Below are 230,686 nucleotides of genomic sequence, written 5' to 3' on the forward strand. Positions count from 1 at the left end.
TCTTACATGTAAAAAGGAGTGTAAGTGATTATTATCCCTGCACGCCTTGCTTCAACACGCTTTCCCAATAAAATTTTAGCCAACATCAATGGTCTCCCTATGGTCATAGCCACTGCCAAACGTGTTGAAAACCTAGACGATGTTGCCATTGCTGCCGATACTGAAGAAGTTGTTGCACTGGCACATGACTATGGATTTAAAGCTATTCTTACCTCAAAAGAGCACCAAAGTGGGACAGACCGCATTAATGAAGCGGCGCAAAAACTCAACCTTAAAGACAATGAAATCGTTATTAATGTGCAAGCTGATGAGCCATTTATTGAAGAGCGTGTGGTTCAAAGTGTGATTGAGCGCTCACAGCAGACGGATGCTATGATCACCAGTGCGTGTAAAAAGATTGACCTTTTACATGTAAAAGACCCCAACCTTGTCAAAGTTATTTTAGACGCACATGGCAACGCTATTTACTTTTCCAGAAGCCCTATTCCTTATGATCGTGAAGGTGGATTTGAAGGTTACTTTGGGCATTTAGGCATTTATGCGTTTCGCAAAAAGGCACTTGAAACGTTTTGTACCCTTCCTTATGCGGCTATCGAGCACATCGAAAAGCTTGAGCAACTTAGAGCCATATACCATGGTTATAAAATTGCCATGGTGGAAGTGGAAAGCCAAAGTTTTGGAATCGATACCAAAGAAGATTTAGAGAGAGCACTCGCTTTTTTTAAATAACAGACGTCAAGAGAGCGATTGCTCTCTTGAGATTTAAACCGCTACTGACTCAAACGTATCGTTTTCTTGGCTGAAAAGATACGCTTCCATAGGATTTTCACCCACTTGAAAAATAATCTTACACGACTCAAATCCAGATTTTTTAAGCCCTTTTTCAAGCACTTCTAACATAAAAGCACGGGTACTAAACAGATGCGTTGTGGTATCACCCTCATAGGCGAACACTTCCCCTTCAATGGGCGTAATCCCCTCTTTTTTGAGGTGTTTTTCAAAGACAACTTGGTCTTTTAAGCCTTCAACTTCAACAATCAATATAACTTTCATTTAGAGTCCTAATTTTTCAAGATGCGCTAGAAGTTCATCGGCATTTTTAAAGCCAACCAAACGAAACTCACTCAGCTCTTTGCCCTCTTTAAAAAACAAAATCGCAGGTGGTCCATAAATATTAAAGTTTTTTTGAAGCGCTTGATTTTCTGGAGTATTTTGTGTCACATCTGCTTTGAGCAACGTCAATTGGTCAAGCTTTGCTTTTATCCTCGCATCACTAAAGGTAAACTGCTCAAATTCAACACAGTTGACACACCAATCGGCATAAAAATCTAACATCACTGGTTTAGAGCTGTTTTTGAGGGCAAGATTTAACGCATCAATACTTGTAATCTTTGTAAATGATGATGAAGTCGTAGCGGTTGACACACTCTCTTTGGGCGTAAATTTTTCAAATGGCGCTAAAGGATTGCTTGCACCGCTTAATAAACCTACCAAAAGCGCAACACCATACACCAACACCATAAATAAAAAACTTTTCAATACTTTATGCCAGCCCTTAGCGTGCTCACCCAAAGGTTCAATGGCTCCAAAATAGATCGAAGCGCTGATACTGAGTCCTGCCCAAAGCGCCATGTTGACAGAGCTTGGAACAATGCGAGAAAGCATCCAGATGGCAACACCTAGAAGCATCACACCAAAAAAAGTGCTGATATTTTGCATCCATACACCAGGACGTGGCATATATTTGCCAGCCGTTGTACCAATGAGAAGGAGTGGAGCTCCCATACCAAGACTCATGACAAACAACGCACTACCACCCAACAACGCATCGCCACTTTGACCAATATAAATAAGTGCGCCAGCAAGCGGAGCGGCTACGCAAGGTCCTACGATCAGTGCCGATAAAAAGCCCATAACAGCGATGCCAAAAACACCTTGTGTTTGAACTTCACCCGTTTTCTTACTGACTTTAGTTTGAATAAACGAAGGCATCTTAATCTCATAAAACCCAAACATTGAGAACGCTAACAAAACAAAAATCGCACTAAAAACAGCAATCACCCAAGGATTTTGCATAGAAGATTGAAGGTTAGAGCCAAAAAGTGCCGCAAGGATCCCTGCTAAAGTATACGCAAGCGACATTGCGAGTACATAGACTAAAGAGAGCCAAAACCCTTTTTTAGCGCTCATTGCATGACTGGGTTGCGAAACAATAATGGAAGAGAGAATAGGAATCATCGGGAACACGCACGGCGTGAGAGAAAGTAAAAGACCAAAGCCAAAAAAACTCAGTAAAATAAAAGCGATATTTCCACTTATAAAACTTTGGGCAATCCTATCTTGCTCGGAGAGAGAACTCTCAGTTTGAACAAGTGTCGAGCCTTTGAGATTAAACGTAAAATCTTTGGTTAATGGCTGATAACAAATACCTCGCTCTGAACAGCCCTGATAGGAGAGTCTAAGCGTAAAATTGCCTTTTTTGACCTGATCTTCAAGCAAGCTTTGCGGAACAAAAAGCTCAAAAGGCTTTCGCTGGGTCATATTATCATGAAAATTCTCAGCTTTTGGTCGCTCAACCCAACCTGTTATATCAACAACTTTAGGCTGTGTGAGCTCTAATTTAATTTTATCATCGTACAGGTAAATTCCCTCACCTAACACAACACTAATAATCGTTCCTTGCAAATTGTGTGTCGCTGTTATTTTAAAAGCTTCTTCTGGTGTTAAAACCTTTGGCTTTTCAATGCCAAAAAGAGAGACCATTAACAAAAAGAACAAGGTAGAATATCGTAGAATATGTTGCACAAAATCACCTTTTATGAAATAATTTTCTATTGTAGCGAAGAAGTCTAAATGTTTTTTAAATTACAACGATTTTAAGAGTATTATAGAGTGTTACATGTCAATACAGGAGCAGATTATGGGCAAGAAGAAAAAAGAAAAAATCGTACTACAAAACGAAGAATTAGTCGTAGCAAAAGAGTCGACAAAAGAAAAAGATGACAAAGTCCAAATCTGGGTGAAGAAAAGCGAAATCAAGTACGAAAAAGATCTCAAAAGACTTCAAATAGAGCTGCTTAAATTTCAAAATCATGTGAAAGATAAAGGGCTTAAAGTGCTCATTATCATCGAAGGTCGCGATGCTGCGGGAAAAGGCGGAACCATCAAGCGCATAACTGAGCACCTAAATCCAAGAGGAGCTAGAATTGTTGCTCTTTCTAAACCTTCCGATACCGAACGCTCTCAATGGTATTTTCAACGCTACACCGAACACTTGCCTTCAGCAGGAGAAATCGTACTGTTTGATCGATCATGGTATAACCGTGCGGGTGTAGAGCCTGTTATGGGGTTTTGTACCCAAGAAGAACATAAAGAGTTTTTACGGGAAGTTTCTAAATTTGAAACAATGATCGCTAATGCTGGAATTCTCTTTTTCAAATTCTATTTTTCAGTCAGTAAAGAAGAGCAAGCAAAACGTTTCAAAGAGCGTAAAACAGACCCACTTAAACAGTTCAAGCTCTCACCAGTGGATGAAAAATCACAAGAACTATGGGATCAATATACGGTTGCAAAATACTCTATGCTTTTAGCTTCAAACAATCCCAAATGCCCTTGGACTATTATTCTCTCAGACGATAAGAAAAAAGCAAGGATTAATACCATCCGATACATTTTGCGAAACGTAGACTACCCTGATAAAATTAAAAAAAGACACCTTAAAACAGATGAGACTATTGTGCGTTCAGGCAAACAAGAGATAGAGATTATGGAGAAAAGCTTACCGAGTGAAAATCTTTCCCATTTAAACGGTTAACGCTTTACATGTAAAGCGTTATACTTTATCTGAGATGCTTAATTAAAAGTTTAATATAATTGGCATCTAATCTGCTATTAGACTCTTCACGAATAAGCGATAAAGCATTATAAGTGCTATAGGCACCTCTATACGGCTTTATCGTAATCAAGGCATCAAACATATCGCAAATCGCAATAATCTTAGCAAATGGGCTGATTTTTGTGCTATCAATGCCACGAGGATAACCACTTCCATCTAATCGCTCATGATGCTCTTTGATCGCATTTAAAACAATCCTGTCTTTGATACCGCTACGTTTGACTAAATGAACACTAGCCTCTGAATGTGTTTGAATTTTTTTGACTTCATCTTCATTCAAAAAGTCAGGCTTTTTTAACAATGTTTCATCTAATTCACACTTACCCACATCATGTAAAATTGCGCTTAAAACTAATTTTTTCTGATCTGTCATATCAATACCTATTTGGCTTCCAATAATTGAAGCAAAAAAAGCGACTTTAACAAAATGTGCTGCTAGAGAATCTTGCTCATCTAAAAAATCATTAATCTTAGAAAGGATAATGCGTTCTTTATTGACAACAGAAACTAATTCTTCTACGATAATATCAATAGCTTCAATGGGAATATATTTATCCTCTTTATGCCTAATCCATGCATCAAAAAGATATTTAGCATTGATATAAATAGCTTTTAATTTTCCATTAATCGTATTCGAACGTGATACAATTTGATAAATATCAATACAATTTTTAACAGCCTCTTCAAAGCTGATCAAATCGTCCTCTTCTGATAAGTTATAAATCTTAGAAAGGCTTTCCTCACGATACTGTTTATACATGCTATAACTTTTATTTGCCACATATATTTGTAAATCACGATTAATGAGTTTGCTGTAGATTTCATCATCTAAAATCGTACCGCTTTCAAGCAAGATCGCAAAACCGTTAAACCGTTGAATGTAACAGTCAAAATCCAAACACGTACCACGCCTAAAAACACTCTTGTCGACTGGCGTAAACCCTTGATTTAAAAATATTTTTACCACTTTTCCCATAATACAATACCTTAACTATACATGCATAGCATACTAAAAAATTTTTGATTATGCATATTGTATCACGTCAATGTGAAATAAATAGGATTATTTGTTTTTAGAAATAAATTGTAAGAAAAAAGTTAATCTTCGTTGTATTCTCAGTCAAGCGAATACAACGAAGGTAGAAAAAGAGAGGTTATTATTCTACTTCAGCGTCGATGACATCGTCATCTTTTTTAGCTTTTGGTTTTTCACCACCAGCTGCACCGCCTGCTTCACCTTGGTCTTTTTTGTACATTGCTTCAGCAAGTTTATGGCTCGCTTCGCTCAAAGATTTTACTTTTGCATCGATTTGCTCTTTTGTCGCACTCTCGTTTGCAAGAACTTCTTTAAGGGCTTTAAGCTCTGCTTCGATTTTTGCTTTCTCTTCAGCGCTAATGGCATCGCCCATTTCACCTAAAGATTTTTCTGTTTGGTGCGCAAGTGCATCGGCTTGATTTCTAGCATCAACCGCTTCTTTACGTTTTTTGTCTTCTTCTTTATGAAGTTCAGCATCTTTAACCATTTTCTCGATTTCAGCATCGTCAAGTCCTGAACTACCAGAGATTTTGATCTCTTGCGCTTTTCCTGTTGCTTTGTCTTTAGCAGAAACGGTTAAGATACCGTTCGCATCGATGTCAAATGCAACTTCGATTTGTGGTACACCACGAGGTGCTGGTGGGATGCTCTCAAGGTTAAACTGACCGAGTGATTTGTTATCTCTTGCAAACTCACGCTCGCCTTGTAGGGCATGAATGGTAACCGCTGGTTGGTTATCTTCCGCTGTTGAGAACACTTGAGATTTTTTAACAGGAATCGTTGTACCTTTCTCAATCAATTTAGTCATAACACCACCCAAAGTCTCAATACCAAGGCTTAGAGGAGTTACGTCTAAAAGAAGAATATCTTTGACATCACCCTTAATAACGGCACCTTGAATCGCAGCACCAATCGCTACAACTTCATCAGGGTTCACAGATTTGTTAAGTTCTTTCTCAAAAAACTCTTTTACTTTTTGTTGAACTAAAGGAACACGGGTTGATCCACCAACCATAACGATCTCTTTAATTTCAGCTTTTTTCAAATCAGAGTCATTAACAACTTCTTTGATTTTTTTAATCGTAAGTGCAACCAAATCTTCAATCATAGATTCAAATTTAGCACGAGTCAATTTTTTAACAAGGTGTTTTGGACCTGTTGCATCTGCAGTGATAAATGGCAAGTTAACCTCTGTCTCATTCGAAGAAGAAAGCTCTTTTTTCGCATTTTCAGCTGCTTCTTTAAGACGTTGAAGTGCCATTACATCTGCTTTAAGATCAATGCCATTGTCATTTTTAAACTCAGCTACTAACCAGTCAATTAAACGGTTATCGAAGTCATCACCACCTAAGAATGCATCGCCACCGGTTGAGAGAACTTCAACAACATTGTCGCCAGTTTCAAGTACCGTAACGTCAAATGTACCACCACCCAAGTCATAAACAACGATTTTTTCAGCCTCTTTTTTATCCAAACCATAAGAGAGTGCCGCAGCTGTTGGCTCGTTGATAATACGAAGAACGTTCAAGCCTGCAATCGTACCAGCCTCTTTCGTCGCTTTTCTTTGAGAATCGTTAAAGTATGCAGGAACGGTGATAACCGCATCTGTTACTTCTTCACCAAGATACGCTTCTGCATCTTCTTTGAGTTTCATCAAAACTTTTGCACTGATCTCTTGTGGCGTATAGACTTTACCATCAATTTCAATCGCACATGCGCCATTTCTATCGACAACCGCATACGGAAGACGTTTTTTAGCTTCGTTTGCTTTGTCTTCGTTGCTCATAAGACCCATAATTCTCTTAATAGAGTAGATGGTTCTCTTAGGATTGGTAACCGCTTGACGTTTAGCTGTATCTCCTACAAGTACTTCTTCTTTATCGGTAAATGCAACAACAGATGGAGTAGTGTTTTTACCCTCTTTATTCGGGATAACTTTACTTTCACCGCGCTCATAAACACAAACACATGAATTTGTTGTTCCTAAATCGATACCAATTACTTTTCCCATTTTTTATCCTTTTATTTTAATTTTTACTATTTTACGATACTAACCATTGCTGGTCTTAAAATGCGCTCTTTAATCTTGTAACCTTTTTGGAAAACCTGCAAAATCTCACCACTACTTTTCTCTTCACTCTCTAATTGCATGACCGCTTCATGAAAATTTGGATCAAATGTGCCTTCAATATCTACAAGTTCGATACCATGTTTCTCAAATGCTTTTCTAAACTGATCAATCGTGAGTCCTAAGCCCTCTTTCACCTTACTAAGAAGCTCTCCACTTTCAATTTCGGTGTTACTTCCCGCAAGAATTGCCATTTCTAAAGAGTCAATAACAGGCAAAAGATCACGCGCAAAAACTTCGTGCGCATAGGAAATTGCTTGCATTTTCTCTTTTTCCAAACGTCGTTTCATATTGTCAAAGTCTGCATTTGCTCTTAAATATCTATCTTCAAGTTCAGCAACTTTCGCTTTTAACAGTTCAACTTCGTTCTCTTGCTCACACGCACACTCTTCGCCTTTTTCTTCCTCACAACACTCAGGGACTATCTCAGAAGAAACATCAGAGACAACCTGTTCCTCTTTTACTTTTTCATCCACATGTTACTCCTTAACTTGATTAAAAAAATCTTCAAAATTACTCTCAATGCGTCCGAAACAGAAGAGATCGACTGTTGCATCTTCATCTTTGAGCTGTGCCTTTTGCTTGATTGCCATGCATCCTTGTGGAACAAAACCATCAAAATAGAGTCCATTGTTGATAGATTCTACAAAATGAAGCGTCTGAAACCTCTCTATAAACGCATCATTTTGGAGCTCTTTAGCAATGGAATACATCTCGCGCTCACCCTCTCTTAAAATAGGCGCTTGCGAGAAAATAGTGGAGAGTTTTTCATGCAACTCATAAAGCCCCACTTGTGCGGAAATGTCTTTAAGTTCGCGCATTTGACACCCAACAAGGCGTTGTAAAAACTGCTCAACTTTCGCATTAAACTTCAGAACAACCTCATGTCCATCAAACACCAAAATCAAAAAGCGGTTTTGAACCGTTACCAACTCTTTAAAAGGAGCATTTGCACTCTTTTCCACAATGCAAAAAAGATTATGCTCATTGGTAGAGCGTTTAATTTTATCGATGCTTTTGATTTCTAAAGGATGCGTCGGGTCTAGCTTGTCTTGCCAATAATCGACCAAAGCACTGTGTGTTGGAACACGTCCACTGCTTACATGTAACTGTACTAATGAGCCTTCATCGGAGAGTTTCTTAAAATAAATGCGTATGGTTGATGGAGAAATACCAAGTGTCATCTTCATCTGTAGCTCAGAAGAGCCAATAGGCATTTTTGACTTTAGATAAGTTTGAATAATCGCATCTAAAATCAACTCTTGCTTCGAAGGTTTTTTCATTTTTAGCACTCTTCATGTTTAATTGCTGATGAAATTATACAACATTGAGTGTATTATTGTCAAGTAATCACAATATTAATCCAGACTAAAGAAAATAACACAATCGTTCACTCTTTACTGTAGTATGCGCCACGGCTTGTCTGTGAGTGGATTTACCTCTACGTGATTTTCGCTGTCAATCCAAGAATCTTGAAAGATTTTCCATCCATTTTTATAAGGTACAAAAACAAACAAATTATCACTCAATTTATCGTTAAACGCAAGGGCATTACCATACTTTGGTGTAAAGACTATATCTAACTCTAAATAAACTTTATGAACCTTACTATCAATTGTTATTTCTTCTTTTCCAAAACACCATTTTTCTCCTATATCACTGGTATAACATTTATGTTGAAAAATCTTCTCAAAATATGCACTATCATCACCATCTTTTCCAATTCGTATGAAAGGGCCATCCATTGGGATATCTTTGTTAAACAAAGATGCAAAATCTTTAAGATCATAGCTACCAGCACTCATAAATAGCTGCTTTTGGTGATCAATTTGAAGTTTCCTACACCAATGATCATTACATGACCATAGCACATTGTCTTTCTCAAACGTACATTCAAAACCTTGTCCTTCATGATAATTAAAACTAATGCCGAGACCATATTCATTAATAGAAATAATAAGAAAATCACTTTCTTGATTTGCAGATAATGCATAATTTTTCGTTTTTTCAAGTTCAAGCCAGAAACCTTTTTTAACGTAAGTCCCCTCATAACGTAACAACAGTTGTTGCTGATTACACTGAATGGTTGGAAATACTTTTTTTACCATCTCCAACGTAGGGTCAAGCCTTGTATTGTTATCTGCACATAATACTGAGTTGAGAAAAAGTAGAAATAGAAGAAAAGCGGAATTTAATTTGGTTTGCATAAGAGTCTCCAAAATTTTAACTGTAAACATAAAATCTTGAAAATTATAAGGTTGAATTCCTTAAAGAAGCAGTGAAGGGATGAAGCGTATTAACGAATGGGATGTTTTAGGCGTTTTCTATTGCGCATTACAAGGAGTTTAAAAAAGTGTTTGATCTCGCCCTTGCTCTCTTTGAGTTTTGAGAAAAAAGTCTCTTTTTCAGTGATGGCTGTGAAGATGTCGTTTAACGCTTGTCTTTCATTTTGAGATAACGTACTCATTTTTCATCCTTTAGTTCATGCGCTATGCGTTGAATTAATCGCAAGGCATCGCCCTCTTCCAGTTCACCAAGCATTTTAAAAATGGCTGCTGCGGCTTGAGGTTGTGAATTACCAAGTTTCCAGTCTTGGTAGGTTCGCATCGATACACCCAATTTATCTGCCATCTCACGCTGAGAGATTTTTTTGCCAAAGAATTTTGACTCAACAGCATTATGAAGGAGATTAAAAATATCGTTTGTTTTCATGTATACGATTTTAGCTAAGGCTTAATTAATTATACATAAATACGATGTTTTTATAAGTTATTATATCTAAAAAATAACGTTTTACTACATTTTTAATACAATAATTTGATATAAATAACGTTTTTTACATTATTTTACTCATATAATTACTATATTTATACGTAAAACTGTATAAATATAAAAATGACCATGAAAAGAAAAGAGAATAGTAGTAAATTGATGTGCTAAGAATGAGGTGTTAAAATCGATTACATGTAAAAAAGAAAAGGGATGAAAAAGGAGAAAAGGAAGAAGAGTATGTAGGATGGAAATTCCACCCTACATGTAAAGCACTGACTATTTTTTATTATCTCTAATAGAAAGCTCTTTAATGACTTTGCTGTAAGTAACAAAATCTTTACGTTTAAGATATTGCATCAATCGTTTGCGTTGACCAACGAGTTTAAGAAGTCCTAATCTTGAAGAGTGATCTTTTTTATTACTCTGAAGATGTTCTGTTAAATCAACAATTCTTTTAGAAAGAAGCGCGATTTGTACCTCTGGAGAACCTGTGTCTCCCTCTTTTCTGCCAAACTGACTAACAATTACTTGTTTTTCCGCCGAACCTAAAGCCATAATGACCTCCTGATTGGTATTTGAATTTACTTTTAAATAAAAAGCTTGGAATTGTAGCTAAAAAAAAGAAAATTGTCTATGAGCTCATTTGTGTTGCTGTATTACCTTTGAAAAAGCCTCTTAAATAAAATCAACCCTACCCAACTTTTATGAGTTATCTTCGTAATTAAAGCTAAATATAACGTTTATTTAGTACAATATTTCTCTTATTTAACCTGAAATCTTGAGGAAAGACATTATGTTATTAACCAAAGCCAGTGAATATGCACTGCTATCATTGATTATTATTTCCCAAAAAAACACTCCACAAGATGTCGATACACTCTCCAATCAGCTCGGTATTTCAAAAAGTTTTTTGGCTAAAATCCTCCAAGCATTGGCAAAAGAGAATATCCTAAGCTCTTTTAAAGGCGCACATGGCGGTTTTATGCTCGCACAAAAGCCTGAAGAAGTCACCTTAAAAGCCATTGTTGAATGCGCTGAAAAAAAGCAAACGATGGTTTTTGAATGCTCACCTTCGACACAAAAATGCCCTGGAGGAAAAGGTGATTTTTGCCGCGTTTGGCCTATCTTAAATAAGCTTCAAACGAAAATTGATCTATTTTTGGATAATATGACACTTAAAGATATTATTGAAATTTAAGGGTGTTTATTGGCTAAAAATCAAAATGCGCTCCTCGCTAGGGTTATCCCCTACCTAGAGCCTCTTGTCAAAGCAAAAGATCTTACTGTTGTTGTTTTTATCGTCTCCATTTTGGCGATTATTATCGTTCCTCTGCCTAGCCCTGTGCTCGATTTTTTCTTGGTCATCTCGCTCTCTGTTTCTGTACTGATTATCTTGATTTCGCTTTACATACCTAAACCAACTGATCTTTCAACGTTTCCTACACTTATCTTAATTATTACCCTCTTTAGGTTGGCGCTGAATATCTCAACAACGAGAATGATTCTTACCAATGGTCATCTAGGCCCTGACGCTGTTAGTGAAATCATCTCTAGCTTTGGTCAATTTGTCGTTGGCGGTAACTATGTCATCGGTGTTGTTGTCTTTACGATTCTCGTTTTGATTAACTTTATGGTTATTACCAAAGGTTCAACAAGGGTTGCAGAGGTTGCAGCGCGTTTTACCCTCGATGCAATGCCTGGTAAACAAATGGCAATTGATGCTGACCTTAATGCTGGTTTGATTGACGAAAAAACAGCTCGTAAACGCCGTGAAGACATTATTCAAGAAGCCAACTTTTATGGAGCAATGGACGGTTCGAGTAAATTTGTTAAGGGTGACGCGGTTGCTGGTATTATCATCACCATTATTAACATCATTGGTGGTTTTCTTATCGGCTCATTCCAACACGGGCTCGACCTTGGAACCAGTGCCCAAACCTATACGATTCTGACCATTGGTGATGGTCTAGTCTCGCAACTCCCTGCATTGATTACTTCAACGGCAACGGGTATTTTGATTACTCGTGCGAACAAGGCTGACGATGTTAGCTTCTCTGATGGTGCAGTACAACAACTTTTTGGCGAGCACAAAACACTCCTTATTGTAGGTTCTATCCTCGTCTTATTTTCACTCGTACCAGGTCTTCCAACACTCTCGCTCATGTTTGTAGGACTCATTTTCTTAGGGCTTGGGTACCTTGTTAAACAAACCAATGAAGGTAACTTCTCCTTTCAAAAGTTCTTTGCTTCTACGCCTGTGGCTGTTCAAAAAGCCAAACAAGAAGCAGAGAGTAAAGCGCAAGCAAATGCTGCTCCTAAGAAGAGCCCAGAAGAGTTGCGTAAAGAAGAAGAAACAACCCTTAATGACATTCTTAAACTGGAAATCTTGGAACTCGACTTGGGCTATCAACTCATCAAATTGGCAGATCCTGCACAAGGTGGTGACCTACTTGAGAGAGTTAAAAGTATGCGCCGTAAAATTGCATCTGATTTTGGTTATCTTATTCCACAAGTGCGTATTCGTGACAACTTACACTTAAGTCCAAACCACTACCAACTCTTGCTTAAAGGCATTGAAATTGGAAGTGGTGAAATCTACCCTGATAAATTTATGGCAATGGACAGTGGCTTGACGATTGATAAAGTTCAAGGCATACCTACCAAAGAGCCTGCTTTTGGGCTAGATGCCATTTGGATTGAAGCGAGTGCTAAAGAAGATGCCATCATTAAAGGTTACACCACTGTTGATCCAGCAACCGTTATTTCAACGCATCTAAGCGAACTGATCAAAAAATACGCGGAAGAACTTCTTACGCGTCAAGAAGTACAAAGCCTTATTGATAAACTGCAAAAAGATTATCCTGTGGTTGTCACCGATTGTCTCAAAGTTGCCAATGTAGGGCTCATTCAAAAAGTGCTTAAAGCGCTTCTTCATGAGAAGATTCCTATTAAAGATCTACTTACCATTGTTGAAACGATCAGTGATGTCGCTGAAGTCACTAAAAATGTCTCTATTATTGTAGAGCAAGTACGTGCAAAACTCGCGCGTGTTATCACGAAACAGTATAAAGATGACAATGGCGTCTTAAAGCTACTTACATTCAACGCAGGGACTGAACAAAAGCTTTTAGATGCTCTTAGAGAGCGTGATGGTGTGCGTGATCTTGTTCTGAACATTGGGCAGATCAATACCCTTGTGAAAGCATGCAGTGACGAAGCGGCGGTACTGCTTCACAAAGGTGTTGCACCCGTGGTTATCATCGTTGATCCGATGCTACGCAAATCATTATCTGATATTTTTGAGAAATTTGGACTCGATATCGTGGTACTTTCACATGCTGAAATCGATTCAAGCTCTAAATTTGAAGTTATGGGCTCTATCGAAATTGAGAAGCTCTAAAACCAATACACTTTTTATTTTATCACTAAGCATTAAGGACTTTTATGAACTATACGTTACACCACCTCTCACACACAGATTTAGATGGCTATGGCTGTCAGATGGTGAGTGCTCATTATTTTGATTCGATTCATTTTTACAACTCCAATTATGGTAAAGAAATCAACGAATGTTTTAATCAGATTTTAGCGGCAATACAAACCTCGACTTTAGAAAAACATGTTATTTTGATCACCGATCTTAACCTTACGATGGATCAAGCCAAAGAGTTTGAATCCAAAGTCAGTATTTGCGACAAAGAAATCATGATGTTTGTTTTAGATCATCATAAAACTGGTCAGGAATGTTCTGATGCGTTTGAATGGTATTTCTTAGATTCTAGCCGTTGTGCAACTAAAATTACGTATGATTTTTTCAGTGCACTTTATGGCAAAGATGAACAACTAGGCAAGTTCGTTGACGTGGTCAATTCCGTGGATATTTGGCTTGAAAATGAGCCTGAGTTTGAGCTTGGGAAAGTGTGTATGGGACTGGTTAGCGGAGCAAAAGAGGTCAATAAAATCATGTTCCCAGAAGAGAATAACAAGTACATCTTTGCCTTGCTTTCTAAAGCGCAAGAGTACTTTACATGTAATGAAGCACATATCGCTTTAGATGATGCGATTCATGGCATTAAAAAATCGTTTTTTGTCACAACAACAAACAATACACTCAGTAACCTCGTATCCGCTTATAATGTCATTTTACTGACTCAGAATAGAGATAAAATGCAAATTAGCTACAAAGATTACAAAGGAATTCTTACCTATAACATTGGTAATGTCTCCGTCATTGGAAACGATTTTCTAACCGCCAATCCAGACATGGACTTTTTTATGGATATTACCTCTAAAAAGACCATTAGCCTACGATCAAACGGTAAAGTGGATGTCAGTAAGATTGCAGCGCAAATCGCAAATGGTGGTGGACACCATAATGCCAGTGGTGGACTTCTCAGCAATTTCAAAGATGCTTTTATCTATGATAACATCAAATCACAAGTGATGAGCATCATCGCCAATAAAGGATAAGCATGGAAGCCAAAGAACTCCAAAAAGAGCTTGAAAAAGCAGAAATTGAAATCGAAGAGATGGCAATGCAACTGGCGGACATGCTAGGTGCGGCACTCTACTTTGCAGGCGTTAAAAAAGAAGATATACCCAAAGCAATTGATCTTTACCTCAAAGGGTTAGATGAAGTTTTTGAAGATGAAGATGAAGACAGTGAGATGGGCTTTGAAGAGGTTATCGAAGTCATTGAGTACATCAAAAACAAAAATCCAAAACTATTTCACAAATAAGTGTAGAGAAACGCTCTCTACACCCTCTTTTTTGCAATAAATGTTGCGAAATTTCCCCATTTAAAAATTGTTTCTATCGTGTCAAATCCAGCATTTCTAAGCATTTCTTTATTTTCGTCTTCGGTATAAGGAATCAAAACATTCTCTAAAGCTTCTCTTTTTTGTGCAATTTCAAAGTCACTGTAACCTTGCTGACGCTTGAAATCATAGTAAAGGTCTATCATCTGTTTGTTGAGTTCTTTATCTTCAAATACAATTTTTTCGCTAAAAACAAAAAAACCATTGGGTGCTAATGCTTCATAAATTTTTGACACAAACTCTGCACGTTGCAGTGGGCGGATAAACTGAAGCATATAATTGGCAATGATCGCATCTTGCAGGCTTAAATCCACTTGGGTAATATCAGCAGATATAAGCTCTATCTTCGCACCATACGCATGTACCTTCTGGCGGGCAAGATGCAGCATCGCTTCAGCATTATCGATCCCTAAAAGATGATAGCTTTTATTACTCATTTTGTGCAATGCTAAAAGAGTATTGGCGGTTGAGCAGCCAAGATCAACAATACGTGCGCCCTCTTTTACATGTAGACAAATTGTTTTACATGTAAGATCAATGACCTCTTTATAAAAAGGAATTGAACGCTCCAACATGTCATCAAAAACAACAGCAACATCCTCATCAAATTCAAATTGCTTGGTAATAGGTTTGGTAAATACTTTATCCATTACAATATGTTCCATTACTAAAAATATTCGCGATTATAACAAAATATTATTTACTATTAAGCATTCTGTGCCTATACTGTTAACAATTCTCATACAGGTCACTTCTATGAACAAACAACTGCAAGAGCTTACCGATCTGACCATTAAAGAAATACGAAATCTTGAGATCGTTTTACCCGAAATCTATCAAGATGTATTTTATAGCAAAGCAAAAGAGCTTGAAATCAATCTAGACGATATTGACAAAGAAGCGGCAATGCTTTACGCCCTTCAGAAAATTCAACTCATCCAAAATGAAACGGAACGTTCAGCCTCAGCACTCAAAGAGAATGTTGTCAATGCACGGATTGCGATTACCAATAAAGACAATATGGCACTTCAATTTATTGAAAACAATATGATTGAGCTTGAATCAAAAATTGCTTCTTTGCAAGAAGAACTTTACATCGATGAGCTGACACGTCTGTATAATCGAAGGTGGCTTTTTGAAAAGATTCTTAGGGATGATCACTTCCAAAACAATGGTCTTTTGGCATTTATTGACATCAATAAATTTAAAAACATCAATGATACTTTTGGACATATTATAGGAGATAAAGTCTTGCATGTGATCGGAAAAGTCTTGAAAAAAGTCAAAGATACCACAGCTGTACGCTTTGCAGGTGATGAGTTTTTAATGATTAGTGATCAACATGATGAAGATGAAATACATAAAATTTTACATACTGTTAATTATAACCTCAAAAAAACTCCTTTTAAACACAATCAAGAAATTTTTTATATTGATTTTTCATTTGGTGTTGCTTCGTTTAAAGCCAAAGACAATTTTAAAAGTGTCCTTGAAAATGCAGATATTAAGATGTACGACTATAAAAAATCACTGAGATAAACTTTACATGTAAAGAGATGTTTTCTTGCCTCTTTGATATCTTGTTCTATCTGTATTTTAAGATCCAAAAGTGTGTTAAACTTTTGATTGTCGCGTAAAAACTCTACAAAAAAGAGCTCAATGGCTCCTTGAATTTCGCTAATGGTTTCATCCAATATATGTGTTTCAACTGAAAATTGCCCATCGGTTGTATGACGTGTACCAATAAACGATACCGAGTTATAAATATGCTGTGCTATTTTTGTACGTGTAGCATAAACACCCTCACGAGGAATGAGATACTCTAAGACTTTGAGATTTAGTGTTGGAACAAGTTCTTTATTGCCAAGTCCCTGACCTGTAATGACATCGCCTGTAATGGCATATTCACGCCCTAAGAAACGATTTGCCTCGCTCAAGCGCCCTTCTTGTAAATAACTACGAATAACACTTGAATGAATTGAAACACCTTTATAGCTATACTCTTCAACAATGATCACTTCGCCATCAAAAAACTTTTGAAGATCATACGCATTGCAAGAACGATGCGCGCCAAAGAAGAAGTCATATCCGACAACGATTTTTTTGAGGTTGATAAACTCTTTTTTTAAGAGTTCAACAAATTCTGCACCACTGAGATGTTTGATTTTTAAAAAATGAAAAAACATACACGGATATCCGGCATATTCACTACGTTTAATCCCAGGGGTTAGGTTGGCTTGGTCTTTGTCAATAACAAAAAGCGCACCATTCTCACCTAAATGATTAATAAGTTGTCGATGTCCTACATGAATGCCATCAAAACTACCGATGGCTAATGCGTCAACACTCTCTTTTTTTAAAATAGTAGAACGTCTCAACATTCCCCTCTTTCCCTTTAATAAGCGATTCTCTTTTATCGACCAACTGCCAGCCAAGGCTTACGGTTTGCGCCTCAAACTGATGTTGTGCGCGAATAATAGCCGAGCCATCTTTAACGACACCTTTGGTTGTGCGTTTAACATCTTTTCCCACTTCAAATTGTGGCTTAAATAAAATAATAATGTCACGCTTTGCCAATCGATCAATAGATTCTAAAAGAGCACCAATCCCTATAAACGAAACATCGCAACTGACCATATCATAGGTTCGTTTTGGCTCAAAAAGTCGAATATCACTATTTTCATGTAAAATAATTCGAGAATCGACTTTTAGACTTGGGTGAAGCTGCTCATTTCCAACATCCACAGCCGTCACACTCTTGGCATTTTCCTCAAGCCATACCTGAACAAAACCACCCGTACTGCTCCCAATGTCTAGAATATCTGTGTCTTTTACATGTAACCCTAATTCATTAATAAAGCCACGAAGCTTAAGTCCCGCGCGACTCACATATTGAACAATTTTTGTCACTTCAACCGTATCGTTTTCACCGATCTCCACAGAGCTCTTACGCTCTACTTTGCCATTAAGCCAAACACTGCCCTCTTTAATAAGTTCTGCTGCCTTATTGCGACTTTGGGCGAACCCTTTTTCAAACACATAACTATCTAGTCTCATAAAATCATCTCGTTTAATTCACTTTCACTCAGTGTCTTTACACCCAGTTCTAAGGCTTTAGCTAACTTACTGCCTGCTTCTTCGCCATAAATGACAAAATCGGTCTTTTTAGAGACACTCCCACTCACTTTTGCGCCCAATTTTTCAAGCATCACTTTGATGTCATCACGTGGCTTACTCATAGAACCTGTTAACACTACCGTTTTACCTGTAAAAAGAGATTCGGTTATCTCTAGTTTTGAGGCGATGGGTTGAATAACTGCCATCAATTCATAGGTTTCGTGCTTATTGACATGGATAAACTCTATCAAGCTCTTCGCCATCTCTTCACCAAATCCCTCAAGCGCGATAATTTGCTCATAACTTGCTTCGAGCCACTCCAAGCCAAATGCTCGTGCAATCTTTTTAGCTGCCACTTCACCAATATGCTCAATCCCCAAAGCATTAATGAACTTCTCTAAGCTCACTCCTTTGCTCTGCTCAATCGCCTCTAAAAGATTTTGTGCTTTCTTCTCTTTAAAGCCTTCTAATTCGAGTAGTTGCTCTAATCGTAAGGCGTAGAGATCTTTTACATGTAAAACAAGTTTTTGCTCATAAAGTTGTTCAACGATTTTGTCGCCAAGACCATCGATATTGAGTGCTTTTTTAGATGCAAAGTGAATCATTGCCCCTAAAACCCTTGCATCGCAGGAGAGGTTTTGACATTTAATGAGTGCACCATCGTCCAAAAGCTCGCTATGACACACCGGACAATTTATCGGTCTTTGAACCACTCTTTCACTTCCATTACGACGATCTTCAAGCACTTTGATGATCTTAGGAATAACATCCCCACTACGGATGATAATGACGCTGTCCCCTATGCGAATATCTTTGCGCTCGATCTCATCAAAATTGTGTAGGGTCGCTCGCTCGACGATGACACCTTCAATGTTCACAGCTTCTACTTCCGCCACAGGTGTTACCACACCGGTACGTCCTACTTGAAGTGTAATGTCTTTCAGTTGTGTCACTTTCTCAATCGCGGGAAATTTAAACGCTACCATCCATTTAGGGTACTTTACAGTATAGCCTAGCTCTTCTTGCAAGTTTGCATCATCGACCTTAACAACCATGCCATCCATCATCATCTCAATCTCATCGCGCTTGGCTATGAGTTCTGCATAGAGGGTATGCACATCATCCACACTTTTGGTTACGACGATACGAGGTGGTTGTAAAAAGCCAAGACTGTAAACAAAGCTCATTTTTTGACTTAAAAAGCTCTGTGTGAGAGTATTTGCCCCAATACCCCACGGGTAAAACATCAGTTTTCGCTTCGCGGTAATGCTTGTATCAAGCTGTCTAAGGCTCCCTGCTGCGGCGTTGCGTGGGTTGGCAAACAGAGGCTCACCAAGACTTAAGCGCTCTTGGTTAAGCCTTTCAAAGTCTGCCTTTTTAATCACCACTTCACCACGAATTTCGATGGGCTCTTGATAGTTGATGCGTAAAGGAATGGAGCCAATGGTTTTAACATTTTCGGTCACATCTTCACCAATGCTTCCATCACCTCTCGTAATGGCTTGTTTGAGCACGCCATTTTCATAGATGAGATTGAGGCTGGCACCATCAAATTTTGGCTCACAGTAAAAAGTAAAATGCTCTTGAACTTTTTTAACACGCTCTATCCACGCATCAAGGTCATGTTCATCGAACACATCTTCCATACTCCACATACGTGCTTTGTGCTCCGCTTTGTTAAAACCTTCAAGCACCAAGCCCCCTACACGCTTGGTAGGGCTACTCTCATCTGCAAAAAGAGGATTTTCTTGCTCATACTTCAAGATTTCATGATAGAGCCTGTCATATTCTTCATCGCTTGCCACAGGTGCATCATCAACATAATACGCCTTTGCCCACGCATTGGCAAGATCAATTTTGGCTAAATATTCTTCGTAGCTCATGCGATATAACTGGTATAAATAAGTTTTAAAAGTGTCAGTCCAACCATAATTAAGAAAAACGTGCGGATAAACTTCACCTCTTTTTTAATGACCATATTAGAGCCCATATAAGCCCCTATAACTTGTCCTAGCCCCATCAGTAAACCTACCACAAATAGGACATTACCACTCCATAAAAAGACAGCTAAAGAGACTATATTGCTTGTAAAATTCATCACTTTTGTTTGTGCCGTTGCTTTTTTAAGATTAAAGCCTAGGAGTGTCACTAATGCTATTGTCCAAAAGGTACCTGTGCCTGGGCCAAAAAATCCATCATAAAAGCCAAGTCCGATACCAAAAATAAGAAAGAAGAGATGATGCCCAAGATAGGCATGACGGTCATTCTCACCCATTTTAGGCGATAAGAGTGTGTAGATAAAAATGCCCACAAGCATTGCAGGGATAATCTTTGCTAAAATACTTGCATCCATAAGTAAAATGGCATACGTTCCAAGTGCTGCACCAATAAACGTGTAGAGCACACCCACAAAGACCTCATGCCAAGAGATAAATCCTTTGCGAATAAAGTTAATTGAAGCCATCCCACTTCCAAATGTACCTTGAAGTTTATTGGTCGCAAGTGCGATATGCGGAGGCATACCAGAAGCTAAAAGTACAGGAATTGTGATAATCCCACCGCCTCCTGCAATAGCATCAATAAAGCCTGCAATAAGCCCCGTCAGAAGGAAAACAAGATAGTAATAAAATTCAAACTCCATCTTTTTTGATCTCCTTCTCTTCACGAATCACCGCTTCTATCTCTTCTGCGCTACGATCTTCTTGAGAGAGTTTTGGCTCTTCTTTGGTTGAGGTTGGAAGATCAGTTGGGACTAACTCTGTATCTTTTACATGTAAAGTATCTTCGCATTCTTCAGTAGCACTTTGAGATATTTCTTCCACACTTTCCTCAAGCGCCGTTTCTATACTCTCTGCTTTTTCTTCTAAAGTGGCTAGGGCTTCTGCATTGTTTTCAGCTTTAGCTTCTTCAAGTTTCACATAAATATCGAGTGCTTCTTTGGTGGCGGAAGCAACCTCATTGTACGTTCCCTCACGAATATGCCTCCAAATTTCACGTCTTACTAAGCTTAAAACATAGCGTCTATCGCCTCCAACAACGCGACCCAGTTCGTTACCTCCGCATGCGGGGCAGACAAAATAGGTAATTTTATGTTGCAAAGTCTCCTCAGAACGACAATTTTCATCATCGACCATTAGCATGCTTTGGCACTTAGGACAATAGCACCAAAGGCCTATAACATCGCCTTTTTTATACTTCCAGCGCCACAACACTTTAAACAAAATGAGTTCACGAAATTTGTAGTATTTTGGGCGCATCAGATAACGAGCTACAAAAGGAAATGCAATTAAAATAATACAAATTGCAATGGCACCGCTGTTGACAGCCCATTGTGGGATGGCATAAAGCTCGCTGATACGCGTTAAGAGGCTAAATATTTTTTCCAAAAAAGAGTCCTAAAGAGTTGTTTGATTAAGAGCGCAAAGGACACTAAGAGCTTGTACATGCGCTTTGACGTCATGAACACGCAAAATGGTTGCACCATGTTCATACGCCTTAAGATGAAGAGCGAGTGATCCAGGTAAACGCTCAACGATAGGTGTCGGAATGATTTTATCGATCATCGACTTTCGACTAGCACCCACAAGCAATGGATAACCAAAATGTAAAAAATGTTCATGGTGTTTCAGAAGTTGTAAGTTATGCGACAGAGACTTTCCAAATCCAATGCCAACATCAAGAATAATTTTATGAATTCCAAATTGACGCGCTTTTAAGATGCGTTCCTCAAAAAAAGCATCAACTTCCAAAATAACATTTTCATACTCTGGTTCATGTTGCATATTTGAAGGCTCGCCTTGCATGTGCATTAAAACAACCGTTGCATCATACTTTGCAGCCACACGTGCGACATCATCATTCGCAAGTGCTGTTATATCATTGACAATGCTAAAACCATGCGTGAGCGCATACTCTAAACACAAAGGCGAATAGCTATCGAGTGAAAAACGTGCTTTTTCAAAAAGTTTATGTTGGAAAATCAAATCAATGATAGGCTTCACGCGTTCTAACTCTTCAGCTTCACTCACGCCAAGACTTCCAGGGCGACTTGAAACGCCACCAAGGTCGATGATGCTAGCACCCTCTTCTATCATCGTTTCAATGTGCTTTAACGCATTCTCACCACTAAAGCGACTGCCTTGAAAAAAGCTGTCTTCGTTGGTGTTGATAATGCCCATTACAGCAAACTCATCTTTACATGTAAAGACAAATTCACCTAGCTTTTCTGCCAAAGATTTAAGTCCAAACGGTTGGGCTTTCTCTTTGCGTGCAAGCTCTTTAAGCTGTTTGTCACTTGCAATGAGCATCGCATCGACAAAAGGCATTTTACAGGTAATTGTCTCTTTCGGAACCGCCAGATCAGCCCCAATGGAAAGAGCATCTTGTTTCAAAATATTGGCAGCGGGTGTTTTAAGATCTTTAATATAAATAAAATTCAAATGCGCTTTTTGCTCTAAAATAGCACTACCTTCTTTGGTGACATGCAAAGATTCAAAAAGTGCTTTGACATCACTTGTTGAGGAGAGCTTATAGCATTTCATCGGTATTTCCTCATCATAATGGAAAGCAAAAGTGAGGTTAAGATATTTTGTGCTCTGGAATTGAGTTCGACCAAATGCAAGAGTTTCGCAAAATGCTCCAGCTCTTTTTCACTAAAGCGCAAATGATGCTCATTAACCGCCTCAAAAACAATCGCTTGCACTAACTCTTTCAAAAAGCCTTTTTCAGCACTTTGGTGTTTTTGGATAAAAGGGTAAATATCCCCAAGATCAAGCTTGGCAAGGTTGAGTCCACTGTGAAGTACTTCATGTTCAACAATCAACTCTTTTTGAAGTAAACGTGAACGAATGGTCGGCAGAAAAGCGGTTTTAGAAGGGGCAACCACAATAAAAACAATATGACGAGGTGGCTCTTCAAGAATTTTCAAAAGAGCATTTTGCGCCTCAACGCGATACCCTTTTGCTACTAAAATCAAGTATTTATTAGACGCTTCAGCAATATACGCCTCTTTGATAACCTCTTTGGCATCATCGATCAAAAATTCATCTTTAACATACATAAGATGACGCTCTTTGGCGTATTGCTCTTGCAGACTCTCTTTAGCTTTCTCCACATTTTTACAAATTAAAATATGGCTAAAAACCCCTTCATCACTCGTTTTCAAAGGTAACCTCAGCAAAAAGCACGGCATCGATACTTTTATCAAGAAGTCTAAAAAGCTGAATTAATTTAATATCTAAACTATCGTCATCACTTAAGAGATAAAAGCTGTTTTGGACATGTTCGTCCATAATCCATAAAAAACTATCGTCTTTACGCTTTGCTATTTGCATTTTAATATCGCTGTTTTTACCTACATAAAAGAACGTATAGCCACTTGGGAATGCTTGAGAAAGCATGTTTTCCAGGAGTTCTATATCTTCTTTTGTTTTCACTTGGTATAAGTTTGGATAGAGCGTTTGCAACGCAATAAAAGGCAAAAGCGGTCTATTTTTATGATGATTATTGATGGCTCTAAGCATATAATGACAAAACCATGCCCTATCATCATCGGTAATCACAATAAACGTATGTCCATCAAGAAGATTTTTGAGCATGGAAGCAGCAAGAGGAACCCACTCGAACCTCTTCTCTTCCATCCAACTCATCATAGAACCGTCTTTGCGGATCTCTTCAAGTGTCCATTTTAGAAATTGTTGCATCTATTATTTATCCAATTGGTATGCGCTGTGCAATGCTCTAACAGCAAGCTCGCCATATTTTGCTTGAATAACCATCGAGATTTTGATCTCACTTGTGCTGATCATCTCAATGTTAATACCCTCTTTTGCCATTGTATCAAACGCTTTACACGCTACACCACTGTGTGATTTCATACCCACACCCACAACAGAAACTTTCACGATGTCACTATCGTACTCCATAACGTCACTTGCTCTTAGCTCACTCATCGCAGCTTTGGTCATTTCAAGCTCATTTTGAGGTACGGTAAAACCAAGATTTGTTGTGCCATCGTGTCCAACATTTTGAATAATCATATCAACGTTAACGTTACAATCAGCAAGCTTTTTGAAAATCTCAGCCGCAATGCCAGGTTTATCTGTAACACCACGAAGAGTGACTCTTGCTTGATTTTTATCGAGTGCAATACCGCTAACTAATGGTTGTTCCATAATATTATCTTCCTTTGTAATAAGTGTTCCTTCGTTGTTGTTAAAACTGCTACGCGTGACAAGGTTAACATTGAGTTTCTTCGCCATCTCAACAGAGCGGCTTTGAAGTACTTTTGCACCAAGGCTTGCAAGTTCTAACATCTCATCATAGCTGATTTTCTCAAGTTTTTTAGCTTTTGGCTCAATGCGAGGGTCGGTGGTATAAACACCATCAACATCGGTGTAAATTTCACATAGATCTGCTTGTAATGCGCCAGCAATGGCTACCGCAGATAAATCACTACCGCCACGTCCAAGCGTTGAGACTTCGCCATTCTCCGTTACACCTTGAAAACCTGCGACAACAATAATTTTGCCCGCTTTGAGCTCTTCTTTCATATCGGTTGTATCAATATGCTCAATGCGAGCTTTCGTATGAACATTATCGGTGACAATACCCGCACGACGTCCACTCATAGAAACAGCAGCATACCCCTGCGCTTCAAGCGCAATGGCTAAAAGCGCACTGGTCACACGCTCGCCTGAACTTAACAACATATCCACTTCGCGGTTATTGGGCGTTTTGCTAAAATGGGCTGCAAAATCTAAAAGTTTATTGGTCTCTCCACTCATCGCTGAAACAACGACAACAAGATCGTGTCCCTCTTTTTTGCTCTCAATGACTCTCTTGGCAACGGCTTCAATGCGCTCAACATTGCCAACACTCGTTCCTCCGTATTTTTGAACGATCAACATCTTAAAGGTACCCTTCTTTTTTGAAATATTCTAACACCTGCTTATACACTGGGCGCTTGAAATAGGTAATAAACTCAAACACCTCTTCTAAACTGACAAATTTAAAATCGCAAAACTCTGGTTCTTTCGTTGCAAGATTGATCTTCGCATCTTTTTTAAGTCTTACTAAAAAATATTTTTGGCTCTGTCCATCAAAAGGGTACATCTTCTGAGCGATTTTTTGAGGAAAGTCATATTGCAACCATTCAGGATACTCTGCTATAATCTCAACATCACCCGTACCAATCTCTTCTTCAAGTTCACGGTAAAGCGCCTCTCTTGGAGTTTCACCTTCATCAATTCCGCCTTGAGGAAATTGCCATACATCCACAATATCAGAACGACTGGCAATAAAAAGTTGGCATTGAAAAGGGTACTTAGCAGAGACAATCACGGCAGCAACATTGGGTCTGTATCGTTTTGGTGATTCCATAATTGCGCATTACCTCTATATTTTTGTTAAAATAGTATCTAAAAAGTCATTAAACTTGCTTGATACAAGGAAATAAGTGTTAGCCTACCTTCATATCCCCTTTTGCGATAGCAAATGCCACTACTGCGCCTTTAACTCCTATGAGAACAAGGGAACACTCAAGCAAAACTATATGCACCACATTACCACACAACTTCGTTTTGAGCTTGAAAAGTTTAATGCCCAAAAAGAGAGTATTACCTCGCTTTTTATCGGTGGAGGCACGCCTTCAACCATTTCTGCTTCGTGGTATGAGCCATTTTTTGAGATGATAGTGCCTTATTTAAGTCCTGATGCAGAAGTCACTTCAGAAGCCAATCCTCACTCTGCGACCAAAGAGTGGTTACAAACGATGAAAGCACTAGGTGTCAATCGTCTGAGCTTTGGAGTGCAAAGTTTTAACGCAGAAAAACTCACATTTTTGGGGCGTAACCATACACCCAAAATTGCACTTCATGCCATCGAAAATGCAGCCAATAGTGGCATTCAAAACATCTCACTTGATCTTATCTATGGTACAACACTTGATACGCCATCTCTTTTAGCAGAAGATCTCAAAATCGCGCAATCATTGCCGCTTAATCATCTCAGCGCTTATGCGCTTACGCTTGAAGAGGATACCCCTTTTTACAAAAGAAACGATGTCGCTAATGGCTCTGAGGAGCTTGCAAAACATTTTGTACAAGAGATCATTCAAGCAGGTTTCCCCCAATATGAAATTTCTAATTTTGGAACATACCAAAGTGCTCACAATAAAGGGTATTGGCAACATCAAGACTATCTAGGCGTTGGGGCTGGGGCTGTTGGATTTTTAAAAAACAGACGTTTTTATCCGAGCAAAGACATTGAAACATACATCAAAAATCCTCTTTTACAAGAGGTTGAAGCATTAAGCCTGGATGATTTACATGTAGAAAAACTTTTCTTAGGACTTCGAAGCATTATTGGTGTTTCGTTAGACGAATTTAGTCCAAAAGAGATGAAGAGAATTAATCTTTTAGTGGAAGAAAACAAGCTTACATGTAAAGATAATCGCGTCTTTAACAATGACTATTTTTTAAGTGATGAAATAGCCCTCTTTATCACTCACTAAGGTTCTCTTCCAACGCCACTTGCAGAAGTGCTTTTGCCGCTTCACGTCCTTCATTGACAATATGTTTGACTTGAAGTGCTTTAAGCAATTTTTTCTCATCATAATCACTTGCCTTTGCAACGATTTTGATCGGTGCATCAAACGATTTTAATACTTCACATAGAAGGATTAATTTTTTTTCGTTATTGATAGCAATAATAACCGCTTTGGCATCTTCTACAAAAGCATTTTGAAGAATACTTTTCTCAGCGGCATTTCCAAAATAAACAGGTTCACCCCTACTTTGTCCTAACTTCACAAGCGTTATATCATGCTCTAAAACCAAGTAATTGACATTCATTTTTTTAAGACGATAAACAATCTCTTGCCCCAATTTTCCATAACCACATACGATAATATGATCTTTAATCCCTGAAGAATGAATCATAAAGTCACCATTATTTGGCTCTTTGGTAATGGAGTTGACGATTTTTTTCATATTTTTCAAAATAAAAGGCGTCATGATCATTGATAAAACAACCGTTACAATGAGAATTTGAGATGTTTTGGTGCTTATGAGATGCGATGAACTTGTAAGCGCTAAGATCGCTAGCGAAAATTCACCACCTTGGCAGAGAGCCAATCCTGTCTTAAGCGCAATTCTTCCACCCACAGAAAAGAATAAAATCGCAAAAACAACCAACGTTTTAAATGCCATCATGACACCCAAAAAGAGTAAAATTGTGCCATAATTTTGTGCGATTAAAGTAAGATCGATCTGCATACCAACCGTAATAAAAAAAAGACCCAATAAAAGGTCGCGAAAAGGTACAAGGTCGGCTTCAATCTGGTGCTTATACTGCGTTTCAGACATCATCATTCCCGCCAAAAATGCACCCAATGAGTACGAAAATCCTAAAGAATGTGCTAAAAATGAGGCACCCACAACCAGTAATAAAACCGAAGCAATAAAAATTTCTTGGGTATCTGCCCAAACAACCAGCGATAAAAAACGATTGAGCAAATACTTTCCGACTAAAAACATCAACCCTAAAATGATAACAACACTGTAAAACGTTTCTAAAAGAAGGGCTGAAAGCGAACTGGTTTGATTGGAAAATATGTTGATCATCAAAAGAATAGGAATTACCGCAATATCCTGAAAAAGAAGAATGCCCAGAGCCTTACGTCCATAAACGGTGTGAATCGTTCCGCTATCGTTTAGAATTTTTAAAACAATCGCTGTCGAAGAGAGCGCAAGGGCATAACCAATGATGATGGCACTTTTCTTTTCAATTCCAAAGAAATACTCAGCACCTAAGGCAATGACACCTCCAACCAAAGAGACTTGCAACAAACCATAAAAGAAAACATCTTTTTTCATGCCCAAAAGATGTTTTATTGAAAATTCAAGTCCAATCGTAAACATTAAAAAAACAATACCAAACTCGGCAATATGCGTTAAAGATTCATTATTACGACCCAAATTGTACATGTAAGCAATGGCAAATCCTGTGATGATATACCCAATAATCGTTGGTATATTAAAACGCTTCAACAAAATGTTAAAGAGAGTTGCTATGGCAGTTGCACTCAAAATGATCGCTAATAAATTATCCACACTTACTCCCCAAATAAAATGATTTCGTAACTATTTTTATGTTTAACCAAAGGATTTTTGGTTTGTGTACTTTTTTTAGAAAGACCACTTAATTCTGAACGTAAACTCTCGACCAATACTTCAAAATCATCGATTTTCTCTTTGAGTTGCATAATAATATCAACACCAGCAAGATTGACACCAAGATCGCGCGTGAGTCGTTGAATCATTTTAATCTTATCAATATCACGTTGCGAATAAAGCCTCATTTTGCCATCAGTACGTGATGGTAACACCAACCCTTCTCTCTCATATTGACGAAGCGTTTGAGGATGGATGGTTAACACTTTGGCAACAACACTAATCAAATAAACTGGTTCTTCATACCCATGATGCATGGCATACTCCTCGTAAGCTTAATTTGGTAAATTTGCTTCCATCATTGTCTTCAAAGCGCTATCCAATGAAGCAATGGGTGGAAGAACGATGTTGGCCACTAAGTACAAATCACCCTTATTTTGGTTTTTTCGATTCAGCGCACCATACTCTTTAACTCTAAATTTTTGTCCATTTTTTGTATCTTCTTTGACTTTGAGCGTGATCTCTTTATAGAGTGTATCCACTGCGATTTTGCCACCAAACAGCGCCGTTTTAAGAGGAATGTCTATGGTTTTAATCAAATCATCGCCTTCTCTGGTATACTCAGGACTTGATGCCACTTCAACACTTAAGATCAGATCGCCTTTTTGACCTTGAAATGACTTTCCTTTATCTTTAACACGCATCTTTTCGCCATTTTTAATGCCCGCTGGAATCTTTACATCAAAGCTTTCGTTATTGTAGGAGAGAGAGTGTTTTCCTCCTAAAATAGCCACATTAAAAGGAATAATAATTTTAGCACTTACATCTAAGTCAGGCTCACTAAAGCCTCCAAATCCACCACCGCCAAAACCGCCTCCGCTGAAGCCTCCAAATCCACCGCTTCGTCCACCGCCGCTAAAGCCGCCGAAACCGCCTCCGCCACCAAAGATGCTACGCAAGATGTCATCTAAATTAGCACCCCCTTGAGCATTTGCAAAATCATGGAAATTTTGTCCACCGAACATGTTGTCACCGTATTGATCATACTGACGACGTTTCTGTTCATCACTTAAAATCTCATAAGCGGCGTTAATCTCTTTAAATTTTTCCTCAGCACCGGCATCTTTGTTAATGTCAGGATGATATTTGCGAGCTAAACGTCGATAAGCTTTCTTAATCTCTTCTGCACTCGCGTCTTGAGAGACGTCTAATGTCTCATATAAACTCTTACTCATGACTTCTAACCTTGTATAAATATTTATAGTGATTATAACACAAAAGTTTAGTCTAGGTCAATCAACTTGACTGCCTATTTTCTTAATATTTACTTTATATTTACCTCTCTCCCTTATAATTTCATCTAAGGAAACTATTAAGGAGTTTAACCATGAAAAAAATCGTTTTTTTATCACTCATTGCATCCCTCGCTCTTTTTGGAGCAACCATAGAAATTGCTCAAATGCCCAAAGATTCACAGCACGTTGACGCCACCTCCCCCAATGTTGTCCTCTCTTACAATAACGCTATTAAAGAGATAAAAAAGAGTGTTGTAAACATTGCAACCACTAAAAAAAGTAAACAAAATGATCAACTCAATGAGCTTATGCAAAATCCGTTCTTTAAAGAGTTTTTTGGAAACAAAATACCTGAATTAAAGCAGCAAGAACGTAAATCTCACTCACTAGGTTCTGGTGTTATCATCTCAGCTAATGGCTACATCGTAACCAATTACCATGTGGTTGAAGGTGCTGATGAAATTGTCATTACACTTCCTAATGATGAGAAAGAGTATAAAGCTAAAGTGATTGGCGAGGATTCTAAAACGGATCTTGCTGTTGTCAAAATTGAAGCAAAAGATTTGCAAGTGGCTAAATTTGGCGACTCATCAAATCTGCTTGAAGGTGATGTTGTTTTTGCTATCGGTAACCCTTTTGGCGTAGGCGAGACGATAACACACGGTATTATCTCTGCGCTTAATAAAAATAATGTCGGACTCAATCAATACGAAAATTTCATTCAAACCGATGCCTCTATCAACCCTGGAAATTCAGGAGGTGCGCTTGTTGATAGTAGAGGCGCACTCATTGGTATTAACAGTGCTATTCTCTCCAAAGGCGGTGGCAACAATGGAATTGGCTTTGCAATTCCTTCCAATATGGTTCAAAAAATTGCTACCTCGCTCATTGAAACCGGTAAAATTGAGAGAGGATTTATGGGTGTGTCCATTTCTGACCTTACCAATGACCTTAAAGAGCTTTATGAGAATAAACAAGGTGCGCTTATCTTGATGATTGAGAAAAATTCTCCCGCTGAAAAAGGTGGATTGCAGGTATCTGATCTTATTCTCGAAGTTGATGGTGTCAAGATTAAAAACTCAAATGAGCTTAAAAATACAGTAGCTGCTATTGCGCCAGATAAAACGATTACCATTACTTACGAACGTGATAAAAAAGTGAAAAGTACTAAAATTAAACTTGCAAAAATGGACGCTGAAAAAGCGACAAGTGATATCGAGGGAAAAACCAGTACAAGCCCTATTGAAGGGTTGAGTCTTTTAGAAATTAATGATAAAACAAGAGCTCAGTACCAAATTCCAAAAGAGATTGAGGGTATACTTATTTTAGATGTCAAAGAAGATTCAAAAGCTGAAAAAATGGGCTTTAGAGAGGGTGATATTATTATTCAAGTGGAACAAGTGCGCATTACTTCATTGAAAGATTTGAATAATGCACTCAAAGAGTATAAAAGTAGTAAAAAGCGTGTCATCATTAATCGCCAAAACTATCGTGCTATCCTTGTCATGCCCTAATATTTAGGAGGCAAACGCCTCCTAAATAAGTTATAATACCCTTTACATGTAAGGAGTTAGTGTATGACAAACGTTTTGATGATCGAAGATGATTTGGAGCTTGCTGAGATTTTGATGGAATACTTAGAACAGTTTGATATTGCTATTACCATCGCAGAAGATCCTTATCTTGGACTCTCAACGCTTGATACACAAAAATTTGATTTAGTGATATTAGACCTTACACTTCCTGGTCTTGATGGTCTTGAGGTTTGCAAAGAGATTCGAAAGCGTCATACCGTACCCATTATTATATCCTCAGCACGCACAGACATTACCGACAAAGTAACTGCTTTGGAAAATGGTGCAGATGATTATTTGCCAAAGCCTTACAATCCTAGAGAACTGCAAGCACGTATTATGAGTTTACTGCGTAGGCAAAAAGGCGTTGTTGCAACAGAACAAAATGTTCAAAAGCCGAAAGATTTGGTCTTAAATGAAGAGCAAATGAGTATTTTATTGCGAGGAAAAGAGCTCCATTTGACTGCCGCAGAATACGGAATACTTGGCTATCTCATGAAAAAAGAAGGTGGTGTTGTCTCACGTGAAGAACTGATCTATAATATCGAAGCTATTAGTGAAGAGACCACCAATAAAAGCATTGATGTCATTATTGGACGAATTCGACAAAAATTGGGTGAGAACCCAAAAGAACCCACTTACATTCACGCCATTCGAGGCGTAGGATACAAGTTTTTACAATGACAAAATCTTCTATCTTTTACAGTATCACCTTTATTTTTGCCATCAGCATCGTCAGTATCTTTCTAGCGCTCCTTTTTTTATTGGAGTACGACAAACAAACCTACACTGAAAAACTCAATACAAAATACTCTATTATTGCACGTGCAACACTTTTTCATCTCAATAATTTTATCACGAATGATGAGCTCAAAAAGCAGGTACAAGGCTACCGTATGCGCGAGATCACCGAAAAAGAGACTCAAGAGCAAATCATTAAAAGTGCCCAAGTTATTCAAAAAATTTCTGATCGCATTGGAACCAGCGCAATTTTGCGTTATGACAATGACCACTACCTCTATATTGAGACAAAATACTCTTCACTCCTTCTTAAAGATGAAGATTTTCAGCCTTACCGCTATGATTTGATTAAAATTATCTTTGGCGTTGTCTTTGCCATTATTATCGTTGCTTATATCCTAACGATTCGAAAGTTAAAGCCTCTGCGCAAGCTTAAACGCCAAATGGATCGTTTTGCCAAAGGCGATCTTGATATTAACTGCAAAACCGATGGTGAAGATGAAATCTCCCAAGTCGCAAACTCTTTTCACAATGCCGTCGAACAGATCAATAAACTTAACCACTCAAGGCAGCTTTTTTTACGCAACATTATGCACGAGCTCAAAACACCTATTACCAAAGGACGTATTAGTGCAGAGATGCTTGAAAATGGAAAACAACGCGATCGCCTCATTAGTACATTTGAGAAACTCGAGCTTCTCATTAATGAATTTGCTTCCATTGAGCAAATCACTTCTGGTGAAGGACTTAAAAATGTCAAACCATACCGTTTGGTCGATATGCTGGATGAAGCGATAGATCTTGCCATGATTTCGCCATCACAAATTGACATTGAATTGGATGATGAAATTATTTTACATGTAGACTTTAGGCTCTTTACAACTGCTATGAAAAATGTCATTGACAATGGCATAAAATACTCTATCGACCAAAAGATAAAGATTGTAGCCACCAAAGAAAAGATCTCTTTTGTCAGCCAAGGCAAACCTCTTAGTTATGATCTGGAACACTATTTAGAGCCTTTTGTTCAGGAAAAGAACTCACATCAAAGTTTTGGATTGGGACTCTATATTGTGTATCACATCATCAAAGCACATCATATAAGCTTTACCTATGAACACAAAGAGGGATATAATTATTTTAATTTCGAAAAAATTGAAACGTTAGCGTAAATTTTAGAGTACAATAAAATAATATAGGTATATACAAAGGAGTTATTATGTCTGGGATCGCTTTTTCAAAGATCAATCTTGCTCATCTAATAGACCACCATATCGCCTTACTAGAACGCTTTGGCATTAAAGATGAAGCCCCTTTTGCGTTAATTTTCTTTTCATTAGAAGATCGTAAAGAAGTCGATAGTTTAGAGATGTTCCAACGCATTCTTCGCCGTACAGATGCCATTTTTAATCATAGCAATCATTACGTGGTCATGCTAACAGGAACAGATTGGAATGGTGCAACAGAAGTACTTTCAGGAATTCAAGGGTTTTTAGATCAAGAACCTCATGATAATGTTGTCACTTATCCAGAAGATGGACTTGATGCTAAAACACTTCTCCATAAACTTCACGATATTGTTGAAGAAAACTCCAATATTACAACTGATTTATTGAAGTAGGCTTTTAAAAAGCCTACTTTTTCTACTCGTTTCTAAGTGTGTCTAAAACATTGATTTGTGTTGCTTTATAGGCAGGATAGTACGAAGAGAGAGCCACAATAACACTTGTGCCTACTACGATCAATATAAAATCGAGCATTGAAAGATCAAGTGGCAATTTAGCTGTTCCATACACATCGGCAGGAAGCGATACAATATCAAATGAACCTAACAGAAGCAGCGTTACGGAGCCTAAAAGAATACCAAATAGCATCCCTCCTCCTCCAATCACAAGCCCTAAATAGAAAAAAGTATTTTTAATCTCTTTTTTATAGGCACCGAGTGACAATAAAAGAGCAATCTCTTTTCTTCTATTCATAACCGTCATTAAAAGTGAGCTGATAATATTTAAAGAAGCAATCAAAATAATCAACATTAAAACGATAAAAAGAGCTCTTTTTTCAAGGGCCAGTGCTGCAAAAAAGTTACCGTTCATCTGCCACCAACCAACAATGCCCAAATCATCAGGGAGAACTTTACGGATTTTTTCAATATCGGCAAATGGATCATCTGAGTAGATATGAATTCCATCAAAATGCCCTTCATCATACTGCATGACTTGTGCTAGTGAATCAAGTGTCGTGTACATGTAACTTTTATCATACGCCATTAAACCCGAACGAAAAGAGCCTTGATAATTAAAGCGTTTCATTTTCGGTATTAAACTCATACCGCCAGGATCATTTTTTGTAAAAATAAGCGTTGCTTTTTCATCTGGAGCAAAAAGATGCGTTTTAGCAATCTCACTTCCTGTAATAAGATCGTACTTATCTAAAGTCTTGCCTTTAGTCGCCTCAGCAATGATCGAATTGATCTTTGCTTCTTGCTCAAAATCAACACCAAAAAGCATGCCGCCTTCTAAGCGATTACCTTTTTTGATAATCACTTGTGTCGAAATATAAGGGCTAAACTTGAGTTTTGGAAACTGCTCTTTAAGCGCATTTAAATGTGCCTGATCAACCGGCGAAAAACTGCGTGAATAGATGGAAAGTGGATAATTCATTGTAAAGAGTTTTTTCTCAAACTCTTTATCAAATCCATTCATAATCGCCATAGCAACCATAAGAACCGTCAAACCAATGGCAACACCAAAAAACGCTAAAAGTGATATAACGGTTATAAAGGGTTGAGACTTGTCAAATCGTAAATACTTTTTGACAAGATAGAGACTAAGATTCTTTTGCACCCTATACCCTTACGCTAAAAGCCCTTTTTTAGGACCACTCTTGCCACAACATTGCTTATACTTTTTACCACTTCCACAAGGACATGGCTCATTGCGTGCCGTTTTTTTATCTTTATCATCATCTTCTGCTTCTTCAAATGGACTTTGATGTTGAAGTATCGCGTTAGCGTTGGATTCTTCCATTCTTCGGATCATCTCTTCCATAGCACGTCTCTCTTCTTCTTCTTTGTTATCGCGAAGTTGGACGATATGAAGCGTTCTAAAACTTTCAAATTTGATCTGTTCAACCAGTTCAATAAAGAGATTGTAGCTCTCTTTTTTATACTCAGTCAAAGGATCTTTTTGATTATAGCCACGAAGACTAATGCCCGTTTTCAAAATATCCATTTGATATAAATGCGATCTCCACGCATTATCAAGCACTTGAAGGTATAAAATACGCTCAATTTCCTTGCGTTGTGTCTCATCGACTACAGACATCTTCGCATTAAAACTTTGCTCAAGCTGTTCTGTAATCATCTCTTTGAGCGCCACAAAATCTAGACCTTGTAAAGCTTTCATATCAAAAGATTCACCTAATTCATCTTTCAAAATAGAAACTAAACGCTCAATATTATAATCTGCTTGTGTGATACCTTCATAAATTTCTGCTTTATAAAGTAAGCCTGTCACAAAGTCAACGCGAATCTCTTTAATTCTCGTTTCAATATCAAAATTAGGATTTAAAAGGTCATTTCTAAAATTATAAATGGCTTTACGTTGTTTATTGGCAACATCATCGTATTCCAAAAGATGTTTACGAGACTCAAAGTGAAGCGCTTCAACTTTTTTCTGTGCGTTTTCAACGGCACGTGTCACCATTTTAGACTCGATGTGCTCGCCTTCTTCAATACCTAAACGCTCCATAATCGCTTTAATTCTATCACTTCCAAAAATTCTTAAAAGGTTATCTTCAAGGCTTAGATAAAAGCGACTTTTTCCATTATCGCCCTGACGACCTGAACGTCCACGAAGCTGGTTATCGATACGACGGCTTTCATGGCGCTCTGTACCAATGATATAAAGACCTCCAAGGGCTTTAATTTCATCGTTAAGCTTAATATCAACGCCACGACCTGCCATGTTAGTTGCAATCGTTACAGCGCCTTTTGCACCTGCATCTTTAATAATCTGTGCTTCTTTTTCATGGTTTTTAGCATTTAAAACAGAGTGTGGCACTTTCTCTTTTTTCAAAAGCGCATGGAGTAATTCACTTTTTTCAATCGAAGCTGTACCCACAAGAACGGGTTGCCCTTTTTCATGGCATGCCTTAATGTCTTTAATAACTGCTTCAAACTTCTCACGTTCTGTTTTGTAGATAAGATCGTTCATATCTTCTCTGCGCATAGGAACGTTTGTAGGAATGGAGATAACGTCTAAATTATAAATTTGTGCAAACTCAGTCGCTTCGGTTTGAGCTGTTCCTGTCATACCTGCTAATTTTTTGTAAAGTCTAAAATAATTTTGGAATGTAATATCAGCAAGTGTTTGTGACTCTTCTTTGATCATCACACCCTCTTTTGCCTCTAGAGCTTGGTGTAATCCTTCACTAAAGCGCCTTCCTTCACTTAAACGGCCTGTAAACTCATCGACAATAATAATTTCACCCTCGCGAACCACATAATCCACATCTGCCGTAAAAAGGTAATGTGCTTTAAGCGCTTGATCAAGATGATGCGATAAAACTGCATTTTCAAGACTGTAAAGGTTATCGACGTCAAAAAGTTTTTCAGCGTTACTAATGCCATCTTCGGTCATCAAAATAGTACGATTTTTTTCATCTACGGTAAAATCAGCCTCTTTGGTCAACTTTCTTGCAACACCATCAGCGATTTTATAGCCATCAAGTGTGCGATTAGCAGGTCCTGAGATGATAAGTGGTGTTCTTGCTTCATCGATTAAAATTGAATCCACTTCATCCACAATAACAAAATTATGAGCGTGTTGAACTTTTTCATCCAACGAGTAACGCATATTATCTCTTAAATAGTCAAACCCAAATTCATTATTCGTTCCATAGGTAATATCCGCGTCATACTGTGCTTTACGCTTGGCATCATTCTCTAAATCATTGGTTACAATACCAACACTTAAACCTAAAAAATTATAGATGCGAGACATATCAGTAGCATCTCTTTTGGCAAGATAGTCATTGACGGTTACAACATGAACACCCTCACCTGTCATGGCATTAAGAACAACAGGAAGTGTCGCAACCAAGGTTTTACCTTCACCCGTTTTCATTTCAGCAATGTCACCACCATGGAGTACTAAACCACCAACCATCTGCACATCAAAATGACGCATACCCGTGGTTCGCTTACTCGCTTCTCTTGTTATGGCAAAAACATCATTTAAAACATCGTCAATTTTACTTGTACCCGCTCTTACCTCTTGTTTCAAGGATTCAAAGGCTTCTTTTAAGGCTTCATCACTTAATTTTTCATACGTTGGCTCTAAGGCATTGATCTTTTTAACGCGCCCCTGAAGGTCTTTGACAACGCGATCATTTTTAGTGCCAAAAATTTTACGAACAATATTACTCAACATCATGTGATTTCACCTCTATTTTTCTTTACTTTCATAGCATTAGTTTCTCTTAAAGCTTGGGATTTTATCATACTTTTACTATCTATTTGATAAAACTCCATATCTTATTGTCTTCTCAAGGAGTTTTTTATGCGATTTTTTTGGATATTTTTCTGTTTTACAACACTCCTTTTTGCCAAAATCAATCATTTCAAAACCATTCAAAGCGATTTTATTCAAAAAGTTACTAACGATCAAAACAAAACGATTGTCTATGAAGGCATTTTTTATGCAACTAATGACAAAAAAGCATTATGGATCTATGAAAAACCTGTGTCAAAAAAGATCTATTTTAATAACACACGTGTTTTAATTATTGAGCCTGAATTAGAGCAAGTGATTATTACAACACTTGAAAACACACCTAATATTGCACAGCTGCTTCAAGATGCAAAAGAAGTTGCACCCAATAAATATACAACAACCTATATGGGTACAACCTACACCATTATGGCAAGCAAAGAGAGTATTGATAAAGTCATTTATCGCGATAAACTTGATAACGCAGTCGAAATTGTTTTTTCAAATCAATCGAAAAATCTCTTTTTAGATGATGAACTTTTTCGTGCAGAAATTCCTAGAGGATATGATATTGTTCGAGAATGATAGACTACTTCTTGCATGCGTTACTAAAAAAATCTAACCTTTACATGTAACAATTTAAAGGTTTTCTGGCGGTGTCGGTTTTCCAAAGAAATAGCCTTGGAAATTCTGACATCCCATCTCTTTAAGCCTTTCAAATTGCTCCTGCGTTTCGACACCCTCAGCAATGACTTCCATATTAAAATTTTCGCCAATAGAAATAATCGTTTCAACAATCAAAGCATCACTACGATCAATGATAAAATCACGAATAAAGGATTGATCAATTTTAAGTTCATCAACATTCAAGCGTTTTAAATATTGTAAACTTGAATAACCCGTTCCAAAATCATCAATCGACAATGACAGACCTAAAGCTTTGAGCTCATGAATTTTTGCTAGTGCTTTGGTACTATCACCAATTAGAAGACTCTCAGTAAGCTCCAAACGAATCAATGATGGATCAATCTTAGCTGCCTCTAAAGCTAGGTGAACAACACTCACAAAATCTTCACGTTCAAATTGCTTAGTGCTTACATTTATTGACACACGCCATGTTGATTTTTCTGCATCATTTTCCCATATTTTGACTTGTGCCATAGCTTTTGAAAGCACCCATTGCCCTAAAGAAATAATCAAGCCAGATTCCTCACATAAAGGAATAAACCGTATAGGAGAAATAAGCTCTTGCTGTTCATTTTTAAGCCTTATCAACGCTTCAACACCTATAATCTTAGAGTCTGAATCAACCTGTGGCTGATAAAAGAGAATAAATTGTTCTGAGTCAATTGCATCTCTAAGTTGCTGTAACATGGAAGATTTCTCTTCTATGATTTTTTGAATATGCGGATCAAAAAAGCGAATTGTATTACGGCCATCTGTTTTAGCAGTGTACATGGCACTATCGGCATGGCTGAGTAATGTTTCAGCGTTTTCATTACCATCAAATAGACCAATGCCAATACTTACTGTCATATAAAACGGATGAGCATCAATCATAAAAGGCTCTTTTGTTGCAAGAAGAATTTCCATCGCACGATCTTCTGCCATTTTAGCAACATCTTCTATATTATTGCCCATATTTGGTAATAAAAATGCAAACTCATCGCCACCAAATCGTGCGATAATGTCATGCTCTTTTGCGAAACTCTCCAATCGGCGTGCCATCATCACCAAGAGTTTATCGCCTGCGGCATGTCCTTTTAGATCATTAATGGATTTAAAATTATCTAAATCCATAAAAAGCAATGCACCATAAGCATTTGTACGTTTATTGGAATGAATACAAAGCCTTATTTGTTCGGTTAGCATCGCTTTATTCGCAAGGTTTGTCAAAGAATCATAATAGGAGAGCTTCATAATGCTCTCTTTTTGCATAAATGAGTTAATGGCAAAACCAATATCGCCCGCCAATTCCTCTATCATAGCACGTTCTTCAACACTAAATCCCTCAGCCATCGTTGTACAAATACTCATAACACCTAATGATTTTGATGTAAATTTATCGCTCTTGAGTACAGTAATATAAGCTTCACTCACATCGTAACGAGACATGGTTATAAGGCAGTTAGCTGATATATTTGCACTTTTGGGTGTTAAAATACGAAATCCACCATGTTCAAAAACAGCTTCTTCTACTTCATTGATATCATGTTCTTCTTCAAAACCAAAAGATTCTTTTACATGTAAAGTTCCATTTTCATTTAAAGCAATTTTTACATGTGCAAAAGAGTCATTGGCAAAAAGGCAGAGCGCTGTTTCATGGAGCAACTCTTCGAGTGTTTGAGTCGTAATCAAAATTTGATTGCTATCTGCAACCGTGCGAAGAACCGCATAAAGATGTTTTTGCTGTGCATAAGACTTTTCAAGCTCTAAACTCTTTTGAGCAAGCGTCTTAGTTCGTGCTAACACTAGCGCCTCTAACTCTTTTTTCTGCTCGACATCACGCTTTGTAAGCTCCTTGATTGCCAAATACATTAAAAGTAACAAACAAAGCATAACCATCGAGCTAAAGACAGCCTCTTTCCAAAAAAGATCTACTACTTCATCAAACAAAGTATTTTTAGGAATTTTAATGCTCGTTAATCCTCTTACGTCACCCAACTTGTAGCCATAAGCACTATCATAACGTTTTGCAATATAAGGTAAAACTTCATTTTTTTCACCATGGCACACTAAGCAATACGCTTGAATACGTAATGGGGCAGCGAAAAAGAAAAACTCTTTTTCATCTTTTTTGATAAGTTCTATGCTCTCATTTTTATCAGGATTTTGATTGAAATAGGCAATTGCTTTTGTTTCCAGTGCATCTGCTTGGTTGACAGGATTACGAGGTCGGTCTGAAACATTATGAATGCTAATACCTTGTTTGGAGCGTTTAAGAAACTCTTCACTAATGTGTGCAGAAGCATGGGCAGGGAGGAATCCAACGGTTGAGTCATTAAGATCAATACCGCTTTCTAAAAACTGTTTATGATAGACAAAACGCATAGACATAAAATAATCTTGCAGAGTTTTCGCTTTAGAATAGGCTCTGATTTTTGCCAAATTCTCCGCTTGCTCATATAAATAACTAATAACAAAGGCATTAGCACATAAGACAAAAAGAGCCACAATCCAAAAAAGACGCTTGGTCAGGTTAAGTTGTCTCACGAAGATAATTCCTTTGACTAGACTATAAAGACTCTCTTAGATTGTAATATCTCTAAACTTAGAGTTGTGTTATAAAATTTTAGGAATACTTTTCAAATAAATATATCCAATAATACCCGATAAAAAAGACCCTAATAAAATGGCTAATTTATCAGCGTAATGAAATAATTCCGTATCATTGTAGGCTAAGGTATTGACAAAAAGACTCATCGTAAAACCAATTCCGGTAAGAATCGCAACGCCATAGAGCTGTTTAAAACTACTCCCTGTTGGCAAAGATGCCATGCCCAATTTAATGGCTATGAGACTAAATCCAAAAACGCCCAGCTGTTTTCCTAAAAAAAGACCTAGCATAATCCCTAATGAGACATCTGAAAAAAGAGCAGAGGGGGACACCCCTTTAAGATCAACGCCCGCATTTACAAAAGCAAAAAGTGGCAAAATAAAAAATGCAACCCAATAGTGAAGATCATGCTCCATCTCTTTGAGCATAGAGAAGCGTTCACCTTTTGTTGTATGAGAATAAAGCGGAATACAAAACGCAAGAACAACACCTGCAATAGTAGCGTGGACGCCTGATTTTAAGACACTCACCCACAAAATAAGACCTAACAAAATATAAGCTGCTTTTTTAATGACTTTCATCTGATTCATTATGGCTAAAATAACAATGGCACCTAAAGCAATGATAATTGATACAAGGGACAATTGACTGGTATAAAACAGTGCAATAATGACAATAGCACCAAGATCATCAATAATAGCCAATGCCATTAAAAAAATCTTTAATGAAGTTGGAACACGAGAGCCTAATAAAGAGAGAATACCCAAAGCAAAAGCTATATCTGTAGCGGTAGGAATTGCCCAACCATTCATTGAAAAAGAATCGGCATGGTTAAAAAATGTAAAAATAAGTGCTGGTGTTACCATTCCACCAAGTGCTGCTATGGCAGGAAGTGCAATTTGACTTTTAGAAGAGAGTTCTCCTTCTAACACTTCTCGTTTAATTTCTAACCCTACGAGAAAAAAGAAAATCGCCATTAAACCATCATTGACCCATAGCAATAATGGCTTGGCAATACCAAAAGAACCGACGCTTATTTGTAGGGGAGTATGAAGAAAATGTGTATAGAAGTCCGTTAAAAAGCTATTTTGAAAAAAGAGAGCTAGTAGCGTTACGATAATTAAAATAACTCCCGAAGAAGACTCTTTTTTAATGAACTCTTCTATCGATGTAAACATAATAACCCCTTTGAGTTTGTACTTTTATACTAACATACTGAGGTAAATAGTTTATAAATAACGCTTACTTTCCAAGGCAAAAGCTACTAAACATCTTTTCTAAAATCTCATCGCGTTCAAAGGCAGTGGTAATGGAAGAGATACTTGTAATAGCTTCATTGATGTGAAAGGCAAAGAGTTCTAACTCACCCTCACCTAACCTCGCATAAGAGCTTTGAACATTCTCATACGCTTTTTTCACCGCTTCAATCTGCCTTGTAGAAGTCAGCATAATGCTATCTTCAACAGCAGTTTGATCTAAAATCCTTTGCAGTTTTTGCGTTAGTTCATAGCTATCATTTTGGCATGAAAGTGCGATAAAATCTGTCCCTAAATGCTTTGTATCAAACTGATTGGGTAAGTCAATCTTATTGAGCACCATTAAGATTTGTTTAGAATCTGCATAATTTTGAAGTAATGCCAACATCTCTTCATCTTCGTGGTCACACTCTTTGCTATTGTCAAACAGTGCAATGACGATTTCAGACTCTTCAATGGCAGCAATTGAACGCTCAATGCCAATTTTTTCAATCACATCATGTGCTTGCCTAATGCCTGCCGTATCGACAATACGCGCTAAATGCGTACCGATACGAAGCTCTTCTTCAATCGTATCACGCGTTGTTCCTGCAATGTCGCTAATGATAGCTCGATCATAACTTAAAAGCGTATTGAGAAGTGAGCTTTTACCCACATTTGGCTTACCCACAATCGCTATTTTAAACCCCTGCATAAGCCCTTGTCGTCTTTGGCTACTTTCATACGTTTTGAAAAGCTCTTGTGCAAGAAGGTCAAGCTTGTTTTTGATCTTTTCGATCATATCAAGCGGTAAGTCTTCCTCAGCATAATCAATATTTACTTCAACAAACGCCAAAATTTCGATCAATTGTTCTCTTACATGTAAAACAAAATTACGTAGTTCACCTTTGAGCTGGCGTGTGAGCATTTTTGCGGCATCAGCACTTTTTGTTTCAATGAGGGCAGCAATGGCTTCAGCTTCACTCAGATCAATACGACCATTCAAAAAAGCTCGCTTGGAAAACTCACCTGGATTGGCGAGCCTTGCACCATGATGAATGAGTGTTTCTAAAACAAGTCCTGCAACAACACTACCACCATGACATTGAAACTCCACAACATCTTCTGCCGTGAAGCTGTATGGTGCTTTAAAGTAGATAACAAGGGCTTGGTCGATTGCTTCATTTAAGTGATCATGTAAAAAACAGAGTGTTGCAACACGAGGAGTAAACGTCTCTTTGTGAGAGAGTTTATGAGCCAATGCAAGGGCGTTAGGTCCACTGACACGAATAATCGCGATGGAGCCAACGCCCGCACTGGTGGCTATTGCAGCAATAGTATCTATGCGTTTTTCCTATTGAAATCATTGACAACGATAAATTTACCGCCATCTTTTCCTGATTTAATACCTACATATTTTTCAGGAAATTGTGCGCGAAGTGCTTCAAGAGCAATTTTAATCAACACGCCATCTAAAATTTTCGTTTGACCTTTTCCGCTGTTGCGAATACGTTCAATCACAGGACAAAGATATTTTTCAATCATCTCTTCTTGATTTTTCAAAAATTCGGCAATTTCAAGACGAATATTAAGACCATATTTTAAATTAATCCAGTTGTAAAGTAGATAAGAGAGTGCTTTATAACGATACCCCTCTTTTCCAATCAACAATGCTGCGTCTTCACCGCTAAATTCGATTAAAATCGTGTCATCATTGTATTTAGAAACCGTTGGGCTTTCAAGCGAAAAACAGCTGTATTTAAAGAGGTTTTTAATTTGTACACGCACTTCATCAATGACATCGTTTAATTCACGTTTCTCATGATGAAAATTTTGATCAATTGAAGTTGAAGCAACGCTATGTCTTACTTCTCTCATTGGAGCAGCTTTTGGCGTCTCTGGCTTGAGAGGCTCAACACGTGGAGCCGCCATTGGAGTAGAAGTCTCTTTTGGAGGGTTGAGTGTTTCAGCACGTTTATTGGCATCTGTTAATTCACTCTTTGGAAATTCTCTATTTTTGCCTTTATTGCGTCTATTTTTATTACGTCTGTTACGATCTCTTCGCTCATCATTCATCGGAGCATCAGCATCATTGTTCTCTTCTTTACGAGGCGCTGAAAACTCTTTTCGCTCACGCTCTTCTCTAAAAGGTTTAGAGCCTTTACGCTGCACTTCAATAATGGCACTTTTTTTAAAGAGCCCAAGAAATCCACTTGAGCCATTTTGAACAATGTTAATATCTAAATCTACGACCGAACAAGACAACTCACTCGCGGCTTTGGAGTAAGCTTCTTGGAGTGTTGCTGCTTCTACTTTGATCATTTCTCGACCTTTTGCTCTTCATGTTTTTTTGCGAAAAGTTTATTGACGTAAAACTGTTGTACGATAGATGCCAAATTGTTTGTAAACCAGTAGAGTGTTAAACCTGCTGGGAACGTCACAAAGAAGAAAGTAAAGATAAGTGGCAAAAACTTCATAATCTTCTCTTGCATTGGATCTGTAAAGGTTGTTGGTGTAATGCGTTGGTGTAAGAACATGGTAATACCCATAAGCACGGGGAGAATAAAATAAGGATCTTTAATCGCGAGATCTTGTACCCAAAAAATCCATGCTGCACCTTTAAGCTCAATTGCATTTTGAAGAACACGGTATACTGCGAAGAATACTGGAATTTGCAATATAATAGGCAAACATCCACCCATTGGGTTAGCGCCATTCTTCTTATACAGTTCCATCATGTGAGTATTGAGTTTTTGTTTGTCATCAGCATATTTTTTCTGTAATTCTTTGACTTTTGGAGCAAGCTCTTTAAGCTTGTTCATTGAAACCATACCTTTATAGGTCAAAGGATAAAGTACTAAACGAACGGTAATGGTCATTGCAACAATTGCCCAACCCCAGTTACCAAAGATACCATGAAGGAATGAAAGAAGCGTAAAGAGTGGTTTAGCAATAAAAGTAAAAAAGCCATATTCAATCACATCGGTAAGTTCAGGATTAATCGCTCCCAATTTTACATGCTCTTTAGGTCCAATGAAACCACTAAGTTTCATGTCTTCATTACCCTTAACAAAGAGAATCGGGTCTTTATCTTTGCCTACAGAAACAATCGTTTCTAATCCCTTATCTAAGTCATAGAAAAATGTTGTGTAATATTTATCAGCACCTGCAACAATGCGTGCATTTGAAAAATGATCATCCGCTTTCGCATCGCCATCAGCAATTGTTTTTACGGTGCCATCTGCCTTTTTAATTAACGCACCATGGAATGTGTAACTATCAACCGCTATACTTGGGCGAAAACCTGGAGAGAGAAAATACTCTTTAGGTGTTGAGAGCTGTACATGTAAGTCATATTTACCTGATGGGAAGAACGTAATTGTTTTTGTAATGACAAGGTTGCTAAGGGTTTGCGTTAAAACAACACTGCTTCCATTTTCAGCTACATCAACAGTGCTTTTATCGGCACTGTAAGACATCACAAAAGCATCAGCATTAACGGCTTTATCGCTAAAGCGAATTTCAAGAGGTAAAAGACTTTGAGAAGCATCAATCAGCTGAAAACGCCCACCTTGATCGTCTTTGTATTTTCCTTCTTCAAGATAAAACTTTGCAATTCTTCCTAATCTATCAATTTGCACTTCATAGCCTGTGGCTTTGATCGTTGCAATAATCTCACCCTCTTTGCCTGTTGCCATTGGTGGCTGTGCTACTACATCTCCACTGGCTACGCTTGACTTAACTTCTGGCGCACGTGTTGCAGTCGTTGTGGTTGCATTTTGTTCAAGTGTGGTTTCGGTTAATGGAGGATTTTTGGGGATAAAAAAATGATCATACAGAGCAAAAAATAGAAATGATAAAACAGTGGCAAGAATGATGCGCACCTGAGGAGTAAGTTTATCTGTCACAAGATTACCTTTATTTCAATGTTTTAAAAGATTTTACCACGTAAAAACTTTGCTTATCTTTTGGTACAAACCAAAAAGTTATCGGATGAATAGGTGGATGTTGTTTGAGAGAAAGAGGAAGAGAAGATGCAAAGCTTCTTTGAATCACGGGGTAATCAATTCCCCCAACAAAAAGCTGATTGCATTTCAAAATGCGTATAAAACTATAAAAGATAGCTTTTAAAAAACTATTGTGTAAAAGTTGCTCTTTGGCATATTGCGAACACGTCGGATAATACCTACAACTTCCATAGCCAATCAGTGTAAAAAACTTCTGATAAAGCTTTATCAACAACAGTGCTAAAGTTTTCATTCTTTAACACAGTTTAATTTTTTCATAGACCATATAATCCCTTTTTTAAGAGCTTCATACGATATGTGATTTATCTTCTCTTTTGCTACAAAAACATACACGCCATCATGTAAAGTGTGTTGAATTTCTAAAAAAATAGCCCTAAGTCGCCTTTTGGCTAGATTTCGCTTGATAGCATTACCGACTTTTTTACTTGCCGTAAAGCCAACTCTTTTTGCTGTATCGTTATTGTAAAAGACTAAGGCACCTTCATAGTGCCATTTTTTAGCATGGTTATAAACGTATGAATACTCTCTCGTTGCCTTGAGAGTATCATAATCTTTTAAACGGCCAATCTTCTTCTACCTTTAGCACGACGTGCTGCAATGACTTTACGTCCACCTTTAGTTTTCATTCTAAGTCTGAAGCCATGAGTGCGTTTTTTAGGTGTACTATGTGGCTGATACGTTCTTTTCATCAAAAGTTCCTTTAACCAAAAATAATTTTAAGGTATGGATTTTACCTTAGCTTTACTTAAAATTGCATAAGCTTCGATTAAGCCCTGCTTTACATGTAAGCCCTTAGCGAAGCTCCATGACCATTTTTTTCAAAACTTCTTTATCAATTTTCGCTTCACTTGGACTGGTCTGTGGAAGCTTCTCTTTATAGACAATAATAGACGGGATCATGTGATTTGGCAAATGTTTCTTCAACTCAAAAACAATCTCATTTTTGGGAATTTCTCTGATTGCGCTGTAAACCATGACAATCTCTTCTTCTGTTTTTTCATTTTCAATCGAAAAAACAGCACATTGACTGATTTGCGCTAGCTTATCGTGAACAACGCTTTCGATCTCATAAGGGCTGATTCTAAAACCACTCACTTTGATCATATCATCTTTCCTTGAAACAAAGTAAAGGTAGCCCTCCTCGTCTCTGTAAACAAAATCACCACTAGCAACAACGATTTCATCGGTTAGATCACCCTCTAAATTAACCACTTTATCTAAAATGGAAATGCTTTTATAACGTTTTTGGGTATCTTCTTTCGATTTCCAATAACCTTTGTAAATGTAGCCTCCACGGTGAATCAACTCTCCGATTTCACGAGGCTGACACTCAAACCCTTGTTCATTAATAACATGAATTTCAACACCAGGGATTGGCTTGCCAATCGAGTTGGGACGAATTTTAAGTTGTGCAGGATCAAGATAGGTTGAACGAAATGCTTCTGTAAGCCCATGCATAGAGTAAAACTTAGCACTTGGGTAACGCTCTTCAATGTCCGCAATCATTTTAGATGTAATTTTTCCACCTGAAGAGGTCACGATACGCACATTGGCTAAAAGTTTTGCATTGGGAATGCGTTTTGGATCGCTTTCAAACATTTGTGTAATGTGTGGAGGCATAAGTGGAAGAACGGTGACACCATCGTTGATGAGATGGTTGAAAAAATCTGCTGGAAGCACTAAAGAGTGAAGCGCTATGGTCGCGTGATTGTAAATGGAACAGAAGAGTTGGTTAAGACCATAATCTAAGATAAAAGGAAGCGTCCCAGAGATAACATCACTTTCTTTCAGTTCAAGGTAGTTTGAAGCGACTCTGGCACTATCGATGAGATTGCGGTGCGTAATGACGATGCCCCTTGGAAACCCAGTAAGACCAAAACTATAGGTAATTGCTGCATTTTTATAGTCGCCAATGTTACATGTAAAGGCATCACTACAACATTTATAAATCTCTTCAAACGAGACAATATCGCGTTCACTGGCTTCATAGGTGATAATTTTACCGCTAAATTTGATCTCATCAATGCTTTTGATCTTTGATTTATCGGTCATAATACACGCCATACCACAATCGTTAATGATGTGTTCCACTTGCTCAGGCTTTAAAAGTCTTGAGATCGGTACGAAAATATGTTCCGTTGAGAGAAGTGCCAAAATTGCAATAATCTGCTCACTGCTTTTATGCGAATAAATACCAATACGTGACCCACTTGGAAGTGCAAGTTCACTCAGATATCGTGCTATTTGATTGACTTTACGAAAAACTTCAGCATAGGTTAGTTTTTTAGCACCATCAACAATCGCTATTTTATTGGGACACGTTACTGCGGCTTTTTCAATGAGCGCACGAATACAGTTTATAGACATTTTGGCTCCTTTGTATCTTATTTTTTATACGAGGTAAAAGCAAAGCTCTTACCTCTACGTTTGCCACTGAGGCACTAAAGCTTGCCTCTTAAGAGGCAGAATTTTCTTTATTTTCCATTCCTAACGTCCAGATTGCGTAGTCATAATCCATGACAATATTAGGAGTAGCATGTAGATTCATCACTTTTTTATAGAAGAATTGCATAATCATCTCAACCTCTTCGTAAGAAAGCACTTTGGTAATACCGCCTGTTAAGACGATTGTATTGAGCAAATCCAGATGCAGTGTCACATACAAAGGATTGAGTCTTGAGACTTTGTAAAGCACTAAAAAGATGGAAAGTTGCATCAAAATGCGTAACGCTTTTTCGCTCTCTTCTTCTAAAATATTCTCTGTCACATTCAGATACGACAACAACTCATAGACAAACTCATTGTTTTTAGCCGCAAAAATAAGCGTTTCGCGAGACTTAAAGACACCCAGCTTTTTAAAGACCAAGCGATCATATCCGCTTTCACTCACAATGTTATCGCGAACCAAGTCACGACTGTAATGAATATCCGTCGTAGCCCCACCGATGTCCACGACAATGAATGGATTGACCACTTCAAAGTTCGCATCAATAAGCGGTAAAGAACGGTTAACAATGTACGGAGTTGAGTAGATTTGATTCGCCGTGATTTCGTAAAGATGCTTGATGTCCTCTTTACCCACGATGTCCGCTTGATAGAGGTTGGTAAGGTACTCTTTAAGCTCGCCACCGTTTACATGTAACTTCTCAGTGATGATATTTCCAAGCACTTTAAGTTCTGGAATTTGCACACTTAAAAAGGAGGCGTCTTGTTTGGTTCCCACATAAACGATATTGCTGTACTGAACGTTTTTGAGGTAATCAAACAGTTTTTCATCAAACACTTTGCCAATGCCATCAATTCCACCTACGATAATAACCACATCGACCAGTTCGCTAGGCGCTCTGCTCTCCTCTATCTTACTGTACAAAATGGTATCAATAATGTTAATGCCCGAATTAAATGCTATGTTCTTAGCAAATTTCAGACTAAAGGAGTTGGTAAGCCCGATGATCAGTGTACTTAAACCACCATTGGCAGAAGAGCAGATAAAAATATCTTCTTTCTTATAGTTTGCAAAAATATTGCCGCACTTGGTAATCAAATCATCGTAAATATCTTTCTTAAAATCCCTAAAATACTGACTGATACCGCTTGTTTGGCATACTTTAAAGTAGGTACTTCCTACATCAATGAGAAGTTTACTCATAGCATCGCCCCTATGTCGTGAATAATTTTATTGATCACCTCTGTTTTGCTCTCAGGTAAATTGACCTTTGATTTTTCATACGCAAAACAGCGATCTGGTAGTGGTAGTTTTCCTTTTTCAATGATGCGGATATTGCCAGATTCATCGCGAATGGTGATGACTTCATTGTTGTTGATAATATGCGGCGAAAAAGGTACATCAATAAGACCACTTTTGATGGTATTAAACACTTTACGCCATAAGGTATCGGCAGGGTCATTAAAGACTGCGTCCATAATGGCACGAACTTCAAGCTCCAAGTTCTCCTCTTCCTCAGCGTCATGCACCTGTGGAAGACCTTTGAGAGTGCGAAGCGTGTACTTGGTATTGGCAACCGATTGGGCGTTGCACTGCATGGTGGGGATACCAAAGGCTTCATCACGGGTTTTGATGATGATTTTATCGGCTCGCACCATTGCCGCAATGACGGTATTGGTGTTAATCAGTGAATCAGAAAGATTTTTATCTCTTGGAAATGCGCCCATCCATTGGTGATACACAAGGTTGATGATAGCGTCCTCTCCACCAAACATATCAGCATACTCACGGGCTAGTTTTTTAAGCACATTGGAAGTCACAATATCTTGCATCATGGAGCCATTTTGTGAAAAACTGACCGAAAACGACTTCACGCCCTCTTCAATGGAAAGCAGCATCTCGATAAGCTGAATGACGATGACAATACACGGAGGAACGAGTGTCGCGGTCAGTGGTCCAAAAGACTCACGGTTGATCGGTTCATTGAGCGTTGAGTACTTCGCACAGACTTTATCGACGTATTTCCAGTATAAAAAGGCTTTATCGAGTGGAAAGTTTTTTGAGTAGGGAAGCATGTACGTAATCGGTCCACCTTCGATCTCAAAGATGCCCGAAGCGAGTGCTGTTTCAACCAAAAGCCTTGCATCAGGAGTTCCGTGACGAAGACTGACAGGTTTATTAAAATGTGTCATCATTTTACGCGTGGTGCGATAGCCGTGATTGACCAGCGGGTAACCGTTAAGCATGTCCATCTCGTTCTCTTCGGAGAGAGTGAGCATCTTTTTTGCCATGGCATAGTCATTGAGTCTTGTGTTACTATCGATGGTGAGAGGCAGAACATCGATGTCTGCTTTCATAAACTCTTCGTAGAGTTCGAACATCTTTTTATAGGTAGGAAAACCGCCGCGAGGTTGAACAAGAAGACGATCTCGCTTTTTAAAATGATGGGAGATAAACATCTCTTTATTGGCATTGCGAATAAAATCTTCAATCTCATCAAAATCAAAACTATCAGCATATTCATTTCGGGTGATGACATCACGCTCTTTTTGGAGTAAACTCATGCCTTCTCCTTTACAAAACGCTCAATTTCATCCAGACCCGTGTTGAGATCGACTTGATGGAAAACAAGATCAAATCCATACGATTTGTATTTGGGAATGATGTCGCTTTGAGCAGCTTCACCTACAGCTAGGTTTCCACCAATCACAAAAATGACATCTTTAAGTGCGTACTCAGAGCGCAAAAATTGCAAATCCCGACACCAGCCCTCTGCTTCGCCATTAAGCGAAGAGATGAGTAAAATGTCTGCATCTGTTTCAACAACAGCATCAATAAACTCCTCTAAAGAAGTATTTACCCCTAGGTTAAACACCTCAAAGCCTCTTGCTTGTAACGATATATCAATGAGCCTATTTGCGACTACATGGATATCATTACCCACTACACCTGTGACTACTTTCATGGACTGACCTAAAATTTGAATGATTTTGCATTTTATCTTAACCTTTGTAAAGGTATAATTAACGCAAATTTTTTAAAGTGGATCTATGTCAAAAAAAGCCTTTTTGTTCCTTATTTTTCTCATTGTTAGTGCTCAAAGCCTTTTAATCGCCTGCGGTGGAAGTTGTTTAGAGTGCCATTCTAAGCTTCAGCCCTACATTCGTGACCAAAATCACGTCATTCTAAACGAGTGTACCTCGTGTCACAATAAACCCTCAGAACAAGGGCAATGTGGTAAAGACTGCTTTGATTGCCATTCGCGTGAAAAAGTCTATGCGAATAATGAGATTGTTGCACATCAAGAGCTCAAAATCTGCGGTTCTTGCCATAAAGAAAAAGTGGATTTTACAGCCCCTAAACGTTCATCCATTTCCAATCAGCAAAATTTAATACAATTATTCAAATAATCAAGGAGTAACCATGAAATTTTACACCGCAGACCTTTGCGACAAATACCCAGAGAATATCCAAGTGTTAGATCCTATTATGAAATCTTACGGTGGAGCGAAACGTGTTATGGGACAAATCGTCACCGTCAAACTTTCAGGACACAATAAAACACTGGTTGAACTGCTTAAAAGTGAAGGTGCGGGTCAAGTCGCCGTTGTCGATGTTGATGCCACATACACCGCCGTTGTCGGCGATAACCTTATGAAATTCGCTTATGAAAACAACTGGGCTGGAATTGTTATTAACGGGTATGTTCGTGACACTAAAAATACCAAAGAGATTGACGTAGGGCTTTTTGCGCTGGGAACATGCCCTAAAAAGACGATGACACCCCAAGAGGGCGAATTACATGTAAAAGTAAGTTTTGGGGGAATTAGCTTTAACGAAGGTGATTATCTTTATGCAGATCGCGATGGCATTATTGTCAGTTCTATGCCTTTGGAGATGTAACCAAACACGCATGCATGATCTTTTTCCACTCCACATCAAAGTGTTTTCGTATGAACGCTTTGGTGTGAGGCACGATGCACGCCGAACAGTCTAAATGCGCCACGTTTTCATATACAAATACCCCACTCTTTTTAAAACCAATCGAACATTCACTCTTACATGTAACCCCCTCTTCTACTCTTAACCCTGCATCATTAAAGCGAAAATGGGGGCATGCACACAAGTAGCAATTGAGTGCTTTAATGTTATGGCACTTTTGTTTGTTAGCATACAAAGGACAAAAATCAGGCTCATTTTCAACCATATTTTCGAAAAGAAAATAGTCAATTATCTTCTCTTTTGTATACTTTTGAGTATTCAGTTTTTGAACAATTGTGTGATGTTTGTTAGCATGTGTTTCAAACCACTCTAAATAGCTCATAAAATTTGCATTTCCTTTCAAAAATTGGCATCTAACTTGAAAATTTTATTGTAAAATTCCGGCAAAGGAATGATATGAAAAAGTTTTTAACCATTTTAGCACTTATCTCAAAACTCGTTGCTGAGGATTCCAACGATTTGGACGAAATAAAAGAAGAAGATATACCAAAAATACTCTCAATCATCAAGGATGGAACCAAAGAGCATCTACCTATGATGTTAGATGACTACACCACACTTGTTGATATAGTCAGTGTTAACAATGCCATCGAATACCGAAACCGTATCAACTCCGCCAATGAACATGTTAAAACAATCCTAAAAGCCGATAAAGGCACACTCATTAAAACAACATTTGAAAATAATAAAAGTTATCTTTGCAGTGATTATGAAACAAGGTTGCTGCTCAAAAAAGGCGCTGTATTTATTTATGTCTTTTTGGATATGAATAATGCAGAGTTGTTTAAATTTTCGATTCAAGATAAAGATTGCCAGTAACTTCTTACATGTAAAGGGATTTACATGTAAGAAGTATTACGTCGTTAGTGTTGGGTTATCACGATTTCGCCGTTTTTGGCATCAATAACAATGCTTTCACCCTCATGGAGTTTTTCTTCCAAAATAAGTTCAGCCAATTTATCTTCCACAAGCTCATAAAGTGCCCTTTTAAGGGGACGAGCACCGTAAACTGGGTCAAATCCAGCCTCGGCTATCAACGCTTTTGCCGCAACAGTAAGTTCTGCTTTGATCTCTTTCACGGCGAGTTTTGTTTCTATATCTTTAAACATAATGCTTACAATTTCTCGTAAACCATCTTCGCTTAGAGGATTAAAAATAATAATGTCATCCAAACGATTCAGAAATTCTGGTTTAAAGTGCGCCCTAAGCTCTTTCATTACCTCTTCGGTGCGCTTTTCGCCCTCAAATTCCATAATCTTTGCACTGGCAATATTAGACGTTAAAATAATAATGGTGTTTTTAAAATCAACTGTCACACCTTTATTGTCCGTCAAACGCCCTTCATCAAGTACTTGAAGTAAGATGTTAAAGACATCAGGATGCGCTTTTTCAATCTCATCAAAAAGAACAACACTGTAAGGCTTTCGACGTACTGCTTCTGTTAGCTGTCCACCCTCATCGTACCCTACATAACCTGGAGGTGCTCCGACTAAACGACTCACGGAGTGTTTTTCCATATATTCGCTCATATCAAAACGAATCAGCGCTTTGGTCGTATCGAACAAGAAGTTAGCGAGTGCCTTAGCACTTTGTGTTTTACCCACACCTGTAGGTCCTAAAAAGAGGAAACTACCAATAGGTTTATTTTGCTCACTGAGTCCTGCTTTATTGCGCTTAATCGCTCGGCCTATGGCTTTAATGGCTGCGTCTTGTCCCACAACTTCTTTTTTGAGGTGCTCTTCAACCGCTAGGACTTTTGCTTTTTCGCCTTGGAGCATTTTATTGACAGGAATGCCTGTCCATTTGCTGACGATAGTTGCTATCATCTCTTCATCAACACTGTTTTTCAAGAGTGTTCCGCTCTCCACCATTTTTTCCCAACGTGCTTTAAGTTCATCTTCTTGTTTGAGAAGTTCTGGCAATTTGCCGTACTCGATTTCAGCAGCCTTGTTAAACTCACTGCGTTTTTTAGCATTTTCAGCTTCACGACGGAGTGTTTCAGCTTGGCTTTTAATCGAAGCAATATCGTTAAAAACACTTTTCTCAGTTTCAAACTGTACTTCTAAAGATCGCATCTTCTCTTTGGCGTCACCAAGCTCTTTTTCAATGACATGTAACCGCTCGTCGTTCTTTTTATTTTTTTCCATCAAAAGCGCTTCTTTTTCAACCATTAGCGTGCTAATAGCGCGTTTGATGCGACTAAGCTCTGTGGGTTCACTCTCAATTTGCATTTTAAGTTCAGCCGCCGCTTCATCGATAAGGTCAATTGCTTTATCAGGCAAAAAACGGTCACTAATGTAACGAGAACTGAGTTTTGCGGCTGCAATCAAAGCAGAGTCTTGAATGCTCACATTGTGGTGCGCCTCAAGATGCTCTTTAATACCGCGTAAAATCTGTAAGGCTTCGTTGATGCTTGGCTCATTAACCGTAACGGGTTGAAAACGTCTTTGAAGTGCCGCATCTTTTTCAAAATATTTGCGGTATTCTTTAAGTGTTGTTGCCCCAATCGTATGAAGTTCACCTCTAGCGAGAGCTGGTTTTAAAATGTTCGCAGCATCCATACTACCCTCACTTGCCCCCGCACCTACAATGGTGTGAATTTCGTCAATAAAGAGGATGATGTTGCCACTTTTTTTTACTTCATCGATAACCGCTTTAAGTCTGTCTTCAAACTCGCCACGGTACTTAGCACCCGCGATCAACGCGCTCATATCCAAAGCCACAACACTTTTATTTTGAAGACTAAGCGGTACATCATTATGTGCAATTCTAAGGGCCAATCCTTCTGCAATAGCGGTTTTACCCGTTCCAGGTTCACCGATTAAGATAGGATTGTTTTTGGTCTTTCGAATCAAAATCTGCATCATTCTCTGAATCTCTTCATCACGCCCAATAACAGGATCAAGCTTACCCTCGCTTGCTAATTTTGTCAAATTGATACCATATTTTTCGAGCGATTCAAGGTTTTCATCACTGCTTTGCTTGTCGATCTTTTTGCCACCGCGCAATGCTTCAAGGTTTTTCTTAAAGTGTAAAAGATCAAGATACTTACCCAGTATTTTTTTCAAAGGATCGCTGTCAATATTGGCAAGTAACCACGTATCGACGGAGAGGTAGCTATCGCCTTTTTGCTTCATCAAGCCTTCGGCTTTTTGCAATGTTTCAACAAGGCTACGAGAGATCGAAACATTCTCTTTAGTCACATGTGACGCTGTTGGTAATTTTTGGACTTCGCTTTTGATTTCAAGTTCAATGGCGCTCTTATCAATATTCATTTTATTGAAGACTTGATTGAGTATGGAGGCCGAATTGGTAATGAGTCCCCACGTTACATGTAAAGGCGTTGCTTCAGAATTTTTAGAATGCAGTGCAAGGCTAATAGCGCTTTCTATCGCTTCTCGCATTTGGTTGGTCAACTGTTCAAAAAGTGAGTTCATGGCATCTCCTTAATTATTTTTCTATAATTTTACAACTTTAGTCTATTGATGTCAAGTTTATTTAGCAGATTAGCATCACTTTTAACCTAAAAACACTTAAAAATTTTATACCATACCTACTGCTTTCATAGAAATTTTAGGGAAACTGCACTATAATCATCTCTCAGAGAATACGCATATCATGCTAGGAGCATACACACGCTATGAAACACTTACCATTTGCTACAGCTGGCTTCATTGCCACGTTTTTGGGTATTACTACCTTTTTTTCATCAACCCTTTTTGCGGCTGATAATGCTGAAGGCGAAAAGAGCCGTCTTGCTTCTTTGGCAAAATTCACACGCGTTTTGGCAACTATTGAAAAATATTATGTCGATGACATTAAAATTGACGACATCGTCAAAAAGTCTATTGAAGGACTTTTAACCAATCTCGACGCACACTCCTCCTATCTTGACGAAAAACATTTTAAAGACCTCAAAATCCAAACCGATGGTGAATTTGGTGGACTAGGCATTACCGTTGGACAAAAAGATGGTGCCCTTACCGTCATAGCGCCAATGGAAGGAACTCCTGCTGATAAAGCGGGTGTTAAAGCGGGGGACATCATCCTCAAAATCAACAAGCAATCCACTCTTAACATGACCATTGATGAAGCCGTTAACTTAATGCGTGGTAAACCAGGCACTGGCATTGAACTGACTTTAGTTCGTGAAGGTGAAAGTAAACCTCTTCTTATTTCAATTGTTCGTGATATTATTAAAATCGAATCCGTTTATTCTAAAATGATCGAAAATGAAAACATCCTTTATGTTCGTGTCGTCAATTTTGATAAAAATATCGTTGGTGATGTTCAAGAAGCAATTGGCAAACATAAAAATGTTAAAGGTATCGTTTTAGACCTTCGTAACAATCCTGGCGGATTATTGAACCAAGCGGTTGGATTGGTAGATCTTTTCGTTGATGAAGGCATTATCGTTTCTCAAAAGGGACGCATCGAGTCTGAAAATGCTGAATACAAAGCAAGCAAATCTGCAACGATTACCAAAGCACCTCTTGTTGTTTTAGTAAATGGTGGAAGCGCAAGTGCGAGTGAAATCGTTAGTGGTTCACTGCAAGATCATAAACGTGCCATTATTATTGGTGAAAAAACATTTGGAAAAGGAAGCGTTCAAGCTGTTCTTCCTGTGGTAGACAATGAAGCTATTCGTTTGACGATTGCACGTTATTATCTTCCAAGTGGTCGCACCATTCAAGCAGAGGGTGTAACACCTGATATTACTGTGTACCCAGGTGATGTTCCACATAAAAATAATGAACAAGCACTTAAAGAGAAAGATCTTAAAAAGCATTTAGAGAGTGAACTTAAAAAAGTAGACGACAATAAAACAGAAGTAAAAGATACCAAAGCAAAAACAAAGACAAAAGAGACAACAAAGGCAGATAAAGAGATCGTGAGTCAAGAAAATCTATTCAAAGACTTACAATTAAAAAGTGCTGTTGATGCTATCAAAGTACTTGCAATTAAAAAATAATTGAGGAGCAACCATTGAATAAAGGTGCATTGTTATACGAAGGTAAAGGTAAAAAACTGTTTTTGACAGACGATGAAAATCTCTTAATTTCAGAATTCAAAGATGACTTAACAGCATTTAATGCTGAAAAAAGAGGTAATGAAGCGGGTAAAGGTGCACTTAACTGTAAAATCAGTACTCAATTGTTTCATCTTTTAGAAAAACATGGCATTCAAACGCACTTGGTTAAAACACTTGATGATACACAGCAACTCGTAAAAAAAGTTAAAATTATTCCTATTGAAGTGGTTGTAAGAAATATTGCAACAGGTTCTCTCTCAAAACGATTAGGTATCAAAGATGGTACGACACTTCCTTTTACATTAGTAGAGTTTTACTATAAAGATGACGCACTCGGTGATCCACTGATCAACGATGAGCACTGTTTACTTCTCAATCTTGTTAAAAGCGAGTCTGACCTTGAAGAGCTTAAACGCCTTGGTCGTGAGATTAACGTTATTATGAAAAGCTTCTTTGCGGAGCGCAAACTAAAACTTGTTGACTTTAAAATCGAGTTTGGTGTCGATACAGAAGGCAATATTCTACTCTCTGATGAGATTAGTCCTGATAGTTGCCGTTTCTGGGATATGGATACTAACGAGAAACTTGATAAAGATAGATTTAGACAAGGATTAGGTGATGTTAAAGTTGCTTACGAAGAAGTCTTAAAACGTATATTATCGCACTAAAATCAAAGGAAAAGATAAACGATGAAAGTTATTGTCAATATTCAACTCAAAAATGGCGTTTTAGATCCACAAGGAAAAGCGGTTCATCATGCGCTTGCTTCTTTAAAATTTAACGAAGTAAATGAAGTTCGTATTGGAAAGCAGATCATCCTTGACATTGCAGAATCTGATAAAGCATCTGCAGAAAAAAGAGTCACTGTTATGTGTGAAGAACTTTTAGCCAATACCGTTATTGAAGACTACACTATTGAGTTTCCAGCATGCTAGTAGCGGTTGCTGTATTTCCAGGAACAAACTGCGAAATCGATACTAAATATGCTTTTGAAAAACTGGGACAAGATGTTGTCCTTGTTTTTCATAAAGAAGAGAAATTACCAGAAGGTACGGATTTAGTTGTCCTTCCTGGTGGTTTTAGCTATGGTGATTACTTAAGAAGTGCCGCTATTGCTAAATTTTCTCCTATCATGAAAGCGGTTATTGAGTTTGCAAACAAAGGCGGTAAAGTACTTGGTATCTGTAATGGTTTCCAAATGCTTGTTGAAGCGCGCCTTCTCCCAGGTGCTATGAAACGTAATGAAAATGTTCATTTTATCTCTCAGTTTCATCATCTCAAAGTGATTGCAAACAACAATACATTTCTCAAAAAATGTGCTGTTGGTGAGCTTTTAAACGTACCTATTGCACATGGTGAAGGAAGTTACTACATCGATGAGGCAGGACTTAAAGAGCTTTATGCAAACGACCAAGTACTTCTCACGTACTGCGATGAAAATGGAAACGTAAAAAACCCTAATGGCTCAGTTGATTCGATTGCTGGTGTTTGTAATAAAAACAAAAATGTTTTTGGACTTATGCCTCACCCTGAACGCGCTATTGAGAAAATTTTAGGCTCGAGTGATGGCGTAAAAATGTTAGAAGGTTTTATAAACTAAATTAATGAAAAAATTTTTCACACTACTGACACTCTCTTTAACCCTGATTTTTACGAATCTGATGGCTGAAGAGAGTGCCTTTTCTGGACAAGCTAAATCCATTTTTCTCTCCATCGAAGAGATTCCTCAAAAAGTCTACGTAGGACAAGTTTTCCCTATTAAACTTAAAGCTATTGTTGCCAATAACAAAATTGATGCCATTAGCAACACTTTTTCAAGTGCCACAGGCGTGGATGTTATTAACCCTCAAAACCCTTGGGAACGTTCCGTTAATAACACCTATTACAACACATTTTATTTTAAAATTAATTCTAAAACAGCCGTAATGCCAAGACTTAGCGTCTCTTTGATACAGCAGCAAGAAGCCGTAGAGAGCGAAGTTATCGCTTTAAATCTTCCAGCCCAACTGGTTCAACTCAAACAAGATCCTTTTTTTAGTAATGTCATTGCACAAAGTTTAAATGTTAACAAATACAAAACAACCACATTTGATGCCAAAAATGTAATTGTTGTTTTAGAAATTGAGGCAACTGGGGCCAACTTAAAAGATTTTACGCTCAGTGGCATCGCGAAAAGCGGCATTGACTCTTTTTCTGACAATGGTACAACGCAAAAAATTTACTACTATGGCATTGTTCCAAATTATCAAAAAAGTTTTGATTTTACCTACTTTGATCTACCGACGAATAAGTTCAACAAAATCACCCTCCCCATGGTTATAGAAAGCGATGAAGTCAGCACGCAACTGGGGCTTAATCCTAAAGAGAGCATTTTTGAATTTTATAAACATATCGCCTATGGTGTCTTTGCCTTCATTTTCTTCCTTGTGTTACTCAAACGCCGAAAATGGTACTATTTTGTCATCACATTGATTTTTTTAGCACTTTTTTTCTTCGACCAAAATCCGTTGAATAACGTCAAACTTAAAAGCAATAGCAGTCTAAAAATTCTTCCAATGGAGCGCTCGACAATCTTTTTTACGAGTGATAAAGTCTTAGATGTCGAAAAATTAGGAGAGAGAGAAAGTTATATCAAAATCTTACTACCTGATGGAAAAATTGGATGGACAGAACGTGAAAATATTAGCAAAAATTAGAGGTTTTTATGTGATGGTCGAGTTTGTCATCACTGTACTGATTACCATCGTTTTAATGTATGCTTTTCGTACTAAGACACATCCAATCAGACGTACATGGGGACACTTACAAACCTTCCTTATGGGCTTTAGTATCAAACAAATGGGTGAGGCAAGTCCAACAACAACTCTTTTAGTGTTGAATCATCAAAGTCTTGTCGACATTGTTGCTCTTGAAACAATCTATCCTAAAAACCTCTGCTGGATTGCCAAAAAAGAGATTGAAGATATTCCTCTTTTTGGACATATCATCCCTGCTCCTCGTATGATTTCGATTGACCGCAAAGATAAACGCTCCATTATCAAAATGCTCAAAGAAGGCAAAGAGAGGGTTGCAGAAGGGCGTGTGCTTGCGATGTTCCCTGAGGGTACGCGTGGACGTGGTGACAAGCTTTTAAAATTTCAAAGCGGTGCAAAAATTTTGGCTGAAAAGTTAGAGCTTATCGTGCAACCTGCTATCATCGTTGGGGCACGTCATATCCTTGATTCTAAAAACCTTGATGCGCATGGTGGCGAAGTTAAAGTCATCTATCTTGATCCTATCAATCCTAAAGAGGATGAAGCGTGGTTTGAAAAAATGTACCACACCATGGAAGAGAGATTAGCTCTCGAATTAGCTTCAAAATAACAACTCTATGAAAGTCACAAAAGTGGCTTTCAAATTCTTTCAATTTTGCTAAAATAGCGCAAAAATTTTTGGATTTATCAAAAGACTTCTTTACATGTAAAGCTTTTTGACAAATCCAAAATAGAAACAAAGGATAGAACCATGTCAAAACATCAATTTCAAACCGAAGTCACTCAGCTTTTAGACCTGATGATTCACTCGCTCTACTCCAACAAAGAGATCTTTTTACGCGAACTTATCTCCAATGCTTCTGATGCACTGGATAAGCTGAATTATCTCACACTCACCGATGACAAATACAAAGCACTCTCATACACTCCACGTATTGATATTGCCATCAATAAAGAAGCCAAAACATTGACTCTTAGTGACAGTGGTATTGGTATGAACGAAGAAGATTTGGTTGAAAATCTTGGAACCATCGCTAAAAGTGGTACAAAATCATTCTTACAAAATCTCAGTGGCGACAAAAAGAAAGATTCAAGCCTTATTGGTCAATTTGGTGTTGGTTTTTACTCTGCTTTTATGGTTGCCAACAAAATCGAAGTCATAAGCCGCAAAGCAGGTGAAGAAAAAGCCTATATGTGGAGCAGTGAAGCAGGCGCAGAATACGACATCGCAGAAGTGACCAAAGAGAGCCACGGTACATCAATCACCCTTTACCTAAAAGACGATGAAGATGAATTTTTAGAGTTTTACCGCATTCAAAGTGTCATCAAAAAATACTCAAACCATATCCCTTTCCCTATTTTTATGGACAAAGAAGTGAAAGAGTACGATGATGAAGGCAAAGAAAAAAGTACTGAAACTAAAAATGAGCAAATCAACAAAGCCAGCGCTCTTTGGACAATAGCAAAAAGCCAAATCAAACCTGAAGAGTACAAAGACTTTTACCAACAAATTTCTCACGATAGCACCGATCCACTTCTTTGGAGCCACACAAAAGCGGAAGGTAAATACGAGTACACTACCCTCTTCTACATCCCATCAACGCCTCCAATGGATTTGTTTAGAATGGACTATAAACCAGGTGTTAAACTCTATGTTAAACGCGTGTTTATTACCGATGATGAGAAAGAATTGCTTCCTACCTACCTTCGTTTCGTTAAAGGTATCATCGATGCAGAAGACCTACCACTTAACGTCAGCCGTGAGATTTTACAACAAAACAAAGTCTTAGAAACCATCAAAAAAGCGTCTGTTAAAAAAATCTTGAGTGAGCTCAAATCACTCAAAGAAAAAGAGAATGATAAATACCTAGAGTTTTACAAAAACTTTGGGCGTGTTGTTAAAGAGGGACTTTATAATGATTGGGAAAATAAAGAGGCACTTCTTGAGTTGGTACTCTTTAAATCCTCAAAACGCGATGGACTTGTTAGCCTTAAAGAGTATAAAGAGGCGATGAAAGAAGACCAAAAAAGCATCTACTACATCACGGGTGAGAATGAGAAATTACTACGTAATTCACCACTGATTGAGCAATTTAAAGCTAAAGACATTGAAGTCCTACTTCTTGATGAAGAAGTCGATGCTATCGTCTTCCCAATGGTTGGCGAGTACGATAAAACACCGATAAAACCCGTGAACAACTCAGACATTGATGAAGAGATCAAAGAGGACAAAGCCAAAGTAGAAGAAGATGAAAAAACCTACAAAGAGATTTTGGTCAAAATGAAAGAGATTTTAAAAGACGATGCGAAAGATGTCAAAATTTCAAGTCGTTTGAGTGACTCTCCTTCATGCTTGGTGTATGACAAAAATGACCCCGATTTCCAAATGCAACAGATGCTTAAACAGATGGGACAGGACAATCTCCCAACCGTTAAGCCGATCTTGGAGATCAACCCTGAGCATGAAATTTTCAAAAAATTAAGCGCAAAATCTGATCTTTTAGAGCTAAACGATGTGGCTTTCTTGCTTTTAGATCAAGCTAAACTTCAAGAAGGTATGAAGATCGAAGATACCGCGGCATTTGCCAAACGCTTGAACCGCTTTATCGCTAAAGCACTTTAAAACATACTTTACATGTAAGGATTTTTCCTTACATGTAAAGTGTAATTGCCTTTACCTTTCTAAGCTACATCAAACCTCCGTTTTCATAAAATATCACTCATGACTTCTAAAGTTTGTGGAACTTTCATTGGTTATTGCAAATGGCGAAAATAGAGAAAGTTAAAAGTAAATCCCTATAACCCCCTTATATCTTAAATAAACGAATACTTTCTATGTTCATTTATTTGGGCATATCAGACTGTTTTGTATATAATGTTCGTTAAGTGAATAGTTAGGCGAAAGGAAGTCATGAAACTACGGATTAATTGCATGCAATGTTTTCAGGAACAAGGGCATCCATCTATTGAATTCCAGCCCGTTGAGATTCGAGACGATGGTCTATACGAATCTACATGCAAAAAAGGTCATACAACTCTTACTGTAATTCAAGAACAAAAATTTGAAGTTCTATTTGATTTTGGAGCTATGGCTTTAATTGATGGTTATCCTAGAGAAGCAGTCACAAGTATAGCTGCATCATTAGAGAGGTTCTATGAATTCTATGTCACCGTAATATGCCTGAAATACGATATGGACATAACAGACTTTAAAGCTGCTTGGAAACATGTTGCAGCTCAATCTGAACGGCAATTTGGAGCCTATATTTTTTCTTATCTAATTGATCATCAAGGGAAAGAACCACCAGTCATTGACAATAATAAGCCTGCGTTAGATGGAGTATCAAAAGGAAATACACTTACTTGGAAAGAGTTTAGAAACGCTGTAGTTCACAAAGGATATATACCTTCTATTTCAGAAACACTTGCGTATAGCAATATTGTCTATCTCCATTTAAATGACTTAATTGATGATTTGAAAACAAGAAGCAGCGAATATATACAGAAAGCTACTTTTCATCATCTCGCCAGAGCGCATGAAACAGTAAATGGAAAGGTTGTTTCTACAATGAGTATTCCAACACTTATCAGTCTTATACGTGCTGAAAAGCCTGCCGAATCTTTTGAAGAATCCCTAAAAAGCATTACAGAGTATAAAAAATGGTTGCATCATGTATAGTCCTAACAAACCAAAAGAGACCAATCAAAAACCCGTGGGCGGCTTTTTGATTGCTCATTTTAAACGTTAGGCAAAAAAAGAGGGCTAAACTTTTAACTTTTTACATGTAAAGTGTGATTGCCCTCACCGCTTCGGGGTACGCGTGAGCATACTTTTGAATACCTGAGCCAAAACTCTCCAACATATCTTTCGTCCTAATAAACAGTGCCGTATCATTTTCGATCTTTGCTAGCTCAAACAGATTTTTAATCATCGTTGAAAGTGGGCTTTTATAGCTGTTATCTTCCAAAACGGCTTTGGCGCGAAAGGCTTTATCGGAGAGGTACCACGTACCTTCTTTGTAGAACTTCTGCTCCGCTTCATGACTGAGTCTCTTTGCCAGTTCCAAGTAGCGCGCTTCGTTGCTGTGCGCGTAAGCTCGCAATAACGCTTCGATCACAAAAGCGTAATCTTCCAACAAAGCTTCTACTTTTAAACTGCCGCCAATGACGATTTGATGGTAGAGCGTATGATTTACATGTAACGTTTGCAAAAGAGTTTCCAACACCGTTGTAGCTTTCTCATGAAGTCCTGCTTCAAACAAAGCAGTGACCATTAAAGCGTTCCACGCAGTCAAAATCTTCGTGTCGATAAACGGATACGCGACTTTTTGACGCTCCTGTTTGAGAAGAGTGATGGCGTCATTCAAACGTGCAGGTTTTTCGTTACATGTAAGAGTAGGATTGGTACGCTGATGCTCGAAATTGCCGAACTTCGTGATGCCAAAATAATCCATTACCGCCTTGGCTTCTACCTCACTCAGCCCACCGTTTAAAAGAGCCTCTTTAGCTTCAGCAAACCCAAAAACAAAGTACTTGCCCTCTTCTCCTTCACTGTCCGCATCGCTGGCACTGAGGTAGAGTCCTTCTTTTAAAAACCGCTCATCCATAGCTTCGATGGTTTGATTAACCACCTCTTTAAACAATGGTTTTTGCGTGATCGCGTACAATTTGGCATAGACTTCAATGAGTTCGGCATTGGTGTAAAGCATCTTTTCAAAATGGGGAATCACCCAAGCCTCATCAACACTGTAACGGTAAAATCCACCCTCTATTTGATCGTTTATGCCACCTCTCGCCATCGCACTAAGCGCATCTTCGCTCATATAGAGCGCTTCTAAATTACCCGTTTGAGTATAAATATCTAAAAGAGCATTCCATGTTGAAGCATGCGGGAATTTTGGTGCACTTCCCACACCTTTAGAGACATCATCATAACTTGCTTTGACATTGCTCACAAATGCTTCGACAACTGCAACTTTCTCAATGCTCTGTTTTTGCTCAAAACTACGCTCATAATGCTTAATGGCCGCCTCAATACTCTGCGCACTCTTTTGAACTTCTTCATATTCATCATTGAATTTGCCTTTGATGAAACTGGTTAATTCACGAAAACCCATGCGTCCTTGCGCACTCACTGGTGGCAGATAGGTACCTGCGAAAATAACCTGCCCAGTGGGTGTCATAATAATGCTCAGTGGCCAGCCTCCGCTTCGTTTGGTCAGTAGATAATGCACATCTTGATAGTATTTATCCAGATCAGGCATCTCTTCACGATCGACCTTGATGCTTATGTATGAATCATTGAGTAGTTTTGCACTGACTTCGTCCTCAAATGTCTCGCGCTCCATCACATGGCACCAATGGCAGGTGCTATACCCAATGGAGAGGAAAATCAATTTATTTTCATCTTTGGCTTTTAAAAGCGCCTTTTCACTCCATGCCATCCAGTGAACGGGATTGTGCGCATGTTGAAGCAGATAAGGAGAATCCTCGTGGATCAATTCGTTAGTGTGCATCGCTTTGCCTACGGACGATAGGGTTCAGGAACATAACCTTTAGACATAAGCGATTTAATGCCACCTTTTAAATTTACAACTTTATAACCTTGTTTTGAAAGCATTTCAGAAACAGCGGCACTCCTGCTTCCTGTACGGCAGATAAGTGCGAACTCTTTATCTTTACTCACATATTTATCAAGTTCTTTCGTAAACGCTTCTGCGTTATAACGACCTTGTTCGTCAAAGAAAGTGATAGGAATTGCATTTTCAACTAACCCTGTCTCTTTCCATTCGGGGAGTGTGCGAATATCGATGATTTTCATGCCACTTTTAACAACCTCTTCACTCGCATCAATATGACGTAATTCGGCAAAAAGAAATGTTGAAAGAAGGGATATAAGAAGTAAAATTTTAGACATGGAAAACTCCTATTGTTTTTAGGAGTTATTTTATCTCTTTTAAGTTAGCAGAACTTTAAAAATTATAGGCTTTTTCGTAACCTATGAAAAGATAAAGAGTTCACTAAGAGTGCGTTAATTTTTAAAACTCAAAATTGAGTCATAGCCAAAGCTATGGCGATGTTTTTAGTTTTGAAAAGTGATGTGCGATAAGTGATACTCTTTTTTCAATAGGTTATGCAAAAGTCTATTGTACCATTCCCGCTTCAACTAAAAATGGAGAATGGGTATAGCTAATCTTTTTAATTTTGTCATACTTCGCGTAAGAGAGAATTAGCATGTCTTTAGCACGCGTGGTTGCCACGTAAAAAAGACGGCGTTCTTCTTCCAAACTGCCACCTTTTTGCATCAGTTTTCGGTTAGGGAAACGCCCGTCCATAAGGTCGATGACATACACCTCTTTAAACTCAAGCCCTTTACTCGCATGAATACTGAGCAGGTTTACACCCTCACCTTCGCTCATTTCATTGCTTCCCAAAGTAAGTGCGTTTAAAAAACGCTCGCTTGAAGCGTAACTGCTCGCCAAGTCTTTTAGTAGGTGACCTTTGCGAAAAATACGCGCACGTGCTTCTGTTTTTAATTTTTCATCAACACTACCATCTTTTTTGATGGTACGCTTAACCGCCAGCACTTCAGCAATCGCGCTAAAAACTTCCGAGCTTAAAACATGATTGATAAGGCTTTGGGGTGTTTTAATTCGCGTCGCATGCTTCATAAACTTATAAAATTGATGTAGAAATTTGGCTCCATCAGTCGTGAGTTTTGGATGTTTTAAAATAGGACTTGAGAGAAAAAGCTCTTCAAAGCCTAGATTGTAAAAACGACTCACACTGCCAAGATCAAGAATGTCATCAAAAAGCCCTAATTGGTGGTTTTTAGCACGTTTTTTAAAAATATCTTCGACATCGCCTCTTGGATGAAAAAAGCCTTGGTAAATGTTGCCATCTCCCAGTTTAAAAAGACCATCAAAAAGCTCTTTTGAGAGCGAACTTCCCACACCTCTAGCGTATTCAAAGGTATGGATAAATGCCATCATATCTTTAGGATTCACCACAACACCCACAAGATCGAGCATCGCTTTCACTTCCGCCGAGTCAAAAAAGCTAATGCCACCTTTTCGTTTACAGGCAATCCCTTGTTCCCTAAGCGTTGCTTCAATACCATCGGCTGTGGAGTTGTTTCGAAAAATAACGGCAATATCCGCAGGTGCATGTGTGGAGTGTTTAATCAGTGAAGATATAGACTGATACTGTGAAAAAAGCTCATCATAGATCAACAGTTTTGGTGCTTCAAACGCCCCATCGCGTGTTACTTCAAGCCTTTTTTCATACAGTCTTGGATTTTTTTCAATGACACGGTTGGCTAAAGAGAGAATTTTATGTGAAGAGCGGTAGTTTTTATTGAGTGTAAAGACATTGGCATTAGGATAACGTGTACCAAAAGAGCCTATAATGTCGATATTTGCGCCATTAAACGCATAAATACTCTGGTCATAATCTCCCACACAAAAAAGTGACTTTGAGCGAAAAGCGTCAATAAGCGAGCCTTGCAACGTATTTGTATCTTGGTACTCATCAATCAAGACTTCATCAAAACTAAGCGTATCGGTCGTTTTGAGTGTATCACGCATTAAGATCAAAAGATCGTTAAAATCAACATACCCAAATTCTCGTTTGAGCGCTTGAAACTCTTCAAAAATGTCTTCATAGATGTCAAAAAAGAGACCATGTTCACTGTCGTTTGACTCAAGCCATTCTGTAAAGCTTTGCGTTACCGTACTGTTCTGGTAGAGTGAAAAAATATCGTAAAGATAAGCCGCACTGTAGGCTTTTGCACCCGAATCTATATGGTCAAATCTGCGTCTATCGTGAATACTTTTAAGTAAAATTTTGAGGTCTTTTGGTTGTTTGAGAACAATATTTCGTCCAAGTTTTTTCAAAAGACGGTAACTCACCGCATGAAACGTACCTGATTCAATTTGCGAGGTAATATTTTTACCAAAGAAAACACCGACACGCTCAAGCATCTCAGCGGCAGCTTTGTTGGTAAAGGTAAGCAGTAAAATACGAGATGGCTGAATGCCTTGATGTAAAAGATGCGCAATTCTCGCTACAATCGTCGAGGTTTTACCCGTTCCAGCACTGGCAATAATAAGATTATGTCCTGAGGGTGCAGTTGCAGCACTTTTTTGCTCAGCATTGAGTCGACTAAGAGGCATTGGGTTCCTAGAGTAAAAAAATTAGAGGGAGAATTTTAGTCCAAAAAACCCTAAAACAAAGTAAAGCCTCACAGATACCAATGACGCTTAACCAACTTACCATCTTTATTTTCGTCAATATAAACTTTTTTTGGATCATCATCAGAAAGCCACAACAAATAGTTCATCTCTGGTGTTGTAATCTCTATGCGCTTTTCAACCACTCCGTAATTGCCTTTAGAGAGTTGTTCAAAGACTTTGGAAAGGACATGGTTTGTTCGTGGAAGTTTAAGCTCTTTAAGATTGATGTTGTCATGCATAAACTGATAAATAAGTTTTTTTTGAAGTACTAAAGTTGCAAAATAAGAACCACTTTCGCGGTACTCTTTGGTACTGATAAGGTTTTTACTGATATTTCCAAGAGGATTGATCGAATCTACTTTCGCACAGGCATCGCCAATGGCAACAAGTATCTGCTCATTTTTATCATTTTTAAGGATAAAAGCTGCGCCATCATTGCAAACTTTTTCAAAATTTTTCGCCTCATAATCCCTTAAAACATCGTTATAAGAGTACGCGTACATGTAACTCCAAAAGACACCCAATAATGCTAAAACAACTCTCATTCTTGTCCTTTGTAAAAATTTAGAAGCTCTTGCGCTTCTTTAGAATTAATATAGCCTAAAAAAAGTTCCAAAGACCTTATAGCCTCCGCTCGTTCCCCTAGATAAAACTTTGCTTTTGCATACAATATCCATGACTTATCCGAACGTGAGTCGTGTTTACTTGCCTCTTTTGCCCAAAGAATGACCTCGCCATAGGCTTTTCTTTCAAAATAAAAATGTGCCAAAGCATAGGCGTTAGCAAAATTTTGCTCTGCATTATACCGCTTCAAAAGCGACTGCTCTTCCATCAAAGAACGTTTCGCTTCTTGAGCTTCTTCTGCTGGAAGTTTGACGTCATTTTTGTAAATATGTGGTGCTAAGAAAAGGGATTCTTCCTTTGGTTCTTGGGATAAAATTGCCGTTTCAATAGCCGATAAATTGCTCTCATTTTGATCACTAAGAATTGGAGGAGCAGGGATGAGCGCTACTTCTTGTGGCGTGGTGGTTGTAGCAGAAACCATAAGTGGCTCTTTCGCACCATAATTTACCCAATAATAACTACCAAAAGCTATTAAAAACAAAAATGCAATTACAAAGACTATGCGAATAAATCGCGTCTTTTTAAGCTTGGCGCAGCGTCTCTCTAACTCTTCAAAACGACTACTTGTCATAAATAAGTCCTATGTCTAGCGCTGCCATTGTTAAGAGACAACTGTTCAGTTTTCGGTACTTAGAGAGCCCTTTTTTCTGCGCATAATCGAGTAGTTTCATAAGCGTGTAAAGAAATTTTTTGATGGTACGAAAATTGCCTTTAGCATACCGAGCAATAACCCTCGCCTCATTTCTGGAAAACATCAGTGCGATCTCACCATGCACATGTCCCATAAAAAGAGTGTGGATGTAGCGTAGTATCTCATTTTCTTCAAGATTACCATACTCAATGACCAACTTTGTGCGCGTTTTAAACTGCTTTTTTGCAAGCAGTGCCATACCTTCGTCTTTATGCATGGCAAGGACGAATTGAAAAAGCTTTGTATCGCTTAAAATGCGAAGAAACTCAAACTGATCATTATTGAGAAGTTGCGCCTCATCAATGAAAATGGTACAAAGTGTACCCACATAAGCTTCAAAAAGCTCATCCATAAATTCACCTTGGCTTTTGCTTTTATCAAAAGGCATGCCTCTGGCTTCATAAAGTGCTTTAAAAAGGTCTCGTGGGTCGAAAAAAGGGTGTTCAATTAAAATACTAAGCGAACTCATTGCCGCTGAATAGTGCATAACCCGCATAATGTGGCTTTTGCCAACACCCGGATCGCCAACAATGAAAATAAGTGGGATTGCAGGGTTTCCAATAGCTTCTTTAAGCTTATTTCGAGCGATTTCAGCACTAATACTATCAAAATAAAACGAAGGATCAACCGTATCTTTAAAGAACTCTTTAGCGGCTTCAAAATCTTTCATTAATCACTCTTTTAGTCATACTTTTTTTGTTTTTTTGATTTTATCATATTCTGAGACTTTTGCTTGTGTATGATTTAATATTGCTTTCGGTAAAATACAAAAATATTATTAAAAGGATAAGCTATGACTATAATATTCCCTACAATGAAAGATGATGGACTTGGAGCAAAACGTGGAGCACACTTTGGCAAAGCAACTTTTTATACGGCTGTTGTGGTCATAGATGGGATTGTTCAAGAGGTAAGTGTCCACAAAAACCCAGGTCATGTCACAGGCGGCTGTGCAAATGCGGTTTCTAACATTCAAGCCCTAGGTGCTGATACACTTGTTGTTTCAGGCATTGGCGGTGAGCCACTTAAAAAGTTTTTGAGTGTTGGAATTGATGTCTATTTTGATGATAAAAATGATACCGTTGAAGACGCACTACGTGACTTTATAGCAGGCAAAACAGCTAAGATCAATCCAGATCATAGCTGTAACCATCATCATTAAAAATTAACGGCGTTTTCTTCTGGTATAAGGGAACGTTTTGGTAATGGAGGCGCTAAGTTAAGCTGTTGTGATTGTTGATGTTGCTTTGGAGCAGCATTTTGTTGTTGCTGTTGAAAAACACCCTCTTTTTTAATGGCTTCAACAATTTCTTGGGTTGTCGGATTGGTCTTAACAGTTAATTCTTGAATATAAACCGAATCAATCACTAAACCATACGTTTTTTTAGTATAGGCGATAATCGTAGATTTTAAAAGCTCTTTACCCCTAGAAGTGACAAGATCTTCTGCAAAATAACTGCCAATAACAATATTCAGCGCATCAACAACTTTGTATTCACTCCGCTTGACTTCATTGCCCTCAAAAATGAGACCAACCGTTACTTCTACAGGCTTTTTATCGGACTTTGCAAAGACATTGGCTTTAAAGTGTTCCAACACCAATGTCTCTGCAAAAAGGCTTACATGTAAAAGTAAAACTGCTGTTAAAATGCGTTTCATGCGACCCTTTTTTTAAACGGATGTATCCAGCACTTTACCACCAAGCTCTGCAATACGTGCATCGACTTTTTCAAGTGCTTTTTGCATCGTAGTATAACTAATTTCGGGTAATTTTCCACCCCAAAGCTTTTCAGCTTCACTAAAACCTTGAAGCATTCCAGAGCGTCCTGCTTGAAGTTTAGAGAGGTCATCTCCCGCACCTTGAATTACAAAATCCGCAATACGAGCACTCGTTTGAGGAATACCAAAAAAACCATCATCCGCTACCAAAGCCTTTGCTTCATCCTGACTAAGCTGTCCGATAGGCTTACCCTTATAACCAATATCAGCAAGAGTAAACGTATCCGCTTGTGTGCCAAAAGTCGTTTTAGACTCAGAGGTAACTTTCGCCATATAGTCTGCTAAATAACTGTTGGTAATCTGCTTACCCGTCGTCAGTTTTTTATCTTTAGCGTTGACGTCTTGATTGCTTTGTGAGTAGGTTATCAAGCCTTTTGATTCATACGAAATTTCCAGATTCATGATTGCCCCCTTATTTTTCATCCAAATTCTTGACACGCTTTTAAAGCAAAGCTTTAAAAACTACGTTAACACTGAGTTCTCTTCGGCAGAGAGCCCACGCACCTTTGGTGCTTTTACTTTTTGCTATAAAATCTTACATGTAAATCGTCAAAATTCATCAAAAAGTGAATCGCTCTTAATCTCTTCAATTCTCAAAATATCTGATTTTTGATAAAACTCCCCTACTTTGGGTGAGACTTGCACACACCGCGTCAAATGCTCATAAAAACGCTGATAATGATAGTCGAGCAAAAGCTGTTTTGGGTAACGTGCTCTTGAAATCGCTACATAAAACTGACTCTTTTCAAAAATGTTGTTGATGTTGCAGACCAATGAGTCGATGCTCATGCCTTGGCTTTTATGAATTGTGATGGCATACGCCAGTTTGAGGGGGAACTGCTCGATGGAAACGAGTGGTTTTTCTTTGACTTCGCCCTCCATCACCACATTTTCATGCAGCGTGTACTCTTGGCGCTCCACTTTAATGAGCTCTCCTGCTTTTTCCACAACGACCTCATTTGCATCAATCGCTTTGATGATGCCTCGCTCGCCATTGTAGTATTTGCCCCATTTATTGGTACAAAACAGCACCTTTGCACCCACTTTTAACGTCAAGTCGACAGGAATGGGAAGCGCGTTTTTCCACCCCTCGATTTTGTTTACATGTAAAGACTGCTCATGCACTTTTTCTTTGGCTTTAAGGACAATCGGCTCACTTTCAATCTGCGCTAATTTCTGGATATTGAGCATCTCCGCTTCTTTGTTTCTACCAAACAAAACCGTTGGGTCATCGTCCCACACACCGACATTGGTACGCAAAGCTTCTAAGTATTCGAGTGTGTCGCTATCCAGTATGCCTCGTCGTATCTTTCCAAGGTGGGAGAAGAAAAGCACATCGTGTGTACGTTTGGTGATGGTGAGCTCCACCACCACAGGCTCAAAGGCATTCCATGAACTGCTTTCAAACGCATACTCAAAACCGCCCCACAAAGAGTCGTTTTTTGCTTTTGAGACAGGAGGAAGTTGGAAAAAATCGCCCACAAAAAGCACACTTCCCTCAAACCCCGCATTGCGCAAACGATAATAAATCATATCAAGCAAATCAGCCGAAACCATGCTAATCTCATCAATCACCAAAAGATCGCATCTTGTGAGCACTTTTTTGATTTCGGCAAGCCTTGCTTTAGCATAACGGTCATGACGACTCAATTCATCAAGATGATTGCAGATGCCAAAAGCAAAAAAGCTGTGCAAAGTTTGACCGCCAACATTGACTGCGCTCACACCTGTACTGCCTAAAACGACGATTTGTTTACCGATTTTTCGTAGCTCCATAACTATTTCACCGACGAGATAACTCTTGCCAACTCCTGCACCGCCCGTAAGCAGTACATTGTCTTTTTTTAAGATATCGATGAGTTTTTGTGCTAAGTTCAAAGAGGCTTCCTAAGTTGTTTTTGGTATTATAACATTAACGAAAGACAAGGCAGATTATGATTTCAATTCGACATATTTTTCTTTTTACATGTAGCCTTTTTGTGGTCACAGGTTGTGCTTTAAAAGAGCCATCAGCTGAAACGTTTGTTGCGCAAAAAACCGCTTCAAAAGAGATGCTTCTTTACCCTCAAAATGTGGACTTTTTAGCGCAAAACATCACGCCCCAAAGCGTAGCACAAAACGATTTTACCTATCGCTACTATTCGCCATGGTTTAGAACGCATGTCAGCACGAACAAAGAAGATGCACTCTGGGCGAACAAGTCGTATGGACTGAAAAATCGTTACTATGGCGAAAACTTACAACTCATAGATGGTGCAGAGATCGATGCCATCATCAACGCTACGAATGTGGAAGCGTATGGAAGCATCAATGCTCATGCCATTATGATTCAAAATGCGCAAATGCGTAACCTCCCCACTGACAAGCCTTTTTTCAAAAAAACGACCTTACCAGGAGAGGGTTATCCGTTTGATTACTTGCAAACGTCACGCATTCATGTTGCCGAGCCTATTATCATCTCGCACTACAGTAAAGACGGTGCTTGGGCATTTATTGAGAGCTCTTTTGCCTCTGGCTGGATTCCTTTTGAGAGCTTTGTGCTTGTCGATGCTAAAGAGCGCACAGAATTTTTGAGTGCCATAAAAATCGCCATCACAAAAGACAATGTGCCTCTTTACAATGGAAAACAACGGTTCATCACGTATGCAAAAGTGGGAGCCATCTTGCCCATTCTAAGTGAAGACGATGACTTTTTTCATGCCTACATGTACACACGAGACGCTACTTTTAATGCTCAAAGACTAGAACTTCGCATCCCAAAAAGTTTTGCACAAACCGTACCTATAAGCTTTAACAAAGAAAATCTCAGTCAAATCGGAGATGCCCTTTTAGGCGAAAAATACGGTTGGGGAGGCTTTCTTGCAAACCGTGACTGCTCAGCCATGACGCGTGATTTTCTCTCTCCTTTTGGTATCTGGATTCCCCGTAATTCTGGCGCTCAAAAGAGTTTTGGAGAGTACGTCTCACTCAAAGATTTAACACCCAAGGAGAAAGAAGCGATGATACTCAAAAATGGCATAGCCTTTTTAAGCCTCATATACCTCAAAGGACACATTATGCTCTATGCAGGTGAATTTGAAGGTAAAGCCCTGGTGATGCAAAACATTTGGGGTGTACGCACCATGGAAGAAGGCAAAGAGGGTCGCAATGTTATCGGTAAAGCCATCATCTCAGACCTTTATGTAGGAGCTAACCAACCCAACGTGCCTGAAAATGGACTGCTCATCAACCGCGTTGAAGGAATAACAATCAAACCAGCGAATACAAAGAGCAACAATCTGGTTCAAAAATACCCTAGTATAAAGACTATCAAAGATAACACTGTCTTTTTTATGAATGGAAGCTCACTCCCGTATGATGACAAAAAAGTAAAAACATTTGACGAATTGCTTGAAAATGCAGATATCGAAGATATGTTTAGCCAAAAATACCCCGCCTTTGCACCCATCACAGAGCCCGCGCTCAATGACGACCCAGGACGTTTTCGCAATGACGCATTTTTGAAAAAGCTCTATGGTTCCAGTAAAAGCGAGATCGAAAAAAATCTCACGACGGTAAACTGGCTTCCAAACCACGGTGGCAAAAAACTGCAATTTAACAAAAACGAAAACGCGAGCGCACAACTACAAAAAGTCTCTGATGAGTTAGACAAATTGCCCGAAGAGTACATGAAGTACCTCAAAAAAGTCGATGGTACCTACTATTTTCGTAAAATTGCAAAAACAGAACGCTTAAGTGCACATAGTTACGGTATTGCCATCGACCTTGACACCCACTACTCACGCTACTGGCAGTGGGACAAAACCCATAGTTTTCATAATGAATTTCCCAAAGAGATCATCGATATTTTTGAAAAACACGGCTTTATTTGGGGAGGAAGATGGTACCACTACGACACCATGCACTTTGAGTATCGCCCTGAGTTGTTTGAAAGCATTGACTAAATTATTTACTAATAAGGCTTGAATATGATTTCTTCTTTAAAACTAAAATTTGGACGAACTCCTGAATCGCAACCACATCCAATTGAAGTAACACCTATTACAGTCTTTGTTGGACCAAATAATTCTGGTAAAAGTAAAATTCTCTCAGAAATTCACCAATATTGTAGAAGCGGAAATAAAGATGCAACAGCAGTTATTCTTGATAGTATAGATTTTTCTGGACTTAGGAATAACGACAATATTCAAGCAATTGAAAATATCATACAGTTACCAAAGACAGGAGAGGCACTTAACCTTGATCATATTTTTATTAATGGTCTATATGGGCGTCAACAAGTTCCACGTATTACATTAGAACAATTCGTACAAAATCCATCTCAAAACTTAACTTGTTTTTGTCAATGGTTTCTTACTAATTATACTTTACTTCTTGATGGAAGAAGTAGAATCAATCTTGTTAATTCACAAAGTGCTTCGGATTTGCAACTATCTCCACAATCTAGTTTTCAAGTTCTTTTTAGAGATGATAAAAAGCGTCATGAAGTTCGCCGTATTGTTTATGAAGCACTCGGTTTGTATTTTGTGATAGACCCAACTAATTTAGGTAATCTACGCATCCGGTTATCACAACGACCACCAATAAACGATTTAGAAGAGCGGGGGATTCATACTGAAGCTGTAAATTTTCATGCCAATGCTCTATTAATAGATAGTGCAAGTGATGGTGTCAAAGCTTTTACAGGAATTGTAACTGAAATTATTGCTGGAGACCCAAAAGTTTTACTTATTGATGAGCCAGAAGCATTTTTACATCCTTCATTAGCATCAAAACTTGGGTATGAAGTATCAAAAGCCGCGATATCCACAAATAAAAGAGTTTTTATTTCAACCCATAGTCCCGCTTTTGTAATGGGTTGTATTCAGTCTGGTGTCCCTATTAATATCATACGATTGACATATAGATCTCATGTTGCAACATCAAGAGTATTGCCAAGCACAGAAATCTTAGAACTTATGAGAAATCCTTTACTTCGTTCAACAGGCGTACTAAGTGGTCTTTTTTATGAATTTGTTGTTGTTACAGAATCCGATAGTGATCGTGCATTTTACCAAGAAATCAATGAGCGTCTTTTGAGGTTTAAGCCTGAATGGGGAATACCTAACTGTTTATTTATTAATGCACAAAATAAACAAACAGTACAAACCATATTAAAACCACTTCGACAGCTCGGTATCCCTGCCGTGGGAATAGTTGATATTGATATAGTTAAAGAGGGTGGTACGAACTGGACAAATTTACTGAAAAGTGCGAATGTCCCAGAAATTGCGCAGGGAAGCCTTGCTACATTACGAGCTTCTGTGAAAAAAGCAATGGATAATACTGGAAAAGATATGAAAAAAAATGGAGGAATAACTATTCTGGAAAAAGAAAATCAGGAAGCCGCAGCACATTTATTAAAACAGCTTGCTGATTACGGAATATTTATCGTCCCTAACGGTGAATTAGAATCATGGCTCAAAGATTTAAATATTGCAGGGCATGGATCAACATGGCTAATCAATATATTTGAAAAGATGGGCGAAGATACAGAATCACATGAATATCTCAAACCATCTTCAAATGATGTATGGGCTTTTATTCAAAATATAAGAATATGGCTTTTTGATCCACATAGAAAAGGAATTCCTGAATAAAATATTCCTATTTGGTAAATCCACACGCCTTGACATCCTTGTCATCTTCTTTCACAATCGCTTGCGCGGCGATCACTGTTTGACCATTAAACGTTACAGCTGGGTTTCCGTGTAACTTCCAACCGTTATTTAAAAACTCCGTAATCCTCGCACAAAAAGTCGAATCATCGGGTCCTGTAATAAGTTTGTATTGCATTTTGACTCCTTAAAATCTTTACATGTAAACGTATTTTAATCTGTTTCGCTTAAAATATTGACAATAAGCTTTACTATTAGCTCTTTTTGGTTTGGCTCACTTGCTGCCACGAGAAGAGCAAGTGAGACTAGCGCATTATCGTTTATTTTTGACTCACCATTTGCCTTGTAAGCAATGCCATTTTTATGTAAAAAAAGAATAAACAAAAACGAACCAATGCGTTTATTACCATCTGAAAAAGCATGATCTTTGATGACATAATAGAGCAAATTTGCCGCTTTTTCTTCGATGCTTGGAAGCAGATCGACCCCACCAAACGTTTGATAAATATTGAGCAGTGCGCCTTTAAATTCCCCTGCTTTTTCATTGCCAAAAAGTTCTGTCGCATCGCCTTTTACCATTAGGTCTTTTTTAAGCTCAAAAATAGCATTTTTGGCTTCATCATAGTCTAAAATAAACCGCTGATTTAGCGTGCCTTGAAGTGCATGAAGAGCATCTGAGTCATAACCTTGAAGCAATGCCCATGTTTTGGCGTAGTTGTTGATGATGTCAAGCAAGCCTTTGGCTTCATTGCTACTCAGTTCTTTGCTTTCGATGCTCTTGCGCACCAACTCCATCGTGGCGGTCAGTTCATTTAAACTTTGAGTATTGATGCGTTGGTGGTTGAGGGCATAGCCTTTGATAAGGTAGTCTTTGAGAATTCTACTTGCCCAGATACGAAACTGCGTACCACGCTTAGACTTTACACGATACCCAACAGAGATAATGACATCAAGGTTGTAATGTGCTACATCATAAGTTTTACCATCATTGGCAGTTATCCGGAAATTCCGGATAACTGAATTTTGTTCTAATTCACCTTCTTTAAACACATTCCCAATATGCTCATTGATTGTTTTTACATTTTTGTCAAAAAGCTCCGCCATCTGTTTTTGACTCAGCCAAACCGTCTCATTCTCTAAACTGACTTCTAAGCTAACTTGACCCTTGTCATCGGTATAAAGAATGACGTTTTGATGCTCCATTTTAGTCTTTCCCTTTTACATGTAAAGATTTTCAGTTATTTTAACTTTATTTGCACTGCCATTTAAAAAATATGACAAAATGAAATATTAAATTTCTTCATAACTTTTCACCCTATTTCGCCCTTCAGCTTTGGCTTGATAGAGGCATTTGTCGCCTAAGACGACGAGTGTGTTGAAGTCATCAATCGCATCATTATTTTGGATGAGTCCAAGGCTTATTGTGACACGAATCTCTTTGCCATTGTACGAAATGATGGTATCTGCGACTTTTTGGCGTATGCGTTCGGCTATGATGTGTGCTTCTTCTAAATTTGTTTGAGGCAACAAAATGCCAAATTCCTCGCCTCCAAGTCTTCCGATGATGTCGTATTCTCTTGTTTGCTCCAATAATGTTTGAGAAACGCTTTGAATCACCAAGTCACCACATTCATGCCCATACGTATCGTTTACTTTTTTAAAATGGTCGATGTCAAGCATCACAAAAGAGCTTCCTTTATCCACACTCCATTTACGGCGAGACATTTCATACCACGTGCGGCGATTGAGAAGGTTTGAGAGTCCATCAAGTGACATCAAAATGTGATTTTGTAAAGCGTTTTTGTACGCCTCTTTGCCATTTTTACGGTTGAGCCAAATGACCGAGTACACATAACCCACCAAAGGAATGGCAAGAGAGAAAAAAATGACCATCTCCTCAGCACTTTGGTTGGTATATGCCATCACGGCACCCATAAAAGCAACTTGATACCCTTCCATAATGAAAAAGATTTTGTTGGTGATGAGCGGTGTTTGCATCATCGTAGCAACCAGATAAAAGAACCACGAATAAATCACAAAATGAACAGGATTGCCAAAAAGTAGGTAGGTCAATGTTACGGCACTAAACCCCATTGTTCCAAACGTCGTAATGGCTAAAACATTGTGGTGTTTAAAGAAAGGATGAATAGAGGCTAAAACCACCATTATGGCAAAAAAGACAGCCGTTGCGCGTCCCGCTAAAATAAAATAGAAACTATCACTTCCACGATGCAGTTGATAATCAAACGGTATATAGACAATGGACAAGAAAAGACCAACACAACTGAAATAGAAAAAATTTTTAGAGATACGTTTCCAAAAATAGACCTCAAACGAGTCAAAATGAACAAGGCGGTTGGGAAGAACCATAACAAGCTCCTTACAAAGATCATCCTCGAAATTAAGTATAGCAAAACTCATGTGAGGAGAAAATTTTTCAAATTTCTAGATGTAGATCAAGGTTTTTCATTTTTAATTAGGATAAAATGACTCTCATATAAAACAATTGAAAGGATAACCATGATTTTTACCGCAAAAATAGACAAAACAGCCCTCAAAGGCACACCCGTAAAACTGGAAGGAACCTTCCAAGAAGTAGGAAACTATGCGCCTATTGTCAAAGTTGTCACACCCGACTTACAAGAAAAAACCATCGGTGGAGAGAGTAACAAGGCACAACTCATCATCGCGGTACCGTCCTTAGACACACCTGTGTGTGACGCAGAAGCGAGACGTTTTAACCAAGAAGTTGCCAAACATGAGAACATTGACACGACGATTATTTCGATGGACTTACCGTTTGCGAGCGCAAAATTTTGCAATGTTGCAGGTATTGAAAATCTAACCGTTGGTAGTGACTTTAGACACAAAGCATTTGCCCGTGCTTATGGCATGCTCATTGCTGATGGTGCACTTGAAGGCTTGTGTGCTAGAGCGCTTTTTGTGATTAGCAAAGATGGTAAGATCGTTTACAAACAGGTGGTTCCTGAAATCACAGAGGAACCCAATTATGACGAAGCGCTAAATGCCGCTATCGATGCAGCCAACAGGGGGGCTAGTTGTTGTGGTTTTTGTCAGTAGTTTAACCCCACCAGAGCCTCCAAAAACGACGGCTCTTCAAAACCTTCAAGCACAACCACACCGCATTTTCTTTTTTGCGGGTGTGGTCAATGGCTTGCTCTTTGTTGCTCTTTTGGGTCTGCATTATGCTGCTCTTTTGAGTTTACATGTAAGCGTTGGGCTATACCATGCTTACGCGATGACGTTTATCGTCTTTACGCAATTCTTTGCAGGTTTTTTGCTAACAACATTTCCACGCTATCTTTCACGTCCATCGGCAAAGCAAAGCGAGTATATGCCTGTTGCATGGCTGATCAACGGTGGTAGTGTGTTCTTTGTGGTATGCTCTTTTATTTCAGAAATGACACTTATCGCGCCTATGTTGGTTATTTTGGCGGGCTATGTGAAACTCTGCTTACTTTTGCTTGATTTTCAAACGAAAAGTACGGTAACAAATAAAACAGATACCACATGGATGCTCAGAGCTTTTGCTCTAGGAACGGTTGGTCAAGTGCTTTTTATAGCGAATCTTTTTATTCCAACCTATGCCCTAGCACTTGGAATAAGTTTTTATCTCTATTTGTTCTTTATTGTTCTTATCGTTTCACAAAAAATGATGCCTTTTTTTGCGGCTAACAGCATCATCGGCTATACAATGAATAAAAGCAAGCACTTTTTGCTTTTGGTTTTTGTAGCACTCATCCTTAAGGTCATTTTAGAGGCTTTAAATATGAACGCTTTTGTAGCAGATAGTGCGCTTTTTGGCATCATTACTTATGAGCTTCTCAAATGGCGTCTTCCATTTCGAAAATCACCTGCTATTTTATGGGTGCTGTTTCTTTCTATCTGGTGGGTTCCAGTAGGGTTTGGACTTTTTGTTGTGCAAGATTTTTCAGCACTGGTTGGTCATTCTATTTATTTGGAAAAGTCGCCACTACACGCCTTAGCGCTGGGCTATTTTACAACCGTGTTGATTGGTTTTGGAACAAGGGTGATCCTCGGACATTCAGGTCGTACACCTAAAGCAGATGCTTATGCTGTGACACTTTTTGGACTCATCCAAGCAATGACACTCATTCGTATCATTGCGGGTATTTTCCCACAAATTGGCTATTTGCATGCTATATTTACTGTGGCAATACTGTGGATTGTTATCTTTGGATTATGGTCAAAGCGGTATATTCATATTTTATTTGAGAAGTAATGCGTCGTGAGCCGTATAAGCGGCTCACCTCTTTACATGTAAGCTTAGGATATGACTTCAAATCCCGCATCATCAATCGCTTTTTCAAACACACTCACATCAATGGGCGCATCGTATTCGATAACCGTTTTACCGCTAGCAAGGTCAACATTAACACTTTTAACCCCTGCAATTCCCTCTAAAACACCTTTGACGCTTTTAACGCACCCCATACAACTCATACCTTTAACTACCAATGTGATTGTTGCCATTGCGTATCCTTTTACTATGATTTTACTTTTTCATTTTCCAACGTCTTAAAAGCAGTGAATTACTCACTACCGAGACAGAACTCATCGCCATTGCACCACCTGCGACAATGGGGTTTAACATACCCATAAACGCCAGTGGAATCGCTAAAATATTATACACAAAAGCCAAAAAGAGGTTCTGCTTAATTTTTGACATCGTAGCGCGAGAAAGAGCGATGGCATTAACCACATAAAGTGGATCGTTTGCGATTAAAATCAGATCAGCACTCTCCACAGCAATATCCGAGCCATTGGACATCGCAATCGCTACATCTGCCACCGCAAGTGCGGGTGCATCGTTGATACCATCTCCCACCATACAGACAAATTTGCCTTCACTCTTTAATTTGGTAATTGCCTCCGCTTTGCCATCAGGTAAGACTTCTGCAAAAAAATGCTTTATACCTAACTCATCGGCTACTTTTTGGGCACAACGTTGATTGTCACCTGTCAGCATAAAGACTTCAATGCCATCATTTTGAAGCTTCTCAATGGCTACTTTGGCACTTTCACGAATCGTATCTGCAAGTGCGATATAACCGATAACGTACTCTTTGGTAGCAAGAGCGACAATGCTATTTCCTGCCTCTATAAATGTTTGTGCCTCATGTGAAAGTTTGAGTGAGGTAAACTGTGTTATAAATGCGGGTGAGCCTGCAAAGTAAAGCACGCCATCAATTTCCCCTGAAACGCCCAATCCTGAATAGTTTTGAAATGCTTGAACACTCGTTGATGCGCTTTGCTGTGCTGAAGCGATGATCGCTTTAGCTAGCGGGTGTTTTGAGCCCTCTTCCAAGCTTGCGGCAAGAACTAAAAATTGCTCTTTGCTTAAATCATTTTTTTCGATTAAAACATCAACCACTTGCGGATTTGCGTAAGTCAACGTTCCCGTTTTATCAAACACAACGGCATTAATTTTTCCTACATTTTCAAGCACTTCAGCATTTTTAATCAAAATACCTTCACTAGCCCCTCGCCCAACACCAACCATAATCGCCGTAGGCGTAGCAAGTCCAAGAGCGCATGGGCATGCGATAACAAGGACTGAAACGGCATTAATGATTGCCTCTTCAAAATTACCTCCAATCATCCACCATGCGCCAAAAGTGATAAGAGCGATGCTCACAACGATGGGCACAAAAATGCCCGAAATCGTATCAGCAAGGCGTTGGATGGGCGCTTTAGAGCCTTGCGCCTCTTCGATGAGACGTACGATGGAAGCTAAAAAGGTGCCTGAGCCTACTTTCGTGGCTTGGCATTTGAGCATACCATCACCATTTTTGGTCGCCCCAACGATATGATCGCCCACGGATTTAAGCACAGGCAAACTCTCACCTGTCATCATCGACTCGTCAACCATACTGTTGCCTTCCACAACAATGCCATCGGTGGGAATACTCTCACCTGCTTTGACCACAAAAATATCGTTTACATGTAAAAATTCTATGCTGATCTCTTCGAGGATGCCATTTCGCTCAACAAACGCTTTTTTCGGTTGTAAATGAAGCAGTTTTGCAATAGCAAAACCCGTCTTTGCTTTGGCTCTCACTTCTAACAGTTTTCCTAAAAGTACCAAAGTGATCACCGAAACAGAGGCTTCAAAGTAAAGATGCAATGGCAAATTAAGAAGCAGAACACAAAGGCTTAAAAAGTATGCGGCACTCGTACCTAAAACGACCAATACATCCATATTGGCACTACCACTTTTTAGGCTTTTATATGCTCCTATGTAAAATTTTCGTCCGCAGTAAAACTGTACAATAGTGGCTAAAACAAGCTGCAATACAGGCGATAGATGAAGATGTACTCCACCTAACATGGCTACCATTTCAACTAAAAATGGTGAGGTTAAAAGTGCCGAAAGGATAAATTCTCTCAAAAGTTTACGGTACTCTTGCTCTTTTTCTAAACTTTTTTGGTTTTGATCAACCTTCGCCGATTCGGTTGCCCCAAAACCTGTTTTTTCGATGGTTTGTATAATTTCAGAAAGGTTGATTTGTGGGTTAGAAGAGTCGATAAAAGCTTTTTCAGACGCCAAATTGACATTGGCTTTGACACCTTCCAGCTTGCCAAGTACACGCTCTATGCGCGCGGAACATGCCGCACATGTCATGCCCTTAATATCGAGCTCAAAATGTTTTTCGGACATTTTTTATCTCCTTTATTTTGTGACATTTTAACGCTTCATTACTTGCTCCAAGATGAAACAAAAAATGTAGCTTTATCTTTACATGTAAAGGGATTATTCGCTCGCTTTATCTTCCAAAAGCTCTATGGGTTCAATATCGGTATTAAAATCTTGGTATTCGAGTTTGGCATCTTTAAGATTTTTAGTTGCCTTGGCACCTAAACGCTTTAAATTCTCCACACGACCCAGTATATTACCCGATCCCTCGGTAAGCTGTTTTTGAGCGTTTTCATAGCTGTTATTCAGTGTTTGAAGCTGAGTGCCTACTTTTTTGAAGCTTTCTGAAAAACCGACCATTTTGTCGTACATTTTGCCCGCTTCATCAAAGAGCTTCGTGGCAAGCGTACTCGACTGCTCACTTTGCCAGTAAAGATAAATCGTACGCAATGAAACAGTCAATGTTGAAGGGTTCACAATGGCAATATGCTTGCGAAGCGCGTACTCATAAAGTTTGGGATCTTCATTGATTGCAACTGAGAATGCCCCTTCAATAGGCACAAACATAAAGACATACTGAAGTGTGCCTTGTTTGTAGTGCGCATAGTCTTTGCTATCAAGCGTGTCAATATGCTCACGAAAAGCTTGCATCAGTGCTTTAGAAGCAATGTTTTTTTCCTCATCGCTCTCGGCCCTAATGAATTCATCGTAACTGTTGAGTGAGACTTTTGAATCAATGATGATGGTGCGTTCTTGAGGGAGTTTGATGACGACATCGGGACGTTTGGTACGACCTTCTTCATCTTTATAACTCTCTTGCGTCTCGTAATGCACGCCCTTAATAAGCCCAGAATATTCCAAAACACTCTCCAAGATCATCTCGCCCCAACTACCTTGGCTTTGCTTTTTACCTTTGAGTGCTTTGGTAAGATTTTCAGCCTCTTTAGAGATGTTCATTCCCGCTCTTGCTACCAGTTCAATCTCTTTGGAGAGTTCAGCAAATTTTTTTGTACTGTTTTCTTGGGAATTTTCAATACTTTTTTTAAAACCATCCAAATTTTCTTTAAAGGGCTTAAGGAGTGTTTCAAGCGATTTTATCGAGGTGTCATCAAGCTTTTGAAGCTTCTTTTCCAAATGCTGTTCCATAATGGCATTCAGTTTCAGTTCAAGTTTTTTACCCTGCTCTTCTAGGTCAAACTTTAGTTTTTGATTGCCCTCTTTTTGCGCACCAAGTTCTGCTTGAAGTTTCGCACTTTGCATGTTAAGTGCCACGTTTTCAGCGCCCAATTGCTCATTTTTCGCTTTGAGTTCTACAAGTTCATTTGCTTTTTCTTTGAAGCTAGCTCTAATCCATAGCCCAAACACCAACATGGCAACAAAAAATGTGATAAAAACAGCTAACAACAGCATCTCTTGAGGCATAAAAACTCCTAATGTAGTCTTACATGTAAAAAATTAATCGATATAAATGGTGTCTAAAATCTGATTTTTGAAGCGAATATTTTCCAAGTTTTGTTTTAAAACACGGTTTTCTTCTTTAAGGATCGAGTACTCGCCATAAAGCTTATTAATATCTCGACTCATATAGTAGATCTGGTTTTTGATGTAGATTTTGGGCAAAATAACCAAAAAAGCAACAAACATCACCATATACACAAGCAATAAAAAACGAAAATCAAGATTTTTCTCGACTTTCTGCTCGGCATCATACTGTTCTAAGAGTTCGTTTTTATCGCCCATTACGCCCTCTTATCTCAAATACTCTTAACTTTGCACTGCGACTTCTTGGATTTCTTTTCACTTCAGCATTTGTTGCTTCAATCGGTTTTTTACTAATGAGTTTTCCTATGCTGTGATTATTGCCGCACATGCAACGCATCACGGAAGGCAAACAGATACAATTTTGACTCCACAGTTTAAACGTCTGCTTCACAATACGATCTTCCAACGAATGAAAAGAGATAATTCCTACAATACAGTGCTCAAATTGCGCGTTTTTAATGCTTTCCAAAAGCTCATTCAAGACGCCAAGCTCGTTATTGACTTCGATGCGAATGGCTTGAAAGAGAAGCGTTGAAGGATGAATACTCTTTTTGCCTCCCACTTTTTCAGCCAGTTTTGAAAGCTCTTTTGCACTTTCTATAGGTGCTTTTGTCCTCGCATCGCAAATAAGCTGTGCCAGTTTTTTATATTCATGGATCTCACCATACTCACGCAAAATAAACTCTAACTCCTCTTTGGAGTAATGATTGATAACCTTATAAGCACTGAGCTCTTGTTTTGGATTCATGCGCATATCAAGAACATCGGAGTCAAAGGCAAATCCACGCTCTTTTTTATCAAGTTGCAAAGAAGAGACACCAATATCGGCTAAAATACCACGAATAGGCAAATTGGAATACTTTGCAATCACTGAAGAAAAGTTGCCATGATGAAACGACACGCGATCACCAAAGCGTTCTAACCGTTTTTGACTAAAGACTAACGCCTCTTCATCTTGGTCACATCCAATGAGTTTAATATGTGGATTTTGCTCTAAAAGAGCTTCGCTATGCCCGCCATACCCAAGTGTACAATCAATAATAACCCCTTCGTCAATGCCAGAAAATGCCGCTTTGACCTCTTCTAAAAGTACGGGAATGTGGGGAACGTTCACAGGGTATCCTTAATTAAAATGGCTCTATTATACTCAACTCAGACTTACAATCGCCTCATAAGCGACATCCATCATTGTCTCAATTTCTTTACATGTAATCACATAAGGTGGCATAAAATAAACAACATTACCCAGTGGGCGAAGAATAACGCCTTTTTTGAGTGCATACGTAAATATTTTTAAATTGACACGAAAATCTATAGGATAAACATCCAATTCCACTGCGGCAATCATTCCCATTTGGCGCACTTTTTGCACGTTAGGAAGCGCTTTAAAACGCTCTAGCTTTGAAGCAATTAAGGCAATTTTTTCTTGATTTTTCTCCAGTATAGACTCGTTTTCAAAAATATCCAGTGTCGCATTAGCAGCACTACACGCTAAAGGATTTCCCGTATAGCTGTGCGAGTGTAAAAAGGCTTTAAATTCGGTGTAATCACAATAAAAAGCATCATAAACTTTTTGAGTCGTAAGCACAACGGAAAGTGGCAGATAACCTCCCGTTAGTCCTTTCGAAAGTGTCATAAAATCAGGACTAACACCTGCGTGTTCACACGCAAACATTTTACCCGTTCGTCCAAATCCAACTGCGATTTCATCGGCAATAAGATGCACATCATATTCATCACACAGTTTGCGAGCAAGTGTAATGTAATGAGGATGGTACATGTTCATTCCACCTGAGCATTGAACCAATGGCTCAATGATAAATGCTGAAATTTGAGCTGCTTTTTCTTTAAAAATTTGCGCTAAAGCATCCGCTGCTTTTATGGCACTCTCTTTTGTCTGATCTTTGGGTACAGGCGTTTGAATCGTTTGCAATAAAATATCTTCAAAAACTTCTTTATAAAGCTTAACATCACCCACCGCTAAAGCACCGATAGTTTCACCATGGTAACTGTTTTCTAAAGAGACAAAAAAAGGTCGTTTTTGCCCTCTGTTTTTATGGTATTGAAAGCTCATTTTTAAAGCGACTTCAATAGCACTTGAGCCATTATCGGCATAAAAACATTTTTCTAACCCTTGTGGCGCTAAATCACACAATCTTTTAGAGAGCTTTACAATCGGCTCATGCGTAAATCCAGCAAAAATAACATGTTCAAGCGTTTCTAATTGCTCTTTGATCTTTTGATTGATGTAAGGATTGCAATGTCCAAAAATATTGACCCACCACGAGCTAACACCATCGATATAACAGTTATCATCAAAGTCAACCAAATAAACTCCACGACCACTTTTAATGGGGATCAAAGGAAGCGTCTCGTGGTCTTTCATCTGCGTACATGGATGCCAAATATATTTCAAATCATCATCTATTAACTTTTTTGTGTCCATTGTTACATTTTGCCTTTTTTTGTTAGGAGTTTCACGCGATTTATGGTTATTTAATAACTATATAGATAGAATTATAGCAAAATACGAAGTTCTCAAAGGGCAAGAATGATTACGTGGATGCAACGTCACAAGAAATATTTGGTCATCACTATCTGGATTAGTACAATAGCATTCGTTGGTGCTGGTTTTGTAGGATGGGGTGCTTATGACATGAACAAAGATCGCGCCGCTTCTGTCGCGAAAGTAGGTCATCGAACTATTTCCGTCCAAGAGTTTCAATCTGCTTATGCAACCCATTACAATTTTTACAACAACCTTCTTGGTGGTAAACTTACTCAAGAACAAGCTGAACAAATGGGACTTAACAAAATTGTTATGAATACTCTTGTTAATCAAGCACTTCTTTTGAATTATGCTGATGAAATTGGACTTCTTGCTACAAAAGAAGACGTTAAAGAGCGCCTTAAAAATACTCCAAATTTTCAAACAGATGGCGTCTTTAATAAAGATCTCTACTACACTATTTTAAAAGCAAATCGTATCAATCCAAACGACTATGAACATGGTCTTGAAAAAGAGATCCTAAATGCAAAACTTGAAAGCTTTTTCAAATTAGCTCCTTCGCCTAAAGAAATTGACCTTTTTGCTTCTGCTTTTTTTATGGAAGACCGTCTTGCCATTAGTGCTATAACGCTTGACGCTAACGAGGTCACTGTCAATGAAGAAGCAATTAAAGCCTATTGGGAAAAGAATAAATCGAATTATCTTACAAAGAAAAGCTATACGCTAGAACTTCTATCGCTACCTCAATCATCAAGCAAATTTGATGATAAGACATTAGAAGAGTTTTTTGCTCAAGAAAAACATAACTATAAATTTGAAGATGGCAAATTAATGAGTTTTGATGAGGCAAAAGCAAAACTTGCTATTGACCTCAGACTTAAAAATGATAAGAAAAGTGCGTTAGAAGCTTTCCTTGCTTTCAAAAAAGGCGAGATTCCAGCAACCGAAACCAAAGTTATCTTTGATGACGATACAATCTACCCTCTTGATAAAATCCAAATTGCCGCTAAAGATGAAGTCTTAAAACCACTTGTTATCAAAGACAACTACGTCATTATCAAAGTCAAAGAGATCAAACTTCCAGAACCTATGTCGTATGAAGTGGCAAAAAAAGATGCTTCACGTGATCTTTTAGATGAGCTTAAAAGTGCCACTCTTGAAAAGAAAGCTCAGGCAAAACTTGAGAATTTGACAGCAGGTAACGATATCGGTTTTGTTAGTAGAGATTCTGTAAAATCTATTGCAGGTCTTAGCGAAGCAAAAAGCGCTGAGTTTTTAAGTCACGTTTTTGATAACACAGCCAAAAAAGGTTATAAAGTTATTGACGGTAAAGCCATAGTCTACGAGGTTTTGGAACAAAAGTTGCTTAATAAAGAGAAAGCTAAGCAGTATGTTAGCATGATTAGTGAAAATGTTTTACAAGTGAAACAAGCTGAATTAAACCAAAATCTTATTAAAAAGCTCGCTGCTGTATACAAAGTCGAGCAATACTACAAAGGAAAATAGTTGAGCACTACGATTTTAGGTATCGACATTGGTTCAACCAAGATTTGCGCTATTATCGCTCAAAAAAACGATGATGGTGACATCAAAATCTTAGGCGCAGGTATTGCAAAGTCTCAAGGTCTTAAAAAAGGTATTATCACCAACATTGACCTTGCTTCAAAGTCGATTCGCAATGCACTTAATGATGCAAAAAGAGTCGCAGGTACACAGTACGAGAGAGTCATTGTTTCCATTTCTGGAGCATACACGAAAAGCGTTGATAGCAGCGGTATTGTCAATATTCCTAACCGTGACATTGGTATCAAAGAGATCAATCGTGCGATGCAAATGGCTGATCATAACGCCAACATCCCGAATGAGTATGAAAAACTCCATGTACTTCCTTACAATTTTAAAGTAGATGACCAAGAGTTTATTGAAGATCCTCTTGGAATGAACGGCGCACGCCTTGAAGTGCAAGTGCATATCATTACAGCCCAAAAATCATCTCTTAGCAATCTTAGAAAAGCCGTTAAATCAGCAGGCGTAGAAATTGATAATATCGTACTTGGTGGTTATGCTTCAGCTATTGCTGTTTTAAATCATGATGAGAGAGAATTAGGCGTTGCTGTCATCGATATGGGTGGCGCTACATGTAACGTGATGATTCATGCTGGCAACTCCATGCGCTTCAATGATTATTTAGGTGTGGGATCACTCAATATAACAAACGATCTCTCAACGGCTCTTCATACACCATTAGGTGCAGCCGAAGAAATTAAAATTAATTATGGCTCTCTCAAAAGCAACTCAAGCGAACTGATTGAGCTTCCTGTCATTGGCGATGACGGTTCAACCCATGAAGTATCACTCAATATTGTTTCTAACGTTATTTATGTTAGGGTTGAAGAGACGCTAATGATCTTAGCAAAAACACTTGAAGACAGTAGTTTTAAAGAACAAATAGGTGCAGGTGTCGTTTTAACAGGTGGAATGACAAAACTGGATGGTATTAGAGAATTAGCGTCAGCTATTTTTGATAATGTACCCATCAGAATTGCCAAACCAAGAGAAATGGACGGACTCTTCGAAACACTGAGAGATCCAAGCTATTCAACAGCAATTGGTCTTGTTTTATATGGCGGAGGTTACTTCACGCCTTATGAAATCGATTCTAACAAAAAATTACGTTACAAAGATGAAACCATTGAACCAACACGTCATCATCATCAAGAAACATTTGAAGAGAGTGACGATGTTGAAGAAAATGAAATTGGAACACTTCCTGCTTCTGATAGCAGTAATGCAAAAGAGAAACTTAAAGATCTCGCAAATATCCAGGAAGAACATAGTGAGGGTTTTGGCTCAAAGCTATGGAATAGACTGACACAATTATTTTAAAGAGGGGTACGAGGAATGAACGGATTTAGCATAGAAGAATCAAAATGTGTTTATGGAGCTAAAATCAAAGTTATCGGTGTTGGCGGTGGCGGTGGTAACATGATTAACCACATGGTACGAGAAGGTATCTGTGGTATCGATCTCATCGCAGCAAACACAGACGCTCAGGCCCTTGAAAACTGTTTGGCAAAGACCAAAATCCAACTGGGCAAAAAAGGACTGGGAGCCGGTATGCGCCCAGACATTGGTAAAGAATCAGCACTTGAGAGTTACGAAGAGATTAAAAGTTCTTTAGAAAAAGCGGACATTGTTTTTATCGCGTCTGGTTTTGGTGGAGGCACGGGAACAGGAGCAGCACCTGTTGTGGCACAAGCCGCTAAAGAAGTTGGCGCTTTAACCGTTGCTGTTGTAACACGTCCTTTTATGTTTGAAGGTAAAAAAAGAGCTAAACTTGCAGAGATGGGAATTAATGAGCTTCGCAAAGAGAGTGATTCAATTGTTATCATTCCTAACGATAAGCTTCTCTCCATCGTTGATGCTAAATTTGGCATCAAAGACAGCTTTAAAATCGTTGATGACGTTTTAAGCAGAGCTGTTAGTGGTATGAGTTTGGTTGTTCTTTCATCTGGACAAAGTGATATTAACGTTGACTTTGCTGACGTACAAACCGTTATGAGTCATAGAGGTATGGCACTTATGGGTATTGGCGAAAGTACAGGCGAAGATGCAGCAATTGAAGCGATCAAAAGTGCTATTGAATCACCGCTTCTTGATAATATGTCTATCAATGGTGCGCTTGGCGTCTTGGTTCACTTCCAAATCCCACCAAGTTATCCTATTACTGAAATCAGCAACGCTATGGGACTTATTCTTGACTGCGCTGATGAAGATGCTGATGTTATCTTTGGTACAACAACCAGTGAAGAGATGGCAGAAAATTCTGTACGTGTCACCATCGTTGCAACAGGATTTGAAAATAAAATCGAAGCTTCTAAAGAGCTCAAAATGCTTAATAGCAATCAAGAATCAATTAAAAAAGAGCGTATTTTACGTATGAAAAAAGTAAGTGGTGGCTATGAGGGACAAGATGACTATCTTGACATCCCAACTTATATTAGACACCAAATGGATTAATAAACACCTCTACACTCCCTCTTCTATGCAGAGGAGGAAGCTTCTGGCTTCTTCCTCTATTTTTGACTTAACCAACTTCGTCTTACAAATAATCCAAATTGGGCTACCATTAAAGCTTTCATAACCCATTCACTCTGCTTATGCATTGTAGCAAATGCCTCTGTTGTTGTTTCAATAGCTCCAAGTTGTTGCGCATGCACAATAAATGGCGTATAATAAAACAAAAACAGCCCTGTTGTTATGACAATAACGAAAGACAATAAAAAAGATAAAAAATCATAGTTTTTACGCATCATCCAGACTTGTACTTCATAAATAATACTGTAAAGTGCCACAAAACCGATGACAATATTCATCTTTAAAAAGACTTGTGTCATTAAGATACCACTTTGAAAATGCGTTAAAACACCCTCGCCTAGATATTTATGTGGGAAAAAAATGACAGGAGCAATAAATGCGCCTGCCGCAATTTCAACACCCATAGCAATGCCTAACATCGCCAAATAAATCACCATTATACTTTTCATCTCTTCTCCTTAATCCAAAATCCACGATCTAGCCCCGCTAGATCTTTGTAAAACGCTATGTTTAAGCCTTTTTGCTTTACATGTAAAGCAATACTCTCACGCTGATCATATCCCATTTCACACGCTAATGCCTTAACGTCTTTTTGCACAAAAAGGTCGATAATATGACAAAGCATCTCATCACCCTTGCTCCCACCATAAAGCGCTAAAGAGGGCTCATAAGAGAGTCCGATTCCTAGAGGTTCCGCATCTGCAATATAAGGAGGGTTGGAAACGATCATATCAATCTCTCCACTCACGCCATCTAAATAACTTCCTTCAATAAAGCTAATACGTTCACTAACGCCGTGTTTCTTAGCGTTATGCCTACTTACATGTAAAGCCTCACTCGAAATATCTACCGCTGTAAATCTAGCCTTAGGCAGTAAAAGAGCCAGCATAATAGAGATAATGCCACTGCCACAACCGATTTCAACAATATGCGCATTGGGCGAGAGTTCTTTAGCCAATTCCACTGCCTTATCGACAAGTATTTCAGTTTCAGGACGAGGAATAAGTACGCGCGCATCGACATCAAACTCTTTACCATAAAAACTTGCTCGCCCTAAAATATATTCAAGTGGCTCATGTCCAGCACGACGTTCTAAAAACTTTGTAAACCTCTCATCCACACATATCTCATCATCGTTATGCATCACTATCCAACTCATCTCTTTACCCAAAACTTCACCCAAAAGAATCATCGCCTCTTTTTGAGGAATATCCGTAACTTCGCGCAATTGCTCTGCACCTTTAGATAAAAGCTCTTTAATGCGCAAGAGCTTCTCCTTCATCAAAGTGCATTCCCAATTTTTTAAGTCTTTCAGTAAGCGGTGGATGCGTAAAGTAAAGTGCAATGCTCAAAGGATGAGAAAGCGGAAAACTTTTATTCTCATCTGCTAGTTTCACCAGCGCTGAACACAATGCTTCTTGGCTCTCGCAAGCACTTCCATATTCATCCGCTCTATACTCATTGTAACGACTCAAAAGTCCAAAAAGTGGCATTAAAGCAAACGAAACAAGAGGCGAAAGCAGTAAAAATAGCACCATGACACTTCCTGCAGATTTCTTTACATGTAAAGATTCAAAAAGCTCTATCGGAAGGTTTCCAAAGAGTGCGAACATGAGAAAAAGCATCAAAGCACTTGAAGCAATGTTTTTGAGAATATCTTTATGCTTAAAGTGACCCAATTCATGCCCTAGAACAGCTAAAAGCTCATGCTTTTCCAGTTTTGCAATTAAGGTATCAAACAATACAACACGTTTAGAACGCCCCAAACCTCCAAAGTATGCATTGAGCCTATTGTCACGTTTACTAGCATCCAAGCTAAAAACGCCACTACTTTTTAACCCTGCTTTTTGCAACAACGCCTCAATAGAACTTTTAAGGTTTTCATCTTCAAGAGGCGTAAGCTTATTGAATAGTGGAACGATAATAATCGGATAGATCATATTGATAAATAAAATAACCACAAAGGAAAATAAAAACCCATAAAACCACCAATATTCATACGCCATAATAATTGTGCTCATGACCCAAAAAAATGCACCGCCAAAGAGTACAAACATTAAAGCTGATTTGATCTGATCTAAAACAAATGTTTTGACATCAATCGTTGAAAAACCAAATTTTTTATCAAGTCCAAATGTTTGATAAAGATCAAAAGGAAGTGTGAGCAGATAATTCACCGAAATAAAGCTCATAACAAACACAATAGAACGAAGGACTTCATTTTCAATACGTAATGTCGAATCAAGCGTTGCAAACCCAAAGGTTATCCAACCGAAAAAGAGAACAAAATCAAATAAAGAAGTCACTAAAGAGAGCCTTTGTGAAGCTATCTTATAAGCAGCAGCCTTGAGATAATTTGAAGGTGAGAGAATAACTGCCTTAAACTCGCGTGCTTTACGCACGAAACCTAGTTCCATAAGTGCCGCATACATTTTGATTAAGAGATAGATGATATAAAAAAGTGTTATAAGTTCCAACATAAAGTGCGATTCCTTTGTCAAATTGAAAGACGTTATCATACCAGTTTTTCATCAATATTGTCTAAATCAATTTCATACAACGCGTTTGTATCAGGGGAATGTTATAATTCCAAAAAGTAATAAAATGGTCATATATTACTCTAAATATATGACCATTTTATTACGATTGAAATTCTTTAACAAAGGAAGAAAATGACAATTTCAAAACAACTGATGACTATGCTAGCTATCGCAATTATAGGTATCTTTTTAATCTTCGGCATAGCAATAACAAAGATGGATATAGTCTATGAAAAAGCAAATTATGGTAACGATAATTCTCTGCCAAGTGTTTTAATTCTCAATCAAGCCATCCAAGAAGCCTTTAGAGTGAGACTTTACATGTGGCAACATCTTGCTCAAACAGATGTGGCACAAATGGAAAAAATTGAAGAAACGATTGCAAAGACAAAAGCTAATATTAATGAAAATTTTAAAAAATATGAACCTATGATTTCTGATGACACAGACAAAGCATTGCTAGCAAAGGATCGTGAAGTTGCAGCTGCTTATTATGCCTTTTTAGACAAAGCAATCAAACTCTCAAAAGCCAATCAAAAAGATGCATCACGAGATTTTATACTTAATAATACAGCTATTGGATTAGAATTTACAAACGTCTTTGTCGAACACATGAACTATAATGAAAAACTCGCGCACGAAGGTGCTCAAATTGGTTTAGACACTAAAAAAAGCGCAAATATATTGATGATCTTTTTATCATTGGGTGTCATTATTGGTGTTATCTTTATTAGCGTACTTATCCGCAACAACATCATGCAAGGTGTACATCTTGTACGTGATAGCATTGGCAATTTTGTTCGCACTAAAGAGCTTAATTTCCGTATTAACTATGAAAAACAAAATGAAATCAAAGAGATGGTGGATAGTTTCAATTCACTGGTTACTACATTAGAAAGCACCATTGTCGATGCTAAAGCTTCTTCAAGTGAGAATGCTTCCGTTTCGCATGAACTTAGTACTACCAGCATGCAAATAGGACGCAATGCAGAACAAAGTTCTGCTATCGTCGAAAGTACTATCCATGAAATCAACACTATCAAAACCTTTGTTCAAGAAACAGCAACACTCTCAGAAAGTATGAAACAAAGCATCTCTACAGCTGGTAATCGCCTTGATAATGCTAAAGATGAGATTATTACGCTACGCAATGAAGTTGAATCGGCTAGTCAAGCTGAAACGGCTCTTGCCCAAAAACTTGAGCAGATGAGCCATGATGCAGAACAAGTCAAACAAATCTTAACGGTTATCTCCGACATTGCTGACCAAACGAACCTTCTAGCTCTTAATGCAGCCATTGAAGCGGCACGTGCAGGTGAACACGGACGAGGTTTTGCGGTTGTTGCTGATGAAGTACGAAAACTGGCTGAGAGAACTCAAACTTCATTAACAGAAATCAACGCAACCATCAATGTCATTGTCCAATCCATTATTGACTCGTCAGAGCAGATGGGAAGAAATGCTAAAAACATCCAAAGGCTTTCTGATGTTTCAAGTGGTGTGGAAACAACCATCCTAGGAACAACACAGGTCATGCAAGAGAGCGTTGCAGCAGTGACAACCAGTGCTCAAAACTCACGAAAAATTTCACAAGATACTGACAAAATCGTTGATATGGTTACCAACATCAATACTCTAACAAGCCAAAATGCAAGAAGTGTTGAAGAGATCGCAGCAGCAGCAGATCATCTCTCACGTTTAGCTGAAAATCTTAACAACAAGCTCAATCAGTTCCGCTCATAATCTACTTCTTTACTGGGTAAAGCGTTCAGGCTTTACCCAACTACTACGCATTTTCATCTTAATGGTATAATACGCGCAAAATAATGGAGACTTCTTTTATAAGCCTTGAAAAGATAAAGAGTTTGTTCAGAGTGCGTTAATTTTTAAAACTAAAAATTGAGCCATAGCCAAAGCTACGGTGATATTTTTAGTTTTGAAAAGTGATGTGCTATGGGCAATACTCTTTTTTCAATGGCTTAGGAAAGAGGTCTAATAAAATAAGGTACTTAATTTGGCACTTTTAGATTTAATTGGCATCAACAAAGCTTATGAAACTCAAAAAATTTTAACTGACGTTGATTTTTCACTCCACGAAGGTGAACGCGTTGCAATCATTGGCAAGAATGGTGGTGGAAAATCAACCCTTATGAAGATTGTCTTTGGCATTTTGGAAGCTGATGAAGGCAGACGAATCGTTCAAAAAAATATTAAAGTAGGCATGTTAGACCAAACCCCTCGTTTTAAAGAGGGAATGAATGTTAAAGAAGCGATCGAAGAAGAGTTGAAAGAACTCAAAATGGCGAGACTTCGTTATGAGGAGGTCATCAAAACATTAGAGCATGATTATCATAATGAAGTACTACTTGCAGAGCAAAGTCAACTGGTTACCTTTTTGGACTTACATGATGCGTGGAGTTTGGATGAAAAGATCGAGCAGGTCTTGCAAGAATTTGATCTTAAACAATTCGAGCAAAGTGATGTCAACCTTTTAAGTGGTGGTGAGCAACGCCGTGTCACACTTGCAGGGCTTATTCTTCAAAAGCCTGATATTTTGCTTCTAGATGAGCCAACCAACCATTTAGATGTCTATATGGTTGAATTTTTAGAGCAGATGATTTTAAAGTCTAGGTTCACCCTCCTCTTCATTTCGCATGATCGCTATTTTATCGACCATTTAGCAACGCGTACCATTGAAATCGATGATGGAAAAGTGAGGAGCTTTGAAGGCGGTTATGAAAATTATCTTACATGTAAAGAGCAACTCATCCTTTCTTTGCAAAAGCAACATGAGAATCTACTCAAATACCTCAAAGGTGAAGAGGAGTGGCTAAGACGTGGTGTAAAAGCAAGACTCAAACGCAATGAAGGGCGTAAACAAAGAGTATTTGAACTGCGAGAGTCTGCTAAAAAGAATCCTTCTTTGGTACGAAAACTAAAGCTTGAATTGGAGAGAGAAAAGCATAATTTCAATGGTGAGAAAATCATCAATAAACAAAAGATGCTCTTTGAAATCTATAATATTCATAAAAAACTGGGCGATAAACTCCTCATTAAAGACTTTAGTACACGTATTTTACAAAAAGATCGCATTGCTATTGTAGGTAAAAATGGTGCGGGAAAATCGACTTTACTGAAAATTTTACTGGGTGATTTGAGCGTTGATAGTGGTACTTTTAACCGAGGAGAGTTTAAGATTGGTTATTTTGATCAACAACGTATGATGCTAGATGACAACAAAAACCTAATAGAAACTTTTTGTCCCAATGGTGGAGACCGTGTCGATGTCAAAGGCAAAAATTTACACGTTTTTGGCTACCTCAAAGACTTTCTCTTTCCCAAAGAAGATCTGAACAAAAAGATTGGTATTCTCAGTGGTGGTGAAAAAAATCGTGTGGCTTTAGCCCTGCTCTTTTCACAAGAAGTAGATTGTCTCATCCTTGACGAGCCAACCAATGATCTTGATATTCCAACCATCAATATATTAGAAGAGTACATCCAAAGTTTCGGCGGTGCTGTTATTTTTGTTAGCCATGACCGTTACTTTGTCGATAAAATTGCAAGTAAACTCTATGTCTTTAAAGGCGAAGGGATTATTGAAGAGAGCTATCAAAGTTACAGTGAATACCTAGAGATTGAAAAAGAGATCAAAGAGCTCGATGCCATGGAGACAAGTCAAGAAGCTCCTTGGATTAGTAAAGACGAAAATAAAACACAAAAAGCAAAAGAGAGTGTTCCAACCAAACTGAGCTACAAAGAACAACGCCTACTTGAAACGCTACCACTGCAAATTCAAGCGCTTGAAGATGAGATTGCTACTACGAAAAAATGCCTTGAAAATCCTGAGTGTTACCAAAAAATTGGGCTTAGTAAGCTTAGTCAAACGTTAGAAGAAAAAGAGGCACTCTTAGAGCCAATGATTGAAGAGTTATTAGAAATAGAAGAAAAAGCAGAACTTTGTAAAAAGTAAAAGCACCGATGGTGCGTGGGCACTCTGCCGAAGAGAACCTAGTGTTAACGTAGTCTTAAAAGCTTTGCTTTAAAGGTGTGTTTAGAGTTTTGTAAGAACTCTAATGATAGTAGAGTCAAAGAGGCTAAAAAGCCTCCTTGCATTTAAGCTTTAAACGTTGAAAGCGTAGAATCTAGGTTTTGAGAAGACTCAAGCATCGTTTGTGAAATACGTGAAAGCTCTTCGGCAATTTTTTCATTGTTATCAGATAAACTTAGTGTTCGTTTCATCTGTTCCATCATCTGATTGGTGAGGTGGGAAATCTCAACAACCTTTTTCGATGCTTTCTTAGACACATCAATTGACTCTTGAGTACGATCTTTGGTCTCTTCAGTAGCATTTTGAACATCAAATGCATTTTGAGAAATATGACTGATATTTTCAGCATTGACTTCCATATTTGCGCTTAGTTGCGTCACACCTTGAACAATGACACTAATCGTTGCATCAATCTCAGCAAGTGATTTTTGTGTACGCTCTGCTAGCTTTCTTACCTCGTCAGCCACAACCGCAAACCCACGACCATGTTCACCTGCACGAGCCGCTTCAATCGCTGCATTAAGAGCTAGAAGATTGGTTTGATCAGCAATATCTTTAATCATTGCCAACACACCTTTGATCTGGTCAGTTTGTGAAACAACATTTTGAATTTGATGCGCCATATCTTGCTCTTGTTCACTCGCATCATTGATCTTCTGAACCACATCATTAAGGGCTATACTCATTTTTTCCAACACGCTAAATGATGCGCTATTGTCTTCTACTGTGTGAATGGCAAGCTCTTCGGAGAGATCCAAATCAGCTTCAATATCTTTCATAAGATCAAAGGACATCTTGATTTGATGGGCTTGATCTACAACACCTTTGGAAAACTCAACGGCATTCGCATTAAGTGTTTCGCCCGTATGCTCAACACCTTGTGAAATTTTTTGTGAACTTAAAATAATCGACTGAATTTTTTCAATAAATATATTGATATATTTTGCAATATCACCCATTTCATCTTGGCTTTTAATATGCACACGCGCTGTCAAATCTCCATTACCACTCGAAAGATCTTTAATTCTCTCAAGTAGAATTTCCAATGGATTACCCACAACCCGTTTAAGTACTAACATAATAAGTACAGAGGTGACCATTAATGAGACCGCAAAAATAGTGATAAGCTTCCAGCTTACAGCCCCAATATACGAATCTATGTCAGCAAACGAAAACGTCATATCCATAACACCTAAAACATCGCCTTTTTGAGAAGTCGCATGACATGCTAAACAGTCCTGCTCTGCTACTAAAGGTTTCAAAAGTCTTAAACGGTGACCTTTATCATCATCAAGGGTAACACTATGTTGTACTGGATTTTTAAAAATATCCATAACGGCTACATCTGTTGATGGTTTGGCGCTAATACCAAACGTATCAATAACCACTTGAGATTGATGAATTTTAAGCTCTTTAATCCCTTTCATCTCACCTGCATCTTGCAATGACTTTTCAATCAAAGCACGATCGCCCAAATTCATTGCGGCGCGCACGGTTTGAAAAACAGATTGACTCAACAAATTGAGATTATTCTCACTCTGAATTTGAGAAGACTTTTTAAACTCACCTACAATAAAAAACTGTAAGATAATAAAACTACCGAGTAACAGAGGGATAAGCGTTAACCCTATTTTTAAACCTATGCCTTGTCGCATGTATACGCCTTTCTGACATTCATGATCTCAACTAAGTTCATGTCATCTAACATCGCATAAAGCTCTTCGCTTCCTACGTTTACATGTAATGTCATTTTATCCATTTTAATTGATTTAATTAAAAAACCAATGACGGAAGAAGTAATGATAAAAGAGTCTTTAATCATGAGATTGATGATAGCATCGGTGTGTTGCTCGTGAGTCTTTCGGATAGCCTCTTTAATCGCCTGTGCATTTGCAATCGTCTTAATCGTGCCTGCAATAAGAATATCTACATGCTCACGATGCACTTTAATTACTAAATCCATTACGCCTCCACAAAAACAAAAAATCAACTTTCATTATAGTATATATTTGTTTATTTTAGAAATTAATATATTATAAAAATGACACTAATTAGCCACACAGTTCCTTTTTGACACGTTCACTTGCCATAGTGATATTCCAAGCAGGTTCCCAAACAATTTCTATTTCACATGTTTCTATACCATCAATTTTTAAAACAGCATCCTTAGTCCATTGTTGAATGAGTTCATGCAATGGGCATCCTTTTGTTGAAAGTGTCATCGTAACATAGACATTATTCGCTTCAATTTTAACGCCATAAATAAGTCCTAATGAAACGATATCAAACCCTACTTCTGGGTCAATCACGGTTGAAATAGCATTATAAACATCTTCTTCTGTAACGATCATTGATTACTCCTTAATATTATAATTAAACGCATGTGCAGCATTAAATGCTACTAAGATTAATGAAGTTAGGAGCAACACACTTCCTAACAAAAAAAGTTTTTCTAACTGCATTAAAACACCGCCACTAAGCATTATGACTGAGACAAAAAGCATCCATGTTTGGGTATTGGCTACTTTCGTATGAATCATCTGATGTAAGAGTGGCACCTTCTGTTTTCCAACCAAGGGTGAAAATTTCTCATACCAAATTAAAAAAGGTAAAATTTTATAAATATGACCAATAATAAATGACAACAAAAAGCCAAAAAAGAAAAGTACTCCTGCAAGTATTCCTATTGCACTGTTACCAAAAGTAAAGTAAGAAGCGTAACAAAGAACAGAACCAACTAAACAAAGAAGAGCAAAAACAACATTTTTAACCCAATAATCATTTTGCTTGCGTACTCTTTGTTTAAAAATAATTGCCATTTGCACAATAAAACACAAAATTCCTGATGCGATTAGCCCAAAAGCAATAGCTTGTATAAAAAAAGGAAATGGAGCAATTAGAGCAATCATACCCAACGCTACTCCAATGCTATGTAAGTACAATGCTGCATGAATCCACTTCTCTTCAAATCCATGAGAGAGTGAAAACATAGGAATCAGCACCATTGAAACACCCATCACGATCATCATTACAAAACCACCAAGTGTACCTATAATGTGCGCTTTAACCCATGCATCAATATCAATCACTAAAAGACCATGTCCTAAACTAAGACCTATAAGTAGCCCTAAGCTCACGGAAATAAACAAAAAAATCGTACCGATAAGTAAAAATTTGCTTACAAGTGTAATAGTTTCTAAACGATAAAATGTCAAAAAGACATTGAAACAAAAAATGAGCATCGAAAGATAAGTGATTACCGCACCATAAGGAATAAGCAAATGAAGCTCTGCAAAGGTAAATCCACTCACCATCAATGAAAAACCAACAATGTACATGTAAAACTGAATATAGGCAAAATCTTTAGAAAAAATAGGTGCTTCAAGAACAACCGGTAAAAGCTGGTACATTGCCCCAAAAATGATCATCATCACAAAACCAAGTAAATACAGATGCGAAAATGCGGCTAATGATGAGGAAATAATATAACCTGAAATATCAGAATTCATAAACAAAAGTGCGACACCGCTAAGGCTCAAAAAGAGTATCCCTGCAATAAAAAAATGCGCTACCAACACAAAAGGTGGTGCCATCTCTGTGGCAAGTGAGACTTTCATCTCATCAACCAGCGCAATGTTTTTGGCTTAAATCAACTTTATCACTCATTCCCTCTTTGTAGGAAAAGATAAGTTGGAGTTTTCCACCTTCAAGTTCGGTAACATCAATGTCGTAAAAAGATTGCACTTTAGCAAGCAACCCAATAGGTGAACGATGGTTAATCATCACCACTTTTTTATGAGCATTATCTAAAAGCTCAAGTGCGATCATCGCATTGACCATTGGCTCTGGCGGTGCGCACAAAGAGGTATCAAAGCTAATATATTCTATACCATCTCTTATGTAAGAGAAAAAAGGAACGGTTGCATTTTCTACATGTAAAAGTTTTGCTTCTTGTGGATAATTGTCTGGAGTCATCATCGTTTCATCCTTATGAATTTTAATGAAACTATAATGCAAAGAAAAGATTATTTCCTTAATCTACATCAAGAAAAAGAGAAATATTGTCTTAATTAAAAAAATTGAAGATGAGAGCCCTAAAAAAGGCTCTCATGGAAGATTTTAGTGTAAAAAGTGTCTAACACCTGTAAAGTAGAGTGCCATACCATGTTCATTGGCTGCGGCTACAACTTCGTCATCTCGAATACTTCCACCTGGTTCAATGATCGCTTTAACCCCAGCTGCTGCTGCAGCATCAATGCTATCGCGGAATGGGAAGAATGCTTCACTCGCAAGGGCGGCACCACTTACATCAATGCCCATATCTTCTGCTTTTCTAAGTGCTGCTTTAGCGGCATCAACACGACTGGTCATACCCATACCAATGGCCACCATAGCGCTATCTTTAACATAAACAACACAGTTTGATTTTGTTAAACTTGCCACTTTATAGGCAATTTCAAGATCACTTAGCTCTTGTTTAGAAGCTGTTCTACGAGTCAAACATTTTGCATTTTTGATCTCATCATCATTTACCATGTCGCTCTCTTGGAACACAAACCCACCATCAACGTGCTTAAAGTCATACGCGTCTTCGCTCAGAACAAGGTATTTGCTCTCTTGCGTAAAGATTTTGATACGTTTTTTAGCATCAAAAACATGTAACGCATCTTCATCCACATTGGCAGCGATGATGACTTCCACAAAAATCTCATTGATTTTCTCTGCAAGTGCTTTATTCAAAGTTCCATTGATCGCCACAACACCACCGTACGCTGAAACAGGGTCACATTTAAGTGCTTTGATATAACTGTTTAACAGATCGCCACCAATAGCAAAGCCACAAGGATTGGCATGTTTGATGATACACACCGCTGGAGCGTCACCAAAGGAAGCGGCAATTTTAACAGCCCCGTTAATGTCTGTCATATTGTTAAAACTAGCTTCGCCTTTGAGTGTTTTAAAGTTGTTCGTAAAGAAGTAGTCAAACTCGTACAATGCACCTTTTTGGTGTGGGTTTTCACCATAGCGAGTATCGAACGCTTTGGTTCCAACGATAAATTGTTTTTCACCAAAACCGCCGTTGAAGCGTTTGTTCATGTAATTGGCGATCATGCTGTCATAAGCACCGGTGTGCTCGAACGCCTTAATCATCAAGTCTCTTCTAAATTCTAAACTGTTTGATCCAGATTTGAGTGCCTCGATGACTCTATCATAATCTAAAACATCCGTAACGATCATAACATCTGCAAAGTTTTTTGCAGCACTTCTTACCATCGCAGGACCACCGATGTCAATATTTTCGATAATGTCATCAAAGTCATCTGTCTTTGCAATCGTCTCTTTAAACGGATAAAGATTGACACAGACCAAATCAATTCCCTCAATACCATGCTCTTTTGCCACTTCAACATGTGCAGGCAAGTCTCTACGATGCAAAATGCCTCCGTGAATCATAGGGTTGAGTGTTTTCACACGTCCGTCAAACATCTCAGGAAATTTAGTCACTTCACTGATTTCAAGTGCTTTCACACCCTCTTCTTTTAAAAGTTTATAGGTTCCACCCGTTGAAATAATTTCAAAGCCCAATGCCGCCAAATCCTTGGCAAACTCCACGATTCCCGTTTTATCACTGACACTAATTAACGCTCTCACGCACTTCCTTTTTGACATGTTAAAGATTTGTTTATTTATTTATTTTACAATACGTTGGTTTTAGTAACGATTAAATACAATACGCAAATTTTCCGGAGCAATAAATGACCCCATCACAAAACACGTCAAACCTCACATGGACACTTCTTTTTCTCTGTTGGTTGACGGCCATGATCGCAACACTTGGAAGCCTATTTTTCAGTGAAGTCATGCTTTTCCCGCCCTGTGTTATGTGTTGGTATCAACGCATTTGTATGTACCCTTTAGCTATTATTTTTCTCGTCGCACTTTTAAGTAACGATAAAAATGTTTTTAAATACGCTATGCCACTTGTTCTCTTAGGGCTTTTCTTTGCCATTTATCAAAATTTGCTCTACTATGGCATTTTGCCTGAAGCCGCAGCGCCATGCTCACAAGGTGTTTCTTGTACGAGTGATTATATTAACTGGTTTGGGTTTATCACCATTCAATTGCTCTCGCTTGTTTCTTTTGTCACAGTTTTCACCCTACTCATCTTTTTAAAACGAAAGGCTTCTTAACTCATGAAAAAACAGACACTTATTATTGCTTCACTCTTTACACTTGTTCTTCTCTTTGTCGGAGGAAGTTATCTTTATAAAAATGCTGACCATAGCGTTACTGGAGAAAAGACAACTGCGCTAATGCGCCCACACGCTTATGTTCTAGGAAATCCTAATGCTAAAACAACCATTGTAGAATTTTTTGATCCTGCTTGCGGTACATGTAAAAGTTTTTACCCCTTTGTCAAAAATATTCTCAAACAAAATCCTGACAAACTAAAGCTTGTTTTACGTTATGCACCCTTTCATACCGATTCATACTATGTTGTACAAATGATTGAAGCGGCACGATTACAAGGCAAATATCTTGAAGCCATTGAAGTCATTTACAAATACCAAGATAAATGGGCAAGCCACGGCACGCCCAATATTGGGCTCATTTGGGGATTTTTACCTGAGGTGGGAATTGACATCGATAAATTAAAAGACGATATGAAAAAACCTGAGATCGATGCGCTCATCAAACAAGACATCGCCGATACGAAAACACTTGGTGTCAATGCAACACCAGAGTTTTTTGTCAATGGAAAGCCACTCACAAAGTTTGGATACAAAGAGCTTCAAGCACTCATTGAATCCGAGCTTTAAGAGCGATTACCCCTGTTTTGGAGGCATGATTTCATTGTAACCATGAAGTCTAATGTCACGACGTCTTTGAGCGTCATGGCAACGCCTCTTTTCCACATCGCTCTCTGGTACAAAGGTTGGCACAGGTGTGGGCCTTCCTTTGTCATCAACGGCAACCATCGTAAAAAAACAGCTGTTCGTATGGGTTGCTATCCCTTTTTGAATATTTTCTGCAATAACTTTAATACCAACTTCCATCGATGTTTTGCCCGTATAATTAACACTCGCTAAAAACGTCACCAGCGTTCCAACAGGGATTGACTGTTTAAAGATGACTTGATCAACGGACATCGTCACAACATAACCACCACAATAGCGTGATGCACACGCATACGCTACTTGATCGAGAAGTTTTAAAAGATCTCCTCCATGAACATTGCCAGAAAAATTGGCTTTATCGGGTGTCATTAAAACAGACATACTTAATGTGTGTCGCTCAAAAGGCGTGGATAGCATCTAATTTTTTTCCTTTTTTATCATCTCATACGCTTCATTAATCTCTTGAAGCTTCGTCGTCGCGGCATCAATAATGCTTTGATCTTTTCCCTGCCCCATTAAAATGTCAGGATGATACTCTTTGACTAAAGCGCGATATTTCTTTTTTATACTCTCCATATCTTCGCTCGGATCTGCTCCTAAAACTGCATAGGCATTTTTTATTCCCATCTGCGCTTTTGAGGCTTTATTGGCATAAAATTGCTCAAATGAAGCGATAAGTCTTTCAAAATCAGCCCGTTTGATCTCTAACGCATTGGCAATATCTTCGGTGATCATAAATTCAGCTTGCGAGAATTCATTATCTATAAAAGCTAGATTGAGTAGATATTCCATCACTTTGAGACGTTTGGCATACTCATTTTGAGTCAATCTAAGGTATTTTTGAGAGATAATCAGTGTATTGTCAAAACTTTGCATCTCTTTTTGATAAATGTCTTTAAGCCCCTCGCGTACACTTTCACTGTTTTCAAACACACGTGAAATGTCCGTCAACGTTAAGCTTAAAAGTTCAGCTTCTAGTTCGCTCACACGACCATCTGCTTTAGCCACTTTTGCCATAAGCGCGACTAAAAGCCCCGCCTCATGCTCGCTCAAATCACCTCTTAACGTTTGCTTGACATCCATATTAATGTGCTGGTATGCCTCTGTTTGGTAGTTTTTTGTCAGTAAATAAAATACAACGAGAACGACTGCAATAATGACGTAGGTCATTTTTTCACCTTTACATGTAAAACTTGATTTATCAAAATATGTTACAATCATTACACTAAAAAAAAGGACAATTTTGATGTTTAATTTTGATGAGATCGTCGATAGAACCAAGACGCCTAGCGAAAAATGGGACAAGTACAAAGGGACGGATGTCATCCCCGCATGGGTTGCCGATATGGATTTTAAATCACCTCCATGTGTGATAGATGCCCTTCAAAAGAGAGTGCATGAGGGTGTTTTTGGGTATACCGCCATCGATGATGAAACTTACGATGCGATTATTGCATTTCTCAAACGCCACTATAACTGGGAGATTAAAAAAGAGTGGATTCTCTTTACACACGGTGTTGTCAGTAGTATGAATATTGCCTGCATGGCTGTGGAAACTGAAACTGTTATGACCACAACACCGATTTATCCACACTTCATCAAAGCCCCCAAACATGCAAACAAAGAAGTTCTAGCCATTGCGATGAAAGAAGAGAACAATCGCTGGGTGCTGGATTTTGAAGCGATGGAGAGAGCCATTAAGCCTACATGTAAGCTCTTTATGCTCTGCAACCCTTACAATCCCGCAGGAACTGTTTTTACATGTAAAGAGTTAGAACAACTGGGCGCTTTTTGTTTAAAACACGATCTTACCATCTGCTCCGATGAAATCCATGCCGATCTGCTTTTGAATTCAAAGACTAAACACATTCCTATCGCTTCACTAAACGAGGCGCTAGCGCAAAAAAGCATTACCTTAATGGCACCGAGTAAAACGTTTAACATTGCAGGACTTCAAGCCTCATTTGCCATTATTCCGAGTAGCACGCTTCGCAAAAACTTTCAAAAGACAATGGGAAGTATGGTCGGAGGCATCAATCTTTTGGGCATTACAGCACTTAAAGCGGCATACCTAGAAGGCGATGCGTGGCTTGGTGAACTTCGTACCTATTTGGCTGAAAATCTTAAAATGGTGCAAGACTTTGTCAGCAAAAATCCAAAGCTAAAGCTTTTAGATCAAGAGGCAACCTTTCTCGCGTGGATCGACGCAACAGCCTTACATGTAAAGAGTCCGTATGAGTTCTTTTTGAACTTTGGCGTTGGACTGAGCGATGGCGAACCTTTTGGCGACAAAAATTTTATACGCCTCAATTTTGGAACACAAAAAAGTGTTTTAGAAGAGATTTTAAAGCGTATGCAAAAGGCGATGGATAGCCTATGCTAAAACTCTTTTTCTCGCTTGTTTTTTCACTCTGCCTTTACGCAACGCCAGTTAGTCATATTGTCGTTTTAGGAGATCCTCATTTACCGGGTAAAAATATGCCTATGAAAGAGCAAGTCATTGAGCATATCAATCAATGGAATGATGTCAGCATGGTCGTAGCAGTAGGCGATCTTTGCTCAAGGGCTGGTACGCAAGAAGAGTACGCCTTTGTCAAAGCTTATTTTGCCAAACTCACCAAACCTCTTTATGCCATTACGGGCAACCATGACTTTATCTACACCGATGAACTAGACGGCAATGGCAAATTTCAACACGCATCAAAAGAGATTCAAGATGAAAAACTGAAGCGTTTTCAAGCCATATTTGGACTTTCAAAGCTTTATTATAGCGTTGAGAAAGCTCCCTATTTGCTTATTTTCCTCTCAGCAGATGACCCACAGTACTTAACCAAGCTTTCCGATGAGCAGTTTAGGTGGTTTGAACATGAGCTTCAAACGCACTCTAAAACACCAACCATCGTCTTTTTTCACGCCCCACTCGATCATACATTAGACAATTACAACCATTGGGCAAATACACCCAATTTTATCGCTCAACCCAAAGAGAAATTGCATCAGCTCATCTTAAACAATCCCCAGCTTTTTTTATGGGTCAGTGGGCATACACACACATCAGCCAAAGAGCCTAGTTATGCTTCTGCTATCAATCGCGTTGAACATGTCACCAACATCCACAATGCTGATATGAATAAAGAAAATATTTGGACAAACTCTTTGTTTTTATATGACAATAATGTTACGATTAAAACGTACGATCACACTGAAAAAAAATGGTTAAACGCGCTAGAACGTACCATTTTTATACCAAAATTTTAGGAAAAAATGGCTAATATACGGCACTTTTTGATGAGGATTTGAATGAAACACTATCTATTTGCACTTTGCGCCTGCTTGTTTTTACTCAGTGGTTGCGCCCAAAAAGAGTTTACTCAAAACGCCCCTGCAGTACCTGAACAAATTAAAGATGATACCCCGAAACGCCAAGAAATCATAAAAAATGCGCTCAAGCATCAAGGCAAAGTCGATGGTGGAGATTGTTCTGGATTTGTTACACTGGTCAACAAAGAAAGCACAGAGCCTTTTTTTACACCTGTAGAGCTCAATGGCTATTTTGAAGACACAAGACGCTCTTTAGCCATCTACAATCTTTTAGAAGACCAAAATCGTATCTACCAAGAAAAACCTCGTGTTGGCGATCTTATCTTTTTTGCCAATACCGTTAAAAAATACGCTAAATCTAAAAGCGATGTCAATATCACACATATTGGTATCATTACTAAAATTGATCCTGATGAAACGGTCTATTTTATTCACCATACCAAAGGAAAAAATTTGATTAGCCAAATGAATCTTAACTATCCAACCGTTGCGATGTATGACAATAAATTGGTCAACTCTTATATGGAAAAATGCACCAAAAATGAGGGACATCAGTGTTTAGCTCCTGCTTATTTTAGTGCTTATGGGAAAATAAAATGAAAAAATGGTTTGCTTACAGTATTGTGGCTCTTTTATTCACTGGATGTGCGCCAACAATAGTAGAAACACCTGCGGCACCTATGGCAGAAAACACTCAAACTGAGCAGAAAATGTACCTTGGAGAAAAACCTTCCAACGACTTTTTTCTAAGACAAGAGCATGAAAGCTTTGACTTGCGCCCCATGCCTGAACTCTCCAGACGTGAGGCTATTGTACACAACGCATTGATGTATTTAGGGAAACGCGATGGAGGCGACTGTTCAGGCTTTGTAAGTCTTATCAATTACAAAACAGGAGCACCCTTTTACCAAGAAAAAGAGTTAAGTCAAAGTTTTGACAATGCAAGAAAATCGCGTGCAATGTTCAATCTCATGTCTAAAAAAGGTAATGCTTTTGAGACAACATTGCCCAATATTGGCGATCTTGTCTTTTTTGAAAATACCGAGCGAAAACCTGCCGTAAAAACAAAGGGCAAAGGAAAAACGCCTGTTAAAAAACCTGCCGTTCAAGTGGCTGAAAACATTACACACGTAGGCATTGTCACTAAAGTTGAGCCAGATGGAACGGTTGAGTTTATTCACCACTCCAATGGCAAAAATATCTTGGATTATATGAATTTTAATTATCCAATGCTCACCAACAAAGATGGCAAAGTCATTAATACCTATATGAAGCGTTGCCCATCCCAAAAAGGTGCAGCACAACCGCAATGTATGAATATCGCCTTTTTTGTGGCGTACGGAACATTTTAGGTTTTACATATAAGACAAGTAGAAACTAAAGATAGTTAGAAAGTTAAAATAATTTAAAAGAAATAAGAGGTGCTTTCGCACCTCTTAGAGTTTTAGATGTCTTGCTCAATAACTTCTTGGAAGCGGTTAAAATAACGCTCTTTGATTGCTTCAACTGATTTTGAAATATCGTTACATATAAAGTTACTTCCACCTACGGTTCCAATTTTAACAGCCGTAATTCCAATAGCTTTCACCATTGATTCAAAGCCCGCTTCGTCGTTTACTTCAACGATAGCGCGAGAGAAGCTCTCAGCGAAAATATCTTTTGCATCGTTACATGTAACCTTACATGTAAGACCTTTTCCACTTTTAGCGACCATTTTAGCCAGAGCAATAGCGATACCACCCACATTGACATCTTTGGCTGCGTTTAAATAGCCTTTTTTATTGGCTTCGATGACCAATTCCCATAGTTTTAGCTCTTTGTCATAATCAAGCTCTGCAAGTGTTCCCTCAACTTTGCCATAAAGCTCTTTCATATACAAGCTACCACCAAAGTCACTTTTGGTTTCACCGATAAGATAAATCGAAGCGCCCTCTTTTTGGAAGCTTGATGGAAGCGTTTTGTTCGCATCATCATTCAAACCCACCATAACGATTGCAGGGGTTGGGAAAACACCAATACCATTGGTTTCATTGTAAAGCGATACGTTACCGCTGACGACAGGTGTATTTAGTTTTGCACATGCCTCTTTGATGCCATAACAGCCCTCAGCAAATTGCCACATGACTTCAGGGTTTTCAGGATTGCCGTAATTTAGACAGTCTGTAATCGCCAAAGGTCGTGCGCCACTCATCGCAACGTTTCTACCACTCTCAGCCACTGCAGCTGCAGCACCCATTTTTGGGTCAATGTAGTTATAACGTGGGTTACAGTCACTGCTCATAGAGAGTGCTTTGCCATTTTCTTTGATGCGAATCACACTTGCATCAAGGCTTCCTGGTGCTTTGATTGTATTGGTTTGTACGGTTGAGTCGTATTGGTCAAAAATCCATGATTTATCGCTGACTTCGACGGAATTTAAAAGGGTGTCAAATGCTTTTTGGTTCTCTACTTTTGCAAAATCATTGATCGTTGTGTTTTTTATAGAAGCCAAATAAGCTGGCTCTTTAGTTGGTCTATCATAAATAGGCGCTTGTTCGCTCACAGGTTGTACTGGCATATCCGCCACTCTCTCACCATGCCAGAAGAGTTCCATATTACCTGTTGCGGTTACTTCACCGATGATTTCAGCATTGAGATCCCATTTTCTAAAGATTTCGACGACTTTATCTTCATACCCTTTTTTCGCACAGATGAGCATACGCTCTTGCGATTCTGAGAGCATAAATTCAAATGGTTGCATTCCCTCTTCACGTGCAGGGACTTTATCTAAGTGCATGATCATACCACTACCACTACGTCCTGCCATCTCAAATGAGCTAGAAGTCAAGCCAGCAGCTCCCATATCTTGGATACCCACGATGTAGTCTGTTTTAAAGAGTTCTAAACATGCTTCCAAAAGAAGTTTTTCTGCAAATGGGTCACCTACTTGTACGGTTGGGCGTAGGCTTTTGTTGGCTTCGGTGAAGCTATCACTTGCCATAACCGCACCACCAAGTCCATCACGACCCGTTTTTGAGCCAACGTAGACAACAGGATTACCGATACCTTCTGCACGTCCATAGAAAATTTCATCACTTTTTGCAAGACCGAGTGTAAATGCGTTAACCAAGATATTGCCATTATAGCTCTCATCAAAGAAGGTCTCACCACCGATGGTAGGAACCCCCATACAGTTACCGTATCCTCCGATACCCGCAACAACACCACGTACCAAATAGCGTTGGTGATGGGATGTGTCATCATTATTTGTGACATTACCAAAACGAAGAGAGTTCATGTTGGCTACAGGACGAGCGCCCATCGTAAAGACGTCTCTTAAAATGCCGCCAACACCCGTTGCCGCACCTTGATAAGGCTCGATAAAACTTGGGTGATTGTGTGATTCCATTTTAAAGACCGCTGCCATGCCATCGCCTACATCGATAACACCTGCATTTTCACCTGGTCCTTGAATAACCCAAGGAGCCTTCGTTGGAAAACCATTCAGATATTTTTTACTGGATTTGTAAGAGCAGTGCTCACTCCACATGGATGAGAAGATACCGATCTCTAGCATATTAGGCTCTCGTCCTAAAATGTTCAAAATATTTTCATATTCGTCTTTGGTTAACTTATGTTTTTTTAACACTGCGTCTAAATTTTCCATGGATTGTTGCCCTATGTGATGTAATTAAAATAGGCTTATTTTACACAAAGGGAGCTAAAAGTTAGTTTTGACGAAAAGTTACCTCCAAAGCTTCTGCACTCATAGGCTTTGCAAAAAGATAACCTTGCATGCTGTCACAACCATTTTCAATAAGGAATGCTTTTTGTTCTTCCGTTTCAACACCTTCGGCCAATACTTCAAGTTCGAGTGTTTTTCCTAGCGCAATGATTGCTTTTGAAATGGCTTGATCATCCTTATCGTATGGCAAATCTTTAATGAAGGAGCGATCAATTTTAAGTTTATGCAGTGGCAACTGTTTAAGATAGCTCAAAGAAGAATATCCTGTTCCAAAATCATCAATGGATATTTTGTAGCCCAAATTTTTCAATTTTTTCAATGTTTTAGCAAATTGGTCAGGATTGTTCATAAAACAACTTTCTGTCACTTCAAATTCTATCGTTAAAGCGCTTACCCCTATATTTTCACGAATTGCTTCAATTTTTTCAACAAAGTCTTCCTCTTCGATCTGGATACTAGAGATATTGATTGCAACAATACCTTCAAAAAAGTTTTGTTTATGCCACACTTTAATTTGCTCTAATGCTTTTCTAAAAATCAACAATCCAAGAGGAATAATCAGCCTCGTCTCTTCTGCTCTCGCAATAAAATTATTGGGCATCATAAACCCATTCGTAGGATGTTGCCACCTCACTAGTGCTTCGAGTCCAATTAATTTGCTTGTTTGAAGATTGATTTGAGGTTGAAAATGAATGACAAACTCATCGTTTTCAATCGCATCTTTCAGATCATTATCTAACTTAGAAATATTTAAAAGACGTTCTGTCATAGAGAATGTATAAAAAGCATAACACTTTTTACTGCTAATTTTTTTAGCTTCGTACATCGCAGTATCAGCATTTTTAAAAAGAGATTCAAAACTCTTGCCATCTTGGGGGCAACACGCTACACCCATGCTCACACTCAATTTAAAATGTTCTTTTGCGACGGCAATAGGTATATCCAAACTTTCTACGAGTTTTTCACACAATGCTTCTACATGTAAATGTCCATTGGTAAGAATAACAAACTCATCTCCGCCTACGCGTGCGAGAAAATCAGTTTCTCTCAAACGTGACTTAAAGCGCTCTGCCACTGCTTGAATGACTTTATCGCCCAATGTATGTCCATACATATCATTGATGGTTTTAAAACGATCCAAATCCAAAAATATGAAGGCTAATGCTTGCTCTTCTAACAAACGCTTTTCAAGCTCTTGCTTTAAATAAGCACGATTTGGAAGTTTGGTTAAAGGATCATTCAGTGCTAAAAAAAGCATCTCTTTTTGTGAATTTTTACGATCACTAATATCACGATGTGTTCCAGCAAGCCTTAAAGCAGCACCCATATCATCGCGTTCTACAACGGCACCTGAACCTTCTATCCAAACCCAGTGACCATCGCGATGACGCATCCGAAATTCTATAACATAAGGTTTATTATTGCTAATGGTATTTTCAATCGCTTTTTTTGCAATAAGTTGATCATCAGGATGAATACGCTCTGACCAATCCGTATCTTTTTCATCAATATCACTACGTTTCAAACCTAAAAAAGAGAGCCAAGTGTCGTTGACAATGTGGGTATGATGTACATAATCCCAATCCCAATAACCCAAATTGGCACCTTGTATCACGTGTTCTAACCGCTGTTTATGTTCAGTAATCTTCTTCTGCATTGCTTCTATCTGAAGAATTTTTGCTTTTATAAGCCCAAAAAGAAGTAATGACGTTATAAGGATAAAAAAGAAACCTTTATAGGTTGAAAGCGTTGTGAACAAAGGAATATTATCGGCAAAATACCCTACTGCACGATCTGAAAAATAGATCCACAAAGCAGCAAAAATAGCGTAGATTAGAACAATACGTAAAGGATTCATACTAGCACGCATTGGATCACCTCTTCATTACACTTTTCTATTGAGTTTATTATACTGTATAGTTCAAGACATTTATAGTAATTTGATAAAAATTCAGCTAAAATCCAAAGTTCAATTTAACTCTGAGGCGGGATATTTCATGTTTGGTATGGGTATAGGAGAAATCCTTGTTATTGTGATTGTTGCTATTATATTTTTAGGTCCAGAGAAGCTTCCTGAGGCAATGGTCAAAGGTGCAAAATTTTTTAAAACACTTAAAACCAGCATCAATGACGTCAAAAGTACCTTTGAACAAGAGATGAAAATCCAAGAGCTTAAAGAAGAAGCACTTACTTATAGAAAAAAACTTGATGAAGCAACGACAAGTGCGCGTAAAGTCATCACGTTTGATGAACTTGAAGAGATCAAAAAAACAACACAGGGTGTCAATGACTCTTTAAAAGAGCTTGAAAATAGCGTTAAAGAAAGTGCAGCGCTTGAAACGTCTGCACCTACAACCACACAGCAACCAACATTGATTACCGAAACCGAAACACCTAAAGAGATAAAAAAAGAGGTAAATGCCTAATGTTTGATGAGTTAAAGCCCCATTTAGCAGAACTTCGTAAAAGACTTTCAATTTCACTCGTTGTTATTTTAGTAATGTTTCTTGTCTGTTTTTCATTCTGGCAACCTATTCTTGCTTGGATGATTGCTCCACTCAAAGCAGTTTTGCCTGAAGGAAGTAATGTTATCTTTACAGGCGTGCAAGAGCCCTTTTTCACCGCTATGAAGGTTGCTTTTTTTGCTGGATTTATCCTCTCACTGCCTGTTCTTTTTTGGCAATTTTGGCTTTTTGTAGCACCTGGACTTTATGAGAATGAAAAAAGATTAGTTGTGCCCTTTGTAGCAGCTGCAACATTGATGTTTACAATGGGAGCTGCATTTTGTTATTACATTGTCGTTCCACTCGCTTTTGGCTTTTTGATTGCTTTTGGTAGTGCCCTTTTTACAGCTCTCCCGAGCATCGGCGAGTATGTCGGCTTCTTTACAAAGTTTTTAGTGGGATTTGGACTCTCTTTTGAAATGCCTGTTGTTATCTTTTTCTTTGCAAAACTTGGGCTTGTCGATGACAAAGGGCTCAAAGAGTTCTTTCGCTATGCCATTGTTATTATTTTTATTATGGCGGGAATTTTAACACCACCTGATATTCTTTCACAGTTTTTAATGGCAGCCCCTCTTCTAATCCTTTATGGTATTTCTATCCTGGTAGCAAAAGCGGTTAATCCGTATATCCCGCCTGAAGTTGATGAAACAGCAGAAGAAGAGACTGAAGAGAAGAGTGAGGAATAGACAATAGACCCGCTTTTAAAATCGACTTACGACTACACACTCCCACCTGAGCTTATCGCCACACATCCTGTTGAACCTAGGGATGAGGCGAGGCTTTTGGTGTTTGATCGCAAGAGTGGCGTTATAACCCACACCCTTTTCAAACATCTTTTTGACTTTTTACCCGCTGATGTCGCTGTGCTTCTTAACGATACAAAAGTTGTTAAAGCACGCATTTTTGGTAAAAAAGAGAGCGGCGGCGAAGTCGAGGTGCTTCTTAACGCACCCTTACAGGAAAACCTCTACTCTGTTTACATCAGAGGGCGTGTCAAAGTGGGGACAAAGCTCTTTTTTGATGAGAAGATGGAAGCAGAGATTAGAGAGCTCAAAGAGGATGGCACACGTATTGTTGCGTTTAGCCAAGAGGGAAAACCACTTCACACAAAAGCCCTTTTTGATGTTTTAGAGAAAATTGGACATATTCCTCTTCCTCCTTATATCAAACGCGAAGATACAGATGATGATAGTGTAGACTATCAAACAGTCTTCGCCAAAGAACAAGGTGCGGTTGCAGCACCAACGGCTTCATTGCACTTTACAGACACTATGTTTGAAGTGTTAAAAAAGCGTTATGAAACCCACTTTTTAACCTTACATGTAGGGGCTGGAACCTTTAAGCCTGTGGAAGCCGAACACATCAAAGATCACATCATGCACTCTGAGATTTACACCATCCCTTCTCTTACATGTAAACTCATCGAAAGCCCAAAGAACATCCTAGCTGTCGGAACAACCGTGACACGGACCGTTGAATATTTTGCACGAACAAAAGTACCGGTTGGGAAATGTGACCTCTTTTTACATCCACAAAATTGCCCTATTCGAGTCAACCATCTCTTGACCAATTTTCATCTTCCAAAATCAACGTTGATTATGTTAGTAGCTTCTTTTGTGGGGATTGAAAAAACGCTAGAACTCTACGAAGAAGCCGTAAAAGAGAAATATCGTTTCTTCTCTTACGGCGATGCGATGTTAATTATCTAATTAGAGTTCTTACAGAACTCTATTAAGCTTTCATATCCAATAAAGACCCTAGCATCTCATTTTGAGTTTTAATGGTAGTGGCATTAGCTTCAAAACTTTTATCAAGTGTAATTTGATCGGTAAATTCTGTCGCTAAATCAGTACCATTAGCTGATTTACTACTTTGTGCGACAACAGAATTATTTTGATTTGTAATGGTTGTTTGTGTAGCGCTATATTTATCAGTATTAACATTCGCAACATTATTGGCGCTGTTATTCATCCAGTTAGACATAGCCATCATGGCAGTTGAATTGATTTGCATGATTGCTCCTTTCTCATTATTTGTGAACTATACTCTAGTTCCCTTGAAATAAATATAAAGAGTTTGAAGTATCTATTTTACAAGTGTTTTAAGCGCTTCATTCATAGTAAGAATCATCTGAGGATTTGTATCTTTATGAAAAGCGAAGTAAAGATCGCTCTCTTTGAGTACATAAACAACTTCATATTCAGACACATCACTTCCCATCTCTTTTAAGAGTGAAAATGCGGCCTCAACACTAAAAGCAATGGCATCCACACGGTTTTCTCTAAGTTTTTTAAGCTGTGATGTACGATTTGCAAAACGCTCCAAATTCTCTACATTTAAGCCAAAATCTAAAAGTGCTTTCTCGGAAGCTGTATCAGGGATCGTTGCAATCTTGTAATGACGCAACGATTCTGGTGTTGTTACCTTGATGTGGGAACTTTTCTTCGCAACAATACCTAATGTCATTTTTCCAACAGGTCCAACCCACTGAAAAAAGGCCTCACGCTCAGGCGTGCGGACAGTGCTATAAAGCATTGTATTGTTTTCATGTAAAACTTCATGGTAACCTCTTGCCCAAGGCAAAAGTTGAATCGTATTTTCAAAAAGTTGATGACCACATTTGGCAAAGAGTTCTTCAACAAGATGCGTGGAAAGCCCTCTTACTTTACCATTTTCTAAAAAATTATAGGGAGGACTTTGCTCTGTATAAACTTTAAAAACTTCTGCATAAAGCGTTAAAGAGAAAAAAGCTAAAAGCAAAAAAAGCTTCATAATTCACCTTGTGAGCGTTGAAGGGACTTCCAAGTGTAAATAAACATATCAAAATTGTCGAGTAAAATCTCAGTAATTGTTGGATCAAACTGTGATCCTGACATCATTTCAAAATAGTCTCTTACCGCTTTTTCTTCCCAAGGGTCTTTGTAAACACGTTTGTCAAGTAAAGAGTCAAAAACATCGGCTACAGCACAAATTCTTCCTACCAATGCAATATTCTCGCCCTTTTTACCATAAGGATACCCTTCGCCATCCCAACGCTCATGGTGCTCAAGTGCAATGATTGCCGCCAAACGCATCAACTCAAACTCTGAGTCAATCAACATGTTATAGCCTAAAAGAGAATGGCTTTTCATCACTTCCCATTCAGCAGTATCAAGCTTTGAAGGTTTATTGAGTATCTCATCGTTAATGCCAACTTTGCCAATATCATGGAGAATGGCAGCCATTTTGACCTTTTCACATTCCGCTTCGTCTTGACCTAAAAATTTACAAAAAAGATAGCAAAACTCTGCAACACGTCTGAGATGCTGACCTGTTTCTTTGGATTTCAACTCTGCAATAGAAGCCGATAGATAGGTCATTTCATGGTTTAATTTGCGAATCTCAACAGTCTGATCTTCTACTTGTTGTTGCAAATTTGATTGGAGTTTATACAAACTCACGTGGGTTTTAACGCGAGCTTTTAAAACAGTCGCATGAAAGGGCTTTGAAATGAAATCAACGGCACCTACATTAAATCCTATTTCTTCAAAGTCACTTCCGTCATTGGCGGTGAGAAAAATAACGGGAATATGATGCGTTTTATCACTATGCTTCAGTCTACGGCACACTTCGTAGCCTGTCATAAGTGGCATATTAATATCAAGTAAAATGAGATCAGGTTGTATTGATTCTGCTAAAGTGATCCCTTTTTTGCCCTCTTTTGCAGCATAAACTTCATATTCTCCAAGAAGAGAAGTAAGCATCTCAATGTATTCAGGAGTATCATCTATCACCAGAATCTTAGCCATACTATTTGATCTCCTTACTCAACTGCTCCAAACTCTCCAATGCAGCATCAAAATCAAAAGTTTTACATGCCAAAAGAAGTGTTTTAAACAATTCATGCTCACGTAATGATTCATAAGTAGCAAGCTGTTCTAAAAGAGAGGTAACTTTAGAGACATTTGACATCTCCAACGCATCAGAAAGCTCTTTTAACAACGCTATTAACGTCTGTTTATCGTGTGCTAATTGTATATTTGCAGTATAAGTTTTTGGATCAAGCTGATCATACTCTGAGCGTAAAGTCGCTAAAAGAGCGCGATGTTCTTCTAACACAGGCTCAAGAGGTGCTTCTTTTATGGAATTATGTTCTTTTAAGAATTGCTCTAAATGATTGAAAGCTTGTTCTAAAATAAAAACACCAACTGTACCACTTAACCCTTTTAGAGTGTGTGCGTAGTCAATCAATGTTGTTAATTCTTGTTTTTCAACGAATGTTTTTAAGCGCTCAGGAAGCTGAAGATACGTATCGTAAAAATTATAAAAAAGTTTCTGCCATAACGCTTCATTACCACCCAATTTTTTGATCGCCTCTTTTTTACTAAAACGTTGCTTGGTGCGTTTTTTAGTGCTGGTTTGTTGTTTTGGTGCAATCGAAAGGCTTACATGTAAAACTTCTAAAAGTGTGCCATAAAAGTCTTCGACTTCAAAAGGCTTACCAATATGCGCATCCATTCCCGATTGAATACATTTTTCAATATCTTGAACCATCACATTGGCAGTCATCGCTACAATAGGAGTTAAGACATTAAGCTCTTTGCGGATGATACGTGTCGCCTCATACCCATCCATGAGTGGCATTTGAACATCCATCAAGATAAGATCATACGGATGTTCTTGCTCTTGAATTAATTCCACAGCTTCCAAACCATTGCGTGCGATTTCGACTTTTGCATGAGTTTCTTTCAGCAAATAAGTCGCTACTTCAAGATTAATGTCATTATCTTCTACAATTAAAATACGTTTAGAAGAGAGGTCGATCTTAGAAGGATCAAAAAGTGGTGTTTGCGAAGCTACGGTACATAAAGAGACGAGTTCGTCATAAAGCATTGAAGGATTAATAGGTTTTTTCAAAAAGGACTGAATCCCTGCACGATAAATGCGCTCTTTAATCTCCACATCATCATTGGTTGCTATCATAAGAACAGAAGGCAATTCAGACAAAGAGATGCTTTGTAATAACCGTTCATAATAATCAACTCCATTACTGCCCTTGGATAGCTCATAGTCAAGAATAATGAGATGATAAGGTGTGGCTATATTTTTAATCTTTGAAACCACGTCATCACTGCTTTTTTGAGCAGTCACAAAGAAGCCAAAAGATCGGATAAAATCACAGAGCATATCACTGACTTTTTTCTGATCAACTATGACTAAAATACGTAATGGCTCATACGTCCCTGAGTTGTTTTCATACTGAATATCTAGCCCTTTGGCTATTGGTAAATTGAGCGTAAAGCTAAAGAGACTTCCTCTCCCCTCTTCACTTTCTAAAGTAATGTGTCCATGCATCATCGACGCTAACTGAGTACAAATGTAAAGCCCCAAGCCTGTACCACCATGTTTTCGCGTTACAGAAGCATCAAGCTGACCAAATGCTTGAAAGAGTAAAGATTGTTTCTCTTTTGCAATGCCAAGACCACTGTCTTTGACATTAAATGTCAAAGTTGCGGTATTGTCCTCATTAACCTTTTCGACAACGCTTAAAATCACAGCGCCTTCTCTGGTAAACTTAATCGCATTGCTCAAAAAATTATTGATGATTTGCATAATTTTACACGGATCACCCTTGAAAAAACGGTTGGTTTCCACGAAATCACACTGAAAGTCAATGCCTTTTTCTTTGGCCAAAACAGAGAAAATAGAACAACTCTTTTTTAACTCTTTGTGTAAATCAAAAGCAATAGCTTCAACTTCCATCTTGCCTGCTTCGATTTTGGAAAAATCTAAAATATCATTGATAATACGTAGAAGAACAGAAGATGCCTCTTTAATTTTACTGACATAACTGGCTTGAGTGCTGTTCATTGCCGTTTTACTAATCAGATGCGACATACCCATAATGGCATTCATAGGTGTTCGAATTTCATGGCTCATATTGGCTAAAAATTCTGATTTGTAACGGCTTGCGTCTTCAAGTTCTTTGGTACGCTGTTTTACTTTTTCATCAAGGAGCATATTCTCTTGTTTCAAAGTATCGAACAAACCTTTGAGTTTAATTCTCGTTTTATCTAAAGCAAAACCCAGTGTGCCTATTTCATCGTTTTCGTCCCATTCAAAAGGAACATCAAGCTTTTGTTGGGCTAAGAGATTGGAGTGTCCTACTAAACGTCGAATTGGCTTAATAATTTTATAGTAGTAAATCCATGAGATAACAAAGACTAAAAAAAGAATTTGTAAAAAAAAGATTGAGCCAAAAAGCGTTATGTCAGAAACGACCGAAGACACAACATCTTGACGTTTAAAGCCCATTTCTAAAGAGCCTATAACAACATTATCTTTTTCTAATGTTCTTTGCAAAAAAAGCGTATCGTCATTATTTCCAACTTTTTCCTTGCTTTCCCATTCTAAGAAAAGTTTACCATCACTGTCTTTGACATAAACAAATTTCAGATTAGGATCAAGTAAAAGCTGCTCAAGCATCTTTTGTCCAAGTTCTGGATAAAAATTCCATAAAGACTCAACGAAAATTGCTGATGAGAGATTGAATTTTTTGGTATTGAGAGTTGTGAACTCTTCTTGTTTTGTTTTGTATGTACTATTGACATACGTAAGCATCAAAAGAGGCAGAGGTAACAAAAGCGAGATGATAATCATCACCGCTAATGCTTGTAATAAAGAGACGCGATACAACATTGCTCTAATCATGAATAAAGACTCTTTCTCTCAGACTTTTTACCCAAGTTCTCGATATCTTACAAAGAAACAAAATCTTAAGAACTTAAGCTAGCTTAACTATAACATTTTCAAATCAGTATTGTCAATTTTATAAATAGATAGTCTCCGCCTTTTTAACAATATGAATCTTACTTTCAATATTTTCTTTCAAATAAGCCTTAAAAAGTTCCAATTTATCAAGCTCTCCGTGAATCAAATAAAGCGTATTGAGCCCTTTAATCTGTTTAATCCACGATAACATATCAGCTCGATCAGCATGTGCAGAAAAACCATTGATTGTATACAGTTTTGCACGTACTTTGATCTCTTCACCATAAATACGAACAAACTCTTCACCATCAATGATGGCACGTCCTAATGTACCTTTCACTTGGAAGCCTACAAAAATAATGGCATTTTTCGGGTTCCAAATACGTTGTTTAAGGTGGTGTAAAACTCTACCACCGTTACACATGCCGCTTCCAGCGATAATAATAGCGCGACTTTCGACATCGTTAATTTCCATAGAATCTTTTTTGCGAGGTGTATACTGAAGCTCAGGAAATGAAAATGGATCATCACCAAGACTGACACGTAACCCCAAGGCTTGATTGAGTTGCGCAGGGTATTTGTTGTAAATTTTGGTCGCTTCAATCGCTAATGGGCTATCTAAAAAGACATGGCAATTGTGTAATTCTCCAGATTGGTGCATCTGATGCAATAACCATAAAATTTCTTGTGTTCGCTCTAATGCAAAAGAAGGAATGACAACATTGCCGCCATTTGCAAGCGTTTGAGTGACCGCCTCTTTGAACTCTTTAATACTCTCATCTAACGCTTTATGTTCTCTATCGCCATACGTTGATTCAATAAAAAGAGTATCTGTATGTTCAATGGAACTAAGATGATTGAGTAATATGCGGTTTTTACTACCAAGGTCACCCGAAAAAACGACGCTTTTATGCAATGTGTCTTCTTCGTAATTGACTTCTATAAAAGCACTTCCCATAATATGCCCAGCATTATGAAAACGAAGCTTCAAATAAGGCGCAATTTTTATCAATTCATCGTACTTGACGCGACGCATCTTTTTGGTAAAGAGTTGCTCAACATGCTCTTTGGTATAGAGTGGTTCTTGTACAGTGTTCTCTTCACCACGACGCAGTGCTTTTCTAAGTTGAGTTTCATACTCTTCTTGAAGCAATCCCGCACTATCTAAAAGCATAATGTAAGCAATGTCAAGCGTTGCATCGGTTGAGATAATTTCGCCTTGAAATCCCTCTTTGATAAGCTTTGGAACCCTTCCAATATGGTCAATATGGGCATGTGTTAAAACCAAATAATTGATAGATGTTACGTCAAAAGGAAAAGGCTCATAGTTGTCACGCCAGTGCTCACCTTGAATCATTCCGCAATCGATCAAAATCTTTATGGATTGAACTTCCAATAAATGACATGAACCTGTAACCATTGTCGCGGCGCCATACGATGTGACTTTTGCCATAATTTCCCCTTTAATGTATAAATTTGTCGATAATCTCTTTGTATTTTTTTTCTATCACGTGTCGTTTCTTTTTAAATGTATTGGTAAGCTCTTCGCCCACCGTAAATTCTTTCTCTAAAAAATGAATATTTTGTAATTTTTCAAACGGTTTGAACCCTTGTCCTTGATGCAAGAGGTCGTTCATTTCACTTTTTATTTTCGCAACAATCTGCTTATCGTCCATCACTTGCTCGATATTTTGTACAGCTTTATTAAAGTGCTCCGCTACATACTCTTTGAGCTTTTCAAAATCAGGAACAATGAGCGCACCCAACCCTTTTTTTGTGTGCCCAACAAGAATAGCATCTGTGATAAATGGCAACATTGATATAGTAGATTCAATACGACTAGGGTCAACGTTTTCGCCACTAGCAAGTACGATAATCTCTTTGGAACGCCCTGTAATAACAAGCTCACCCTTAATGGTCAGCTTTGCAAGATCTCCCGTTTTAAAGAAACCATCTTCACTAAAACTTTTGGCATTTTCTTCAGGATTGCGGTAGTAACCGTGCATTACTTGCTCACCTTTAACCCAAATCTCACCAATCTCACCTGCACCTAACTGATCGCCCGCTTTGTTAACGATTTTTAGCGTTGTGTCTTTCACGGGTAGTCCCAATGTTGCAAACGTATTGCATTGCAAAGCACGTCCCGCAATAGTCGGTGCGCACTCCGTCATACCATAAGCGTTAACAATACGAATCCCAATAGCATCAATCCATGTATCTAAAAAATCAGGTAAAGCGCCACCACCACTTACGGCAAGACGCAATCTTCCCCCAAATTTTTCCTGCACAAGAGAAAGTTTTTTCTTAGCAATAGCATTGAGTGGTGCAAGCAGTAAGCGTTTAAAAAATGCAACTGTTTTATCTTTACATGTAAAAAGAAATGAGCGTTTTTCAAAACAAGGAAGTTCATCTTTTAAAACACGGTCAGCATGATTATAAGCAGCAGAAATAGCAACCAATTTGTTAAAAAGTTTGGCTTTTTTAGGATCTTTTTTTTCTAATGCCGTGTTAATCTTCGTATACATAGACTCCCAAAGTCTTGGAACAGTAGCGACGATAGTTGGCTTATAATGCTCTAAATCATTGGCAAATGTTTTAATGGTTGAATAAACTGTACAACACCCTTTAGAAAGGGCTACATACTCAGCTGCACGCTCAAAAATATGCCATGAAGGGAGAATGGAAACCCAAACATCACTACTTTGTAAAGCAATTAAAGGAGGAAGTTCACGTACATTGTACATAATGTTTCTATGGCTTAAAGGCACACCTTTAGGTGTCCCTGTTGTTCCAGAAGTGTAAATGATCGTGACAATGTCTTCTTCATCTAAAAAATCTTTACCTACTCTAAAGGCTTCGATCTCATTATCATGAATCATTTTGTCTTTTAAAATATCTTTGTACGAGTAGATATTGCTTAACAAAGAGTGTACTTTAGGTGCTTCCAAAATAAAAATAGCTTTGAGTTTTAAATGATTGAGCATCATTTCATGTCTAATATAGATGTGTTCATCTTCAACAATGAGAAATTCGGCACCCGAATGAGTGAGAATAAACTCAAGCTCTTGCGTAGGCGTATCGCAGCCTCTTGGAATACTAATAGCCCCCAAAGAGATCAGTGCTAGATCGGTGACCATCCACTCATAGCGGTTGTCACACAAAAACATAACTTTAGAGCCTTTCTCGATCTTTTTAGCTTTAAAAGCGCGAGAAAGAACTAAAACATCCTCAAATAATTTTTCATACGTAACTTCAAATTCTTTATCTGCTACCTTATAGATAAAGGCTTTATTTTCTTTATGCTGTTCATACGTCTTGATAAACATATGAAACAACGTGTTTTCTTCACGATGCAAGCACAATCCTTAACATTTCAAATTACGTTTATTGTAATCTTTATTCCTGAAAGAGAGGCTTAACGTGAACGAAATGCTTTGAAAACAAAGAAAATAATTACGATTTGAACTAGCAAAAGAAGACCATGCAAATAATAAACTTGCATTTCTTTATCAACAATACCAAAAAATTCAATGATTTTATAAAAAAGATAGGAGAGTATCATCCCCGCAAGATAGCCCTTTTGTTTAATGACATCCGCAAAAGAGAGTAAAGAAGTACGTTTAAGTGCAAGCGTTTCCACCCGCATAAGATAATTTCCAAAAACAAAGGTAACTTGATACGAAATATAAATAAAAAGCACACTGCTATAGTCATATTTAAAAATAAGAAAACTCACTATGATAAACAGTGTCAGTAATTCCACTAAAAGTGTAATGCGGTAAAAAACGAGAAGATTCATCATCTTCTCGTAACCTTTCGCCACTAAAAGTAAACCTATGGCAAGCCCAATTCCTCCTAATGAGAAAATAGAAGGCTCAAGCGGTGTATAAAGCACAAAAATACTTCCCACCGCGAGCCCAAAAAAGAGGGAATTGAACAGTTTATACCAAAGGTAGGGGCGTAGGACTATACTCATTAAAACCTCGCGTTGAAACCAACCATATAGGTTCGCTCATAATTAATGGGATAAACACTTGGTGTTGCTCCGCCAAAATCAACAAACATTGCATTTTTTTCATCAAAAAGATTATTCACTTTTGCGAAAAATTCATAGTTTTTATATGTATAGGTTGCTGATATGTCCGTGACATGATAACTTTCCATTTTGCCATAGCTTCCATCAAAATCATCTATAGCATACGCTCTTGATTTATACGTTTGCGAAAGAAGTAATGTTACAGGCTTTATAGGGTTGTACCCTAAGGCAATTTTAGCCGTATGCGGTGAAACACCCGGGATTTTTCTACCATTATACAAGCCACCACTACCATCATCAACAATTTTTGTATCAACATAGGTGTAATTAAGAATTGTAAAAAGGTTTGAAAAAATTTGATACCGCTCTGAAAGTTCAAAACCTTTTTTTTCTGTTTCTTTCAAATTGGTATTGTATCCACTGAGACTATTATAATAAATTTCATCATCTACCCATGTATAATAAAGAGTGCCTTTAAGGGTATGAGGATAACTGATATAATTAAAACCTATATTAATTGTATCTGCTTGCATTGGTTTTATAAAACCATTAAACTGAGTTCCTATGATATTCCAAAACGCATCATAGACAGGATTAAAAAACCTATCAATATCAGGTGCTTGAAATGAGTGATTAAAATTGGTAAATACCGAAGTTTTAGAATTGATTTTGTAGTTATACCCAAGATCGTACGCTTGAAGTGATGTATCAGATTCAAGATTTTGCGTTGAACTTTTATAGGTATATTTTACTTTTTCATCCCTATATCCTGAGGAAAACGTATGGCTATCCAAGAGATAATCTGCTTTGACATATACTCCCAAGTTCTCTTTCGTTGTTTCATTATTTCCACTATCACGCTCACCATTAAATCCTTGAACACCAATTAACGCTTTTACTGAAGTATCGTTGTAAAGTAATTTAGTATCAAAGCTTTTATAATCATAATCGTAGCTTGAACGATACCCTCCTGAAGTATATTTGGACACTTTATCTTCATCAAAGAGTTGTGCATCAAAAGATAATTTTTGATTTATTTTATAATTCGTTCCTGCATTAAGAACGTCTGATCTATAATACTGGTTAGAATAACCTTTAATTTTATCTAACTCATCATTTTTATATTCAGCATACGATAATGAATTTGAATAATTCACATTCATTTTAGAAAATGTTTTACCAAGATTGAAGCTCAAATCTTCAATCGGAGTTACGGTTGCTTTAATAGACTTATTACGGTTCCAGCTCTCATCTTTCGTACCATCATTTGATACTTGTTTAAAACCATTATGGCTATAATCATCAATATAACCTGAAATAGAAAATTTTTCCTCTTTAACACCTACACCTAAAGAACCAAACCAGAGACCATTATCACCCACATAGCTTTTAACAACTGCACCCTCGTAATCTTTGGTGATAATGTTAATGGCACCTGCATTAGCGCCGTCACCATACTCAACAGAACCCGTACCTTTAATGATTTCTATTTTTTCAATGCTATCAATTGGAATCGATGAAAGCAGTTGCGGAACTTGATCAATGGTGTTTAAACGTCTTCCATTAACAGTTACAACAGTGTTTTGATAGCCATAACCTAAGCCGTAGCCTCGCATATCAATAGCTTGTGTAAAAGGATTACCGTAACTTGGCATAGCAGTAACAGAAGTTTGGGTGTTTAAAAATTCGTAGATATCTTTGGAGTGAGATTGCTCAATCTCTTTTTTGTTATAGACTTCAGATGCAAATGGCGCACCAACTTCACTAACCTTGATCTTCTTTGAGATCACCACAACAGGCGCACTGCTCTCTTCGAGTACTTCTGTTGTTTCAGAGGATGCTTCAGCTTTTGGCGTATACAGTTGCTTTTCATTATCTACGACACTTTGCCCTTCACTTGCAAGTGCAATCGTAGCATTTAAAGCAAGTATAGCTGCTAGGCTAAAATACTTTCCTCTAAATCCTTTCAGATTTTTCATTTATTCTCCTTAAAATTTGGGAAAATTATTTTATCTAAAAAACAACTATTTAGATAGATTTTCACCTCAAATACCCATTTATCTTTACATGTAACCGTTAAAAATTTGATACAATAGCCTAGCAAAATGGAGAAAAGATTCGTAATAAGCCTGATTACGGAGAAGGAATAGAATGAATCAAAAGACCTTACGGATTATCTTTTTTAGTTATCTTACGGTTGTTTTTATAGGCGCTATTTTATTGATGCTTCCTTTTGCCCATGTGGGGAAATTGATGTTTATCGATGCACTTTTTACCTCCACTTCAGCAACATGTGTAACAGGACTTGTGGTCAAAATCACTCCTGAGGATTTTACATTTTTCGGGCAATTTGTCATTTTGATCTTAATGCAAGTTGGTGGTGTTGGGTACATGAGTATCGTCACCCTCTTCTTCTTGTTTATGAAAAAAAATCTCAATATCCATGAAAAGAACATGGCAAAAGAGTCTCTAAACTACTCTACCAACCTTGACATTCAAAATTTTCTTCAAAAAGTCTTTCTCTTTACACTCATTATCGAATCTTTAGGCGCTTTTATTTTGACACTTCGTTTTGCGACACACATGCCACTGCACAAAGCGATCTGGCAAGGCATCTTTCACTCCGTAGCCGCTTTTAACAACGCTGGTTTTTCAACCTTCAGAGACAATCTTATAGGCTATCAAACCGACTTTACTGTTTTAGTGACAGTTGGATTTCTTATTATTTTGGGAGGTATTGGCTATTTGGTACTGGTTGAACTTCATGCAAAAGCTACCCATAAACGCTTTATGCTCTCTGCCCATACCAAAATCACGCTTGTTGGTACACTCATTCTCATTGTTTCAGGAACGTTTCTTTTCTTAGCGATAGAATGGGATAACAAAGGTATTTTTGGCAATATGTCGCTCTACCATAGTCTCCTTAACAGCTTTTTTCTCTCCGTCAACTTTAGAACTTCTGGTTTTAATAGCTTAGATCTTTCACAACTTAGTGATGCTTCACTTTTTTGTTCCACTATTTACATGATGACAGGTGGAGGGGCTGGAAGTACCGCTGGCGGTATTAAAATCACCACTGTTGCAGTGCTTATCATTGCAACGATCCATACTATCAAGATCAGCAACCAGCAACCTAATGCTTTTAAGCGTACCATTTCACCCGAAGTCATTAACCGTTCTTCTGCCATTATCCTTGTTGCTTCGTTTATTACCATCATGGCAACGGTTATACTCACCGAGACTCAACACACCAAGTTTATGCAAACGCTTTTTGAGGTCGTCTCCGCCTTTTGTACCGTTGGTGTTTCGGTTGGAAATGGTGATGTACTTAGTCTTTCAGACAAATTTAGCACTTTTGGAAAATCCATCATCATTGCACTCATGCTCATCGGACGTATGGGTATTTTTGCTTTTGGATTTTTGATTATGGGAAGAGAGAAAATTAAACATATACAGTACCCTGAAGGAAGGATTTTACTATGAAAACTTACGCCGTTATAGGCCTTGGAAAATTTGGCTTTCACATTGCCAAAGGGCTTGCTGAGCAAGGTATGGACATCATCGCCATCGACAATGATCCGCATAAAATTCAAGTCATTAGTGAGTACATTGAAGATGCTATTATTTTGGACAGTACCGATATAAAAGCCCTTCAAGAAGCGGGTGTTGTAGGGCTTGATACGGTTATCATCAGCATTGGTGAGAACATTGAAGCGAGTATTTTAACACTAATGGCGCTCAAAGAGCTGGACAATAAAACCATTATTGCTAAAGCTATTACCCTGACGCATGGCGAGATTTTAGCAAGACTTGGAGCTTTTAAAGTTATTTATCCAGAGCGTGAATCAGCCAAAAAGCTGGTTGAAAATCTTGTTGGGAATGTTGTGATAGACCAAGTCGACTTTAGCAGCACCATAAAAATTGCTAAATTTTCCGTGACAAAATCGCTCGTTGATAAAATGGTTAAAGATATTGAAAGCATGTTTGAAAACGAGATTCATCTCATTGCCTGCAAAACCAGAGACAATTGGATATTTGATGTTGAAAAAACTTATAAAATTCGTGAAAATGATATGCTCGCTTTTATCGGTAAAAAAGCCTTTATTGAGAAGCTGAGAAACCTTACCAAATCTGAAAGTTAATCTTTACATGTAAAGCCTCTTTTAACAAAGTGTTGTTATAACCTTTACATGTAAAGAGGTTTTTCTCCATTTCCCAGCACCCTCTTGCACAATTTTTCATCATCCTAAAAAGGAGTGTTTATGAAATTCAATCCTCTAACGCCAGAAGAAGAATATGTCATCCTTCACAAAGGTACGGAAATGCCTTTTTCTGGGCAATATAACACTTTTTATGCTCATGGCACTTACCACTGTAAACGTTGCTTTGCGCCCCTTTATCGTTCAAATAGCAAGTTTGATTCGCACTGTGGCTGGCCTAGCTTTGATGATGAAATAGAAGATGCAATAAAGCGTGAAACTGACCGTGATGGAAGACGCACTGAAATACTCTGTAATACCTGTGGAGCGCATCTTGGACATGTTTTTGAAGGCGAGGGTTTGACGCCTAAAAATACCCGCCACTGTGTCAATTCCATATCTCTTTTATTTGTACCAGAATCTGAGTAGTTTTTTGTTTATGCTATAATACGGCACAAAATATTTTAAAGGAATTCTAAATGTCCCCAAGTGAACCAGACTCGCGTAGTTGTAGCTTACATCTTACTCTAGGCAGTCTATCATGACTCTACTTCTTGTCTATCTTTCTCTCGTTTTATTTGTCTCGTTTCTCTGTTCCATTTTAGAGGCTGTTTTGCTCTCAAGCACCGACTCTTATATTGAAACACTCCCAAAAGAAAATAATGAAACCGCTATTTCTATGCTCAAAGAGCTCAAATCTAACATAGACGTACCGATCTCTTCTATCTTGACATTCAACACCTTTGCTCATACTATGGGTGCTGCAGGAGTAGGTGCGCAAGCGCAAGTGCTTTTTGGAAATGAATGGCAAACCGCTGTGGCATTCGTCGTTACGTTGCTTATTTTATATATCGCAGAAATCATCCCTAAAACTATTGGTGCTTTGTACTGGAAAAAACTCCTCATTCCATCAGGTTATACGATCTCTTTTCTTGTGACACTCACCTACCCTTTTGTATGGGTTTCATCACTCTTGACCAATTACATTTCAAAAAACAAGAAAAAGCATCCAAACTTTTCACGCGATGAGATCATGGCCGTTGTCGCGATGGGTGAAAAAGATGGTTCTATTTTGAGTAAAGAGAGTGATTTGATCGAAAATCTTTTAAAACTTAAAAATATTAAAGCCAAAGATATTATGACACCAAGAAGTGTTGTGTTTGCATTGCCCTCATCTACAACCATTGAAGAAGCTATCGAAGATGATCGTATGTACATCCACTCGCGTATCCCTGTTTTTGGTGAGACATTGGATGATGTCGTGGGCATTGTTTTTAACCAACGAATTCTTGAAGAGAGCGTTGAAGATCATGATAAAATCACGCTTGAAGACATCGCGCATGAAGTACACATGGTCTCGGAAAACTTGCCTGTTCCAAACTTGATCGACCAGTTTGTCAAACGCAAAACACACCTTTTCATAGTCTTTGACAGCTACGGACAAACGGCGGGTGTTGTGACACTTGAAGATGCCATCGAGACGCTTTTGGGCGTTGAAATCGTTGATGAGATGGACGAAGTCGAAGACATGCAAGTCTTTGCCAAAGATCGCAGTAAAAAGTTCCAAGACCGCATGAAAGTAGAACGTAAAAAGATCGAAAAAGCGAAAGTGAATTAAATACGTTAAAAAGTAAAGAGGTTTTACATGTAAAGCCTCTTTACAAAACTTTTCGATACCGCCACTGCATACTTTGTTGATCCCACGTTAATTCATTGACACACGCATAGGGTTGGATGATGCTAAACATATCATTGATCTCAACGCCAAAAAGATGCGATAAAATCATTCGGTTAACGCCTGCATGTGCCACAATAATAATCGTACCCGTTGTACTATGAATGATTTCATCAAAAGCTCTTCTTGCGCGCACTGCCATATCATGAAAACTCTCGCCATTAGGTGGTGTAAAGTACTCCAAATTTTCGCCTCTTTGAGCATACAGTTTAGGATAGTTTAATTTGATATCAGACATCAAGACATTTTCCCAATCCCCCATATCAATCTCACACAATGCCTCAACAACTTGATACGTGATATCTTGATCATTGCACAAAACTTCAGCCGTTTGTAAACAACGCTTAAGAGGACTCGTAAAGATAGCGTTAAAGGGAATCGCTTTAAAATAATCGCGTAATGCTTCAGCTTGCTCCATTCCTAGCGCATCCAGTGGTACATCTGTTCGACCCAAATACCTTTTTTCGTTTCCATTATCAATGTATCCATGACGAAGCAGATAGACTTTTTCAACCATACGGGAAATCCTTACATGTAATGTTATTTATCTTTGCAATAATCGCTTTTACAGCATTTAAACGTTTGGTAATGTTGCGCTGTGCTTCGAGATTTCCTTCGCATTTGTTAAATGCCTTTTCAAAACGCTTTTCATAACCGCACACCTCATCTTCACTGACCAGCTTGTCGGCTAAAAAAAGCAGTTCATTGGCGTTTAAAGGATCTTTCGCATCAACCTCAATATCCATGTGTGTTTCAATGATATGAGCGATATTCTCATAGCCCATTTCACGAAGTTTTTGCGCACCAACAAATGCATGATTTCTCTCTTGTCGTGCAATGTCATGTAACAATGCCGCCGCACTTAAACTATTTTTATTGATACAAAGGTTAAAAGAAGCAATGTAATCATAAAGACTCATTGCCATAGATTCTACTGCTTTACAATGCTTGATAATGTGCTCAGGCACCTCATCTTGGTGCATGATCGCTAAACACTCCTCTTTGGTTGGCGCACCAAACGAGTCATACGCTTTTAGCGCTTTATAATCCTCGGGTGTATCCATATCCATTAAAACCGATTGTTCGCACACGTTTACATGTAAAGCATCATCTTTAAACGCTTCCAAAACACGTTTAAGCCCACCCTCACCACTGCTTGCAAGAATCAGCTCTTTATATTTCATGTCGATCAATGGCGGATGCCCTTTTCGCCCCAAAAACGTCGGGTAAATCACCCCTTTGCCTTCACACGCATACGCCTCATACAAACGTTCAAGGCTCCCAACTTTTATGAGTGGGATGTCCACAGGTTGCATATAAAAGGCACTCAGCGTTTCATCGATGACACTCAGCCCTTTTTGAATAGAGCTAAACATACCTTTGTCATAATCCTCGTTATAAACAATAGAAACATCATCATCTTTTAAAGCTTCTCTTATCTCATCTTGCCTGTGCCCAACGACCACATAGATATGCGTTATCCCGTGCGCTTTATAGGTCTGAATCAGACGTTTTAGCGCACTGGTTTGACCCAATGGCAAAAGAGGTTTAAAGTCGTGCATTCGGGAAGAATACCCAGCAGCAATGATAAGAACGGCGATGTTGCTCTTTGTCATTTCCTAACTTCTTTTAACTCTGATAAGCTCCGCTACAATGCTAATAGCGATCTCTTCAGGCGTTTGAGCATTGATGGGAACCCCCACAGGACAGCACACCTCATCTAGCTTATTTTGAGCATATCCCTCTTGCAAGAGTTGGTTGTAAACATAATTTTTTTTAGTTTTACTCCCAATCATACCGATATATTTCGCCTTCGCATGAAGCGTTTGCTCTAAAACGATTTTGTCTACACCTCTGGTAACAATGACAATGTAGCTATTTTTAGCGATTCCCACATCTTTAATCAACCCTTCATACGAAGAGGGAACCACATGAATTTCATCCGCTGTAGGAAAGCGCTCTTTGTTAGCAAAAGCGTCCCTGTCGTCTAAAACAACTGTGTAGAAACCAAGTGGTTTCGTCAGTGCGGCAATTTGCTGAGAAATATGCCCTGCCCCTACAATATAAAGCCGATCGGTATTGTAAAAAGGCTCAATCATATACTTGCTTTTCCCAACAAAAAGATGAAATTTGACACGATAGAAATTTTCTCTAAGCGAATCCGCAATCTTTTGAACCTCTTTATCTTCTTCACCAAACAGATCCGTTTCTGTGCATATCCATTTGTTTTTGCCAAAAGCACGTTTATTTGGCTGTGAAATATTCGTAATCATCACAAAATCAGCACCAGAGGCTTTAAGCTCTTTTGCTTTATGATAAACATTGAGTTGGTGAATATCCAAAGCATCAAGGTACTCTAAAAGAACACTCACTTCGCCACCACACACCATACCAGCCGCTCTTGCATCATCATCGGTGAGTTCAATATCTTCAATGGAACCCTGTTTTGTTTTAAATACCTCAGGCGCTAATTGAATCGCCATCGCTTCGAGTGTGCCTCCGCCTATCGTTCCCTCAATTGATCCATTTTTGCGAATCATCATCTTAGCCCCAGCTTCTCTAGGCGCTGAACCACTTTTTTCTAAAATAGTTGCCGTAACCACTTCGTGTTGTTCATTTAAGCTCTCCACAATATGCTCAATGATGGTTTTCATCTATTATCCTTTGTTTCTTTGGTTGTCTATTTTTCTTTTGATCATGCTGTTAGTAATTTTGATTGAATGATCATCTTCTTCAATATCAAGGGTGAGATCAAATTCAAACGCAAAGTGCTCTTTTATGTTTTGAATGACCTCTTTCTTAAGTGCTTCGCTCTCCTCTTTGTTGGCAAGGATTAGCTTTACATGTAAAGCATGATTCTCACCCACGGTAAGTTTATAATCCAAGATGCGAGAAAAACGTAAAAGAATTTCATCTACCTCTCGTAAATGAATTTCGTGCCCATTGATGCTTACTTTGTTTTCAATGCGCCCAAGCACTTTCTCCATTCTGCGAAGAAACGTACCACAGGCACACGGTTGTGTTAAAAAGCGTGCCATATCGCCTGTTTTATAACGAATAAGAGGCATCGCTTGGCGATTAAACGTTGTAAAAACAACCTCACCATACTCGCCCTCTCGCACAGGCTTCCCAGTGATGGGGTCTATAATTTCAAAGTACAGATGGTTCTCTCTTAAATGATAGCCATCAAGGCATTCACACTCAACGCCTCCACCATAGCCCATCTCGCTCATACCGTAGTGGTTAAAGACCTTGCACGCTCCTTGATGACTCAGTGACTCCACAAGTGCCTCAGGCACATAATCAGTGCTTAAAAGCACTTTTTTGATCTGTTTATAAAAGAGTTCTGGCCTAACACGGCTTAGGTAAAGCACCTGCATAGGAATGCCCACAATGCAAGTAATGTTATTTTCCCCAATGCACTGTGCTGTTTTCTCAACGTCTTGTAAAACACCATGCACTATACACGCGATGTTTGAGCGAGAAAGTGCCTTTTTGAGCAAATCCCCGATGCTTCCATAAGAGGGACCTGGAAGCAGTACCATTACGTTGTCGCTTTCATCAACCAAACAGTTCATGCCATACTGAAAAAAATCAATCGTCGCTTCCAAATCCTCATGCGTGAAAAAGATGCGCTTTTCATCGCCTGTTGTGCCAGAGGTATTTAAAGTGACAATGCGCTCAACATCATGGCTTGGAACCGATAAAAAATCATGGGCGTTTCGTTTAATATCTTCCGGTGTTGTAAAAGGAAGAGTTTCAAAATCTTTCAGTGACGCAATAGCACTTAAATCAATATCACCGAGTTTTTCTTGATAAAATCGGCTTTTATTTTTTGCATAGGTCAAGGTTTTAATGAGTTCACCCAACTGATACGCTTTTAAAACCTCTTGGCTTTTATGCGCTAGCTGTGTGCGCTCAAGTATCCAATGCTCCAACGGTGTGACTTGCATCATTTCCTCTTTGTGTCTCGATAAAGAGACTCTCCATTCATATTGGTCATGTTATACATGCAAAAAGGGATAAGCTTTCCATCAAGAGTAGAGACATGAATACAACAATCTCGAATGCGTTCCAAATTCACATTCCAAGCATCTTGAAACGCCATACCAGAGAGGCTAAAAGCGTTGTTTTGAATGGAGCTTAGGATTTTGTCCCAATCTGAGAGTTTCTCTTCTTGGACTTGTTTTTGATACGACCAATTACGTGCCACAAACGCTTTAGCCTTGGTCGCTCCTACTTCTGCTTTTTCACTTTCACTGGAACAACAAGAGCGTTTGCTAATAGGCTTTAAAACACCCTCTTCTATCAGATAATTACCATTAAACGAACAGAGCGCATTTTCACATCCTGGGGGTTGCATACTTTGCATACTGACCATCTGATGGGTTTGTTCGCAAATGCACTCCATCACTTCAGGCAGCGTAATGCGATCTTCATCTTTTGGCGCTTCGGGAATACGTCCAAAATAGCTTACCGGTTGAAAATGCACACCTCTAATCGCAGGAGACCTGCTTATGCCAAAACGTATGATCTCACCAATACTATCCACATTGATATGGGGTACGATGGTAGGAACAAGCACAACGCCAATGCCGTGTTTTCGGCAATTTTCAATCGCTTGGCATTTAACATCAAAGAGAGCCTTTCCACGCAGTTTTTCATAAATCGCATCATTAATGCCATCAAATTGTAAAAAGATAGAGTTAAGCCCCGCTTCTTTGAGGGCTTTTACGTACGCTTCATCTTTTGCCATTCGGATGCCATTGGTATTGACCTGAATAAAAGGAAAACCAAGTTCAACGCCTATACGAATAATCTCTGAAAGATCGTCTCTCACTGTTGGCTCTCCACCTGAGAGTTGGATGTTGCATTTACCTGAGACCTTTAAAATGTTCTCAAACTGAAAACGCAACTGCTCTAGCGAGGGATCGATACTTTTAGCATCCAGTGCATCCGCAAAACAGAAACGACAGTTAAGGTTACAACGAGATGTCACCTCAATGAGCGCCGTGCAGGTATGTTGTCTGTGCGCACTGCAAAGCCCACAATCATACGGGCACCCATGTTCGACTGGCGTAATGGGATTTTTGATGTAGGCTCTCTCTTTGATGCGAATCCACTCACGCATCGGTGTTGCACCTCGCCATAACACCGTTTCAAACGTTCCATGTTCTAAACATGTTTTGAGCATGAACGCACCATCCTTTTCTTCGACAATAAAAGCCTCAAGCTTATTCAAACAGATAGGGCAAAGGCTTTCAGTGTGCATCAAAGGATCAAACGTCATTGCATCTACTCTCTAGTGCCGTACTCGTAACCATGCTCTATCAAAATCTCACAGACTTTGATGTATGCTTTTTGAATCATACCTGCACAGATAGTTTTATAACTGAAATCAGCTCCCGAAAAATCCCTTTCTCCAATGAGTGTAACACATTTGGTTGAGCCAAATTCCGTTTTAAACCACTCGTGCAATTCTCTTACCATCCGTTGAAAATCGTCATTTGCATCTTCAGTTTCGTTTCCTTTTGCACCATAAAGCCCTAAAACACCAATGCCCCCCGTAAGCACACCGCAAGTTTTTTGTGTGTCGGCAATGCCCCTGCAAAGGCCTTGCGCGGAGCGTACCAAGTCATCATTGTGAGACCCTTCATCTTCAAGAGCGAGTTTATACATCATCTGCGCACAGCAAAAGCCCGCTGATGAGAATTTAAATAAACGTAGTGATAAATCATCCATTACTTTTCTCCTTTTTTCCCGATTAAGATAAAATAACCAGGTTTGCATTGTTTGATATTTTGTTCAAAAAAACAGCATGTTTGGGGTGCTTCGCCTTCAATGGTTTTATTCCAAAAAGTTCCCATAGACCCGTGTGAAAAAATGATTTTGACCATGAGTTCTTTGAGTAAAGAAGAACAATCCTCCAAAAGCATAATTTCAAAGCCAATCTTTTCTAACATCTCTTTTAAAGAAAGTAGATCATGCATTCCACGCATACACGAAGTGATGGAAAAATTATCCAGTTGGCTTATGGTTTCAGGATTTTTCGCATAAACATCGTTGATCACAAACCAGCCGCCTTTCTCTAAAACTCTAAACACCTCTTTTAGCGTTACATGTAAATCATTCATAAGCGACAACGTACACTCTGCTAAAACACACTCAAAACTTTCATTTTCAAAAGGAAGAGAATCACCTGAGCCTGAAATGAAAGTCGCAAAAGGGTTTTTTGCTTTTGCAACTGCAAGCAATTTTTCAGAAGGATCAATGCCAACAACTTTTATCCCATGATTTTTGTAAAGATACGAAGCAGTAGCCCCCATACCACACCCCAAATCAAGGATTCGGTCTTGTTTACGTAAAGCACAAAAGTCAACTGCTTTATCAGTGAGTTTAAATCCTCCTGGACGCAAGGTTTCACCTGTGGCTTCTTGCATACAGCTACTTTCATAAACGTTTATCACGCTACTTGTCCTCCAGCCCTTTTTCGACTTCAAGTATTTTTCCCAAAGCCAAATCTTCACTAATAAAAACCATATTACAAGTTGGGCATTTTAAAAGATCAACTTCAAAATTGCCATCAAGATAGCGGACTTTTACCTTTTTTGAAACCAATGCTTGATGGCATTTGTCACACATCCATGGGGTTGTTGTATCGATTTTATTTTCCATGTTAGGACTCCACCACTTCCATTCTATGGCTGTAAACATCTTTAATCGAGATGTTATTGCCCTCTTCTTCGTACTCCACCCAAAATGTCACATTTTGAATTCTCAGACGTGCAAGATAACTTGATGTTTGAGGGTTGAAAAATCGCTCTTTGTGTGTAATAGAATGATCCACTACTTTTTCAATATCACTCAGCAAAATAAATCGCTTTTCCATGAGTGCAACTATTTCGTCTGCAAGATGTAGTGTAAAATCATAAGCCTTACTCATAGGACACACCTCCTCCTCTTCGTTCCATATTTCTTTAAGAAGCTCTTTTTTAACTCGCTTTCGATTGTTTTGTCGATCTGAGAGTGTTGGCATTTTTTGTGGGGCATCTTGGTTAACTTCATTGCCATAAATGATGTCCAAAATGTGATACGCTTTTTTGTTGCCTTTGACGATAGCAGCTTTACACATCGCACAATAGACAAGAACATCTTGTTCACTCTCACTGATTCGATCTTTTACAAAATCTTCTGCTTGCTCAGGATTGGCATTTGAGACTAAACCACCGTAACCACAACATTTTGCTTTTTCTTTGGAGTATTCAAGCTCTTGAATGGTGTAGCCTAAGGTTTTCACGATGCTTCGTACACTATCATGAATCCCTGCATTGTGCCTAGTCGCACACGCATCATGAATGCAAAGTTCTCGCTTCCCTTTTTTAATATCAACCTCAGGTAAACCGTATTTGTCAAACACTTCCCATAAGGAGATGGTTTTGATCATCGGCAGATACTTTTCAAACGTTGCCGCACAACTTGAACAGGCTAAGATAAATGTTGGCTCACCCATCTCTTCCCATGTTTTGTGTATTTTTTGGATACTTTCAGGCATCAGATCAAGCCTTCCCGCCCAATCAGCAGGTGCCCCACAACAACCCAAATAAAGACCAACATCATTGTCAGCATCTTTGTCTTTAATCACGCCCACCAAATGCTTATAAATATTACCAATATAATCCGTATGCGTTGAGCTCAGTTGACACCCTGGGTAAAAGAGATAACCCGTTTTTCCTGATCCCTTATACAATCCTCTCGCATACGCTGAAAAGGCGATGACAGGATAATAAAAAAGATCTTTGGATTGTTCTTTACTCGGTTGTTTACGAACCATCGAGAAGTAATCACTATGGCTAAACTGCATATCTTTGAGTGCAAAATCATGTGCCGAGAGTGGCATTTTTCCTTTTTCAACCATACTTTCCCTTGTGAGATGAATGATCTCCTTCATGCCAATATCAACAGGGCAAACAACTTGACACAAACCACACTGTGTGCATGAGTTAATCATTTTATTGGCATGGTGAGTTCCTAAAATAATGCGTTCATTTTGATTAATCGTTCGAATATAACTATCAGGTGTGATGTTGAAACGTTGCAGGTGGACACACGCGTTTATACATTCATTGCATTGGCATTTGAGGCATCGTTTTGCCTCTTGTGTTGCTTCATTTTCCCCATAAACATCCGCGCTTTTTACAATCGTTTCAAGGGGTTGTACTTTATCAATTTTAAAATCTAATTTTGTTTTAAAAACTCCCTCACGTTCTCGTGATGCCAACATAGATGTTTTTGTAATGTAGCGATCAATCGAGACGGCAGAGCGTTTGCCAGAACTTACGAAATCAATAATACCGCCGCTGTTATTTTGAATTTTGCCTCCAATAAATAAAGAGGATTCATTCGCTTGAAATGTATGGGGGTTAATCTCATATACTTTGTCCCAAACACCCGTACCTAAATAAACAGCATCGTATTTTTCACTATAATTTTTTAGATCTTCTTGTGACACTTCAGTATTAAAATAAACCAAAATGCCTTTTTTTTCAATCACGGAGAGTTCTTCTTCAATAACACTGGTCTCTAAACCTTTGCCTTCATAATCCCAAAGGCTTCCGCCTATTCGGTTGGATTTTTCATAAATCGTGACTTGATAGCCTTTTTTATCCAATTCAACGGCGACAACAATACCACTTAATCCTCCACCAACAACGGCAACCGTGCCTTTTTGTTTTGGTAAAGAGAGTGATTTTTTAGGTAGCACATAGCCTAAATCAATAACGGTTTTTTCAAGTTCGCTGATGCGTATACTTCCACCGATCTCTTTTCGAATACACTGCGTTTCGCAAGGGTGGTTACAAATTTTTCCAATAAGTCTGCTAAAAGGAATTCTGTTTTCCATGATTTTGTAAGCTTTGGCAAAATCACCTTTTTCAATTTCAGACACAAATGCAATCACATCCAAATGAACAGGACACGATGCTACACATATCGGAGGTTCTGAATGAATACATTGATTGCCAATTTCCAGTAATTTATCTAAATCCATTCTTGTCTCTCCTCTTTTTCTAGCATTAAAGTTACATGATGAGCGAGATACAAAAGTATCTCACCCATCATTACAGCTGAAAACTATTTTTTCAAAGCTGCTAAAACTTTCTCTGGACGTGCTGGCAAGTGAGTAACTCTTGCACCACACGCATTGTAAATCGCGTTAATAATCGCTGCGTGAGGAGCCGCAAGAGGCATTTCACCCGCACCAGAAGCACCGTAGAAGTTGTTTGCTCTTGGTGTTTCGGTATAGATAAGATTCAAGCTATCAGGAACATCTTTGATTTTTGGAATACCACAACCAGTAAGTGTTGTATGTTTTTTGAGATCATCAAAGTCTTCACTAAGTGCTAGACCAATACCTTGAGTCAAACCACCGTACATTTGACCATCAGCGGCTAGTTTATTGATGATAGTACCGATGTCTGAAGCGAGTGTCATTTTCTCAACTTGTGTTTTACCCGTTGTGACATCAACCTCAACTTCTGCTACACAAACGCCGTACATGTAACCCGCAAATGGATTTCCTTGTCCGCCTGTTGGAGGTGTGTCAGTACATGGTGCTGTCCATTTACCCATGTATTTAACTTCACGACCTTCAGCAACCATCTCAGCATAAGTTCTGTATGTACCATCTGCTTTTTTCAAACCTTCAAGTAAGTTACGGCACGCAACTGTGATCGCATTACCTGTTACAAGGTTTTGACGGCTACCGCCTGATGGTCCACTGTTTGGTGTTTTAGTCATATCGTTCATGACTAGATCAATTTGATCAACAGTAAGATTGAGTGGTCTTAGTGTTTCGTGTGCATAAGTCAATGTACCGATATCTGCACCTTGTCCATGATCTTCCCATGATGTACCAACAGCTACACCTTTTGGTGTAATTTCTGCCCATGCTTCAGATGTGTCTGGACCATCCAAACCACAACCATAAATATTAACAGAAACGCCAACACCGTATTTTTTGACTCCATCACTAGCTGCATTTTTTGCAGCAGCTGTTTTTTTAGCAAGCTCATAAACTGGACGTGATTTATCAAACAATCCTTCCAAACAGTATGCATCTGGAGCACAACCTGTTGGTGTTGTTGCACCTGGTCTATAAATATTTTTATATCTGAATTCAAATGGATCAAACCCTGCTTTAACCGCTAATTCATCAATAAGTACTTCGGATGGGAACATGATCTCAGGAGCACCGTATCCACGGAATGCTGAACCCCAACCATGGTTTGTACAAACAGTGCGTCCGTTACCACGGATATTAGCAATATTATAACCAGCACCACCAAATTGGAAGCCACGTTGAGTTAACAAGTCACCAAATTCTGAGTAAGGACCATGGTCAACGCTCCAATCAGACTCTAATGCCAAGAGTTTACCCTCTTTATCAGCAGCCATTTTCATGGTTGTCCAGAATGGTGAACGTTTACCTGTATAAGTGATTTGTTGGAACATATTAAATTCAAGATAAACTGGTCTTCCAGTAGCCAATGTTGCAACACCTAAGAGTGCTTCAATCGTTGGACTAAATTTATAACCAAATGTCGCACCGATATTGTTTTGAACAATAAAGACATCTTCAGCTTTCATGCCAAGACCTTCTGCAATCATCAATGAGTGGAAGTGAAGTGCAATACTCTTAGAGTGAATAATCAACTTGCCTTCATCATTAACATACGCAAAACCAACATCTGGCTCAAGAGGTAAGTGTGGTTGTCTTTGTACATAGAAGTTGTCTTCAACAACATGTGGAGCACTTTTCATAATAGAAGATGTTTCGCCACCTTTTGCGATATAGTTTGTAAAGTAAACGTTAGGAGTGCCCGGATGAATTTCAATCGCATCGTCTGCCATCGCATCTGGTGCATTCATATAAGCTGGTAATTCTTCCAATACCACTTTAACTTTGTCCACACCCGCATGAGCCGCTTTTTCATTGTCCGCTAAAACGATAGCAATCGCATCACCAAATTGGAAGATTTTTTTGTCATTTAAGATTGGTCTGTCAAGTCCATCACCTTTGTTAGAAGGGAATGCCAAACCGTTAATGCGGTTTGTTCCTTTTACATCTTTATACGTAAGAACAGCTACAACACCTGGAACTTTTTTAGCTTCTTCAGTGTCGATTGAGATGATATTAGCATGAGAAACTTTTGCTTGAACAAGTTTTGCATGAAGCGTAGTTGAAGGAAGTTTCAATCCTAAATCAGCACCGAAATCCCATGTTCCCATAACTTTTGCCATTGCAGATGGACGAATGAGTGATGAACCGATTAAAGAAGCACCCTCTGGGATTTTTTTCCAGAAATCTTTAACAGTCATTTCACCTCTAACAAGTTTTGCAGCATCCATAACCGCATCAACGAGAGGTTTGTATCCTGTACAACGACACAAGTTTTTATTTTTTTGGAACCAGTCTCTGACTTCTTCACGGGTTGGATTGTCATTTTGCTCAAGAAGTGCTTTAGCTGAAACGATGAAACCTGGAGTACAGAAACCGCATTGTGCGCCACCATGTACCATCCATGCAATTTGAAGTGGGTGAAGCTTGTCTTTAGTACCTACACCTTCAATGGTGATGATTTCATCATTATCTTCAACTTTTTTCATCTTAGTAATACAAGCTCTAACGAGTTTGTTGTTAAGAATAACGGTACACGTACCACATTCTCCGCTACCACAACCTACTTTTGTTCCTGTAAGTCCGAGCTGTTTTCGTAATACATCAGATAATTTTTCTTCTGCATCTGCAACCAAAGTTGTTTTGGCACCATTGATAATTATTGTTCTTTTTAACATGTTGTTACCTCATATATATAGTATTTACATTCTCTTACGTGTAAGAGATATGCAAAAAGGGCATATTTGCATACATAAGCTTTCCGAAAATCTCATTTTAGATGTCTTAAATATGCTATTTTTGCATATTACACACTATGAAAAATCAAAAAACTCACCAATTTAAACCCACCATGAAAAGCACCTACCTACATTGTATTATTCATGTTGTATAGAATGTTTTTTGGCCTCCCTTAGTATGTGTATTTTTGTTGTCAATTCAAAGTATATACTAGGCATATAGCATGAATATAGCAAAAGCCTTTATCTGAAAATTTAATTAAAAAAAATATTATGAATGAGTAACATGTTTACATGTAAAGTTTTATCTTTTGGATAATATGGCAAAAAAAAGCTTTTTTGTAAGCTGCTATTTGGTATCTTTAGCCAAAGCTCAAATGGTGGAGGAACACGTTTTTTGAAAACATACAATTTTTGTTATGAAACAGGATCACTACCGAGTATTATAAATTTTACGCTATTTGAACATGAAAAAAATATTTTAGTACAGATATTTTGTGGTCAAGGGAAAGAAGTATTAAAGTACGTTAGTGACGTCATCCTCAGCCATATTCCTCACGCCATTTGTCTAGGAACTACAACCGATGGAGAAATATTCGGTGAGCGCATTACAACATTGCAAACCATTATTTCCATTAGTATTTTTGAACACACTTTCATCAAAACAGCCTATATCCAAGACGAAGATTCGTTTCAATGCGGCATGCAGTTGGCATCTGATTTGATTACTCCCAATACAAAGTTGCTCATTCTTTTTTCAGATGGTACCCGTATGAATGCAGAAGAGTTTTTAAAAGGTGTTGAGTCTTATGATCCGACAATACCTATTTGTGGCGGTATGGCAGGAGATAATGGAAAATTTGAGCAAACCTATATTTCTTCACAGAACACTATTTTAAGTGAAGGGGTCGTTGGTGTCTCTTTAAATTCTGATATTCTTCGCGTTGCTACGGATTATAAATTTGACTGGAAACCTATAGGATTAGAGCATACGATTACAAAAGTCCAAGATAATAAAGTTTACTTGATAGACAATATAAAAGCTGCCGAGTTTTACGATAAATACCTCGGCAGCAATTTCTCACAAACAGAATTTCCCTTAATCCTTGAAAAAAATGGCATCATTATGGCAAGAGCTGTCATTGGAAAACATGAAGATGGAAGTCTAAGTTACAGTGGCAATTTCAAAGAAGGTGATAAAGTCAGAATTGGCTTTGGCGATGCCGAGTCTTTAATGAAAGATCCCATAGAAGTCTTAGAAAACTTGCATTCTATTGATGTAGAAACATTTTTTATCTTCTCTTGTATGGCACGCAGAAGGTTTATGCCATTTTTAATCAAACTGGGTATTGGGTCATTTTCAAAAACAGCCGCAACTTCAGGATTTTTCACCTATTCAGAATTCTATCATCAAAATGGACACAATAAACTCCTCAATCAAACACTCACGGTTGTTGCGTTAAGTGAATCGGGAAAGAGTGTCCCTGCTTTAAGAAGCACAAATAAAGAGGAAAGTAAAAAAGACACCTCTTATTCTAAAACGATTGAATCATTGACTCACTTAATTGAACAAAGTGCAAGGGATTATGATGAGCAGTCTAAACGCTTAGAGCAACAGATGAATTATTCAAAAAACCTTTTGGAATCTCATAGGCAATTTTTACGCTACACGGTTCACGAGATGAACACTCCTTTAAGTGTCATTATGAGCAATATAGAACTGCATGAGATGGAATTTGGAAAAAGTGTTTATTTGGAAAATATTGAAGTTGGCATTAAAAGTATTTTTTCGATGTACGATGATTTGAGTTATTTGGTTAAAAAAGACCATATTCACTATTTGAAACAAAAGATTGATTTAGTCGATTATGTTCGTAGTCGCATCGATTTTTTTGCTCAAGTTGCCGATAAAGCAAAATCCATGTTTCTCTTTGAAACGAATCACAATAAGATTTATATCTCCTTTAATGAGACAAAATTGCAACGCATCATCGACAACAACCTCACCAATGCTATCAAATATACATTTGAGAATGAAAAGATTATTGTTTCTTTACATAAAGAGAACGATAACTGCCATTTTTGTGTAGCATCTCATTCACGAAAAATTCAAAAACCTGAAAAAATATTTGAAGAATTCTACCGTGAAGAGAAAGCACAAGATGGCTTTGGGCTGGGGCTCAATCTCGTTAAAAGAATTTGTAAGGAAGAAAACGTGAAAATTACACTGCATTCAGATGAGACAATCACATCCTTTTCGTATCAATTCAAGGTTGACAACGCATGAAAATTTTACTCTTAGAAGATGATATACTGCTTAACGAATCGATCACAAAGTACCTCACGACCGTTGGTCATGCCATAACTTCTGCCAGGGACGGTAATGTGTGCTTAGAAATCTTAGAGAAAGAAAAATTTGACTTGCTCGTTTTTGACATTAATGTGCCCAACATTAATGGCTTGAGCATTTTGGAGACATTGCACGCGCAAAAAAAGATCATACCTATTATTTTTATCTCTGCTCTTATTGACATCGAAGATATATCAAGAGCTTTTGAACTTGGATGCTATGATTATTTGAAAAAACCTTTTCATTTAAAAGAGCTCAACCTGAGAATCGATAGAATTTCAAAAACCGCTAAAAAAGAGATGCATCACAAAGTCCTCTCTGCCTCTTACAGTTTCAATAATGAAAATATGACGCTTTACTTTCATGATGAGCCCCAGGTTTTATCCAAACGACAACTTCAAATTATCCAATTTCTGGCACACAATCGAGGATTTGTCTGTAGCTACGATATGTTCAGAGAAAGTGTATGGAGTGATTTCGATATGGATGTTGACGAAGCAACCATACGAACAGAAGTCAATCGCCTAAAAAATCATTTGAAAGAAGATTTCATCGTCAATATTAGAGGTAGTGGCTATATGATTAAAGTTCCTTCATTGTAAGGCGTTTGTTACTTTACATGTAAAGGTTTTATTGATTGTAAAAGTTAAACTTCTATTTATACACCAATGTCTTCATTCCAAAGTTCAGGATTTTTTTCTATAAAAGATTCCATCAGTTGGCGACATTTTGGCTCATTCATCACTTCAACCTCAACACCTCGTGACCTTACGTACGATTCTGGTCCACAAAAGGTATGGTTTTCACCGATAACAACTTTTGGTATGCCATAAAGCAAAATGGCACCACTGCACATATCGCAAGGAGATAACGTAGAATAAAGCGTTGCTCTTTTATAATCACGTGCGCTCAGTCGCCCAGCATTTTCCAAACAGTCCATTTCTGCATGCAACACAGCACTTCCTTTTTGAACTCTTTGGTTGTGACCACGTCCGACGATTTTACCGTCTATCACAAGAACAGAACCAATAGGTATACCACCCTCATCCAAACCTTTTTGGGCTTCTTCTATGGCTGCTTCTAAAAATTTATCCATTGTTTTTCCCTTTTAGTGTTCATAGATTGCTTTGTATTATAGCTTCTTTACTATGTTTGATTAGGTGCGGAAGCTAAACTTTGAGGAGTTAACTTTTGGTTGCTTTACATGTAAAAAATGAAATTTTGGAAAGTTAAAAGTTTAGTTCCCACTCTTTATGCTATCTGCGATTTCATAGCTTAATTCTTCAATTTTGCCACAAACAAAGACACCAAATATTTCTAAAATTGATAAATAGTTATTGTCTGCTGATAGTGCACTATACCCATTTACCTTTATAGATGTTGGATGAATTAACTTTGAGCAAAGCTTATGCATTGCCAAATGCTCATTTTTATAACCATATTGCCCAGCTAACACTCCCATATTGAAATATTTTTTTTGACAAACATAAGGGCTTTCATTAAGACTTTGATCTGTAAAATTTTTGACTTCTTCTAACTCAGATATATCTTTGTGATGATTACGTAAAAGCCCAATAAAACCATTTTGGATCTCTATTGTATCTTGATGCATTTGTCCAAGCCATTCATCAAGTCCTTCATCGCTGTCATATATATGCTTAGTTATTAAATATAGTTCAAATAAGTTTCTAACCTGAATACTAGTTAAAGTCAAATCAACTCTACCAGCAATAAATCTATTCAATTCTCTTTCTATTTCTTTAAAAAGATTTACAAAAACAAATACCTTTATAGAACTATTTTCAAAATTATTAAACATACTTACAAAATTAGAAATTACATTTTTAGCCGTTTCTAAACTTTCATTATGCACCATCTACATCTCCTATGATCATATCTTACTCCATCAAAAACTTATGATATTTGTAAAAACCTCTCCACATCCCCAACTATCTCATCCACCGCCTCAGTCGCTTTTTGATGCAACACTTTCGTATAAACCCTCTCGTTAATGGCATCGCTTGGCTCTAAATTATTGAGGATTGCAACTTTTACATGTAAAGCAAAATGATCCATAGCAATGACGTTTCCACTTGAGCCGATGATGACAAGAAACTCGCAGTTTTCCATCGCCTCATAAAGGTGTTCATACATGGGTGCAGGTTCACCAAAGAAGACGATGTCGGGGCGAAAGGAGCCTCCGCAGCTTTTACATGTAAAGGTTCGCTCTTGTTTGGCGTAGCCGATGAGATGGGTTGTGCCACACTGTTCACAACGAAGGCGTGGTAAAAAACCGTGCAAGTGTAAAATGTCAATGCAGCCTGCTCTCTCGAAAAGGTCATCCACATTTTGGGTGATGAGGGCAATGTCATTGGGGTATTTTTCTTGTAGTTTGGCGATGGCATGGTGTGCGGCATTGGGCTTGACGGAGGAGAGTTGTTCACGTCTGGCATCGTAAAATGCCAAAGTGTTTTCTCTATTCCAGCTCAAACACCCTGCCTGACAGATCTCTTCGATGCGGTACTTTTCCCACAATCCATCCGTGTCGCGAAAGGTGGAGAGTCCACTCTCTGCACTGATGCCCGCTCCTGAGAAAATCACAATCCGTGCCATCTGTATTACCTCTTTATAGTTTTGCTAAAAACGCTTTCATTGCCTCGTTACAATCTGTTGGATTTTCAACAACGCTCATGTGCGCAGCATGTTTAATGAGTACAAACTGGGCATCCTTAATCTGATCTGCCATCGCTTTCATGCGTAGTGGTGGCGTAAGCGCATCAAGTTCACCGCAAAGCAAGAGTGTTGGAAGCTCAATAGAGGGCAAATAGGCACTTGTGTCATTGCGTGTTAACATCGCAAACAAGCACCCTTTCACGCCGATGGAATTAAACTTTATCGACTTAGCAATGCGTTTGTCCACTGCCTCTTTATGCTCTTTTTTGTAAACATCACTGTAACATCGCCCGATAAAATTTTTAGAAAAAGAAGACAAGCCTTGAGCGTTGATGCGTCTTATGACATCGGAGCGTTTGAGTTTCGCTTCATTGTCATCGGCGTTTGAAGTGGTATCGCATAAAATGACCGCTGAAAAGTTACTTTCCATACGTTCTACGGCACGAAGAACGATGTAACCACCCATCGAAAAACCACACAATATAGGTGGCTTTTCAATTCTTAGCTCACGTATAAGCATCTCCAAGTCATCGACAAACGATTCCATTGTAAACTGTCCATCGCCCACAGAAGAGTCTCCAAGCCCACGAATGTCGTATGCTACACAGTAGTAGGTATCACGAAGAGCCGCTATTTGCTCACTCCACATCGTGTGGTCATACGGAAAACCGTGTAAAAAAATGATTGCTCTATTTTTTTGATTGCCTTCCAGTAAAACCGATAACCCACCAACTGTTTTTTTCATTTTTATATCCTTTGTATGCACATTATACATCAGACATTAAAATATAACGCCTCCTTGTGGTGCATTACGATAGCGGTGGTACTTTGCTCAGGATGAATTTGAAATGTTTCGCTGAGTTCTATGCCAAACTCTTCTGGCTTTAAAAGATCAAAAATGATTCTGGTATCTTCCAAGGCAGGGCATGCTGGGTAACCAAATGAATAACGACACCCATGATAGCGCTTCATTTGCACATCGCGCAAACTATGCCCTTCACTCTCAGCGATGCCAAGATCGAGGCGTATCTGTTTATGTGCAATTTCAGCAAGAGCTTCTGCTAATTCAACACTAAGACCATGTACAAAGAAGTACTCGGTAAAATTGCCCGCATCGTAAAGCTCTTTTTCATACGCAGAGAACTTTGGTCCTGCACTTACACACGTTAAAGCTAAAACATCATGGCGAGAAGGAGAAATAAAATCACTCAAAGAGCGATACGGGTTTCTATTTTGACGCGGAAAGTCAAAAACTTTGATGGCTCTACTTTTAATCGCTTCGATGCTTTCACGATTGACCTCTTTCTCACTAAAGTAGCCATCACTCTCATCAAAAAGGTAAAGGTTGTTTTCATTTGATCGTGCTGGGTAGTAACCATAGATGATGGTCGGCTCAAAAAGTCCAAGTCTCTCGATGTCCGCTTTTACCCTCTCATAGGTCGGGTAAAGCACTTCATCTAGCTGCTTCTGCTTCTCTTCTTTGCTCTGCCCTTTTCCACTGTAACCCCAACGTTGTGCGAAAAGAATTTTGTGATTGATCCACGAAAACGCCAACTCTTTAACATCGGTTTTAAGCACACGTCTGCCCCAAAATGGAGGTGTCGGAATGGCAATGTCGCGGCTTGGCATTTTGATCTGTTCAAATGAAGGCATCTCTTTAACTTCTTTATTGGCACGATTCACGCTATTGTCAATGACAGGTCGATCAAAAGAGGTATCAAAATTTTTCGCCTCAATGCGACTCATCGCCGTTAATCCCTCAAAGGCATCTTTGCAGTAATAAATCGGTCCATCGTAAATTGGACGGCAAAAATCCTCAACAAAGTTGTCAGTCAGTGCCGCACCCCCTAAAATAACAGGGATTTTGATGCCCATTTTCTGCATTGCTTCTAGGTTTTCTTTCATGACATTGGTCGATTTCACCAAAAGCCCGCTCATGCCGATGGCATCTGCATTGTGCTCTTTAAGTGCTTCTAGAAATTGTTCCAAATCAGCCTTAATACCGATGTTAATGACCCTAAAACCATTGTTACTTAAAATGATATCCACAAGGTTTTTACCCACATCATGCACATCGCCTTTAACGGTTCCGATGATCAGCGTTGTGGTCGTACTCTTCTGGGTTTTTGGCAAATAAGGCTGTAAAAAATCCACGGCCGCTTTCATAACTTCAGCCGACTGAAGCACAAAAGGCAACTGCATTTTTCCACTACCGAAAAGCTCGCCAACCACTTTCATCGCATCGATCAAAATCTCATTGACGATGATTTCAGCGGCTATCTCATCTTTTGCTGTTGGTAAAAGAGTGAGCATACGCTCTTTATCGCCATCGATAAGCAATGTCGAAATTTTCTCTTTGGTACTCATAGCAAGATACGCCGCGTCACTCTCGTCTTTATTTTCAACCACACCCTCAAAATGTGAAATGAATTTAAAAAGCGGATCGCCCTCAACTCTTCGGTTAAAGAGTAAATCTTCACAGATTTTTTTATCCACGTCGCTGATCTTGTGCATTGGAAGCGTGTTTTTAACATTGACGATCGCCATGCTCAGACCCGCTTCGACACAATGGTGTAAAAAGACGGAGTTTAGGTATTCGCGTGCGTGTTTTGCCAAACCAAAAGAGATGTTTGAAACACCCAAAACAAAGCCTACTTCAGGGTGCATTGCGTGAAATTCACGAATGGCATCAATGGTTTCAATCGCCGCCGTGTGATACTCAGGATCACCACTACCCACCGTAAACGTCAAAAGATCAAAGACTAAGTCTTCGGGATGAATACCATGTTTTTCCGTTGCTAAGGTATAAATGCGCTCTGCAATAGCCACTTTTTGCGCTTTGCTTTTTGCCATTCCTACTTCATCAATGGTCAAACAGACCAATGCCGCACCAAAGCGTTTGGCAAGAGAGCAGACTTTATCGAACTTTTCGATGCCATCTTCAAGGTTCACCGAGTTGATGATAGGCTTACCACCAATGAGTTTGAGTGCCACTTCAAGAGCCGGAACTTGAGTGGTGTCAGGCATAAGAGGTAGAGCAATTTTTTGCACATAACGCCCCATGACTTCTTTGGTGTCTTTGTGCTCGTCCCGTCCTGCAAACCCGACACTCACATCAATGCCATGCGCGCCACTGCGAACTTGTTGCTGTGCTACACTGAGCGTGCCATCGTAGTCTTCGGCAAGAAGTAGTTCACGAAACGCTTTTGAGCCTGTGGCGTTGCTTCGCTCGCCTATTAAAAAAGGTGCTGGGTCTTGTTTGAGTGCTCTGATTTCAAATAAAGAGGCGATGCTTCGTGGCATTTCCCCTTTAGGCGCAAGCGGCTTTTTGCCTTCCACACGTTTGGCTAGCTCTAAAATGTGTTGAGGCGTCGTACCACAACATCCGCCTAAGATGCTAACGCCTGCAATTTGTGTAAATTTTTCTTGAAGTTCGGCAAATTCACGAGGTCCCATTGGGTAAAAGGTATAGCCACCACGGTTTTGAGGAAGCCCCGCATTGGCATGCACACTGATGGGTTTACCCCAAACAGAACTAAGCGTTTTCACATGCTTTTCGACCTGCTCAGGCCCTGTGCCACAGTTAAAGCCTAGACTTAAAATATCAAAAGGTTCTAAGATCGTTGCGATGGTCGTAGCATCCGTTCCAATGAGCATCGTGCCACTCAGTTCAATTGTGACAGAAACCATAATCGGAAGCTTTACATGTAACTCTTTTTGAGCGTCCATAATGGCATGAAGTGCGGCTTTAATTTGCAAAGGGTCTTGCGCGGTTTCAATGAGAAAAAGATCCGCCCCACCATCGATTGCTCCACGCGCCGCTTCTTTGTAGCCTTCATACATTGCATCATAACCAATATGCCCTAAAGAAGGCAGTTTTGTCCCAGGTCCAAACGCAGCGGCTGTAAAACGTGGCTTTTGCTCTGTGGCAAAATCTGCACACGCTTCTTTAACGATATTTGCACCCGCTTTTGCTAACTCATAAGTACGTTCACCGATGCCGTAATCGTCCAAAACCCACGGCAAAGCACCAAAGGTGTTGGTCTTGATAATGTCAGCACCTGCCAGTAAATAACCACGATGGATTTTAGAAATTTCATCTTTACATGTAACATTTAAAAGCTCGTTACATCCCTCTTTGCCTTCCCATTGCTCAGGAGAAATCTGCAAAGCTTGGATCTGCGTGCCCATCGCACCATCGATGACTAAAATTTTTTCTTTTATGAGTTCTTGAAGTGTTGCCAAGTGAAATTCCTAGTGTGTTATAACGTATCTTTTATAATATCAAAAGTTTGGTAAGGTGAGAATAAAGAGCGGTTTTTAGATCATGAAGAGGTGTTTTATACCTCTTCATTTTTCGTTACATGTAAAATTATGGATTGACGGTAGATTTGTAAACAGCTTTACCACCACTGATCACTTTAATAACAGCCGAACGAGTTGCATTACCATTTTTATCGATAGAAATGAGACCTGAAACCCCTTCAAAGTTGGTGGTTTTTTTGATCTCATCGTTGATGCACACGCTATCTTCTGGGTTTGCACAACGATTGATCGCGTCCACAAAAAGATTATACGCATCAGCCCCTAGCGTTGAAAATGAGTTAATCTCTTTTTTACCTGTCTTTTTCTCATAAGCAGCTAAAAACTCTTTAGACTTTTGCGTTGGAGGCACGGTGTAATCAAAATAATCAGTAAACATGTGTCCTTCTACGCTATCACCACCCAGCTCTATAAACGTTGGATTAGCTACACTTTCACCCGATAGAAATGGCTTATTAAGCCCAACTTGTTTCGCTTGACGTGTGATGAGCGCACCCTCGGCATGATACAATGGCATAAAGACAAAATCAGGATTTAAAGCTTTAATTTGGGAAACGACTGCTTTAAAGTCTTTATCACCCGAATTGACCTTAAGCTCCTTAATCACTTTACCACCATTGGCAACAAACGCATCCGTAAAAGTTTTAGAAAGCCCGATAGAATAAACTTGCGCTTGATCTACAATCGAAACAGCCGTTTTGAGCTTTAACTCTTTCGCGGCATAATTCGCAACAATATTTCCTTGAAATGAGTCCGTATAGCACACGCGATTGCCATAGGTTCTATTGTCATTCAATTTATCGTTGGTTGCCACTGTTGCAATGACAGGAATCTGTTTTTTATCGGCGATGGAAAGAACTTGCGCTGTATTGCTGCTTGTAATTTCTCCAATAATTCCCACAACTTTATCCGAAGTAATCAATCTTGTTGTCGCTGTGGCAGACTCGACTTTATCGCCTTTGCTATCGACTAAGACCAATTTTACAGTATCTCCGTTTTTCAATTTTGGCGCAAGGTCATGAGCAAACTCAATACCTTCATACGTAACTTGACCATAAGCAGCCAAAGAACCGCTCATAGGTAAAATAACACCTACATTAATCTCTTTTGCAAATAAAGATGTTGTAACTATGCTTGCAAGGGTTGCAAGCGTTAATACACGACGCATTATATTTCTCCTATTTGGTTAATGCTCAGAAGTGTAGCAGAACTCTGTTTTAATGTCAAGTAATTCGACCTATTTAGTAGTGTATAAAGAACGGGCATTAAAAGATGGCACTATTATTCGACACAATAGACTCAAAACATTACATGTAAAAAGAAAGAAAGCAAAAAAGAAGTTCAGAAGAGGCAAAAGCCTCTTCTTTATAATAGTAAGTAAATTGCGAAAGAGTTAAGCGTGATTGTTTTCAGCGGTATCGAGTGCTTGAGAGACATCTACGATAATTTGAAGTTTTTTAATAATCTCATTCATCGCGCGACTCTCTTCTTGCGCAGCGATGCTAATGCGCTCTACTTCTGACTGTGTTTTGATGATTTCATCGACCGTGCGTTGAAGCGCTGGAACAATTTGATCGACCACTTTTTGAACATCCATGATGGAGATGCGAATATTATCGGTTGATTTGTTACTTTGATCGGAAAGTTTACGTACTTCACTTGCAACGACGGCAAACCCACGTCCATGATCACCCGCACGTGCTGCTTCAATGGTTGCATTAAGTGCCAAAAGGTTCGTCTCGCTTGCTATATATTTGATTGCGGTGGTGATGTTACCAATCTGTTCTACCGCTTCGGTCAATTCTTGTGCCATATTGTTTGTGACTTGAACATTTTGGACCTCTGAAGCCAATTTACTATTGACGATAACAATCGTATTGGCGGTATCTTCGATAGATTGGGAGGCTGTTTGCGTAATCGTAGATATCTCTTTGGTTAATGTCGCAAGTTTTTTTGAAATATCGCGTGCTTCTTGCAACGCTTTATCGCTATTGATAGCCGTGACAATTTGTGCCAAACCGCTGACACTCTCAGCCGTAGCCGTACGAGGTGGGCTTGGGATAACCGTTACATCAGGGCGCAAGTAGTGACTGTATTTGGTATAGAGTGCTTTACCCGAAGAGACATAACCATCGGTTCCAATGATGTATTTAGCATCACTAAGCGCCTCTCTTGTTTCGCTTTCGCTACACTCGTCAAATGGAATAATTTTATATCCTACATGATTGAGATTGTAAAATTTGAGAAATTTGAGTAATACATTCGCACCTGAAGCACTATTATTAAATATGACAACATTTTCGCCATCAGGAATTCGACCAATTGCCACAAAGAAATCAGTAGGAGGAACAAATTCAACTGAAATCACTTTTTCTTTGCCATATTTTTTGATCATTTCATCGTAGCGATTTGCAAAGCAAACAACTAAGTCAAAGTTTGCAACGTCAAAATTTTGGTAATTACTAAGGGTAGCTTTTTGGTAAGTGGCGGCAGTAGAAAGAGTGGCATCGACTAAAGAAACAAGCTCTTGGGTTGTTGCTTCGTTCGCTCCAATTAAGAGTAGATTAACGCTCATGTACTTTCCTTATAATCAATTGTTATAGTCACATTCAGGTCATGTAAAAGTTAAAGTTTGCCATTATTCTATGCCATTCTTAATAAAGCAATTCTTTATTCGTATATTATAAGGAAAAAATATGACAAAAAAGGGATTAAAAATAAGCAAGCCTTTTTTTTTAATCGTTGTATAATAAACCAAATTTTTCAGAAGGTCTTTGTAATGTTTGATATTCAGAACTATTACAGCTTTATTGGAGCTATTTTAGTGTTTCAACTTCTACCTGGTGCTGGCACGATTGCTATCTTAAATGCTACGGCACGTAATGGTATTAATGCAGGACTCGGTGCCGTATTTGGAACACTTTTGGGTGATTTTGTTTTTATGATCGCAGCCCTTGCAGGACTTGCCGCCATTATGCAACAAAACCCATTTCTCTTTGAGCTTTTACAATACTTTGGTTCAGCTTACCTTATATGGCTAGGTATTGGATTATTACGGACTAAAATTGAACCTGAAAAAACGAAGATAGAACCTAAAAAGTCGGCATGGATCTATCTTAGACAAGCCTTTTTTGTGAGCATCACAAACCCAAAAGTGATGCTTTTCTTTGTTGCATTTTTTCCACTTTTTTTAAGGACTGATGCAACACAAACAACGCTGGTTGCTATGATTTTACATGTAAGTCTTATTAGCTTTATTTATCAAACACTTCTTGTCCTTTTAGGTAACACCGTTGCACGTAAACTCAAAGCCTTTCCATTGGCACGCAAAGTTGCCACGCGTCTTGCTGGCTTTGCACTCGTCGCATTTGGTATTAAACTTGCCATCAACAATCGATAAAAGAGCTTTTCAATGCCTTTAAAACATATCTTGCTGACGCTTGGAGTCGTAGCCATTTGGGGAATAAATTTTGTGGTCATTCAAGTAGCCCTTAAAGAGATTCCTCCTATTCTCCTCACTTTTTTGCGTTTTTTCTTTGCAGCTTTTCCTGCGGTCTTTTTTCTCAAGCGTCCTAAAAACACCTCATGGAAACTGCTCTTTTGCTACTCTTTGAGCATGTTCGTTCTTGATTTTTCGCTTCTTTTTTCGGGAATGTATGTGGGCGTAAGCTCTGGTATTGCTTCACTCAGTCTTCAAACACAAGTTTTTTTTACTGCCATCTTGGCGGTTGTTTTCCTCAAAGAAAAAATGACATTGGCCAAGATAGTAGGAGCACTTGTTGCTTTTTCAGGCATTATCTATGTTGGTTTTCACACCGGAGGCGATGTCAATCTTTTTGGGTTGTTGCTTGTTGAAGGAGCGGCTTTTTCTTGGGCAGCAGGTAATCTTTTTTCCAAACGCATCGGTCATGTCGACATGCTCTCTTTGGTCGTCTGGGGAAGTTTGCTCTCGTTGCCTTTTTTACTTGCCCTCTCATTTGCCTTAGAATTGCACCTATGGAGTTTTGAGAAAATGGCGCATCTGTCATGGCTCAGTATTGGCTCAATCGCTTATCTTGTCTATCCTGTCACACTTTTTGGCTTTGCCATTTGGAGCTTTTTACTCAGTCGCTACCCAGCAACCACCGTCGCTCCCTTTACGCTTCTTGTTCCTGTCTTTGGTTTTTCAGCATCAGCTCTTCTTGTGAACGAAGCGCTTCCTAGCTGGAAACTTGTGGCTGCTTTTTTGATTGTATCAGGGCTTGTTATCAACCTCTACGGCGACCTTATTTTCAAGCGGACTTAACTTCACGACAACCACACACGTTAGACAATAACTTTTTTCGGTAACCATTTTGTTTTTTTTACGTACTAGAATACGCCAACAAAAAACAAAGGTATTCTCGTGCTTTTTAAAACAAAAATTATCCTGACCGTATCTATTTTGATGTTTTTAAGCCTTATCTCTTTTAGCCTCTTTAGTTATCAAGACACTAAAAAAAACAGTATCCATCAAATCGAGTCAAGTCTCACAATGGCATCTCGCTCCTTTAAGGACTATATAGATCTTCTCATTGGTACGAAGAAAAGCAACATTGAAAGTGCATCAAGATTTTTTAAAGACATTGACATTAGAACGCTTCATGATATGACAGAAAAACTCAAAGAAACCACTAAAATCGTCGGTGCCGTTGATTCTTATGTTGGATTTGAAGATGGTGGTATGATCTGGGGCAGTGATAAGAATAGACCACAAGGGTACGATCCTAGAACACAACATTGGTATACAAAAGCCAAACAAAGCAAAACCATTTGCATCACCGATGCGTATGAAGAAGCGACCAGCAAAATGCTTATGATTACGATTATGGCACCTATATTTGATGAAAACAATACATTTATAGGTGTCTTAGGTGTCGATATAGCCCTTAATTCCTTAACAAAGACCATCTCAGAAATCAAATTTGATGGAGGATATGGCATTTTACAAGATACCAAAGGCATCATTGTCGTGCATCCAAATCAAGCGTTAATTGGTAAAAATTTAGCCGATTTTGTGCCAAGCTTAACAAGTCAATTCGATGAAAAACAAGAGGGAATCATTAATTATAATTACAATGGAATTGATAAATTATATGCTTACAATATTTCAGCACAAAGCGGATGGAGAATAGCCATCGCTTTTGACAAATCAACATCTTATTCTTTTTTAAACCTTCAAATCAAAAAGCTTTTTTTCATGGGCTCACTCATGCTTCTTGGTTCTATCATTATTATTGTGCTTTTAATCAAAGCCCTTTTAATGCCACTTGATAGGTTAGGAAATATTGCCTATGAGCTTTCAAGCGCCCATGGCGATCTTAGCCAAAGGCTTGAAGTTAGGGGCAATGATGAATTTGGAAAAGTTTCATTGTACATTAACACTTTCATAGCAAAGCTTCATGAGATTGTCACAAATTCAAAAGCGATTAGCCATAAAAATTTTTCAATATCACAGCAACTTTCCAAAAACACATCCGAAATGGTACGCAATGTAGAAGCAGAATCAAAAATTATTCTTACAACGAAACAAGAAGGAAATGCCCTCACACGTGCCATTGAAAATTCTGTTGAAAAAGTAAAATCATCTCATTTCGTCTTAGACAAAACACAAAAAGAGATGAACAACGTTAAAACAAAATTTGAAAAGTTAGAGCATACCATGCAAATAACCGCTCAGAAAGAACAAGATTTGGCTGAAAAACTCAATCATGTCAGTCATAATACAAATGAAATCAGAGATGTCTTAGGGATTATTCGCAATATTGCCGATCAAACCAATCTTTTAGCACTCAATGCGGCTATTGAAGCAGCGCGTGCAGGTGAGCATGGTCGTGGATTTGCTGTTGTAGCCGATGAAGTTCGCAAACTCGCAGAGAGCACACAAAAAAGCCTTGTCGAAATTGATGCAACCGTTAATGTTGTTGTGCAATCTATTATGGATGCCAATACCGATATCGCACACAATGCACACGAAGTGCATAATCTTGTGACCCTTTCTTTGGAACTTGAAAAAAGTATAGGCGATATTGATGTCATTATCCAAGAGACAATTGCCAATACAGCACAAACGGTTGATAGCTTCATTTTTACATCAGAAAAAATAAACCAGATGGTCGAAGAAGTTGAAAAAGTTAACATTCTCTCTCAAGAAAATGTTTGCAGCATCGAGAATATCTCTAAAGCATCAGAAGAGCTCTACCGCATGAATGAAAATCTCAATAATGAACTTCAAAAATTCAAATCCTAAAAAGGCTTGATTGTTTTACATGTAACGAGAAGTGAAAACTACTTCTCGTTAATTTTTGTTAAATTTTCACGTCTTTGAGTCGCTTTTTCTTCATCAAACGAGAGATTTAATGTTTGATTTAACAGATCCAAACTAAGCTTCTTGTCTGCATTGAGTGTCTCAGCTGTTACCTCACCGCCCAGTTTTCCTAACGCATAACAGTATTTGCCTTTAAGCGTTACATTGTTTTCATTGCCTAAAGCATTAATGCGTGTACATTTGTCCACCCATAAAAACGCATCCTCAGCATGATAATCATGTAAATACCCAAAGAGTTTAACCGTCTCAAAAAATTTGAGTTTGACTTCAAAGAAAGGGCTTACTTCCAAATTTTCACTTATATGCAATAAAATCGGAAATTTGTAAAGGGTTGAACCTATTTTGAGATTGTTTTTTGTTGTATCCAAAACTAAGTCTTGCTCAATTTTTGGAAATTCCCAAAAGCGACTAATCTCTTTTGACCATGCGTTTAAAAGCTTATCGAGATCTTTAAATTCTTCCATCAAAGAAGATTCATCACCCAACAGATTTCTGCTTAAACCCACACTGGCTTTATAGCCTAAAAAAGGTAGAAGTGTCGCACTAATATCAAGTGTACTTCCTGTCTTCTCAACTTTATCGCCATGGCTAAGACGTGGATCAATGATCATAAATTGATTGCGACGTTCACCCTTCATTAGATCGTCAATCGCCATATTGTGCATCGCAAGATGATCAGATGCTACAACGATGATCGTATTTTTACCATAAGGGGAGTCTTGAATCTGCTTAATAAATTTTGAAATCAACTCATCTGAACAAATAACCGCATTGAGCATGGAATTGCTTCCATCTTTATACTGTTGTCGTTTACAACTTTTAGAAACATGCCCGTAAGGATGGTGTGTGTCCATTGTAGAGACGAACATCGCAAATTTTTGTTTATTTTTGGAAAACTTTTTAAAATCATTCATCGCTATTTCAAACAGCGTGTCATCATAAAGTCCCCACGGTGTTTGATAACTTTGATTTTGAAGTGATGGTTTAAGCTCTTTGATGCCTTTTATATCATCAAATTGATGGGTTTTATAGAGTTTATCTACGCCTGCAAACTCTAGCGGCGAACCACTGCGATAGATGAGCTTATAGCCTTCTTTATGAAGCATATCACTCATACAAACAGCACCGGAATAAAAGGTGCTCATCTTAGACATCGAGTTGCCTTGTGGAGAGTTTGAACCCGTAGAAGGCGTCACCAAAGGAATACCACACATAACAGATGTCATACCCGCAATTGTCCAACTGGTTCCCCACGCTTGTTTAATCTGCGTAAAGGAGGTGCTTTGTTCTCTTATAGGACGTAAATCTGTGACTAAAGAGGGAAATATTTTTTCATCAAAGTAAGTGTCCTCAAAACTTTCGGCAAAGATATAAACAAGATTAGGATGGTTTTCGCTAATAGATGTGAGCGAAGCTGTCTTATAATAATCCGAAAAACTGTACTGAAGGCTTAATGGATTTTCAACACCAATAGCATTGAGTACACTCTCACCTAAAAACCGAATCGTTGGATGAAGAATCAAAGCAGCACTCAATGCAGATGCTGAGATAATGCGTTTGAGTTTCTGATGCTCTTGCAAAACACTATTTTTAAGTAACCGATAATAAAAAACGGAAAGCGCAAGGCTGCCAATTAAAAGGGCTATTGCCGTTGCAATGATTAAATAATAATCACCAAAGCCAGAGCCATCAAGTCCATAACGTAGATGGAAGATGACAGCATCATTAATGCCTTCTCCTGTGAAATAGTTAGAGACAATATAAAAGGCACTAAGCACCATATAGATAAAAATAGTCATCGCACCGATCATGGCGCTTTTAGGACTATGCGTACGATTTTTAGAAGTAAAGAGCGCGATAAGAAAAAGTCCTGCGGATAACCATAGTATGTTATTCATTGTTGTTTTTATTCCTCTTTTATTTTAGGAGCGTATTATATCTTGTTGTTAAAAAATTGTATAAAAAATTGTTCTTTTTGCAAACTGATTAAATTTTAATCAATTAGTTGAGCATATTAAAATCCGCTAAGTGATACAATTTCATCAGTTCAACATTTTAGGAGGATTTCATGAGAAGTAAACTACTTTCTCTCGCAACATTGTTGCCTTTATCAACATTGTGGGCTGCAGAAGAAGCGGCTTCAGAAGCAACAGCAGAAGTTGCTGAAAAGGTTTTAACCCTTGACGTTGGTAACACTGCGTGGGTGTTAACAGCAACAGCATTGGTCATGCTAATGACACCAGCTGGTTTGGCACTTTTTTATGGCGGTATGTCTCGCTCTAAAAACTTGCTTAACACAATTGCAATGAGTGTTATGGGTTACATCGTGGCAGCCGTTGTTTGGGTCATAGCAGGTTACACTTTGGCGTTTGGTACAGATATCGGTGGTGTTATCGGTTTTGACAGCCTCTTCCTAAGTGGCATCAAGGTAACAGACCTTTGGGCAACTGGTAGCATTCCTGTGCTTCTTTTCGTTGCATTTCAAATGACTTTTGCAGGCATTACAGTTGCTCTTGCAAGTGGTGCTATCATTGAGAGATTAAAGTTTTCAACATGGATCGTTTTTGCGGCTATTTGGATTCTAGCGGTTTATGCTCCTATTGCTCACTGGGTATGGGGTGGCGGATTTTTATCAAAACTTGGCGTTCTTGACTTTGCGGGCGGTACCGTTGTTCACATCAATGCTGGTGTTGCAGGTCTAGTCGTAGCGCTTATGTTAGGTAAACGTGCAGACTTTGGTAAAGCGATGTTCCCTTCATCTGTAACACTTACTGTACTTGGTGCAAGTATGTTATGGTTTGGCTGGTTTGGATTCAACGCAGGTAGCGAATTAGGAGCTGACGGTATTGCGGCAAGTGCATTCCTTGTAACCAACACAGCAGCAGCGACAGCAGCACTTTCTTGGATGGCAATTGAGTATGTAACTTACAAAAAGTTCACACTTCTTGGTATCGCTTCTGGTATCGTAGCGGGTCTTGTTGCGATCACTCCAGCAGCAGGTTTTGTTGACACAGCAGGCTCTTTGATTATCGGTGCAGTTGCTGGTATCGTTGCATTCTACGGTGTAAATGGCTTGAAAAAAGCACTTAAATACGATGACTCACTAGACGCATTTGGTATTCACGGAGTAGCAGGTATCTGGGGCGCACTTGCTACTGGTATTTTTGCTAACCCAGAAGTGAATGAGCTTGGTAAAGGTTTACTTTATGGTAACGCAGATCAAGTGATGATTCAAATTGAAGGTATCATTGTAACAATCGTCTATACCGCAATCGTTACAGCAGTTGTCTTTAAAATCGCGTCTATCTTAACCGGTGGTGCAAGAGTAAGCGCAGAGGCTGAGTCACAAGGTTTGGATGAAGTAGAGCACGGCGAAAAAGCCTTCAACTTAAGATAATAAGGATCTAAAATGAAAAAAATCGAATCAATTATCAAACCATTCAAACTTGAAGATGTCAAAGATGCTTTAGCAGAACTTGATATCACAGGTATGACAGTGAGCGAAGTCAAAGGTTACGGAAGACAACAAGGACACTCAGAGCTTTACAGAGGCGCTGAGTATGTCGTTGACTTCTTGCCAAAAATTAAAATCGAAGTGGTTGTTGTTGACGAGCTTGTTGACAAAGTCATCGATGTTATCGTCAAAAGTGCGCGCACTGGCAAAATCGGTGATGGAAAGATCTTTGTTTCTAACATCGAAAAAAGTGTTCGTATTAGAACCGGTGAGCTTGATAACGAAGCTGTTTAGTCTTTATGTGGGCAGATCATTCTGCCCACAACTCTTCCTCTTCTTCTCTTAAATCTTTTTCTTCTTTCATACGGTAAGTCATCACAAGATTAAAGCAAAGCTCACTCAGCATCATCAAATCCCACATGGAAAGTATCTCTAAAAAAGGCATTCCCTCTTCGAGCTCTTCAAAATTAATCTTACATGTAAACGTATAGGCATCATTAGGAGCGCCAAGTTCGGGAAGGTTGAGCGAGTATTGAAACGCGAAAGTCATGTCAGCATTGCGCCCCATACGACGAATGCGTTTGAGTGTGCCATCAAAATCTTTTTCACTTAAACGAATTTCGGAGTGGATGTTATGGGAGAGGACATTGCGGACAAACGAGACAATATCAAAAAAGTTCTCGTACTGCTCACCAAAGAGCTTTTGCATAAAAATTTTAAAAGGGCTATCGAACCTTAGGCTCTCAACCGTCGCCATGCAAATGCCACGAAATGCATTGAACTCAACAAAATACTCAAAAAGAGAGATCTCCTCTTTTTTGGTTTGACGCGCATTGGCTAACAGCTCTTGAATGATCTCTGCATTAAAGTAATAAGCCTTGTCGTTTTCATATTTTTTGACCACAAAAAGACTTCTATCGTTTAAATCCTCTGTTTTAGAAAGCTTGCCTAAAAACTCTCCCATGTGCAAAAAGTAGAAGTTTTGCTCTACAAGCAAAAGGGCATCATCGAGTAAAATTTCAGTATCGGTCATTTCACTTTTTCCAATTTCACTTTCATCTCTTGATAAATGGCGCAATTGCCCTCTTGGCTCATGGCATGAGGGGTCAGTCTGTTGGCATTTTTTGCTCCACTGTGCAAAAGCAAGCAGTCATCACGCAACTTATCGCTTGGCATGACTGAGTATTCGGCACTCCCATAGCAATTACTAAGCCGTACTCTCTCTTCTTGCTCCAAGCCTAAACAAAGGGGCACATAAAGATAATCGTCGGTGACAAATTGCGAATTGAGCGACTTGTTTTGCTTTGCAGCAATGAGAAAAAAGCCCTCCTCTTCCATAAAGTCATCCTCAAACTCTTCTAAAAATTCAAACTTACCGCTTTTCGTGTAAAACGTTTTTTCATACGGCAAATCTATGTATGTTTTAGAGATTAAAAAGCCTTCTTTTTCAACGCTGTTAGAGGCAATAACACCCTCAATAATACGCTCTTCACTCTCAAGAGGATTAAATCCAAACGTCTTTAAAAGTGTTTGCGTAAGGTCGTATTCACTGATGCCTACTTTGCTCTCCACCAACTTTGGCATACGCCCTATAAAAGAATGACCGTAGCTTAATTTCAGATCTTCTTTTGCCATAAATGTTTTAGCAGGAATGACTAAATGTGCCTTTGCAGATGTCTCATTTTCATGCAGCCCAAAATAAACCACGCATTTTGCTTTATCAATCCCCTCTACGACTTTAGAGGTACAAGGCATTTGGCTCAGAGGGTTGCCACCTTGAATAAAGATAAGATCGTATTTGCCAAAATTGGCAATAGGTAAAGGCTCTTTTTTCGCCTCCACTTTAAATGGAGCGTCAAAACCAAATCCACTATTAGAGAGATACCCAACGCCACAACCTATTTTTCCAAAAAGCCCTAGCATGGCTCCAAAAGCATCAATGGCACGCAAAACACTGTGTCCAAAGCTGTATTTTTGCACACCAATACCCACTAAAATAGAGACTTTTTTACCTTTGATAAGGCGGAGTAACTCGCCTATCTCATCCAAATTCACCTGCGCATTGTCGAGCAATTTACGCATAGGAATACCGCTGATAAAATCAAAAAAATCTTTGTAATTCAGCGTTCGTTCTTTTAAAAAAGTTTGATCTTCCATCTCTTCCATTGCCACTAAACGACAGAGTAAAAGTGCTAAATAAAGATCACCTTTGGGTTTAATCTGAATGTGAAGAGCGGCATTGCTGGTGAGGTCGATTTTGACAGGATCAATGACGATAAGCGTTTTGCCTTTTAAGGAGGGAAGCATGTGCGAGTTCGTGACCGTAGGGTTTCGTCCCCACAAAATAACCACTTCAGCATCTTTTACATGTAAAGGTGAAAGAGCGAGGTTTGCGCCTCTACTCTCACACACACCCGCATCGCCTGCCTCATCACAAAGTGAGCCAGAAGCAAGAGTAGCTTTATGGTCTGCAAAAAAGCGCTTTGTGACACCTTGCATGATGCCTAAGTTGCCACTCCCTTTAAAAAAAAGTGTTTTTGAGGGTTCATGCACTCTTAGTTTCTCGCTTAAAATAGCAAGTGCTTCTTCCATTTTGACACTTTGCCCCAAATAGCGTGGCTCCTCAATGCGTTCAAAGGTATGGAAGTGGTTGAGATGGTGGCAGAGGTACCCTTGTGTGATCGGATGATCTTTATTGCCTTTGAGCTTGAGCTCTTTTGTGACAGCGATACTGCATCCATCAAAACAATCCAGTGGGCAAGTAGTCAAGCGCATCGTTATACCTCATTGCAGAGTTAATTAGATGCAATTATACCTCAGTTATCCAAATGAAGCAGTTTATCTTCCAATATTTCTAAGGTCAATGTTTCATACGTTTCAAGATCAATGTGTTGATACTGCATAATCAAATTCTGCTCACTCAAAAGTTGATCGACTTTAGAATAATCCATGTGCGTATGAGGCTTTACATGTAAGACTAAAAAATTATCACTGTATACCCGAACAATAATGGCATCAGGATAAATTTCTTTAATGGTTTGAGCAATTAAATGCAAAAATTCATCGCCTTTTTTCCAACCATATTGTTTATTGTAAGAGGCAAAATTAGTGCAATTGAGGTGATCAATACAAAGCATTTTAAAGCGACAGTCATTTGCGTGAGCAAAGAGAAATTTGAGATAATTGACGTTATAAAAACCTGTCAGTTGATCACGGAAATAGTATGAAAAACGCATCTCCTCCAGTAAATCTTTTGGCATCTGCGTTGTGTCTTCAGGAAGTTTGATGCCTGCAAAAACGCTGTGCGCAATCTCAACAATAAACGGGTTAAATTGTTTACCGCTCTCCTCTTTTAAAATACTCAAAGCTTCTTCGAGGCTCAAACTTTTACGATATGCCCTATTGGTTGTCATTGCATCAAAAGCATCTGCTACCGTAATAATTTGTGAGAAAAAAGGAATGTGCTCGGCTTTAAGACCATGGGGATAACCAAGACCATCATAACGCTCATGATGGTGCAGCACAACATGGGCAAGCAAGGAGAATGGTTCACGAGAGAGCAATTCATAGCTTGCTGTTGAATGGCGTTTAATTAAGGAGTATTCAATGGAACTCAGTTTATCAGGTTTGAGCAAAATAGCATCAGGAATTTCGATTTTACCGATGTCATGCAACATTCCTGCTTTGTAAATAAAGTCAGCATCATCACTGCTATATCCCATTTCAATAACAAGCATCTTGGCATATTCAGCCACTCTTTGGCTATGCCCAGCAGTATAACTGTCACGTTTTTCCATCATGTCAATGAGTGCGTACATGCTCTCTTCATACATTTTTGTTTTTTCGTTCAGATAGTTGCGCCCGCGTGCATGAATCCACCAAATTGCAAAAAGCCCCAAAAGCCATGTTCCCAAATAGGTCACAATAAGAAAATAAAAACTTTGCGGATTTGCCTTAAAAAATGCGGGTACTTGCATCTGAATTGTTGTGTAACCTAGTAAATCCCCAATCGCTGATTCTTTATGGACATGGCAAGAGATACATGCTTTATTGGCAAACATAGGCTTCACATAAAAAAGATATTTCGTGCCTTCATTTTCATAAATAGTAAAACTATCATGGCGCTCTTCTTTAACATTGTGAAAAGCTTTTTTAATAGAAGGTTTCAAATCTGAATGCGTAAAATCTTTGGAAACAGGGGCAATGTCAAATTCCATGTTACTCTGTTTTGCAAGGAGAGCAAGAAGATCTTTGAGGGAAAAATTCGTTCGAAAATTATAACGTTCATCATCACTCATCGCTTTTGCTTTTTGCTCATAAACCCAAAAAACGAAGGCAAGAGACTCTTCGGCTACGCCTTTGATTCGTTCTAACGAGTTTTCTTCGATGTGTTTTTCTTCGTTATAAAATTGATACACCACGAAAACTGTTGTTAAAAGCGTCCAGAAGATTGTTAATAAAATAGCAATTTGTTTAAAATATTTAATACGTTTGCTTACTGACATCTATTTTGGTAATCTTTTCTTTATATAGTTAAAATAATTTAACTTAATTATGCCAAAATTAACCTTAATGAACTATTGAAGCAGAAAAAGTGAAAGCACACCCAAAAGTGCGCTTTCACCCAAGAAGAAATTAAATACTGATCTCTTTAATATCAGCAATTGATTTAAACGCGTTGTAGATAGAGGCAATTAGATTTTGACGATTGGCTCGCACACTTAAATCTTCGGTGTTAACCATAACGTTATCAAAGAACGCATCAATTTGCGGTTTAAGTGCAAATAAGACATCCAAGTTCTCTTCAAAAGAGTTATAAGTTTTAGAGACAACCACTTTAAAAGCAGCGTAAAGCTCTTTTTCATAGCTATTATCAAAGAGTTTTTCATCCACTGGAGTTTCAGTTGAAACATCCATGTTTTTGATAATGTTCGCTACACGTTTAAAGGTTGAAAACATCTCTTTAAACCCATCATCTTGAACGATAGTTGAGAGTGCTTTAATCTTTTGTGAAAGCCTGACAATATCTCGCTCACCGCTGCTGATAACTGCCGTAATGATGGAAGGATTGACATCGAAGAATTGGTACATTCTCTCTAAAAAGAAGGTTTCCAAGACATTAAAATCAAACGATTTATACGATGCGCTCAACGCTTTAAGGTCATTTTTGATGTCAAAAGCAATGCCTTGGTCGAGTACGATTTTAACAATACCATTCACCGCACGGCGAAGCGCATAAGGGTCTTTATTACCGGTTGGAATTTTGTCGATACTAAAAAGCGCGATAAGAGAATCAAGTTTATACGCAAGAGCTGGAATGGCGCTAAAAAGTGTGCTTGGAAGCGCACTCTCTTCAGAGTTTGGAAGGTACTGCTCTTTCAAAGCTAATGCAAAAAGTTCATCTTCACCCATGGCATTGGCGTAGTAGTAACCCATCAAGCCTTGAAGTTCCGTGAACTCGTAAACCATCTCGCTTAAAAGATCGCTTTTGCTGTACATGACGGCTTTGTCCATGAGTGCCGTTAAGCTTGAAGCATTCAGACGCGCATTTTGTGCAAGGAGTGTTGGTTGGTATTTGCTGGTTAAGTATGTCGCAATCGCTTTTTCGCGAAGCTCCTTGTCAAGAAGTGAGCCCAAACCATCAAGGTAAGTAATGTCTTTAAGCCCTTCATAGCTTAGACCGTGTTTAAGGTCATTGTCCAAGAAGAAGAGTGCGTCAGAAAGACGTGCGCGAAGCACTTTTTCATTACCTCGAACGATTAGGTCATAATCATCGCTAATCGCGTTTGAAACCACGATAAAGCGGTTGGTCAGCTTACCCTCTTTAAAGACAGGGAAATAGCGTTGGTTCTCTTTCATGGACGTGATGATAACCTCAGGCGGTAAACGCAAAAATCGCTCTTCAAAGCTACCAATGAGGGCTTTTGGATACTCCGTAATCGCCACAACTTCCGCTAAAAGGTCTTCATCAATTTCGATGTGAATTCCCTCTTTTTTCTCAATCACTTTAAAATCATTTAAAATGATCTCTTCGCGTTTTGTAGGGTAAAGCACCACGCCACGCTCGCTGAGTCTGTCAAAATAATCACCCGCAAACATATAGGCAAATGGCTCATACGAAATGGTTCTGTGCGGGTATGAAAAAGGAGTGGATTCTACGCCAAAAAGAGAGAAAGGTACATGCTCGTCACCTAACATACAGCCAATCCAACGAATAGGACGAATAAAACTCTCTTCCAAAAAGCCCCAACGCATAGACTTTCCAAAATTAAGCCCTTTGATAAAACTCTCAATCATTGCTTGAAGAAGGTTTTTCGAGCTTTGTCCTGCAATGGTTTTTTTATAGTAAAGAACCTCTTTACCATCTTTTTGAGCTTGTGAGACCTGAGCAAAATCAACACCGCATTTTTTTGCAAAACCAAGTGCCGCAGGCGTAGGTTCGCCATCTTTAAGCGCAACACTTAAAGGTGCTCCAAAAAACTCCTCTTCACGCTCATTTTGCTGTGTAGGAAACGCTTCATGCCAAAGCACTAAACGACGTGGTGTGTAGTAAAATTTAAACTCGCACGCCAGCGCATTTTTCTCTAAAATATCAAGCCATAATGTTTCAATATTGGGGAGTTCTTTCAAAAAAGGGATTGCAGGGAGTTCTTCAACACCTATTTCTATCAAAAGGGGTTTGATCATTGATTGACCTTTACATGTAAATAATTTGATCTGATTGTAACCAAAAGTTGGTTAAATCGTCCTTTTACATGCAAAGGAATTTGGGAGTTATCGGCTACTTTTGCACTGCCCTACAAGCTTGGTAAAAAGCCAAATAGAAGGACAAAAATCAGTAATGGCCCAAACAACAATCATAGCGATAACAAATCCAAGGAGCATCGTGCCATAAATTGAGCCTGCACTCATCAAACAGCACGCGATAAACAAGACCAAAGCCATCGTCAAACGTTGGAGTTTTTCAGCACAGATCATTTTGAGTCCTTTGTTATGATTAATATAATGTATAACTATAAAAGTAAAGGGCTTAAAAAGGTGTTATATTTTTGTGTTAAAACGCTAATGTATGGAAAGTTGCAGTTATGGGAAAATGATCTGAAAAGCCCTCTCCTTGATGAACACCTCTGCCTCTATCGCTTATTTGCCAGCGTTTTGGATCATTTTTATCATCAAGCATATAAGGTTTTTTAAAGACGGTTAACGATGAAGGTATGTAGTCAATGCCTTTGCCATCACTCAGCGTTTTAGGAATAAGAATATGATCTAATGTGCTTTTTTGTTTGCCATAACTATGCGAATAGCGTTGATCTTGTGGCAAGTCATACCAAAGATTGTATAAAAACGCATTTTTATCTCCGGCATTCAGCACATTGACCAACCCCATTCCCCAATCTTTTTGAACCTGATAAGGAGAGTTGAAGTCGCCTAAAAGAAGATACTCTTTACCCTTTTCTTCTTTGATGAGAAAATTATGCAACGTGGTGGCATACATCAAACGCTCATCTTCTTTCTCTTTTTGCGCAGGCCAATGGTTGATAAAAACATCTAAAGTTTTGTTGTCAATTTTAAGTGTCACTCGATGAATCCCTCGCGCTTGATCTTTCATAAAAAGTGACGATGTTTTTTCAATAGGAAAACGTGAAAGAAGTGCTGTTTCAATGTTCACACGCTCTTTTTTGTTAGGGTAAAAGGTATAAGGGTATGCCTTACTCCCTAAAGCAGCATTGAGCTTTTCAAGAACGGCTCTGTTTTCGACTTCTTCAAGTGCTATAATATCGGCATTAACATCAGCAATCACACGAGCAATATTGGTAATTTTGATCTGTAACATCGCATCACTCCAACCATGCTTGTTATTAGGGATGTACTCTTCGTACTCATTCCCATCACTTTTGGCATCAAAGAGGTTTTCGACATTGTAGGTTGCAACTTTAAATTCTAAAGCACAGAGAAGAAGAGGAAGAAAAAGAAGGCAAAAACGGATCAATTCTCACTCCCGATCATCGGCTCAAACTCACCTGATTCAGTGTTAAAATACTCTAACTCACCTGTTTCTAAATGATAATACCACGACCTTATAAAAAGCTCACCTTCATTGACTCTCTTTTGCACATCAGGATAGGTTAAAAGATTTTTGGACTGGAAAAGAAGCGAAATTTTCTCGGTTAATTCAAGTCGTTTTGCATGACTTACATCTTTACTCAGTTTTTGTGTCACATAGTTTTTAGCATCAAGTCCTAATTCAAGCCACTTTTTGACATGGACTAAATTAATGTCAGTAATATGGGTATACATCGTTTCAATAGCCCCACAATGCGAATGCCCACAAATGATGATGTCGGTTACCTCAAGAACAGAAACCGCATACTCAATGCCCGCAGCAGTAGCGTGATAGTCGTTATCGGGGGCAAAGGGAGGCACAAAGTTACCAATGTTACGGAGTACAAAAAGATCTCCCGGAGAAGCAAGTGTAATTAAAGAAGGGTCAACCCTCGAATCACTGCAGGCAATAAATAGAACCTTTGGGTTTTGACCATTTTTAACAAGATCCAAAAACTTATTTTCATACTTTTTAAATTTGGTATCTTTGAACTTTTCATACCCACTAATTAGATCTGCTATCTTCATCAAACACCCTCTTTACGATTTTCACCATTATACAAAAAGAGCATGAAAAAGAAATTACGAGAATGAACTAAACGTATTGATTATTTGGCATGAAATGAAAAACTTGTCCCGCTACCATTTAAATCAGGCGTAAAAGTCACATAAGTATCAACCATTTCACCACATGCTTTAAAAACCCACTTTTCACTCCAAACGTTTTTAAAAGAAGTATTGTCTTTCGTTATCGTGTGAGGCTCTTCAGTGACTTGCATATCAAATAAAACGATCTCTTTGCAGGCTTTTTGTTTGGCATTCACCATTGCCATCCCCATGCCTGAGACCATCGCATCTTTTATCAAAAGAGGTGACGCGTTGCTACTTCCAGGGAAATAGGCTTTAGCCTTTGGAACTTCACCATTTTGATCAGCAAAAAACAAGCTATTATAGACTTTTGTTTCTCCACAACGCTCTAGTGAATATCGAAAATTCCAAATTCCTTTAAGTGGATTTTGCTTATCTTGCGGAAAATCAATAGGCTGAAGGATGGATACACCGATAGGTCTGACTTTGTACTCAGTCTGGCACCCTTGTTGCAGTCCAAACTTACGGTCTTCCACTACACCGTGTTGATATAGCATATTGATCATAGGGCGTGAAAAGACATAAGATATGGCGCGTTGATCGCTCATTAATTCTGTACTGTTAGAAATCACCTGAGCATGTACATTTGCAGATAAAAACATAGCCATCATAGCAAAGATACAATTTCTTCTTAACCAATATTTTCGCATTCTAAGCTCCAATTTTAATAGAATATCATTCGCTTTAAGATACAATTATTTATTATAATACAAATTATGTAAGGTGAGGACCCTAATGTTAGAATTTAAAAATGTAACTGTTGTTAAAAAAGCCAATGTTTATTTTGATGGAAAGGTGATTAGCCACACTGTCAAATTTGAAGATGGAACAACCAAAACACTTGGTTTTATGCAAGTGGGAGACTATACCTTTAATACAGGTGCTGCAGAAGTCATGGAGTTTTTAAGTGGTGAGCTTAGTGTTGAACTTCCAAACCAAAAAGAGCCTTTAGTGATTCATGGACAAGCAACATTTGAAGTACCAGCAAACTCTAGCTTCACGTTACATGTAACCTCTATTGCAGACTACTGTTGTTCTTACGCTCAATAATTTCAGGCGCTCTTAGTAGCGTCTCAAGATCGGTGACATTCAAGGGTTTACTAAAATAGTACCCTTGAGCCTCGTCGCATCCTTGCTCTTTAAGATAGTCCAACTGCTCTTTCGTTTCAACACCCTCTGCAATCGTTTTAAGCCCTAAACTCTTACCTAACGCAATAATTGTTTTAACAATTTCACGATCCTCTGGGTCGATACTAATGTCACGAATAAAAGATTGATCAATCTTGAGTTTATAGACTTTAAAACGCTTCAAATAACTAAGAGATGAATACCCTGTTCCAAAATCGTCGATACTAAGGCGTATCCCTTTTTGCGAAAGTTCATTCATGGTTTCTATTGCATGGAGAGGGTTTTGCGCGGTTGCGCTTTCGGTAAGCTCAATCTCAAAATAATGCGCTGGAAGGTTGACTTCATCAAGAATAGTGCTCACGAGTTTTGAAAGATGCGCATGGTGAAACTGTACCGCTGAAAGATTGACAGATACACTCATTGCAGCAAACCCCATATCGATCCACTGTTTCATCATTGTTGCTGCCGTGCGCATAACCCACTCACCAATGAGCAATATCTGACCGCTTTCTTCCGCAATAGGAATAAACTCCACTGGAGAGATCATGCCAAACTCAGGATGATGCCATCTTATCAACGCTTCAACACCCACAATTTTACCGTCACATAACGAAATTTGTGGTTGATAATGCAAACTCAGTTCGCCTCTGGTATGCGCATAGCGAAGAGCGTTTTCTAGGCTCAAAATTCGAGCTGATTTGCTTTGAATTTCAGCGGTAAAGAAACGGTAATTGTTTCTACCGTTTTGTTTTGCCAAATACATCGCGGCATCCGCGCATCTAAACAGCGTGTCAATATCTGCTCCATCATCAGGGAAAAGAGCGATACCAATAGAAGCAGTGATAATGAGTTCATTATTGTCCAGTCTTATAGGTAACTCAATCGCTTGAAGAAACTTTTTTGCGATATGTGCAGCATCATCAGCACTCACACTCGGTAAAATAGCTACAAATTCATCACCGCCTTGACGCGAAAGCGTATCGACTGGGCGAAGCAATGGGGTAAGGCGCTTGGAAACCTTAACCAAAAGATCATCGCCTATAGTGTGCCCTAATGTGTCATTAATATTTTTGAAATGATCAAAGTCGATAAATAAGACGGCAAGCTGTTCATTTTGGCGTTGAACAATGTTTAAGTCATGCTCAAGACGAATACGAAGTTGGAGTTTATTAGGAAGATTCGTGAGTGGATCAAAATACTCCAATTTTTGAATTCTTTCTTCATTTTCCTTACGTGCAGTAATATCACGCGAAATGCCAAGTACACCTAAAAGCTCACTGTTTTTATCATAAACGGGTGCTTTAATCGTTTCAAAGAGCCCACTGTAACCATCTTCTTTAAAATGGAGTTCCTCTTCGTTACGCGTTGGTTCTTGTGCATCCATAGCCAAAACATCATGCGTTCTAAAAAAATCTGCTAGCTGACGATCCACAAAATCATAGTCGCTTTTACCCACGATTTCTTTCTCTTTGGCACCATAAAGACGCTCAAAAGCACGGTTACAAAAAAGATAGAAACCGTTAGGATCTTTGAGCCAAATCAGATCAGGTACAGCATCTAAAAGTACTTTCAGTTGACGTTCCAGTCGATTTTTTTCACCTGTTGTCTGAATAACTTTTGATTCAAGGGCTATTTTGGCAAGTTTAAGTTCTATCAATATTTTTGCCATATAAGAGAGCATTAACGCAAAAATAAGCGCGATAATCTCTCTGATCATAAAGACCAAAGGGCTTCCCCACCCATTCGTAGGTGCTAAACTCATTGCCCATGTATTATTGGGAACCTCAAATGCATAGACAATAGGGTCAATCAATTGTGTATGTGCCGATTTGAAGATAATCTGCTTTTCATGAGTATCAGGGTGTATGCGCCATACCTCATACGAGACGCCCTCAGCTTCAAGTTGCGCAATTTTGACATTGTCAAAAATATCTGAGACACGAATGACGGATAGGACAAAACCTAAAAAACTCTCCTTATTGTCCTTATCTTTAAAGATCGGCAATCGTCCAACTAAGCCAATGCCTCCTTGAACTAATTCCAATGGTCCAGCAAGAGTAAGTTTACCGCTATCTCGAGCTAAAAACGATTCTTTACTTTGAGTTTTTGATTCAAAAAGGTTAAGCCCAACTGCTTTTTCATTGCCTTTCAGTGGCGCTACTTGTGCAATAATACCAGCAGGAACAATTGCAAGTTCAATCACACCAGGAAAGGAAGGTAAAATATCTTCAGCAATCTCTTCAAAATTGCGCACAAAGATATCGTCATTTTGAGCAAGAAGTGCTTGAAGTGTATAGTTCGAAGAAAGAGCTCGTTCAAGATTAAATTTAATGTCGTAGCTATAATTAGCAGCGACCATTTGAACTTTAGCACGCTCTTTTTCCAACTCTAATGTATGAAGGTTAAAAATAGTGAAGGTGAGTAATGAAAAGGAGAGTAAAAAAACAACCACCAAAATGCTTTTAGGATTATGAACGTGTAAAAGTGATAATCTATTCACGCGATCCCCTCTTCTAAAGCTAAATCTATTGTATCAAAAAATCAGTCCATTTACCAAACGCATTGCTGACGCAAACGCCCACTGGAAGTTAAACCCTCCAAGCTCACCCGTGACATCCAGTACTTCACCGATAAAATAGAGATCTTTACATTTTTTACTCTCAAGGCCTTTGACATCAATCTCATCGGTACTGACACCGCCTCTTGTCACTTCGGCTTTCGTATAGCCAAAATTGCCCGCGGGTGCAAAGGTATAAGCTTTAAGGCTGCAAAGTGTTTCTTTCTCTTGCGCACTTAGTTTGGAGAGAACTTTATCTTCCATACCAACGGCGTCCAAAAACGCTTTGATCAGACGCCTTGGAAGCCCAAGTGCAGTAATAATCTGCTTTTTACTCTGCTGTTTAAAAAGAGCCTCCATACTCTTAACGTGTGGCAGAAAATCAATCGTAATATTCCCTTTCTTCCAATAAAGCGAACCACTGAGCACAACAGGTCCACTAATGCCTTTGTGCGCGAAAAGAAGGTTTTCACTAAAGCTTTTCCCTTCTACATGTAAAGTCACTGGCAAAGCAATACCACTGAGCTCCTTCATCCAAAATTGCTCTTTTTGAAGGGTTAAGCCTACAAGTGCAGGAGATGGACTCACAAGAGTATGCCCAAAATACTCTGCAATTTTATAGCCTATATCACTCGCCCCAATGCTCGCATAACTAAGCCCCCCACTGGCAACGACCATTTTTTTAGCATAGATTTCGCCGTTGTCTGTTTGCACAACAAAGTGCTCATCTTTTTTTACATGTAAAACTTTCGTTGAGAGATAAAACGTGCAGTAAGCTGTGAGTCGCCCAAAAATAGAAACAAGCTCTTTAGCACTGTCGGCACAAAACATCTGCCCATGAGCGCGTTCTTCAAGACTGAGTCGGTGTTGTTTTACAAAAGAGAGTGTTGAGGAAGCATCAAAAGAAGAGAGAATGGGAGCGATAAACGAAGCATCGCCCAAGTAATTCTCAGGCGTTGTAAAACGGTTGGTAAGGTTGCATTTTCCACCGCCAGAAATCAGTAGCTTTGCCCCTATTTTAGGGTTGGCATCAACAAGTGCTACATCGTGCCCTTGCAGATGACTCGCCGCCATCAAAGCGCTTGCACCCGCTCCAATGAAAAGAATATCGTGAATTTTCACGCTTGCTCAAAATGCTCGAAATTTTGACGAATCGCATCGTAAAGAATGATGCCAGCAGAGGTGGCTTGATTGAGGCTTCTACCCAGTTTTCCCATAGGAATAGTAATCGCATTTTCCCACTTGAGTTGCATCAACTCCATCGGAAGCCCCGTGGATTCGCCACCAAAAAAGAGAAAATCTCCCGGCTTAAAAGAGGCTTCAAAATAAGTCTTTTTTGTTTTGGTTGTGGCAAAAAAGAAATGATCTACTTTGTCTTTATGCGCTTCTAAAAAAGCGTCTAAATTTTCCCAAACCGTAACGTCCAACAAATGCCAATAATCAAGCCCCGCACGCTTCACGGTTTTATCGCTGATCTCAAACATAGTCGGTTTAATGATGTGCAATTTACAGTCGGCATTAACGCACATTCTACCGATACTACCCGTATTTTGAGGAATTTGAGGGTGAACTAAAACGATATTGAACATAAAATAATCTCCCTATTCTGCTTCGTAAGAAGCTAGCTTTAGTGCCCCAGTGGCTAACGTAGTGTGTTGGGCTTTGCCCAACATACGTGTCAAAATCAAAATATTATTGTTTTATTATCGTGAACAAAAATACGCTCTTCAAAGACCAAATCAAGGGCATTTGAAAGAACATTTTTCTCAACATTTCTGCCTGCACGTTGCATATCTTTCCATGTCATTTCGTGATTGACGTGGATGACGTCTTGCGCGATGATCGGACCTTCATCAAGGTTATTGTTGACAAAGTGTGCCGTTGCGCCAATAATCTTCACACCTCTTGCAAACGCTTGTTTGTAAGGATTTGCCCCGATAAATGCTGGGAGGAACGAATGATGAATGTTAATCATTTTCTCTTCATAATGTCCCACAAATTCACTCGATAAAATGCGCATGTATTTGGCTAAAACGATGTAGTCCACAGTATAAGCACTTAAAACTTCCAAGACTTTCGCTTCGTGCTCGGCTCTGTTTAACCCTTCATGGCTCACACAGTGAAAAGGAATATTAAACTTATCACTCAGACCTTTTAAATCTTCGTAGTTTGAGACAATCGCTAAGATATTTGCATTAAGATCATCACTGTCGTGTTTAAGCAAAATATCACCTAAGCAGTGTGTCTCTTTTGTTCCCATCAAAATAATATCTTTTTTGCGAGCTTCGGCGACATAAATATCTGAATTGGCAGGTAACATCGCTTGGAGCGTGCCTTTAAATGCACTCATATCCATTTCACCGCTGAGTTCCGCTCGCATAAAGAATTTGCCATTGTCACGATCAACAAACTCATCGTTTTTAATGATGTTGAGCTGATACTTAAAGACAACATCCGCAATGCGGTAGATCAACCCCTTTTCATCCGAACAGTCAATTTTCAAAATATAATTTTTAGCTACTTCCATTTTTATGCCTCACACAGTTTTTTTATTAGAGTTCTCACAGAACTCTTGACACATTTTTAAAGCAAAGCTTTAAAAACTACGTTAACACTGGGTTCTCTTCGGCAGAGTGCCCACGCACCTTGGGTGCTTTTCCTTCTTTTAAAACGAGTTTTACAAGAAGTCTAATTTTTTCAATTCGTCTTCTTCGTAACTCTTCACCAATGTCACGCCCAGAAAATCCATCACGGATCACCTCTTGAACATTCACATTTCCACTAAATATCTCATCCCAAATGCCAAGCTCACATGCGCGCTCTTTAATTCCCTCGCGGTAATTTCCAAGCCATGCACAAATGGGTAGCTCTAGGCTTACATGTAAAAGCATTTCATCGCTTATCTCCCCTTCAAAAAAAGGCTGATACTTGAAGGTTTGCAGGTAATGATTGGGTGCGTCAAGCATCCTAAACCATTGCAAGGGTTCTTGCTTTAACCTATTGGCTACGATATAAACAAAATAGTAAGGACGAAGTGCCTCTTCAAAATTTTGCTTAGATCGTAGCAATTCACGTGCTATCTCAAAAAAACGATTTTCCACTTTACATGTAAAGCATTTTTCAAAAAGATTGAGTTGATACATGTAAAATAACCCATAGTGCAAATAAGAAGCTTTGAAAAGCTTTTCAAACTCCCATAAAATGCGTGGCTTACTTAGATCCGAGAGTGAAATATGACGCATCACTTCCACACTTTTGGACTCTATCTTGAAGCCTAAACGTGCGCTAAACTGCATCGCACGAAGTACTCTTAGGCTATCTTCTTTAAAACTCTCTTCATCAATAATAGCAAGACATTTACGCTCAATCGCCTCTTTACCGCCCCAAAAGTCAAGCAGTTCGCCACTGAAAATGTTGAGCATCATTGCATTAACACTAAAATCGCGACGTCTGGAAGCCTCTTTTTCATCTTGGCAAACGTGTACTTCAAAAGCCTTGTGACCAACGCCACTTTTGCGCTCAACGCGAGGCAGAGAAAAGTCAATGTTACCAAGCTTATACACAAAAAAACTTTTTCCAACACCCACAGCACCTACTTGCTTCATCAAAGCTTCAAAGGCATCTGGTGCTATGTCATAAACTTCAATATCTAAATCGTGCAGAGGCTCATCTAAACAGAGGTCTCTCACACTGCCCCCCACCAAATAAGCACGTTTGGTATAGGGTTTTAAAAATGCAATGGCATCTTTAATTTGCGCTTCAAAATGCGTAGGAAAAACGCAGTTCAACTTCATTTTTTGAGATTGCCCATCTGCTCCAATTGCTCATCAATCGTAGCTAAAAGGTACTCTAAAAAATTGAGTGTCAAATCTATTTTTGCTTCGATATTTTTATTATTAGGTGATTGAAATCCTTCAAAAAGTACCAAAATACGCTCTCTAAGGTTCATATAAAACTGTTTTTGGCTCTCCTGAGAAGACTCTTCTTCACTCTCTTGAGGCATAGCGTATGCTTTGAATGTATTGATCTCTTCGGTTATTTCTAAAAGTGGCTCTGGCTCAAATTCAACATTTTCAGGCTCACGCTTACGGGGAGGTTGAAGTGTTTGTTGTTGCTCTTCCTTGGGTACTACCTCTTCAAGCTCTTTGAGCGTTGAGAGAATCATATCTTTTAATTCCATAGCTTTACCAACCACCTTTCAAATTCTAAAAATTCCACTTCCGAGTTCATATTTAAAAAAAACTTTTTCATCTCTTCGTCCACACCCAAGTACTTTTTACGAATGCCTGAAAGTCGTTTAATGGCAATTTTTGCCTCTTTATTATCAGGATTCGCTCTGAGTAACTCTTTGTAAATCTCCAAAGCCTCATTTTTGAGACCTTGAAGTTCGTAGATTGAAGCGAGTGTTAGGGTTTTCATATTTTAGCGACGTAATCTGCGATAATTGAGCCAATTTGTGTTGTAGAACAGACCTCTTTAGCACCGTAATTTGCCAAATCTTTCGTTCGATAACCCTCTTGCAACACTTTTTTAATCGCATTTTCAATGCGATCCGCCGCTTTAGTCTCACCAAGGGCGAAACGAAGCATCATAGAAGCACTTAAAATGGTCGCTAATGGATTGGCGATGCCCTGTCCTGCAATGTCTGGAGCAGAGCCATGAATAGGTTCAAAAAGACCTACTTTACCACCAATAGACGCAGAAGGTAAAAGACCGATAGAGCCGCTAATCATACTTGCCTCATCACTGAGAATATCACCAAAAATATTGCCCGTTAAGATAACATCAAATTGACGAGGGTTGCGAACAAGTTGCATTGCTGCATTGTCCACATACATGTGCGTTAAGGTCACTTCTGGGTACTCTTTAGCCACTTCAATGACCGTATCACGCCAGAGTTGACTTACTTCAAGAACATTCGCTTTATCAACAGAGCAAACTTCTTTACGACGTTTCATCGCTGATTGAAACGCAACATGTGCGATGCGCTCGATCTCTGGTTTGGTATAAACCATCGTGTTATAGCCTTTAAAGCCATCATTACCACGAGGTTCACCAAAGTAAATCCCCCCTGTTAACTCACGAACAACAAAAAGGTCAACGCCTTTAAGCACTTCAGGCTTTAGCGTACTGGCATCTAATAGCTCGTCAAAAACAGCTGTTGGGCGAAGATTTGCAAAAAGTCCTAATGATTTACGAAGCTTCAAAAGTCCTGTTTCGGGGCGAAATTCGCGAGGTAATGTGTCCCATTTTTGTCCACCAATAGCACCAAACAAAACAGCATCCGCTTTTAGACAGCCTTCAATGGTCTCATCAGGAAGCGGTGTTCCTTTATAATCATACGCCACGCCACCCATAAGGTACTCTTCGTAACGTAGTTCAAAATTTTCACTGACACAGACACTATCAAGAACTTTGATCGCTTCATCAATGATCTCTGGACCAATGCCATCGCCTCTAATAACCGCTATATTGTACGTTTTTTTCATTTCTTCATCTCTTTTTGTGCATAATTCATAAGTCCACCCGATGCAAGTAATTCTTGCATAAAAGGAGGAATCGGTGTAAATTTATAGGTAGTTGCGCCGTTTTTGACTTCGCCGCTCTCCATTGAGATAGCGATGTTATCGCCCTCTTTGATCGTATCTGTTTCTGCAAGTTCAAAAATAGGAAGTCCTGTATTAAACGCATTTCGGTAAAAGATACGTGCAAAGCTTTTTGCAACAACAGCACTGACACCCGCAGCTTTAAGCGCGATAGGAGCGTGTTCACGACTGCTACCACAGCCAAAGTTTTCACCCGCAACGATAATGTCACCCGCTTTGACTTTTTTGACAAACTCTGGATCTGCATCTTCCATAACATGTTTTGCAAGCTCTTTAGGATCAGAAGTGTTCAAATACCTCGCCGCAATAATAAGATCGGTGTCGATGTTATCGCCAAAGTGCCATACTTTTCCGCTAATAGTACCCATGATTATCCTCAGTGCTCTTAATTTGATTAAAAATTTTATCTAAATGGGGTTGTGAAAAAGTTTAATCACCCCACACTTTGAACAAAATAACGTCCTTTTTCACACTTTACATGTAAAGGAAGATCAAAAATATGTGAGAGATGCTCATCATCTAAAAGATCCTCTTTCTTACCTTGAGCGTAAATATGCCCTTGTTTGATGAGTACCACTTGCGAAATTTCCTCAAAAATCTCTTCCAAATGATGTGTCACCAAAATGATGGTACGCTCTGTTGCAATTTTACGCAACATCTCTATAAAATTGAGCTGTGCCTTTATGTCCAAACCCACCGTTGGTTCATCAAGGATCATAGCCATAGGATCATGCACAAGTGCGCGCGCTATGATGCACTTTCGTATCTCACCTGTCGACATTTCGGAGATGAGTTTATCGCGCAGATGAGTGATCTCAAGGTAGTGCAAAACCTCTTCCACTTTCTTTACATGTAAAGGTGAAAATTCTTGGTGTTCGTAAATGTGAAAGCTACTAAAAAAGCCTGAAAGCACCACTTCAAACCCTTTTAAAAATCCCGCACGTTGAGTAAATTCATAGTGCAAATCGTTCGTGATGATGCCCAAATGCTTTTTAAGCTCCCATATATCCCACACGTTTTTACCAAACACCTCTTTGCACATGCTTTCGCTAAAACGTGGATAAATATCGTTCGAAAAAAGCTTTAAAAGCGTGGATTTTCCTGAACCATTTGCACCCAAAATAACCGTATGCTCTCCCTCTTTGATGCGTAAATTGATCTCATGTAAAACATTTTGTTCCTCATAGGCAACATTAATATTTTCAAAATGAATAATTTCCATTGCAAAACTCCTCATACAATAACACGATTATAGCGCATTTCATTATTAACAAAATTTAGTTAGAATGTGATATTTGTAAACATAAGTAAAGGTAATGTATTCAAATGTTTTCTAAATTTTTTATCAACCGACCCAATTTTGCCATTGTTGTCTCACTTATTATCATTATTGCTGGTATTATGGCGATCCGCTCTTTGCCTGTTCAAGAGTACCCCGACGTTGTTCCACCACAAATCGTCGTTTCCACAACCTACTCAGGAGCCGATGCCAAAACGCTTGAAAACACAGTAGCAGCACCTCTAGAGCAACAAATCAATGGCGTTGATAATATGCTTTACATGATGTCAACCACCTCTCCAAGTGGACTTCTTACGATGAACCTCTACTTTGAGGTCGATACAGACATGTCTCAAGCCAAGCTTGATGTCAATAATCGCGTGCGTTTAGCAGAAAGCAAACTTCCCGATGCCATCAAACGCCAAGGTGTCGATGTTACAGAAAAATCAAACGACGTTTTGCGTATGCTAGCACTCACTTCAGAGAACAACCGTTATGATACAACCTTTATGGCAAACTACGCCATCAACAATATGCTTGAAGAGTTTAAGCGAATCCCTGGAATTGCAGAAGCAAGTGTTGTCGGTAACCAAGAGTATTCTATTCGCGTTTGGATCGATACCCAAAAACTCTCTTTTTACAATATCACCACAGCAGATGTCATCAATGCGATCAAAGCGCAAAATGAACAATACCCTGTCGGGCAAATCGGACAAGAGCCTCTTGGCAAAAACCTTTCATTTACCTATACAGTCACATCCGTAGGAAGGCTCAAAACACCCCAAGAATTTGAAAATATTCTTATTAAATCCAACAGCGATGGCTCTTCACTCAACCTTAAAGATGTCGCAACGATTGAACTTGGAACGGAGAGTTATTTTTTCAAAGGACTTTTCAATAAGCAACCCATGGCTGCCATTCGTGTCTATCTCACATCAAAAGCCAATGCGTTAGAAGTCTCTGACCTACTCGATAAAAAAATTGCCGAGCTCTCAAAAAGTTTTCCAGAAGGGCTAAAAATCGACGCAACGTATGATCCTACGACCTTTGTTCGCGCTTCCATCCATGAAGTGGTCGTTACGCTTTTAGAAGCCATTGCGCTGGTTGTCTTTGTTGTCTATCTCTTTTTGGGTAACCTTCGAGCAACCATCATCCCCGTTCTCGCTATTCCTGTTTCCATCGTTGGAACTTTTGCTGGTTTTTATGCCACAGGCTTTTCCATTAACCTTCTCACGCTTTTTGGACTTACCCTAGCCATCGGTTTGGTGGTCGATGATGCCATTATTGTTATTGAAAACGTTGAGCGTATCCTTCGCAAAGAAAACCTTAGTGTTAAAGAAGCCACTATAAAAGCGATGCAAGAGATCACAGCACCTGTTATCGCCATCGTTTTAGTGCTAAGTGCTGTTTTTATTCCCGCCGCTTTTATGGGAGGACTGAGTGGAACCATGTCAAGGCAATTTGCCATTACCATCGTTATCTCAGTCGCTATCTCAGGTCTAGTCGCTCTTACACTCACCCCTGCACTTTGCGCGCTTTTGTTGAAAAAAGAAGAGCATCCACCTTTGTGGATCATTCAAAAATTTAATGCCATGTTTGATTACATCACCCACCATTTTGGACAAATTGTGCAAAATGCGATTCGTTTTAGTCTTTTCAACCTTCTCATGTTTGGCATTATGATTTTTGCTCTCACAAAACTTATGGGTATTATCCCCTCTGGGCTTGTTCCCAAAGAAGATAAAGGAACATTCTTTGCGGTCAGTAGCTTGCCTGCTGGTGCGTCACTCAGCCGTACCCACGAGATCAATGAGGCGGTGGGAGAAGCTGCCTTGAAACATCCTCTTGTCTCAAAAGTCGGTGGTTTTTCAGGAAGTGATTTTAGCTCAAAAGCCTACACGACCGATGCAGGATACAGCTATGTGCGCCTTGTAGACTGGAATAAACGGCCTCATGCCAACCAAAGTGTCGATGCGCTCTCCAAAGAGATTATACAAGAGCTTGCAACCAACAAAGAAGCACGCATCGTAGCCGTTGCGCCTTCTGCTATTAGCGGACTTGGTGTTTCAGGTGGATTTGAGATGTACATTCAAGATAAAACGGGTGGCAATTATGCAGCACTCGAAAGTTATGCTAAAGAAATTGTGCAACGCGCATCATCACGTGAAGAGCTTCGCTCTGTACGGGGCACGTTAAGCACCAATACGCCACAGTATCGCATAGAAGTCAACACGCAAAAAGCAAAAGCGTATGGCATCGAAATTGCCGATATTTATACGACTTTACAAGCGACATTTGGTAGTGTTTATGTCAACGACGTGAACCTGTTTGGTCGCAACTACCGTGTCAATGTCCAATCCAAAGGAAATTTTAGAGAAGACATCAAAAATTATGGCGATATTTTTATCAAAACAAACGATGGCAATTTTATTCCTATCAGTGATCTTGCAACACTTAAACGTGTCATCAATCCGAACATTACTAAACGTTTCAATATGTTTCCATCGGCTCAAATTTTAGGAGAAACAAACATAGGCTTCTCTTCGGGTGAAGGACTTAAAATCATGGAGCAAATTGCTGCTGAAGTATTGCCAGATGGTTACTCTGTAGCATGGGGCGGTGCTTCACTGCAAGAGAAAAAACTGTTAGAAAAAGGGAATCTCTCTTTTATTTTTGCGATTATTTTTATCTTTTTGATTCTGGTTGCACTGTATGAGAGCTGGATGATTCCTTGGGCGATCGTTTTAGCCGTACCATTTGCCCTGTTGGGGGCTGCTTTAAGCGTATGGCTTCGAGGGCTTCAGAATGACATCTATTTCCAAATCGGCATTATCACCCTTGTGGGGCTTTCGGCTAAAAATGCCATCTTGATGGTCGAATTTGCACTGCAAAAGATCGAAGAAGGATATAGCCTCCTTGATGCAACGATAGAGGGAGCGAAGATTCGTTTTCGCCCTATCATCATGACCTCATTTGCTTTCATTGCAGGAACGCTCCCTCTTGCTCTAAGCTCTGGTGCGGGGGCAAATAGTCGTCATATCATCGGAACAACAGTCGTTGGCGGCATGGTAACACTCACGCTCATAGGTGTCTTTTTTACCCCACTCTTTTTCTATCTCATTATGAAGCTTAAAGAAAAAGTATCACTTGCGTTCAAGTCCTAAAAGTCCAAAGCCAAGAGCGATGAAAATCGCTCCGCTAATGCGGTTAAACCACAACGCTCTTTGATTGGTTAAGAACCATTCCACAAAAGCATAATTATTTTCAATATAACCCACAACATAACGCAAGCATGTTATACTAAAGCTACAAATCCCTCAGAAGGAAGCTTTCATGGTGAATGTCCTTATCTTAGAAGATGACCCTATTATTGCACTGGATATTAAAAGTATTGTGGATGATTTAGTGGGGTTTAACGGTTTTATTGCTTCAGATATGCCAAGTGCTTTGAAAATTGCGCATAAACATACCTTGCATATTTTACTGGCGGACATTCACATTAAAGGGTTGGTGGATGGCATCGACACGGCTCGAACATTACAGCATCTTTACCATTCACAACTCATCTTTGTAACATCGTATAGCGATGAACCTACATTGGCAAGGGCTTCTGAGCTGAGTGTTGCTGGCTATATTTTAAAACCTTTTAGGGAAGAAGAGTTGGTGGCTTCTTTAAAACTGTGCGCATTAAAATTAGGCGTTGACCATGTTCTTTTAGATATAGGCTATGGGTACACGTACGATACCAAGCGTCAGCAGCTCTTTCTTCATGATACACATATTATTCTCTCGCCCAAAGAACAACAGCTTTTTTTACTCTTGCTCAACAGCCGAGGCAGTGTTGTGCCTCTGTCATACATTGATGATGTCATTTGGTATGATGATAGCATCTCGGACACAGCCAGAAGACAGCTCTTACACCGCCTTCGTACCAAACTGCCTGAACTTAGTTTTGAGATTGTCAAATACAGTGGCTATAAGATGAATCTTTAACGCCAAGCTATAAGACACTGTGTTCCTTCTGCACTGCTTTTAAAGCTCACTTTACCGTGTAATTCATCTTGTACCAATCTTTCAACCAGTGAAATTCCAAAAGAGTTTTGCTGCGCATTGACATCAAACCCTCTGCCGTTATCTTCAATTTTCAAGATAAATTTGCTTTGTTCTTTTTGTAAGGAAATGAGAATAGTGCCACCCTTTTCATCAAAGGCGTATTTGAGCGCATTGGTGACCAGTTCATTTACGATAAGACCGCAGTAGATTGCTTGTTCAAGCAGTAAGCTCTCTTTTGCATCGATGTTAATCTCAATGTGCGTATGCGGATACCCTCGTTTTATCTCGGCAATGAGCTCTTCAAAGTACTCATTGGCATCTAAGGCGGTAATGTCCTGATGCGCATACAGGATCTCATGAATTTTACCGATAGAGCGGATGTTTTGCTCCGCTTCTCCTAGCATGGTTTTACCCTCCGTATCAAGGTACTTGCGCAGTTTCAAACGGTAAAGTGAGACGATAAACTGAAGATTATTTTTCACACGGTGGTGCAACTCTCGCACCAAGATTTGATGCGTTGCCAAAGAGGTTGCCAACGCGGTGGTGTGGTTGAGCCTTTTGGAGAGAATGATGGAGAAGACAAGCCCTTCAAAGACCATGCTTAACTCGTAGAAGTACCAGTACTCGCCATTGTGAGGAATGTAGAGCCCCTTGTTATACAGTAAGAAGAGAAATGTCCCCATAACATTCACACCCCAACTTACTAGAAAATAGACGCTATTTTCCTCTTTTTTGTAAACGAGATAAAACGCAATCGCAAAAATATAGAGCAAAATAAGACACATATAATCAATAATATATTCAAATGAATCATCATTTCCAAGAAGATACATAAGCGCAAAGCCTACGCATCCTAGCACTAACCATTTGAAACTTCGATGGATTTTGGGGTAGCGTTCAAGGTGCATAAAATCTCGCACGAAAACCAATATAGATAGGGGAACACAAAGGGTATATAGTGGTCCTAAATAGGCATCTATATACGACCATGCTATCATCCCCTCATATGAGATACCACAAAGCTTCATAAGCAGAAAAAGCATACCCGTATAAGAGAGGTCATTATAAACTACGACACACAGATACAACATATACACAAGATAAACACGCTCTTTGGTAAAGAGGTAAATAAAGGCATTGTAAACAATGAGTGTACCCATAATTGAAAACAAGAGTGTTAAAATCAACTGCCTGTCTAACGTTTTTTTCCATAAAACAGCTTCACTCTCCGCATGAAGATGAAAATAAGTCGCACAACTGTTGCTAAGAACCTTGAGGTAAAAGCTTCGCTCTTCTAAGGGGTTAAGGTTAACAGGAAAGTAATAATCAAAAATATCGTTATATTGTGTTCGATAGATGACCCCACTTTTAAAAACATCTCCATTACTATCGTATAACACGACACTATCAAGCATGGAATTGTTTACATGTAAAAAGCGTTTGATGGTTTCAGAGCTCTCATTTTTAACACTAAAGCGCAACCATACCGCTTCATTGGTGGTATAGCTTTGATTGATATAGTTGGAGGAGTAGGGTGTAAAAGAGGCATGGGAGGGGACTTCACCCACTTCAAATTTGGCACCTTTTTCGATAAAGATTTCCGCATGTTCTAAAAGAGAGACATCATTATTCAATCCTATCTCAATAGGCGAAGCCCATAAAAAGAGTACACACAGACACCACAAAAGAAGTTTTTGCATCGTTTATCCACGCTTTTTTTCCGAAAAGTATACCTTTCATACGATAAATTTACAAAAAAATCGTACATCTATAAAAATATAACGCCACGCGTAACGCTCAAAAGATATAATAAATAAAATAACACAATGTCACAATCTATGATAAAACATTAAGTACTAAATTGTTATTATTAGTATTCATAGGTATTATTAAATGTTATTACGAGTAAGGGGGCTTATGCGTATGCATAAAGAATGTTATTTGTACTGCGCATATACGTTTGCCTCTAGTTTTTTACATGTAAACACCTCACCGCGAAGAAGGCATCTTTATGCCTACATCTAACATCAACCTCATCATCCGTAAAATCTTCGATGACTACGATGAAAAAAACGGTGCGCAACAAAAGACTGACTACACCCAAAGAGCTAAGAAGATAGTCCAGACTTGGACACAAAGCATGGCAAAAGAGGGGCTTACCACAAAGCTTATTTGTGAACTGCACCGCTTAGTATGTGAAGATGAGTGGATACCTATCAATGACCCAAAAGGTGGCATCGCAGGATTTGCTAAAGCTGGGGAGTATAGAACAACGCCTTCGTCAGCACCTTCTGAACTAAAAAAAGATGCGCGTAGGCTTTTCATTCCACCAAATGATATAGTTTTAAAGATGGAACAATTGGTAGCTACGATGAATAATATTTTGGCTACAAAACTACCTAAAGATACTATGGTTGAAAATATCTTAGCCTTTCTGGTTGAACTTTCTACGATACATCCATTTCCAAATCAAAACTGGCGTGTTATTTTGTCGCTGGTAGAGCTTTTAGCATATCAAACCAAGTTGGAACCATTTTGCATTTCATATATAAATAAAGTCAATCCAAAGCTTTTGATTCGTTCAGTAGAAGAAACTATTTTATACCAAACGGTTCAACCGCTTCTTACGATTATCAGTAGATACAAAAATGAGCAACATATTAGTATCGATGATAATGAAGGCATTGGAAGCTTTTTTGGATATACGAAGCGCCAAAACCCAGATGAAATCCTGCATAAGACAATACATTCACTTTTCCCACCACTTCAAAATAAAAGAGTGTTAGATGCGGGATGTGGAAGTGGTACTTACACAAAATACTTTATAGAAAATGGTGCATCTGTTGTCGGTATAGATGCAAGTAATCTTGCTATCAGTAGGGCAAAACAGACTATTACAGGAGAAGTGTCATTTTTACTAGGCAATTTGGAACAGCCTTTAAGTTATCTTAAAAATGAAAGTTTTGACTTTATTTTTTCAAATCTCGTCATCCATTATGTTCTAGATTGGGATAGACTATTTCGAGATTTTTTCCGTATTTTAAAATTCGGTAGCAGTGCAATCATTGTAGTGCCACATCCAAATCGAAATGTTGTAAATGATTATTTCGCTGTAGAAAAAGTCTCTGAAGTTTTTTATACAGAAACAGCAAACATAAATATAGAGTACTACAGAAGACCGTTCCAAATGATGTTAAATCCGATGACCCAAGCTGGGTTTCAGATAAAAAATACTATCGAATTTAACCAAGAAGCTAATGAACAAACGAGTGTTTTATTTTTCATTACAAAAAATGCAGCGTTGACAACAGCAAAAACACACATGGAACATACTTTAGATATAGCAAAATACGCTTTTAATACTGGAGATTTTCCAGTTGGAGGCAATTGTATCAATACAACGCAAACTATCGATGAAGCTTCTATAACCCTCATCATCCGCAAAATCTTCGATGACTACGATGAAAAAAACGGTGTCCAACAAAAGACTGACTACACCCAAAGAGCCCAAAATATAGTCCAAGCATGGACGCAAAGCATGGCAAAAGAGGGGCTTACCACACAGCTTATCTGTGAACTACACCGCTTAGTATGTAATGATGAAGCCATCGCCATTCGTGACGAACAAGGCAATATCCTTGGTTATACAGATGCCGGTGCATACCGAACACATCCTTCATCGAGAAAATCAGAATTGCGAGTAGGTGCGAGAAGGCTCTTTTTACCTCCAGAAGTCATTGCCTCAAAACTGGAACAGTTAGTGTCTATTATGAACACTGTTTTAGCCACCAAACTTTCACAAGAACAAATGATTGAAAATGTACTCTCATTTGCCGTAGAGTTTTCAACCATTCACCCCTTTGCCAACCAAAATGGGCGTATGATGCAGTTGCTTATGGAACTTATAGCATATCAGGCTGAATTAAAACCGTTTTATGTATCACGAGTCAATAAGCTCAATTCATACCGATTAACCCGTGCAATTGAAGAAACTATCCTTTATCAAACTGTTGAGCCATTGCGAACATTACTAAACCAATATAGCAAAGTACCGACGGTTGAAAATAGTATCGATACCTTAGTAAAGTCAAATACAACCAATGAGTATTGGACTCACGAAACATTGTATGCAACACTCTACAAAAGCTTATTCCCAAAATATGAAGAATTACTGATAGGCGCTGTTGGGAAAAAAGAGTTTGAGCAGTTTATCGCAAGTTTGACCTCATTTGTTTTTGATAAATATGCGTCATCGACAGAATTGACGTTAGCGTATTTTCAAAAACTCCACACTTTTTTTTATGCAAAAGATTTTAAGATTATCGTTCATAGAGAGGGGAAATGCTATGAAACTTTGGCAGGAGAGTGGAGAAAACAACCTTTTTTACCACAAATACAAACCCATTTTACATCAGAACATACAAACATAGAAAATGATTTGAAATCTTTTACAGATGCCTATAATGCTCTTGATAAAAAAACTATTTTTGATGTTTTAAACTACTATTTTGACTTTTTACGCGTTCATCCATTCTCAGACAGCAATCTGACGGTAATTTCACTTATCGTAGATATTGAATGTTTAAGGTTAGGATTTGAGCCTCTCAACATACTGAAAATTCGCTTTAAAAATAAAGCATACCAATATGACATTGTCAATTATTATGAAAAAAATGCCAACGATGAAGCACGACTAGAAAAAGCCTATCGGTTAATTGTAGATTATCATAAAGCATCTATAGGCGATACATTAACATGCCATATATGTGTTGATGACAGTCCAAGTATTGGAAATTACTTTGCACATTCACAAAGTGTGTCATCAAATGTGATACTACAAGATACAGAATTTGGTTTACTTTTACCAACATTAAAAGATAAAAAAATACTAGATGCTGGTTGTGGAATTGGTACTTATGCAAAGTATTTTGTAGAGAATGGGGCAACCGTCATTGGCATAGATGCTAGTCAAGTAGCTATTGATAAAGCAAAGCAAATGTCCCTTGAACAAGCAACATTCATGGTAGGTGACCTCGAAAAACCTTTAGACTCTTTCGACAATGAAAGCTTTGATTTTATATTTTCATACTTAGTAATTCACTATATTGAAGATTGGGATAGGCTTTTTAAAGATTTTTTTCGTATGTTAAAAGTTGGCGGTTCCATTCTCATTGCCGTATCTCATCCTAGTAAAAATGTAGTAAGTGATTATTTTTCAGTAGAAAAAACAACAGAAACATTTTATAGAAATGGACAAACTATATCTATTGAATATTATAGAAGACCTCTACAAAATATGCTCAATACAATGATTAATGCAGGATTCCAATTAGATAAAACAATTGAATTTAAGCATAAAGTAGTAGATAGATTTTATATTGCTTTTCGGCTATATAAACACACCTCAGGATTACCATCCGATACAACAATGGAACAAGCCTTAGGCATGGCAAAACAAGCTTTTGATGCTGGGGATTTTCCTGTGGGAAGTGTGATGGTTTCACACGGAGAAGTTATCTCAAAAGCACGAAATGAGATATTTACAAAAAACAACTACCACCACGCAGAAATCAATCTCATCGCAAAAAGCCTAAGCTATCAAAATGTAGAACATAAAGTCGTCTATGTAACCCTTGAGCCTTGTTGGCGTTGTGCTCAAGCACTGGTTGATTTTGGAGTGAAAGAGGTGTTTTATATACTTGAAGACCCACTTGGCGGTGGCGCTGAAACACTCAAAAAGAGCAATGTCAAAATGACAAAGCTAGGTGAGTACGAGAAAAAATATACTGAACTACTCTTAGCGTATTTTACTAACAACCCACAATTACCACAACACATAGCGCAGTATAAAGCCTTATATGAACATGTAAAAAACAATATCAGCAAGGAAAAACCTGATGTCTGAAGATAACTACATCAAAAAAATCAAATGTGATATTGCTGATAAAAAAGCACAGTTAGCAGGGCTGGAGGAGTTGCTAGATGAGGAGAACATCAGCGACAGTGATAGATATTCAAGAACACAAGAGATAAGACGACTGGGAGTTGAAATCCAAAATCTTGAAGTGCAGTTGCAAAAAATGATAAGAAAAACAATCAATACAAAAGGAGTAAAAATGGATGTGACGACTTCGGCTACAAGTAGCCTTATCAACAAGGTTGTTTTATGGACAACACAAAAACTTATCAAGTTTTTGTTGCGTAACAAAGTGCAAGATTCTGGGAATCTGAACTTAGGAAAAGTAAGTGAGCAAGGTGTTGTTGAAAACTTTCTTTTAACATGCACTAGAGATAATTTGAAAGTTGGAGATTTGCAAGGGTATTTCAGAAATTATGCCTTGGAAAATATCCCAGCGGATTATTTGTTTCCTACTAAGGAAAATGAGGGAGCTAAAAAATTTATTATAAATAGTACTCGAATTTCAACTTTTTTTACATTTACAGATGGTGAAAATATTTTGTTATTTGACAGAGTGAATGCCAACATACAAAATGTTATCAATAACCATTTTGATTGTTTTGGTTCAGTTGATTTTGAAAATAGCTCACTCTCAAAAAAAATTATTAACTACAGCTTTTTCAACACAAATATTGAAAAAATTGATTATATTCCTGGATTTGCATTTGAAGATAATCTAAACACATCCGATGGTGTTTATCCTTTTCAAACGGTCATTATGTTTGGTTTTGTATTTTATATTTCAAAAGAAGACCTTAATTTGGCAGTGACTAATGGTAGTAATGTATTCCTAAAAAACGTAGATACCATAAATACAGAAAATACAACATCAAAAGCAAAACTTGCGATTGAGTTTCTTCGAGCAAAAAGGAAATGTTCAAATGACTCACAGACTCTCTAAATTCACTCTTTCCATTGTTGCATCTGCCGTTATAGCTTCATCGGCGTTTGCAGTTGATCCTGCTATTACGAATTTCTCGTATACGTATGATCAAGCTACTGGGAAATTAGCTATTACCAATGGAGGACATACAAAGTTTATTTCTGGGTTAAGTGGAAATACCGTAGAAGTCTCTGTTGCCCCAGATGGTTCAAAAGTGTATATTACAGATTATGATTCTGGAACATTATATACGCTAAATACTATCACCAATACAGTGACAACCCTCGGCTCAATCACGACAAGTACAGCTACAGTATTGACTGCAACAAGCCCAAATCTCATTACAGGTACATTAAATATTGCAAGTGCTGCTGATATGACAACACAAGGATTCACTAGTTCAGTCAATTTTGGTGGAGGAACACTTAAAGCAACGGGAAGTTTTACATTATCAACCCCTGTTTATCTTAGTGATGCATACAACTTCACGTATGATGATAGTTCTATTTTTACTTTCACCACTGTAGCAGGTGGCACAGTCGATACCAATGGCCACGATGTCGAGTTTAGCGGTGTCATCTCAGGTGTGGGAGGTCTGACCAAAGAGGGTTTAGGGACATTGACACTCAGCAATACCAACACCTACACAGGAGCTACCACCATCAACGCAGGAACACTTGCTGTAACAGGCGATACACACACCTCGGCATTTGCGGTCAACAACGGTGGTACCCTAGCAGGTAGCGGAACAGTCGGTACAACAAATGTTGCGAGTGGTGGTACACTTTACCCAACTGGAACATCAGCGTTACATGTAAACGGAAATCTCACCTTTGCCAATGGCAGTACTTATAAACTAGATGCCTATGCGAACGGCACTTCAGGCAGTGTGGTTTCAAGTGGCACCACAACCATCAACGGTGGTACAGTCAATGTCGTAGCCGATGCAGCTGGTACATGGAACGCCTCAACCCTTTATACCATCCTCACCGCTAGTTCTGTGACAGGAACCTTTAGCAGTGTCACCGATAACCTAGCCTTTTTAACCCCAAGCCTTAGTTACGATGGAACGCATACTTACTTAACACTGACCAAAGACACCAGTGCCTCATACAGTAGCGCCGTCTCTGGTCTAGCTGTACCAGTAGCGACAGTACTAGACAATGTAAGCTCTCCCAATAGCTCAATGCAAAGCATGCAAGCACGCATCGATGGCATGAGTGCATCTCAAGCACAAAACACCTTTACGGCACTACGAGGCGATAGCCTCTCTTCTTTAGTCTCTTCTTCTCAAGCCAGTCAAATACTTTTTAACAACGTCATTAGCGCACGACTGGGAGCTTTAAGTGACTTTAGAGCCGACATCGGTGTTGCAGGACTGCGCTTTGCCGATGCTTCGGGTGATGACACGCTTCTTGCAAGGGTTTTGGCGGAAGAAGGAGCACTCACCGACAAAGGCTTTGTCGACCCATATGCATATGACTATACGGTGTGGGCAAAAGCATTAGGTGGTAGACTTAACAGTTCAAGCGATAGCGCTAAAAATATCTCTTCTTCACATACGAACACCTATGGTGCTCAAATCGGTGTTGATAAACGAGATGACGACATGGTCTATGGTCTCTCTTTAGGTTCTATGCGCAGTAAATTTAAAACAGATGACAGCGCACTTAACTCGTTGAGCAAAAGTACAGCACTAGGACTTTATGGCTCAAAATACTTTGGAAACTTTAGAATCGATGCAAGTGCAACGTATGCGTTCATCGACACTGACAGTGACAGAGCAACACTCTTTGGAACAGCTGAATCAGACTATAATGCAAAAGCAGCAGGTATGTGGATGAGTGGTGCTTACACGTACAAATACGACCAAACACTGAGCATCGAACCGTATGTAGAGATGCGCTATGACCACTACAGACAAGATGCTTACGCTGAAAGTGGTGCTAGTGGTGCCAACCTAAATGTGGATAGCTTAAGCACAGGACTTTACGGCGCAGGAGTGGGCGTAAAAGTGACCCAAAGTTTCGATGAGAAGAAAGGAGCATTTGACGTGAGTGTCGGTGTCGTAAAAGAGTGGGGAGACCTCAATACGCCTCTTACCATGAAGTTTGCTAACGCCCCAACAGCAGGAAGTTGGAGCAGTACCGCACTTGATCGTGACGATGTTGTCTATAAAGCAAGCACAGGGTTTACCTATAAAGTGCAAAAACTCACAGAAATCTTCGCAACCATCGAAGGACAAGCCAGAGAAAATGAAACATCGTTTAATGGCACATTTGGAGCAAGAAAGAAGTTTTAATCACCGTATAAAGCGAAAGAAGGATAGCATCCTTCTTTCGCTTTTTGGTTACTCATAATCCTATAACTCACATTTCTATCAGTAGTTCCGCAATATCTCTTGATGCCATTCTTAAAGTAGTATCGGCAATACTCATGTATCTCTCTTCTTACTCAAATTTATTCCAAATGCGGTTAAATCAAAATAAATCAATATATCTTGATATGAAAATATCATTGTGCTATACTGCTTAAAAAATTAAGATGTGAGAATCCCTATGGATAATTTTTTAAAAACTGTTGGCGCACTCAATGATGAAACCCGTGTACAAATTCTTCGCTTCATCCATCAAAAAGGCGAAGTGTGTGTTTGTGAGGTCGAAGATGCTTTTTCGATGATTCAGTCGCGCATTTCAAGACATCTTAAAATCCTCAAAGATGCAGGATTTTTACGTGTTGACCGTCGTGGGAAATGGGCGTATTATGCCATCCGTTCACCGCTCGATCGTTTTAGGCTTGAATGTTTAGAGGAAATCAGCTACCTAGAGATGCCAATGCCCTCATCGGCATGCGCGTGCAAGGATGCAAAATGATTCTCGCTTTTTCACTTTTTCTTGTCACCCTTCTGTGCGTCATCATTCAGCCTCGAGGGCTCCAAATAGGCACTTCAGCGATTATCGGAGCGGGTATTGCCCTCCTCTTAGGCGTGGTAAGCTTTGCGGATGTTTTGGTCGTTACAAGCATCGTGTGGGACGCAACACTTGCTTTCATTGGTATTATTATTCTCTCGCTTGTTCTTGATGAAATAGGCTTTTTTGAATGGTGTGCAATTTGGATGGCAAAGTTTTCAAAAGGCAATGGGCATTTAATGTTTGTCTATTCACTCCTTTTAGGGGCTATTATCTCCGCTTTCTTTGCCAATGACGGTGCGGTGCTCATTCTAACGCCTATTTTGCTGGCTAAAATGCGCATCTTAAAACTTGAGCCTAAAACCATTGTGGCGTTTTTACTTGCAGGCGGATTTATTTCAGATTCTGCTTCGCTTCCCTTTGTATTTTCAAATCTCACTAACATCGTCACAGCCAACTACTTTCACATTGGTTTTACCAAATACCTAAGCACCATGTTTACCCCTTATGTCGTCAGTACATTCGTTTCAATCACTGTTTTATGGCTCTTCTTACGCAAAGATATTCCTTTACATGTAAACGTGGAACTCTTAAAAGATCCCGACGAAGTTTTAAAAAGTAAACCACTTTTTTACCTCGCATGGGTTTTTATCGCAGCTCTTATGGGAAGCTACTTTGTGGGTGAACAGTACCACATCCCCATTAGCTTTATTGCTTTAGGCGGCGCACTTCTTTTTCTTGCCATTGCAACTTACTTTAAAGCTGCCAAGCCGTGGCTTACTATCAAAACCGCTCCGTGGCAAGTGGTGTGGTTTAGCATTGGTCTTTACATCGTCGTTTACGGGCTTAAAAATGCGGGACTTACGACCTATCTGAGCCACATTTTAAATGCCCTTAATGCCCAAGGCAATACCATCGCCATTGTAGGAACAGGTTTTATTGCCGCTATTTTAAGCGCGGTGATGAACAATATGCCCAGCGTCATGATTATGGATATAGCCCTACATGACATTCCAAACTCAGCCCTAGCCTATGCCAATATCATCGGGTGTAACTTGGGGCCTAAAATGACACCTTTTGGCTCACTTGCAACCCTTTTATGGCTTCATGTTATGGCGAAAAAAGGTGTAAAAATAAGCTTTTGGGAGTACTCAAAATTTGGACTACTCGTCACACCACCGATCCTTCTTGTTGTGCTTCTAAGCCTTGTTTAGTCTTTACATGTAAAAAGGAAAAATGATGAAAATAACCATACGAAAAGCAACAGAAAATGAATACCGAGCTATCATTCACCTACTTGCATCAAACGCTCTCCCAACGGCTGATATTTATGAAAAAAATATCACTCTTTTTGTGGGGTTGATAGATGAAAAAATCATCGCAACCATCGGAATCGAAACGTATGGGGAAGTGGCGCTTTTGCGTTCATTGTGTGTCAAAGATGAACTTAAAAACCAAAAGCTTGGGGAAAAAATGCTCTCGTATCTTCTGAGCTTTTGTACTCATGAAAAAATCGAAACGCTTTATCTGCTGACCACAACAGCAGAACGCTATTTTGTGCGACATAGTTTTGAAAAAATTACACGTGAAGAGACGCCTCTTGCCATTCAACAAACACGTGAATTCCAAGACATCTGTCCTGCATCTGCGGTAGTCATGGCATGCAACATAACCTAAGCTTTGCATCTCATAACACTACCTCTTAGCTTCCTTTCTCCTTTGTAAACTTTTCTTTTAGCCTCACCTATCCTAACGCTTATTTTAATGGCATTTGACACCATTTGGAAACTATTTGGTCACTTTATGGCAATCAAATAGAGACTGTTTGGTGACTATTGTTTAGCTAGAATTTAATCATAATTAAAATGTTTTATTCAGCTATAAATTAGGATTTACTTTGCCATTTTTTCCCTATACACTGAACAACGCGACTATCACAAATGACTTCACCCCAAACTTTATAATGCGACAAAACCTTTCAATCAGAGGTATTTATCTATGAAAAAAATACTAATATTTATGCTTTTATGTTTTTGCTTTTCCATCCGTATTTTGGCTGGCTCAGAGAGCGAATGGAATGGTGGTGAAGGGAATGCCAATACTATTGCAATCAACAGCACAACAACAGGAACATTGGGCAATCAATGGGGATTGGATGTAGATTACTTCTCTTTTACTCCAACAACTGGTGCAACAACGACTTTTAGCGTCAGTTCCACTAATACAACACTCGAATTAATTAAAAATTGTGCCTCAGGCAATTCAACGATAGTTGCCACAGCCTATTCACCGGAGACAATCATCTATAATCTTACAGGTGGTATAAAGTATTGTCTAAAATTATCGTACCCAACGCAAGGAGCTGATATTCCCTATACACTAACGCTTTCTTCAAATCAAGCTCCCAGTGCAAATAACAAATTTTTTACGACAGCAAAAGATACACCTTTGTCGAAAAATCTTATGAGCGATGGAGGAACAGCAGACAGCGACCCCGATGGTGACACACTTAGCGCAACAAAAAAAACAAACCCTTTGCGAGGAACTGTGACACTAAATGCCAATGGAGCATTTACCTACACACCTATGACAGGATACACAGGAACAGATAATTTTACCTATACGATAAGTGATGGAAAAGGACATAGTGCAGATGCAACAGTCATCATCGAAGTTGCTAACAAGACGCCCCTTGCCAATGATAAAAGTTTTGGAACACCTAAAAATACGCCACTTTCAAAAAATGTTATGAATGATGGTGGGCTACTAGATAGTGACCCAGATGGTGACACCATCACTATAGCTAGCAGTACTTCCCCAGCTCATGGAACACTTAAAATATTTAACAATGGAAATTTTACATACACTCCCAACACAAACTACATAGGAGCTGATAGTTTTACCTATACGATTCAAGATATTACAAAATTAACAGCTACGGCTACTGTTCGCATTCAAGTTTATGATGCAGGCGATGAATTTGTACCCACAAGCAGTTCCAATAGTGTTCCAACGACATGTGGTGTATTTGAAGATGTTTTGCAAACACATAAACGCGATAGTCTTATAAATATTCTTAACAATGCTACCATTATAAGTGGCAATTGTACGCTGAACACTCCTAATATTACAGATTCTTATTGGCAAGGACTTACTTGTGGAAGTGGAAGAGCGAGTGCTTCAGGTGTAGAAAGTAGTGCTATGTCCATACAGTACGACAATCCACCCGATACCTCTACTGTAACACTCTCATCCAATACCTCAACGACTGATGTTACTGTCTCTAATAATTTAACATTAAGCGAGTCTTTCTATAGAAAAATTGAATTTACATGGACAAGCCCTCATATACCCCTTAGTGTTGATTTTCAAAATGTTCAAAAAATAAATGAAATTGTATTTACAACAGACAATACCGTTACATTTTCAACCCAACCACCTTACAATCTTGAGATAGGCAGTGTCGGTGGTAATGCGCATAGCGCATTACAGACTAAAACTGTACCCAAAAATATTAAAATTGGAAGTCTTTCTTTAGCAGCAGGTGCTACGGTTGATTTTGAGGCTGCACAGACCATTCAGATGAATACAGCATCATTTGCAAGAGATGATTCTAACATCAGCCTAAAAGCTCAGTATGTCAAGATAGGTTCTCTCACACAAAATGCTAGCGGTAATAGTGGTCGCTCTTATGTAACCATAATAGCGGATTATATTGATATTGGAACATTATCAACAGGCGAATTGGCAACTCTTATCATTAAACCCTACACACCAGGAAAACGCATCCTTTTTAGAACCAATTCTCTCTCTGTCTCTTCTACAAGTACAATGATTGTTTATTCTGGTAATTACTATACAAAAGCTTTTAATGTTCCTGGAACTTCTGATTCAAGTACGATTCGAGCAGCCGATGCCAATCAGCTTATTAACTTCTTTTTTGATGGAACTTTTGCACCAGGGAACAATCCTGGCATTAACAGCAATGGCAATAAAGGCAATTATGGCACCTTGCCTGCTTCAAACTTTGTTTTATTTATCAAAGGAGATTTTAACATAGGCAGTGGTGGTACAACGTTTAATGCTACCATTTATGTAGAAGGTTCTGCAAATCTTGGTACAGAAACATACATTAAAGGAGCACTCTCTGCAGGAGGGAATATTAACGTTGGCAATAATTCACAATTTGTCTATGACCAAACGATTAGTAGTTCAGGATGGGGGAATTGTACACAGATTCAAAATCCACCTCTTGTTCTAGGATCAGTCGATGCCATCGATAATTATGCCATGCGTGGATACACACCTGCACAAGGGCTGAGAACAAAAATAGCCAATAAAGATCATTATACGCTTGATGTTGTGTGGCTAGGGACTGGAACATCCCCTACGTCATACACCGGTACTAAACCTATGCCAGTACGTATCTCTTTATCGGATAACGCCTGCTCAACCGATGAAAATCTTGCACAAACAACAGGTTATGTTGAAGCAACCATCCAACCTGGCTCGAGCAATGTAACAACAACAGCTTTTCAAATCATTAGTCAAGCGAAAAAAATCGCAAAACTCCGCTTTCGATTTATCGATTGGAGTAACCTTCCAGGGGGAGATTACAGTCAATGTCTAAACTCTAGTAGTACCTTAGGCGCCTTGCAAGGTGTGCCTGCGTGTCTTAATGATAACAACAAGATCGTAGCGGCTTTTGGGCAAACGATTGCAACACAATGTGCGCAAGCATGCCAATCGTCAAGTTATAATGCAGGAAATTTACCAAGTGCCCCTTACGATAATGCACTAGGCTGTTTTATCTGCCTTGCCGATGCGCTCAATGGCGCAAAATGCTCCACAGACAACTTTGCTATTCGCCCTAATGATTTTAACAGCACCATTACAGCCAATCAACAATTTATAGCCGATAAAAATACATCGATTACATTTCGCGCTAATCAATACAATGGTATAGGTACAACAGACTATAACGAAACAGTAAATACTTCATTTAAAGTCGATGTCAACATTAGTGATAGCACTAAAACATGTGCTGCTCCTTCTATTGAGTTTACCCCTACAATTATTTTTGCAAATGGCACTACGGATATGATTGATGGAAACATTACTAAATACTCATTACCTAATGTTGGTGATTTTAATCTAACCATTCATGAAAAAATTGGTTCAGAATTTGCCCTCGTTGATGCCGATGACACACCTGATAATGAGCGTTACATCACACCTTACACACAACAGATCAAAGTTGTGCCTGAGCATTTTTTAATCGAAGGCAATTTTAGCAACGGCAGTCAAAACTTTACCTACCTCTCTAACTTTGAAAAATACCCAACGATAACCGATAGAAATATCTCTGCTCTACTCGATCTCAACATTACGGCACAAAGCGACCTCAACAACACCACATCCAACTACACATCACTGTGTTATGCCAAAGATGGCAACATAACCCTTAGCACTTCTACGATGGGAACAACGCTCATTGGGCTATCAAAATTACTCTGGTACGACGTCAACCATGATCTTAATGGAAGTGTTGCCCTTACCAACAAAACATCTTATACGATGAATCTTAACCATATACAATTTGATAGTACAGATACCAATGGGACTGCCCCTGTAAAATATCGCATCAATTTTGACCGCAATAGCACCAAAGTCGTTCAGCCTTTTCTCTTCCAAGTCACCGATATTAACACCTCAAATAGCGATGATCGAAATGGAACAAAAGCATTGACAAACCAGAGAGCGACGTACTACTATGGACGTGTTTACTCAACCGATTATGATGGTCCAAGAGAAGGTATTGCTACGACAATTCGTTATGAGGCTTATTGTGATAGTGCAACCCTAAATTGTAGTACTTTTGGCTTAACCACACAAAGCCCTCTCTCAATCAAATGGTACCACAACCCTTTACATGTAAACAGCGATGGCAATGTGACAAACTTCTCCTCCATAGGCACAGCGTTAATTAACAATGCCAATACAGCTATATCGGGAACGATTGCCAATGGATCTGAAACCAACACCCTTACCAATGCAACAGCACCCTATACGGATCGCATCCAGATGAGACCTACCTCTTGGTTGGTCTATAGCCCTTTTAACCAAAATGCAACCACCAATGACTTTAACGTTAAATTTACACAAACGGGAAATTGGGCGGGAGAAGGTAACCTTGGAAGAACAGTGGATGTGAATGCTTCAAGGCGGACAAGCAAAAGAATGGAATGGTAAAAGGCTTTACATGTAAAGCCTTATTTCTTTTGTTGTTTATACATCTCCAAAGTAGTTCTTAGTTCATCTATATCGGTGTGCGTACCGATGACTTTGGTGGGGTAACCGCTAGAGTTATAAGCGATCACTTTAGCTTGGTCAAGCACCCATTTATAACTTCCATCTTGGCAAAGCATACGGTGTTGGTGTTGATAATGTTGGACTCTTCCGCTTAAAAGAGCAGTCAGTTCATTGAGGCAATAGCTTAGATCATCAGGGTGAATGAGTGACATCCACGCTTCTTTTGTCTGCTCAAACTCTTTGTATTCGTATCCCAACATCGTAACCCATTGTGGCGACAGTGAGATGAGATTTGCGATAGGGTTCCACTCCCAAAATCCGTGTCCTACGCACTCTAAAATATTGATATACTCTTTTTTCATGCTCTCTTACCTTTTGTAACTCTCTTTTTCAACTGGGATTCTACCGTCCGAATGTGACTTTTGCGTTATATGAATCTTTAAAACCAATATGTTGGGTAATGCCTTTTACTGTTTGAAGAAAGATTGTTGATAAGAAGCGCTACTAAAAGCATTATAAGCGCTCCAAAACCAATCGGAGTGAATGGATAAAGCCACCCTAACCTATGAATTTGCTCGCCACCCATGACATAAATAAGCGCCGTAGCCCCACCTGGTGGGTGCATCGTACGACTAAAATGCATCACAACAATCGAAAGAGACACACTCAATGCACATAAAAATTCTGTTGACAAGAGTGAAGAAAACGTTTTAAGAAGAAAAACGGCAACGCATGCAGATAAAATATGCCCGCCTATGATATTACGTGGTTGCGAAAAATCAGCCTGAGGTGCTCCGTAAATCAGCACAGCTGAAGCTCCAAATGAGCCTAAAAGAAAAAAGCTCTCTTCAATGGCAAAATAGTGCCCAAATATCGCCACCAAATAGATACCTAAAAAAGCACCAAAACCTGACCAAAGAATCTTACTTAAAGGCTTTCTTGAAGGTGGTTGTGACTTTGCTTTCATTCTTTGTACATAACTTTTTATCACAGCCTTACTCCACCAATAATTTTAGTTATTTTAGAGAATTTATCATTTTTTAGAAATGACACACATCAAGCCGCTTTTAAATCTTTCCTCATTTTTTCTTTTAAGTTTACATATAATTTACATAAACTCACTACGATACGCGCCAAAATAACAAAAGGAGAACAATGTTATTAGGAACAATCAAAAATAAACTAGCATTTTTATTGGTCATTATATTTTTAGGATTTAGTGCATTAGGCATTGAAAGCCTCAAAGAAGGAAATGATGCGAAAATGGCAGCGACTAGGCTTACAAACATCGCAGACATAGAAAATCTTACCTTGGAATTACGCATTGAGCAGCGTGATTATCAGCTCTACTTCAAACAAATCAATTTTGATCGCTATGAAAAAACCTATCAACAATTAATCACTGATTTAGATGCGCTCAAACTCATTCTTATGAGCTCACAAAATCACCAGCGCATTGAAACACTTAAAAAGCTATTGAACCAATGGCATGATATCAATGTTCCTCGTATGCAACTGTTTAAAAAGTACGGTTCAACATTGCATGAACCAAACTTTGCTCAAAACAATCCAGACGATGCTAAAAAACTTGATGAATACTACAAACAAAGTAGCCAATTATTTGTTGTTATTATGGAAAAACTCGATGATTTGGCAAGCTCTGTCAAAACAAACAACTTTAACCGCCTAGATTCTAATATCGTAGCTTCACAAATTACTTTAGGCATTGTTTTGGTGACCGTTTTTGTCATATTTTTTACCGTTACTCGTTCTATTAAAAACTCTGTCGCACGTGCAAAAGCAGGCTGTGAGCGGATGCGTCAAAACAAAGACTTAAGTATGAAGATAGACATTGATTCTAAAGACGAGATCAACGACATTATTCAAGCTGTTAATACTCTCATTGGCGATGTTGCTTATGCGCTCAATGAAGCTAAAAGCAATGCTATTGAAAATGCCTCAGTAGCCGAAGAACTCTCCAGTACAAGCCTTCAGATCGGGAAGCGTGCTGAGGAAGAATCTAGAGTCGTTTTTGAGACAACCAACGATGCAAACGGTGTTGCTAATGCTATCACCGACGCAAGCATTCAATCTCAAAATGTCAAAGACAGCACCACCCACGCCCAAGAAAGCCTACTAAGTGCGCAAAAACTTCTTAATGAAACCATCTCTCAACTCGGACTAACAGCACAAGCCGAAGCTGCCATCAATGATCGACTTACCCATCTCTCAAATGAAGCGGAACAGGTCAAATCGGTGCTTGATGTTATTGGTGACATCGCAGACCAAACCAATCTTTTAGCGCTTAATGCCGCCATTGAAGCCGCACGCGCAGGTGAACATGGACGTGGTTTTGCCGTTGTTGCCGATGAAGTACGAAAACTAGCAGAGCGTACTCAAAAAAGCCTTGTTGAGACCAATGCAACCGTCAATGTCATCGTTCAATCCATCAACGACATCAGTGGCGAAATGAACCACAATGCCAAACGTATCCACGATCTTTCTGAATTTTCCAACAAAGTCACCACGCAAACCAACGATGCAGTGGTTATGCTCGACCAAAGTGTACTTGCCACCGATAACGTCGTTGAAAAAGCAAACAGTAATGTAAAACTTATCAAAACAGCGGTCATTGAAAAAATCGGAGAGATCAACACACTTTCAAGCTCCAATGCTAGAAGTGTCGAAGAGATAGCAGCAGCGGCAGAGCACCTTGCCAAACTTTCCTCTACCCTTAGCCTTACACTGGCACAATTTAAAACACTATAATTCTCATTCGTCCAAAGAGATGCACTCACCTCTTTGGACACTTCTTTAACAATTATTTGCTATGATTTGAAACTTTACATGTAAAAGGTTTCGCGTGTTAGAACAGACTATTTCATTGAAACTCACTCCCCTTTTTAAACCACGAGATGAGAAACAGAGTATTCTTTTAGGTTTTTGTGGCGATGCCCTTTTAATGGCGGTAGACGGTACTTTGCCTCCTTCGCATATTTTTGAAAACTTAGGCAAACCACGCCATAGTTTTCACATCGGTGAAATCGAAGAGTCTCTCTATACGCTTCTTGTGTGGGATGAAAACCTAGCCCTTCCAGAACACCTTGTCAAAACCAATCTTCGAGAATTTCTTGACGTTCACCCACCCCATCTTTATGCGATGCTTGCTCGTGCTAAACAGCTTGCACACTGGCTTTACGATAACCAATACTGCGGTCGTTGTGGCGATCCTGTGGGCTATACGCCCAAGTTTTCTGCCCTTACATGTAAAACCTGTGGCTTTACCATTTTCCCACGCCTTTCACCTGCATGTATTGTCCTCATCACCAGAGGCGAAGAGATACTTCTCGCCCGCTCGCCCTACTTTCAAGCAGGTATGTACAGCCTTTTAGCTGGCTTTGTGGAAGCGGGAGAAAGTGTCGAAGAAGCGGTGCATCGTGAAGTTTACGAAGAAGTGGGTATTCGCGTTAAAAACCTTCGCTATTTTGGCTCACAACCGTGGCCTTTTCCACACTCATTGATGATCGGTTTTTTTGCAGAGTACGAAAGTGGCGAACTACGCTTGCAACCTGAAGAGATCGAAGATGCTAAGTGGTTTACCAAAGAGACATTGCCAAAACTACCAAACCTTGCCACCATATCGGGCATGATAATAAACGCATGGCTTAAAGATCATTGATTTTTTATTGATATTTCTGTGTTAGAATGTGTGAACTTTGTAAGAGGAGTTTGCCATGAACATCACCCCCGAAGCACTCTTTGAGGCACGTCGCCATTTTTTAAAACTAGGCGCTGGGGCATTGGTAAGTAGCACTGCCATTTCACAGCTTTTAGCCGAGCTTCCCAAAGACCTTAGCCTCTCCTATACACCCGATACCAACCCACTCAAACTCACATCCAACACATTTGAGCAGATCACCAATTATGTCAATTTTTACGAATTTTCAACCGACAAAGAAGCCCCTGTCAAACTTTCACAAAAAATGAAAACAAGCCCTTGGAATGTTGGATTTTTTGGAGAAATTAAAACGGAACAGATGTTAGAAGTGGACGATCTCATCGCTAAATTTGGACTTGAAGAACGCATCTACCGTTTTCGCTGTGTTGAGGGATGGTCGATGGTCGTTCCTTGGATCGGCTTTCCGCTCTATAAATTACTGGATTATTTAGAGCCAAATAGCAAAGCCAAATACGTCAAATTCACCACTCGCCATGATCCTTCTATGTTTCCTGACCAAGCCAAAGGTATCTTTTCATCCATTAAACACCCTTATGTTGAAGGGCTGAGAATGGATGAGGCACGTCATCCACTGACCTTCATTGCAGTAGGGATGTACGGTAAACGACTGCTTCCTCAAAATGGCGCACCGATTCGCCTCGTTGTGCCATGGAAATACGGTTTCAAATCCATCAAATCGCTTGACCTCATCGAATGTGTGCAAAGTGAACCGCTGAACACATGGCAAGAACAAAACCCCAAAGAGTATGGCTTTTATGCCAATGTCAACCCAGCCGTTGACCACCCAAGATGGACACAAGCCAAAGAGCGCTTGCTTGGCAAACTCATCAAACAAGCGACTCTTTCTTTTAACGGTTACGACAAAGAGGTTGCGCATCTTTATGCAGGAATGGACTTAAGGAAATTCTTTTGAAAGCCTTGCTCGTTTTCATTGCCCTGATTCCTTTAGGCGTTGCCTATTACACATTAGACAACGCTATTGACCCCATCAAGATGCTCTCCAACTACACTGGCATCGGGGCAATAACGCTTCTTTTACTTTCACTCGTACCCTCTACATGTAAAAGAGTGTGCGGGCAAAACTTCCTTCGATACCGCAAAACCATCGGCTTGCTTGCGTTTGTGTACGCCTTTTTACACGGTTGCGTTTTTGTCGTACTTGACAGTGAATTTGATTTCGTCACCATCTTTGAAAAAAGTCTCAAAAAACCGTTTATCTATGTCGGGGTTATCGCTTTGAGCATCCTCTTTTTAATGGCGCTTACCTCATTTAAAAAACTCTTTGCCACGTTTTCAAAGTACCATAAAGCGGTCTATGTAGCATTAGCACTTGCACTGCTTCATAGCTTTTGGGCACAAAAAGTTGCTGGTGTGTTTGAGTATAGCGTTATTGCCGTTGGAGTGGTGCTTTTAGGGGAGAGAATTTGGGCGTGGAAATCTTTACATGTAAAAACTAATTTAACCAATATTTCGCTACCATAACCTCTTATTTTCACCACAAAGAATACTCCATGAACGCATTTATCTCAGGTTTTAGCCTCGGTTTTTCACTGATCTTAGCCATTGGGGCGCAAAATGCTTTTGTGCTTAAACAAGGCATTAAAAAAGAGCATGTCTTTATTATCTGCTTTGTCTGCGCGCTTTCAGATGCTATTCTCATTTTTGCGGGCATTTCAGGCTTTGGTTATTTGGTAGAGAAGTTTCCCTCTTTACAAACCGTCGCAAAATATGGTGGTTTTGCTTTTTTATTTGTCTATGGTTTGAAAAGTTTTTATTCGGCATGGAGCATGTCGCATGAGCTTAAACCCGAAGGTGTTGCTGCATCATCATTACTAAAAACCGTTCTGTTAACATTGGCGTTTACTTGGCTGAACCCTCATGTGTACCTTGATACGGTCATTTTATTAGGCTCTGTTTCCACCAAATTTGGCTCCCTTGCGCCGTTCTTTGGATTTGGAGCTATGACATCATCTTTCGTGTTTTTCTTTTCACTCGGTTATGGAGCAAGGATTTTAACGCCTATTTTTCAAAAACCAATTTCATGGAAAATCCTTGAAGTGCTCATCGGCATCGTCATGCTCTCTTTAGCCTTTATGCTGTTAGGTTTGTAGAAAGAGTGGAGATAAAGAACTAACTTTATCTCCGTAACGCAGAAAAAAAAGAGTTAAGATCTAAACTGGTTCAATTTGCCATTAAGGCTCTCAGCCAATTTAGAGAGATGATCCGCAGCACTTGCGATCTCTTCAACACTTCTGGCATTCTCACTGGTTAAAGAATTGATGTTGGTAACCATAGAGACGATTCTGTCGGTATCACTCGCGATGCGAATGGAGTTTGCCGCACTTGTCGTTACTGAAACGACGCTCTCTTGCATAACCATCGTTGTTCCAAGTATGGTCTCCTCAACTCCTGTTGAGACATCTGAAAGGCGTTGAATGTTTTTAGCATTTCTGCCCATTTGTTCTGAAGAGTCCACGATGGACTGGACAATGACATTAATGGTTGCATTGATCTCGGTGAGTGAATTTTGAGTGCGTTCTGCAAGCTTTCGTACCTCATCGGCAACAACCGCAAATCCACGCCCATGCTCCCCTGCTCTGGCTGCTTCAATAGCAGCATTAAGGGCTAAAAGGTTTGTTTGATCGGCAATATCAGAGATAACCGTCAAAATTTGTTTGACCTGTTCCGCATCACTGCTCATTTGCTCCAATTTAGAAGCTAAAGCAGTTTCTGCTTCACTCGCGAGTCCTACTTCATTACGAAGACTAATGACTTCATTTTTGGCATCTTCAAGTTTTTGACCTGCATCGGTAATGCTTTTTTTCATCTGCTCTGAAAGCATCGCTGTCTCTTGGACAAAAGTTTTAATCGTCGATATTTCTTGAATAGTATTTTCGACAATCGTTGTACTTTGCTCGGCATTACGTCCTATTTGCATGCTTGTTGTGCTCAGTTCATGCGACACAGAGGCATTTTCATTGGAAGAGTTTTTGGCATCGACGATGGTTTGCTCTAACGTGGTAACCAAGGCGTTAAAACTCTCAACAATATCTTTAAATTCATTCTTTTTATCATAGTTTATTCTAAATTTCAATTCTTTAGTGTGAACAAAAGAGACCATACTATCACGGATAATATGCACCCCATGGATGATATTTCGACGAATAACCGTACTGACGATCAATGTTGTAACAGCAACCGCAATTGACAATAAAATCATCAAAAGAGACGCAAAATCTTTTGTTGAAGCTGCTTTTTGAGCTTCATCATTTGCGAGGGAAACATTGTATTTGATATGTTCTTCTAACATTGCCGCCAACGCTCCAACCTCTTTTTGGCGACTCATCACAAAATCGTGCGCTTCGTTCTCTTTGCTTGATTGTGAAAATTTAATGGCTTGGTCTGCTAAATGAAAATACTGCTCTGCCAATTCTCTATCTTTATTAAGAAATTCTTTGTCCTTATCATCGGAGATCATTGGCTCATACTTTTTAAAGTCATTTAAAAGCTCCACCCGTGTATCGGTAATTGCTTTTTCTAGTGTTTTTTTCAAATCACTGTTGTTCGTTGATGCAAGGTGTTGCCACAAATAGATTCTTAAACGAAAAGCATGATTGAGGGTGCTGTTGAGCAAAACAACGCTTGGTATAGAATTGATATTGCCATAATTCGTTTGCGTATAAACTTTTTCCATATTGGAGTAGCTAATACCAAACACCGTAAAAATACCTATGATCGCTATGGAAAGCATGACAATCAGTTGCTTTGAAATACTCATGATATAAACTCCTTTTTTTAATAAGGAAATCATAACAACGAAGTGTTGCAAATGCGTTATATTTAATTTGTCACTAAAATATCACTACATAGATTAAAGTATTTTACACACAAGATTTTACATGTAACGATAAAACAACGTCTATGGTTATCACTTTTTAGAGAGGTTTGGTTATACTAGCTTTGCAATAGATTGAAGTAGCAGGAGTACATGATGAAATGTAAAGATGGCTATGAGAAGCTTGCTCAAAAGCTCGAAGAAACACTTAAAAGTCATCTCTTTGACCAAAACTTTGCCATTGAGACCATAACCAAAACACTGGTGCAAATGCGCCTTGTAACCTCTAAAGTGAGAGCGCTTTTTACCTTTATAGGACCTCCAAATTGCGGTAAGCGCTACCTTGCTGAACTCCTCTTAAGCGCTGATTCGCAGATAGACCAACTCAAAACGTTTCAGATGGATCAGTACAATGACACGTTTAACGCAGAGCAACTCTCTGCCTCAAGCATTGAGAGCGATGTCACCGAATTTGTCAAGAAAAATCCTAACGCCATTTTGCTTTTTGAAGATATCGACAAAGCCGACACGCAAGTACAACTCTCCTTATACACACTCTTTTCGGACTCAGAAAAAAACATCGTCGATTTTTCGCATGTCATTGTCATTATGACCACCACAAGACTTAGCCCACTCTTGGGACGTCAAGACCTACTGGAACTTTTCAAAAATGATCCTCTGCAAGCGCATACCTTTTTGATGGAACGCCTAGGACAAGAAGAGATTATGATTAGCGGTGTGAAAGAAAAAGTGTTCGATAAAAAGCTTCTTTCCCTACTCAATGAATGCACACTTGTGCCTTTTAACCGTTTAAGCCTCACAGCGCTCATCAAGATCGGTGCTCAAAGCTTGCATGGCATGTCACAAAACTTCATCAAAGACAGCGGTATTGAGATTGAGTACACCAACATCGATGTGCTCATCTCTCTTTTAACACTCTCACTAGCGCCTTATCTCAATGCCAGACATATTCGCAAAAAACTTCCAGAAGTCGTTTTTAACCGTATTTATGACACGCTCAAATGCCATGAAAATATCACTAAAATAAGCTACAAAGTGTCTCAAAAAGCAGGTACTTTTGTCAAAAAAGCACTTAAAGACCAGCCTTTACTGCTCAAAAAAATTAGCAAACAACACGAAGGTATTGAGCTTGAATGGAGTGTTCGCGTTGTCAAAGGCGTGGCAGAACTTACCATCAAAAACGCTTTTTTCCGCAAAGAAAAACTGCCTATTTCTTCTGAAGATGCCCTGCATGTTTCGGATGTCACATTTGAGGACATCGCGGGACAACAGCGTGTTAAAGCGGAGCTTTTGGAGATTCTAACACTCATTAAAGAGCCTGCGCGTCTTAAACAATTTGACATGCCTCCGCCTAAAGGGATGATTCTCTATGGACCCTCTGGCATGGGTAAAAAATTACTCGCACGTGCCTTTGCCAACGCCGCAGACATGCCTTTTACCGTCGTGCGTGATGCAGACTTGTTTGATGCAGGTAAAATTCACAAAGCGTATGCCCAAGCGTATGGTTCAGCGCCCTCCATCGTGCTTTTGGAAGACATTGATGTGCAAGGACTTGTCGGTGGCGTCATCGCAACGATGAGCATTCAGCCTTTGGTGGATGAATTAGATGCTATCGCGCAAAGTTTTGATGCACCTATTTTTACCATCATTACGATTGGAGAGAGTAGTCCTATCCCCGATCCATTGGTGCAAACAGGGCGCATTGATATTCGTATTGAAGTGCCAAAACTCGACATGGAAGCCCGTCGCTTTTTCATCGAAGAGATTTTGAAAAAACCGCACGATGCACGCATTGACATTGAAAAAGTGGTACGTTACATCTCAGGCATGGGTGGCGATGAGCTCAAACGCATTGGACAAGAAGCAGCGCTGTTTGCCGCACGCAAAGGGTTGAAAGAGATTAGTGAAGAGATTTTGTTAGAGCAGATCAACATCATCAAATATGGCAATAAATTAGAAAGTAAACAGATACGCGACATCGAAACCTCTATGGCAAAAACAGCCTACCATGAAGCAGGACACGCGGTACTCTCTTTCGTGCTCTGCCCACACATCAAAATCGAGCAAGTCACTGTTGCTCCTCGTAGCGACGCACTTGGCTTTGTCTCTTACCATAACGATGACTACATTGACGCTATATCCAAAGATGAACTCTTTGCCAACATCTGTGTCTTACTGGCAGGGCGCATTGCTAAGATGGAAAAGTACGGAAAAGCGGGTATGGAAACGGGTGCTATTACTGACCTTGAAATTGCGAGCATGCAAGCGTATTCTGCGATTGCTCTGTTTGGCATGGATGATGAACTGGGTTACATTAACATCAGCGGCATTGAAGATGCGTACGACAAAGAGCTTTTAGCGGAAAAATTGGAAACAAGACTTTTGGCGTGGATGGATGAAGCTAAAAAACAGACTGAAAAAGAGGTGAAACGACTCTGGCCTGCTATCGAAGCAGTGGCACAATCTCTTATCGCTAAAGAGGTCATCGATGGTTTGGAACTTAAAAAGATCATCGAAGAAAAAATACCAAATCATGTGCCATAATCTTTACATGTAAAGAATTTCTAGGGCAAAATTGCCCTAGAAATCAATGTTATTTTTGAATAAGATAACGAATGGTCGGACCATCTTGAATGATCTCTAAAACCGTATAACCGTAATTTTTGGCATCGAGAGGTATGTTGTTAATCGACTGCGGACAGTCACTAATCACCTCTAAAATCTCACCTTTTTTAAGCGTTGGTAACGCTTCAAGGGTCGCTATTGCTGGGTAAGGGCAAGGCTCGCCGCGCATATCAAGTGAATAATTAGGTACGATTGCTTCTTTCATGAACGCTTCCTTTATTGATGATTATTTTGGTATTGGCTTTTTTTGGCAAGAAAACGTCGCTCCCACCAAACCACAAATGCAAATGATGCCGCCATAAGGGCATAGTTTACATACAAACCACCATACGTTCCAAACAATTTGAGTATGTTGATCTTCTCATAGCCATACACTAAACTTGGCGCTAGGCTATCCCATGAAAGCGCTAAAAGCAAAGATCCAAGAACATTACCGATGCCAACCCACCAAAAGAGAATCTGACCTTCCATAGCTCTATACATCCAACCTGTCTCACAACCACCCGCGATAACGATACCAAAACCAAACATCAAACCACCGATGATGGCATTGGGTCCTGCCCACATGATTTTTGGCTCCATGCCCGTTTGAACAAAGGCAAAAACACCGATGGCACTCACCGCCATACCGATGATAATCGCTTTAGCAAGCAGACCACGCCCTGTAATCCACATATCACGAAAGGCGGAGGTAAAGCAAACTTGCGCACGTTCGATACAGATACCAAAACCCAAACCAAAAAGCATCGCCATACCTAGTTTTGGCGCATCAAAACTTCGTGTAATTGCAACAATTGCAATCGCAAAAAAAAGCACACTGCCGATGATAAATTTAATTTTTGCGCTTTGTTTGTTCTTCTCAAGCGGTGTTGCTTCGGAAACTTTTTTGAGCTTCAAAGGGATGCGAAACAGTGGAAGCATAGAAACTTTAGCGCCCGCAAAACAGCCAATAGCCGTTGCAATAGCAAAAAACCACGCATGCAATGAAAACTGAGGAATACCCGTAAAAAACGCCGCCAAATTACAGCCCATCGCTAAACGAGCACCAAAACCAGCGATAATACCACCCAGCAATGCTTGAAAAATACGAATACGTGTTGAAGGCAAACGAAACTTGACATTGTCCGCCCAAAGAGCTGCCGCAAGTGCGCCCGCAAACATACCGATGATCATCACACCATCAATGCGATCCCAAGGAGTTCCTTTAAAACCAAGGATTTTGAGGTACGTCCACTCCGCAGGATTTGCTCCAAAAAGTTGAGCTAAGTGTCCACCCCAACGTGTAAACTCGCCTGTAACTGCCCAAAAAGTTCCAAGTAGACCAAAATAATAGGTCGATAAAATTCCAAGCGCAATCACCGCAGGAATGGGCGACCAAAAACGAACAAGATAGTGTTGTTTAAATTCACTCCACCATGACATAAAAACTCCTAAAAATAAAGTTGAGTTTTGATTGTGTAATACATAGAAAGGGATTAGCGAAGAAGCTAAAAAGGAGCAACAAAAAGAGGATTTTTGAGCATTATGTACTCTTGCGACCGCAAGCAAATCAAAGAAAAGACTTTATCAGAGTTTCTCTTAAAACTCGTTTTTCTGACGAAAAAAGTTGAGATTAAATTACTTGCGCATGCCTCTAAAAAGTTGTGAAAAACGTGAACGTCTTGGTATCTCGGTTGGGAAGCTTGGATCACTTGCGTGTCTCACATCTTCGATAGAATAAACCGCTTGTGGGTTATGCTTGGCAATTAACTCGCGGACATGAGCGATGTCGGAACGTTTAATGACGGTGAAGATGATATTAACAGCACCCGTATTACCCTCTGCATCTGCCACCGTAACACTGTAACGAAGTGCTCTGAGTGCTGCAACTAAAACATGCGAGTCTCGTTTAGTAATGATGCGTACAACGACCATTCCAATAGCCAAACGACTCTCAATGAACATACCAATGTAATTTCCCAGAGAAAAACCAATGGCATAAGCAATATAATTAATAGGATTGGTAAGGTTTGCCATGACTTTAGAAATGGCAAGAAGCCAGATGGTGACTTCAAAAAAGCCTAAAATAGGTGCCCAAAGTCTAAGCCCTTTAGAGACAAAAATAATGCGCATTGTGCCAATGCTTACATCCGTAATGCGTGCAAGACAGATAAGTAAGGGTATGCCATAAAGCGTAAAAGCTTCGCTTTGAAATAACTCATTCATCGCTAAAGAATAATCTCTTTCACACGCCCTACTTCACCGCTCTCTAAGCGTACTTTGATGCCATGAGGATGGTTAGCAGAGTTGGTAAGAATGTCTTTAACGACACCTTCTGTGAGTTTGCCTGTGCGTTGATCTTCTTTTAAAACGATCTGCACTTTAACACCTTTGTGGATGTTACTGCGACTTTGTCCTGCACTCATTTTGATCCTTTACATGTAAAAGTGTATTGTACCGTATTGCGCATTTTTTCTTTACATGTTAAGTCTAAGAGAGCTTGGCACACAGTTCCAAAAAGGCTTCGCCATACCGCTCAAACTTCACTTCTCCCACGCCACTGACCTCCAACATCGCCTCTTTGTTCTGCGGAAGTCTTTCAGCCATCTCTTTAAGTGTTTTATCACTAAAAACCACATAAGGAGGAATGCTGTTTTCTTTGGCAATCTCTAAACGCAAAGCGCGTAATTGCTCAAAAATAGAGAGTTCAAACGCTCCTGTGACAACCTTCGCTGCTTTTTTAGAAGCTTTGGCTCGCACTTCCAAACGTGCAGCATGAATGCTTACATGTAACCGCTCTTTGATGATTTGCGCTCCGTATTCACTGAGGCTCACCACACGGTATTCACCCACTTTAAGCGCTTCAAGCTCCATAAGTCTATCGCCAATGCTGTGCCACTGCGCTTTGGTTTTATCTTTGCCAATGCCAAAAACCGAAAGGCTTTCGTGTCCATTTTGCTCTATCTTTTCGTTATGTGAACCCATTAACACATCGACCACATAGTGAAGTCCAAAACGTTGCCCTGTGCGGTAAACACTCGAGAGCAATTTTAAAGCTTCATGCGAGATGTCAACACTCTGCTTTTCACCATCGACGCAGTTATCGCAACGCGTTTTACATGTAGCAATAGCATCGTCAAAATACGTCGCAATCTGCTGATGTCGACACACTTGTGAAGAGGCAAATTTGGAGATGGCACCCAATTTTTCGTAAGCTACTTTTTGATACTCTGAAGCGGGTTGCTCGCTGATGCGACGTCTGTGTTCTACAATGTCCGAAGTCGAAAACAGAAGCAACGTGGAAGAAGGCAGTCCATCACGCCCCGCCCTACCAATCTCTTGGTAATAGTTCTCAATGGTTTTAGGCAAAGACATGTGCGCGACAAAACGAATGTTACTTTTATCGATGCCCATTCCAAACGCCACCGTTGCAACAACGACTTGAATCTCATCATTTAAAAAAGCATGATAAGTTTCATTTTTCTCTTCCGTAGAAAGTCCCGCATGGTAAGCACGTGCGAGGATTTTATGCGTTCCTAAAAACAGAGCCAGACTTTCGGTCTCTTTGCGCGTCAACGTGTAGATGATGCCACTCTCGTTTTTAAACGCACTTAAAAAGCTAAGGAGTTGCTCACGTCCGTTGGCATTGCGGTACTCTGCTTTGATCGTAAGATTGTCTCGCTCCACTTTTGCACGAATGATTAATGGAGCTGATAAACCCAGCTGGTGAAGAATGTCTTGTTCAACGATCTTTGTCGCAGTCGCTGTAAAAGCGGCAATAGGCGTCTTGGGGAAGTACTGTTTGAGGCGAAAAAGTTGTCGGTAATCTTCTCTAAATTCATGCCCCCACTCACTCACACAGTGCGCTTCATCAATGACAAAAAAGTTGATGGGAAGGGTTTGTAAAAAGTTTAAAAATGACTCACCTTTTAAACGCTCAGGGGCGACATACAAGAGTTTAAGTTCGCCCTTACGACACGCTTGCATTGTCTCTTGTATCTCTTGCGTCGATTGCATCGAAAAGATCATGGCGGCTTTAATGCCAAAGGCAGAAAGGGCGGTGATTTGGTCGTGCATGAGTGCCAAAAGTGGCGAAATGACGACACTCATGCCGTCCATGACCAAGGATGGAAGCTGATAACAAAGTGACTTCCCTGCCCCTGTTGGCAAGATCATCATAATGTCTTTTCGCGCTAAAATGGCATTGACAGCCTCTTCTTGATATGACCTAAAAGTATGATGTCCGAAAACACTTTGAAGAATGCGATACGTTTCTGACACTTAAAGTTCTATCTCGTCTCTATCTTTTCCATCACTCACAAACCACTCATCTTCAATAAAATCATTCTCAACGATCTGGTTGACATCGCGTTTCATATAACGTCCCGATGCGGTGACAGCGACTTCGCCATTAGGAAGTATGAGCTCACCTGTGCCTTCAAAAATGCGCCCTTTGTCATTGGTAATGCGCCCAATGACCTTTAGCTCAACATCCAAAGGAACAGGTTTTTTATATTTTAAATTGAGTTCAATCGTCACACCAAAGCTCGCTTGACCATAATGCGCCATAATGGCACGTCCTATGGTTTCATCCAGAATTGTCGCAGAGATGCCACCGTGTAAAATGCCCGGATAGCTTTGAAGGTAGGTATGTGGGGTAAAATACGCCACAACATCTTTATTTTCAAGCTCGTAAAATTTGGTTTTCAAACCAAAAGGGTTTTGCACGCCACACACTAAACAGTTTTTAGAAATGTGCTGTTTACCCGTTACTTTAAATTTCACGCCTCTTCTCCATGCACCTTTTCAAGCTCTTTACGCACTTTAGAATAAAGTTTAAGATCAACGATTTTATAGCTTTTGAGTAACCCATCAAGAAGTGCTAAATCAAGTTCGTTTTGATCTTCTTTGTTTTCAGGAACAATTTTATCTTTGACCGTACAGTTGTTACAAAAATCGTAAAGATATTTCAGATCAATCTGATAATCCAAACGATGTGTCAACTCGTTTTTAAGCTTTCGTGTCTCATTCATAATGACAAACTCTTGCTCGCTGATCACTTTTAAAGCGCGCAACTCTTCTAGCAATTTAAACTGTGTCATACTGCGAGATGTACCGGGAATAAGCACTTCTGCAACAAACTCATAGTACGCCTCAGTCGCAAGTACCATCATATAGAGGTTTTTACCTATTGGGTTTTCCTCTTGCTCAATAAAATCTTTAAAATAGTGCAATTTTTGCATTTCAACCATCATCATCTTTACCTTTAAGTTTATTCTATTTTACTTTACAGTTTTTAGCGCCAATACCACATGCTTTGGCAGCTTTTTTAGCTTTGACCGCTTTAATCTCTTCACGTTTTTTGCGAAGTCCCATAGGGCGTTTATTGGCTTTTTCACGATCAATCTTCGCTTGAATCGTATGTTTTTTTGCCTCTTTTTCGACCCACTCTTTGGTCTCAAACCCTGGGTAAAACTCTGTTTTAATCGTGTATTTTAAAATCTTCTCAATCTCTTTAAATTTTGACTTCTCTTCTTGACATACAAACGAAATGGCGCGTCCCTCTTTGCCAGCACGTCCTGTTCTACCCGCTCGGTGCAAGTAATCTTCGGCGTCTCCTGGGAGTTCGTAGTTGATGACATGAGGCAGATCTTCAATGTCAAGACCGCGTGAAGCGATGTCGGTAGCCACTAAAACACGAATGGAGTTTTCTTTAAATGCCGCAACCGCTTTTGTGCGTTGAGAGTGGGCTTTATCGCCATGCAACACCAATGTTTTTAAGCCACTTTTAGAGAGGTAATCCCCTACTTCATCAGCACTTTGCTTCGTTTTGGTAAAGACCAAAACTTGATGCCAATTTTGAGAGCCAATCATATAAGAGAGCAATTCACATTTGCGTTCTTTGTCCACCACATAGATGGTTTGCTGGACGTTTTTAGCAAATTCACCTTGATTATTGATCGCCACAATGACTGGTTTTTTCAAACTGACTTCGGAGAGACGTTTGACCGACTTGGAAACACCCACGGAGAAAAGGAGTGTTTGACGTTTTTTAGGCAGTAAAGACAGAAGCAGCTCTACCTCATCCCAAAATCCCATATCGAGAATTCTATCCGCTTCATCAAAGACAACGATTTCAACACGGGAAAGATCAACACTGGAGATTTTGATGTGCTCTAAAAGTCTCCCTGGAGTGGCGATAAGCACATCAATGCCCTTCTCCAATTTTTTGACCTGGGGTGTAAATTTTACACCCCCGTATATCGCACCAATGGAGAGTTCAAGGTTTTTACCATACTCAAGGACGTTCATATTGACTTGTGATGCAAGCTCACGCGTTGGGACTAAAATAAGCGCACGCACGACTTTTTTCGTGGTTGATTTTTGTGTTTTTTTACTCAAAATTTGCAAAAGTGGCAGTGCATAAGCCGCTGTTTTTCCCGTACCCGTTTGCGCCGTTGCCATGACATCTTTGCCCTCTAGCACTAAGGGAATGACCTTATTTTGCACAGGCGTTGGTTTTGTGTACCCAAGTTCAGTTACTGCTTCTTGTATTGGTGCAATCAAGCCCAGCTTTTCAAATAACATCTATGTCCTTTATTTATCTTAATACCTCTATTGTATCTAAGTTTTATTTAAAGAATTAAATTGTTACCAATGCCAACACTTTATACTAAATAAAAAAATTTAAAATAAATTAAGTTTACTTTTATACTTTGTCCTATAACATGTAAGTGATATTTTTGTTACATTGAATAGCGTAAAAGTGCCGTAAAATCGGAGTTTAAGATGCGTAAAATAATAACAACATCCTTTTTAGTATGCATTGCATACATTCTCTTTTTCAGCTATGTACACTCCAGAATGGAAGAAGAACGCAATCTCGTTCTCGCTCATGAAAATAAAATCTTAGAAACTTCCTATAAAGCTATTACCCAAATGTTTAGCATCGCGATAGAGAACTATTTTCACTATGTCGTTATGCAGCCTTCGGTGCTAAACATTTTGCACGAAGTGCATGATACGAACGATTCAACCCAAAAAGCAACACTTCGAGACGCACTCTACAACCTCTTGTCCCCTTTTTACAACAATGATCTTAAACGTCTAGAGATTCGACAATTTCAATTTCACACTGCAAAAGGCGAAAGCTTTTTACGCTTTCACGCCCCCAGTGAATATGGCGATGACCTTCTAGCAGTACGCCCATCTATCAGGCAAATCAATGATGAAAAAATCTTTATCTCTGGCTTTGAGGGAGGAAGAACCTATCAAGGATTTCGCTACGTTTTTCCTATTATTGATGAAAAAATATACCTTGGCAGTGTCGAAATCTCTTTATCATACAATCAAATTGAACGTGAATTATCCAAGCTGATACATTGGGAAGAGCATACCTTATTGCTTAAAAAATCAATCTCATCGGAGCTTGTTTTCGATACACATAAACAGCATTTTGTAGCCTCACCTTTGAGCGAAGAGTATGTAACTGAAAACCAAGAAAACGATCCTTCCCATTTACTCAAAGCAGAAGTCATTGAAAAGATTAACACGATTCTTAAAAAGCGTTATTCTGTCGAAAAAAAGCTCCAAGAGGGCAAAAATTTCTCCATTCCAATGGTTGAAAACAATGTTGGGTACATTGCCAATTTTCATGCCATTTATGACCTCTCCAATACGCTAGTTGCCTATGCTGTTACGTATAGTCATCTGGATGAACTGGTGAACATCCAACACAAATACATCACCTCTTTGCTGTTTGGGTTTTTAATATTTCTTATGTTAGGTATAGGGGTTTATCTTCTTGTCGAACAAAGTCAAAAAACACTCCATAAGAAAATTCAATTTGAGACCATCGTTGAAAAGACGATCAATGGAGTCATTCTTCTAAATGCCAAAGGTGAGATTACTTTTCTCAATGCTGCGGCAACTTCTATTCTTGGTTATTCGCTCAATGAGGTTCTGATGCAAGATGCGCATTCGCTTATCCATGTTCATCAGCAAAACAACAATCCCAAAGAAAAATGCCCCATATTAAACGCTATGCGATACCAACGAACTTACATAGGAGAAGAAATTTTTTGTAAAAAAAATGGAGAGCATTTTATTGTGCATCTTAATGCCACACCGTTTGTGCAAGACAATCACAACATCGGCTCTATAGTCATTTTTAGAGACATTACAACAGAAAAAAAGACCAAAGAAATGATCGAACACTTAGCGTATTATGACTCCTTGACCGAATTACCCAATCGTAAATTGCTCCTAGATCGCTTATCTTATACCATCGCTAATAGCCAACGTACAAAAGAGTATTGCGGTCTTTTATTTATTGATCTGGATAACTTTAAAATACTGAACGATACACAAGGGCACGAATACGGAGATATGTTACTCAAACAAGTCGCAAGACGCTTAAGCGAAAACCTTCGCACGGGCGATACCGTTTCTAGATTTGGAGGCGACGAATTTGTTGTTTTGGTTACAAAACTAGGAGCAAATGAAAAAGAAGCGAAAGAGAAATTAGCTCAAATTGGCTATAAAATACTACAGAGTATTTCAGAAACATTTCACCTTAGCAACCTTGCTTATACCTGCACAGCCAGCATTGGAGGCACAATTTTTAGAGACGGTGACAAAACAGTCAATACCATTTTAAGAGATGCCGATCTGGCAATGTATGAAGTTAAAAAAGAGAGTAAAAACGAGATTAAAATCATTTAAAGAAGAGTGAAAAACTATTCCAGCCCTCTTTACATGTAAAAAATTTATCTGTAAAATTGCATTCTTTTCTAGTCCATACATTATAAAAGTTAAAAGTTTAACCCTGACCCCTTAGTTTCTTAGTTTCATACAAAGGAATAAAAAATGAAATTACTTGCACTCCTTTTGAGCAGTATGATTTTTATTTATGCGAATGACCCCGCGCAAGAACTCTTAGATTTGGGTTGTAAATATTTAAACAACAAAGATTATGAGAGTGCAAAAAAAGTGTTTGAAGAGGCTTCATCTAAAGGCGAAGCTCAAGCTATGCACAATTTAGGATTAATGTATATTAATGCACATGGGGTTGCACAAGACTACCAAAAAGCATTGTTTTATTTTCAAAAAGCCCTTGAGAACAACTACATCAATGCTGCATACGACATTGGCGTAATGTATAAAAATGGTGAAGGAGTCAATAAAGATATCCCTACAGCAAAAAAATACTATCTTTTAGCTGCAAAGGATAACTACGCATTGGCACAGTTTGAATTGTCAAAGATATATGGACTTGAACAAAATATGCAAGAATTCAAATACTGGGCAGAGCAAGCTATACACAATGGTTACATACCAAGAACTGAAAAAGATAAAGAAATAATTCTTTATCTAAATACTCTTCAATAGTGTAGAATAAAAAGAATAAAAAGGGTCAGGGCTAAACTTTTAACTTTCATTTATCAACTCCGGCAATAAGCACAATTAAACTCATGCAAAACGCAGTGAAAAACTATTCCAGCCCTCTTTACATGTAAGATCAAATCTAAAACCATGCTTTTGCACGATTTTTTTAACAATACTCAGTCCCAAGCCAAATCCCTCTACGCCTCTGGCATCATCACCTTGAGCGAAGGGTTCGCAGTAGTATTCCAAAGCGTGTTCGAGCGCTTCACCTCTACTTTTAACGCTGATGGTACGTTCTTTTACTTCAATGACAATGGGCTTTTGAATGCCGTATTTAAGGGCATTATCGATTAAGTTTTTAAGCGCGATGGAGAGGTAATTCAGATCGCCTTTGATTTCAAAAGAGTCTTCGATGTGAAGCTCCACCAAGCTTTCATCTTCAATGAGTGCGCGTGAAAGTGACTCGGAGATAAGCGTTTCGGCATTAAAACGCGTAAGGTTAAGTTGTTCCATATTGGCATTCAGCCGCTCTATATCCAAAAGCTCTTTGGTCAGTTCATCAATCTGCGAAATCGCCTTTTTGAGGCTCTGCTGGTACTTCCCTTCGCCTAGCATTTCCAAAGCGAGTTTGGACTTAGCAAGAGGCGTTCTTAGTTCATGCCCGATGTCGCGAAGCAGGCGTTGACGTGAAAGTATGAGCGCTTCGATGTTGGAAGCCATGGCGTTAAAGGTGTCCGAGAGTTTTCCAAGCTCGTTAGAGCCAAAGCGTTTCATTCTTACATGTAAAGCACCTTCACCAAAGATTTGAAGCGTTGAAGAAATCTCTTTAAGCGGAAAAAGCAGCTTTAAAATCAGTAAAAAGATGATCACAAGTACAAAAATATCGGCAAAGATCAAATAGGTCACAACGTCTTGATGTAAAAAGCTCTCATCTTGTGTTTGATCGCGCACCAGCAAGCTCTCATCCAAATAGCTAAGGAGCAAAAGATACCTGCCTTTTGCATCCATCAAAATTTTCACTTCACCAAAAGAGCTACTTTTTTCATAAATACTTTTGGAGTGTTCCAATACACTTTGGGGCTCAGAAAGGACTTCAAAATCAAAGGTTTGAAGCCTTTTTTTAAGCGCTGTTGGGTCGTTGTTGGCAAGGTCGCGAAAAAGGTCTGTTGAGGCTTGCAAGTACTTCTCTTTTAAAAGCATCTCGATTTTAGTTTGGGTGAGCTGGCTGGTTTCACGCGAGACAAAAAGCATCAAAGAGAGGCTGACCAAAAAGAGTAAAAAAAGTTTGGTAAAAATGGACATTTAGCCAACCAACTTATAGCCAATACCCCAAACCGACTTAATGTATTTGGGATTTTTAGAGTCATCACCGATTTTGGCGCGTAGATTGCTGATGTGCATGTCAACCGTGCGATCCTTGGAGTTATAGCCAATGCCATTGATGGCGTTGAAAATGACTTCACGCGAGAAGACTTTGCCTTGATTGGAAAGCAAAAGAAGCAAGATGTCAAATTCTATTTTGGTCAGCTCTAATGTGTAACCTTCCAATGAGATTTCCATTTTGGTCTCATCTATTTCAAAATCACCCATTCTTTTTTTAGACAGAGTATTTCTACGCAAAAAGGAGTTGATTTTTAAGACCAATTCGCGTGGCTCATACGGCTTTGCGAGGTAGTCATCCGCCCCCAAGCCGTACCCTAAGATTTTATCGCTCAGTTCATTTCGAGCGGAGGAGATAATGATATGCGCATCACTCATCGTTCTAATTTCTTTGCAAACATCAAAACCATCCATCTGCGGTAACATAAGATCAAGTACGATGACTTTATACCAAGTGGGATTCTCTTTAAGATGAAGAAGTGCCTCTTTGGGTTTGTCGTAAGCCTTCACTTCAAAGTCATAATTTTGAAGATAATCACCAATGAGCGATTGCATCTCCAAATCATCTTCAATCAATAAAATTTTCTCGCTCATTCGACTTCCCACTCTTCAAGATTCTGTGCAAATTTTTGGCGTTGTTCTGAGTTTAAAAGCGTGTGCATTTGGAGTAAAAAACGACTCTCAATGGTGCTGCCTTTTTGGTTGATGGCTTGGTTAATGGCTTGCAAATCTTCTTCTTTTAAAACATCACGTGTCAATAAACTCTCTTTTTGATTTTCCATCTTCTCTTTGAACTCACGAAACGCTTTCACATCGACACGGTACTGTTTCAAGATGCCTTTAACACGCTCTTTTTGCTCAGAGCTCAATTCCAAATACGAGAGATCTTTACTGAGCTGATGCTCTTTTTTACCATCATGGTCGGCATACAAAGAAAGTGTTAGAAGAAAGATCAAAAGAAGTTTCATCGTTTTTCCTATAAACTTTTAATGTCTCGATTGTTGAGTAAGCCATTTTCAATATTATCATGGCATGCCTTACAATTGGATGGTTTACCAATGTCAGCTCTTTTAAACACCGCTTTATCGATCTTTTTGTGGCGATTTTTCCAAAAAGGAGTTTCGGTGATGGCAAGGTAGGTTTTTTCCTTTTCCAAGCTTGCCATGATGCGCAGGGAAGATTCTTTAGTGGAAGACTCTGCGCTGTTTTTCACTAAAAATTCTTTAATAGACTCGGTCGTTTTTGCATCCAAAGAGGCATCATCACCAAAATGATTTTCTAAACCATCCATCATGCTCACCCACGATTTTGAAGGCAATAAAAAGGGAGGATAGAGTGTATGGCAACTGATACACTCTTTGTAAAACGCTCTATTCTCTTTGGTATAGTCCATTTTAAGATTACCATCGGCAATTAAGAGGCTATTTGGAGCAAGTAACATATAGACAAATGCAAAAATAGAAAGTCCAAGCGCTAAAACACCAAAAATTTTCTGAACGAGCGTGAGTTTTAAACCCTCTTCATCGCCTAGTTTATAACCATCGACCATCGACTCAAGAGCGCGTGATTTATGCACGATTTTATCAAGTAAAACACCTGCAATGTGCGCAAAAATAACCGCCATTAGGGCGTTGGAAAAAAACTCATGCACCTCTTTGAAAAGCTTCATATCGCGAAAGAGCGTATGATTCATAAAAGCAAACACGCCCATGCCCTCTTTCACACCGTACGCTAACGCACCAGTACCAACCGCTAAGAATGTCAAAACAATCATCGCGATAATGGCATAACTAGAAGCTGGATTGTGCCCAATATACTCTTTTTTGTTGCCAAAAATAGCAAGCATATAATCTTTAAGATCTATCAAATTAAAGTTAAAATCTTTAAATTTAGAGTACTTCACATCCATAAAGCCCCAAAGAATTCTAAAGAGAAAAAGCAGTGCAAGTGTGTATCCAAGCGCTACATGTAATGTAAGGAGGCGTTTGACTTCAGGGGTGAGAAAAACCGCCAACATCATCACCATCAGCAAAACATGAGAGGCTCTGGTGTAAAGCGCCCATACTAAGATTTTTTTCATTCCCATCTCCCGTAATTTGGAATTACAATAGCACGCTCACTATAGCTTCCTTTATCCGCTGTTGTGTGACATGCGATACAATTTGCAATCGAGCCAACCTCTTTTTGCGCTATCATTTTTGGCGAAACTTCTCGATGCTTTCTTATAAAATAAGACGACTTGGTGATCTGCATATCTGTGTTGTTAGCGGTTATTTTACCACTTCCTGCATTAGTAACAAGATAGCTCAAAATCTGCTCACTTTCCGCCTTACCTAAAGAAGCATCCGTGCCAAAGTGATCGCTCAAATTTCCCATCACTTTTTCCCACGAAGCTTTACTGAGAAGTGCTGGCTGATAACCAAAGTGACAACTCGCACACTCTTTTTGGTAGAGCGCATTGTTAACAGGTGCAACACTGCCCGCAAAGGCAAAGCTGAGTCCAAGTGCTGTGATTAAAAGTATCTTTTTCATGGTGTATCCTTATTGGTTAATGATGTAGGTTAAAACATCACCTTTTTCAAGCGCACTACCCTCACGCGCAAACACATCGTTAAAATTGCGTCTAAGCCACTTTTCAACCTCAGCGACATCGGTAAGTCGTGCAGCATTTGCGGATGGAGCAAGAGCAAGAATTGGCTTATTGGTATTGATATTTTGCCCACAGTTTTTCAGATTGGTTGAGTGACAGGTGGTACATGAAATTTCTTTACCTTTTTTACTGACATGCACGCTTTCAAAAATGGCTTTACCTCTTAAAGCGTCAAAGCCCGTAAAGCTAGGATTTGTAGCCTTTGCTTCAGCACTCAATGTATCCATATAGGTTTTCATAGGGGCATTAAACTCTTTGGCATTGAGTAATGTGAGTGTCAGTAGTATAAAACAAACTGTTTTTTTCATGGTTAACTCCTTAATGTTAATAATGAAATGTTAGAATAACTCTGTCAATTTCACATTGACTTTCTCTTGACAATTTCTTTACATGTAAGGATTTTTCATGCGCTACATTATCTCATTGCTCACTGCTCTACTCTTTTTAACAGGTTGCGCCCCAAAAGAGGTCAATTTAGCTTCCATCAATCCTGTCTTTAAACCCATGCCAAACCAAATAGTCGCCGTTTATGATACCGATCGTGATCTGATTGAATTTCATGAATTTTCGCTCAAAAACGCTGTCTTGGTCGAACGTACGTGGGGAAAAGTCTTGCCGTTTAGGGTTGAGTTTATGGATCTGTGGGTGACGGGGCTTGGACATGACCTTAGGCGATTTACCAATGGTCATGCTGAAACCATCAAAGATGCACTCATGTATAATGCCAGCTTGCAAGGCATGCAAACCTTACATGTAAATCAAAAAGATTACCTCATCAATTATGAATTTGCTCACGATATGGTTACGGCTATTGAGCGCTATGAAGAGAAAATCAAACGCTATGAAAGAGACCGTGAGTTTCCCTATCTTTTAAGACGTTAGTGTCTGTTTAGCTCTTTTTGAGGCAAGTTTTGGCATACTTATTTTGAAAGAGCTCTGCAAGAACTCTTTTTATCACGTCTTTTAGGCAAAGCCTAAAAGCCTACGCTAAGCCGCTGTGGCGCTAAAGCTTGCCTCTTTCGAGGCAGAAAAAATTCTAATGAAAAAGTGAGAATACGATGCAACTACCTGCTTGTCCTAAATGTAATTGTGAATATACCTACGAAGATGGCGAGATGATCATCTGCCCAGAATGTGCCCACGAATGGCCTAAAAATAGCGCAGCAAGCGAAGAGAGTGCAACCGTTATCAAAGATGCACATGGTGCTATTTTAGCAGATGGCGATACCGTTGTGGTCATCAAAGACCTCAAACTCAAAGGCTCTTCTGCTGTCATTAAAGGTGGCACAAAAGTTAAAAATATCCGTTTAAATTTTGAGAGCGACCACAACCTTGACTGTAAAGTCGATGGCATTGGCGCAATGGGACTTAAATCGGAATTTGTTAAAAAAGCCTAAAGTACCTTTTGAATTAAGACCATATACACTAGTGTTGCGATAAAAATGCTCAACAGCGCGTTTTTAAACTTTACATGTAAAGCTATCGCAACACACACTCCAATGATTTCCGCCAAACCATACGGGTAACTTTCCCACTTCACATCTTTAAGCGCGTAAAACACCAAAATGACCATGATCATCAAAGGCATATTGAGTTCGATGTACTTAATCAAGGACGAAGGCTCGCGTGTACGGAAAAGCAAGAAAGGAATGATGCGCGTCGAGTATGTCGCAAGCGTTGCTACGATGATGCTTCCGATGATGTAACTACTTTCCATTTTCCATACTCCTCTTAAACACGATCAACACAAATGCCGCCAAACAGAGCGATAAAATCAACATCTTTTGCGGTGGAAATAAAATCATACCAAACAGCCCGATAATCAGCGCCACAAAAAAGGGCTTATGTAATCTATTTTTCTTATACAACTCGATGGAAAGCACCACAAAAAGAGCCGTGAGTGAAAACTCAATGCCTTCATAATTAAACGGCACGATATTGCCAAGCACTGCACCCACAACACTACCGATAATCCAATAGCATTGGTTTAGAAACGTAATCCAAAGGTAGACTTTTTCTCTGTTTTCTTCTGGCACATCGCTTGTTTTTAAGAGCGCAAATGTCTCATCCGTGAGTCCAAAAATGAGATAGTGCTTTTTCCATGAAAAACCTTTAAAGGTTGAAATCATTGAAAGCCCGTAAAAAGTATGGCGAAGGTTGAGCAAAAAGGTAGCAATGCCAATTTCCAAAATGGTTGCTTGTGAAGCAAAAAGGGTGAGGGCTAAAAACTGCCCAGAGCCCGCAAAGATAAAGACGCTCATAAAAAAAGCGTAGTACCAAGGAATCAAGAGTTTTGAGAGTAACAATCCAAACGCCATTCCAAGGGGGATGTAACCCATCATAACGGGAATGGTCAGTTTTACTATGGCTAAAAAATTCATACGTTTTCTTTTACATGTAAGGTTATTTTTTAATATAACGATCTAGGTATTTTTGTGTCGCGTTGTTCTCATTTCCCTTTTGATGCACCTCTGTTTTAGAGGAGGTATCTTTGGGGGTAACATCGCTAAAATAAATGTGATCGATCGCGACAATAAGCGCGATCAGGATCACAAGAGGTATTAAAAAGAGCATACTAAACTATTGTTTTAGTGCATTAACGGTTTGAAGCATTTGGTCACTGGTTGTAATCGCTTTAGAGTTTGCCTCATACGCACGTTGCCCCGTAATAAGATCAGTCATCTCTTCAACCAACTGAACGTTACTCATCTCAACAAATTGTTGTCTGGTTTGTCCAAGACCATTGAGTCCTGGGTTACTGACAATAGCGTCGCCTGACGCATTTGTGTTAATAAAATTGTTATCACCCAGTGAGTGAAGACCTGCTGGGTTAATAAAATTGGCTAGCTCAATTTGACCAATTTGCTGCGTCGCTGTTTGTCCTGCTTGAAGAACAGAAACCATACCATCAACACCAATGGTAATCTGCGTAGCATCGGCGGGGATAACCAGTTGGGGAATCAGTTGGTAACCATCACTGTTGATGACATTGCCATCTGCATCGAGCTTAAATGAGCCATTTCTGGTATAACCTGTTGTGCCATCAGGAAGTAAGATTTGGAAAAAGCCATTTCCCGTAATTGCCATATCTAAAGAGTTACCAGTCTCTTTAAAGTTACCTTGCGTAAACATCTTAGCAATCGCTGTTGGGCGGACACCAAGACCCACTTCGATACCTGTTGGAGAAACTGTTGTACCACTGGTTGAAGTTCCTGCATACGTCATTGTCTGGTACATCAAATCCGCAAACTCGGCACGTTGTTTCTTATAACCAATCGTATTGACGTTTGAGATGTTGTTTGATGTCGTGTCAATCTGCGTTTGTTGCGCGATCATACCCGTGGCAGCTGTGTAAAGTGATCTGATCATGTCGTTAATTCCTTACTTAATATTATGCTTTTGTTGATGCTAGTTTTGAGATTGCTTCGGTATTGACTTCGTTCATGTGTGATTTCATCACTTTTTGGTACATTTCAACCAAACGATTTGTTTCAATCAATCCTACCATCTCGCTGACAGGGTTAACATTGCTGGTCTCTAAAAAACCTTGCGATACTATATTTCCCTCAACGCCTAGTTCTGTTAACTCATCAGTACTTTTAAACTTATAAAGACCATCACCCTCTTTAATCAATGATTTGACATCATCGCTTTGAACAATATACATGCGACCTAAGGCATCTTCTTTATTGTAAACACCCCCTGAATGATCGACTCGAATTTCGCCATCTTCAGGAATCGTAATGTACTGTTTGTTTTGAAAATAGGTCGAAGGTAAAACAGGATAACCCTCTTTGGTGCTTAAAACACCTTCACTGTTCATTGTAAAAGAGCCATTTTGTGTTAAACGAATACCATTAGGCGTTTCAACCATAAAGAAAGCATCTTGACGTTTGAGTGCAAAATCCAAACTGTTGCCAGTGTTTTTAATGCCGCCTTGCTCGTACTTAATGTACTGCTCAACCACTTGAGGAACTCTTGCCACCGAAGCGTTCATAAACTTACTCGCCTCTTTGGTGTTGTCTTTGAGTGGCATCTCTTCTTTATAATCTTGAAAAATTCTTTTAAAATCACCTACAACCACATCATCACGTTTGAATGCTGTGGTATTCAAATTGGCAAGATTGTTAGAGATGACATCCAGTCTGTTAAACTGAGTGACCATCGCTCCCGTTACGCCATAGTAGCTATTTTGCATTGTTTTTCCCGCTATTTTTAGAATCTTGCCTTACATGAAGCAACTCCTGTTCCACTTTGTGAAATAAAAGCATTCAATAACATTTAAAAAAAAACTCGGTATAATCCACATCTTTTATTACAAAGAAACAAGAAATTTCTACCTCCACACATACCTTACTCAAGGAGAGTTACACTTATGGCTTCAAAAGAACTCTACACAGCATTAGAAGAACTTTTTGCAGAAAATGAAAAATCTTATGTGACCTACGAAAACGTCATGGATCTTTTTGTTAAACCTCCAACCCCTGCAAACGTTAAAAAATTGATGACTCTTTTAGAGAAATACAAAGTCACATTGATCTCTTCTGCTGAAATTGCCAAAATGCGCAACAAAGAAGAAGCGAGAAAAAGAGAAGAAGAGCGTCAAAAACTCCAAGATGAAGCCCTAGAAGACGAGTTTGACCTTGCCAGCGAAAAAGAACTTTTAGAGTGGTCACGCAGTGATAGCCCTGTTAGAATGTACCTTCGTGAAATGGGACAAATCTCACTTTTAACCAAAGATGAAGAGATTGACATCAGTAAAAAAATTGAATTTGGCGAAGACATCATCATTGATGCGTTTTGTTCTGTTCCTTATCTGATTGATTTTATTTTGGATTATAAAGAAGCACTCATCAACCGTGAACGTCGTGTAAAAGAGCTTTTCAAAACCTTTGAAGACGACACCGACGATGATGGGGATGAAGAAGAGTTTGACGATGAAGACGGTGAAGAAGGTGAAGAGAAAAAAACGTTTTCCAAAAAAGACAACACAAGAACTGAAAAAGTCATCGAAAGCTTTAAGTCTTTAGAGAAAGCGAAAAAAGATTGGTTAAAAAGTCTTACCAGACCACCTGAAGAAAATTTAGATGATGCTGAAGAGATGATGAACTACGATCTAGGACTTGCGTATAAAAAGAAACTTCTTAAAGACGCACTTATGGATTTAGGACCTACCAGTAAGTTGATTAA

The 230,686-nt window shown here is 38.9% G+C and carries 215 protein-coding genes (2 of these 215 cut by a window edge); 76 read left to right on the forward strand and 139 right to left on the reverse strand.

Translation table 11 applies throughout. From position 1 onward, the window contains the following. Positions 1-28 carry the end of a threonine synthase gene (thrC, locus tag N0B29_RS07085; RefSeq protein ID WP_438874160.1) on the forward strand. The gene continues 1,469 nt to the left of window position 1, outside the view, so the window shows 28 of its 1,497 coding nt (coding positions 1,470-1,497); its start codon lies off the left edge, out of view; its stop codon occupies positions 26-28. Beyond that, positions 25-729, forward strand: coding sequence for a 3-deoxy-manno-octulosonate cytidylyltransferase (kdsB, locus tag N0B29_RS07090; protein WP_263833003.1), 705 nt, complete (start codon positions 25-27; stop codon positions 727-729). Before thrC ends, kdsB begins: the two co-directional genes overlap by 4 nt. A 33-nt stretch (positions 730-762) precedes the next feature. Here kdsB and N0B29_RS07095 read toward each other — a convergent pair whose 3' ends face one another. Continuing rightward, positions 763-1,053, reverse strand: coding sequence for a hypothetical protein (locus tag N0B29_RS07095; RefSeq protein WP_263833004.1), 291 nt, complete (start codon positions 1,051-1,053; stop codon positions 763-765). After that, the gene (gene dsbD / locus N0B29_RS07100) at positions 1,054-2,805 is read right to left on the reverse strand and encodes a protein-disulfide reductase DsbD (protein WP_263833005.1); all 1,752 of its coding nucleotides are present in this window, start codon (positions 2,803-2,805) and stop codon (positions 1,054-1,056) included. Between the two features lie 115 nt (positions 2,806-2,920). Here dsbD and ppk2 point away from each other — a divergent pair, with 115 nt between their 5' ends. Further along, positions 2,921-3,814 (forward strand): polyphosphate kinase 2, encoded by an 894-nt coding sequence (ppk2, locus tag N0B29_RS07105; RefSeq protein WP_263833006.1) that lies wholly within the window; start codon positions 2,921-2,923, stop codon positions 3,812-3,814. Positions 3,815-3,839: 25 nt separating this feature from the next. On the opposite strand, the gene N0B29_RS07110 is transcribed toward ppk2, so the two are convergent. The 8 genes from N0B29_RS07110 to rpsO all read right to left on the reverse strand — a co-directional run bounded on the left by N0B29_RS07110 (position 3,840) and on the right by rpsO (position 10,386). After that, complete coding sequence (locus tag N0B29_RS07110; RefSeq protein WP_263833007.1) at positions 3,840-4,871, reverse strand: HD-GYP domain-containing protein; 1,032 nt, start codon at positions 4,869-4,871, stop codon at positions 3,840-3,842. 181 nt (positions 4,872-5,052) lie between these two features. After that, on the reverse strand, positions 5,053-6,942 hold the full coding sequence (gene dnaK, locus N0B29_RS07115) for a molecular chaperone DnaK (protein ID WP_263833008.1): 1,890 nt from the start codon (positions 6,940-6,942) through the stop codon (positions 5,053-5,055). Positions 6,943-6,968: 26 nt separating this feature from the next. Then, positions 6,969-7,535: a nucleotide exchange factor GrpE gene (grpE, locus tag N0B29_RS07120; protein ID WP_263833009.1), complete on the reverse strand. Its 567-nt coding sequence runs from the start codon at positions 7,533-7,535 to the stop codon at positions 6,969-6,971. A gap of 3 nt (positions 7,536-7,538) precedes the next feature. Further along, entirely contained in the window at positions 7,539-8,342 is an 804-nt protein-coding gene (locus N0B29_RS07125; RefSeq protein ID WP_263833010.1) for an HrcA family transcriptional regulator, read from the reverse strand. 114 nt (positions 8,343-8,456) lie between these two features. Further along, entirely contained in the window at positions 8,457-9,266 is an 810-nt protein-coding gene (locus N0B29_RS07130) for a hypothetical protein (protein WP_263833011.1), read from the reverse strand. Positions 9,267-9,355: 89 nt separating this feature from the next. Beyond that, positions 9,356-9,526 (reverse strand): hypothetical protein, encoded by a 171-nt coding sequence (locus tag N0B29_RS07135; protein ID WP_263833012.1) that lies wholly within the window; start codon positions 9,524-9,526, stop codon positions 9,356-9,358. Continuing rightward, positions 9,523-9,771 carry a helix-turn-helix domain-containing protein gene (locus N0B29_RS07140; protein ID WP_263833013.1) on the reverse strand — a complete coding sequence of 83 codons (249 nt, stop codon included), beginning with the start codon at positions 9,769-9,771 and terminating at the stop codon, positions 9,523-9,525. The genes N0B29_RS07135 and N0B29_RS07140 overlap by 4 nt, the downstream gene beginning before the upstream one ends. A 336-nt stretch (positions 9,772-10,107) precedes the next feature. Beyond that, positions 10,108-10,386, reverse strand: coding sequence for a 30S ribosomal protein S15 (rpsO, locus tag N0B29_RS07145; RefSeq protein WP_263833014.1), 279 nt, complete (start codon positions 10,384-10,386; stop codon positions 10,108-10,110). A 238-nt stretch (positions 10,387-10,624) separates the two neighbouring features. On the opposite strand from rpsO, the gene N0B29_RS07150 reads away from it, so the two are divergent. Genes N0B29_RS07150 through N0B29_RS07165 form a run of 4 tightly spaced genes read left to right on the forward strand, consistent with a single transcriptional unit; the run spans position 10,625 to position 14,570 of the window. Further along, positions 10,625-11,029, forward strand: coding sequence for an RrF2 family transcriptional regulator (locus N0B29_RS07150; RefSeq protein ID WP_263833015.1), 405 nt, complete (start codon positions 10,625-10,627; stop codon positions 11,027-11,029). A gap of 9 nt (positions 11,030-11,038) precedes the next feature. Continuing rightward, positions 11,039-13,231 (forward strand): flagellar biosynthesis protein FlhA, encoded by a 2,193-nt coding sequence (gene flhA / locus N0B29_RS07155; protein ID WP_263833016.1) that lies wholly within the window; start codon positions 11,039-11,041, stop codon positions 13,229-13,231. 44 nt (positions 13,232-13,275) lie between these two features. After that, the gene (locus N0B29_RS07160) at positions 13,276-14,301 is read left to right on the forward strand and encodes a DHH family phosphoesterase (RefSeq protein ID WP_263833017.1); all 1,026 of its coding nucleotides are present in this window, start codon (positions 13,276-13,278) and stop codon (positions 14,299-14,301) included. Positions 14,302-14,303: 2 nt separating this feature from the next. Further along, positions 14,304-14,570, forward strand: coding sequence for a hypothetical protein (locus N0B29_RS07165; RefSeq protein ID WP_263833018.1), 267 nt, complete (start codon positions 14,304-14,306; stop codon positions 14,568-14,570). A 17-nt stretch (positions 14,571-14,587) separates the two neighbouring features. On the opposite strand, the gene cmoA is transcribed toward N0B29_RS07165, so the two are convergent. Continuing rightward, positions 14,588-15,298, reverse strand: a complete 711-nt coding sequence (cmoA, locus tag N0B29_RS07170; protein WP_263833019.1) for a carboxy-S-adenosyl-L-methionine synthase CmoA — start codon at positions 15,296-15,298, stop codon at positions 14,588-14,590. Positions 15,299-15,404: 106 nt separating this feature from the next. Here cmoA and N0B29_RS07175 point away from each other — a divergent pair, with 106 nt between their 5' ends. Next, the gene (locus N0B29_RS07175) at positions 15,405-16,187 is read left to right on the forward strand and encodes a GGDEF domain-containing protein (RefSeq protein ID WP_263833020.1); all 783 of its coding nucleotides are present in this window, start codon (positions 15,405-15,407) and stop codon (positions 16,185-16,187) included. Here N0B29_RS07175 and N0B29_RS07180 read toward each other — a convergent pair. From N0B29_RS07180 to N0B29_RS07225, 10 genes are read right to left on the reverse strand one after another with little or no spacing between them, the layout of a single operon-like run. Beyond that, positions 16,166-17,029: a bifunctional riboflavin kinase/FAD synthetase gene (locus N0B29_RS07180; protein ID WP_263833021.1), complete on the reverse strand. Its 864-nt coding sequence runs from the start codon at positions 17,027-17,029 to the stop codon at positions 16,166-16,168. The genes N0B29_RS07175 and N0B29_RS07180 overlap by 22 nt on opposite strands. After that, on the reverse strand, positions 16,989-17,705 hold the full coding sequence (gene tlyA / locus N0B29_RS07185; RefSeq protein ID WP_263833022.1) for a 23S rRNA (cytidine-2'-O)-methyltransferase TlyA: 717 nt from the start codon (positions 17,703-17,705) through the stop codon (positions 16,989-16,991). The genes N0B29_RS07180 and tlyA overlap by 41 nt, the downstream gene beginning before the upstream one ends. Continuing rightward, positions 17,702-19,648, reverse strand: a complete 1,947-nt coding sequence (gene ligA / locus N0B29_RS07190) for an NAD-dependent DNA ligase LigA (protein WP_263833023.1) — start codon at positions 19,646-19,648, stop codon at positions 17,702-17,704. The genes tlyA and ligA overlap by 4 nt, the downstream gene beginning before the upstream one ends. Next, complete coding sequence (locus N0B29_RS07195; RefSeq protein WP_263833024.1) at positions 19,645-20,406, reverse strand: TSUP family transporter; 762 nt, start codon at positions 20,404-20,406, stop codon at positions 19,645-19,647. The genes ligA and N0B29_RS07195 overlap by 4 nt, the downstream gene beginning before the upstream one ends. Then, on the reverse strand, positions 20,396-21,151 hold the full coding sequence (locus N0B29_RS07200) for a hypothetical protein (RefSeq protein WP_263833025.1): 756 nt from the start codon (positions 21,149-21,151) through the stop codon (positions 20,396-20,398). The genes N0B29_RS07195 and N0B29_RS07200 overlap by 11 nt, the downstream gene beginning before the upstream one ends. Positions 21,152-21,160: 9 nt before the next feature. Continuing rightward, the gene (gene folP / locus N0B29_RS07205) at positions 21,161-22,306 is read right to left on the reverse strand and encodes a dihydropteroate synthase (protein WP_263833026.1); all 1,146 of its coding nucleotides are present in this window, start codon (positions 22,304-22,306) and stop codon (positions 21,161-21,163) included. Beyond that, positions 22,303-22,929 carry a DNA polymerase III subunit delta' gene (locus N0B29_RS07210; protein ID WP_263833027.1) on the reverse strand — a complete coding sequence of 209 codons (627 nt, stop codon included), beginning with the start codon at positions 22,927-22,929 and terminating at the stop codon, positions 22,303-22,305. Before N0B29_RS07210 ends, folP begins: the two co-directional genes overlap by 4 nt. Beyond that, complete coding sequence (locus N0B29_RS07215; RefSeq protein WP_263833028.1) at positions 22,916-23,467, reverse strand: HobA family DNA replication regulator; 552 nt, start codon at positions 23,465-23,467, stop codon at positions 22,916-22,918. Before N0B29_RS07215 ends, N0B29_RS07210 begins: the two co-directional genes overlap by 14 nt. Before the next feature lie 3 nt (positions 23,468-23,470). Then, entirely contained in the window at positions 23,471-24,673 is a 1,203-nt protein-coding gene (locus N0B29_RS07220; RefSeq protein ID WP_263833029.1) for an aspartate kinase, read from the reverse strand. A 1-nt stretch (position 24,674) separates the two neighbouring features. Beyond that, complete coding sequence (locus tag N0B29_RS07225) at positions 24,675-25,145, reverse strand: RNA pyrophosphohydrolase (protein ID WP_263833030.1); 471 nt, start codon at positions 25,143-25,145, stop codon at positions 24,675-24,677. Positions 25,146-25,221: 76 nt separating this feature from the next. Between N0B29_RS07225 and hemW the strand changes: the two genes are divergently transcribed. Further along, positions 25,222-26,277, forward strand: coding sequence for a radical SAM family heme chaperone HemW (gene hemW / locus N0B29_RS07230; protein ID WP_263833031.1), 1,056 nt, complete (start codon positions 25,222-25,224; stop codon positions 26,275-26,277). On the opposite strand, the gene N0B29_RS07235 is transcribed toward hemW, so the two are convergent. The 3 genes from N0B29_RS07235 to N0B29_RS07245 are packed head-to-tail and all read right to left on the reverse strand — an operon-like array spanning position 26,267 to position 29,172. Further along, positions 26,267-27,877, reverse strand: a complete 1,611-nt coding sequence (locus N0B29_RS07235; RefSeq protein WP_263833032.1) for a cation:proton antiporter — start codon at positions 27,875-27,877, stop codon at positions 26,267-26,269. The two genes, hemW and N0B29_RS07235, sit on opposite strands and share 11 nt — an antisense overlap. Positions 27,878-27,879: 2 nt before the next feature. Continuing rightward, entirely contained in the window at positions 27,880-28,254 is a 375-nt protein-coding gene (locus N0B29_RS07240) for a heat shock protein transcriptional repressor HspR (protein ID WP_263833033.1), read from the reverse strand. 18 nt (positions 28,255-28,272) lie between these two features. Then, a complete protein-coding gene (locus N0B29_RS07245) occupies positions 28,273-29,172 on the reverse strand; it encodes a DnaJ C-terminal domain-containing protein (protein WP_263833034.1) in 900 nt (299 codons plus the stop codon). Between the two features lie 152 nt (positions 29,173-29,324). Between N0B29_RS07245 and N0B29_RS07250 the strand changes: the two genes are divergently transcribed. From N0B29_RS07250 to N0B29_RS07265, 4 genes are all read left to right on the forward strand, one after another. Beyond that, a complete protein-coding gene (locus N0B29_RS07250; RefSeq protein WP_263833035.1) occupies positions 29,325-30,746 on the forward strand; it encodes a Do family serine endopeptidase in 1,422 nt (473 codons plus the stop codon). 63 nt (positions 30,747-30,809) lie between these two features. Then, on the forward strand, positions 30,810-31,490 hold the full coding sequence (locus N0B29_RS07255) for a response regulator transcription factor (RefSeq protein ID WP_263833036.1): 681 nt from the start codon (positions 30,810-30,812) through the stop codon (positions 31,488-31,490). Beyond that, positions 31,487-32,719, forward strand: coding sequence for an ArsS family sensor histidine kinase (locus N0B29_RS07260; protein WP_263833037.1), 1,233 nt, complete (start codon positions 31,487-31,489; stop codon positions 32,717-32,719). Before N0B29_RS07255 ends, N0B29_RS07260 begins: the two co-directional genes overlap by 4 nt. A 47-nt stretch (positions 32,720-32,766) precedes the next feature. Next, positions 32,767-33,168: a hypothetical protein gene (locus N0B29_RS07265; protein WP_263833038.1), complete on the forward strand. Its 402-nt coding sequence runs from the start codon at positions 32,767-32,769 to the stop codon at positions 33,166-33,168. 22 nt (positions 33,169-33,190) lie between these two features. On the opposite strand, the gene N0B29_RS07270 is transcribed toward N0B29_RS07265, so the two are convergent. After that, a complete protein-coding gene (locus N0B29_RS07270; RefSeq protein ID WP_263833039.1) occupies positions 33,191-34,393 on the reverse strand; it encodes an ABC transporter permease in 1,203 nt (400 codons plus the stop codon). Between the two features lie 9 nt (positions 34,394-34,402). Beyond that, on the reverse strand, positions 34,403-36,979 hold the full coding sequence (secA, locus tag N0B29_RS07275; RefSeq protein ID WP_438874162.1) for a preprotein translocase subunit SecA: 2,577 nt from the start codon (positions 36,977-36,979) through the stop codon (positions 34,403-34,405). A gap of 132 nt (positions 36,980-37,111) precedes the next feature. On the opposite strand from secA, the gene lolA reads away from it, so the two are divergent. After that, the gene (gene lolA, locus N0B29_RS07280; RefSeq protein ID WP_263833040.1) at positions 37,112-37,627 is read left to right on the forward strand and encodes a LolA-like outer membrane lipoprotein chaperone; all 516 of its coding nucleotides are present in this window, start codon (positions 37,112-37,114) and stop codon (positions 37,625-37,627) included. Between the two features lie 54 nt (positions 37,628-37,681). Here the strand turns inward: lolA and N0B29_RS07285 are convergent, their stop codons facing one another. The 12 genes from N0B29_RS07285 to glmS all read right to left on the reverse strand — a co-directional run bounded on the left by N0B29_RS07285 (position 37,682) and on the right by glmS (position 50,993). Further along, positions 37,682-40,255, reverse strand: a complete 2,574-nt coding sequence (locus tag N0B29_RS07285; protein ID WP_263833041.1) for an EAL domain-containing protein — start codon at positions 40,253-40,255, stop codon at positions 37,682-37,684. Between the two features lie 69 nt (positions 40,256-40,324). Continuing rightward, positions 40,325-41,497 carry a Na+/H+ antiporter NhaA gene (gene nhaA, locus N0B29_RS07290; protein WP_263833042.1) on the reverse strand — a complete coding sequence of 391 codons (1,173 nt, stop codon included), beginning with the start codon at positions 41,495-41,497 and terminating at the stop codon, positions 40,325-40,327. Positions 41,498-41,561: 64 nt separating this feature from the next. Continuing rightward, the gene (gene mnmE / locus N0B29_RS07295; protein ID WP_263833340.1) at positions 41,562-42,899 is read right to left on the reverse strand and encodes a tRNA uridine-5-carboxymethylaminomethyl(34) synthesis GTPase MnmE; all 1,338 of its coding nucleotides are present in this window, start codon (positions 42,897-42,899) and stop codon (positions 41,562-41,564) included. Further along, positions 42,896-43,876, reverse strand: a complete 981-nt coding sequence (locus N0B29_RS07300; RefSeq protein WP_263833043.1) for a Jag N-terminal domain-containing protein — start codon at positions 43,874-43,876, stop codon at positions 42,896-42,898. The genes mnmE and N0B29_RS07300 overlap by 4 nt, the downstream gene beginning before the upstream one ends. Next, entirely contained in the window at positions 43,873-45,462 is a 1,590-nt protein-coding gene (gene yidC, locus N0B29_RS07305) for a membrane protein insertase YidC (protein ID WP_263833044.1), read from the reverse strand. Before yidC ends, N0B29_RS07300 begins: the two co-directional genes overlap by 4 nt. Before the next feature lie 10 nt (positions 45,463-45,472). Then, complete coding sequence (gene yidD / locus N0B29_RS07310; protein ID WP_263833045.1) at positions 45,473-45,814, reverse strand: membrane protein insertion efficiency factor YidD; 342 nt, start codon at positions 45,812-45,814, stop codon at positions 45,473-45,475. Next, positions 45,811-46,149 carry a ribonuclease P protein component gene (gene rnpA, locus N0B29_RS07315; protein ID WP_263833341.1) on the reverse strand — a complete coding sequence of 113 codons (339 nt, stop codon included), beginning with the start codon at positions 46,147-46,149 and terminating at the stop codon, positions 45,811-45,813. The genes yidD and rnpA overlap by 4 nt, the downstream gene beginning before the upstream one ends. After that, the gene (gene rpmH, locus N0B29_RS07320) at positions 46,137-46,271 is read right to left on the reverse strand and encodes a 50S ribosomal protein L34 (protein ID WP_041957861.1); all 135 of its coding nucleotides are present in this window, start codon (positions 46,269-46,271) and stop codon (positions 46,137-46,139) included. The genes rnpA and rpmH overlap by 13 nt, the downstream gene beginning before the upstream one ends. 103 nt (positions 46,272-46,374) lie before the next feature. Further along, complete coding sequence (locus tag N0B29_RS07325; protein ID WP_263833046.1) at positions 46,375-47,949, reverse strand: AMP-binding protein; 1,575 nt, start codon at positions 47,947-47,949, stop codon at positions 46,375-46,377. 88 nt (positions 47,950-48,037) lie between these two features. Continuing rightward, a complete protein-coding gene (locus N0B29_RS07330) occupies positions 48,038-49,231 on the reverse strand; it encodes a glutamate mutase L (RefSeq protein ID WP_263833047.1) in 1,194 nt (397 codons plus the stop codon). Beyond that, positions 49,228-50,592: a methylaspartate mutase gene (locus N0B29_RS07335; protein WP_263833048.1), complete on the reverse strand. Its 1,365-nt coding sequence runs from the start codon at positions 50,590-50,592 to the stop codon at positions 49,228-49,230. Before N0B29_RS07335 ends, N0B29_RS07330 begins: the two co-directional genes overlap by 4 nt. Then, positions 50,589-50,993 carry a methylaspartate mutase subunit S gene (gene glmS, locus N0B29_RS07340; protein WP_263833049.1) on the reverse strand — a complete coding sequence of 135 codons (405 nt, stop codon included), beginning with the start codon at positions 50,991-50,993 and terminating at the stop codon, positions 50,589-50,591. The genes N0B29_RS07335 and glmS overlap by 4 nt, the downstream gene beginning before the upstream one ends. 85 nt (positions 50,994-51,078) lie before the next feature. On the opposite strand from glmS, the gene N0B29_RS07345 reads away from it, so the two are divergent. Together N0B29_RS07345 and rraA are read left to right on the forward strand one after the other, a co-directional pair. Continuing rightward, on the forward strand, positions 51,079-51,438 hold the full coding sequence (locus tag N0B29_RS07345) for a hypothetical protein (protein WP_263833050.1): 360 nt from the start codon (positions 51,079-51,081) through the stop codon (positions 51,436-51,438). A gap of 13 nt (positions 51,439-51,451) precedes the next feature. Further along, complete coding sequence (gene rraA, locus N0B29_RS07350) at positions 51,452-51,931, forward strand: ribonuclease E activity regulator RraA (protein WP_263833051.1); 480 nt, start codon at positions 51,452-51,454, stop codon at positions 51,929-51,931. Here rraA and N0B29_RS07355 read toward each other — a convergent pair. Then, positions 51,912-52,352: a hypothetical protein gene (locus tag N0B29_RS07355; protein WP_263833052.1), complete on the reverse strand. Its 441-nt coding sequence runs from the start codon at positions 52,350-52,352 to the stop codon at positions 51,912-51,914. The two genes, rraA and N0B29_RS07355, sit on opposite strands and share 20 nt — an antisense overlap. 74 nt (positions 52,353-52,426) lie before the next feature. On the opposite strand from N0B29_RS07355, the gene N0B29_RS07360 reads away from it, so the two are divergent. After that, a complete protein-coding gene (locus tag N0B29_RS07360) occupies positions 52,427-52,849 on the forward strand; it encodes a hypothetical protein (protein ID WP_263833053.1) in 423 nt (140 codons plus the stop codon). 44 nt (positions 52,850-52,893) lie between these two features. Here N0B29_RS07360 and N0B29_RS07365 read toward each other — a convergent pair whose 3' ends face one another. After that, positions 52,894-55,467 carry an ATP-dependent Clp protease ATP-binding subunit gene (locus N0B29_RS07365; RefSeq protein ID WP_263833054.1) on the reverse strand — a complete coding sequence of 858 codons (2,574 nt, stop codon included), beginning with the start codon at positions 55,465-55,467 and terminating at the stop codon, positions 52,894-52,896. A 203-nt stretch (positions 55,468-55,670) separates the two neighbouring features. Between N0B29_RS07365 and N0B29_RS07370 the strand changes: the two genes are divergently transcribed. From N0B29_RS07370 to N0B29_RS07405, 8 genes are all read left to right on the forward strand, one after another. Then, a complete protein-coding gene (locus tag N0B29_RS07370; RefSeq protein WP_263833055.1) occupies positions 55,671-57,002 on the forward strand; it encodes a S41 family peptidase in 1,332 nt (443 codons plus the stop codon). Positions 57,003-57,016: 14 nt separating this feature from the next. Beyond that, a complete protein-coding gene (gene purC, locus N0B29_RS07375) occupies positions 57,017-57,730 on the forward strand; it encodes a phosphoribosylaminoimidazolesuccinocarboxamide synthase (protein ID WP_263833056.1) in 714 nt (237 codons plus the stop codon). Positions 57,731-57,751: 21 nt separating this feature from the next. Beyond that, a complete protein-coding gene (gene purS / locus N0B29_RS07380) occupies positions 57,752-57,997 on the forward strand; it encodes a phosphoribosylformylglycinamidine synthase subunit PurS (RefSeq protein WP_263833057.1) in 246 nt (81 codons plus the stop codon). Next, positions 57,991-58,662: a phosphoribosylformylglycinamidine synthase subunit PurQ gene (gene purQ, locus N0B29_RS07385; protein WP_263833058.1), complete on the forward strand. Its 672-nt coding sequence runs from the start codon at positions 57,991-57,993 to the stop codon at positions 58,660-58,662. The genes purS and purQ overlap by 7 nt, the downstream gene beginning before the upstream one ends. A 4-nt stretch (positions 58,663-58,666) precedes the next feature. Further along, positions 58,667-59,758: a hypothetical protein gene (locus N0B29_RS07390; RefSeq protein WP_263833059.1), complete on the forward strand. Its 1,092-nt coding sequence runs from the start codon at positions 58,667-58,669 to the stop codon at positions 59,756-59,758. Beyond that, positions 59,736-60,425: a lysophospholipid acyltransferase family protein gene (locus tag N0B29_RS07395; protein ID WP_263833060.1), complete on the forward strand. Its 690-nt coding sequence runs from the start codon at positions 59,736-59,738 to the stop codon at positions 60,423-60,425. Before N0B29_RS07390 ends, N0B29_RS07395 begins: the two co-directional genes overlap by 23 nt. Positions 60,426-60,566: 141 nt before the next feature. Then, complete coding sequence (gene htpG / locus N0B29_RS07400; RefSeq protein WP_263833061.1) at positions 60,567-62,438, forward strand: molecular chaperone HtpG; 1,872 nt, start codon at positions 60,567-60,569, stop codon at positions 62,436-62,438. A 288-nt stretch (positions 62,439-62,726) separates the two neighbouring features. After that, complete coding sequence (locus N0B29_RS07405) at positions 62,727-63,494, forward strand: hypothetical protein (RefSeq protein ID WP_263833062.1); 768 nt, start codon at positions 62,727-62,729, stop codon at positions 63,492-63,494. A gap of 100 nt (positions 63,495-63,594) precedes the next feature. On the opposite strand, the gene N0B29_RS07410 is transcribed toward N0B29_RS07405, so the two are convergent. The 6 genes from N0B29_RS07410 to N0B29_RS07435 form a co-directional block, all read right to left on the reverse strand. Then, positions 63,595-65,331 carry a thioredoxin domain-containing protein gene (locus N0B29_RS07410; protein ID WP_263833063.1) on the reverse strand — a complete coding sequence of 579 codons (1,737 nt, stop codon included), beginning with the start codon at positions 65,329-65,331 and terminating at the stop codon, positions 63,595-63,597. An 8-nt stretch (positions 65,332-65,339) separates the two neighbouring features. After that, complete coding sequence (locus tag N0B29_RS07415; protein ID WP_263833064.1) at positions 65,340-65,732, reverse strand: rhodanese-like domain-containing protein; 393 nt, start codon at positions 65,730-65,732, stop codon at positions 65,340-65,342. A gap of 226 nt (positions 65,733-65,958) precedes the next feature. Then, entirely contained in the window at positions 65,959-67,989 is a 2,031-nt protein-coding gene (locus N0B29_RS07420; RefSeq protein WP_263833065.1) for an ATP-dependent helicase, read from the reverse strand. 68 nt (positions 67,990-68,057) lie between these two features. Further along, positions 68,058-68,594, reverse strand: a complete 537-nt coding sequence (locus tag N0B29_RS07425; RefSeq protein WP_263833066.1) for a hypothetical protein — start codon at positions 68,592-68,594, stop codon at positions 68,058-68,060. Next, positions 68,591-69,244: a CDC27 family protein gene (locus N0B29_RS07430; protein WP_263833067.1), complete on the reverse strand. Its 654-nt coding sequence runs from the start codon at positions 69,242-69,244 to the stop codon at positions 68,591-68,593. The genes N0B29_RS07425 and N0B29_RS07430 overlap by 4 nt, the downstream gene beginning before the upstream one ends. Next, positions 69,234-70,034, reverse strand: coding sequence for an ATP-binding protein (locus tag N0B29_RS07435; protein WP_263833068.1), 801 nt, complete (start codon positions 70,032-70,034; stop codon positions 69,234-69,236). The genes N0B29_RS07430 and N0B29_RS07435 overlap by 11 nt, the downstream gene beginning before the upstream one ends. A 123-nt stretch (positions 70,035-70,157) precedes the next feature. Between N0B29_RS07435 and N0B29_RS07440 the strand changes: the two genes are divergently transcribed. Then, on the forward strand, positions 70,158-70,526 hold the full coding sequence (locus N0B29_RS07440) for a NifB/NifX family molybdenum-iron cluster-binding protein (protein ID WP_263833069.1): 369 nt from the start codon (positions 70,158-70,160) through the stop codon (positions 70,524-70,526). Here N0B29_RS07440 and N0B29_RS07445 read toward each other — a convergent pair. From N0B29_RS07445 to N0B29_RS07455, 3 genes are all read right to left on the reverse strand, one after another. After that, the gene (locus tag N0B29_RS07445) at positions 70,523-71,023 is read right to left on the reverse strand and encodes a PALP domain-containing protein (protein WP_263833070.1); all 501 of its coding nucleotides are present in this window, start codon (positions 71,021-71,023) and stop codon (positions 70,523-70,525) included. The two genes, N0B29_RS07440 and N0B29_RS07445, sit on opposite strands and share 4 nt — an antisense overlap. A 12-nt stretch (positions 71,024-71,035) precedes the next feature. After that, entirely contained in the window at positions 71,036-71,545 is a 510-nt protein-coding gene (locus N0B29_RS07450; protein ID WP_263833071.1) for a hydrogenase-4 component G, read from the reverse strand. Positions 71,546-71,692: 147 nt separating this feature from the next. Beyond that, entirely contained in the window at positions 71,693-73,021 is a 1,329-nt protein-coding gene (locus tag N0B29_RS07455) for an ATP-dependent DNA helicase (protein WP_263833072.1), read from the reverse strand. A 56-nt stretch (positions 73,022-73,077) separates the two neighbouring features. On the opposite strand from N0B29_RS07455, the gene N0B29_RS07460 reads away from it, so the two are divergent. Together N0B29_RS07460 and N0B29_RS07465 are read left to right on the forward strand one after the other, a co-directional pair. Beyond that, positions 73,078-75,087, forward strand: coding sequence for an SH3 domain-containing protein (locus N0B29_RS07460; RefSeq protein ID WP_263833073.1), 2,010 nt, complete (start codon positions 73,078-73,080; stop codon positions 75,085-75,087). Between the two features lie 24 nt (positions 75,088-75,111). Continuing rightward, positions 75,112-76,782 (forward strand): ATP-dependent nuclease, encoded by a 1,671-nt coding sequence (locus tag N0B29_RS07465; RefSeq protein ID WP_263833074.1) that lies wholly within the window; start codon positions 75,112-75,114, stop codon positions 76,780-76,782. 7 nt (positions 76,783-76,789) lie between these two features. Here N0B29_RS07465 and N0B29_RS07470 read toward each other — a convergent pair whose 3' ends face one another. The 3 genes from N0B29_RS07470 to N0B29_RS07480 all read right to left on the reverse strand — a co-directional run bounded on the left by N0B29_RS07470 (position 76,790) and on the right by N0B29_RS07480 (position 79,170). Beyond that, positions 76,790-76,978 (reverse strand): DUF1737 domain-containing protein, encoded by a 189-nt coding sequence (locus N0B29_RS07470; RefSeq protein WP_263833075.1) that lies wholly within the window; start codon positions 76,976-76,978, stop codon positions 76,790-76,792. A gap of 35 nt (positions 76,979-77,013) precedes the next feature. Continuing rightward, positions 77,014-78,003, reverse strand: coding sequence for a RhuM family protein (gene rhuM, locus N0B29_RS07475; protein WP_263833076.1), 990 nt, complete (start codon positions 78,001-78,003; stop codon positions 77,014-77,016). Between the two features lie 87 nt (positions 78,004-78,090). Beyond that, complete coding sequence (locus tag N0B29_RS07480) at positions 78,091-79,170, reverse strand: diguanylate cyclase (protein ID WP_263833077.1); 1,080 nt, start codon at positions 79,168-79,170, stop codon at positions 78,091-78,093. Positions 79,171-79,338: 168 nt separating this feature from the next. On the opposite strand from N0B29_RS07480, the gene tpx reads away from it, so the two are divergent. Together tpx and N0B29_RS07490 are read left to right on the forward strand one after the other, a co-directional pair. Continuing rightward, positions 79,339-79,881 carry a thiol peroxidase gene (tpx, locus tag N0B29_RS07485; RefSeq protein WP_369075335.1) on the forward strand — a complete coding sequence of 181 codons (543 nt, stop codon included), beginning with the start codon at positions 79,339-79,341 and terminating at the stop codon, positions 79,879-79,881. Next, positions 79,826-81,064 carry an NnrS family protein gene (locus N0B29_RS07490; protein WP_263833079.1) on the forward strand — a complete coding sequence of 413 codons (1,239 nt, stop codon included), beginning with the start codon at positions 79,826-79,828 and terminating at the stop codon, positions 81,062-81,064. The genes tpx and N0B29_RS07490 overlap by 56 nt, the downstream gene beginning before the upstream one ends. Before the next feature lie 44 nt (positions 81,065-81,108). Here the strand turns inward: N0B29_RS07490 and N0B29_RS07495 are convergent, their stop codons facing one another. From N0B29_RS07495 to N0B29_RS07520, 6 genes are all read right to left on the reverse strand, one after another. Then, complete coding sequence (locus tag N0B29_RS07495; RefSeq protein ID WP_263833080.1) at positions 81,109-81,315, reverse strand: heavy-metal-associated domain-containing protein; 207 nt, start codon at positions 81,313-81,315, stop codon at positions 81,109-81,111. Between the two features lie 22 nt (positions 81,316-81,337). Further along, the gene (locus tag N0B29_RS07500) at positions 81,338-83,503 is read right to left on the reverse strand and encodes a heavy metal translocating P-type ATPase (protein WP_263833081.1); all 2,166 of its coding nucleotides are present in this window, start codon (positions 83,501-83,503) and stop codon (positions 81,338-81,340) included. A 93-nt stretch (positions 83,504-83,596) separates the two neighbouring features. After that, the gene (locus N0B29_RS07505; protein ID WP_263833082.1) at positions 83,597-84,901 is read right to left on the reverse strand and encodes a DNA recombination protein RmuC; all 1,305 of its coding nucleotides are present in this window, start codon (positions 84,899-84,901) and stop codon (positions 83,597-83,599) included. Between the two features lie 33 nt (positions 84,902-84,934). After that, positions 84,935-85,219, reverse strand: a complete 285-nt coding sequence (locus N0B29_RS07510) for a hypothetical protein (RefSeq protein WP_263833083.1) — start codon at positions 85,217-85,219, stop codon at positions 84,935-84,937. Next, positions 85,209-86,135 carry a 16S rRNA (cytosine(1402)-N(4))-methyltransferase RsmH gene (gene rsmH, locus N0B29_RS07515; RefSeq protein ID WP_263833084.1) on the reverse strand — a complete coding sequence of 309 codons (927 nt, stop codon included), beginning with the start codon at positions 86,133-86,135 and terminating at the stop codon, positions 85,209-85,211. The genes N0B29_RS07510 and rsmH overlap by 11 nt, the downstream gene beginning before the upstream one ends. 33 nt (positions 86,136-86,168) lie before the next feature. Next, positions 86,169-87,467, reverse strand: coding sequence for an adenosylmethionine--8-amino-7-oxononanoate transaminase (locus N0B29_RS07520; protein ID WP_263833085.1), 1,299 nt, complete (start codon positions 87,465-87,467; stop codon positions 86,169-86,171). Between the two features lie 105 nt (positions 87,468-87,572). Here N0B29_RS07520 and N0B29_RS07525 point away from each other — a divergent pair, with 105 nt between their 5' ends. From N0B29_RS07525 to ftsZ, 3 genes are read left to right on the forward strand one after another with little or no spacing between them, the layout of a single operon-like run. After that, positions 87,573-89,036 (forward strand): peptidylprolyl isomerase, encoded by a 1,464-nt coding sequence (locus N0B29_RS07525; RefSeq protein ID WP_263833086.1) that lies wholly within the window; start codon positions 87,573-87,575, stop codon positions 89,034-89,036. Continuing rightward, positions 89,037-90,416 carry a cell division protein FtsA gene (gene ftsA, locus N0B29_RS07530; RefSeq protein ID WP_263833087.1) on the forward strand — a complete coding sequence of 460 codons (1,380 nt, stop codon included), beginning with the start codon at positions 89,037-89,039 and terminating at the stop codon, positions 90,414-90,416. Positions 90,417-90,431: 15 nt separating this feature from the next. Beyond that, positions 90,432-91,550 (forward strand): cell division protein FtsZ, encoded by a 1,119-nt coding sequence (ftsZ, locus tag N0B29_RS07535; protein ID WP_263833088.1) that lies wholly within the window; start codon positions 90,432-90,434, stop codon positions 91,548-91,550. 56 nt (positions 91,551-91,606) lie between these two features. On the opposite strand, the gene N0B29_RS07540 is transcribed toward ftsZ, so the two are convergent. From N0B29_RS07540 to N0B29_RS07550, 3 genes are read right to left on the reverse strand one after another with little or no spacing between them, the layout of a single operon-like run. Continuing rightward, on the reverse strand, positions 91,607-92,077 hold the full coding sequence (locus N0B29_RS07540; protein ID WP_263833089.1) for a DUF4149 domain-containing protein: 471 nt from the start codon (positions 92,075-92,077) through the stop codon (positions 91,607-91,609). Continuing rightward, positions 92,074-92,895, reverse strand: a complete 822-nt coding sequence (gene prmC / locus N0B29_RS07545) for a peptide chain release factor N(5)-glutamine methyltransferase (protein WP_263833090.1) — start codon at positions 92,893-92,895, stop codon at positions 92,074-92,076. The genes N0B29_RS07540 and prmC overlap by 4 nt, the downstream gene beginning before the upstream one ends. Continuing rightward, a complete protein-coding gene (locus N0B29_RS07550) occupies positions 92,885-94,108 on the reverse strand; it encodes a M48 family metallopeptidase (RefSeq protein WP_263833091.1) in 1,224 nt (407 codons plus the stop codon). Before N0B29_RS07550 ends, prmC begins: the two co-directional genes overlap by 11 nt. Before the next feature lie 192 nt (positions 94,109-94,300). Here N0B29_RS07550 and N0B29_RS07555 point away from each other — a divergent pair, with 192 nt between their 5' ends. Both N0B29_RS07555 and N0B29_RS07560 read left to right on the forward strand, forming a co-directional pair. Next, the gene (locus N0B29_RS07555) at positions 94,301-95,911 is read left to right on the forward strand and encodes a methyl-accepting chemotaxis protein (protein WP_263833092.1); all 1,611 of its coding nucleotides are present in this window, start codon (positions 94,301-94,303) and stop codon (positions 95,909-95,911) included. Positions 95,912-96,182: 271 nt separating this feature from the next. Beyond that, positions 96,183-98,138, forward strand: a complete 1,956-nt coding sequence (locus N0B29_RS07560; protein WP_263833093.1) for an ABC-F family ATP-binding cassette domain-containing protein — start codon at positions 96,183-96,185, stop codon at positions 98,136-98,138. A gap of 143 nt (positions 98,139-98,281) precedes the next feature. Here N0B29_RS07560 and N0B29_RS07565 read toward each other — a convergent pair whose 3' ends face one another. The 6 genes from N0B29_RS07565 to purH all read right to left on the reverse strand — a co-directional run bounded on the left by N0B29_RS07565 (position 98,282) and on the right by purH (position 103,868). Beyond that, on the reverse strand, positions 98,282-99,871 hold the full coding sequence (locus tag N0B29_RS07565) for a methyl-accepting chemotaxis protein (RefSeq protein WP_263833094.1): 1,590 nt from the start codon (positions 99,869-99,871) through the stop codon (positions 98,282-98,284). Then, on the reverse strand, positions 99,856-100,179 hold the full coding sequence (locus tag N0B29_RS07570; protein WP_263833095.1) for a hypothetical protein: 324 nt from the start codon (positions 100,177-100,179) through the stop codon (positions 99,856-99,858). The genes N0B29_RS07565 and N0B29_RS07570 overlap by 16 nt, the downstream gene beginning before the upstream one ends. Before the next feature lie 88 nt (positions 100,180-100,267). Further along, on the reverse strand, positions 100,268-100,567 hold the full coding sequence (locus tag N0B29_RS07575; RefSeq protein WP_263833096.1) for a metal-sulfur cluster assembly factor: 300 nt from the start codon (positions 100,565-100,567) through the stop codon (positions 100,268-100,270). 3 nt (positions 100,568-100,570) lie between these two features. Continuing rightward, on the reverse strand, positions 100,571-101,833 hold the full coding sequence (locus N0B29_RS07580; protein WP_263833097.1) for a hypothetical protein: 1,263 nt from the start codon (positions 101,831-101,833) through the stop codon (positions 100,571-100,573). A gap of 4 nt (positions 101,834-101,837) precedes the next feature. Further along, complete coding sequence (locus tag N0B29_RS07585; protein ID WP_263833098.1) at positions 101,838-102,194, reverse strand: hypothetical protein; 357 nt, start codon at positions 102,192-102,194, stop codon at positions 101,838-101,840. 141 nt (positions 102,195-102,335) lie between these two features. Further along, positions 102,336-103,868 (reverse strand): bifunctional phosphoribosylaminoimidazolecarboxamide formyltransferase/IMP cyclohydrolase, encoded by a 1,533-nt coding sequence (gene purH, locus N0B29_RS07590; RefSeq protein ID WP_263833099.1) that lies wholly within the window; start codon positions 103,866-103,868, stop codon positions 102,336-102,338. 104 nt (positions 103,869-103,972) lie between these two features. On the opposite strand from purH, the gene N0B29_RS07595 reads away from it, so the two are divergent. Beyond that, complete coding sequence (locus N0B29_RS07595) at positions 103,973-104,407, forward strand: disulfide oxidoreductase (protein ID WP_263833100.1); 435 nt, start codon at positions 103,973-103,975, stop codon at positions 104,405-104,407. A 3-nt stretch (positions 104,408-104,410) separates the two neighbouring features. Further along, the gene (locus tag N0B29_RS07600; protein WP_263833101.1) at positions 104,411-105,037 is read left to right on the forward strand and encodes a DsbA family protein; all 627 of its coding nucleotides are present in this window, start codon (positions 104,411-104,413) and stop codon (positions 105,035-105,037) included. 6 nt (positions 105,038-105,043) lie between these two features. Here N0B29_RS07600 and N0B29_RS07605 read toward each other — a convergent pair whose 3' ends face one another. Further along, the gene (locus N0B29_RS07605) at positions 105,044-105,532 is read right to left on the reverse strand and encodes an acyl-CoA thioesterase (protein WP_263833102.1); all 489 of its coding nucleotides are present in this window, start codon (positions 105,530-105,532) and stop codon (positions 105,044-105,046) included. Continuing rightward, complete coding sequence (locus N0B29_RS07610) at positions 105,533-106,285, reverse strand: TerB family tellurite resistance protein (RefSeq protein WP_263833103.1); 753 nt, start codon at positions 106,283-106,285, stop codon at positions 105,533-105,535. 76 nt (positions 106,286-106,361) lie between these two features. Between N0B29_RS07610 and N0B29_RS07615 the strand changes: the two genes are divergently transcribed. The 4 genes from N0B29_RS07615 to N0B29_RS07630 are packed head-to-tail and all read left to right on the forward strand — an operon-like array spanning position 106,362 to position 109,788. Then, entirely contained in the window at positions 106,362-107,498 is a 1,137-nt protein-coding gene (locus N0B29_RS07615; protein WP_263833104.1) for a MalY/PatB family protein, read from the forward strand. After that, on the forward strand, positions 107,492-108,373 hold the full coding sequence (locus tag N0B29_RS07620) for a metallophosphoesterase family protein (protein WP_263833105.1): 882 nt from the start codon (positions 107,492-107,494) through the stop codon (positions 108,371-108,373). Before N0B29_RS07615 ends, N0B29_RS07620 begins: the two co-directional genes overlap by 7 nt. A gap of 42 nt (positions 108,374-108,415) precedes the next feature. Beyond that, positions 108,416-109,036, forward strand: coding sequence for a hypothetical protein (locus N0B29_RS07625; RefSeq protein ID WP_263833106.1), 621 nt, complete (start codon positions 108,416-108,418; stop codon positions 109,034-109,036). Then, a complete protein-coding gene (locus tag N0B29_RS07630; protein WP_263833107.1) occupies positions 109,033-109,788 on the forward strand; it encodes a hypothetical protein in 756 nt (251 codons plus the stop codon). Before N0B29_RS07625 ends, N0B29_RS07630 begins: the two co-directional genes overlap by 4 nt. A 92-nt stretch (positions 109,789-109,880) precedes the next feature. Here the strand turns inward: N0B29_RS07630 and purL are convergent, their stop codons facing one another. Both purL and N0B29_RS07640 read right to left on the reverse strand, forming a co-directional pair. Further along, positions 109,881-112,082: a phosphoribosylformylglycinamidine synthase subunit PurL gene (purL, locus tag N0B29_RS07635; RefSeq protein WP_263833108.1), complete on the reverse strand. Its 2,202-nt coding sequence runs from the start codon at positions 112,080-112,082 to the stop codon at positions 109,881-109,883. A 61-nt stretch (positions 112,083-112,143) separates the two neighbouring features. Continuing rightward, positions 112,144-114,030, reverse strand: coding sequence for a putative bifunctional diguanylate cyclase/phosphodiesterase (locus N0B29_RS07640; RefSeq protein ID WP_263833109.1), 1,887 nt, complete (start codon positions 114,028-114,030; stop codon positions 112,144-112,146). 127 nt (positions 114,031-114,157) lie between these two features. Here N0B29_RS07640 and tatB point away from each other — a divergent pair, with 127 nt between their 5' ends. Genes tatB through queA form a run of 3 tightly spaced genes read left to right on the forward strand, consistent with a single transcriptional unit; the run spans position 114,158 to position 116,373 of the window. Further along, positions 114,158-114,586 (forward strand): Sec-independent protein translocase protein TatB, encoded by a 429-nt coding sequence (gene tatB / locus N0B29_RS07645; RefSeq protein WP_263833110.1) that lies wholly within the window; start codon positions 114,158-114,160, stop codon positions 114,584-114,586. Next, positions 114,586-115,350 (forward strand): twin-arginine translocase subunit TatC, encoded by a 765-nt coding sequence (tatC, locus tag N0B29_RS07650; protein ID WP_263833111.1) that lies wholly within the window; start codon positions 114,586-114,588, stop codon positions 115,348-115,350. Before tatB ends, tatC begins: the two co-directional genes overlap by 1 nt. Positions 115,351-115,353: 3 nt before the next feature. Next, positions 115,354-116,373 (forward strand): tRNA preQ1(34) S-adenosylmethionine ribosyltransferase-isomerase QueA, encoded by a 1,020-nt coding sequence (gene queA / locus N0B29_RS07655; RefSeq protein ID WP_263833342.1) that lies wholly within the window; start codon positions 115,354-115,356, stop codon positions 116,371-116,373. A gap of 22 nt (positions 116,374-116,395) precedes the next feature. On the opposite strand, the gene N0B29_RS07660 is transcribed toward queA, so the two are convergent. From N0B29_RS07660 to N0B29_RS07695, 8 genes are all read right to left on the reverse strand, one after another. Next, positions 116,396-116,677: a flagellar basal body rod C-terminal domain-containing protein gene (locus N0B29_RS07660; protein WP_263833112.1), complete on the reverse strand. Its 282-nt coding sequence runs from the start codon at positions 116,675-116,677 to the stop codon at positions 116,396-116,398. A gap of 72 nt (positions 116,678-116,749) precedes the next feature. Beyond that, complete coding sequence (locus N0B29_RS07665; protein WP_263833113.1) at positions 116,750-117,436, reverse strand: substrate-binding periplasmic protein; 687 nt, start codon at positions 117,434-117,436, stop codon at positions 116,750-116,752. Then, on the reverse strand, positions 117,433-118,452 hold the full coding sequence (locus N0B29_RS07670; protein ID WP_263833114.1) for an HD domain-containing phosphohydrolase: 1,020 nt from the start codon (positions 118,450-118,452) through the stop codon (positions 117,433-117,435). Before N0B29_RS07670 ends, N0B29_RS07665 begins: the two co-directional genes overlap by 4 nt. A 1-nt stretch (position 118,453) precedes the next feature. Beyond that, on the reverse strand, positions 118,454-121,354 hold the full coding sequence (locus N0B29_RS07675) for a response regulator (RefSeq protein ID WP_263833115.1): 2,901 nt from the start codon (positions 121,352-121,354) through the stop codon (positions 118,454-118,456). Between the two features lie 118 nt (positions 121,355-121,472). Then, a complete protein-coding gene (locus N0B29_RS07680; protein ID WP_263833116.1) occupies positions 121,473-122,867 on the reverse strand; it encodes an MBL fold metallo-hydrolase RNA specificity domain-containing protein in 1,395 nt (464 codons plus the stop codon). A 10-nt stretch (positions 122,868-122,877) separates the two neighbouring features. Further along, positions 122,878-124,770: an AMP-dependent synthetase/ligase gene (locus tag N0B29_RS07685; RefSeq protein WP_263833117.1), complete on the reverse strand. Its 1,893-nt coding sequence runs from the start codon at positions 124,768-124,770 to the stop codon at positions 122,878-122,880. Between the two features lie 59 nt (positions 124,771-124,829). After that, the gene (locus N0B29_RS07690) at positions 124,830-125,390 is read right to left on the reverse strand and encodes a hypothetical protein (protein ID WP_263833118.1); all 561 of its coding nucleotides are present in this window, start codon (positions 125,388-125,390) and stop codon (positions 124,830-124,832) included. Next, the gene (locus tag N0B29_RS07695) at positions 125,390-127,429 is read right to left on the reverse strand and encodes a TonB-dependent receptor (protein WP_263833119.1); all 2,040 of its coding nucleotides are present in this window, start codon (positions 127,427-127,429) and stop codon (positions 125,390-125,392) included. The genes N0B29_RS07690 and N0B29_RS07695 overlap by 1 nt, the downstream gene beginning before the upstream one ends. Positions 127,430-127,601: 172 nt before the next feature. On the opposite strand from N0B29_RS07695, the gene N0B29_RS07700 reads away from it, so the two are divergent. The 4 genes from N0B29_RS07700 (at position 127,602) to N0B29_RS07715 (ending at position 131,267) form a co-directional block, all read left to right on the forward strand. Next, positions 127,602-128,933 (forward strand): TrkH family potassium uptake protein, encoded by a 1,332-nt coding sequence (locus tag N0B29_RS07700; RefSeq protein WP_263833120.1) that lies wholly within the window; start codon positions 127,602-127,604, stop codon positions 128,931-128,933. After that, positions 128,930-129,592 (forward strand): potassium channel family protein, encoded by a 663-nt coding sequence (locus tag N0B29_RS07705; RefSeq protein ID WP_263833121.1) that lies wholly within the window; start codon positions 128,930-128,932, stop codon positions 129,590-129,592. The genes N0B29_RS07700 and N0B29_RS07705 overlap by 4 nt, the downstream gene beginning before the upstream one ends. A 120-nt stretch (positions 129,593-129,712) precedes the next feature. Beyond that, on the forward strand, positions 129,713-130,078 hold the full coding sequence (locus tag N0B29_RS07710; protein ID WP_263833122.1) for a methionine-R-sulfoxide reductase: 366 nt from the start codon (positions 129,713-129,715) through the stop codon (positions 130,076-130,078). Between the two features lie 112 nt (positions 130,079-130,190). Further along, the gene (locus tag N0B29_RS07715; protein ID WP_263833123.1) at positions 130,191-131,267 is read left to right on the forward strand and encodes a CNNM domain-containing protein; all 1,077 of its coding nucleotides are present in this window, start codon (positions 130,191-130,193) and stop codon (positions 131,265-131,267) included. 40 nt (positions 131,268-131,307) lie between these two features. On the opposite strand, the gene N0B29_RS07720 is transcribed toward N0B29_RS07715, so the two are convergent. The 10 genes from N0B29_RS07720 to N0B29_RS07770 all read right to left on the reverse strand — a co-directional run bounded on the left by N0B29_RS07720 (position 131,308) and on the right by N0B29_RS07770 (position 143,237). Further along, complete coding sequence (locus N0B29_RS07720) at positions 131,308-131,901, reverse strand: histidine phosphatase family protein (RefSeq protein WP_263833124.1); 594 nt, start codon at positions 131,899-131,901, stop codon at positions 131,308-131,310. Next, positions 131,894-133,000, reverse strand: coding sequence for a DVU_1551 family NTP transferase (locus N0B29_RS07725; protein WP_263833125.1), 1,107 nt, complete (start codon positions 132,998-133,000; stop codon positions 131,894-131,896). The genes N0B29_RS07720 and N0B29_RS07725 overlap by 8 nt, the downstream gene beginning before the upstream one ends. A 3-nt stretch (positions 133,001-133,003) precedes the next feature. Continuing rightward, positions 133,004-134,038, reverse strand: a complete 1,035-nt coding sequence (locus N0B29_RS07730; RefSeq protein ID WP_263833126.1) for an XdhC family aldehyde oxidoreductase maturation factor — start codon at positions 134,036-134,038, stop codon at positions 133,004-133,006. 3 nt (positions 134,039-134,041) lie between these two features. After that, positions 134,042-135,337 (reverse strand): DVU_1553 family AMP-dependent CoA ligase, encoded by a 1,296-nt coding sequence (locus N0B29_RS07735; RefSeq protein WP_263833127.1) that lies wholly within the window; start codon positions 135,335-135,337, stop codon positions 134,042-134,044. Beyond that, entirely contained in the window at positions 135,337-136,674 is a 1,338-nt protein-coding gene (gene trsS / locus N0B29_RS07740; protein WP_263833128.1) for a radical SAM (seleno)protein TrsS, read from the reverse strand. The genes N0B29_RS07735 and trsS overlap by 1 nt, the downstream gene beginning before the upstream one ends. Before the next feature lie 5 nt (positions 136,675-136,679). Beyond that, positions 136,680-137,126: a DVU_1555 family C-GCAxxG-C-C protein gene (locus N0B29_RS07745; RefSeq protein ID WP_263833129.1), complete on the reverse strand. Its 447-nt coding sequence runs from the start codon at positions 137,124-137,126 to the stop codon at positions 136,680-136,682. Continuing rightward, positions 137,126-137,851: a DVU_1556 family methyltransferase gene (trsM, locus tag N0B29_RS07750; RefSeq protein WP_263833130.1), complete on the reverse strand. Its 726-nt coding sequence runs from the start codon at positions 137,849-137,851 to the stop codon at positions 137,126-137,128. The genes N0B29_RS07745 and trsM overlap by 1 nt, the downstream gene beginning before the upstream one ends. Before the next feature lies 1 nt (position 137,852). Beyond that, positions 137,853-138,059, reverse strand: a complete 207-nt coding sequence (locus tag N0B29_RS07755) for a DVU_1557 family redox protein (protein ID WP_263833131.1) — start codon at positions 138,057-138,059, stop codon at positions 137,853-137,855. Between the two features lies 1 nt (position 138,060). Then, a complete protein-coding gene (locus N0B29_RS07760; RefSeq protein WP_318526697.1) occupies positions 138,061-140,430 on the reverse strand; it encodes a pyridine nucleotide-disulfide oxidoreductase/dicluster-binding protein in 2,370 nt (789 codons plus the stop codon). Between the two features lie 83 nt (positions 140,431-140,513). Beyond that, positions 140,514-143,237 carry a molybdopterin-dependent aldehyde oxidoreductase gene (locus tag N0B29_RS07770; protein WP_263833132.1) on the reverse strand — a complete coding sequence of 908 codons (2,724 nt, stop codon included), beginning with the start codon at positions 143,235-143,237 and terminating at the stop codon, positions 140,514-140,516. A gap of 457 nt (positions 143,238-143,694) precedes the next feature. On the opposite strand from N0B29_RS07770, the gene N0B29_RS07775 reads away from it, so the two are divergent. Both N0B29_RS07775 and N0B29_RS07780 read left to right on the forward strand, forming a co-directional pair. Next, positions 143,695-145,584 carry an FIST N-terminal domain-containing protein gene (locus N0B29_RS07775; protein ID WP_263833133.1) on the forward strand — a complete coding sequence of 630 codons (1,890 nt, stop codon included), beginning with the start codon at positions 143,695-143,697 and terminating at the stop codon, positions 145,582-145,584. Continuing rightward, positions 145,581-146,249, forward strand: a complete 669-nt coding sequence (locus N0B29_RS07780) for a response regulator transcription factor (protein ID WP_263833134.1) — start codon at positions 145,581-145,583, stop codon at positions 146,247-146,249. Before N0B29_RS07775 ends, N0B29_RS07780 begins: the two co-directional genes overlap by 4 nt. A 56-nt stretch (positions 146,250-146,305) precedes the next feature. Here N0B29_RS07780 and N0B29_RS07785 read toward each other — a convergent pair whose 3' ends face one another. The 7 genes from N0B29_RS07785 to N0B29_RS07815 form a co-directional block, all read right to left on the reverse strand. After that, a complete protein-coding gene (locus N0B29_RS07785; protein WP_263833135.1) occupies positions 146,306-146,743 on the reverse strand; it encodes a nucleoside deaminase in 438 nt (145 codons plus the stop codon). A 141-nt stretch (positions 146,744-146,884) separates the two neighbouring features. Next, positions 146,885-147,523, reverse strand: coding sequence for a hypothetical protein (locus N0B29_RS07790; RefSeq protein ID WP_263833136.1), 639 nt, complete (start codon positions 147,521-147,523; stop codon positions 146,885-146,887). A 38-nt stretch (positions 147,524-147,561) separates the two neighbouring features. Then, a complete protein-coding gene (locus tag N0B29_RS07795) occupies positions 147,562-148,260 on the reverse strand; it encodes an SIR2 family NAD-dependent protein deacylase (RefSeq protein WP_263833137.1) in 699 nt (232 codons plus the stop codon). A gap of 13 nt (positions 148,261-148,273) precedes the next feature. Continuing rightward, a complete protein-coding gene (locus N0B29_RS07800; protein WP_263833138.1) occupies positions 148,274-149,065 on the reverse strand; it encodes an alpha/beta fold hydrolase in 792 nt (263 codons plus the stop codon). A gap of 29 nt (positions 149,066-149,094) precedes the next feature. Then, positions 149,095-152,565 carry a methionine synthase gene (metH, locus tag N0B29_RS07805; RefSeq protein WP_263833139.1) on the reverse strand — a complete coding sequence of 1,157 codons (3,471 nt, stop codon included), beginning with the start codon at positions 152,563-152,565 and terminating at the stop codon, positions 149,095-149,097. Positions 152,566-152,692: 127 nt separating this feature from the next. Continuing rightward, positions 152,693-153,811: an ABC transporter substrate-binding protein gene (locus tag N0B29_RS07810; RefSeq protein ID WP_263833140.1), complete on the reverse strand. Its 1,119-nt coding sequence runs from the start codon at positions 153,809-153,811 to the stop codon at positions 152,693-152,695. Between the two features lie 225 nt (positions 153,812-154,036). After that, positions 154,037-155,218: a methyl-accepting chemotaxis protein gene (locus N0B29_RS07815; RefSeq protein WP_263833141.1), complete on the reverse strand. Its 1,182-nt coding sequence runs from the start codon at positions 155,216-155,218 to the stop codon at positions 154,037-154,039. A 204-nt stretch (positions 155,219-155,422) separates the two neighbouring features. Here N0B29_RS07815 and N0B29_RS07820 point away from each other — a divergent pair, with 204 nt between their 5' ends. The 3 genes from N0B29_RS07820 (at position 155,423) to N0B29_RS07830 (ending at position 158,911) form a co-directional block, all read left to right on the forward strand. Continuing rightward, positions 155,423-156,043, forward strand: coding sequence for a LysE family translocator (locus N0B29_RS07820; protein WP_263833142.1), 621 nt, complete (start codon positions 155,423-155,425; stop codon positions 156,041-156,043). Positions 156,044-156,055: 12 nt separating this feature from the next. Further along, positions 156,056-156,928: an EamA family transporter gene (locus tag N0B29_RS07825; RefSeq protein WP_263833143.1), complete on the forward strand. Its 873-nt coding sequence runs from the start codon at positions 156,056-156,058 to the stop codon at positions 156,926-156,928. 99 nt (positions 156,929-157,027) lie between these two features. After that, positions 157,028-158,911: a methyl-accepting chemotaxis protein gene (locus N0B29_RS07830; protein ID WP_263833144.1), complete on the forward strand. Its 1,884-nt coding sequence runs from the start codon at positions 157,028-157,030 to the stop codon at positions 158,909-158,911. A 38-nt stretch (positions 158,912-158,949) separates the two neighbouring features. On the opposite strand, the gene N0B29_RS07835 is transcribed toward N0B29_RS07830, so the two are convergent. Continuing rightward, positions 158,950-160,887, reverse strand: a complete 1,938-nt coding sequence (locus tag N0B29_RS07835; RefSeq protein WP_263833145.1) for a sulfatase-like hydrolase/transferase — start codon at positions 160,885-160,887, stop codon at positions 158,950-158,952. 170 nt (positions 160,888-161,057) lie between these two features. On the opposite strand from N0B29_RS07835, the gene N0B29_RS07840 reads away from it, so the two are divergent. Then, complete coding sequence (locus N0B29_RS07840) at positions 161,058-162,386, forward strand: ammonium transporter (protein ID WP_263833146.1); 1,329 nt, start codon at positions 161,058-161,060, stop codon at positions 162,384-162,386. Positions 162,387-162,398: 12 nt separating this feature from the next. Next, a complete protein-coding gene (locus N0B29_RS07845; protein WP_263833147.1) occupies positions 162,399-162,737 on the forward strand; it encodes a P-II family nitrogen regulator in 339 nt (112 codons plus the stop codon). Positions 162,738-162,753: 16 nt separating this feature from the next. Here N0B29_RS07845 and N0B29_RS07850 read toward each other — a convergent pair whose 3' ends face one another. The 8 genes from N0B29_RS07850 to N0B29_RS07885 all read right to left on the reverse strand — a co-directional run bounded on the left by N0B29_RS07850 (position 162,754) and on the right by N0B29_RS07885 (position 171,844). Beyond that, on the reverse strand, positions 162,754-163,521 hold the full coding sequence (locus N0B29_RS07850; RefSeq protein ID WP_263833148.1) for a hypothetical protein: 768 nt from the start codon (positions 163,519-163,521) through the stop codon (positions 162,754-162,756). Beyond that, positions 163,473-165,218, reverse strand: coding sequence for a molybdopterin-dependent oxidoreductase (locus tag N0B29_RS07855; protein WP_263833149.1), 1,746 nt, complete (start codon positions 165,216-165,218; stop codon positions 163,473-163,475). Before N0B29_RS07855 ends, N0B29_RS07850 begins: the two co-directional genes overlap by 49 nt. Positions 165,219-165,259: 41 nt before the next feature. Further along, positions 165,260-166,948 carry a bifunctional diguanylate cyclase/phosphohydrolase gene (locus tag N0B29_RS07860; protein WP_263833150.1) on the reverse strand — a complete coding sequence of 563 codons (1,689 nt, stop codon included), beginning with the start codon at positions 166,946-166,948 and terminating at the stop codon, positions 165,260-165,262. Between the two features lie 130 nt (positions 166,949-167,078). Beyond that, entirely contained in the window at positions 167,079-169,130 is a 2,052-nt protein-coding gene (glyS, locus tag N0B29_RS07865) for a glycine--tRNA ligase subunit beta (RefSeq protein ID WP_263833151.1), read from the reverse strand. 87 nt (positions 169,131-169,217) lie between these two features. Further along, positions 169,218-169,421 (reverse strand): phosphoribosylaminoimidazole synthetase, encoded by a 204-nt coding sequence (locus N0B29_RS07870; protein WP_263833152.1) that lies wholly within the window; start codon positions 169,419-169,421, stop codon positions 169,218-169,220. A gap of 76 nt (positions 169,422-169,497) precedes the next feature. Further along, positions 169,498-170,433, reverse strand: coding sequence for an endonuclease/exonuclease/phosphatase family protein (locus tag N0B29_RS07875; RefSeq protein ID WP_263833153.1), 936 nt, complete (start codon positions 170,431-170,433; stop codon positions 169,498-169,500). Continuing rightward, positions 170,430-171,074, reverse strand: a complete 645-nt coding sequence (locus N0B29_RS07880; protein WP_263833154.1) for a carbonic anhydrase — start codon at positions 171,072-171,074, stop codon at positions 170,430-170,432. Before N0B29_RS07880 ends, N0B29_RS07875 begins: the two co-directional genes overlap by 4 nt. A gap of 80 nt (positions 171,075-171,154) precedes the next feature. After that, entirely contained in the window at positions 171,155-171,844 is a 690-nt protein-coding gene (locus N0B29_RS07885) for a hypothetical protein (protein ID WP_263833155.1), read from the reverse strand. Positions 171,845-171,929: 85 nt separating this feature from the next. Between N0B29_RS07885 and ppnP the strand changes: the two genes are divergently transcribed. Beyond that, positions 171,930-172,244, forward strand: a complete 315-nt coding sequence (gene ppnP / locus N0B29_RS07890; protein ID WP_263833156.1) for a pyrimidine/purine nucleoside phosphorylase — start codon at positions 171,930-171,932, stop codon at positions 172,242-172,244. On the opposite strand, the gene N0B29_RS07895 is transcribed toward ppnP, so the two are convergent. The 10 genes from N0B29_RS07895 to N0B29_RS07940 all read right to left on the reverse strand — a co-directional run bounded on the left by N0B29_RS07895 (position 172,210) and on the right by N0B29_RS07940 (position 181,707). Further along, a complete protein-coding gene (locus N0B29_RS07895; protein ID WP_263833157.1) occupies positions 172,210-174,822 on the reverse strand; it encodes a bifunctional diguanylate cyclase/phosphodiesterase in 2,613 nt (870 codons plus the stop codon). The genes ppnP and N0B29_RS07895 overlap by 35 nt on opposite strands. 33 nt (positions 174,823-174,855) lie before the next feature. Further along, positions 174,856-176,001, reverse strand: coding sequence for a BaiN/RdsA family NAD(P)/FAD-dependent oxidoreductase (locus N0B29_RS07900; protein ID WP_263833158.1), 1,146 nt, complete (start codon positions 175,999-176,001; stop codon positions 174,856-174,858). After that, a complete protein-coding gene (locus N0B29_RS07905; protein WP_263833159.1) occupies positions 175,998-176,468 on the reverse strand; it encodes a tRNA (cytidine(34)-2'-O)-methyltransferase in 471 nt (156 codons plus the stop codon). Before N0B29_RS07905 ends, N0B29_RS07900 begins: the two co-directional genes overlap by 4 nt. A 95-nt stretch (positions 176,469-176,563) precedes the next feature. Continuing rightward, positions 176,564-177,406 (reverse strand): formyltetrahydrofolate deformylase, encoded by an 843-nt coding sequence (purU, locus tag N0B29_RS07910; protein WP_263833160.1) that lies wholly within the window; start codon positions 177,404-177,406, stop codon positions 176,564-176,566. 76 nt (positions 177,407-177,482) lie between these two features. Beyond that, entirely contained in the window at positions 177,483-178,673 is a 1,191-nt protein-coding gene (locus tag N0B29_RS07915) for a tRNA nucleotidyltransferase/poly(A) polymerase-related protein (RefSeq protein ID WP_263833161.1), read from the reverse strand. Further along, entirely contained in the window at positions 178,670-179,059 is a 390-nt protein-coding gene (locus N0B29_RS07920; protein ID WP_263833162.1) for a CiaD-like domain-containing protein, read from the reverse strand. The genes N0B29_RS07915 and N0B29_RS07920 overlap by 4 nt, the downstream gene beginning before the upstream one ends. Continuing rightward, positions 179,050-179,298, reverse strand: coding sequence for a hypothetical protein (locus N0B29_RS07925; RefSeq protein ID WP_263833163.1), 249 nt, complete (start codon positions 179,296-179,298; stop codon positions 179,050-179,052). The genes N0B29_RS07920 and N0B29_RS07925 overlap by 10 nt, the downstream gene beginning before the upstream one ends. After that, positions 179,295-180,368 (reverse strand): 3-isopropylmalate dehydrogenase, encoded by a 1,074-nt coding sequence (leuB, locus tag N0B29_RS07930; protein ID WP_263833164.1) that lies wholly within the window; start codon positions 180,366-180,368, stop codon positions 179,295-179,297. Before leuB ends, N0B29_RS07925 begins: the two co-directional genes overlap by 4 nt. Beyond that, positions 180,365-180,853 carry a 3-isopropylmalate dehydratase small subunit gene (locus N0B29_RS07935; RefSeq protein WP_263833165.1) on the reverse strand — a complete coding sequence of 163 codons (489 nt, stop codon included), beginning with the start codon at positions 180,851-180,853 and terminating at the stop codon, positions 180,365-180,367. The genes leuB and N0B29_RS07935 overlap by 4 nt, the downstream gene beginning before the upstream one ends. 65 nt (positions 180,854-180,918) lie before the next feature. Continuing rightward, positions 180,919-181,707, reverse strand: coding sequence for an ABC transporter ATP-binding protein (locus tag N0B29_RS07940; RefSeq protein WP_263833166.1), 789 nt, complete (start codon positions 181,705-181,707; stop codon positions 180,919-180,921). A 104-nt stretch (positions 181,708-181,811) separates the two neighbouring features. Between N0B29_RS07940 and N0B29_RS07945 the strand changes: the two genes are divergently transcribed. Then, entirely contained in the window at positions 181,812-184,928 is a 3,117-nt protein-coding gene (locus N0B29_RS07945) for an efflux RND transporter permease subunit (RefSeq protein WP_263833167.1), read from the forward strand. Here the strand turns inward: N0B29_RS07945 and N0B29_RS07950 are convergent. After that, the gene (locus N0B29_RS07950; protein WP_263833168.1) at positions 184,908-185,054 is read right to left on the reverse strand and encodes a hypothetical protein; all 147 of its coding nucleotides are present in this window, start codon (positions 185,052-185,054) and stop codon (positions 184,908-184,910) included. The two genes, N0B29_RS07945 and N0B29_RS07950, sit on opposite strands and share 21 nt — an antisense overlap. A gap of 43 nt (positions 185,055-185,097) precedes the next feature. On the opposite strand from N0B29_RS07950, the gene N0B29_RS07955 reads away from it, so the two are divergent. Then, positions 185,098-185,757 carry a response regulator gene (locus tag N0B29_RS07955; protein WP_263833169.1) on the forward strand — a complete coding sequence of 220 codons (660 nt, stop codon included), beginning with the start codon at positions 185,098-185,100 and terminating at the stop codon, positions 185,755-185,757. On the opposite strand, the gene N0B29_RS07960 is transcribed toward N0B29_RS07955, so the two are convergent. Further along, entirely contained in the window at positions 185,754-187,517 is a 1,764-nt protein-coding gene (locus tag N0B29_RS07960) for a 7TM diverse intracellular signaling domain-containing protein (RefSeq protein ID WP_263833170.1), read from the reverse strand. The genes N0B29_RS07955 and N0B29_RS07960 overlap by 4 nt on opposite strands. A gap of 440 nt (positions 187,518-187,957) precedes the next feature. Between N0B29_RS07960 and N0B29_RS07965 the strand changes: the two genes are divergently transcribed. From N0B29_RS07965 to N0B29_RS07995, 7 genes are all read left to right on the forward strand, one after another. After that, a complete protein-coding gene (locus N0B29_RS07965) occupies positions 187,958-191,722 on the forward strand; it encodes a methyltransferase domain-containing protein (protein ID WP_263833171.1) in 3,765 nt (1,254 codons plus the stop codon). After that, positions 191,715-192,677 carry a hypothetical protein gene (locus N0B29_RS07970; protein WP_263833172.1) on the forward strand — a complete coding sequence of 321 codons (963 nt, stop codon included), beginning with the start codon at positions 191,715-191,717 and terminating at the stop codon, positions 192,675-192,677. Before N0B29_RS07965 ends, N0B29_RS07970 begins: the two co-directional genes overlap by 8 nt. Next, on the forward strand, positions 192,658-194,961 hold the full coding sequence (locus N0B29_RS07975; protein ID WP_263833173.1) for an autotransporter family protein: 2,304 nt from the start codon (positions 192,658-192,660) through the stop codon (positions 194,959-194,961). Before N0B29_RS07970 ends, N0B29_RS07975 begins: the two co-directional genes overlap by 20 nt. A 256-nt stretch (positions 194,962-195,217) precedes the next feature. Continuing rightward, positions 195,218-195,532 carry an ArsR/SmtB family transcription factor gene (locus N0B29_RS07980; RefSeq protein WP_263833174.1) on the forward strand — a complete coding sequence of 105 codons (315 nt, stop codon included), beginning with the start codon at positions 195,218-195,220 and terminating at the stop codon, positions 195,530-195,532. Next, positions 195,529-196,782: an arsenic transporter gene (locus N0B29_RS07985; RefSeq protein WP_263833175.1), complete on the forward strand. Its 1,254-nt coding sequence runs from the start codon at positions 195,529-195,531 to the stop codon at positions 196,780-196,782. Before N0B29_RS07980 ends, N0B29_RS07985 begins: the two co-directional genes overlap by 4 nt. Positions 196,783-196,807: 25 nt before the next feature. Continuing rightward, complete coding sequence (arsN2, locus tag N0B29_RS07990) at positions 196,808-197,245, forward strand: arsenic resistance N-acetyltransferase ArsN2 (RefSeq protein WP_263833176.1); 438 nt, start codon at positions 196,808-196,810, stop codon at positions 197,243-197,245. Positions 197,246-197,566: 321 nt separating this feature from the next. After that, positions 197,567-201,820 carry an Ig-like domain-containing protein gene (locus N0B29_RS07995; RefSeq protein ID WP_263833177.1) on the forward strand — a complete coding sequence of 1,418 codons (4,254 nt, stop codon included), beginning with the start codon at positions 197,567-197,569 and terminating at the stop codon, positions 201,818-201,820. 20 nt (positions 201,821-201,840) lie between these two features. On the opposite strand, the gene N0B29_RS08000 is transcribed toward N0B29_RS07995, so the two are convergent. Together N0B29_RS08000 and N0B29_RS08005 are read right to left on the reverse strand one after the other, a co-directional pair. Beyond that, the gene (locus N0B29_RS08000; protein ID WP_263833178.1) at positions 201,841-202,242 is read right to left on the reverse strand and encodes a PAS domain-containing protein; all 402 of its coding nucleotides are present in this window, start codon (positions 202,240-202,242) and stop codon (positions 201,841-201,843) included. Positions 202,243-202,319: 77 nt separating this feature from the next. Further along, positions 202,320-202,847, reverse strand: a complete 528-nt coding sequence (locus tag N0B29_RS08005; RefSeq protein WP_263833179.1) for an HPP family protein — start codon at positions 202,845-202,847, stop codon at positions 202,320-202,322. Positions 202,848-203,035: 188 nt separating this feature from the next. Here N0B29_RS08005 and N0B29_RS13025 point away from each other — a divergent pair, with 188 nt between their 5' ends. From N0B29_RS13025 to N0B29_RS08030, 5 genes are all read left to right on the forward strand, one after another. Further along, positions 203,036-204,649, forward strand: a complete 1,614-nt coding sequence (locus N0B29_RS13025) for a methyl-accepting chemotaxis protein (protein WP_318526698.1) — start codon at positions 203,036-203,038, stop codon at positions 204,647-204,649. A gap of 94 nt (positions 204,650-204,743) precedes the next feature. Continuing rightward, positions 204,744-205,559 carry an NAD(+) diphosphatase gene (nudC, locus tag N0B29_RS08015; protein WP_263833180.1) on the forward strand — a complete coding sequence of 272 codons (816 nt, stop codon included), beginning with the start codon at positions 204,744-204,746 and terminating at the stop codon, positions 205,557-205,559. A gap of 55 nt (positions 205,560-205,614) precedes the next feature. Continuing rightward, on the forward strand, positions 205,615-206,532 hold the full coding sequence (msrP, locus tag N0B29_RS08020; protein ID WP_263833181.1) for a protein-methionine-sulfoxide reductase catalytic subunit MsrP: 918 nt from the start codon (positions 205,615-205,617) through the stop codon (positions 206,530-206,532). Further along, positions 206,529-207,101 carry a protein-methionine-sulfoxide reductase heme-binding subunit MsrQ gene (locus N0B29_RS08025; protein ID WP_263833182.1) on the forward strand — a complete coding sequence of 191 codons (573 nt, stop codon included), beginning with the start codon at positions 206,529-206,531 and terminating at the stop codon, positions 207,099-207,101. Before msrP ends, N0B29_RS08025 begins: the two co-directional genes overlap by 4 nt. Before the next feature lie 29 nt (positions 207,102-207,130). Next, complete coding sequence (locus tag N0B29_RS08030) at positions 207,131-207,730, forward strand: LysE/ArgO family amino acid transporter (protein WP_263833183.1); 600 nt, start codon at positions 207,131-207,133, stop codon at positions 207,728-207,730. A gap of 53 nt (positions 207,731-207,783) precedes the next feature. Here the strand turns inward: N0B29_RS08030 and N0B29_RS08035 are convergent, their stop codons facing one another. Next, a complete protein-coding gene (locus N0B29_RS08035) occupies positions 207,784-209,397 on the reverse strand; it encodes a methyl-accepting chemotaxis protein (RefSeq protein WP_263833184.1) in 1,614 nt (537 codons plus the stop codon). Between the two features lie 213 nt (positions 209,398-209,610). Between N0B29_RS08035 and N0B29_RS08040 the strand changes: the two genes are divergently transcribed. Next, positions 209,611-212,019 (forward strand): AAA family ATPase, encoded by a 2,409-nt coding sequence (locus N0B29_RS08040; protein ID WP_263833185.1) that lies wholly within the window; start codon positions 209,611-209,613, stop codon positions 212,017-212,019. A 49-nt stretch (positions 212,020-212,068) separates the two neighbouring features. Here N0B29_RS08040 and yedF read toward each other — a convergent pair whose 3' ends face one another. The 8 genes from yedF to N0B29_RS08080 all read right to left on the reverse strand — a co-directional run bounded on the left by yedF (position 212,069) and on the right by N0B29_RS08080 (position 218,667). Beyond that, on the reverse strand, positions 212,069-212,305 hold the full coding sequence (gene yedF, locus N0B29_RS08045) for a sulfurtransferase-like selenium metabolism protein YedF (RefSeq protein WP_263833186.1): 237 nt from the start codon (positions 212,303-212,305) through the stop codon (positions 212,069-212,071). An 11-nt stretch (positions 212,306-212,316) separates the two neighbouring features. Beyond that, positions 212,317-213,522, reverse strand: a complete 1,206-nt coding sequence (gene yedE, locus N0B29_RS08050) for a selenium metabolism membrane protein YedE/FdhT (RefSeq protein ID WP_263833187.1) — start codon at positions 213,520-213,522, stop codon at positions 212,317-212,319. Between the two features lie 195 nt (positions 213,523-213,717). Continuing rightward, a complete protein-coding gene (locus N0B29_RS08055) occupies positions 213,718-214,305 on the reverse strand; it encodes a DUF2179 domain-containing protein (protein ID WP_263833188.1) in 588 nt (195 codons plus the stop codon). A gap of 2 nt (positions 214,306-214,307) precedes the next feature. Further along, positions 214,308-214,505, reverse strand: a complete 198-nt coding sequence (locus tag N0B29_RS08060; RefSeq protein ID WP_263833189.1) for a YwbE family protein — start codon at positions 214,503-214,505, stop codon at positions 214,308-214,310. 64 nt (positions 214,506-214,569) lie between these two features. After that, entirely contained in the window at positions 214,570-216,360 is a 1,791-nt protein-coding gene (recQ, locus tag N0B29_RS08065; RefSeq protein ID WP_263833190.1) for a DNA helicase RecQ, read from the reverse strand. Then, entirely contained in the window at positions 216,361-216,864 is a 504-nt protein-coding gene (locus N0B29_RS08070) for a PaaI family thioesterase (RefSeq protein ID WP_263833191.1), read from the reverse strand. It lies immediately after the preceding gene. Then, complete coding sequence (locus N0B29_RS08075) at positions 216,861-217,334, reverse strand: hypothetical protein (protein WP_263833192.1); 474 nt, start codon at positions 217,332-217,334, stop codon at positions 216,861-216,863. Before N0B29_RS08075 ends, N0B29_RS08070 begins: the two co-directional genes overlap by 4 nt. A gap of 22 nt (positions 217,335-217,356) precedes the next feature. Next, complete coding sequence (locus N0B29_RS08080) at positions 217,357-218,667, reverse strand: DEAD/DEAH box helicase (RefSeq protein ID WP_263833193.1); 1,311 nt, start codon at positions 218,665-218,667, stop codon at positions 217,357-217,359. Positions 218,668-218,868: 201 nt separating this feature from the next. Between N0B29_RS08080 and N0B29_RS08085 the strand changes: the two genes are divergently transcribed. Further along, positions 218,869-220,803: a diguanylate cyclase domain-containing protein gene (locus N0B29_RS08085; RefSeq protein WP_263833194.1), complete on the forward strand. Its 1,935-nt coding sequence runs from the start codon at positions 218,869-218,871 to the stop codon at positions 220,801-220,803. Positions 220,804-220,947: 144 nt separating this feature from the next. Next, positions 220,948-221,469 (forward strand): tetratricopeptide repeat protein, encoded by a 522-nt coding sequence (locus N0B29_RS08090; RefSeq protein WP_263833195.1) that lies wholly within the window; start codon positions 220,948-220,950, stop codon positions 221,467-221,469. Between the two features lie 81 nt (positions 221,470-221,550). Here the strand turns inward: N0B29_RS08090 and N0B29_RS08095 are convergent, their stop codons facing one another. The 6 genes from N0B29_RS08095 to N0B29_RS08120 are packed head-to-tail and all read right to left on the reverse strand — an operon-like array spanning position 221,551 to position 225,804. Next, positions 221,551-222,768, reverse strand: a complete 1,218-nt coding sequence (locus tag N0B29_RS08095; protein ID WP_263833196.1) for an ArsS family sensor histidine kinase — start codon at positions 222,766-222,768, stop codon at positions 221,551-221,553. After that, positions 222,769-223,440, reverse strand: coding sequence for a response regulator transcription factor (locus N0B29_RS08100; RefSeq protein WP_263833197.1), 672 nt, complete (start codon positions 223,438-223,440; stop codon positions 222,769-222,771). Further along, a complete protein-coding gene (locus tag N0B29_RS08105) occupies positions 223,437-223,814 on the reverse strand; it encodes a hypothetical protein (protein WP_263833198.1) in 378 nt (125 codons plus the stop codon). Before N0B29_RS08105 ends, N0B29_RS08100 begins: the two co-directional genes overlap by 4 nt. 8 nt (positions 223,815-223,822) lie before the next feature. Then, a complete protein-coding gene (locus tag N0B29_RS08110; protein ID WP_263833199.1) occupies positions 223,823-224,926 on the reverse strand; it encodes a cytochrome b/b6 domain-containing protein in 1,104 nt (367 codons plus the stop codon). Next, positions 224,923-225,378 (reverse strand): diheme cytochrome c, encoded by a 456-nt coding sequence (locus N0B29_RS08115; protein ID WP_263833200.1) that lies wholly within the window; start codon positions 225,376-225,378, stop codon positions 224,923-224,925. Before N0B29_RS08115 ends, N0B29_RS08110 begins: the two co-directional genes overlap by 4 nt. 9 nt (positions 225,379-225,387) lie before the next feature. Continuing rightward, on the reverse strand, positions 225,388-225,804 hold the full coding sequence (locus N0B29_RS08120) for a DUF1924 domain-containing protein (RefSeq protein WP_263833201.1): 417 nt from the start codon (positions 225,802-225,804) through the stop codon (positions 225,388-225,390). 97 nt (positions 225,805-225,901) lie between these two features. Here N0B29_RS08120 and N0B29_RS08125 point away from each other — a divergent pair, with 97 nt between their 5' ends. Both N0B29_RS08125 and N0B29_RS08130 read left to right on the forward strand, forming a co-directional pair. Beyond that, a complete protein-coding gene (locus tag N0B29_RS08125; RefSeq protein WP_263833202.1) occupies positions 225,902-226,378 on the forward strand; it encodes a hypothetical protein in 477 nt (158 codons plus the stop codon). Between the two features lie 176 nt (positions 226,379-226,554). Next, a complete protein-coding gene (locus tag N0B29_RS08130; RefSeq protein WP_263833203.1) occupies positions 226,555-226,893 on the forward strand; it encodes a zinc ribbon domain-containing protein YjdM in 339 nt (112 codons plus the stop codon). Here the strand turns inward: N0B29_RS08130 and N0B29_RS08135 are convergent. From N0B29_RS08135 to N0B29_RS08155, 5 genes are read right to left on the reverse strand one after another with little or no spacing between them, the layout of a single operon-like run. Then, positions 226,890-227,213 carry a branched-chain amino acid transporter permease gene (locus tag N0B29_RS08135; RefSeq protein ID WP_263833204.1) on the reverse strand — a complete coding sequence of 108 codons (324 nt, stop codon included), beginning with the start codon at positions 227,211-227,213 and terminating at the stop codon, positions 226,890-226,892. The two genes, N0B29_RS08130 and N0B29_RS08135, sit on opposite strands and share 4 nt — an antisense overlap. After that, positions 227,203-227,877 carry an AzlC family ABC transporter permease gene (locus N0B29_RS08140; protein WP_263833205.1) on the reverse strand — a complete coding sequence of 225 codons (675 nt, stop codon included), beginning with the start codon at positions 227,875-227,877 and terminating at the stop codon, positions 227,203-227,205. The genes N0B29_RS08135 and N0B29_RS08140 overlap by 11 nt, the downstream gene beginning before the upstream one ends. Before the next feature lie 22 nt (positions 227,878-227,899). Beyond that, positions 227,900-228,070, reverse strand: coding sequence for a hypothetical protein (locus N0B29_RS08145; RefSeq protein WP_263833206.1), 171 nt, complete (start codon positions 228,068-228,070; stop codon positions 227,900-227,902). Positions 228,071-228,076: 6 nt separating this feature from the next. Then, the gene (flgG, locus tag N0B29_RS08150) at positions 228,077-228,865 is read right to left on the reverse strand and encodes a flagellar basal-body rod protein FlgG (protein ID WP_263833207.1); all 789 of its coding nucleotides are present in this window, start codon (positions 228,863-228,865) and stop codon (positions 228,077-228,079) included. 22 nt (positions 228,866-228,887) lie between these two features. Continuing rightward, entirely contained in the window at positions 228,888-229,694 is an 807-nt protein-coding gene (locus N0B29_RS08155) for a flagellar hook-basal body protein (RefSeq protein ID WP_263833208.1), read from the reverse strand. A gap of 177 nt (positions 229,695-229,871) precedes the next feature. Here N0B29_RS08155 and rpoD point away from each other — a divergent pair, with 177 nt between their 5' ends. Next, positions 229,872-230,686, forward strand: partial view of an RNA polymerase sigma factor RpoD gene (gene rpoD / locus N0B29_RS08160; RefSeq protein ID WP_263833209.1) — the 5' end (the start) only. It continues 1,042 nt past the right edge of the window; the window shows 815 of its 1,857 coding nt (coding positions 1-815); the start codon lies at positions 229,872-229,874; its stop codon lies beyond the right edge, outside the window.

The sequence above is a fragment of the Sulfurospirillum oryzae genome, from assembly GCF_025770725.1.
Classification (GTDB): Bacteria; Campylobacterota; Campylobacteria; order Campylobacterales; family Sulfurospirillaceae; genus Sulfurospirillum; species Sulfurospirillum oryzae.

Excerpts from the sequence above, each read along its gene's own strand:
- N0B29_RS07940 (WP_263833166.1), bottom strand. The coding sequence starts at position 181,707 with ATGGAAATTATTCATTTTGAAAATATTAATGTTGCCTATGAGGAACAA.
- N0B29_RS07800 (WP_263833138.1), bottom strand. The coding sequence starts at position 149,065 with ATGAAAAAAACAGTTGGTGGGTTATCGGTTTTACTGGAAGGCAATCAA.
- N0B29_RS07980 (WP_263833174.1), top strand. The coding sequence starts at position 195,218 with ATGGATAATTTTTTAAAAACTGTTGGCGCACTCAATGATGAAACCCGT.
- N0B29_RS07755 (WP_263833131.1), bottom strand. The coding sequence starts at position 138,059 with ATGGAAAATAAAATCGATACAACAACCCCATGGATGTGTGACAAATGC.
- N0B29_RS07175 (WP_263833020.1), top strand. The coding sequence starts at position 15,405 with ATGAACAAACAACTGCAAGAGCTTACCGATCTGACCATTAAAGAAATA.
- N0B29_RS07705 (WP_263833121.1), top strand. The coding sequence starts at position 128,930 with ATGAAAACTTACGCCGTTATAGGCCTTGGAAAATTTGGCTTTCACATT.
- N0B29_RS07945 (WP_263833167.1), top strand. The coding sequence starts at position 181,812 with ATGTTTTCTAAATTTTTTATCAACCGACCCAATTTTGCCATTGTTGTC.
- N0B29_RS08130 (WP_263833203.1), top strand. The coding sequence starts at position 226,555 with ATGCAACTACCTGCTTGTCCTAAATGTAATTGTGAATATACCTACGAA.
- N0B29_RS07605 (WP_263833102.1), bottom strand. The coding sequence starts at position 105,532 with ATGCTATCCACGCCTTTTGAGCGACACACATTAAGTATGTCTGTTTTA.
- N0B29_RS07845 (WP_263833147.1), top strand. The coding sequence starts at position 162,399 with ATGAAAAAAATCGAATCAATTATCAAACCATTCAAACTTGAAGATGTC.
- yedE (WP_263833187.1), bottom strand. The coding sequence starts at position 213,522 with ATGTCATGGTGGAGTGAATTTAAACAACACTATCTTGTTCGTTTTTGG.
- N0B29_RS07935 (WP_263833165.1), bottom strand. The coding sequence starts at position 180,853 with ATGGGTACTATTAGCGGAAAAGTATGGCACTTTGGCGATAACATCGAC.
- N0B29_RS08085 (WP_263833194.1), top strand. The coding sequence starts at position 218,869 with ATGCGTAAAATAATAACAACATCCTTTTTAGTATGCATTGCATACATT.
- N0B29_RS07465 (WP_263833074.1), top strand. The coding sequence starts at position 75,112 with ATGATTTCTTCTTTAAAACTAAAATTTGGACGAACTCCTGAATCGCAA.
- N0B29_RS07300 (WP_263833043.1), bottom strand. The coding sequence starts at position 43,876 with ATGATCAAAGTAGAAGCAGCAACACTCCAAGAAGCTTACTCCAAAGCC.
- dnaK (WP_263833008.1), bottom strand. The coding sequence starts at position 6,942 with ATGGGAAAAGTAATTGGTATCGATTTAGGAACAACAAATTCATGTGTT.
- N0B29_RS07985 (WP_263833175.1), top strand. The coding sequence starts at position 195,529 with ATGATTCTCGCTTTTTCACTTTTTCTTGTCACCCTTCTGTGCGTCATC.
- N0B29_RS13025 (WP_318526698.1), top strand. The coding sequence starts at position 203,036 with ATGTTATTAGGAACAATCAAAAATAAACTAGCATTTTTATTGGTCATT.
- N0B29_RS07410 (WP_263833063.1), bottom strand. The coding sequence starts at position 65,331 with ATGCACACTAACGAATTGATCCACGAGGATTCTCCTTATCTGCTTCAA.
- N0B29_RS07180 (WP_263833021.1), bottom strand. The coding sequence starts at position 17,029 with ATGTTGAGACGTTCTACTATTTTAAAAAAAGAGAGTGTTGACGCATTA.
- N0B29_RS07815 (WP_263833141.1), bottom strand. The coding sequence starts at position 155,218 with ATGAGCGTTAATCTACTCTTAATTGGAGCGAACGAAGCAACAACCCAA.
- nhaA (WP_263833042.1), bottom strand. The coding sequence starts at position 41,497 with ATGTTTACATCGATAGAAGAGTTCATTAAAAAAGAGTCTTCTTCGGGA.
- arsN2 (WP_263833176.1), top strand. The coding sequence starts at position 196,808 with ATGAAAATAACCATACGAAAAGCAACAGAAAATGAATACCGAGCTATC.
- N0B29_RS08090 (WP_263833195.1), top strand. The coding sequence starts at position 220,948 with ATGAAATTACTTGCACTCCTTTTGAGCAGTATGATTTTTATTTATGCG.
- N0B29_RS07245 (WP_263833034.1), bottom strand. The coding sequence starts at position 29,172 with ATGAGTAAGAGTTTATATGAGACATTAGACGTCTCTCAAGACGCGAGT.
- N0B29_RS07720 (WP_263833124.1), bottom strand. The coding sequence starts at position 131,901 with ATGGTTGAAAAAGTCTATCTGCTTCGTCATGGATACATTGATAATGGA.
- tlyA (WP_263833022.1), bottom strand. The coding sequence starts at position 17,705 with ATGAGACTAGATAGTTATGTGTTTGAAAAAGGGTTCGCCCAAAGTCGC.
- N0B29_RS07920 (WP_263833162.1), bottom strand. The coding sequence starts at position 179,059 with ATGGAATTAAAAGATATGATTCTCTCAACGCTCAAAGAGCTTGAAGAG.
- N0B29_RS07880 (WP_263833154.1), bottom strand. The coding sequence starts at position 171,074 with ATGAAGATAGCAGATCTAATTAGTGGGTATGAAAAGTTCAAAGATACC.
- ligA (WP_263833023.1), bottom strand. The coding sequence starts at position 19,648 with ATGAGCTACGAAGAATATTTAGCCAAAATTGATCTTGCCAATGCGTGG.
- N0B29_RS07480 (WP_263833077.1), bottom strand. The coding sequence starts at position 79,170 with ATGGTTCTTCCCAACCGCCTTGTTCATTTTGACTCGTTTGAGGTCTAT.
- ppnP (WP_263833156.1), top strand. The coding sequence starts at position 171,930 with ATGTTAGAATTTAAAAATGTAACTGTTGTTAAAAAAGCCAATGTTTAT.
- N0B29_RS07550 (WP_263833091.1), bottom strand. The coding sequence starts at position 94,108 with ATGTTGGAACTTATAACACTTTTTTATATCATCTATCTCTTAATCAAA.
- N0B29_RS08080 (WP_263833193.1), bottom strand. The coding sequence starts at position 218,667 with ATGTTATTTGAAAAGCTGGGCTTGATTGCACCAATACAAGAAGCAGTA.
- N0B29_RS07195 (WP_263833024.1), bottom strand. The coding sequence starts at position 20,406 with ATGGAGTTTGAATTTTATTACTATCTTGTTTTCCTTCTGACGGGGCTT.
- N0B29_RS08125 (WP_263833202.1), top strand. The coding sequence starts at position 225,902 with ATGCGCTACATTATCTCATTGCTCACTGCTCTACTCTTTTTAACAGGT.
- N0B29_RS07540 (WP_263833089.1), bottom strand. The coding sequence starts at position 92,077 with ATGAAAAGTATAATGGTGATTTATTTGGCGATGTTAGGCATTGCTATG.
- N0B29_RS07450 (WP_263833071.1), bottom strand. The coding sequence starts at position 71,545 with ATGAATCTGGAAATTTCGTATGAATCAAAAGGCTTGATAACCTACTCA.
- N0B29_RS08055 (WP_263833188.1), bottom strand. The coding sequence starts at position 214,305 with ATGAATGAGTTATTTCAAAGCGAAGCTTTTACGCTTTATGGCATACCC.
- N0B29_RS07695 (WP_263833119.1), bottom strand. The coding sequence starts at position 127,429 with ATGAAAAATCTGAAAGGATTTAGAGGAAAGTATTTTAGCCTAGCAGCT.
- N0B29_RS07955 (WP_263833169.1), top strand. The coding sequence starts at position 185,098 with ATGGTGAATGTCCTTATCTTAGAAGATGACCCTATTATTGCACTGGAT.
- N0B29_RS07860 (WP_263833150.1), bottom strand. The coding sequence starts at position 166,948 with ATGTCAGTAAGCAAACGTATTAAATATTTTAAACAAATTGCTATTTTA.
- N0B29_RS07360 (WP_263833053.1), top strand. The coding sequence starts at position 52,427 with ATGAAAAAGTTTTTAACCATTTTAGCACTTATCTCAAAACTCGTTGCT.
- N0B29_RS07110 (WP_263833007.1), bottom strand. The coding sequence starts at position 4,871 with ATGGGAAAAGTGGTAAAAATATTTTTAAATCAAGGGTTTACGCCAGTC.
- N0B29_RS08095 (WP_263833196.1), bottom strand. The coding sequence starts at position 222,768 with ATGTCCATTTTTACCAAACTTTTTTTACTCTTTTTGGTCAGCCTCTCT.
- N0B29_RS07390 (WP_263833059.1), top strand. The coding sequence starts at position 58,667 with ATGAAAAAATTTTTCACACTACTGACACTCTCTTTAACCCTGATTTTT.
- N0B29_RS07420 (WP_263833065.1), bottom strand. The coding sequence starts at position 67,989 with ATGCCTCTTAGTCGACTCAATGCTGAGCAAAAAAGTGCTGCAACTGCA.
- N0B29_RS07640 (WP_263833109.1), bottom strand. The coding sequence starts at position 114,030 with ATGCGTGCTAGTATGAATCCTTTACGTATTGTTCTAATCTACGCTATT.
- N0B29_RS07630 (WP_263833107.1), top strand. The coding sequence starts at position 109,033 with ATGAAAAAATGGTTTGCTTACAGTATTGTGGCTCTTTTATTCACTGGA.
- ppk2 (WP_263833006.1), top strand. The coding sequence starts at position 2,921 with ATGGGCAAGAAGAAAAAAGAAAAAATCGTACTACAAAACGAAGAATTA.
- N0B29_RS07995 (WP_263833177.1), top strand. The coding sequence starts at position 197,567 with ATGAAAAAAATACTAATATTTATGCTTTTATGTTTTTGCTTTTCCATC.
- N0B29_RS07870 (WP_263833152.1), bottom strand. The coding sequence starts at position 169,421 with ATGATCTGTGCTGAAAAACTCCAACGTTTGACGATGGCTTTGGTCTTG.
- purQ (WP_263833058.1), top strand. The coding sequence starts at position 57,991 with ATGCTAGTAGCGGTTGCTGTATTTCCAGGAACAAACTGCGAAATCGAT.
- N0B29_RS07425 (WP_263833066.1), bottom strand. The coding sequence starts at position 68,594 with ATGAGAGTTGTTTTAGCATTATTGGGTGTCTTTTGGAGTTACATGTAC.
- N0B29_RS07415 (WP_263833064.1), bottom strand. The coding sequence starts at position 65,732 with ATGTCTAAAATTTTACTTCTTATATCCCTTCTTTCAACATTTCTTTTT.
- N0B29_RS07555 (WP_263833092.1), top strand. The coding sequence starts at position 94,301 with ATGACAATTTCAAAACAACTGATGACTATGCTAGCTATCGCAATTATA.
- N0B29_RS07745 (WP_263833129.1), bottom strand. The coding sequence starts at position 137,126 with ATGGATGATTTATCACTACGTTTATTTAAATTCTCATCAGCGGGCTTT.
- N0B29_RS08120 (WP_263833201.1), bottom strand. The coding sequence starts at position 225,804 with ATGAAAAAAACAGTTTGTTTTATACTACTGACACTCACATTACTCAAT.
- N0B29_RS07690 (WP_263833118.1), bottom strand. The coding sequence starts at position 125,390 with ATGAGTATAGTCCTACGCCCCTACCTTTGGTATAAACTGTTCAATTCC.
- N0B29_RS07365 (WP_263833054.1), bottom strand. The coding sequence starts at position 55,467 with ATGAACTCACTTTTTGAACAGTTGACCAACCAAATGCGAGAAGCGATA.
- N0B29_RS07160 (WP_263833017.1), top strand. The coding sequence starts at position 13,276 with ATGAACTATACGTTACACCACCTCTCACACACAGATTTAGATGGCTAT.
- N0B29_RS07835 (WP_263833145.1), bottom strand. The coding sequence starts at position 160,887 with ATGAATAACATACTATGGTTATCCGCAGGACTTTTTCTTATCGCGCTC.
- yidD (WP_263833045.1), bottom strand. The coding sequence starts at position 45,814 with ATGAAAACTTTAGCACTGTTGTTGATAAAGCTTTATCAGAAGTTTTTT.
- trsS (WP_263833128.1), bottom strand. The coding sequence starts at position 136,674 with ATGACGTTTGATCCTTTGATGCACACTGAAAGCCTTTGCCCTATCTGT.
- ftsZ (WP_263833088.1), top strand. The coding sequence starts at position 90,432 with ATGAACGGATTTAGCATAGAAGAATCAAAATGTGTTTATGGAGCTAAA.
- N0B29_RS08135 (WP_263833204.1), bottom strand. The coding sequence starts at position 227,213 with ATGGAAAGTAGTTACATCATCGGAAGCATCATCGTAGCAACGCTTGCG.
- N0B29_RS07975 (WP_263833173.1), top strand. The coding sequence starts at position 192,658 with ATGACTCACAGACTCTCTAAATTCACTCTTTCCATTGTTGCATCTGCC.
- N0B29_RS07840 (WP_263833146.1), top strand. The coding sequence starts at position 161,058 with ATGAGAAGTAAACTACTTTCTCTCGCAACATTGTTGCCTTTATCAACA.
- N0B29_RS07430 (WP_263833067.1), bottom strand. The coding sequence starts at position 69,244 with ATGACAAGTAGTCGTTTTGAAGAGTTAGAGAGACGCTGCGCCAAGCTT.
- rpsO (WP_263833014.1), bottom strand. The coding sequence starts at position 10,386 with ATGGCTTTAGGTTCGGCGGAAAAACAAGTAATTGTTAGTCAGTTTGGC.
- msrP (WP_263833181.1), top strand. The coding sequence starts at position 205,615 with ATGAACATCACCCCCGAAGCACTCTTTGAGGCACGTCGCCATTTTTTA.
- N0B29_RS07670 (WP_263833114.1), bottom strand. The coding sequence starts at position 118,452 with ATGGCTAAGATTCTGGTGATAGATGATACTCCTGAATACATTGAGATG.
- N0B29_RS07250 (WP_263833035.1), top strand. The coding sequence starts at position 29,325 with ATGAAAAAAATCGTTTTTTTATCACTCATTGCATCCCTCGCTCTTTTT.
- N0B29_RS07215 (WP_263833028.1), bottom strand. The coding sequence starts at position 23,467 with ATGCAACAATTTCTAAAATGGACACTTGAAGAGATCCGCAAAGACGGT.
- N0B29_RS07660 (WP_263833112.1), bottom strand. The coding sequence starts at position 116,677 with ATGCAAATCAATTCAACTGCCATGATGGCTATGTCTAACTGGATGAAT.
- N0B29_RS07960 (WP_263833170.1), bottom strand. The coding sequence starts at position 187,517 with ATGCAAAAACTTCTTTTGTGGTGTCTGTGTGTACTCTTTTTATGGGCT.
- purU (WP_263833160.1), bottom strand. The coding sequence starts at position 177,406 with ATGGAAGTAGCTAAAAATTATATTTTGAAAATTGACTGTTCGGATGAA.
- N0B29_RS07470 (WP_263833075.1), bottom strand. The coding sequence starts at position 76,978 with ATGCAATACAAACTTATTACAGGACCCGATGATTCGACTTTTTGTGCG.
- N0B29_RS07585 (WP_263833098.1), bottom strand. The coding sequence starts at position 102,194 with ATGATGACTCCAGACAATTATCCACAAGAAGCAAAACTTTTACATGTA.
- N0B29_RS08105 (WP_263833198.1), bottom strand. The coding sequence starts at position 223,814 with ATGAAACTTCTTTTGATCTTTCTTCTAACACTTTCTTTGTATGCCGAC.
- flgG (WP_263833207.1), bottom strand. The coding sequence starts at position 228,865 with ATGATCAGATCACTTTACACAGCTGCCACGGGTATGATCGCGCAACAA.
- cmoA (WP_263833019.1), bottom strand. The coding sequence starts at position 15,298 with ATGGATAAAGTATTTACCAAACCTATTACCAAGCAATTTGAATTTGAT.
- N0B29_RS07130 (WP_263833011.1), bottom strand. The coding sequence starts at position 9,266 with ATGCAAACCAAATTAAATTCCGCTTTTCTTCTATTTCTACTTTTTCTC.
- N0B29_RS07620 (WP_263833105.1), top strand. The coding sequence starts at position 107,492 with ATGCTAAAACTCTTTTTCTCGCTTGTTTTTTCACTCTGCCTTTACGCA.
- N0B29_RS07260 (WP_263833037.1), top strand. The coding sequence starts at position 31,487 with ATGACAAAATCTTCTATCTTTTACAGTATCACCTTTATTTTTGCCATC.
- N0B29_RS07570 (WP_263833095.1), bottom strand. The coding sequence starts at position 100,179 with ATGGATTTAGTAATTAAAGTGCATCGTGAGCATGTAGATATTCTTATT.
- N0B29_RS07435 (WP_263833068.1), bottom strand. The coding sequence starts at position 70,034 with ATGAAAGATTTTGAAGCCGCTAAAGAGTTCTTTAAAGATACGGTTGAT.
- N0B29_RS07500 (WP_263833081.1), bottom strand. The coding sequence starts at position 83,503 with ATGTCCGAAAAACATTTTGAGCTCGATATTAAGGGCATGACATGTGCG.
- tatB (WP_263833110.1), top strand. The coding sequence starts at position 114,158 with ATGTTTGGTATGGGTATAGGAGAAATCCTTGTTATTGTGATTGTTGCT.
- glyS (WP_263833151.1), bottom strand. The coding sequence starts at position 169,130 with ATGATCAAACCCCTTTTGATAGAAATAGGTGTTGAAGAACTCCCTGCA.
- rraA (WP_263833051.1), top strand. The coding sequence starts at position 51,452 with ATGAAATTTTACACCGCAGACCTTTGCGACAAATACCCAGAGAATATC.
- N0B29_RS07440 (WP_263833069.1), top strand. The coding sequence starts at position 70,158 with ATGACTATAATATTCCCTACAATGAAAGATGATGGACTTGGAGCAAAA.
- N0B29_RS07925 (WP_263833163.1), bottom strand. The coding sequence starts at position 179,298 with ATGAAAACCCTAACACTCGCTTCAATCTACGAACTTCAAGGTCTCAAA.
- N0B29_RS07665 (WP_263833113.1), bottom strand. The coding sequence starts at position 117,436 with ATGAAGCTTTTTTTGCTTTTAGCTTTTTTCTCTTTAACGCTTTATGCA.
- N0B29_RS07610 (WP_263833103.1), bottom strand. The coding sequence starts at position 106,285 with ATGACCTACGTCATTATTGCAGTCGTTCTCGTTGTATTTTATTTACTG.
- N0B29_RS07760 (WP_318526697.1), bottom strand. The coding sequence starts at position 140,430 with ATGGATTTAGATAAATTACTGGAAATTGGCAATCAATGTATTCATTCA.
- N0B29_RS07580 (WP_263833097.1), bottom strand. The coding sequence starts at position 101,833 with ATGAAAGTCTCACTTGCCACAGAGATGGCACCACCTTTTGTGTTGGTA.
- N0B29_RS07265 (WP_263833038.1), top strand. The coding sequence starts at position 32,767 with ATGTCTGGGATCGCTTTTTCAAAGATCAATCTTGCTCATCTAATAGAC.
- N0B29_RS07965 (WP_263833171.1), top strand. The coding sequence starts at position 187,958 with ATGGCAAAAGAGGGGCTTACCACAAAGCTTATTTGTGAACTGCACCGC.
- N0B29_RS07345 (WP_263833050.1), top strand. The coding sequence starts at position 51,079 with ATGTCAAAAAAAGCCTTTTTGTTCCTTATTTTTCTCATTGTTAGTGCT.
- N0B29_RS07095 (WP_263833004.1), bottom strand. The coding sequence starts at position 1,053 with ATGAAAGTTATATTGATTGTTGAAGTTGAAGGCTTAAAAGACCAAGTT.
- N0B29_RS07680 (WP_263833116.1), bottom strand. The coding sequence starts at position 122,867 with ATGGCAAAAGTCACATCGTATGGCGCCGCGACAATGGTTACAGGTTCA.
- N0B29_RS07790 (WP_263833136.1), bottom strand. The coding sequence starts at position 147,523 with ATGGTGCATAATGAAAGTTTAGAAACGGCTAAAAATGTAATTTCTAAT.
- N0B29_RS07335 (WP_263833048.1), bottom strand. The coding sequence starts at position 50,592 with ATGAGTTTACTCCAAAAAGAGCGTGATGTCATCACCCGAAATGAATAT.
- N0B29_RS07220 (WP_263833029.1), bottom strand. The coding sequence starts at position 24,673 with ATGTTGATCGTTCAAAAATACGGAGGAACGAGTGTTGGCAATGTTGAG.
- rpmH (WP_041957861.1), bottom strand. The coding sequence starts at position 46,271 with ATGAAAAGAACGTATCAGCCACATAGTACACCTAAAAAACGCACTCAT.
- N0B29_RS07405 (WP_263833062.1), top strand. The coding sequence starts at position 62,727 with ATGAAACTACGGATTAATTGCATGCAATGTTTTCAGGAACAAGGGCAT.
- N0B29_RS07810 (WP_263833140.1), bottom strand. The coding sequence starts at position 153,811 with ATGCGTCGTGTATTAACGCTTGCAACCCTTGCAAGCATAGTTACAACA.
- N0B29_RS08115 (WP_263833200.1), bottom strand. The coding sequence starts at position 225,378 with ATGAAAAAGATACTTTTAATCACAGCACTTGGACTCAGCTTTGCCTTT.
- N0B29_RS07490 (WP_263833079.1), top strand. The coding sequence starts at position 79,826 with ATGCCGCTATCGATGCAGCCAACAGGGGGGCTAGTTGTTGTGGTTTTT.
- N0B29_RS07735 (WP_263833127.1), bottom strand. The coding sequence starts at position 135,337 with ATGCAAGTCACACCGTTGGAGCATTGGATACTTGAGCGCACACAGCTA.
- N0B29_RS07325 (WP_263833046.1), bottom strand. The coding sequence starts at position 47,949 with ATGTCTATAAACTGTATTCGTGCGCTCATTGAAAAAGCCGCAGTAACG.
- N0B29_RS07135 (WP_263833012.1), bottom strand. The coding sequence starts at position 9,526 with ATGAGTACGTTATCTCAAAATGAAAGACAAGCGTTAAACGACATCTTC.
- N0B29_RS07505 (WP_263833082.1), bottom strand. The coding sequence starts at position 84,901 with ATGCCTCAAGAGATGCTGTTGTTAGCTGTTTTTATCACATTTTTTGTT.
- N0B29_RS07520 (WP_263833085.1), bottom strand. The coding sequence starts at position 87,467 with ATGGACACAAAAAAGTTAATAGATGATGATTTGAAATATATTTGGCAT.
- N0B29_RS08035 (WP_263833184.1), bottom strand. The coding sequence starts at position 209,397 with ATGAGTATTTCAAAGCAACTGATTGTCATGCTTTCCATAGCGATCATA.
- N0B29_RS07915 (WP_263833161.1), bottom strand. The coding sequence starts at position 178,673 with ATGAAGTTGAACTGCGTTTTTCCTACGCATTTTGAAGCGCAAATTAAA.
- N0B29_RS07675 (WP_263833115.1), bottom strand. The coding sequence starts at position 121,354 with ATGATTAGAGCAATGTTGTATCGCGTCTCTTTATTACAAGCATTAGCG.
- htpG (WP_263833061.1), top strand. The coding sequence starts at position 60,567 with ATGTCAAAACATCAATTTCAAACCGAAGTCACTCAGCTTTTAGACCTG.
- N0B29_RS08100 (WP_263833197.1), bottom strand. The coding sequence starts at position 223,440 with ATGAGCGAGAAAATTTTATTGATTGAAGATGATTTGGAGATGCAATCG.
- N0B29_RS07370 (WP_263833055.1), top strand. The coding sequence starts at position 55,671 with ATGAAACACTTACCATTTGCTACAGCTGGCTTCATTGCCACGTTTTTG.
- leuB (WP_263833164.1), bottom strand. The coding sequence starts at position 180,368 with ATGAAAAAAACGTACAATATAGCGGTTATTAGAGGCGATGGCATTGGT.
- N0B29_RS08075 (WP_263833192.1), bottom strand. The coding sequence starts at position 217,334 with ATGATGGTTGAAATGCAAAAATTGCACTATTTTAAAGATTTTATTGAG.
- N0B29_RS07140 (WP_263833013.1), bottom strand. The coding sequence starts at position 9,771 with ATGAAAACAAACGATATTTTTAATCTCCTTCATAATGCTGTTGAGTCA.
- N0B29_RS07970 (WP_263833172.1), top strand. The coding sequence starts at position 191,715 with ATGTCTGAAGATAACTACATCAAAAAAATCAAATGTGATATTGCTGAT.
- N0B29_RS08030 (WP_263833183.1), top strand. The coding sequence starts at position 207,131 with ATGAACGCATTTATCTCAGGTTTTAGCCTCGGTTTTTCACTGATCTTA.
- N0B29_RS07355 (WP_263833052.1), bottom strand. The coding sequence starts at position 52,352 with ATGAGCTATTTAGAGTGGTTTGAAACACATGCTAACAAACATCACACA.
- N0B29_RS07460 (WP_263833073.1), top strand. The coding sequence starts at position 73,078 with ATGATTTCAATTCGACATATTTTTCTTTTTACATGTAGCCTTTTTGTG.
- N0B29_RS07885 (WP_263833155.1), bottom strand. The coding sequence starts at position 171,844 with ATGCGAAAATATTGGTTAAGAAGAAATTGTATCTTTGCTATGATGGCT.
- N0B29_RS08060 (WP_263833189.1), bottom strand. The coding sequence starts at position 214,505 with ATGAGTGCAGGACAAAGTCGCAGTAACATCCACAAAGGTGTTAAAGTG.
- N0B29_RS08040 (WP_263833185.1), top strand. The coding sequence starts at position 209,611 with ATGAAATGTAAAGATGGCTATGAGAAGCTTGCTCAAAAGCTCGAAGAA.
- N0B29_RS07240 (WP_263833033.1), bottom strand. The coding sequence starts at position 28,254 with ATGCATCATGGGTATGAAGAACCAGTTTATTTGATTAGTGTTGTTGCC.
- folP (WP_263833026.1), bottom strand. The coding sequence starts at position 22,306 with ATGAAATGCTATAAGCTCTCCTCAACAAGTGATGTCAAAGCACTTTTT.
- N0B29_RS08005 (WP_263833179.1), bottom strand. The coding sequence starts at position 202,847 with ATGAAAGCAAAGTCACAACCACCTTCAAGAAAGCCTTTAAGTAAGATT.
- N0B29_RS07575 (WP_263833096.1), bottom strand. The coding sequence starts at position 100,567 with ATGATCGTTACAGAAGAAGATGTTTATAATGCTATTTCAACCGTGATT.
- N0B29_RS07255 (WP_263833036.1), top strand. The coding sequence starts at position 30,810 with ATGACAAACGTTTTGATGATCGAAGATGATTTGGAGCTTGCTGAGATT.
- N0B29_RS08155 (WP_263833208.1), bottom strand. The coding sequence starts at position 229,694 with ATGCAAAATAGCTACTATGGCGTAACGGGAGCGATGGTCACTCAGTTT.
- N0B29_RS07855 (WP_263833149.1), bottom strand. The coding sequence starts at position 165,218 with ATGCGCTTGACTACTTGCCCACTGGATTGTTTTGATGGATGCAGTATC.
- glmS (WP_263833049.1), bottom strand. The coding sequence starts at position 50,993 with ATGAAAGTAGTCACAGGTGTAGTGGGTAATGATATCCATGTAGTCGCA.
- N0B29_RS07150 (WP_263833015.1), top strand. The coding sequence starts at position 10,625 with ATGTTATTAACCAAAGCCAGTGAATATGCACTGCTATCATTGATTATT.
- N0B29_RS07525 (WP_263833086.1), top strand. The coding sequence starts at position 87,573 with ATGATTACGTGGATGCAACGTCACAAGAAATATTTGGTCATCACTATC.
- N0B29_RS07825 (WP_263833143.1), top strand. The coding sequence starts at position 156,056 with ATGCCTTTAAAACATATCTTGCTGACGCTTGGAGTCGTAGCCATTTGG.
- N0B29_RS07125 (WP_263833010.1), bottom strand. The coding sequence starts at position 8,342 with ATGAAAAAACCTTCGAAGCAAGAGTTGATTTTAGATGCGATTATTCAA.
- purL (WP_263833108.1), bottom strand. The coding sequence starts at position 112,082 with ATGGAAAATTTAGACGCAGTGTTAAAAAAACATAAGTTAACCAAAGAC.
- N0B29_RS07700 (WP_263833120.1), top strand. The coding sequence starts at position 127,602 with ATGAATCAAAAGACCTTACGGATTATCTTTTTTAGTTATCTTACGGTT.
- N0B29_RS07565 (WP_263833094.1), bottom strand. The coding sequence starts at position 99,871 with ATGCGACAAGGCATAGGTTTAAAAATAGGGTTAACGCTTATCCCTCTG.
- N0B29_RS07225 (WP_263833030.1), bottom strand. The coding sequence starts at position 25,145 with ATGGAATCACCAAAACGATACAGACCCAATGTTGCTGCCGTGATTGTC.
- N0B29_RS07625 (WP_263833106.1), top strand. The coding sequence starts at position 108,416 with ATGAAACACTATCTATTTGCACTTTGCGCCTGCTTGTTTTTACTCAGT.
- N0B29_RS07780 (WP_263833134.1), top strand. The coding sequence starts at position 145,581 with ATGAAAATTTTACTCTTAGAAGATGATATACTGCTTAACGAATCGATC.
- yedF (WP_263833186.1), bottom strand. The coding sequence starts at position 212,305 with ATGAAAGAAGCAATCGTACCTAATTATTCACTTGATATGCGCGGCGAG.
- N0B29_RS07905 (WP_263833159.1), bottom strand. The coding sequence starts at position 176,468 with ATGTTCAATATCGTTTTAGTTCACCCTCAAATTCCTCAAAATACGGGT.
- N0B29_RS07770 (WP_263833132.1), bottom strand. The coding sequence starts at position 143,237 with ATGTTAAAAAGAACAATAATTATCAATGGTGCCAAAACAACTTTGGTT.
- rhuM (WP_263833076.1), bottom strand. The coding sequence starts at position 78,003 with ATGGAGCATCAAAACGTCATTCTTTATACCGATGACAAGGGTCAAGTT.
- N0B29_RS07595 (WP_263833100.1), top strand. The coding sequence starts at position 103,973 with ATGACCCCATCACAAAACACGTCAAACCTCACATGGACACTTCTTTTT.
- N0B29_RS07615 (WP_263833104.1), top strand. The coding sequence starts at position 106,362 with ATGTTTAATTTTGATGAGATCGTCGATAGAACCAAGACGCCTAGCGAA.
- N0B29_RS08145 (WP_263833206.1), bottom strand. The coding sequence starts at position 228,070 with ATGCTCTTTTTAATACCTCTTGTGATCCTGATCGCGCTTATTGTCGCG.
- N0B29_RS07795 (WP_263833137.1), bottom strand. The coding sequence starts at position 148,260 with ATGGCACGGATTGTGATTTTCTCAGGAGCGGGCATCAGTGCAGAGAGT.
- N0B29_RS07165 (WP_263833018.1), top strand. The coding sequence starts at position 14,304 with ATGGAAGCCAAAGAACTCCAAAAAGAGCTTGAAAAAGCAGAAATTGAA.
- N0B29_RS07820 (WP_263833142.1), top strand. The coding sequence starts at position 155,423 with ATGTTTGATATTCAGAACTATTACAGCTTTATTGGAGCTATTTTAGTG.
- N0B29_RS07715 (WP_263833123.1), top strand. The coding sequence starts at position 130,191 with ATGACTCTACTTCTTGTCTATCTTTCTCTCGTTTTATTTGTCTCGTTT.
- N0B29_RS07510 (WP_263833083.1), bottom strand. The coding sequence starts at position 85,219 with ATGGGCGATAAAAACGAACTCTTAGAACAGTATGATGCCGAGCAGAAA.
- purS (WP_263833057.1), top strand. The coding sequence starts at position 57,752 with ATGAAAGTTATTGTCAATATTCAACTCAAAAATGGCGTTTTAGATCCA.
- N0B29_RS08000 (WP_263833178.1), bottom strand. The coding sequence starts at position 202,242 with ATGAAAAAAGAGTATATCAATATTTTAGAGTGCGTAGGACACGGATTT.
- tatC (WP_263833111.1), top strand. The coding sequence starts at position 114,586 with ATGTTTGATGAGTTAAAGCCCCATTTAGCAGAACTTCGTAAAAGACTT.
- N0B29_RS07330 (WP_263833047.1), bottom strand. The coding sequence starts at position 49,231 with ATGAGTAAACTTCTCATTGATGTAGGAAGTACCTACTTTAAAGTATGC.
- N0B29_RS08110 (WP_263833199.1), bottom strand. The coding sequence starts at position 224,926 with ATGAAAAAAATCTTAGTATGGGCGCTTTACACCAGAGCCTCTCATGTT.
- N0B29_RS07445 (WP_263833070.1), bottom strand. The coding sequence starts at position 71,023 with ATGAAACGCATTTTAACAGCAGTTTTACTTTTACATGTAAGCCTTTTT.
- N0B29_RS07710 (WP_263833122.1), top strand. The coding sequence starts at position 129,713 with ATGAAATTCAATCCTCTAACGCCAGAAGAAGAATATGTCATCCTTCAC.
- N0B29_RS07725 (WP_263833125.1), bottom strand. The coding sequence starts at position 133,000 with ATGACAAAGAGCAACATCGCCGTTCTTATCATTGCTGCTGGGTATTCT.
- N0B29_RS07600 (WP_263833101.1), top strand. The coding sequence starts at position 104,411 with ATGAAAAAACAGACACTTATTATTGCTTCACTCTTTACACTTGTTCTT.
- N0B29_RS07495 (WP_263833080.1), bottom strand. The coding sequence starts at position 81,315 with ATGGCAACAATCACATTGGTAGTTAAAGGTATGAGTTGTATGGGGTGC.
- N0B29_RS07785 (WP_263833135.1), bottom strand. The coding sequence starts at position 146,743 with ATGGATAAATTTTTAGAAGCAGCCATAGAAGAAGCCCAAAAAGGTTTG.
- N0B29_RS08140 (WP_263833205.1), bottom strand. The coding sequence starts at position 227,877 with ATGAATTTTTTAGCCATAGTAAAACTGACCATTCCCGTTATGATGGGT.
- N0B29_RS07730 (WP_263833126.1), bottom strand. The coding sequence starts at position 134,038 with ATGAAAACCATCATTGAGCATATTGTGGAGAGCTTAAATGAACAACAC.
- lolA (WP_263833040.1), top strand. The coding sequence starts at position 37,112 with ATGCGATTTTTTTGGATATTTTTCTGTTTTACAACACTCCTTTTTGCC.